Raw genomic sequence first — 227,728 nt, 5'->3', positions numbered from 1 at the left:
TTTTCGTAGCTCATCGCAGCGGCGGCATCGGCCCAATCGAGCAGATGCACCGTGCGGGCAACGGCGAGGCTTGCAAGACCGGTCGCGCAGGGCGTGCCGTTGACGAGGCTGAGGCCTTCCTTGGCGCCAAGCACCAGCGGTGCGTGACCGAGCATCTTCATGGCCTGCATGCCGGAGACCGTCTCGCCCTTGTGGCGCGCTTCGCCTTCGCCGATCAGCAGGAGGCCGATAGCGGCGGCGTGCGTGAGGTAGCCGACCGATCCTTTCGACGGGATGACCGGCAGGATATCGGCATTGAGCAGCGCCAGCAGCGTCTCAACCGTCTCGACGCGCACGCCGGAATAGCCGTGGGAAAAATTGGCGATCTGGGCGGCCATCACGGCGCGGGTCTCTTCCCGGCCGAGCGGCTCGCCGACGCCGCAGGCGTGGCTGAGCAGGATGTTTCGCGACAGCGCCTGCTGCTCGGGGATGTCCACGATCACGTCGCAAAGCGCGCCGACGCCGGTATTGATGCCGTAGCCGCGCACGCGCCTGGCCACGAGCGCATCGACAATGGCACGCGCATCGGCGATGCGCTGCCATGTCTTGCCCGACAGGGAGAGCGCCGCGCCTTTCGCGACAGCGGCGATCTCCTGCCAGGTGAGGGGGCGATCGAGGACGATCGTCTCAGGCATGCTGGCTTTCTCCTGCGCCGGCGCGGCGCTGCACGAAGCGGGCGACATAGTCGTTGGCGGGGCTGTTGAGGATTTCGCTCGGCGTTCCGACCTGCACCAGCTTGCCGTCTTTCAGGATCGCGATCTGCGCACCGATGCGCAAGGCCTCGTCGAGATCGTGCGTGATGAAAACGATGGTCTTGTGCAGGTTCTTTTCGAGCTGGAGAAGCTGGTCCTGCATGTCGGCGCGGATCAGCGGATCGAGCGCGGAAAAGGCCTCGTCCATCAGGATGACGTCGGTGTCGGCCGCCAGCGCCCGCGCCAGGCCGACGCGCTGCTTCATGCCGCCGGAAAGCTGGTGCGGAAACTTGTTCTCGTAGCCGGCAAGACCGACCGTCTCGATCCATTTCATGCCGATCGGCTTGGCATCGTCCTTGGTGAGCCCACGCACGCGCTGGCCGTAGACGACATTCTGCAACACGGTGCGATGCGGCATCAGCCCGAAATTCTGGAACACCATGCTGACCCGGCGGTTACGGAAGTCGCGCAGGTCCTTGGGCTTGAGGTCGAGCACATTGCTGCCGTCGACGAGGATCTCGCCGCTTGTCGGCTCGATCAGGCGGTTGATGTGGCGCACCAGCGTCGACTTGCCGGAGCCCGAGAGCCCCATGATGACGAAGACGCGGCCGCCCGGAATGTCGAGGCTGACATTGTCGAGGCCGACGCTGCACCCGGTCTTGGCGAGGATTGCCGTCTTGTCGGCGCCATCCTTGGTCATCGCCAGCGCGGTCTTCCAGTTGCCACCGAAGATCTTGGAAACGTTGCGGATTGCGATGTCAGTCATTGCCGCGTTCCTTCCGGCTGGATTGGCCAAAACCTTGCGTAATGCGATCGAGCACGATGGCGAGAATGACGATGCCAAGGCCGGCTTCCAGCCCCTTGCCGACGTCGAGCGTCTGGATGCCGTTCAGCACCTGCTCGCCGAGGCCGCGCGCGCCGATCATCGAGGCGACGACGACCATGGAGAGCGCCATCATGATCGTCTGGTTGAGGCCGGCCATGATGGTGGGGGTGGCAAGCGGCAGTTCGACGCCAAAGAGGATCTGCGGCGGGCTGCCGCCGAAGGCCGTCGCCGCTTCAACGACTTCGCCATCCACTTGGCGGATGCCAAGATCGGTGAGGCGGATGAGCGGCGGCACGGCGTAGATGATGGTGGCGAGCACCGCCGGCACCTTGCCGAGGCCGAAGAGCATGATCGCCGGAATGAGATAGACGAAGCTCGGCATGGTCTGCATGACGTCGAGCACCGGCAGCGTGATGCGGCGCATCAGCTCGCTTTTCGCAAGCCAGATACCCATCGGAACGCCGATGGCGACGGAGATGAGGCTGGCGATCAGCATCAGCGCCAGCGTCTGCATCGTCAGGTCCCAGAGCCCGAGCGCGCCGACGGCAAACAGCATCACCGCGACGATGATGACCAGCGAGATTTTTTTCGAGGCGAACCAGGCAAGCGCCAGGAAGACGATGAAGACGGCCCACCAGGGCAGGCCGCGCAGGATCCACTCCACGAAGAGGATCGCCTGAAGGAGGGTTTGCGAGATCGCCTTGAAGACGAAACCGTAGTTCACCACCAGCGACTGCACAAAGTCGTTGATGGGGCCTCGAATGGAAATGTGAAAAGCTTCAGGAAACATCGGTGAGATCCTCGCGCGCGCCTGCCCGCCATCCGGCGACCGGCCCCTGTCCTGACGGGAAAAGGCTGCGCGCCGGAAGACCGGCGCACAGCCCTGCGATTACTTGACGGCCGCTTCGATGCGCGCCTTGGCATCCGCCGAGACCCAGCCGCCCCAGACGTCGGACTTGGTCTGGAGGAAGTTCTTGGCGGCTGCGACGGCATCGACCTTCTGGTCGGTCATGTAGGCGAGGCTGGCATTGACTTCGTCCAGCGGGAAAGTCGCCTTTTCGAGGATTTCCATGATTTCAGGCGCTTCGCCGGCAAAGGTGCTGTTGACGCCGTAAGCCACTTCCACGGAAGGGAAGGCGCAACCGGCGTCACGCTTGCCATCGGCGCTGGTCAGTTCCTTCCAGCAGGCGTCGTTGTAGGCCGGCTCTTCCAGCTGGATGAGCTTGTACTTGCCCATGATCGCCGTCGGGCTCCAGTAGTAGAACAGCATCGGCTCGCCCTGGAGATAGGCCGAAGCGATCGCCGCGTCGAGCGCCGTGCCGGTGCCCGGGCGGAAATTCACGTAGGTCTCGCCGAGCTTATAAGCTTCAAGCTTGGCCGTGTTGACGCCTTCGCAGGTCCAGCCCGACGGGCAATTCAGGAAGCGGCCCTTCGACGGCTCTTCCGGGTCCTTGAACAGTTCGACGATCTTCGGGTCGGAGAGCTGCTCGACGCTCTTCAGGTCCGGGGCCTTGGCTTCGATGCCCTTCTCGGCATCGCCCTTCACCAGATATTCCGGCACGAACCAGCCTTCGGCGGCGCCAACGAAGGTCTTGCCGACCGACTTCACCTGGCCGGCGGCAGCCGCCTTGTTCCAGATGTCCGAGCGGCCGATCCATTCTTCGGCGAAGATCTGCACGTCGTTGTTGGCGGTCGCCTGTTCCAGCGTCACCGAGTTGCCGGGGATGGAATCGACCTTGCAGTCGTAACCCTTGGCAAGGATTTCCTTCATGACCTCTGTGATGAAGGCGCCGCTTTCCCAGTCGATGCCGGCAAAGGTGACGGTCTTGCCGTCGCCGCAATAGGAGGCCTGCGCCGTGCCGGAGGAGACGCCGATGAAGGCGACGGCGGTGAGAAGTGCGTATTTCAGGTTGGAATTCAGCATGTCAGTTCCCCTTTTTTGATGATGGTAACGTTGAAAACCAGCGATTTTGAAAGGCCGCCGGGGCGGCGTCATGCATGCAGGACCTTTCGTGAAGTTCACTATACAACTTAGTAGACAACTATCCTGTTCCGCACGCGATGGCGCGTGTCTGCGCGCGACATTTTATGTCGCTTTCAAAGTGACTCGTAAGGGTGGCGAGCGTGTTGTTGCGTCACTCGATGCCAGCGGGGTTCTATGTTGCGAAATTCGCGGGCAGCGGGCAATTTTCTGACCCGATGCGTCTCGCCAGATTGCCTGCGACGGCTAGCCGGCTGATCTTTACGTCATGCTTGCGCAAGTCGACTATTTGTCGGAAGCTGTATAGGATAGTCGGCAGAAGATGCCTAAGTTGTATATGTGACTTGATGGCTCCGACCAGACAAGAAAGTGACGTGAATCAAAAAGCATGCTTACCTTGGTCGTATAGAACCTATAGGCGGATGCTGATTGGAATGCGGGGAGCCGTGGCGATGCTGAACGAAGAAACCGGCCTTTTGGCAAGGGACGCGAAGGACCGCGCTGCGCCGATCTACGAGCGTATGAAGACTGAGATCCGGGCGCGCATCGAAACCGGCGAATGGCCGGTCAACCACCGCATTCCATCTGAAAACGAGCTGGTGGATACACTCGGCGTCAGCCGCATGACGGCGAACCGGGCGCTTCGCGAACTTGCCAACGAGGGTGTGATCACCCGCGTGCAGGGCAAGGGCTCCTTCGTCGCGCCGAAGAAGCGCAGCGCCCTGGCGCTCGGTGTGCGCAATATCGCCGATGAGATTCTGGAGCGCGGCGCGGTTCACCGCATGGAACTCATCCTTGCCCAGGCCGAGACCTGCGGACATGAGCTTGCCGCCGCGCTGGAACTCGATATCGGCGCCCAGTCCTTTCACTCCGTCATCGTGCACAACGAGGATGACGTGCCGATCCAGCTGGAGGATCGCTTCGTCAATCCCGCCGTCGCGCCGGATTATCTGGAGCAGGATTTTTCGAGCACGACGCCGAACGCCTTCCTGACCAGCATCGCGCCCATCGCCAAGACGGAACAGTTCATCGAAGCGGTGCTGCCGCAGCCTTGGGAATGCAAGCTGCTGGCGATTGCCCGGTCGGAGCCCTGCATCCTCATCCGCCGCCGAACCTGGTCGCAAGATCGCGTGGTGACGACGGTGCGCCTGCTTTACCCGGGCTCGCGCTATCGGCTCCAAAGCAATTTTTGACAGGAGAGGCGGCGTCAATCGCTTCGCCACGGATTGACGACCAAATATCCGGCTATCCGAACTATGAACCTTCCTGCCGGAAGGTGGCCACCTGGTGTGGACATGTAGCCACCGAGCCATCGGCCGAAGCGGTTTGATGCGATTGCCGCCTCGCGCCATGCCGATAATCGCTTCCCACGAGACGGTGCGTCATGGGCGGATACGGATCGCGGCAGGAGCCCAAGTGGAAACGTTGAACGCGTTGGTCATAGAGCGCTGCATAAACGTTCACGGCTGATCAAATTTTGTTGAAAATCCCGTGTGAATCCGTGAAGGCTTCCGGGTGGCTGGATCGCTTCTGATGGCGGCTACCGCGGAGGCTTGCAGTCTCGCGGTGCCGTCCCGTCCGATGCGTGACGTCCATCCGAGACAAACGTGCCTGTTGGCCGCCTGCGGTGTTCCGATCGAGCGGCTTGCCAAGACCAGATGGGGAGAAAAATGGACATTCTAACGGCGGCCGGTTTGACGGCGCTTCTGCAGGTCATCGCGATCGACCTCGTTCTTGCGGGCGACAATGCCGTGGTCATCGGCCTTGCAGCCGCAGGTCTTCCGACGGAGCAGCGCAAGAAGGCCATCCTCGTCGGCATTCTGGCGGCCACCATCCTGCGCATCGCCTTTGCGACGGTTGCGGTTCACCTGTTGGCGATCATCGGTCTTTTGCTGGCGGGCGGCCTGTTGCTGCTCTGGGTGTGCTGGAAGATGTGGCGCGAACTGCGCACCGCTCACGGTGATGACGACGCCGCCCTCGCCGAAGGCGCTTCCCGGAAGACGTTCTTCCAGGCGGCAACACAAATCGTCATCGCCGACGTCTCCATGTCGCTCGACAACGTTCTGGCCGTTGCCGGTGCGGCGCGCGAACACCCGAGCGTCCTTGTCGTCGGTCTCGCACTGTCCATCGCCCTGATGGGTATTGCCGCAAACCTTATCGCGCGCCTGCTGACGCGGCACCGCTGGATTGCCTATGTGGGTCTCGCGATCATTCTCTATGTCTCGCTCGACATGATCTATCGCGGGGCACTCGAAGTCATGCCGTATCTCGCGAACGGAACGGCTGCGCTGTAATCGTCCCCGGCCGATGCCGGCTTGCCCGGCGTCGGCTACAAACCGATGTTCGGCCCTAGGCCAGGGGATAGCCGTAGAGCACGGGCATGAGCCCGGCCGATGCCTTGAAGCGGTCCCAGGATTTTCGCTCCTTCTTCGTCCAGCCCGTCTCGGCGATAGCCGAAAGCCGCGGGAAGACGAGGCGATCGAACACGGCGCGGTCGGTCATCGGCTCCGACCAGATGCAGGCCTGGACGCCCCGAAGATTGGCCTTTTGCGCATCGCTCCACCCCGCGATGGGGTCGAAGGCATAGGTCATCTCGGGCGCCGACCAGCCTGCCCAGCTTGCGCCCGGCTCGTCCCAGTCGGGGCTGTTGGCCATATCGAGATAGTAGGCCTGGCCGGGGCAGACGACCATGGAATAGCCTTCGTCGGCGAGCGCCGCGGAAACCTGCATGTCGCGCCAGCCGCAAAGATAGACTTTTTCCTTATCGATGATGTTGCCGTGCGCCGCCTCCTCCCAACCGCCGGTCACGCAGCCCTGTGAGGCGAGGAATTTCTGCACGCGCTCGAGGAAGATCGCCTGCAGCACCGCAGCACCCGAGCCGTCGATGACGTCGGCGCCATGCGTGTTGGTGATTACGTTCAACCGACGGGCATGGGCCTGCGCCACCGCATCGCCGCCGATGTCACGCAGTTTCGCAAGCGCCTGCGGAGAGCCGGACCAGGCGCCGATCGGCACCTCGTCGGCGCCGACATGGATCGTCTTGAAGGGGAAGAGTTCGATCAACTCCTTGAAGATCGTCTCAAGCACCGTATAGGTCTCTTCCCGGACCGGGTTGAGGCAATTGTCCGGAAAACCCTGGACGGAATAGTAGCTGCCCTCTTCCTGCGGGTCGCGCAGGCCGGGAATGGCCTGCTGCATGGCAAAACAATGGCCGGGCACGTCGATCTCCGGCACGATCTCGATGCCAAGGATTTTGGCATGGGCGACGATCCCGCGAATAGTTGCCTTGGTGTAGTAGCCGCCGCTTTTCTCCGGTCCCGTGCCGAGAAGGGGCGGGATCGCCATGCCCTCGCCGCGCCAGGCACCGATCTCGGTGAGGACGGGATAGGCGTCGATCTCGACGCGCCAGGCCTCGTCGTCGGAGAGATGCCAGTGGAAACGGTTGAGCTTATTCCAGGCGAGAATGGCCAGCAGCTTGCGGATTTCGGCCTCGCCGTAGAACTGGCGCGCGACGTCGAGATGGAGGCCGCGCCAGGCCATGGATGGCGCGTCGGAAATCTGTCCTTCGCTCGGGAAGTTGTAGGCATCCGGGAAGTGACGTGCGCCGCGCCAGATCTGCCCGAGCGTGACGAGGCCGTAGAAGAGCCCGTTACGCGTTGAGGCGGAAATGGAGACAGAGGCGGGAGAGAAGGCGATCTCATAGGCTTCCGGTGCAAGGCCGTCCTTCAGTTGAAGATGAACCGGAAGGCCACCTTCCGAAACGGGGCGGACGATGCCTTCGACGGCGAAGAGGGCCTCGGTCAAAGTGGTGAACGCCTGGGCCGCTTCTTCTGCCTCCGTGCCCGCTGCGACAAGCGTAAAGCCGGCTGGAACGGAGCGGCGGCCGGAGACTGAAACGTGGTTTGGCCAGGGGATGATGGAAACCGGCGCAGGAGGAGTCGTCGGGACGGGATAAGCCTCCACCCCGCGCTTGAGCGGCGCATTGCTGCCCGTGAGCTTGGTGGGGGCGGCAGTGACGGCGAGCGTGCGTCCGTCGTGGAAGGCGAGGTAGGCGCCTCGCGCGCCGTCCGTCCAGTGTTTGAACGCCCAACTCAGCCCATGAATGGTGATGGCCCAGCTTTCCCCCGGTTCCAGCTCGAAACCATCGGGTGGCAGCAGTTCCGTGAAGTTGGAAAGCCGCATGCCGACTGCGCCGCCCTCGACATCCGACGTCGGGTCGACCCGCCCGGGTCCGCTGACGCACAGGCGAAAATCGCGAAGCGTCGCTTCAGAATTGTTCTTCAGGCGCAGCGTGTAGGCCATCTCCCGGTCATCGGTCGCCGGCGTCCACGCGGTTTCGAGCTCAAAGGCGGATCGGTTCTGCAAAGGCATGGTAATCTCTGGCCTGGGGTCACTGAACGTCGAGCATTCCGGCATAGACGCCGGGCGCGGAGTTGGGGATCGGCATGGCGCCGACCGTTTTTTCGTAGAAGGCCGAAGGGCCGACATCGCCGATGATGGCGTAGCCGTAGCCCATGGTCCTGAGATCGAGGAGCGAGGCTAGCAGCAGGGCATGGCCGATGCCGAGCCCCCGCGCTTCCTCGTCCACACCCGTCGGGCCGAAAAAGCCACGAGCAATCGATTCATGACAGGCGAAACCGACCAGCCGTTTTGCGCGCGTTGCGATGAAGCAGGTGGGCGGTTGGCGCGTCAGGGCAATGGACGTCTCGCTCGCCCAGCCTTTGCCGAACCGTTGCGAGACCCATTCCGCCACCAGTTGGGCTTCCGGCGCCAACGGTCGGCGGATCGTCACGCCAGCCTTGGCCATTCTGGCGTCGAGGTCCGGATTGGGGGCGAGGAGCGAAAGGTTGACGAGATAGTCCAAGCTGAAATTCCCTGGTTTGTGCTGCAATCGCGGACGTGGTTCGGGCGACCTGCTCGATCCCTTTCGGTGCCGACCGCTAGGGGCACGAGCGCGCGTCCTCCCTCTTGCTTCGGCATTTGTAGTCAATCAATTTGATTTAATCAAAAGGGTGCTCTCCGTTCTCGCTCAATGCGAATCTCCGTGATCGGGGAAAGATTTCGGCCGAAAAGCTCCGTGAAGCCGGCGGCCATCGCGACAAAGGGCATGATTTTTCAAGGGCGAAGATCGAACTTCATCAGCAGGCAGGGCGCCCGGAATGTCACCGAATTTCCCGCGGTTGCGCCGAGGAATCCGTTGCGAGCGACGAAAGTGCCTCGTAAAAGGTTGCTGCCCGGAATGAGCGGAGACCCCCGGCGGTGGCGCCGGATGTTGCGAGGACAGACAGCATGAGTGTGAGCCAGGACCTGACGATTGCAGACCTCAAGGAACGGGCCCGCCGCCGCGTGCCGAAAATGTTCTTCGAATATGCGGATTCGGGCGCGTGGACCGAGGGCACTTACCGGGCGAACGAAGAGGACTTCCACAAGATCAAGCTGCGCCAGCGCGTGCTCGTCGACATGAGCAACCGGCTGCTCGAAAGCGAAATGATCGGCGAGAAGGTTTCCATGCCCGTGGCGCTTGCCCCCACCGGCTTCACCGGCATGCAGCACGCAGACGGCGAAATGCTGGCGGCCCAGGCGGCGGAAGAGTTCGGTGTGCCCTTCACGCTTTCGACAATGAGCATCTGCTCCATCGAGGACGTGCGCTCCGTCACCTCAAAGCCCTTCTGGTTCCAGCTCTATGTGATGCAGGACAAGGACTTCGTCTATAACCTGATCGACCGCGCGAAGGCCGCAGGCTGCTCGGCGCTGGTGCTGACGCTCGACCTGCAAATCCTCGGCCAGCGCCACAAGGATTTGCGCAACGGTCTTTCCGCCCCGCCGCGCTTCACCCCGAAGCATCTGTGGCAGATGGCGACACGGCCTTTCTGGTGCATGGATATGCTCGGTACCAAGCGCCGCACCTTCGGCAACATCGTCGGCCATGCCAAGGGCGTTGGGGACCTTTCGTCGCTCTCCTCCTGGACATCGGAGCAGTTCGACCCGCAGCTTTCCTGGAAGGATATCGAGTGGATCCGCGACCGCTGGGGCGGCAAGCTCATCCTCAAGGGTATTCTCGACGAGGAAGATGCGCGCATGTCGCTCGATAGCGGCGCGGATGCGATTATCGTTTCCAATCACGGCGGTCGCCAGCTCGATGGTGCAGCCTCCTCGATCAGCATGCTGCCGCGCATCGTCGATGCGGTCGGCGACAGGATGGAAGTCCATCTCGATGGCGGCATCCGCTCCGGCCAGGACGTCCTGAAGGCGCTGTGCTATGGCGCCAAGGGTACCTATATAGGTCGCCCCTTCCTCTATGGCCTCGGCGCGGGCGGCAAGGCCGGCGTGCGCCGCACGCTGGAAATCATCCGCAAGGAGCTCGACATCACCATGGCGCTCTGCGGCGAGCGCGACGTGAAGAACCTGTCGCGCAACAACCTGCTCAAGGATATCTGAAGGCGCGTCAGGCGCCTTCGAAACCCTGCAGGACATTCACCGCGTTGACGCCGAGCGCATCGACCGCATAGCCGCCCTCCATGACGAACAGCGTCGGCAGGCCGAAGTCGGCGATGCGGCGGCCGATCGTCAGGAAATGCTCGCTCTCCAGTTTGAACTGTGAGATCGGGTCATCCTTGAAGGTATCGACGCCGAGCGAGATGACGAGAGCGCTGGGCGCGTAGGAGCCGATCCTGGCATGCGCGTCTTCGAAGGCTGCAAGCCATTCCGGCCAGGCGGTGCCGGCAGGAAGCGGATAGTTGAGATTGTAGCCTTCGCCCTTGCCGACGCCGCGTTCGCGGGAATAGCCGAGGTGGAAGGGGAATTCGAAATCCGGGTCGCCGTGCAGGCTGGCGAGCAGCACATCGTCACGGTCGTAGAAGATTTCCTGCGTGCCATTGCCGTGGTGGTAGTCCACGTCGAAGATCGCGACACGGCTGTGCCCGTTGTCACGGAAGCGCTGGGCTGCGATGGCCGCGTTGTTGAGGTAGCAATAGCCCCCGAAGAAGTCGCGGCCGGCATGGTGACCGGGCGGGCGGCAGAGCGAGAAGGCAGCCTTTTCGCCCGCCAGCACGGCATCGGCGCCGGCAAGTGCGGTATCGGCGGCGCGTTTGGCGGCCTGCCATGTCGTCTCGGTGATCGAGCCGGCCATGTCGAAGGAATAATAAGAGAGGCGGGCGTCCAGCCCGGCGGGCGGGGCGTCGATCATCGGCATCGAGCGATGGCGCCAGCTATAGGGCCAGACCTCGCCATCGCGGCCGGCGGCGCGCCATTCGGGGAACACCGTTTCCAGAAAATCGAGATAGTCGGGCGTGTGGATGCGTTCGATTGCGGCGCGCGGATAGGACGTCGGCTCGATAACCGGGCCGAGCCCGGCCTCCTTCACCCGCCGAAGCACGATTTCGGCGCGCTCCGGCTTCTCGAAGGTTTCGACGATGCGGCCGAAGGAAAGCTCCATGCCACTGTGATGCAGGTGATGGTCGGCAGTATAGAATGTCTTCATTGCATCCGCCCGATCATACGACTTCGCCGTAGAGCGAGCGTTCGAGTGCCGTCACTTCGCTGGCAAACCGTCGATACTCGGCGCGTTTGAGCGCGAGGTAGACGTGGTGCAGCCGCTCGCCGAGTGCCTCCTTGAGGAAGGCGGATCGGGTTGCCGTTTCGATGGCGCCACGCCAATCCGGCGGCAATTCATCGCCTGTGCTCTCGGCGTAGGTGGTGGTTTCCGGGCCGGGGTCGGCTTTCTCCAAAATACCCTTGCGCATGCCGGCAAGCACCGTGGCGCCGACGAGATAGGGGTTGGAATCGATGCCGGCTGCGCGCTGCTCGAGGTGACGGCCAGCCGGCGCGCCGGCCGGAATACGCACGGCGACGCTGCGGTTGTTGGTGCCCCAGGTCGGCGTGGTCGGGGCATAGCTCTGGGCCGAAAAACGGCGCCAGGAATTGAAATGCGGGGCGAAGACGAGCATGGATTCCTCCATCGTCTCCAGCAGCCCGGCGACGGCCTGTTTCAGGAGGGGCGCCAGCGTCTCGTCGCGATCGGCGAAGAGGTTGTTGCCCGCCGCATCGGCAAGGCTGGCATGCACATGCATGCCGGAACCGGCGCGGCCGGCAAACGGTTTCGCCATGAAGCAGGCCATCATGCCGTGGCGCACGGCAAGGCTGCGGATGAGGCGCTTCAGCATGGTGATATCGTCGGCGGCCCTGAGCGCGCTGCCATGGCGTAATGTCAGCTCGAACTGGCCCTGGGCATATTCCGATATCATGGTTTCGACGGGCAGGCCCTGCGCCTCAGCGCCGCGATAGACGGCATCGATGAAAGGCTCCAACCGGTCGAGTTCGGTCACACCGTAGACCTGGATGCCGTCCGGTCGTTCGCCGGAGAGCGGCAGGCGGAGCGGTTGGAAGTTACCGTCCGCGGTGCGCTCGCGGTCGAGCAGATAGAATTCCAGCTCATAGGCGAGCACGGGATGGTAGCCATCGGCTTCGAGCAGCTTGACCTGACGGGCAAGGGCGTGCCGCGGATCGGCAGCCATCGGTGCACCGTCCAGTTCGAAGAGGGCTAGGCGCAGTTCGCCGCGTGGCGGCGAGGTCCAGGGCAGCGGCACCAGCGAGCCGGCAATCGGCCAGGCGCGCCGGTCGGCATCGCCATCCGACCAGACGAGGCCGGTTTCCTCGACATCCTCGCCGGTGACGTCGAGGCCGAGGATCGAGCCGGGCAGGTGACGGCCGGAGCGGAAGATCGGCAACAGTTCGTGCCGCCGGATGATTTTTCCGCGCGCAATGCCGTTGAGGTCGATCAGAACGAGATCGAAGGCTGTGATCTCCGGGTGGGCGGCAAGAAACGCCTCCGCTTCGGAAGGATCAGCGGCTTCAAGCGGGCGGGCGGCGAGATCTCGGCTCACGCGGCTGCCCTCCGCTCGGCAAGGCGGCCGAGAACAGTGGCGAAGGCCTCGACAAGACCATCCGCCTGCTTTTCCGAAAGCGCTGGGCTGACGAGAACCATGTTGTGGAAGGGCGTCAGCAGGTAGCCGAGGTTCAACATGGACAGATGCAACGCAGCCTCGATCGTGTCGGAAGCGGCAGCGCGGGCTTCTGCCGCGTTGCGCACCGGCACGGCTGAGAAGACGACTTCCAGCCGGGCGCCAACGCGTGAAACCGTCCAGTCGAGGCCGGCGGCGGCGATTGCGGCCTTGAAGCCCGCCTCGATGCGATCCGCGCGGGACTGCATGGTGCGGTAGGCTTCGTCGGTCATCACGTGCTCCAGGCAGGCGCGCAGGCAGGCCAGTTGCAGCGCACTGCCTGAAAGCGTCGTGCCGATGCCGGAATGGCCATGGCCGCTCTGTTCGCGCCGGATGACGTGCAACTTGTCCGAAATCGCCTGCGTCATGCCCCAGACACTGACCGGAACGCCCCCGCCGATCGGCTTGCCCATGACGATGAGGTCCGGTTCGAGGCCATGCACCTTCGTGTAGCCGCCAAGGCCGGTGGAGATGGTGTGCGTCTCGTCGATGAGCAGCAGCGTGCCGGCCTCGCGCGTCAGACGGCGCAGCGCATCGTGGAAGCCGGGGTCGGGTGGGATCATGCCGCAATTCGTCATGACGGGCTCGGCGAGCACGCAGGCAATGTCATGCGCGGCAAGCGCCTTTTCCAGCGCGGCTTCGTCGTTGAACGGAATGGAAACGGTCAATTCGCCGAGATCACGCACCTGGCCAAGCAGGTTGCGGCGCGAAATCGTCTTGCCATCGACGAGATCGACCAGCGTGTCATCCACAGCGCCATGATAGCAGCCGTCGAAGACGAGCAGCTTTGCCCGGCCGGTGACGGCGCGCGCCACGCGGATGGCAAAACGGTTGGCGTCGCTTGCGGTGGCGCCGAGCTGCCAGCGCGGCAGGCCGAAATGCTTCACGAGAAGGCGGCCGACGATCTGTGCGTCGGAGGAGGGCAGCATGGTGGTGAGGCCGCGTGTGCCTGCATTCTTCAGGGCTTCGAGAACGGGGGCTGGACCATGGCCGAACATCGCGCCCGTGTCGCCGAGGCAGACGTCGACAATGCGGTTGCCGTCGATATCGACGAGGTCAGCGCCGCTCGCCTGGTCGATCACGACGGGAAAGGGGGTTGGCCAGTCGAGCATCCAATGCTGCGGCACGCCGTCGAAGAAGCCCGATGTGCTCTCGTCATGGGCTGCAGCGCAGCGCGGCCGTTTTGCGCGAAAAATCTCCGATTCCGCCTCGACAAGCGCGTGGGCACGCGCCTCCAGGTTCGCCCTCTCCATCCCGTTCTCCAGCAGGTCATTTAATAAATGTGATCACATATTGGTTGATGTGATTTCAAGTGTCAAACGACAAGATGGTTACAGCGTGCTGACGATGCGCAACCAGTCATGCACGGAGGTGGCCGATTGTTTTTCGGCCGGACCAAGGGAGAGGGGGCCGCGATCGCCCATGTCGCGCACTTCGCTCGGGCTCATGCCGAACTGGTTGCGGAAGGCGCGCGAGAACGCGGAAATGTCAGCGAAACCGCAGGCATAGGCGATCTCTCCGACGCCGCGCTTGCGATCGTTCGTCAGCATGTCGAAGGCTGCACGAAGCCGGCGGGTGCGAATGTAATCGGTCACACCGCCAATCGGTTCGAACAGGCGGTACAGCGAGGCACGCGACAGGCCGAACATCTTGCAGAGATGGTCCGGGCCGAGATCCGCCATGGCAGTGTGCTGCTCGATATAGCGGCGGATCTGCATGATGACGGCGCCCCGCACGGTGGGGCCGGACTGCTGACGCTCGGTTATCTTGGGTCCGACGAGGTTCGTGACGAGATTCGCTGTGGCGGAGACGATCGTCGGCGCATCGGCCTGCGTGATGTCCGGAAGGTCCTCGAAAAGGGCGCGCAGATGGCTGCCGATCAGCCGGGCGGTGCTCGTCGATCGCTTGAAAAGCAGACCGTGCAGGCCATCGTTCTGCACATCCTTGCTGAACAGCAGGTGGCGCGGCAGCACCAGCGTCAGGTTGTGGCAGTGCTGCGTTTCGGAATGCATGGGCCGTGTCAAATCGAAGATGGACACATCGCCCGCTTCGACCAGCATCGTTTCACCGTTGACGGTTCGCAGATCGCTGCCGGCAAGGGTCACCTGCACGAGGATGAGGTCGAGCCCACTGCGGGCGATGCGGGAAGGGTCACGGGAAAAAGTGTAGGTGGTGCCCAGCATGTCGGCGACGAAAAACAGGGCCGGTCCCATGAAGTAGGTGGAGAGCTCGGCGCGAAAATCGTCAATCCGTTCCGGTGTTGCAATGGTCGTGCGGAAGACCGGATCGAGCGTCTCGGCAAAGAGCTGGCTATCCCGGCGACAATCGGCTCCGGGCGCAGCAGATACGGAATTGGTCGGCAACTTGGCGGCGGGAGTCATTGCATCTCACGACAGTCGGACAACAGGTGCATGACCTATCAAGGAATAGGTACGGGCGAAGGTTCCTGAAAATTCGTCACGGTGTCGGGTTTGCCGTTTTGGCACGGTGTCTCATTCTTTTGGCTTCCCGTCTCATATTGCGCATTCGGGTTAGTATTACAATTGACAGTTTCAACGGGCTGCAACCCCATGGAAAAATATGGGTCCATTTGGACCTGCGGTGTTGTGACAAGAAAAAGACAAATCGCGCCGCTCCGGATTGGGGAAGTGCATACATGGATCAGCATACGTTTGAAGACAGTGCGGTGGCGTTTCGCGTACCACCGTTCGAATTTCTGAGCGCGCCCGGATTTGGGCAGACCCGGGACCGGCTGATTGCCGGCAAGCTCGCCCTCTATGAAGGCAATCATCTGTTCAACCGGATGATCCTGGAGGAGGGCCGTTTTCTCTGTTATCTCGCGGCCTTGTCGCTTCATGCCGGTCAGGACATGGCGCAGCCGTCCACATGGCTGACGCTGGGGCGCCTGCAACGCGAAGTGACCCAACTGGGTGTCGCGAGCCGCAACCGCGTCGAGGCGCAGGTCTCCTGCCTGCGCAAATATGGCTTTCTGACACAGCAACCGCATGCCTCGGATCGGCGCGTTCGGCTGCTCGTGCCGAGCGCTACGCTTCTGGCCCGCGATGCCGGCATTCTCGGGCTTCTCGTGACGGCCCTATCGGATTTCGGCCTGTCCCCTATCGCAAAACACAGCGGTCCGCTTCCCCCGGATCTACATCGTGCCATGCGGCGCGTGACATTGGCGCATCTGTCGGGCCTTAGCCGGCTCATCCGTCGGCATTTGCCGCTTGCCCCGTTCTTCGCGCACGACTGCGGCTATATGATCCTGCTGCTTCTCCTGCGCGACGCGCGGGAAAACGGCGATAGCATGGTTCCCACCGGATATCAGAGGCTTGCCACGCAAACCGGTGTTTCACGCACCCATGTCCGTCGCATCATCGAGGCCGCGCGTGACGCCGGTCTGCTGACGACGGCGACGCGCGGTGGTCACGATATATGCCTGACGCCGTCGATGTGGCATGCCGCCAATCGCTGGTTTGCAGACAATATGGCCCTGACCGACCTGCTGCTGCGCGAAGCAACGGTCCGCCCTCCGGCCGCGGCCGACTGACGGTTAAGAAGCAGAACCCGCGGCGGCGAGAAGGATCGCCAGACCAACATGCGTCAGGTGATGCAGGGTCTGGTCCACGCCGAGAAGCCACCAGAAGGCCGATTGCCGGGGCGTCAGCTTCTGGTGACGCGTAGCGATGCTTTTCAGCCGGTCTATCGTGCCATGAACCAGGGCGTCGGCAAGGCCGAGCCAGGCCAGCGGTGGTGACACGAAGAGGAAAAGGGCGGCGGTCAATGCCCCGTGCAGGCCCGCATGGGCTGCAAGCGGCAGGAACCAGCCGTCCGGCTGTTCCTTGCCCGCCACCATCCAGTCCGTCTGGAGCAGAAAATCCGCCAGGAAGTGTTTGGCGAGGAACGCCACCAAGGCGGCGGCGATCCACGCGGTCGAGATCTGGTCTGGTATGTCGATCATTCCACTCCCGTCTGCCTGGCGGCAGGAGCAGGCGGCCTAGTGGCCGCCGGCCTCGATGATGCCCTTGGTCAGACTGCCTGTCGCCGGATAGAGCGGGATCAGGCAGGCCTGGAGCGCATGATAGATGTCACCCTTGCCGGCGAAAAGGGTGTAACTCGGCACAAGGTCTTCGGTGAGTTCTTCATGCCAGCCACCGCGGTCCTGATCGAGGAAATGGCGGGCAATGGAATCCCAGATCTTGCGATACCAGGTCTCGTGGAAATCGCTCGGCAGATGTTCGGCAAGGAAGGCCGCCGCACCGACACCCTCGGCCATCGGCCACCACAGCTTGTTGCGCTTTGCCGGTTCGTCGTTCCAGTCGAGCGTATAGAAGAAGCCGCCCTTTTCTTTATCCCAGCCCAACGCGATGGACTGCGCGAACAGCGCCTTGGCGGCTTCCGGCATCCAGGCGTGTTTCTTGCCGCCGAGGGCATAGAGCTGGAGGATGAGACGAGCCCATTCCAGCCAATGGCCGGGCGTGGTGCCGGAGGGGCGGAACATCTCGTGGCCGCGATATTCCTTGTCGAGTACCCAGTTCTCGTCAAAATGCTCGGGCACGCGAAAACCGTTTTCCCCTGCGCGGCGGCGAATGACGAGGTCGGCCACGCGTTCAGCCTTGTCGAGATAGGCCTTTTCGCCCGTCGCCTCGAACGCCGCCATCAGCGCTTCCGTCAGGTGCATATTGGAATTCTGGCCGCGATAGCCGGGAACCGGCGTCCAGTCCGCGTCGAACTCTTCGGCAATCGCGCCGTGCTTGTCTTCCCAGAAGCGCTTTTCCAGCACGTCTGTGACATCGGCGATCATGCGATCGGCATCGGGATGGCCGGCAAGCTTGGCGCTTGACGCGGCGAGCAGCACGAAGGCATGGCCATAGCCCTGCTTGCTGGAATCCAGCAGGCCGGAATTGTCGAGCGACCAATGGTAGCCGCCACGCTCCTGGTCACGATGCTTTTCCCAGAGGTATTTCATGCCGTGATCGACGAGATCGTCGGAACCCGGGCGGCCGAGCAGGCTGCCGATGGAAAAGCAATGCACCATACGGGCGGTCGAGTGGATGCCGCGCACCGGATTTCCGGCGTTGAGGGGGCGGCCTTCGGCATCCAGTTCGTGGAAGCCGCCGACCGGATTGAAGGCCCGGTTCTGGAAGAAGTCGAAGAGGCGGTTTGCTTCCCGCCAGAGCCATTGACGGTGATAGTCGCGCTTGCGCCACGCCGTACCGAGATGTCCCGTTGCGCCCATGATGCGTTCTCCTTTTTGATCGGTCCGCATTGTTGTGCCCTCAGCCGAAGCCTCGCCGGAGCGCGGGGGGAGTTGCCGTGGCGTGGGGATCACGCACGGCCCGCAACGCTCGCAATGACGGCTGGCCTCGACAGGTGGGGAGGGGAGTTATGGCCCAGAAAGGAAAGTGCTGCAACCCGCGAACGGGACGTCTCAAGCAGGCGTGCCATGCCGGCTCAGAGGCCCCACTACCGAAGGATGTGATCTGTTTCTCGTCGAGGTCGTCAGACGGAAGCGCGCGCAACCCCGGCCGCACCGGTTGCGATCCGCGCGATTTCTTCCGCGGCGCGTGTTGCTCCGGCCGCCTTGTGCATCTTCGCTGCATTGGCCTTCAGCCGCACACGCATCGCCTCGTCGCCGAGCAGGCCTTCTATCGCGTTTGCCAGTTCGGCATCGCTCCAGTCATAGCGGCCAAGCCGCCGTCCGACTGCGGTCTCGGCGGCGCGGGCAGCGTTGTCGTGGCCGTCCCAGCAATAGGGCATGATGAGAGACGGGGCGCCGTAGTAGAGCGCTTCGCAGAAGGAATTGTTGCCGCCGTGGTGGATGAACAGGCTCGCCTGCTCGACCACCGAGGGCTGGGGAAACCAGCTGTCGATGAAGACATTGTCCGGCACCTCGCGGTATTCCTCCCGCCAGTGCCCGGCATTGACGAGGAAGCGATAGGGAAGTGTCGCGAAGACGCCGATCATGCGCTTCATCATGGCAACGTCCATCGCGCCGAGCGAGCCAAAACTCGTCAGCACCAGCGGCGCCTCGTTGTGGCTGGCAAAGCGCGGCGGCGTATAAGGCGCTTCATGGCGTACACAGCCGTCGAGGAAAACGAAGTTTTCCGGATCGAGCTGCGTGCGGCGCTCATGTCGGATGATGTCCGGTGCAAGCAGCAGGTTCAGCCAGGGTGACGGATCGAGGAAATTCGGTGATGTCGGTGCCTTGAGGCCGCACTCGGCGAGGAAGCCGGCGAAGCGCCTGTGCGCTGGGGCCACCGTCTTTTCGTATCCTGTAGCAAAGGTCGACCATGCCGCGCGCTCGTCGTGGCCGCAGCCGGAAAGATAAGGCGGGACATTCTCATCGGGAATTTCCGTCTCGGCGCAGGAAACGACGCGAATCCACGGAACACCGGCATTGACGATGGCCGGGAACATCACGACGTTGTCGAGCACGATGGCATCCGGCTTCAGCCGTCCGAGAAGCTGGCGCAGCGGCTCTTCCACCCGCATCGCCGTGTCGACGATCGCCTCCCAGGTCGGGCCGACATAGCTCTCGAGTTGATCGAGCGGCGCCTGACGAAAGGCGTCTTGGTGGCGTGCGATGAAATCGTTCCAGTCCGTTGGCGTTGCATCGGCATCGGTCAGTTGATATTCGGCAAAACCGTACTCTGCAAAAACCCCGCTGAAGCCCGGATGGCAGATGAAGACGGCCCGGTGGCCCAACCGTCTCAGTTCCTGAGCGATGCCGACGCAGTTCAGCGCCGCGCCGTAGCTCGCTTCCGGAAAGAGGGCGATGGTCTTTGCTGGTGCCATGGGAGATTAACGCACGACAAGCTTGAAGGCGGGAGGGACACCACGGCCGGCAAGCCGGGGGCGCTGTGATTGGGAGAGCTGTATATGCACACGCATCAGATCGGCGGCAAGCTCCATCTGGCCGCGCTCGATCTGCTCAAGGATCTGAATATGTTCGAGGTTCGACTGCATCAGCCGGAACGCGTTGACATGGCCGGCCGGCGGGCTTGCGCGGCGGCGGCGATGGTGGTTGGTCAGCGCCTCGGCCATGAAGGGGTTGCCGCAGGAACGCGCGATCAAGAGATGGAAATCGACGTCCGTGCGGTCGAAGAGTTTGCGGTCGAACGCCGTCTCGTTCATGCCGCGCAGGATGAGCATGGATTGGCGCAGCGCCGTCATCGCGGGGATGTCTCGCTTGAAGTCCGGCAACGTCAGTGCAAGCGGCTCGGTCGTAAGACGAAATTCGTAGCTCTTCGCAGCCGCATCACCACTGATCGCAAACTGTTTTAGCAGCCATTGCTGGCCGGCGCCGCGCTCCGCCAGGTTTTCCTCCGACAGTTTCATCAGCGCATTTTGTACCGCCTGGCGCGACACATCATAGCGACGCTGAAGCGCGGCAACTGTCTGGCTCTCGGTTATGCGTCCGGCCGCGAGGTCACGCAGGATCGCCGCATAAATCTCGTTCTCGCCGTCCCCATCCGTCGTGTCTTCGAGCCGTGCCGTGGCGACCGGGTCGACCGCAAGAAGATAGCCGCCCTCGGCATCGGCCGTCACCAGGTCCCGTTCGGCAAGGATCTGCAAAGCCTTGCGGATCGGTGTTCTCGACACATTGCAGAGCGAGGCTAGCGCCTGCTCGGCCAGCCGCTCGCCCGGCGTCATGCCGCGCTCGCCTGCGACGTCCAGTATTTTTTGCGCCAGTTCGACATGGCGAAAGTTGGTGCGCTTCGGCTCCGGGGTCATCTGCGGTTTCTGCCCTCTATCACCGCGCATGCTGCCCTTTGAGGCGTTGTTTCGCAAGTCCGGAAAAGCGGATTTGCGCTCGCTGCACAAAAATGGCGAAAGCCTATTGACGTATTTTTTTTCTAAATAATACTGCCATGCGACGGGAATGAGACCGGAGAACCGGCGCGCCCCTCAAAGAGGTTGGAACAATCGAAACAAGGGAGTCTTCCGTGAACGCGAAGAACCGACTGACTGCGTCCGCAGCGGCCGCGGCGCTTCTTGCCGCATGCCTTTCGGCGGGCGCGGCCTCCGCCGCCGATCTCGTCATCTCGAATTGGGATGGCTACATGGCGCCTGATATCGCCGATGCCTTCAAGGCCGCGACGGGGCTGGAGATAGAGGTGGTCAACCATGCCACCAACGAAGAGGTCATGGGCAAGTTGATGGCGAGCGGTGGCAAGGGCTACGACGTCGTCTTCGTCTCCTCGCCGTTTGCCGAAATCCTGAACGGGCAGGGGCTCGCCGAACCGATCGACAAGGCCGCCGTACCGAACCTCGCCAATCTTTATCCCGAAGCGACCACGCTTGCCTATGACCCCGGCAACACCTTCTCTGTGCCCTATACCTGGGGCTCGACGGGTCTGTGCTACCGCTCCGACCTCGTGGAGGGCACGCCGGACAGCTGGATGAACCTGCTCCAGCCGACCGACAAGCTGAAGGGCAAGACCACAATGCTCGCCACCGACCGCTGGCTGATGGCGGCCGGCGAGCTGGCCAAGGGATATTCGGTCAACGAGAAGGACCCGGCCAAGCTGGAGGAGGTGAAGAACCTCCTCATCGAGGCGAAGAAAACCTTGCTCGCCTATGACGACACGACCTTTTATTCGAAGCTTGTTTCGGCGGAAGCCTCGCTGGTGCAGGCGTGGGATGGCTGGTGCAACTACGGCATCACCGAAAACAAGGCCATCAAGTTCGTCGTGCCGAAGGAAGGCTCCGACCTCTGGATCGACACGATCGTCGTGATGAAGAGTTCTGAGAACAAGGAAGCGGCGATGAAGTTCATCAACTTCATCCTCGACGCCAAGAACCACGCCTGGGCCGCGCAGAACATCCTCTACAAGGTGCCGAACAAGGCGGCGATGGAGAGCCTCGACAAGGCGCTGACCGAGCAATATCCGAACATGGCGATGGCCCCGGCCGACCTCGTGAAATACGAGCTGCTGCGCGACCTAGGCACCGCGCAGAAAGACTATTCGCGCATCGTGAGCGAGATCAAGGCCGCGAACTGATCGCACGCCACTTCTGTGGTGGCTCGCGCCGCCACGGAGCATTCCAATCCTGAATCCATCGATGCGCGGGCGCCGGTTGCGGCCCCGCGGGAGCAGAATATTGTCCTTCAACGCCACCAGACCGACCCTGCTCGCCGCGCCCGGCGTCGCCTGGCTCGTCGCCTTCATGGTGGTGCCGTGCCTGCTGGTGCTGAGCTATGCCTTCTTCCAGCGCGGCGTCTGGGGTGGGGTGGAATATACGTTCACACTGGAAAATTTTGCTCGCGTCGTCGACCCGCTCTACGCAAAGATCTTTCTCAATTCCGCCCGCATCGCGCTGACGGCGACAGTCGTCGCAATCCTCATCGCCTATCCCGCCGCCTACGCGATTTCGCGCGCGCCAAGAATGACTCAGCCGATCCTGCTGTTCTTCGCGGTTCTACCCTTCTGGAGCAACTACCTGATCCGCACATACGCCTGGATCGTGCTGCTCAACCGCGAAGGCCTGATCAACAATCTGCTGCGCACGCTCGGCTATACCGGCGAGCCGCTCTCGATGCTCTATACCGAGAGTGCCGTCATCGTTGGCCTCGTCTACAATTATCTGCCCTTCGTCATCCTCGCGATCTATTCCACACTCTCGCGGCTGAACCCGGAACTGATGGAAGCCTCGCGCGATCTCGGCGCCGGCCCAATTCGTACCTTCCTGCGTGTCACGCTGCCACTCACTCTGCCGGGCGTCGCGGCCGGTGGTGTCTTCGTCTTCGTGCTGTCCATCGGCAATTTCGTGACGCCGGCGCTGCTCGGCGGCGGGCGGTTCCAGATGGTCGGCAACCTCGTCTACGACCAGTTCCTGACCGCCAATGACTGGCCCTTCGGAGCAGCGCTGGGTGCGGCGTTGATCCTGACCATGATCGTGCTGCTTCTCCTGCAAGCCCGCGCCACGGCGCATGCTTCCGGCGAGCGGAAAGGGGAGGCGGAGCGATGAGTACCGCGCTTTCCCGCAAGCTGCCGGGCCGCATCGTTCTCTTGCTGGTCTTCGGCTTCCTCTACCTGCCGATAGCCGTGCTGGTGTTGCTCTCCTTCAACGACAGCGGCCTGCCGACCTCCTGGTCCGGCTTTTCCACCCGCTGGTACGGCGCGCTGCTAGACAATACCGATATCCTGCGCGCCGCCTGGAACACGCTGATCGTCGCCGTCTTCGCGACCGTCATCTCGACGGTGCTCGGCACCCTGCTGGCGCTCGGCATGGAAACGCGGCGGCGCAAGAGCAACGGGCTGGAAGCGCTCGCCTTCGCGCCGATGGTCATCCCCGATATCGTGCTTGCGGTGGCGCTTCTCACCTTCTTCTCGCGCCTCGGCCTGGCGATGGGCCTGCACACCATCATCATCAGCCACGTCATCTTCGACCTTGCCTTCGTCTGCTCGGTGGTGCGTGCGCGGCTCAAACATTTCGACTTTTCCATCGTCGAGGCCTCGCGCGATCTCGGCGCCTCCGGCTGGACGACCTTCTGGCGTGTCACCTTCCCGGTGCTGCTGCCGTCGATTGTCGCTGGGGCGCTGCTCGCCTTCACGCTCTCGGTCGACGAGTTCATCATCGCCTTCTTCACGGCGGGCGCCGGGCGCTCGTCGATCACCCTTCCCATGCAGATCTATTCGATGATCCGCTTCGGCATCACGCCGGAGGTCAACGCGCTCGCCACCGTCGTGATGGGCGTCAGCGCGACGGCGCTCCTGATCTCGCAATGGCTCAACAGAGAACAGCAGGTCCCATGACGTCATCGAACAACCCGATCCTGCGTATCGAGGGCGTCGGCAAGTCATTCGGGCCGGTGACGGCGGTCGACAATGTTTCGCTCGACATCCGCGAGAACGAATTCTTCGCGCTGCTCGGTCCATCGGGCTGCGGCAAGACCACGCTGCTGCGCATGCTCGCCGGCTTCGAAAGCCTGAATACCGGCCGCATCCTGCTCGAAGGCAAGGATATCTCGCCGCTGCCGCCGGAAAAGCGGCCGCTCAACCTGATGTTCCAGTCCTATGCGCTGTTTCCCCATATGACGGTGCGGCAGAACCTGTCCTACGGCCTCGAAATGGAGCGTCTCGCCAAGGCGGAGATCCGCCGCCGGGTCGACGAGACCATGGCGATGACCGACCTGACGCCGTTTGCCGACCGCAAGCCGGAGCAACTCTCCGGCGGCCAGAAGCAGCGCGTGGCGCTCGCCCGCGCGCTGGTGAAACGGCCGAAGGTGCTCCTGCTCGACGAGCCGCTCGGCGCGCTCGACAAGAAGCTGCGCGAGCGCATGCAGCTTGAGCTGAAGCGCATGCAGAACGAGGCCGGCATCACCTTCATCATCGTGACGCACGACCAGGAAGAGGCGCTGGTGATGGCCGACCGCATGGCGATCCTCAAGGACGGGCGCCTGTTGCAGGTCGGCGCGCCGGAAGAGGTTTACGAGCGGCCGGCCGACCGGTTCGTCGCGAACTTCATCGGCGTGATGAACTTCATCGACGGCAAGGTAGGCCCCGATGGCCTTTTCGGTGCAGAAGGTCTCCAGGTGAAGGCTGCGGGTGGAAAACCCGGAGCGGCGACGCTTGCCATCCGCCCGGAAAACATCGTCATCGGCCCGCCCGGTGATCATCCGGTCGCGGGCACGATCACCGATATCGCCTACCACGGGCTCGACCGGGTGCTGCATGTCAAAACGGCGGCTAGCGAGGTGCCACTTCAGGTCCGCATTCCCGCGAGCGGGGTGGGGAACTGGAAGATCGGCGATGTGCTGAGCCTCAAGATCGACCCCGCGAAATGCCGGCTCTTCCATGGATAAAGAGGGAAACATCATGTCCAAGACGATAGCATTCTTCCCGGAAGCGGCCTTCGGGCCGGCGCTGAACTCGGTCGGCATCGCCCAGGCCGTCGAGGCGCTCGGTCACAAGGCGGTCTTCCTGTCCGATCCCGGCTTCGTCTCCGTCTATGAAGGGTATGGTTTCGAGGCGCATGCGGTGAACCTCTCCGAGCCCATGCCGCCGGAGCAGATGGCGAAATTCTGGGAGGATTTCATCAACGGCCACATCCCGAATTTTCGGAAATCCCCCTACGACCAGGTCGACAACTACGTAAAGGATTGCTGGACGGCAATCGTCGACAGCGCCAAATGGGCCCAAAAAGACCTGCCGGGCGTGTTGGCAAGGATCAAGCCGGATCTCATCTGCGTCGACAACGTCATTCTCTTCCCGGCAATCAAGCAGTTCGGCAAGCCCTGGGTGCGCATTATCTCCTGCTCGGAAAACGAGATCGAAGACCCAGAGATTCCACCGCATCTCTCCGGCTGCGGCGAGAAGGATTTTGCCGGCCATACCGCCTATCGCGATCACTTCAACACGGTGATCAAGCCGATCCACGACGATTTCAACGGCTTCCTCGGCGAGAACGGCGAGGCGGCCTATCCGATCGGCCAGTTCTTCGAAGCCTCGCCCTTCATGAACCTGCTGCTCTATCCGGAGGCGGTGAAGTTCGACCGCGAACATGCGCTTGATCCAAAACAGTTCCAGTATCTCGAAGGATGCGTGCGCAAGGAAAAGTCCTATGAGGTTCCGGCTTTCAAGGAAAACAACGACAAGCCGCTGCTTTACATTTCCTTTGGCTCGCTCGGAGCGGGGGACACCGATCTCCTGAAGCGCCTGATTACGACGATCGGCAAGCTGCCCTATCGCGCGCTGGTCAATGTCGGCGACTACAAGGATCAGTATGAGGACCTGCCGGGCAACATCATCGTCGACAGCTGGTTCCCGCAGCCGTCTCTCATTCCGCAGGTCGATGCGGTCATCCATCACGGTGGCAACAACTCGTTCACGGAGTGCCTCTATTTCGGCAAACCGGCGATCATCATGCCCTACGTCTGGGACGGCCACGACAATGCGACGCGCGTCGACGAGACCGGCCACGGCTTCAAGATGCCGCGCTACGATTGGGCGGATCCGGACCTTGCGGCAAAACTCGACGCCTGCGTCAACAACCCGACCATGAAGACACGCCTTGCCGCCACCAGCGCGCATATGCGGGCGCGCAACGGCCCGAAGAAGGCCGCCGGCATTCTCGACGAACTGGTGAAGACGGGGGCCTACAATGGTTGAGACGACAAAATCCTCGGCGCCACATATTTACGAGGCCACGACGTTCTCCGACCTCGTCGACTGGGGCGGCCAGCCGGATAGCCTGGAGGGTCAATCCCATTCCTCCGGCCGGCTCGTCTTCAAGGGACCGAACAACCAGCCGGAATCCGGCATCTGGGTCTGCACGCCCGGCCGCTGGCGACTGTCGATCCCCCGCGACGAATTCTGCCATTTCGTCGCTGGGCGAGCGGTCTATCGCTCGGATGATGGTGAGGTCATCGAGGTCGAGGCCGGCACCGTCGTGATGTTTCCCGGCGGCTGGACCGGCGAATGCACTGTCATCGAGACCATGCGCAACATCTACATGCTGGTCTGACGCGAACAGAAAATGAAAGGAAACTCCCAATGACCGCGACACCCCTGATGCGCAAACCGCTCGAAGAAACCGACCTCAAGGACTGGGGCGTGATCCCCACGATGATCGAGGGCGAAAGCCGCACCTCCGGCAAGGTCATCTACAAGGGGCCGAACGGCGAGTCCGAAAGCGGCCTGTGGATCTGCACCCCCGGCAAATGGTTCTGCCACGTCACCAGCGACGAGTTCTGCCACTTCCTCGAAGGCCGCTGCACCTATGTGCACGAAAGCGGCGAGGTGATCGAGATCACGCCGGATACCGCCGCCTTCTTCCCGAAGGACTGGAAGGGCGAGTGCACCGTGCATGAGACGGTGAAGAAAGTCTACATGATCCGCTGAGGGAGCAGCCCCTCATCCGCCTGCCGGCACCTTCTCCCCGCAAGCGGGGCGAAGGGACTTGCCGCACCATCTCGTCTCCCTCGCCCCGCTTGCGGGGAGAGGGCTGAGTTAGGGGCGAGCAAGCTCTCCGCGTTCTGGAACCTCAAGGAAAATTCCATGTTCAACCCCGCCGCCCCCGTCTTCTATCGGCATCCGGTCTACGTCCCGAGTGAAGGTACGCGCCACACCGTGATCGACCCGGCGACGCTCGTGACCGTCGGCTCCATCGCCGACACAACACTGGCGGAGATGGAAACGGTGCTCGATGCCGCCGCGACGGCGCAGCGCGACTGGAAGCGGCTCGACGCCAAGACACGCGCGACCATTCTCCACCGTATCGCCAACCGTATCGAGGCGACGGACATGCGGCGCTGCGCGGAATTGATGTCGCGCGAGATGGGCAAGCCTTATCCGGAGGCGATCGGCGAGGTGGCGAACTGCGCCGGCGCCTTCCGCTATTTCGCGGAAATGGCGCGCGACGAGGCGGGCAAGGTGGCGGGCACGACGCAGGCGGGCTCCTTCCAGCACGCGCGTTACGAGGCACTCGGCACCAGCGTGCACATCATGCCGTTCAATTTCCCAATCCTGTTGATGTGCTGGACGGTTGCCGCGTCGCTGGCCTCCGGCAATGCCTGCATCATCAAGCCGGCGCCGGCGACGACGCTGTCGACGCTGGAGTTCATGGCTGTCTTCGAGGCATTGCCGGAGGGTTTGATCGCCTGCCTGCCGGGCGGGGTCGAACTCGGCAGCGCGCTGATCGCTTCACCGAAGACCCATGCGGTGGCCTTCACCGGTTCGGTTGCCGCCGGCAAGGCCGTGGCCATGGCCGCCGCGGCTCAGATGAAACCGGCCGTCATCGAGGCCGGCGGGTCGGACCCGATGATCATCACCGCACATGCGCCGCTCGATGTGGCGGCCGCCGGTGCCGTCACCGCTGCCTTCCACATGTCCGGTCAGGTTTGTACCTCGGCGGAGCGCTTCTTCGTCGTTGATTCGGTGCATGACGAATTCGTCGAAAAATTCATTACGGAAACGAAGCGCCTGCGCATCGGCAACGGACTCACCCGTGCCGAGATCGGCCCGCTCGTCAGCGAGGCGGCGCGGGCGAAGGTCATCCGGCTGGTCGAGGATGCAAAGGCGAAAGGCGCGACCGTCGTGATCGGTGGGAAAATTCCGGAGAGCGAGCCGGTCGGCTGGTTCTACGAGCCGACGATCCTGACGAACTGCACGCCGGACATGGCGATCCTGCGCGAGGAGTGTTTCGGTCCGGTTGCCGCCGTCATGCGGGTCGCCGATTTCGACGAGGCGGTCGAGCGGGCGAACGACAGCGAGTTCGGCCTAGGCGCTTCCGTCTTCACCACCTCGCTGGAGGAGGCGATGGAGGCGGCGGACCGGCTGGAGGCGGGCATGGTCTGGGTCAACAACCCGCTGATCGACAACGACGCGCTGCCCTTCGGTGGCTGGAAGAAATCCGGCCTGGGCCGCGAGCTTTCCAAACTCGGCCTCGATGCCTTCCGCCGCTCCAAGATGGTCATCATCGACCACAAGCCAGTGATCCAGAGCTGGTGGTACCCCTATCCGGACGACTGGTTCTACGAGGAGGGCGGGCGCAAGCACGTCTGAAACCGGCAATTCTTTGAGGAAAAGACAATGATCATCACTCTTCTCGGCGGTGCGGGCTTCATGGGCGCCGGCATCGTGCGCGATCTCGTTTCTGACCGCGCCATCATCGACATCACGACCATCCGCCTCTGCGATGCCGCACGGGAAAAGATGGAGGCGCTGGCGAGCGAACTCGGCGACCCGCGCATTACGCTCGTCGATCTCGATGTGTCAAATCCGGAAGCGCTGAATGCGGCGATCGCCGGCGCAGATATCTGCATCAACTGCGTGCCGACCCTGCTCGGTTTCCAGATGACGATCTTCGACGCCGCACTCGCGCTCAAGGTGGCCTATATGGACCTCGGCGGCCTCGGCACCTACACGGTCAAGCAAATTGCCCAGCATGAGCGCTTCAAGGCGGCCGGCGTGCCGGCGGTCATCGGCTGTGGTGCGGATCCCGGCATGTCGAACGTCATCTGCCGGGCAGTGGCCGATGAACTGGACGAGATCGACAAGATCAATCTCTACTGGGCGGCGGAACTGGTCGGAGACGAGAACCCGGTGCTTGTGCCGCCCTACAGCGTGTCGACCGTGCTTGCCGAATACGCCCATGCGAGCACGCAGTTTTACGGCGGTAAACATGTCGAATGCGCGCCGATGAGCGGCAGCGAGTTCCTCGATCTGCCGGAACCATGGGGCCGCTGCGAATTCATGCATTCCCCGCATTCCGAGCAGCTGACGGTGCCGCTTGCCAATGGCATCCGCGAGAAGGGCATCAAGGAGTTTTCCTGGAAGCTCCATCTGCCGCACCGCGAGCATGAGGCCTGGGTCGGCCTGGTGAAGGCTGGCTTCGGCGATTTTGACGAGCCGGTGGAAATCGGCGGAGTCAAGGTCAAGCCCCTTGACGTGCTGAACAAGGTGATCGAGCGCAACATCCGCAAAAACGCGGAAAAAATCCCGACACAGGACAGCCATGAGATCCATTTCGCGATCGGCCGCGGCCGAAAGGATGGGGTGGAACGCACCGTGCGCGTCGAGGTCACGGTATCACCGGACCCGATGTATGCACTCTATGTCGATGCCTGCACCTCGATGAATGCATCCATCGCCGCCCAGCTCATCCTGTCCATGCCGAGGAAACCGGGTGTCCATGCACCGGAAAGCTATTTCGACATCGCTAGCTATTTCCCGGAGCTGGAAAAGCGGAAATTCCATATCGCCAAGACCGTCACGTAACGGGCGTGTGAAATGCCTGTTTACGAGTGTGGCGAAATTGAGAAAAAATACCCTACCAATCTTATAGGGATAATATATAAATAGTCCCAGAGAACGGGCGGGCATGGGTGGCCGTCCAGGAGAGACCGGAAATTCGGCCTCCACAGCAAGGGATGATGGCATGAGCAGTACGAAACTCGGCGGCGGTTCTACGTTTGGTTCCTACAGCGCGATCAATGATCGCCGTGCCCGCCGCGCAGAGCGGCAGGTTCTCTTGAACAACATCATCGTCGCCGGTGCTTTCCTCTTCGTCAGTGCAGTGGTTTTCGGCCTCGTCGGCTGAATTTTCTCCCCCGCTTTTTTAGGCCGAGCATGATCGTGTTTCATGCTCCCATCATATCCGGCTGCTGCCATTGTCTGGCAACGGATATGCGCTAGACATTGTGCCATGTCTCGCTCCCAACGCCTGTTTGATCTGCTGCAAGTCTTGCGTCGCCATCGCCGGCCCGTGAGCGGCAGGGCGTTGGCGGAAGAGACCGGCGTGAGTTTGCGCACGCTTTACCGCGACATTGCCAGTCTTCAGGCGCAGGGCGCCGATATCGAAGGCGAACCGGGTCTGGGATACGTCCTAAAACCGGGATTTCTGCTGCCGCCGCTGATGTTCACGCCGGAAGAGATCGAGGCACTGGTTCTCGGCACGCGTTGGGTTGCGCAGCGCGCCGACAGCCACCTTCAAGGTGCCGCCCGCAACGCTCTCGCTCGCATTTCCGCCGTCCTGCCACCAGAACTGCGCACCGAACTGGAAACGTCGCCCCTGCTCATAGGTCCCGGCGATAGGCTCCCAACCGGCCGCGTCGATCTTTCCATTCTGCGCCGTGCGATCCGGGCGGAACGCAAAGTGTCAATCATCTATCGCACTGGCGGAGGAGAGCCTTCGGCACGGGTTGTGTGGCCCTTTGCACTCTCGTTTTTCGATCATGCCCGCGTCGTCATCACTTGGTGCGAATTGCGAAACGGATTTCGTCACTTTCGCACCGATCGTATTGAAACGGCTGAAGTGCTGGAAGACCGGTACCCGAAACGACGGCAGGCACTGCTGCGCGCCTGGCGGGACGCGGAGGGCGTTCCCACCCGCGATGTATGATGCTGCCAAAAACTGACAGCATGAACGGTTAGAACCACCCTGTCTTCAAACACAGGAGGTTTTCATGACCGGCAATAACAGCATTCTTCTCTACGTAGCGGACGCCGAGGCAAGCGCCCGTTACTTCACCCGCCTGCTTGGCCTGGAGCCCGTGGAGGCCAGCCCAACCTTTGCGATGTTCCGGCTTTCCTCGGGGCTTGGGCTTGGTCTCTGGGGCCGGGTCGGTGTGGAACCAGCGCCCATTGCAGCAGGCGGTGGCTGCGAAATTGCCTTCCGGGTGGCCGATGCGGCCGCAGTCGATACGCACTACCGGGATTGGTCTGGCAAGGGGGCCGATATCCTCATGCCGCCGACGGATCTGGAGTTCGGTCCCAGCTTCGTCGCGACGGATCGTGATGGGCACCGGCTGCGCGTCTATGCCGTCGCCGATGAAGGCTGAATCGTCTTCGCCTCCGGCCGGTCCACATTGGACGCTGTGAGGAGATCATGCAGCCTTGCCCGCTTGCGGTAACACCCGATAATTGCTTTGGTCCGCTGGACATAATTCGGGATAATCGATCAATGCTGCTTGAAAACCTCTCGCTCTTCCTGCGCATCGTCGAAAAGGGCGGGCTTGCCGTGGCGGGGCGTGAGGTTGGACTTTCGCCCGCCACCGTTTCCGAACGGCTGGCCGCGCTGGAGGCCTATTACGGCGCGGCGCTGCTGACCCGCACCACGCGTGCCATCAGCCTGACCGACGAAGGGCGGGCGCTCGTCGAAGGCGCGCGGCGCCTGCTGGCGGAGGCGGAGGAGATGGAAAGCCGCGTGCGGCACGGGGCGAATGTTATTTCCGGGCCGATCCGGCTGAGCGCGCCGGAAGACCTTGGCCGGCGCCTGCTCGTTCCGGTGATCGATGCTTTCCTGGAGGAGCATCCCGCCGTCACGGTCGATATCAACCTCACGGACGGGAATGTCGACCTTGTCGGGCAGGGCATGGATTTCGCGATCCGGCATGGCGTTCTGGCGGATAGCAGCCTGCGGGCAAAACCGCTGGGCGAGAACCGCCGCATCGTCTGCGCATCACCCGCCTATCTCGGCGCCCACGGCGTGCCGCAGCATCCGGACGACCTAGCGCGACACGACTGCATCGTCATGCGCTTCGGACAGAACATCGATCGTGAATGGTCCTTCGTCATCGATGGCATGGTACGCAAGGTCGCCGTGCGTGGCCGGCGCGTGGCGAATGACGGCGGGCTTGTGCGGCACTGGTGCCGCGAGGGCCGCGGTATCGCGCTCAAATCGATCCGCGACGTGGATGCGGACCTGGCCTCCGGTGCGCTGGTCGAGCTGCTCAAGGATTTTTCCGCCGGCAGCACGGCGCTGCAGATCGTCTATCCACCGAGCGCGGTGCAGCCGCGGCGGGTGCGGCTGTTGATCGATCGCATCGCCGCGGCGCTGTCTCCAGGCCGCGGCGCGGTGTTCGGTCAGGGCGATACCTGATCCATGTAGATCAGGCGCAGCGGTTCTTCGAGCAGATCGTCGATCGTGGCGGCGAACGCCTGGAAATACGGCGCGGCAATATGCTCGTCGAGCGCGGCCTGGTTGGTAAAGGCCTCGCGCATGTAGAAGGTGCCAGGGTCGTCGCGGAGTTCAAACAGCACGTAGTCGAGATTGCCGGCCTCCGCCCGCGTCGGTTCGATGAGAGCGAGCAATCCTTGCCGTAGCGCTTCCCGCTTGCCGGGCTTCGCCTTCAAAACCGCAAGGGCGATGAGCTTTTCGGTCGATATCGTCATGATGTCTCCTCTCATGCGCTCAGAAACCGGCGAGCACGATCTTGCCCTTGGCCCTGCCGGACTCGATGAGGGCATGGGCGCGCTTGAGATTGGCCGCATTGATGGCGCCAAAATTCTCGTTGAGTGTTGACTTGATCTTGCCGGTATCGACGAGGTCACTGATGCGGTTCAGCAGGTCGTGCTGCTTCTCGATATCGGCGGTGGCAAAGAGCGAGCGGGTGAACATCAACTCCCAATGCAGCGAGATCGATTTGCGCTTCAGTGGCAAGGCGCTGAGCTCCTTCGGGTCGTCGATCAGGCCGAACCGACCCTGCGGCGCGATCAGTTCGACGATCTCGCCGAGATGATCTTGGGTGTTGGTGGTGGAGAAGACGAAAGCGGGCTCACCGAGGCCGAGCGCCTCGACCTGCGCAGCCAGCGGCTTGCGGTGATCGATCACATGGTGCGCGCCGAGCGACTTCACCCACTCCTGCGTCTCCGGCCGGGAGGCCGTGGCGATGACCGTCAGGTCCGTCAGCGCCCGAGCGATCTGGATCGCGATCGAGCCGACGCCGCCGGCACCGCCGATGATGACGATGGCGTTTGCGGCGCCGGGCACGGGCCGGGTGACGTCCAGCCGGTCAAACAGCATTTCCCAGGCGGTGATCGAGGTCAGCGGCAGGGCAGCGGCAGATGGGAAATCGAGGGTTTCCGGCTTTTTCCCGACGATGCGCTCATCGACGAGATGGAATTCGGCATTCGTACCCGAGCGATTGATGGCGCCGGCATAGAAGACTGCGTCACCCGGCTTGAACAATGTTGCATCCGGCCCGACCGCGGTGACCACACCGGCGGCATCCCAGCCGAGGACCTTCCATTCCTCATCCGCAGGCTTTGCCGAGGCACGGATCTTGGTGTCGACCGGGTTGACCGAAACGGCCTTCACGGCGACGAGGATGTCGCGCCCGGCCGGCTCCGGCCTCGGCAGATCGAAATCGACAAGGGCGGTTGCGGCGTCGATGGGTTGCGGGTTCTGGTAGCCGATGGCTCGCATGGTGAAGCTCCTGATTGGCGTTTAAAAGGGTCAGATGGCGCGGGCGCTGCCTTCGATGTCGACGACGCTACCGTTCATGAAGGGAATGTCGCGTGATCTCATCGTGGCATTGTCGAGTTGCATGTGTGGTTCCCCTCTTAGCTTGGCAATACACTTTGCGCGCAGCGCGTATAATCCGGCGCGAAACAAAATAATAATTCGGCTTTTCCGTTGATTGTCCGCGAGCCTGACCTCGGATGCTCCAAGCTTAGCGTATCCGAAGCCATCGAGCGATGAGCTCGCCACAAGGCTTGAAACGAAAACTCACATATGAAATAATAATTCAAATAAGAATGAAATCATGATCGGCTGTCATCACGGCTGGAGGATATGTGAATGCAGGATGATACCGAGCTGCTGGCCGGCCTGACCGTGCTCGATATGAGCCAGTTTCTCTCCGGCCCCTATTGTTCGCTGCGATTGCTCGATCTGGGTGCGCGGGTCATCAAGATCGAGCGTCCGGATGGCGGCGACCTTTCGCGCCGGCTCTATCTCAGCGACACGGAGGTCGGTGGCGACTCGACGCTGTTCCATGCCATCAATCGCGGCAAGGAAAGCCTCGGCGTCGACCTCAAGAACCCGGACGATCTTGCCTTTCTGCGCTCGCTCATTGCGAAGGCCGATGTGCTGATCCAGAATTTCCGGCCGGGCGTCATCGAACGCCTTGGTCTCGATTACGAAGCGGTGAAGGCGATCAATCCTGCCATCGTCTATGCCTCGATCAGCGGCTACGGCGAGGATGGCCCCTGGGTGATGCGGCCGGGGCAGGATCTGCTGGCGCAGGCGCGGTCCGGCCTGATGTGGCTGAACGGCGACGATGAGCAGGGGCCGGTGCCCTTCGGCCTTGCGGTTGCCGACATGTTGGCCGGGGCCAACGCCTGCCAGGGCATTCTGGCGGCTCTCGTGCGGCGCGGGATTTCCGGCAAGGGTGCCTTTATCCAGACGAGCCTACTCGAAAGCCTGGTCGATTTCCAGTTCGAGGTTTTGACAACCCATCTGAATGACGGCGGTCGCCGGCCGAAGCGGGCTGGTTTCCGCAGCGCGCATGCCTATCTCTCCGCACCCTACGGCGTCTATCCGGCGAAGGATGGGTATCTGGCCATCGCCATGACGCCGATCGGCCGCTTGCAGGACCTGTTGCAAATAGAGGCGCTCGCTCCCTTCCGCGATGACAGCAGGGCGTGGTTCACGGCGCGCGACGCCATCAAGCAGATCATCGCCGACCACATCGCGACGGAAACGGTCGACCATTGGCTTTCCATCCTTGAGCCCGCCGATATCTGGTGCTCCAAGGTGCTGGAATGGCCGGAACTGCTTTCGAGTGACGGTTTCCGCATCCTCGACATGTTGCAGACGGTGACGCGCGAGGATGACGTGTCGATCGGCACGACCCGCTGCCCGGTCCGCGTTGATGGTCGCCGGCCATCCGGTGGCCGCGCCGCGCCGCGGGTCGGCGAGCACACCGATCGCATCCGCGCGGAGTTCGCCCGATGAGCACGGTTACTCTCAAGGGTATGACCTGGAGCCATCCGCGGGGTTACGACCCGATGGTGGCCTGCTCGGACGATTGGTTGCAGAAGACGGGCGTTGTCGTCGAATGGGACAAGCGTTCGCTTCAGGATTTCGAGAGCTTTCCGGTCGAGGAGCTTGCGCGCCGCTACGATCTCATCGTGATCGACCACCCGCATGTCGGCCAGATCACCGCGGAAAACTGCCTCGCTCCGCTGGATGTGCCAGGCTACGAGGCGGCTTTCGCTACTCTGGCGGAAGGATCGGTCGGGGCATCGTTCCCAAGCTATCATTGGCAGGGCCATCAGTGGGCTTTCCCGATCGATGCCGCCACACAAGTGCTCGCCTTTCGGCCGGATCGATTGGGCACGGCGCCGACGGCATGGGCAGATGTTGTCGACCTTGCGCGGGGCGGGGAGGTGTTGCTTCCCCTGCGGCCGCCGCATTCGTTGATGTGTCTGTTCACGCTGTGCGGCAATCTCGGTCGACCCTGTTCGGTGGAGCAAGGCCATCCTTTCGTCGACGCGGAAATCGGCGTGCAAGCGATCGAGATGATCCGGGAACTGGCAGTGCTCACCGATCCCGCCTGTACCGGCATGGATCCGATCGCCGTGCTGGACCGCATGGGCGAGGAGGGGTCGCGCTACAGTCTGGCGCCATTGATCTACGGCTATGTCAGCTATTCACTGGAAGGCTTCCGGGCGAACCGCATCGCCTTCGCCGACATGCCGGTTGCCGGCACCAGCGGACCCAGAGGGTCAGCGCTAGGGGGCACGGGCATTGCCGTTTCAGCTTTTTCTGCGAACCACAAGGCGGCTATCGACTTTGCCTATTGGATTGCCGGTGGGGCGGTGCAGGCCGATCGCTACTGGCGATCCGGTGGCCAGCCCGGCCATGCAGCGGGTTGGGAGGATGACGCAGTCAACGCCGCGACGCTTGGCTTCCACCGCAATACGCGCCGAACACTGGAGGGTGCCTGGCTGCGGCCACGGCACGATGGCTATATGCCGTTCCAGGAGGCCGCTTCCCAACGCATCAACCAGGCGGTGACGAGCCGGGAACCGGCGGCGACGGCAATTGCCGATCTCAATGCGCTCTTCGTGAAGAGTTTCCGCTAAAGAAGGCGCGCTGATGCACCCAGATTCCTAAAGAGCCGCCAAACCTCTCCTTCGTCATGGTCGGGCCTGACCCGACCATCCATGAGCTTTTGAGAAATCTGGGTCTCGGCTCGAGGCCGAGGATGGCGTCGAGGGTAGGGCGATATTTGCCAACACCCTGCACGCTTGCGCGTCCCTCAAGCCGGAGGTTTGCCGTCCCGGTATCGTACGGTCTGGATGTGCTCGCAATAGAGCACCAACTCGCCTTCGCCCTTGAAAACTTCATAGGATGCGCGGATGAGGCCGAGGTCGTCGTACTTCGGCTGTTTGTCGAGATTGGTGCGGATCGTGTAGATCGTATCGCCAATGAAGACGGGCTTGATGAAGCGCAGGCGGTCGTAGCCGTAGGAGAAGGCGTTGACGCAATTGGTCGCCACCAGCCCGAGCCCGGCCGAAAATACGAAGGCGCCCGCAACGAGGCGGCGGCCGAACAGGCCTTCGGTCTCGGCAAAAATCTGGTCGCCGACATAGGGGTGCATGTCGAGCACCAGCGCGTTGAACTGCATCGATTCGCCTTCCGAGATGGTGCGGCGCAGCGAGCGGATTTTGTGGCCGATCTCGAAATCCTCGTAGAACCAGTTTTCCGCGTTCCAGACCGGCAGCGCCGCATGGGCCTCCGGCATGGTCCTCGGGTGGGTGCTCTCGATTCCAACGGTCGATGTCATGCGGGCCTCCTCTGAACGAGAGGAAGCTGCCACATGGGAATGGATTATTCAAATACGAATTTATGTTTCGGTAGTGAAGCCGGCGCCTGCCATCTCGGAAAGCTTGCTGGTCGTCTCGCTGATCAGCTGGATCGTCGTGGAAATGTCGGGGGCGGGTGTGTTGATCAGCGTGATATAGGGCACGGTGAGCGCGGCGATCGCGGTGCCGTCGGCACCGAGCACCGGGGCGGAAAGGTTGATGACGCCTGCAGTCTGGGCGCTCGGCATCATCTCATAGCCGCGCGTGCGGATGAGGTCGAGCCGCGCCAAAAATTCCGGCGTTACGCGCCCGTCCGTGCCGCTGTCGCCGATATGCTCGGCAATCATGCGTTCGCGCTCCTCCGTCGAGCGGAAGGCGAGCAGAACATGGCCGGAGCCTGTGTCGAACAGGCCGATGCGCGAGCCGACGCGGATAGAAATACCCCAGTAGCCCGGCGCCTCCTGCTGGGCGATGACCACCGGATTGCCGCGGTCGAAGACGACGAGCTGGTTGGCCTGGCGCGAGGCTTCCGCAAGCTCGCGCATTAGCGGTACGGCGAAGGAAACAAGGCGGCGCACCGGCGCATGGAGTTGTGCCAGACCGAAGAGTTTCAGGGTCAGCGAGAAGCGGTCGCCATCAATGCGCGTGACGTAGCCGCGCTTCACCAGCCGGTCGAGCATGCGGTAGAATTCGTTCGGGCTGCGATCGAGCCGCTTGGCGATTTCCGCCTGGGTCAGCCCGCCATCGACGGCCGCCAGGAGCTCCAGAATGTCGAGACCCTTGTCGAGCGCCGGCGCCCGGTAGCGATCGTTTTCCTCTTCCGACACCTGAGATCCTCCAGTGAATGAGTAAATTCATATACGCAGAAATAAGGCGTGGCAATGCGGTAAACCGGTTTTCTGCTTGACGAAGAATGAATAATTGGTTTGTATATGAATGAAGCTCTTATTGGTGAGGGCTGGCGAAAGCCACATGGGAGGAGAACATGTCGAGATTTCTAACCGGCGTCGCTGTCGGTGCGTTGATGTGCGCAGGCTCTGCGCTCGCCGCCGATCTGCCCGGAAAATTCGAAGGCGTTACCGTCGATGCAAAGCTCATCGGCGGTCAGCAATATGAAGCGCTCTATGCGCGCATCGCCGAATGGGAGAAGGCGACCGGCGCGAAGGTGAACGTTCTTTCGAAGAAGAACCACTTCGAGCTGGACAAGGAGATCAAGTCGGACATCGCGACCGGCAACATCACCTGGTGCGTCGGCTCGAACCACTCGTCCTTCGCCCCGCAGTATCCGGATATCTATACCGATCTTGCGGCTTTGCTGCCGAAGGAAGAGATCGCTGCCTTCGTGCCGGCCAACATCGCGGCCTCCACGCTCGGCGGCAAGCTGGTGATGCTGCCGCGCGCGCAGTTCGACGTCTCGGCCCTCTACTACCAGAAGAGCCTCTACCAGGACGACGCCAAGAAGGCGGCGTTCAAGGAGAAATACGGCTATGACCTGACCCCGCCGGACACTTGGCAGCAAGTCACCGATCAGGCGACGTTCTTCTCCAATCCGCCGGATTTCTACGGCACGCAATATGCCGGCAAGGAAGAGGCGATCAACGGCCGCTTCTATGAAATGCTGGTCGCCGAAGGCGGCGAGTATCTCGATGCCGATGGCAAGCCGACCTTCAACTCGGAAGCCGGCGTGCGCGCGCTCGACTGGTTCGTCAATCTCTACAAGGCGAAGGCCGTGCCGGTCGGCACGACGAACTATCTGTGGGATGATCTCGGCCAGGGCTTTGCGTCGGGCACGATTGCGGTCAACCTCGACTGGCCTGGCTGGGCGAGCTTCTTCAACGACCCGAAGTCGTCCAAGGTTGCCGGCAATGTCGGCGTGAAGGTGCAGCCGGCCGGTTCTTCCGGCAAGCGTACCGGCTGGTCCGGCCACCACGGCTTCTCGGTCACGGAAAGCTGCGCCAACAAGGAAGCGGCCGCTTCGCTCGCCTGGTTCCTCACCAACGAGGACAGCCAGAAGCTCGAATCGTCTGCCGGTCCGCTGCCGACGCGCACCGCCGTCTGGGAATACAACATCCAGCAGGCCGAAAGCGATCCGTACCGCAAGGAAGTCCTGACTGCCTTCCAGGAGGCGGCAAAACACGCCTTCGCGGTTCCGCAGACGCCGTCGTGGATCGAGATTTCCAACGCCGTCTATCCGGAGCTCCAGGCCGCCATCCTTGGCGACAAGACCTCCAAGGAAGCGCTGGATGCGGCCGCTGAAAAGGCGACGCAGATCCTCGAAGACGCCGGCGCACTCTGATTGCCAAGCGTGGCGCCGGTTCGCCCGGCGCCACGCGCCACCTTTAGTGACATTCTGAAAGACAGGACCGTCTGCCGGCTTCGGCAAGCGGTGTCTTTCCTGCATTCGTGAAGACAGGAGAAGCCGACATGAAAGGCTGGAGGCCACCGGCACCGTTTCTGCTTCTGCTGCCCGCCGTCCTGGTGCTGGCAGCCGTCGTCATCATCCCGTTGATCCTGTCGCTCTATTCGAGCTTCACGCCGTTCCGGCTGACGCAGCCGGCGTCGCTCTACACCTTCATCGGCTTTCGCAACTATGTTCGCATCCTGACGGACCTGGAGTTCTGGACGGCATTCGGCCGGACCGTGCTGTTGCTCACCGTCGCGCTCAATGTCGAAATGCTGCTCGGCCTGGGGCTGGCCATGCTGGTCGAGAAGGCCACGCGCGGCCAGCGCTTGCTGCGCACCATCATGATGTTCCCGATGATGTTCTCGCCGATCCTCGTCGGCTTCCAGTTCAAGTTCATGTTCAACGACAATATCGGCCTCGTGAACAATGCGCTCCAGTCGCTCGGCCTGACGGACCAGGCGGTCCCGTGGCTGATCGATGGCACGCTCGCCTTCACGGCGATCCTCATCGCCGAAGTCTGGTCGTCCACCTCGGTCTTCGCGATCCTCATCCTCGCCGGTCTGCTCGCCATGCCGAAGGAGCCGATCGAGGCGGCGCGCGTCGATGGCTGCACCCCCTGGCAGACCTTCCGCTATGTCACCTGGCCGTTCATCATGCCCTTCGCCTATATCGCCATGACGATCCGTTCGCTCGACGTCGCGCGCGCCTATGACATCGTGAAGATCATGACGGATGGCGGCCCGGCCAAGCGCACTGAACTGCTCTGGACGCTGGTCTCGCGCACGGCTTACGCCGATGCCCGCATGGGCCTTGCTAATGCCATGGCCTATGTCGCGATCCTGCTGTCCATCGTCTTCACCGTCTATTTCTTCCGCAAGCTCTCGGCCGCGCGGACCCAGATTGCAGCCGAATGGTAGGGGGAGTGGTGAGATGAACGAGAACGCAAAAGCCCGCATCAACGGCATCCTTCTGTCGATCGCGCACAAGATCGGTCTGTTCCTGGCGATGGCCGTCATCTGCCTGCCCGGCCTGTGGATCGTACTGGCCTCCTTCCGTCCTACGGTCGAGATTATGGCGAAGCCGCCGGTCTGGATCCCGCAGGACCTCTCCTTCGATGCCTATGTCGCGATGTTTTCCGGCGTGGGGCAGGGTGGTATTCCCGTCATCGAATATTTCCGCAATTCGCTGATCATCTCCGTGACCTCTACGGCGATCGCGCTGGCGCTCGGCATGGCCGGCGGTTACGCCTTCGCCCGCTTCCGTTTTCGGGCAAAATCCTCGATCTTCCTCGGCCTGATGCTGACGCGCACGGTGCCCGGCATCGCGCTCTCGCTGCCGCTGTTCTTCGTCTATTCCAAGCTCGGCATCATCGACACGCATTTCGGGCTGATCATCGCCTATGTGGCGCTCAATGTGCCCTTCACCATCTGGCTGATCGACGGCTTCTTCCGGCAGGTGCCGAAGGATCTGGCAGAAGCCGCGCAGATCGACGGCTGCACGCGCTGGCAGGCGTTCTGGCAGGTGGAGTTTCCGCTCGCTGGCCCCGGCATCGCATCCGCCGGCATCTTCGCCTTCCTCACCTCGTGGAACGAGTTTGCGCTTGCCTCGCAGCTGACCCGTTCCGTCAATTCCAAGACGCTGCCCGTCGGCCTGCTCGACTATACGGCGGAGTTCACCATCGACTGGCGCGGCATGTGCGCGCTGGCGGTGATCATGATCATTCCCGCCCTCGTGCTGACCTTCATCGTGCAGAAGCATCTGGTTTCCGGCCTCACCTCCGGCGCAGTCAAAGGATAATCCATGGCAACCGTTTCCCTTGAAAAGCTGGTCAAGCGCTACGGCGCCGTCGAAGTGGTGCATGGTATCGATCTCGAGGTCGCCGACCGCGAATTCATCGCGCTTGTCGGCCCCTCCGGCTGCGGCAAGTCCACGACGCTGCGCATGATCGCCGGGCTGGAGCCGATTTCTGCGGGCAACCTCAAGATTGGCGGCCGCATCGTCAACGACCTGCCGCCGCGCTCGCGCAACCTTGCCATGGTGTTCCAGTCCTACGCGCTCTATCCGCATATGACGGTGCGCGAGAACATGGGTTTTTCGCTGAAGATCGCCGGCCAGAAGCCGGAGGAGATTGCGCCGCAGGTGGAAGAGGCGGCCAGGACACTCGACCTCACTCACCTGCTCGACCGCCGCCCTTCGCAACTCTCCGGCGGCCAGCGCCAGCGTGTTGCCATGGGCCGCGCCATCGTGCGCAATCCGGAGGTTTTTCTCTTCGACGAACCGCTCTCAAACCTTGATGCGAAGCTGCGTACGCAGATGCGCGTCGAGATCAAGAAGCTGCATGCCAAGGTCCAGTCGACCGTCATCTACGTCACGCACGACCAGGTCGAGGCGATGACGCTGGCCGACCGCATCGTCATCATGCGCGATGGCTATATCGAGCAGGTCGGCACGCCGGAGGATGTCTTCCAGCGCCCGCAGTCTAAATTCGTCGCGGGCTTCATCGGTTCGCCGCCGATGAACCTCAAGGATGCCGAAGTGGCTGACGGCCAGGTGGTCTTTGAAAACGGCGACCGCCTGCCGCTGCCGGCGCGGTTCAAGGAACGCGTGACGGCCGGGCAGAAGGTGACATTTGGTCTCCGCCCGGATGATCTCTACCCTGCCGGCCACGGTATCCATTCCGGCGAGGATGCCGACGTGCACAAGCAGGATCTGCGCGTCATCCTGACGGAACCACTCGGCAACGAGACTCTGGTCTTCTCGGACTATGCCGGCGCGGAATGGGTCGGCCGCATGCTGAACCCGCGGCGGCTTTCGCCCGGTGAGGCGCTGCCGTTCTGCTTCGACCTATCGCAGGCTCATCTTTTCGACCGCGACAGCGGCCGCACCCTGCGAGGCTGACATGGCGACGATCGAACGCGTCGAACTGAAAATGGTCGACCTTCGCCCGAAGGTCGAGCGCACGGATGCCATCCAGAGTTTCGTTTCCCAGGAAACGCCGCTCGTCACCATCACCGACAGCGACGGCGCGGTCGGCACCGGCTACAGCTATACGATCGGCACCGGCGGCTCGTCCGTCATGCGGCTTCTCGCCGATCACCTTGCGCCTCGTCTGCTGGGACGGGATGCCGACCAGATCGAGGCGATCTGGCACGAACTGGAATTCGCCACCCACGCCACGACGATCGGCGCGATCACCTCGATTGCGCTCGCCGCCATCGACACCGCGCTCTGGGACCTGCGCGCCCGAAAACAGAACCTGCCGCTCTGGAAGCTCGCCGGCGGTGCAAAAGACCGTTGCCCGCTCTATACGACGGAAGGCGGCTGGTTGCATATTCCGGTGGAAGCGCTGGTCGAGGATGCGCTGGACGCCAAGGCGAAGGGCTTTTCCGGCTCCAAGGTGAAGATCGGCAAGCCGCACGGGTCCGAGGATTTTGCGCGGCTTTCGGCGGTGCGCAAGGCTGTGGGCGATGGCTACGAGATCCTGACGGACGCCAATCAGGGTTTTAGCGTCGACGAGGCGATCCGTCGGGCAGAACGCCTGCGCGAGCTCGATCTCGGCTGGATCGAAGAACCGCTGCCGGCCGACGATATCGACGGTCATGTCCGTCTCAACCAATCGACCTCGACGCCGATCGCCATCGGTGAATCGCTCTACTCGATCCGCCACTTCCGCGAATACATGCAGAAGGGCGCGTGCTCGATCGTCCAGGTCGACGCCGGCCGTATCGGCGGTATCACGCCCTGGCTGAAGGTGGCGCATGCGGCGGAAGCCTTCGACATGCCGGTCTGCCCGCACTTCCTGATGGAGTTGCATGTCAGCCTCACCTGCGCGGTGCAGAACGGCAAATATGTCGAGTACATCCCGCAGCTCGACGACATTACCACCTCGCGTCTGAAGATCGAGAATGGCATGGCGCTCGCGCCCATGACCGCCGGTCTCGGCATCGACTGGGATTGGGACGCGATCCGCAGCCGCTCGATTTCCGAATTCGAGCGCGAGATCCGCAAGGGAGCCTGAGACATGCAGCGCATCGGCATGGTGATCGGCGTGAAGCCTGAGCAGATCGAAGAATACAAGCGCCTGCACGCCGCCGTCTGGCCGGAGGTGCTGGCGAGGATTTCGGCCTGCAACATCAAAAACTATTCGATCTTCCTGAAGGAGCCGGAAAACCTGCTCTTCTCCTTCTTCGAATACTACGGCACGGATTACGCCGCCGACATGGCGAAGATGGCGGCAGACCCGAAGACGCAGGAATGGTGGGCCGTCTGCATGCCCTGCCAGGCGCCGCTGGAAACGCGCAAGGAAGGTGAATGGTGGGCGGGCATGGAAGAGGTGTTCTTTCATGCCTGACTTCGATCCCAAATCGCTTGTACAGTCCTGGCCTCTGCCGTCGAAACCACGCCCGATCGTCACCTTCGGCGCGGGCTCGATCGTCGGCGACGCGCATTATCCGGCCTATCGCAAGGGCGGCTTCCCGATTGCCGGGCTCTACGATCCGGATCATGACAAGGCGAAGGCGCTCGCTGAAAAGTGGGGTGTCACAGCCTACCGGACCGTCGAGGAAGCAGCCTCCGTCGAGAATGCTATCTTCGATCTCGCCACACCACCAGCCGCGCATGCCAAGGTGCTTGCAGCACTTCCCAATGGCGCGGCAGCGCTGATCCAGAAGCCGATGGGCGCCGATCTCGCCGCGGCGACTGAAATCCTGCATATCTGCCGCGACAAGAAGCTCAAGGCGGCCGTCAACTTCCAGCTCCGCTTCGCGCCGATGATGCTGGCGCTGAAGGATGCCATCGCCAGGGGTTTGCTCGGCGAGGTCGTCGATTTCGACGTCTATCTGGCGCTGGATACGCCATGGCAGCTGTGGTCCTTCCTCGAAGGCCTGCCGCGCATCGAGATCGCCATGCATTCGATCCACTATCTCGACGTGATCCGTCAGGTGTTGGGCGATCCCAAGGGTGTGCACGCCAAGTCGATCGGCCATCCGAACCATAGGATGGCGCAGACCCGCACCACCGCGATCCTGGACTATGGCGATCGCGTGCGCTGCGCGCTGTCGATCAACCACGACCACAAATTCGGTCGTAAGCACCAGGCTTGTGAGTTTCGTGTTTCCGGTACGGAAGGCGCGGCCTATCTCCAACTCGGCGTCAATCTCGACTATCCGCGCGGCGAGCCGGACATTCTCGAAATCTATCCGAATGGCGGCGATGGCTGGGTCGCCGTGCCGCTGCAAGGGACCTGGTTTCCGGATGCCTTCGTCGGCCGCATGGCGAACCTCCAGCGTTTCGTTTCGGGCGAAGACAAGGAACTGGTCTCCTCGGTCGAGGATGCCTGGATGACTATGGCGCTCGTCGAGGCGGCCTACGCCTCCAGCGCCGCGCCCGCCACGCCGCTTGCCGCCCGGCCCTAGACAGGAACAGGACATGGAACAGGTCAAGTATTTCGAGGACTATGCGATCGGCGAGGGCCGCACGACCTACGGCCGAACGATCACGGAAACGGATTTCGTGGTGCATGCCGGCCATACGGGCGACTTCTTCCCGCATCACATGGATGCGGAATTCATGAAGACGCAGCCCTTCGGCCAGCGCATCGCCCATGGCACCATGGTCTTTTCCATCGGCGTCGGGCTGACCGCCAGCGTCATCAATCCGGCCGCCTTCTCCTACGGCTACGATCGCATGCGCTTCATCAAACCCGTCTTCATCGGCGACACCATCCACACCCGCGTGACGATAACGGGCAAGGAGGACGACCCCAAGCGCGCCGGTTCCGGCCGCATCGTCGAGCGCACGGAAGTCATCAATCAAAAGGGTGAGGTCGTACTTGCCGCCGATCACATCTATGTTGTCGAGCGTCGCCCGAACACCTGACATTCTATCGAGGAGTCCACATGTCCCAGTCACTTGAAAACAAGCGCGTCCTCATCACCGCCGCCGGGCAGGGGATCGGCCGGGCGAGCGCGCTCGCCTTTGCTGCCGCAGGCGCCACGGTGATCGCCACCGATATCAATGCCGACGCCCTGAAGAGCCTTGCCGGCGAGGCTAATATCGAAACCTATGTTCTAGACGTCTTGAGCGAAGAGGCCGTCAATCGCGTCGTTTCCGCCACCGGCCCGTTCGACGTGCTCTTCAACTGCGCCGGTTTCGTGCATGCGGGATCGATCCTCGACATGGCGGACAAGGACCTCGACTTTGCCTTCGATCTTAACGTGAGGGCCATGGTGCGCACCATCCGGGCGGTCCTGCCGGCGATGTTGGAGCGCAAGGATGGCGCCATCATCAACATGGCCTCCGTCGCTTCCAGCATGAAGGGTGTGCCGAACCGCGCTGCCTATACCATTACCAAGGCCGCGGTCGTGGGGCTCACCAAGTCGGTCGCGGCCGACTATGTGGCGCAGGGCATCCGCTGCAACGCGATCTGCCCCGGCACCGTCGAAAGCCCGTCGCTGCAGGATCGCCTGAAGGCGCAGGGCGACTACGAGACGGCGCGCGCCGCCTTCATCGCCCGCCAGCCGATCGGCCGCATCGGCACGCCGGAGGAGATCGCCGATCTCGCCGTCTATCTCGCCGGCGCCACCTACACGACCGGTCAGGCCTACGCCATCGATGGCGGCTGGACCATCTAAGACACCTCCGACCGTCGGCAGGACGCCGGCGGCCAACTCGACCACGCCAAGGGCCGCTCCCATGACCAAGATCACCAGCCTTCGCTCGATCGACCTGCGCTTTCCCACCTCCCAGAGCCTCGACGGTTCGGATGCGATGAACCCGGATCCGGACTACTCCGCCGCCTATGTCGTGCTGGGCACCGAAAATGCCGGTCTGGAAGGGCACGGTCTGACCTTCACCATCGGCCGTGGCAACGAGATCTGCTGTGCCGCGATCGATGCAATGAAGCACCTGGTAATTGGCCTCGATCTTGACTGGGTGCGCGAAAACCCCGGCCGCTTCTGGCGCCATGTCACGAGCGACAGCCAGCTCCGCTGGATCGGGCCGGACAAGGGTGCCATGCATCTCGCAACCGGTGCGGTGGTCAACGCGGTGTGGGATCTCCTGGCCAAGGAGGCCGGCAAGCCGGTCTGGCGCCTCGTCGCCGAAATGAGCCCGGAGGAAATCCTTGATATCGTCGATTTCCGCTACCTTACCGACGCCCTGACGCCGGACGAGGCGCTCGCGATCCTGAAAACGGCAGAAGTGGGCAAGGCGGAGCGCATTGTGAAGCTCGAGACGGAAGGTTATCCCTGCTACACGACCTCGGCCGGCTGGCTCGGCTATGGCGACGAGAAGCTGCGTCGGCTTTGCCAGGAAGCCGTCGACCAGGGCTTTACCCATATCAAGATGAAGGTCGGCCGCGATCTTGAAGACGACAAACGGCGCCTGCGCATTGCCCGCGAGGTCATCGGCGATGATCGCTACATGATGATCGATGCCAACCAGGTCTGGGAGGTCGGGCAGGCGATCGATTGGGTGAAGGAACTGAAACCCTACAAGCCGTTCTTCATCGAGGAGCCGACGAGCCCGGACGACGTTGCAGGCCACAAGGCGATCCGCGAGGCGATCCATCCCGTCAAGGTCGCGACAGGCGAGATGTGCCAGAATCGCATCATGTTCAAGCAGTTCATCGCCGAGGGCGCGATCGACATCGTGCAGATCGATTCCTGCCGCATGGGTGGCCTCAACGAAGTGCTCGCCGTGCTGCTGATGGCGGCCAAATTCGACCTGCCGGTCTGGCCGCATGCCGGCGGCGTCGGCCTGTGCGAGTATGTGCAGCACCTGTCGATGATCGACTACATCGCGGTTTCAGGCACCAAGGAAGGCCGGGTGATCGAGTTCGTCGACCATCTGCACGAACATTTCATCGACCCCTGCCGCATCGAGAATGCCGCCTACATGCCGCCCTCGCTGCCGGGTTTTTCCATCGAGATGAAGCCGGAGTCGATCGCGACCTACACGTTCGGCAAGTAGCGGTTTGCGCGTCGGCTTCTTATCCGCGGGCGCGGCGTTTCAGCTGCTGCTCGCGGAAGAAGATGAAGAGGCCGGAGGCAACGATGACGGCGGCGCCGATCAGCATGGCCGGGCGCGGCGCATCGCCGAAGAACATCCAGCCGAAGAGCACGGCCCAGATCAGCAGCGTGTATTGCAGCGGTACGACGGTCGAGGCGTCCGCCAGCTTCAGCGAGCGGTTGACCAGCATATGCGCGCCCATCGCCACGATGCCGAGCAGGCTCAGCAGGCCGAAATCGACACTGCTGACCGGCGCCCAGCCTGCCGGATCGACAAGGCACCAGACGCCCGCGAAGATCGCGGCACCCGCCACCTGCCAGAAGACCAGCGTCGTATCGGGTGCGGCGCGCAGCGATCGGCCAAGCACCATGGCAAGGCTGAAGGCGAGGCTGCCGGCGACCGCGATCAGGGCGGGCAGGGTGAAACTGTCCTTCGATGGTTCCAGTGCGATGACCACGCCGATGAAGCCGACGATGATGGCCGACCAGCGCCGCCAGCCGACCTTTTCGCCGAGCAGCAGCGGCGACATGGCCGCGACGTAGATGGGGGCTGCAAGCCAGTAGGTCATGGCGTCGGCAAGCGGCATATAGGCGACGGCGAAGTAGAAGCCGGAGGCCTCGAAGGCGAAGAGGGCGGAGCGCAGCAGGTGCAGTTTCGGCCGGTCGACATCGATGAGGCGGCGCCAGCCGACGCGCCAGAAGAACGGCGCGAGCACGACGATTGCGGCGATGCTGCGGATCAGCATGAGCTGGCCGACGGAGTAGGTCGCCACCAGCCATTTGCCGAGCACGTCGTTCAGCGAGAACATGACCATGCCGAGCAGCATCAGGATCACACCAAGGCGGGCGGTGCCTGAAGCAGGGGAGGCGGCGGTCATGTCTGTCATGGCGGGAACTCGGGTCTCGGGATGCGAGGGCTGTGACACATTCCCTCCAGCCGATCCAGTCAGCAATTTTGATAGCTGCATAAAGCGGAACACTGCATCGCCGGCCGGTTGATCGCGAAGGGAAGCGGTGGAACAGTGCGAACGGATATTTTCACAAGGCAGATTTCATGACGGACGAAACGACAGGCAAACGCCGGCTGCGCTCGCAGGACTGGTTCGATAACCGCGATCACATCGATATGGCCGCGATCTATCTCGAGCGCTTCATGAACTATGGCATCACGCCGGAGGAACTGCGTTCCGGCAAGCCGGTGATCGGCATTGCGCAAAGCGGCAGCGACCTGACACCCTGCAACCGCCATCATGTCGATCTGGCAAAACGCGTGCGCGACGGCATCCGTGATGCGGGCGGCATCCCGATCGAGTTCCCGACGCATCCTATCTTCGAAAATTGCAAGCGACCGACGGCAGCGCTTGACCGCAACCTCGCCTATCTCGGCCTCGTCGAGATCCTCTACGGCTATCCGCTTGACGGCGTCGTGCTGACGACAGGCTGCGACAAGACCACGCCGTCTGCGCTGATGGCCGCGTCCACGGTCGATATCCCGGCGATCGTGCTGTCCGGCGGGCCGATGCTCGACGGCTGGAATGAGGGTGATCTCGTTGGTTCCGGTACGGTGATCTGGCGCTCGCGCCGCAAGCTGGCGGCGGGCACGATCGATGATGAACAGTTCCTGCAGGCGGCCATGGATTCAGCGCCTTCCATCGGCCACTGCAATACGATGGGGACAGCCTCGACCATGAATGCGCTCGCCGAAGCGCTCGGCATGTCGCTGACCGGCTGCGCAGCCATCCCCGCCGCCTACCGCGAACGCGGCCAGATGGCTTACCGCACCGGCCGCCGCGCCGTGGAACTGGTGTTGGAGGACATCCGCCCCTCGCACGTCCTGAGCCGTGAGGCCTTCCTCAATGCTATCCGAGTGAATTCCGCGATCGGCGGCTCGACCAACGCCCAGCCGCACCTGATGGCCATGGCGAAACATGCCGGCGTGGACCTGAAGCCCGAGGACTGGCAGGTGCATGGCTACGACATTCCGCTGCTTGCCAATGTGCAGCCGGCCGGACGATTCCTTGGCGAGCGCTTCCACCGCGCCGGTGGCGTGCCGGCGATCATGCGCGAACTGCTCGATGCGGGAAAACTGGACGGAGGCTGTCCCACCGTGACGGGGCGGACCATGGTGGAGAACCTCGAAGGCCGCGCGGCGACCGATCGCGAGGTCATCCGACCCTATGGCGAACCGCTGAAAGAACGCGCGGGCTTCCTCGTGCTGAAGGGCAATCTGTTCGATTTCGCGATCATGAAGACCTCGGTGATTTCGCCGGAGTTTCGGGCGCGCTATTTGAGCGAGCCTGGCCGCGAAGGCGTTTTCGAAGGAAGGGCCGTCGTCTTTGATGGCTCGGAGGACTATCACAAGCGCATCAACGATCCGGCGCTCGACATTGACGAGCGCACCATCCTCGTCATTCGGGGTGCCGGGCCACTCGGCTGGCCGGGCTCGGCGGAGGTCGTCAACATGCAGCCGCCGGATCATCTGCTGAAGCGCGGCATCACCAGCCTGCCGACGATCGGCGACGGGCGCCAGTCCGGCACGGCGGACAGCCCCTCTATCCTCAATGCATCGCCGGAAAGTGCGGCCGGCGGCGGCCTCGCCTGGCTACGGACCGGCGACACGATCTGCATCGACCTCGAGAAGGGCAGCTGCGACATGATGGTGGACGCTGCCGAGATCGAGAGGCGAAAGGAAGACGGCATTCCGCCGGTTCCTGCTGATGCAACGCCCTGGCAGCGGCTCTACCGCCAGACCGTGACCCAGCTTGCGGACGGCGCGGTTATCGAAGGTGCTGCCGATTTTCGCAAGATCGCGGAGACGCCGCCGAGGCACAATCACTGAAGGCTGCGTGTTTGCGAGGGGAGGCCATGGCGGCGAATGACGAGGTCGCCGAAGCTCGGGGAAGAGCGAAGGCTGCCGGAGAGAGGTGAAGGTGATCACCAACAAATGCCTTGAACGAAAGGCCGGGCCGGTCTTTCTCGTCGGTTGGGCACGCCGGGCCAAGTTGCCCGGCGTGCCACAAGCAGATCATGCAACGCTCAGTGAACCGCGACCGCGGAAATGATCCCGAGTTTACCCAGCCCGGTTACGAACAATTGTACGGCGACTGCAGTGAGCAGGATCCCGAAGACGATTTCGGAGACGACCAGGCTGGCAGGCTTCATGCGCTTTGCCAGCACATCGATGTTGGTGAAGATGAGATAGTCGAACGCGGCAACCAGCAGGATCAAGCCGATGACCATGGCGACGCCGGCAATCGATGAGACTTCCGCCGAGACGAGAATGATCACCGTGATGCCGACGGGGTTGAGCAAATAGGGCACGGCGAGCGGAAAGATGGCGATCTTTGCCGGATCGACGGGCAGTCCGATTTCGTCATGCGGCTTTTCGATCGGCCCGGCCGCCATCTTGATCGCGAGAAGTGCCAGGATGATGCCGCCGGCCACGGCGACGGCACCGCCCGTAATGTGGAGAAGCCGCATCAACAGAGCGCCGGTCGCGAAAAGCAGCAGAGCCGTAATCAGCGCGGCTATGACCATCTGGCGACCGATGCGCGCCTTGGTTTCGGCATCGAAGGCATGGGTCTTTTCCAGAAACGGCACCAGGGCGATTTTCGGCCCCATGCCGATGAGAAGCAGGAGGAGCAGGTTTCCGACGAGCGCGGCATCGATGACTGTGAAATCCATGGAACGGTTCCTCTTGGCTTTGTGACGCTTGGCAGTCCCTAGCGGGGAGAGCGGGTGATGACGGGCGCGCGGACCCATGGGGCGAGTAAGGATGATGCGCTTTCCGGGGCCTTCATGTCCTCCAACCTCCTCGTCTGTTTGGTTTCACCGAAAGGGCGGCCTTCTCACGTCGGGGCGGGCATCAGCGCCGCTTTCTGCGTTGCCAGCGTCTTCTGCGCCGCAGCGACGCTGTCCTCGTCCTTGCCCCCCGAAACCTGCACGGTCGGTACGGCGATCTTGATGCCGTTCTTGTTGAAGGCTTCCCGAAGCATGGCATAGGCCCGGCGGCGGATGGCCGACTGCAAGGACGTGGGTTTCATGGTCATCCCGAAGCTGAGCTTGATGCCGTAGTCGTTGATCTCCTCGACACCCTTCATCTTCAGGTTCTCGATGATCAGCGGGTTGAATTCGGGATCCTCGCGCAGGGCCTTGCCAACGGCTTTCGTGATGCTCTTGACTTGCGGCACGTCGGAATCGTGGGCGACGGACAGGAAGAACTTAACGACAGACCAGTCACGGCTCATGTTCTGCACCGCGCCCAGTTCGCTGAACGGGACGATGTAGATCGGGCCGCGATGATGCCTGAGCTTGACGGAGCGCAGGCTGAAAGCCTCGACGGTGCCCTTGTAGCTGCCGCTCTGGATATACTCGCCGACCCGGAAGGCATCATCGAGCAGGTAGAACATGCCGCTGATGATGTCCTTGACCACCGTCTGCGCGCCAAAGCCGATGGCAACGCCGACCACACCGGCCCCAGCGATCAGCGGGCCAATCTCGATGCCGAGCGAGGACAAGGCCATCATGACGGCGACCGCCGCAAACAGGATCATCAGGAGATTGCGCAGGATGGGCAGCAGCGTCCGTATCCGAGAGCGTCGGCGCTCCTGCTCGCTGCCGATCTCGAACGCCTCCTGGCTGTCGCCGATCTTGTGGTCGATGAGCACCTTGACGATGTTCCAGGCGAGATCGACGACGAGGAGAATGATACCCGCGCTCAACAGGCCCCTGCCAAGGCGGAGTGCTGGCGAATCCTGCATCGTCATTTCGGTGAGGCGGACGCCCAGCACATTGGCGAGAAAAACGATCGCTCCGACGATCAGCGCCGCCCTTATGCCGCGTTCGATGATCACCGAGAGGACGGTACCCTTCTCCTGGCTGTCCTCCGCCCCGGGCGCACGCAGGATGTTGCTGACGGACGCCCTGGTGAGGGCGATGGCGGCCGGTAGTGCTGCGCAGACGACGGCGATCCAGAACAGCTTTATCGCGCCGATGACCCACAGCAGCCAGACACCAACCAGATAGGCCGTCCAAAGGATCTTTCGAAGCCGCAGGCCGGCGCGGCCAGCGGGCGCTTCACGCGGCGCGCACCAGACAGCTTCGATGCCGATTGCGAAGAGCACGAGGCCGAGGGAATAGGCGACGAGTTGGCGGGTGGCATCGGAAAAACCGAGCGTGCCAAGCAGGCGGATGGTGACCGAGCCGAAGGCGTACCAGCCGATGGCGTAGCCCAGACGCTCTGCCCAGAACTGTGCCGTTTCATTGGAAACCGGCACGAGGCGAAACTGGTTCTCGTTTTCCCGGACCGGCGCCAGAAAGACGTCGAGCAGTGCCGTTGCGAGGCGGAAGACGACGATCGCGAACAGGTACGCCACAACCACTTCGCGGATGAGCGTCGGCCACTCGAACAGGAGAAAAAATCCGATACTGCCGAGCCCGAAGGAGAGTACGTAGCAGGCCACCCACAGCAGGCGGGCAGCGATGGCGATCAACTTCTCCCGCACCGTTGCAAAGGATGCGGTCGCCATGCGGGCTCGCCAGCCAGCGCTGGCCCGACGGAACAGCCATTGGGCGCCGAGCCCTGCTGCAACGAACGCCGCGACCAGGAAAACCGGGCGTGTTCCGCCATTTGTCCGAATGTCGCGCTCGAGCAGCGCGCCCGCGCGCAAAGTCTCCGAAGGGAGGGAATGCGCGGCGGCGAGAAGGTCAGCGACATGGCTGCGAAATTTCGTCGTAACGTCGGCAAAGGAAACCGCGTCGCCCAACGCTGGTTGCGCCGGTTCCGTTTCCGTCTTGGCTGGCGTGGCGCTTTTCTGTTGCTCTAAAAGCCACGCCTGTACGTCCGGATTTGCAAGCAGGCCGATGAAATGCTGAACGCTCTCGGGCTGTGCCTTCGCTTCGGTGTTCTCCTGCGCTGCGCTTACGGAAACGCCGAGGAGAACGACGACCGCCAGCGCGAACGCGGTGAGCATCGTGCCGATGGAGACCATTTTCGAAAATGCTGCCATCACTTGCCCTTGCTTGAATGACGTCGCTCGAAGTCCCGCTGCTTGCCGCTATTGGCGTGCACACGTCCTTTGTCCGTTGTCGCCAGCCACGCATTTCGACGGCCGCCCTTTCGTATCGGCCGAGCCGGTAAGGCTGCTGACATGGCCCGCATAGTTGTCTCTCGTATCTGCATCGATGACGGCGACCGGAGCGGCAAGGATCAGGCCTGCCACGCTGCCGGCAGCCGCCGCCGTGCTCGTCGTTGCGGCAAGAAGCGTGTCGCCCAGCCCCACCTTGCTGTCGGTCAACGTCTGCCCGTCGGAGATCCGTGCCCCGATGAGGCGCACGACTTCCGGCGATTCCGCGAACTTGCCGTGGTTGAGCTTGTCGCCCGCCTTGACCTTGGTGAGGTCGATCACCGTGATCTGGCTGTCCGCCAACTCCTGCTTGAACGGCGCCTGCTCGGGATCGATGGCGCCAAGCCTTGCTACGTCGCCCCATACCCTGCGCGATACCGCAAGCGCGCGGTCGTCTCGCGAGACGAACAATGTGAAATTGGGATGATGTTCGCCCATGTCGGCGATCTGCTGGCGGAAGACGTCGACGTCGACGTCCGGCGAAGCCAGCATCACGTTCTGGAATTTCGCCGGAAGCCGGCCATTGCGGATGGCCATCTGGCGCAGCGCTTCCAGAGCAAGCCAGTTTCCCATGGAATGCGCGAGGATGGAGACCTCCTTCACATTCTGTTCCTTGGCGAGATGCTGGAAAAGCATCTCCAGCGCGTTGCGCGAGTAGTTCGTGCTTTCCCGATCATAGCCGTATGCAAGCAGGCTCCCGCGTGACGGCCACGTCACCAGCACCGGAGCGCTGTGGACGCCGGAATCCTGGACGATCTGTGCGAAGCGATAGACGGAATCTTCAAAGCGGTTGTTGAAGCCATGGATAAAGACCAGCACGCTGCCGTCTCCGCTTTTTTTCAGTGAAGCGTTCAGCCATTTCTGCGCGCCTTCGCGGTTGATCTCCTCCGCCTTGAGTGTTGCGAAATCGGTTGCCGGATTGGAGGGGAGCTTCTTTGGCCAGGCGACTTCCCCCACTTTCCGGGCGTCGCTGGGCGGGATGGAGACGGTGATATCCGCAAAGGCGGCGTCGCGGGCGCGTTCGCCCGTGAACATTTCGCCCTGAACCACGGAGCGGCTGCGCGTCGTTGTCACGAGCATGTTCACTTTGGTGGATTTTTGTTCGCTGTCCGCTACGGGAACGAGCACGTTCCGGGCATGGCCGCCGCAACCGCCGAGCACGATCAGCATGGCGCAGACAAGGATCGATTTCAGGCGACGGGGAAGAACCCCGGGCTTCTGGTAGGCAACGCAACCCGCTTTGATCACCGATATTCCCCGCGGGCGTCCTGCCATTGCTCACTGTCGCCCCCCGGCGGTTGCAGTGATCGATAGACGCCAAGGGAAATCTACGCGATGGCGTGCGCGCTTGCCCGTAACTTCGGGTAAGTTACGTCCGTTTCTGGGAGAAATTGCACGCCGTGTTGCGGATGAGGATTTGCGGAAATCGGGTTGGGGGCTATCATTGATTTGCTAAGATAGGCGTCGTTGGTGGCCGGCCGTTTACAGGCGTGCAGTCGCGGAAAACCGCAAAGATGTGCGCATTCGACGGCAAAGCCTGCCCGGCCGTTGAAAGAGACACGCCGCCATAAACACGTCCTGTGGGGGGCTGCGATAGCAGGCAAAGCAGGCGATCGTGCAGCTGTTGGCTACGGTAACTTATTCCACGACGTTCGCGTTCATCAGCAAACATCGCAGCATCACTGCCCGCTGTGCGGGTGTGGCATGGCCTTGCTGATGAGAGTGTGACCCGAAATCGTCGTTGGACGGCAGCCCATCGACCCCGTGCATTTGAAGGATGACAAAGTGGTTTCCGAGATTTCTGACGAGCCCGTCCCGCCACCGCCCCCGCGCAATCCGTTGCGCAGGATCGCCTTGGTCGTCGTGGCATTGGCGCTGGCCTTCTTCGTGCTGTCGATCTTCATGGAACGGCGCACGCCTTCGACGTCGCAAGCCCAGGTGCAGGCCTATATCGTAGGGATCGCGTCCGAAGTCACAGGCCGGGTTGTGGCGGTCGGCGTTGCCGACAATGCCCAGGTCGAGGCCGATCAGGTTCTTTTCCGCATCGATCCCACGCGCTACGAGCTTGCCGTCAGCGAGGCCGAGGCGGCGCTTGCCAGTGCCGGCCAGTCGATCGGTGCGTCGACGGCGACAGTAGACGCCGCCCAGGCCAAGCTCGTGCAGATCCAGGTGGACCGGGACAATCTGCGCGACCAATATGCCCGCGCCTCCGAACTGGTGCAGCGCGGCGTCTATTCCAAGGCGCGGTTCGATGCGGCCAAGTCTGCCTATGATCAGGCGGAGGCGGCGGTTTCGGGGGCACAGGCCGATCTTGCCAAGGCGAGAGAGCAGCTCGGCCCGACGGGCAAGGACAATCCGCAGCTCAGGGCAGCGCTCGCCGCGCTTGAAAAAGCCCGGCTCGATCTTCTCCACACGGTCGTTAAGGCGCCGTCGGCGGGCGTCGTCACCAATCTTCAGCTCACCATCGGCAAGGTCGTCTCGGCCGGCCAGCCCGCCATGACCTTCATCGACGCCGGCACGATTTGGATCAACGCGGCCTTCAAGGAGAACAGCCTCGAGAAGGTTGCTGTCGGCAACCGGGCGGAGGTGCTGTTCGATGCCCTGCCGGGACGGCTTTTCCCGGCGACGGTGGAAAGCGTCGGGTTTGGCGTGTCGCAGGGCGGAACGGACCCAAGCACCGGGCTGCCGACGATCAAGAACGACAGCGGCTGGGTTCGCGAGGCACAGCGCTTTCCCGTTCGGCTCACCATCGAGGAGGCGGACAGGCCAAAGGGCGGCGTGCGCTACGGCTCGCAGGCAAATGTCGTCATCTATACCGGAGACAACCCGATAACCAATGCATGGGGATCGTTGCGGATGCGCATCATTTCGGTGCTGACCTATGTCAACTGACAGCGCCGCCGTCGCCGAGCAGAAGCGCAAGGGGCTGCGGGTCGCTTTCGCGGTCTCCGTCGGCTTCACGTTCGCGGTGTTTTCGGGCGCCATCGTTCCGTTTCTCGGACCGCTGTTCGCCGCGCAGTTCCTGTTGGGAAGCGCGCAGCCCATGCCGCTGCGAAAGACTATCGGAGCAGCGCTGGTGATCCTGCTCACGGGGATCGCCATGATGGGGTTGACGATCCTGACAGCTGAGCATCCCCTGGTGCTCCTCCCGATGTTGGGACTGGTCTATTTTTCGTGCTTCGTCGCGCAATCGACGGGCAAGGGCGGTCCTGCGGTCTTTCTCGTCCTCGTCGTTGCGATCATCGTGCCGCTGCTCGGAATCCTGAACAAGGAGCTTGCCAGCTCCATCCTCTTCATCCTCGTCAGCGGCGTGTTGTCCGCAACGGTTCTCGCGTGGATCGCCCATGCGATCTTTCCCGAGCCGCCTGCGCAGAGCGCCGATGTTCCGCCACCCGAAGAGCGCCCCCCGGCTCTGGCGCGCGCACTGGCCAACACCGCAATCCTCCTCGCATCGGTCGCGATCTGCCTGACGAACGATAATCTCAACGCCGCTGCGGTCATTCCCATAACCGTGGCATCGCTGCTCGGACAACTCGACCTCGCGGCAAGCGGTCGTGCAGCGGTCGGGCTTGTGATTGTCAATCTCTTCGGCGGCGTTCTCGCCTCGCTCGCCTATGCGATCCTGGACCTGCGGCCCAGTCTTTTTACGATCTTCATCATCGTCCTGGTGGCCGCGCTTCTGCTTGGCGGGCGCGCAGCCGCCCCGTCGAAGGACGCACCGGTTTTCGCGGGCGCCCTGACGATCTTCCTGATCCTGTTCGGGCTGGGGGTGTCGCCGCTGCCGGGAAGTGCGGCCGAATCCTTCGCGACCCGCATCCTCTATGTCGGGATGGCCTTGGTCTTCACACTGCTGTTTGCAGTGCTTCTTTCGCCGCGAAAATCGGGCATGAAGCAGATATCGGCATGACAACTTGCCGCCAGCTTGACGCGGCGCTTCAAAACAAAGTTGGCCAAGGGGGCCGATGCTTGCGGCTCGCCAAATGACGAAGGGCGCTCGACCCTTTCGGGGAGCGCCCTTCGGACCCGGACAGCTGCGAACGCGCGACAAATCTGTCGCTGCAGGCAATCATCATAACGGGCAGTGATCGGTAGATGGGGGCGCGCCGCCGCGAAATCAAGAGCGCCATCCCCCGTCTCGGATATCATGAGGAAGCCGGTTGATTGGCCGCCGAACCACGTCGCCTGTCCTGCGCGAATATGGTAGCCTTGCGGCATGAGCGAGCCTTCCAGCGAAACATTTTTCAGCACGCTTTCCGCCTTCGTCGATTTCGCAGGCGTTGCCGACAGCCGGAATTACCGGACGCTGCCATCCGACTGGGCTTTGGCGACGGCCGATATCGTCGATTCCACCGGGGCGATCGAGGCCGGCCGCTACAAGGCGGTCAACATGGCCGGCGCCAGCGTCATCTCGGCCATCCTCAACGCGCTCGGCAACAACGACCTTCCCTTTGTGTTCGGCGGCGATGGCGCCCTGGTTGCCGTGCCGCCCTCGGGGGTGGAGAAGGCGTTGGCTGCACTTTCGGCAGTGCAAAGCTGGGTGGGCGAGGAACTGCACCTGACGCTGCGTGCCGCTCTCGTGCCCGTTGCCGATGTCATTGCGGCCGGCCTGGAAGTCCGCGTTGCGCGCTTCCAGGTTACCCCGGATCTTTCCTATGCGATGTTTGCCGGCGGCGGATCGAGCTGGGCCGAAGCGCGCATGAAGGAGGGCCTTTTCACCGTTCCGCCGGCGCCGCCAGGCGCCCGTCCGGATCTGGCCGGCCTGTCCTGCCGATGGAACCCGATCAAATCCCGGCACGGCGACATCGTCTCGGTCTTCGCGGTTCCTGCCGGTTCAGGCGCCGTGGAGGCCTTTCAGGCGCTGGTCCTTGATATCGTCGCACTGGCCGCCGGCGAAGAGCGGGAGGGCCATCCGATTGCGCCGGAAGGACCGCAGATGGGATTGTCGGTTGCGGGTCTATCGGCGGAAACCAAGACGGCTCCGAAGGGAAGGCGCTTCCGGCACCGGCTGTTCATTCTGGGGCAATATCTGCTGACTGTTGGTCTCTATCGTCTCGGCCTGACGCTCGGTCGTTTCGATCCGAAAGTGTATCGGCAGGATGTTGCCCGCAACACCGATTTCCGCAAATTCGACGATGGCCTGAAAATGACCATCGACATCGATCCGGAAAGGCTGCGCCAGATCGAAACCCGGCTCGAGGACGCCATGCGCGCCGGCATTTGCCGCTTCGGCCTGCACCGGCAGGATTCGGCGCTGATGACCTGCATCGTGCCGACGGCGCTCAGCCGTGATCACATGCACTTCATCGACGGCGCCGCCGGCGGCTACGCGATGGCCGCCAGCCGCCTGAAGAAGCAGATGTCTTCCATCCCATCGGGCGTATCCTCACCTTTGCAGGCGACATAAGCGACGGATTTCCGTTGCTTCGCAAGTTGCGGTTCGGCTCTCACGCCTCCACCACAACGCCTAGGCCCACCTTCACGCGGTCCATCGCGACGAACGTGCGGAACCGCTTGACATTGTTGTTGCCGAAGAAGAGGCGCCGCGTCAGAGCTTCGTAGTCGGCCATGGCGGGCACGGTGACGACGAGGATGAAGTCCGCCTCGCCGGTGACGTAGTAACATTGCTGGATTTCCGGCGTGGCGGCGAAGGCGCGTTTGGCGGCCTCGATGTGCTCGGCCGTCTCGCTGATCACCTCCACCTCGACGAAGAGCGTGATGGACTGGCCAACCGCGGCGGGATCGACAATGGCGACATTCGCCCGGATGACGCCGTCTTCCGTCATGCGCTTGATCCGCCTCTGGACGGCGGGTGCCGAGAGATTGACCGCCTCGCCAATCGTGCGTTGCGGCGTGGTGTTGTCCTGTTGCAAGATGGCGAGGATTTTCCGGTCGAAGGCATCGAGGCGCGGCGGATGGTGCATTAGACAGCTCCAGATGAAACAAACTTGCAAAGGACACGGCAAATATCAGCGCTCATTTCAGTCGTGATGCAATATCGTTTAGCTTCCAACCGAGGAGGCCACCATGTTCCTGAAGAATACCCATGCCGACTATCGTACGGCGCTCGACCCGCGCGATGCCGAAACGCTCGGCCTTGAAGCCGCCGCCGAAGTGGAGCGCCATCTTTCCTTCCGGGACAATCACGCGGAAACACCGCTCGTCGCGCTGCCCGGCCTGGCGAAACGACACGGGGTCGCGGCGATCCACATCAAGGACGAAGGCCATCGTCTCGGTCTCGGCAGTTTCAAAGCACTGGGCGGGGCCTATGCGGTGATCCGCCTCGTGCTGGAGGAGGCCGGCGAGAGGCTCGGACGAACGGTGGACGTCGCCGCGTTGCGGGCACCGGAGGTGGCAGCCGTCGCGCGGACCATGACGTTTGCCTGCGCCACGGACGGCAACCATGGCCGGTCGGTGGCGCAGGGTGCCCAACTTGTGGGCGCGCAGGCGGCGATCTTCGTCCATGCCGGCGTCTCGGCCGAGCGCGTCGCCGCCATCGCCCGGTTTGGCGCGGAGATGATCCGTGTCGACGGCACCTATGACGATTCTGTGCTGGAGGCTGCGCGGGTGGCGGAGGAGAAGGGCTGGACGATCGTTTCCGACACGTCCTGGCCCGGCTACGAGCGTATTCCGGGGCTGGTGATGCAAGGCTACACCGCGCTGGTGCGCGAGGCGCTGCGAGCATTGCCGGCGCCGCCGTCCCATGTCTTCGTGCAGTCTGGCGTCGGCGGCATCGCCGCCGCAGTGGCCGGCCATCTGGCGCTGGAACCAGAGGCGGTGCGGCCGGTCTTCACGGTTGTTGATCCGGCACGGGCGGCCTGCCTGTTCGAGACGGCGCGCGCTGGCCATGCGGTGACGATCGCCCATGGCGCGCCGACCGTCATGGCCATGCTCGAATGTTATACGCCCTCGCTTGTCGCCTGGCGCATCCTGTCGCGTACCGCTGATGCCTTCATGACCGTCGACGAGGAGGATGCCATCGCGGCGATGAAACAGCTCGCCAATCCTGTCGCCGGCGACCCGGTCGTGGTTGCCGGGGAAAGCGGCGGTGTCGGCCTTGCTGGCCTGATGCGTGCCATCGCCGATCCGGCCGTGAAGGCAGATCTTGGTATCGATGGTCAATCGCGGATCCTCCTGATCAATACGGAAGGAGCGACGGATCCCGGAAAATACGAGGAAATCGTCGGGCTTTCGCCCGCGCTCGTAGCTACGCGGAACGGGAAGGGAGAACCGGCATGACAATCGACGGAAACGCCCTTCAAGCCGAAATGACAGCCTGGCGGCGTGACCTGCACGCCCATCCCGAATTCGGCTTCGAGGAGACGCGAACCGCGGCTTTCGTTGCGAAAAAGCTGCGCGAGTTCGGCCTCGATGAGGTCGTGGAAGGCGTCGGCGGAACGGGTGTTGTCGGAACGTTGCGGCGAGGGCAGGGCAACCGTTCCATTGCGCTTCGGGCGGATATGGATGCGTTGCGGATCACCGAGCAGGAGGAGAGAGCCTATCGCTCACGCAATCCGGGCGTCATGCACGCTTGCGGCCATGACGGACACACGACCATGCTGCTCGGTGCCGCAAAAGTACTGGCGCAGGAGGGCGGTTTCGACGGCACAGTGCGCTTCGTCTTCCAGCCGGCGGAGGAATGGGGTAAGGGCGCACTGGCCATGCTCGACGACGGGCTGATGCAGCGTTTCGCCTTCGAGGAGATCTACGGCATCCACAACATGCCGGGCCTGCCGGTCGGGCATTTCGAAACACGCCCTGGCGCCATCATGTCGGCGGAAGACAATTTCGAGATCGTGCTCCAGGGTGTCGGCGGCCACGCGGCGCGGCCGCATTGGGGCAACGAGGTGCTGGTCGCCGCCTGTGCGCTTGTGACCAGCCTCCAGACCATTGTGGCACGCCGGCTAAGCCCGACGGATGTGGGCGTGGTCTCGGTGACGGAACTCATCACCGACGGCACGCGCAATGCGCTTCCGGGTCTGGCGCGGATCTTGGGGGATGCCCGTAGTTTCCGGCCGGAGGTGAGTGCGGCGATCGAAAGGCAGATGCGCATCATCGCCGAGGGCACCGCGCTGGCGCATAATGTCACCGCGAGCGTCACCTATACGCGGGAATTCGTGCCGCTACTGAACGACCCGGCCCTCGTCGACGAGGCCTTTGCCGTTGCACGTGCCATTCTGCCGCCGGAGAATGCGAGACTCGCCGCCGAGCCGATGACCGGGTCTGAGGACTTCGCCCATTTCCTCGCCCATGTGCCGGGCTGCTTCGTCTTCCTTGGCAACGGCATGGAGTCTGCGCCGCTGCACAACCCCGGCTACGACTTCAACGACGAAGGGCTTCTCCACGGCGCGGATTTTCATGCCGGTATCGTGAGACGGCGGCTTTCCGGCGCCCTCGTTCAATAACCTGGATCAGACACCTAGAATTGGGGGGGCGACGGGGATATTTCGACGGCATCAGGCTCTTGTGCGGCATTCTCCGTTCAGTGCAGGCCGAGATAGGCCTTGCGGACGTCTTCGTTGTCGAGCAGGGCAGCACTTTCACCGGAGAGGTGGATGCGGCCGTTGACCATGACGTAGGCGCGCTGTGAGAGTTTCAGCGCGTGGTTGGCGTTCTGCTCGACGAGGAAGATGGTCTTGCCCATCTGGGCGATCTCCTTCAACACCTCGAAGACGCGCTTGACGACGAGGGGTGCGAGGCCGAGCGACGGTTCGTCGAACAGGATGAGTTCCGGCCGCGCCATCATGGCACGGGCGATCGCCAGCATCTGCTGCTCGCCGCCGGACATGGTGCCGGCGGTCTGGCTGCGGCGTTCCTTGAGGCGCGGGAAAAGATCGAACATGGTCGAACGATCCTCGTCGAAGTGATCCATGCCGATCGGTGTCGTGCCCATCATCATGTTCTCCTCCACCGTCATGTCCTGGTAGATCTGCCGGCCTTCCGGGACGAGCGCGATGCCGCGGCGGGAAATCCTGTTGGTCGCAAGGCTGGAAATGTCCTCGCCCTTGTGCAGGATCTTTCCGGCAGAGGCCCGCGGCGCGCCAAAAATCGAGGAGAGCAGTGTCGTCTTGCCGGCACCGTTCGCGCCGATCAGGCTGACAATCTCACCCTTGGAAACATGGACGTTCACATCCTTCAGCGCCTCGACCGGGCCGTAATGGGCGCGCACGCCGGTAAATTCGAGCAGCGGAACGCTCATGCCTCAACCTCTTCTTCACTGACGCCGAGATAGGCGGCGACCACGGCGGGATCGTTCGCCACATGCTCGGGCGTTCCGTCGGAAATCACCTCGCCATGGTCGAGTACGACGATATGCTGGGAAATGCGCATGACGAGTGCCATGTCGTGTTCGATGACGAGGACGGACTGGCCATGCTCGATGCAGAGCCGCTGGATGACCTCGGAGAGTTCGCGGGTTTCCGACGGGTTGAGGCCGGCCGCCGGCTCGTCGAGGCAGATGAGCTCCGGGCCGGTGCACATGGCGCGCGCGATTTCGAGACGCCGCTGCCGGCCGTAGGGCAATTCGCCGGCGAGGCGATTGGCGTCGTCGACAAGGTTCATCTCGCGCAGCCAGTGGTAGGCGCGATCGACCGCCTCGCGCTCGGCGCGGCGGAAGCCCGGCGTGCGGAAAACGCCGCTCAGCAGATTGTTGGCGGTCACCAGATGCTGGGCGACAAGCAGGTTCTCGACGACGGACATTTCCTTGAACAGGCGGATGTTCTGGAAGGTCCGGGCGATGCCGGCGCGTGTCACGAGATGCGAACCGCCGGTGATGGGTTTTGTGATCAGCGTGCCGATATCCAGCGACCCGTCGCGGCCGTTCAGCACGATTTCGCCTTCGCTTGCCCGATAGAAGCCGGTGATGCAGTTGAACATGGTCGTCTTGCCGGCGCCGTTCGGGCCGATCAGCGCCGTCACCGCGCCGCGCTCCACCGAGAAGCTGACATTGCGGTTCGCGACGATGCCGCCGAAGCGCATGGTGACGTTGCGGATGTCGAGGAGAGGTGTGGTCATCGGGCTGCCTCCACCTTGGCTGCGAGCGGGAGCGTCCCGGCATCCGTCGCCGTGCTCGGAAAGAAGGCCGGGCGCTTGATGTGCACGAGGCCGCGGGGTTTCCAGATCATCATGACGACCATCAAGACGCCGAAGATCAGCACGCGGTATTCGGCAAAGTCACGCAAGAGTTCCGGCAGGATGGTGAGGACAAGGGCGGCGGCGATAACGCCGACCGTCGAGCCGAGGCCACCGAGAACCACAATGGCGAGGATGAGGGCGGATTCGAAGAAAGTGAAGGATGTCGGGTTCACGAAGCCCTGGTGGACGGCAAAGAACACGCCGGCAAGACCGCCCGTCGAGGCGCCGAGCATGAAGGCGGTGAGTTTCGTGAAGACGTGGTTCACGCCGAGCGAGCGGCAGGCGATCTCGTCCTCGCGCAGCGCCTCCCACATGCGGCCGAGCGGCATGACGCGCAGGCGCTCCACGGCATAGATGACGAGGCAGACGACGAGGAACAGCACGAGGTAGATGAACCAGAATTTGTAGTCGGCGCTGTAGGGGATGCCGAGATAGTCATGGATCGGTATGCCGCCCTGCTTGGCCGTGCGGGTGAATTCCAGGCCGAAAAGCGTCGGCGCGGGCACGGGCGCGCCATTGGGGCCGCCGGTGAATTCCAGCCAGTTGTTGAGGACGAGACGGATGATCTCGCCGAAGCCGAGCGTGACGATCGCGAGATAGTCGCCGTGCATCTTGAGGACCGGAAAGGCGAGGACCATGCCGAAGAGGCCGGCGAGGAAGGGGGCGATGACCAGCGCGCTCCAGAAGCCGAGCCCGAGATACTGATAGCCGAGTGCCAGGAGATAGGCGCCGACCGCATAGAAGGCGACGAAGCCGAGATCGAGCAAACCGGCGAGGCCGACGACGATGTTCAGCCCCAGGCCGAGCAGGCAGTAGATCAGCGCGAGGATCGCGATGCCGAGAAAATACTTGTCCGCGAAGAAGGGCAGGCTGAGCCCTGCGAGGAACAGGAGGGCGAGGATCAGCAAGGGCGACTTTTCCGTGCCGGTCATCACCGTAACGCCGACACCGCTGTCGGCCAGCTTGCGGGTCAGCGCCTGGCCAAGGCCGGTCATCTGGATGAGAGAGATCGCGACACGCCCGGCGGTGACGATGGCGGCGAGCAGGACGGCGCGCGTCAGCTCATTGCGGAACGAGAAACCCTCGAGCACGAGGCCGGAGATCGGGCCAAACAGGATGAGCGAGACGGTAAAGGTAAGAAGTGTCTGCTTGAAGAGCGTGCGGAGGCGGTTGGTTTGCATGGTCGTTCTCCTCACACTTTCTGGATTTCCGGCCGGCCGAGCAGGCCATAGGGGCGGAAGAACAGTAGGGTGATGAGCAGCGCGAAGGCGAAGACGTCCTTGTAGTCGGTGCTGACATAACCGGCGAACAGCGCTTCCGTCAGGCCAAGCAGGATGCCGCCGAGCACGGCACCGGGCAGCGAGCCGATGCCTCCAAGCACGGCCGCGGTAAAGGCCTTGATGCCCATGACGAAGCCGATGAAGAAGTTGAACGAGCCGTAGTTGAAGGTGACGAGCACGCCGCCGACTGCAGCCGTCGCGGCGCCGATGACGAAGACAGTCGAGATGATGCGGTCGGTGTTGACGCCGAGCACGGCGGACATGCGGATGTTCTGCTGCGTTGCCCGGCATTCCCGGCCGATGCGGGTGTAGTTGATCACATAGGTGAGGATACCCATGGCGATCAGCGAGGCGAAGAGGATGACTGTCTGCATATAGGTTATCTGCGCGAAATGCACGCCGTCGCCGAAGCGGAAGGCCCCGCTGATCAGGGTCGGAACACCCTGGTCGCGTGCGCCCTGCGAGATCTGCACGTAGCTTTGCAGCATCAGTGAAATGCCGATGGCGGAAATCAGCGGGGCAAGCTTGGTGGAGCCCCGCAAAGGACGGTAGGCGACGCGCTCGATCGCCCAGCCGTAGACGGCCGTGACGGCGCAGGTGATCACCAGTACGGAAATCAGCGCGAAGGGCACGGACTGGATGCCGAAGAAGGTGAGCACGGCAAGGGTTATCGCAGCGATGTAGGCCGAAACCATGTAGACGTCGCCATGGGCGAAGTTGATCATGCGGATGACACCGTAGACCATGGTGTATCCGACGGCGATCAGCCCGTAGATCGTGCCGAGCGTGATGCCGTTGAACAATTGCTGGACCAGGATGTAGACGTCCACGGCAAACCCTTCTCTTCAAATCTTGCGGGCATGGCGAAACCAGCCGGACGCCCATGTCCGGCTGGTTCGGGCGGGCCTGCCTTAGTTCACGAGAGCCGGGGTTCCCTTGTCGTCGAAGGTGTAGAAGACGAACTTGAAGTCCTTGATGTCGCCCTTTTCATCCCAGGTGATCTTGCCGATGGCGGAATCGACCGTGTTGGCACGCAGCCAGTCGGTCTGCGCCTTCAGGTCTTCGCCGGCCTTCAGCGCCGCCACGACCGCCTGCGCATTGGCGTAGCCGTAGAGCACGTAGTTCGCCGGTGTGACGTTGGCCTTGGTCAGGGCGTCCTGCACGTCCTTGGTCGACGGGTCGGCCAGCGGATCGGGTGTTGCCGAATAGTAGACGTCCTTGAGGTAGGCCCCGCCGCCGGCCGCAGCCACGAGTTCCGCCTGTGCGAAGGAATCACCGCTGACGAAGACGACGTCGACGCCCTGTTCCTTGAGCTGGCGGATAAGCGGGCCGCCTTCCGGAATGAGGCCGCCGAAATAGACGGCGTTCGCGCCCGTGCTCTTGATCTTGGTGACGAGCGCGTTGAAGTCGCGTTCGCCGCGCGTCAGGCCTTCATAGAGCACCGGCGTGATGCCACGCGCTTCGATTGTCTTCTTCACGGCGTCGACCAGGCCCTGGCCGTAGGTGTCCTTGTCGTGGATCAGCGCGATCTTGTCCCGCTTCAGCGTGTCGAGGATGAAGCCGCCGGCAACGACGGCCTGCTGGTCGTCACGCCCGCAGCCGCGGAACAGGTTGTCAAAGCCGCGATCCGTCACGGTCGGGTTGGTCGACGACGGCGTCATTTCGAGGATGCCGGCGTCGTTGTAGATTTCCGAAGCCGGGATCGTGCTCGAAGAGCAGAAGTGTCCGATCACAGCTTGGACCTTATCCTGATCGACGAAGCGGTTGGCGACGGCGACAGCCTGCTTCGGCTCGCAGGCGTCGTCGCCCTTCACCAGCTCGATCTGCTTGCCGTTGATGCCGCCGCTCGCGTTCACGCCGTTCACATAGGCCGATACGCCATCGAAGACCTGCTCGCCAAACGTGGCGTTGGCGCCGGTATAGGGGCCGGCAACGCCGATCTTGATCGTGTCGGCGGCAAAGGCCGGCGCAAGCAGGAGCGCGGATGCGATGGCGGTGGCAGCGAAGAGTTTCGAAATGGATGTCATGAAAGGCTTCCCTCTGGTTAAGCCGTTGATGTTATTCGTTTCGACGCGTGTTTTCCCGCGTTCGGTCTTCTTGTGGCGGCCGAGCCATTCGCCTTTCCCGGGCGTGCGGCAGCCGGCATAATGTCTTGATTGCGACGGCTTTTGTGTCGTGATCAGGCTTCAAATTCAGTTGACACATGTATGATAAGTGATATATTCAAAATCCGTCAAGCGGAAATCTTGCGTCGGTGCGCCGGGCATGAAAACCTGATGCGCCTGAGGTTCGGCCGGCGGTCGTGCCGGATGGATTCGATGCCGAAAGGTGCCTGAATGTGGGGAATGACATGGTGAGCAATGCGCCGCGGAACTGCCGGGTGGGTGTCGATATCGGCGGTACGTTTACGGACATCGCCCTCGATCTGGATGGCGTGCTGTATTCGACAAAGGTGCTGACCGATTATACCGGTCCCGAGCGGGCCATCCTGAAGGGGGTCGTCGCCGTCGCCGAGATGGCGAGCATTTCGCTCTCCGAGATCAATCTTCTGATTCATGGCACGACGCTCGCCACCAATGCGCTGATCGAGCGGCGCGGCGCCAGGACCGCCTTCGTCACGACTGAAGGGTTTCGTGACACCCTGGAAATGCGCACGGAAAACCGCTTCGAGCAGTATGATCTCAACATCGTCCTGCCGCCGGCGCTCATTGCTCGCGCCGACCGTTTCGTCGTGCGCGAGCGCATGAACGCGGCTGGCAAGGTGCTGCTGGCACTGGACGACGCCTCCGTCGATACCGTCGTCTCGGCCATTGCGGCGGGCGGCTACGAGAGCGTCGCCATCGGCTTCATCCACGCCTATGCCAATGGCGCTCACGAGGCCGCCGTGCGCGACGCGATCCTCAAGCGCCTGCCGCATGTCTCCGTGTCGGTTTCGTCTGAAGTCTCGCCGCAAATGCGCGAATTCGAGCGCTTCAACACGGTCTGCGCCAATGCCTATGTGAAGCCGGCGATCAAATCCTATCTCGACCGGCTCGTCGTCTCGCTGAAGGAAATCGGCGTCCGCTGCCCGGTGTTCATGATCCACTCCGGCGGCGGCATCGTCTCCGTCGAAAGCGCCTCCGAATTCCCGGTGCGCCTCGTCGAATCCGGCCCCGCGGGCGGCGCGATCTTCGCCGCCGACATCGCGCGACGCCACGGGCTGGACACCGTGCTCTCCTTCGACATGGGCGGCACGACGGCAAAGATCTGCCTGATCGAAAACCAGGTGCCGAAGACCGCAAAGACCTTCGAGGTCGCGCGCACCTACCGTTTTCGCAAGGGCTCCGGCATGCCGATCTCCATTCCGGTGGTCGAGATGGTGGAAATCGGCGCCGGCGGCGGTTCCATCGCCTCCGTGGATGGTATGCGCCAGATCCGCGTCGGGCCGCATTCGGCAGCCTCCGAGCCAGGTCCCGCCTGCTACCAGCGCGGCGGCAAGAACCCGACAGTGACGGACGCCGATCTTATTCTCGGGAAGCTTGATCCCGACAATTTCGCCGGTGGCGCCATTCCGCTTTCCGTCGCGGCCAGTCGTCAGGCGATGGCCGACGATATCGGCACGGTGATCGGCCTCGATCCGGATGGCGCCGCCTACGGCACCTGCGAGATGGTGGACGAGAACATGGCCAATGCCGGCCGCGTGCACACCGTTGAGAACGGCAAGAACATCGCCGATTTCACCATGATCACCTTCGGCGGTGCCGGCCCACTGCATGCGGCAAGACTTTGCGAGAAGATGGGCATTTCCACCTTCCTCGTGCCGGCGGGCGCCGGTGTCGGCTCGGCCATCGGGTTCCTGCGCGCGCCCTTCGGTTATGAATCGGTCCGCAGCGCCGTCTTCAATCTCTCCAGCTTCGACTTTGCCGAGGCGAACAAACTGGTCTGCTCCATGCAGGCCGAGGCCCTCGGCTTCGTCGAAGGTGGGCTCGATAGCGGCGCGCCGGTGATCGAACGCACGCTCTTCATGCGTTATGCCGGACAGGGCTGGGACATTCCGGTGCCGCTCGATGCGGAAAAGTTCGAAGCCGGCAGTGCTCAGGCACTCGCTGCGAAGTTCGAAACGGAATACGAGCGCTTCTTCGGCCGCGCCATCGAAGGCCTTGATATCGAGATCGTCAGCTGGTCGGTCAAGGCGAGTTCGCCACTGCCGCCTGTCGCCCGCGTCGCCGCCGTCGATGAAGGCAGCGTCGTGACGCCGGCCAAGACCCGCCGCCTGTTCGAGGCTGCGCAGGGCGCATTCCTCGATGCCGGCATCCATGAGCGTGACGGCCTGAAACCCGGCGATGTCGTGAAAGGCCCCGCCATCGTCGTCGAGCGCGAAACCTCCACCATGCTCACCGCCGCCTTCAAGGCCATCGTGCAGAACGACGGCTGCCTGCTCGTCACCCGACTGTAAGGATAGAACCGATGAACCAGTCGATGATCGATATCCATATGCAGGTCATGTGGAACCGCCTGATCTCCGTCGTGGAGGAACAGGCGCAAACGCTGATCCGCACGGCCTTTTCCACCTCCGTCCGCGAGGCGGGCGACCTGTCTGCCGGCGTCTTCGATCTGGAAGGCCGCATGCTGGCGCAGGCCGTCACCGGCACACCCGGTCATGTCAACGCCATGGCCGAATCCGTCGCGCACTTCATCCGCGATATCGGCCCGGACAACATCTTTGAAGGCGATGTCTACATCACCAACGATCCGTGGAAGGGCACTGGCCACCTGCACGACATCACCGTCGTCACGCCGTCTTTCCACCACGGAAAACTGGTCGGCTACTTCGCCTCCACCGCCCATGTGGTGGATGTCGGCGGGCGCGGCTTCGGGCCGGATGCGCGCGAGGTCTATGAAGAAGGCCTCTTCATCCCGATCATGAAGTTCTTCGAGCGTGGCGAACTAAACCGTACGCTCATTCATATCGTGCGCAACAATGTGCGCGAGAACGACAAGGTGGTCGGCGACTTCCATGCGCTTGCCGCCTGCAACGAGACCGGCCACCGCCGCCTCGTCGACATGCTGACGGAATTCAACCTCGAAGACCTCGCGATGATCGGTGGCTTCATCCTCAAGCACAGCCGCGAGGCAACGCTGGAGCGCTTGAGGAATCTGCCGCACGGCAGCTGGTCCTACAGCCTCGATCTCGATGGTTACGACGAGCCGGTGCATCTTGCCGCAAAACTCACCATCGGGCCGGAGGGCGTGCTGGTCGATTTCGACGGCACCTCGGGTATGAGCAAGTTCGGCATCAACGTGCCGCTCGTCTATGCCAAGGCCTATGCCTGCTACGGCATCAAATGTGTCGTCGCGCCGGAAATTCCCAACAATGCCGCTTCGCTTGCGCCCTTCGACATCGCGGCGCCCGAAGGCTGCATTCTGAATGCCAAGCGGCCAGCGCCCGTCGCCGTTCGCCATGTGCTCGGCCATTTCGTGCCGGACCTCGTGCTCGGCGCGCTGCACCAGGCGCTGCCAGGCCAGGTGCCGGCGGAGGGCGCGAGCGCACTCTGGAACCTGCACATGAGCGTGCGTCCCGTCGCCGACCAGATCGGCGGCAAGGGCGCGGAAATCCTGATGTTCAATTCCGGCGGCTCCGGCGCGCGCACCGCGCTGGACGGTCTGAACGCAACGGCCTTCCCGAGCGGCGTGCACACCATGCCGATCGAGGCGACGGAAAATGTCGGCCCGGTCATCATCTGGCGCAAAGAGTTGCGCGAAGGCTCGGGCGGCGCGGGCGCGCACCGCGGCGGTCTCGGCCAGATGATCGAGATCGAGGCGGCCGAAGGCTATTCCTTCCGCTTCTCGGCTATGTTCGATCGTCTGAATCATCCGGCCCGCGGCCGCGATGGCGGGCTTGACGGCGCGCCCGGCGGCGTGGCGCTCGACGACGGCACCGCCCTGAAGGGCAAGGGTCTGCAATTCGTGCCCGAAGGCCGACGCCTGGTCCTCTCGCTACCCGGTGGGGGAGGCTATGGCATGCCGGCGGACCGCCCCGCAGATGCTGTCGCCCATGACGTCAAGCACGGCTACATCACAGAGGAACAGGCCGCGCTCTATGGCAAGGCGGGAGGAAAGGCATGAACATGTTCGTGTTTGAAAGCGCGCGGGCATCCACCATCAAGTCGTCGCCATCCATGGCCGTTTCCATGGCGGCGAAGGCCATGCGCGCGAAGGGGGAACCGGTGATCGACCTTTCGCTGGGCGAACCGGATTTCGACACGCCCGCCCATATCGTCGAAGCCGCTGTCGATGCGATGAAACGGGGGATCACCCGCTACACGGCACCGGATGGCCTGCCCGAACTGCGCGAGGCGATCGTCAGAAAATTCAAACGCGAGAACGGCCTCGACTATGCGCCGGACGAGATCTCCATCGGCAACGGCGCCAAGCAGATCCTGTTCAATGCCTTCCTCGGCACGCTGGAGCCCGGCGACGAGGTGGTGGTGCCGGCACCCTATTGGGTGTCCTATACCGATATCGTCATCCTGCACGGTGGCGTGCCGAAGATCGTCGCCTGCGGCGTGGAGGACGACTTCAAGATCACGCCGGAGCGGCTGGAGGCGGCGATCACGCCGAAGACCCGCTGGTTCCTGTTCAACTCACCCTCCAACCCGACCGGCGCGATTTACAGCGCCGACGAATTGAAGGCGCTGGGCGAGGTCCTGGCGCGCCATCCCCGTGTCGCCATCATGTCGGACGAGATTTATGAGCACATCGTCTGCGGCAACGTGCCCTTTACCTCCTTTGCCAATGCCTGCCCGGAACTGCGCGACCGCACGCTGCTCATCAACGGCGTCTCCAAGGCTTATGCGATGACCGGCTGGCGGCTTGGTTATGCGGCGGGGCCGAAGAGCCTGACGAAGGTGCTGAACAAGATGCAGTCGCAGAGCACCACCTGCCCATCCTCGATTACGCAGGTCGCAGCCGTAGCCGCGCTCAACGGGCCGCAGGATTTCGTGACGACGGCCGTTGCGGAATACAAGGCGCGCGGCGAACTGGTGACGAAAGGGTTTGGCGCCATCCCGGGCCTTGAGGTGCGGGCACCGGAGGGGGCATTCTATCTCTTCCCGAAATGCGCCGCCTATATCGGCAGGACGGCACCGGATGGCACTGTCATTGCCAACGACACGGCGCTCGCCGCCTACCTGCTTGCGGAGGGTAAGGTCGCGACCGTGCCGGGCGCCGCCTTCGGCGTCGAGCCCTATATCCGCCTGTCCTTCGCAACCTCGCGCGATAATCTCACGCTCGCCATCGACCGCATCGCCGATGCGCTCGCCCGGCTTCGCTAAGAGGAACCGCCTATGTCCCACTTCCAGAAAATTCTCCTGACGGGTGCTGCCGGCGGCGTCGGCACCGCGCTCCGCCAGTCCGGCACGCGGCTCGGCAGGATCGTGCGGCTCTCCGACCGCAAGCCCTGCGAAAACATCGCCTCGCACGAAGAGGATTTTCCGCTCGAGCTTGCCGATTTCGATGCGGTTTCTGAGGCGGTGAAGGGCTGCGACGCCATCGTGCATCTCGGCGGCCAGCCGCTGGAAGCCGAATGGAAGACGATCCTCGATAGCAACATTTCCGGCGGCTACAATATCTATGAAGCCGCACGCCGGCACGGCGTGAAGCGCATCGTCTATGCCAGTTCCGTGCATGCCATCGGCTATTACGAGCGCACCGAAACGATCGATGGCACCGTGCCAACCCGGCCGGACAGCCTTTACGGCGTCTCGAAAACCTTCGTGGAAAATCTCGGCCGCTACTATTTCGACAAGTTCGGGATCGAGACGGTCAGTATCCGCATCGGTTCCTGTTTCCCCGAACCGACCGACCGCCGGCATCTCATCACCTGGCTGTCCTATCGCGATTGCCGCCAGCTTGTCGAAAAGAGCCTGTCGGCCCCGCGCGTCGGCTTCATGGTCGCCTATGGCATGTCGAACAACGCCCAGGCTTTCTGGGACAATCGCACAGCCGCCGTGCTGGGCTACAAGCCGGAAGACAGCGCCGACGACTATGCCGACAAGGTTTTCGCCAAGACGGAACAGGGCGACCCGAACGATCCGGCCGTGCGTTACCAGGGCGGCAGCTTCTGCGCAGCCGGCCACTTCGAAGACAAGTGAGGGCGGCGATGCAGGCTTCGAAGACATCCTATGACGTCGTTATTGTCGGCGGTGCCGTTGTCGGGAGCGCGACGGCCTATTTTCTGGCGACGAACCCTGATTTTACCGGCTCCGTACTGGTGATCGAGAAGGACTGGACCTACCAGCGCTCGGCGACCGCACTCTCGTCCAGTTCCATCCGCCACCAGTTCTCCAACGCAATCAACGTCAAAGTCTCGCAGTTTGGCACGGAGTTCATCCGCAATTTCCGGAAAAATGTCGCGGTCGATGACGATACGCCGGAAATCGGTTTCCATGAAAACGGCTACCTTTTCCTTGCCGGTGACGAGCGTGGCGCCGATGTGCTTCGTCGCAACCACGAAACGCAGGTCGCTTGCGGTGCCGATGTGTCCTTGCTCGATCCGGAAGGGCTGGCTTCCCGCTTCCCGTGGCTCAATGTGGAGGGCCTGACGCTCGGCAGCACAGGCGAGAGCGGTGAAGGTTGGTTCGACAGCGTCGGCCTGCTGCAGGGCTTCCGCAAGAAGGCGCGTACCCTTGGTGTCGAGTATATCGAAGACGAAGTCGTTGCGGTGACCCGCGACGGTGAGCGCGTGGTTTCGGTGACGACAAAGAGCGGGCAGACGATCGCCTGCGGCACGTTGGTCAACACGTCCGGCACCAATGGCAAGCAGGTTGCGCGCATGGCGGGCCTCGACATTCCGGTCGAGCCGCGCCGCCGCTCGCTCTTCGTGGTGGATTGCCGCACGCCCTTGGAAGGCAAGGTCGGTCTCACCATCGATCCGTCCGGCGTCTTCTTCCGCCCCGAAGGAAAATTCTACCTGATGGGGACCTATCCCAAGCATGACCCGGAGGTCGATCCGAGCGACTTTTCCGTCATGCATGACGAATTCGACGAGGAAATCTGGCCCACGATCGCGGAACGTGTGCCGGCTTTCGAGGCGATCAAGGTGGTGAACAGTTGGGCGGGGCACTACGACTATTGCACGCTCGACCACAACGTCATCCTCGGCCCACACACCGACGTGAAGAATTTTCTCTTCGCCAACGGCTTTTCCGGCCATGGCCTGCAGCAGTCGCCCGCGATGGGACGCGGCCTGTCCGAATTGATCGCCTATGGCGGTTTTCGCACGCTCGACCTTTCGCCTTTCGGCTACGAGCGCGTCGTCGCAAACCGCCCCTTCCTTGAGGACGCCGTGATTTAACGGCTCAGGAGACGAACATGACAACCGAATATGAGACACGCAGCGGCGGCCAGATCCTGGTCGACGCACTGAGGATCCATGGTGTCGAACGGGTGTTCGGCGTGCCGGGTGAAAGCTATCTGGCAGCACTCGATGCCTTCCACGATGCCGAGGATGCGATCGAGTTCGTCATCTGCCGGCAGGAGGGCGGGGCGGCCTATATGGCAGAAGCCCATGGTAAGCTGACGGGCAAGCCCGGCATCTGCTTCGTCACCCGCGGGCCGGGTGCCACCAACGCCTCGGTCGGCGTGCACACCGCTTTTCAGGATTCGACGCCGATGATCCTCTTCATCGGCCAGGTGGCGCGTGACCAGATGGAGCGGGAGGCCTTTCAGGAGATCGACTATCGGCGCATGTTTGGCCAGATGGCGAAATGGGTGGTGGAGATCGAGGATGCGGCCCGCATTCCCGAACTTGTCAGCCAGGCCTTCCACCGCGCCGTCAACGGCCGTCCGGGGCCGGTGGTGATAGCGCTTCCAGAGGACATGCTGACGGATGTGGTAACCGTCGCCGATACACCGGCCTACAAGCGCGTGGACACCTATGCCGGCGAGCCGCAGCTTGACGAGTTGATCGCGCTGCTGGCCAAGGCGGCGCGCCCCATGGTGGTCGCCGGCGGCGGCGGCTGGACGAAACAGGCGGTTACCGATCTGCGCGCCTTCTCGGAGGCTTTTTCGCTTCCCGTCGCGGCTTCCTTCCGCTGCCAGGATCTTTTCGACAACACGCATGGAAACTATGCGGGCGATCTCGGCCTTGCGGCCGGGCCGAAGCTGATCCAGCATGTGAAGGATTGCGATGTGCTGATCGCGATCGGTGCCCGGCTCGGTGAAATGACGACGGGGGCCTATACGCTGATCGACATTCCCGTTCCCAAGCAGACATTCGTCCATGTTCATCCTGGCGCGGAGGAACTCGGTCGCGTCTATCATGCCGCGCTGCCGATCAATGCCAGCGTTGCTGGCTTTCTATCGCAGGCTGCGAAGCTGAAGCTTGCGGCGGCGCCGGCATGGCGCGAATGGACGAAGACGGCTCATGCTGACTATCTCGAAAACATCCATCATCCGCTGGTCCCGGGCCCCGTCCAGATGGGCGAGGTCATGGAATGGTTGCGTGGCCATCTGCCGGCCGATGCCATTCTGACGACGGGCGCGGGGAACTATTCCGCCTGGGCGCATCGCTTCTACCAGTACCGCACGTTCCGCACCCAACTCGGTCCGACCAATGGTTCGATGGGGTACGGTGTGCCGGCGGCAATTGCGGCAAAAATCACTGCACCGGAGCGCACTGTGGTCGCCTTCGCCGGTGACGGCTGCTTCCTGATGAACGGGCAGGAACTGGCGACGGCGATGCAATATGACGCCCGCGTCATCTTCCTTGTCATCAACAACGGCATGTACGGCACCATCCGCATGCATCAGGAGCGCAATTATCCCGGTCGCGTTTCCGGAACGAGGCTCACCAACCCGGATTTTGCCGATCTCGCCCGGTCGTATGGCCTGCACGCGGAGACGGTGGAAAGGACGGAGGTGTTTGCCAATGCCTTCCTGCGTTCGGAAGCGTCCGGCAAGCCGGCATTGATCGAAATCCGCATCGACCCCGAAGCGCTGACGCCCAAGATGAGCCTGACGCAAATCCGCGAACAGGCGTTTGCGGCGGGCAGATGAGATGGACGGATGGGGGCGTCGCGGTCAGTCGTCCGCTTCGCTGCCCGCCGGCTCGTCCAGCATGGCGCGGTAACGGTTGAGGCTTTCCTCCAGATGCGCGACAAGCGCCTGTTTGGCAGCCTTGGCGTCGCCTTGCGTGATCGCCGCGAGGATGCCGGCATGCTCCTTGTTGATCTTCTTCAGGTAGGCGTTGTAGGTGCGGCCGGACTGGCGGTGCTTGAGCACCAGATCGAAGTTGATCTCGCCCATCACCGCGACGAGAAAACTCGGGAAGTGCGGGTTGCGCGTGGCCTTGGCAATGGCCAGGTGGAAATCGAAGTCGGCGCGCGCCTCGATCTCGGCATCGTTCGTATCGAGATTCTCGATATAGTCGAAGGCGCGGGCGATCTCGGCCAGCGCTTCCGGCGTGCGACGCTGCGCGGCAAGCGCCACGGACTGCATTTCGACGCCGAGGCGCAGTTCGAGAATCTGCATGGCCGAGCGGATGTCGTCGATACGGCTGATCTCGAAGTTCAGCGTCTTGGCGTCCTTCTCCGTGACATAGACGCCGGCGCCCTGCCTTGAGATGACCCGGCCCGCCACCTTGAGCGAGGTGAGTGCTTCGCGAATGACCGTGCGGGAAACGCCGAATTCTTCGCAGAGTTGGGCGCTTGACGGAATCTTCTCGCCGGGCGCATAAAGTCCGTTATCGATGCGCTCGGCAAGTTTGGCGACGACGATTTCCGCGAGATTGCCGCGCTGTGTTATGATCGACATGGCGGTCTGCCCTTCGCCCCGAAACTTCGCATTTATCACATATCATACATGGCGAGTTTCTCCAATGGCAGCGGCCTGCGCCTGAAGATGGGTGCGGATGACTTGCAGGGGATGTGGAATGTGCCGCTGGGACATCAGTTTCACCTGCGAACGGCAGGAATAGCCCGTCGCCATGATCACCTCTTCTGTTCCCGCACTTGCGAGGGCGGGTTGCCAGCTCATGGCATAGAGGTTCTCCGAAAGGACACGGTTTTGCACCTCGTGACCAAACATGCCTGCCATGCCGCAGCAACCGACATCGACGGCGGAAAACGCGATACCCAGTTTTGCGAAGACGGTACCCCATTGGCTGACGGCCGCCGGTGCATTGCTGCGTTCCGTGCAATGCGCCATCAGCCGGTAGAGTGGAGGCGCGCGCACGGGAGCGGGCGCGGGTAGCCGATCGATCACGTGCGTCAGCCATTCCTGCGGCAGCAGGACGCGGGCACGCAGCCGCAGCGCGGCATATTCACTGCGATAGGCGAGTGTCATCGACGGGTCGATGCCGACCAGCGCTATGCCGGTATCGGCCAAGCGGTCGAGCTGCCGCGCCGTCCGCTCCGCCACCCTCTCAAAGGCGCGAAGATACCCCAGCACGTGCAGAGTCTTGCCGTTGTTGAGCGGCGGCGCGAGGAAAGGCCGAAACCCCAGAAAGACCGCGATATCGATGGCAGCGGATAGCACCTGCGGGTCGAAATGTTCGGTGAAGGCATCAGGCACGAAGATAACCGCTTCGTCCCGTTCCTGTGCACTCAGGCGCGCCAGCACCTCCGACGTGGCGATGGCAACGCTGCGGCGGAGCGAAGGGGCGGGGAGGGCAGGAAGTGCCGTCAGTCCCATGAAGCGCATCGCCGCCTGGCCGATCCTGGAGCCGACGACGAGATTGTAGAGCGCTCGTGTTCGCGCCATCATTGGCAACAGGGGTTCGATGGCTGCGACGACCGGGTCCTTCAGTGGCCGCAGATAGCGCCCGTAATAGAGCTCGAGGAATTTGGAGCGGAAGGCGGGCACGCTCACCTTGACGGGGCACTGGCCGGCGCAGGCCTTGCAGGCGAGGCAGGTGTCCATCGACGCGCGCACCTCATGGGAGAAGTCGTCGTGGTTTGCGGGGTTGAGTGAGTTCCAGACGCGCCGTGCGAGCCCTGAGACGGTGCTTGTGCGACGCAGGCGCTCCGCCTCCCGGCGTGGATCAACGCCCTTTTCAGCAAGCTGGCGAAGCCACTCCCGCATCAGCGAGGCGCGGCCCTTCGGCGAAAATCGCCTGTCACGCGTCGCCTTGTAGGAAGGGCACATCAGCCCATCAGCATCGAAATCGAAACAGGCGCCGTTGCCGTTGCAATAGGCCGCATTGTCGAAGGCGGCGCGGATGTCGTTGCCGATGATGCGGTCGAGGCTGCCACGCAAAGGAATGTCGTCGATCTTCGGCAGGGTGCTGCCGGCAGGCGCGACGATCTTGCCGGGATTTAGCTGGTTGAGCGGGTCGAAGGCCTGCTTGATGTCCTGCAAGCATGGATAGAGGGGGCCGAAGAAGGCCGGCACATATTCTGAGCGTACCCCCTTGCCGTGTTCGCCCCAGAGAACACCACCGTATTTTTGCGTCAGCGCGACGACGGCGTCACTGATCCGCCGTACGAGCGCAGCATGATCCGCGCGGGTCAGATCGAGCGCAGGGCGCACATGCAGCACGCCCGCATCCACGTGGCCGAACATGCCGTAGGTCAACCCTTCTCCATCGAGCAGCGCCCGGAATTCGCGGATATAGGCGGCGAGATGTTCTGGCGGAACGGCGGTATCCTCGACGAAGGGCACTGGGCGGATCGGGCCGTCGACGTTGCCAAGCAGGCCGACCGCCCGCTTGCGCATCGTCCAGATGGCGTCGATATCGGCCTTGCCATGCGTCATGGTAAAGCCTTTCCGGCCGGGGAAGGGGGCGCTTTCGAGCGCCGCTTGGACGACGGCGAGTTTCTCGGTAAGATCCCCCGAGGTGTCGGCCAGAACCTCGACAATGTTGATGCCGTTCGCCGGCCCGTCGGCATTGTCCGGAAAAAAACCGGCAATGCGCGGCCAGACACTGTCGCCCTTGGCAAGCCGCAGGACCGTCTCGTCGATCGTCTCGACCGAGGCGACGTTGAGAGCAACGAGCGTGCGGGCGTCTTCGAGCGCGGCATTGAGATTGTCGTAGCGGATGTTGATGAGCGCCGCGCAGGCAGGAATCGGCAACAAGGCGAGTTCCGCTTCGGCGATCATCGCAAGCGTGCCTTCGGATCCGCAAAGCACCGCGTTCAGGTCGAAAAGACCATCCCCGCGCTGGAGGTGGGCCAGGTCATAGCCGGTCATGAAGCGGTTGAGCTTCGGGAAAATCGCCTCGATCTGCTCGCGGTTGTCGGTCGCGATGCGAGCGAGCGTCCTGTGGACATGGCCGATGCGGTCGCGCCGGGCCTGAAGCGCCCGCAATTCTTCTTCCCGCACGGGGCGGGAGAGGAAATCGGTGCCGTCCATCAAAACCACGCGCAGGGCGCGGACGTGGTTGCTGGTTTTTCCGTAGAGGCAGGATCCCTGGCCGCAGGCATCCGTCGAGATCATGCCGCCGATCGTCGCCCGGTCGGAAGTGGACAGCTCCGGCGCGAAGAACAGGCCGAAAGGTTCCAATGCCTTGTTCAACTGGTCCTTGACGACGCCGGCCTCCACGCGTGCGGTTCGACGCACCGGATCGATCTCGATGACCCTGTTCATGTGGCGCGAGCAGTCGACAACGATACCGTTTGTCAGCGACTGGCCATTGGTACCCGTGCCGCCGCCGCGCGGCGCAATCATGATGCTGGAGAATTCCGGTCGCGCGAGGCTCTTGGCAATGCGTTTGAGATCGTCGATGTTTTTCGGAAACAGCACACCTGCAGGCGCCACCTGGTAGATGGAATTGTCGGTGGAATAGACAGTGCGCTCCGAAGCATCGGTGCCCACGTCACCCTCGAACCCTGTGGAGGCGAGATGTTTGAAAAAATCGCTATCTGCTGCCGAAACGGCCCGGTTGGTGTCGAGGTGGGGGATCATGGCGGATTCCAAAAACGGCTTGCGCTTCGTTAAAGTTGGCATATAAGTGATAACATACCAATATGGCGGTGCAACCGGGAAAACGCGAGGTTTGAAACGTGAAAAACCAGTCTGTTGTCATCGTCGGTGGCGCTTCGGGCCTTGGGCTCACGACGGCGAAGCTGATGGCCGCGCATGGCGCGACGAAGATCGGCCTCATCGATCGCAACGGGGCGCTACTGACATCCTCTGCAGCGGAACTGACGGCGCTCGGTGTCGAGGTGGCGACCGCGGTGGCGGATATCTCCCGCGCCGAAACGGCGCATGCAGGCTTCGACGCCGTTGCTGCCAAGCTCGGCCGCGTCCATGCCCTCGTCAACAGCGCAGCAATCTACCCGCGCAAGGCCATTCTCGACATTACCGATGAAGATTGGGATCTCGAAAATGCGATCAATGTCAAAGGCACCTACCATATGATGGTCGCGGCCGTGCGCCACATGCGCCAGTTCGTGAACGCGCCGGATGTCACCGGCCGCATCGTCAACATCACCTCGGTCGATGCGTTCAAGGCCCATCCGCAGAACGCGCACTATGCTGCGACCAAGGCCGCGGTCGTCAGCCTGACAAAATCCTTTGCGCAGGAATGCGCCAAGGACCAGATCCTCGTGAACTCCGTGGCGCCCGCCGGCTTTGCCACCGACCGCGCCAAGGAACTCGGCTTTCTGCCGGAACTGGCGAAAGCCAGCGCGCTCGGCCGCGCCGCCGAACCGGTTGAAATGGCTGAATGGATCGTCATGATGGCATCGAGCCGCAATACCTATGCGACCGGCGAGAATGTCGTGATCAGCGGGGGGTATATCTATGTCTGACGTCTACCGCGTCGCCGTCGTCACGGGTGCGACCAGCGGCATCGGCAAGGCCATCGTTCCGATGCTGCGCAAACGAGGGCTTGACGTCTACGCCATCGGGCGCAACGAGGCGCAGCTTGCCGAACTCGCGAAGGCAAGCGGCGCGATCCCCGTGCAGGCGGATGTACGCGATAGCACGCGTATCGCCGACGCGCTGGCCGGCGTCGAGGTCGATATCCTCGTCAATAATGCAGGCATCCTCTCGACCCGTGCAGCCTTCCAGGACATCGACCCCGCCGAAATCGACGCAATGGTCGATATCAATCTCAAGGCGCCGATGCACCTGACGCGCATCGTCCTGCCGGGCATGGTTTCGCGCAAACGCGGACACCTCATCTATATAGGCTCCAGCGGCGGGCAGGCGGCGTTTCCGGGCATGGGTGCCTACGGCCCCTCGAAAGCGGGCCTCAGCCTCTTTTGCGATAACTTGCGCTGCGATCTGCTCGGAACCTCGGTCCGCGTTAGCGAGATCGTGCCCGGCCGCGTGCAGACGGCGCTGTATCGCACCTCGATCCCGGACAATCAGGCGAGCGCCGTGCTCTATGACGGCTACCGTCCGATCCAGCCGGAAAACATCGCGCAGATCATCAACGACGTGATTGCGCTGCCCGTCTATGTCGACGTCGCTCGCGTCGAGGTTTTCCCGACCGACCAGGCGACCGGCGGCGGATCCATGGTAAGATTTCCGGCAAGCTGAAGTCCTGGAGGCGCCATGTCCGGCAACGACGACAAGAAAACCCGGGAAGAAAAGCCGGATCTCATCCGGCATTACCGCCCGGTCGCCATCCGCTCGGTTCTGGCCGCCCATGCGATGATCCCGCGAAAGCACGAAGCCTTGCCACCCGATCCCCCGGCTGACACGGGCTTTGCCCTACCAGCAGGCTTTCACGCGATTCCAGACGATTGAAATTTACCGCATAAGACCAGATCATGCCGTGTGACCTATTTGCGCGGTAAACCGAACTCCAGTGTTGGTGCGCCACCAGCCGGTGTGAGGTGAATTTGATGACATGGCGCGACAGTATGATCGGCAGAATTAACGACTGTACGCGTATTCCGAAGATACTCTTCGGAAAATAACGGCCGAATCTCACCACGCAGCAGGCCCGCATGCTTCTTGCTCCTGCGATGATACGGCTTTCCCTTCAAGGGAAAGCCGTATTGGCAAAGTCCACCGGGATAGGAGCAATCATTTTCGGACGACGTGACAACATCCTGAGAGGCCGGCTTCATTTCCTCTGACTGGGTGGACATGTTGCCATCTGCAAAGCACCTACAATGTCACAACACGATTACCGGGATTGGGGCCGTCCTTCAGGCGTGCCAACGCATTGGGCAGATCATCGAAATCAGCGATTTCGATGATCTGGGGATCAAACTCGCCGCAGGCGATCTTCTTCGCCATTTCGGTGCCGGAGGCGACGAGGCGACCCCATTGGCGATCGCAGGCGTGGGCATGCATCGCATTGAGGCCCACCTCGTGCAGCGAGATCGTCGTCGAGAAGGCGGGGAGCGGCGTGGTTTCCTGGCGGTCCTGGATGCAGACCAGGTGACCGTTCGCGGTCAGGAGTGGCGCAAGGCTTGCTGCATGGGCGCCGCTGACCATGTCGAAGACTGCGTGCAACGGCTGATGTTTTGCCTGGCGTGCCCAGTCCTCCTTCCAGCCGTCCTTGCGATAGTCCGTGACGGTTGCCGCGCCGAGGCGACGCAGGCGCTCCGTTTGTGAGGCCGAACCGACGGCATGGACGATCCAGCCGCGCTCGCGCGCGAGCTGAAGCAAGGCGCCGCCAACCGCGCCGGACGCCCCCGTGACCAGCACATGGGATCCTTGCCGGAGCGGGACCTTGTCCACGGCCTGCTGTGCCGTCAGGCCCGGGCAGGGGATTGCCGCAGCGACAGCAAACGGCAGGCTATCCGACAGGGGAATCGCGGCGCGCGCGGGGATCACGGTGTACTCGGCGAAGGAGCCGGGCTTCAGGAGGTCGTTGTGATAGGCGACCCGTGCGCCCAAGGCGACGTTGACAACGCCCTCACCAAGGGCCTCCACTTCGCCCGCCCCGTCGACGCCCGGAATATGCGGCCATTCCCAGGCATCATGGCCCCAGAGAATGAACTTCCAGTCGACCGGGTTGAGTCCGACCGCCCGGTTGCGGATCAGAATCTCGCCCGGGCCAGGTTGCGGTTTCGGCCGGTCGCGAAGTCGCAGGACATCCGGGTCACCGGTCTTTTCGTGTATCCAGGCTTTCATGTCGTTTCTCCTCAGCAGATCGAATAGCCGCCATCGATGGGGATCATGGTGCCGGTGACGTAGCCCGCGTCCTTCGACAGCAGGAACCGGACGACGGACGCCACTTCGGCGGGTTTGGCCCAGCGTCCCATGGGAATGCGGGCGTTGATGCGCTCGGCCCGTTCGGCATCGGTGCGGGCCTTTTCGGAAATTCGTGTTTCCACCCAGCCCGGAGCGACGGAATTGACGCGCACCCCGCGCTTGGCCCAGGCGACGGCCTGGGATCGGGTGACCGCCGCGACGGCCGCCTTGCTGGCTGTATAGGCCGGTGCGCCGGGCGAGCCGAAGATCGCCCACATCGAAGCCACATTGACGACGGCGCCACCGGCCCGCTCGAGCCGATCGACGAGGGCGTTGGCGAGCGCAAAGCCGGCGGTTAGGTTGACGCGCATCACCTGCTCGAAGGCCTCGGTCTCCCATTCTTGCTGATGCCGCAGCATGCCCGCACAGTTGACGAGTGCCGAAACCGGCCGCCCCTCCGGCAAGGTGGCGACACTTGCCGTCGTCTCGGTGATATCGACGGTGTGGAAGGTGATCGCCGTGGGCAGGTCGGCATCGCGATCGAGGCCCAGCGCGATCACCTCGTAGCCGCTTTCGGTCAGGAGCTCCGCGACTGCACGGCCTATACCGGTGCCGCCTCCGGTCACGACGGCAAGGGGCGCTCCCTGGTCCTTGTTGGGCATTTCGTCTTCCTCTTCAGTTGGCAACGTTGGGGTGTCGGCTAGCCTGCACCTCGATGGCGAGCATGGCGTCCACCAGATCGTCGGCGGTCAGCGATCTTGGAAAATTGAGCATGTGCGGCACCGTGATCGACGCTTGCGCCACCTGGATCAGGTGCGACCGGTCGATTTCGGCTGCCGTGAGGTCCGAGAGGCAAAGCGGAAGACCGGCATGACGGTAGAGCTCGACGAGCGCGGCGGGCATGGGCTCACCCAGGAGCTGATGGTGTATGACGAGCCCATAGGCGACCAGCAGGCCGTGGGCCCGTGCGGCGACGCCCGGCAGCAGCGGTAGTCCGCGCGTCAGCGCATGGGGTACGGAAAGACCGCCGCTCTCAAAGCCGAGGCCGGCCATCAGGATCATGGCTTCGACGGCAGCTTCAAAGGGTCCGGTGACGTCTCCGGTCCCGGCGGCGTCATAGGCGGCCCGGCCGTGTGCGATCAGCGTGTCGTAGCAGGCCGCGGCCACCGTGCCCGCAAGCAGCGTCGGACGCGACCGGAACATGGTGACACCCCTTCCAGAGGCGCAGGCGAGCGCTTCGGCCTTCTTGGAAAGTGCGTCTCCCAGCCCGGCGGCAAACATCGATTTGGGGGCACTCGCGAGAAGCGCTGTATCAACCACCACGAAATCGGGGTTGCGCGGAAGATGCCGTACCTCAAGAAGCCTTTCGTGCTCGTCGTAGAGCACGTAGTTCTTGCTGGTCGGTGCGTCGTTCGAAGCGACGGTGGGAATGGTCATCAGCCGTAGGGATCGCGTATCGGCCAGCGCCTTGCCGGCGTCGATCGCCCGGCCGCCGCCGGCCGCCATGACGATCGACGGTGTTTCTTCCCCGAGCATTGCCGCAAGCTCGCCACCGGTCTCAGGCCCCAGCCGGCCCCGAAAAGGCAGCACGATGAGGGAGACGCCGTTCTGCTGGCATGAGTTGCGGATGGTTTGTTCTACAAGCGGCAGGATATGAACATCAGCCACCAGCACGGCGCTTTGGCCGATCTGTCGCGCGAAACCTCCGACGCGGTGGAGGATTTCTCGCCCCTGCACATAGCGCCCGGGTCCTCCGAAGACCTTGAGATCGGCGTCGAAAATCGTCAAAGGGGAGTTCATGTCAAAGCCTCTATAGATATTTCATATATCATATATTATGTAGTTCGGCGCGCAAGCGCCTTCTTGTTGTTTTAAGGATCCACTCATGATTACCGGGCACACCCGCTTCGTTCCCTTGCTCGCCCATCCTTCCCGTCATGTGCGTACGCCGCCGCTTTTCAATGCCGAGTGTGAACGCCAAGGCGAGGACATCGTCATGGTGCCGCTCGATGTCGCGCCGGAGAGGTTGCGCACCAGCGTCGAAAGCTTCCGAGCGATCGGAAACATCGCCGGTATGGTGATCACCATTCCGCACAAGGGCGCGGTTGCCGCACTTTGCGATCGGCTGACCGGCGCGGCCGAGCTTGTCGGCGCCTGCAACATTGTCCGCCGGGAGAAGGATGGCAGCCTCACCGGCGGCATGTTCGACGGCGAAGGTTTCGTTGCGGGCCTGCGGCACCGGGGACACGATGCGACCGGCCGCCGCGTGCTGCTCGTCGGCGCAGGCGGCGCGGCGGGTGGCGTCGCGCATGCGCTGTTGAAAGCGGGCGTGGCGAGCCTGACGATCGCCAACCGCTCGCCTGAAAAAGCCGAGGTGTTGGCAGGTCGGTTGCGCAGCTTCTTCCGCGATGCCCAGGTGGAGGTCGGCGCGCCAGATCCGCGCGGCTTCGATATGGTTGTCAATGGAACGGCGCTTGGCATGCACGCGGGCGATGCACTGCCCGTTGATGTCGACCGGCTCGGCGCGGGAACAGTCGTTGCCGAGGTAGTGATGCAACCGGATATGACGCCGCTTCTTACGCAGGCGGAGGCGCGGGGATGTGTCGTTCACAAGGGCATCCACATGATCGAACAGCAGGTGTGCCTGCTCGTCGACTTTCTGAAATGAAAGAAGGCCCGCATCACTTTTTGTGATGCGGGCCAGTCCCGCGTGCGGGAGGCTCACACGCGGCGTTTTGCCCGGGCGCCGATGCCCTGCATCAGCACGGCGAGGATGATGATGACGCCCTTGATGATCTGCTGCGGATAGGCCGGCACGCTCATAAGGTTCATGATGTTGCCGATCAGGCCGAGGATCAGCACGCCGATCATCGTGTTCGTCACGGTGCCGCGGCCGCCGGAGAGCAGGGCGCCGCCGATGACGCAGGCCGCGATTGCATCGAGCTCCAGACCGATGCCGGTGACCGGGGTGCCGACCGCGGTGCGTGCGGTAACGAAGATGCCGGCTAGTGCCGAGAGCGCGCCGCTCAACGTGAAGGCGAGGAACTTGTAGCGCCAGACGGGCAGGCCGGCGAGGCGGACGGCATTCTCGTTGCTACCGGTGGCGACGGTCAGCCGTCCCCAGTTCGTCCGCCGCAACAGGAAGACGAAGAGCGCGATAACGGCGAGCACGGCGAGCACCGGCCAGGGCAGGCCGATGCCGGGAAGTCCCTTGCTGCCGAAGCCGGTGAGAATCTGCGCGGTCGGCAGGTCACGCGGAAAGCGCACCGGCTGGCCGTTCGAGAGCATGTAGGCGAGGCCGCGCGCCATGGTCATCATGGCGAGCGTCGCGACGAAGGAGGCCATGCCGAAGCCTGCCACCAGCGCGCCGTTAATGGCGCCAAGCAGCGCGCCAAAAAGAACGCCGCCGAAGACACATATCAGCAAGGCCGTCGTGCCGTCGAAGGGCATAGCCGGCATCGCCATCGCCACGCCCATGCCACCGATCGCCGCGATGGAACCGACCGAAAGGTCGATGCCGCCGGTGAGGATGACGAGCAGCATGCCGATCGAGACGAGGGCCAGCGGCGCCAGTTGCCGCAGCAGGTTGAAGAGGTTCTGCAGCGTCAGGAAGTGTTCCGACAGCAGCGTGGAGATCACCACAAGTGCGGCCAGCATGATGTAGATATTGTAGGTGATGAGGAGGGAAACGAGGCCAGGAGCCTTCGGATTAGTGGACATGCTTGCGCCCCATTGCCAGTTCGATGATGCCTTCCTCGGTGAGTTGCTCGTCGGAAAGTTCGCCGGCAAGGCGGCCGGCGCGCATGACGATCACGCGATCGCACATGCCGATCAGCTCGAGCATTTCCGAGGAGACCATGACGATGGCGGCACCATTGGCCGCCAGCTCGTTGATGACGCGGTAGATCTCGACCTTCGCGCCGACATCGACGCCGCGGGTCGGCTCGTCGAGCAGCAGGATCCCGCAGCCTGAGACGAGCCATTTCATGATCGCGACCTTCTGCTGGTTGCCGCCCGATAACGTGCCGGCCTCGGCGTCTATGCTCGCGGCCTTCAGGTTCAGGCGGGAGCGCAGGGCTTCGGTCGCGCCGCGCTCGCGGGCGTCGCGGATGAGACCCCAAAAACCGAGGTGCGGATTGACCGGCGTCAGCATGGCGTTGTTGAGGATCGGCAGGTCGAGCAGGCATCCCTGCTGCTTGCGATCCTCCGGTACGAGGCCGATGCCCGCCCGCACGGCGTCGCCGGGCGAGCGGATGGTGCGGGCGCGCCCGTCGATGCGGATTTCGCCGCCCGAGATCGGATCTGCACCAAAAATCGCGCGCAACACCTCGGTTCGTCCGGCGCCGACAAGGCCACCGATGCCCAGCACTTCGCCACGGCGCACCGTGAAGCTGATGTCGGAGACCAGCCCGCCGGCTGCGAGGCTCGCCACCTCCAGCGCTACCGGGCCAGGGGCGATCTGCCGTTCAGGGAAGAAGTCCTTCAGTTCGCGGCCGATCATCAGGTTGACCAGCGATGTGTGGTCGAGCGTGCCGGTTTCCCAGGTCCCGACCGTCGCGCCGTCCTTCAGCACGGTTACCCGGTCGCAGAGGCTGAAGATCTCATCGAGCCGATGCGAGATATAGACGATGCAGACGCCCTGGTCGCGCAGCCGTCGCACCAGGGCGAACAGCTTTTCCGTCTCGTGCGTGGTGAGCACGGCCGTTGGTTCATCGAGCACGAGGATCGAGCAGTCGCGTGACAGCGCTTTGCAGATTTCCACCACCTGCTGGCGTGCGATGGTGAGCCCGCCGGCAATCTCGCCGGGATCGATGTCATCAAAACCCATGCGGGCGAGCAGTTCCGCTGCGCGTGAATGCATGGCCCGCCGGTCGACGAACAGGCCGTGTCCCAGGGTCTCGATCAGGATGTTTTCGGCGACCGTCAGGTCGCTTGCGAGCGAAAATTCCTGGTAGATGATAGAGACACCGTTGCGGATCGCATCCTGCGGGTTCGTTATGCTGACGGGCGCGCCGCCGATGCGGATCTCACCGCCGTCATGGCTATAGGCGCCGGCGAGGATCTTCATCAGGGTCGATTTTCCGGCGCCGTTTTCGCCCATCAGGGCGTGCACTTCGCCGGCGCGAGCCGAAAACCCGGCGCCGCTCAAAGCGGCGATGCCGCCGAATTCCTTCGAGATCTGCCGCATGTCCAGGCGATCCATGTCCTGCCTCCCTTTCATCGCGGCGGACCTCGCAAGGTCCGCCGCATCATTGGTAAAGATCAGCTCTTGAGTTCGCCGATCGTCTTGAAGGTCGGCACCGTGTAGCGGAAGAACGGGTTCGCCGTGTCCGGATCGATGAACTGGTCGGCGTTCTCCTTGGTCACGATTTGCGAGGGGTAGTAGGAGCCGAGCGGCAGGTTGTTGGCGTCGAACCCCTTGTCGAAGATCTGGTTGATCAGGGTGACGACGCCTTCGCCAGTATGCGAGCCGGAGCAAAGGCCGGTCACCAGCATGTCGCCCGACTTCACGAGATCGAGCGCGGTGCGAAAGCCGTCCGCGGCGTTTGCGACCTGGATCTTTCCCTTGAGGTCCTGGTTTTCCAGCGCGCGCAGGGCGCCCATGCCCATGAAGTCGTTTTCGGCGAGGATGATGTCGAGCTTGGAAGAATGTGCCGTCAGGATGTCCTCTGCCGCATCGAGGCCGCCCTCTTCCGTCCAGAAGCCGACGCCCATCGAGACGACGCTGAATTTAACGTCCGGATAGTCGAAAGCACCGCCGGTCTTCAGTTCCTGGAACTTGTTGAAGCCGGCGAGCATGGCGTCTTCCTTGGAAAGGTTGAGGCCGAGCTGCCGGGAACGCTCGTAGATGATGCCGGTGATCATGCCGTTGACGCGGCTTTCCGAGGTCGAGTTGCCGACAGTGCCGAGGATCGCGGCCGCCGTGATCGGCTTGTCGGCGCCATAATGCTGCGCAACGAAGCGCCCTGCCTCGAAACCATTGCCATAGGGATTGAAGAGCACCGTCGTGACGATCGGGCTATCGTCCGGCACGGTGCCGAGCGCGATCACCGGAATGCCGGCATCGACCGCACGTTGTGCATCGGCTGCGGCGGCGGCGAGGTCGGTCGGGTCGAGCACGATGACGTCGACCTTCTTGGCGATAAAGGCATCGATCTGCGCCGACGTCTTCGCCGGGTCGCCATCGGCGACCTGCACGTCGAGTTCGTAGCCGTATTCGGCGGCCTTGGCTTTCGCGGTGTCGATGACGCTGACGAACCAGGGATTGCCGAGCGTGATTTCTGTCCAGCCGATCACCAGCTTCTTGCTCGCATCGCGCGGGGTCGTCGGCAACGCCTTGGCAACGTCCGAACGGTCGGCCATTTCCGGATCGATGACGCCGGACAGGGCGGAATTCGGCAGCAGCTTGTAGATCTCGTGTTTTTCGGCGGCATTGGCCGCGCTGGTCATGATGGCCAGTGCGGCCGTGCACAGCATCAGCGATGCCGATTTCAAGAACGTCATGGTCTCTCTCCCTCAGTTGAAGTTGGATCCTCCGCTCCGGGTGCCCGGAGCGGGATAACGCGCCCTCCCGGCGCGCTCCGTCAGCCGATGATGTCGCGGACGACGGATTCGATGCCGGCCTGGTCGAGCCGGTAATGGGCATAGAGGTGCGTCGGCGGGGCGATCAGCGCGTATTCGTCGCGAATACCGTGACGAACCAGCCTTGCCGGACCGCCTTCCTCCGCCAGCACTTCGGCAACGGCGGAGCCGAGGCCGCCGAGGATGTTGTGTTCCTCGATTGTTAGGATGACCTTGGAGCGCGCGGCGGCAGCGAGGATCGCGTCGCGGTCGATCGGCTTGACCGTCGCCATGTCGATGACGCCGACGCTGCGGCCTTCGGCTGCGAGCTTCTTCGCGACCTGCACCGATGGATGCACCGGCAGGCCGCAGGCGATGATCGTCACCTCTTCGCCCTGCGCATGCTCGACCGCCTTGCCGAAGACGAAATCGGCCTTACTGTTATAGAGCTCCGGCTCGCGCCCGCGGCCGGTGCGGAAATAGATCGGCCGGTCATGGTCGACCGAGGCGCGGATCGCCGCTTCGAGCTGCGGGCCGTCCGCCGGCGAGACGATCGTCAGGTCGGCGATCGAGCGCATCGTGCCGATGTCTTCCGTCGCATGGTGCGAGGTGCCGTAGAAACCCATGGCGATGCCGGTGTGGTGGCCGATGAGGCGCACCGGCAGGGCGCAATAGGCGACGTCCATGCGGATCTGTTCACAGGTCAGAAGGCCGAGGAACGAGGCGAAGGTCGCGACGTAGGGCATCATGCCCGTGGTGGCGACGCCGGCGGCGGCCGAGACCATGTTCTGCTCGGAAATGCCGAAGCTGACGTAGCGGTCCGGATAGCGGGCGGCGAAGCGGTTGAGACCGTTGGAATATTGCAGGTCGGCAGAGCCCGCGACGATCGGGTGGCCGGCCTCGGTCAGCGTGATCAGGCCGTTCGACAGATGGTCGAGGCCGGGATTCTTCATGTTCAGTTCCCGGTAGTGCCAGGAATTCGGCGAGGTCGGTCGCAGATTGGCTTGGGTCATCTCAGATCACCTTGGACAGAATTTCTTGGCGCGCGGCGTCCGCGTCGACGGGGTCGAGATAGCCGAGATGCCAGCCGGGCTCGGTTTCCATGTAGGAGACGCCCTTGCCCTTCAGCGTGCGCGCGATGATGCAGCAGGGTTTTTCGCGGGATGCATCGGCCTTGACGCGGCGCAGCAGCGCGGTGAGTTCCGCGATGTCGTGGCCGTCGACGACATGCACCTCCCAACCGAAGGCCCGCCATTTCTCGTCAATGGGTTCGATGCCCATGACGTCGTCCACCGCGCCGTCGAGCTGATAGCCGTTACGGTCGATGATCGCGACGAGGCGGTTGAGCTTGTGGTGGGCGGCGCCGATGGCGGCCTCCCAGACCTGGCCTTCCTGCATTTCGCCGTCGCCGAGCATGACGAAGGTGGTGAAGTCGCGGCCCTGCATGCGGCCGCCCAGCGCCATGCCGAGGCCGTTGGACAGCGCATGGCCGATCGAGCCGGACGAGAAGTCGACGCCGGGCACCTTGCGCATGTCGGGATGGTCGCCGAGCGGGTTGCCGAGGCGGGTATAACCGTTCAGCACCTCGGTCGGGATGTAGCCGTGTTCGGCAAGGATCGGGAACAGGCCGACGGCCGCGTGGCCCTTGCCCATCAGGAAGCGGTCGCGGTCAGGCCATTTCGGGTCCGCCGAAAGCGACATCACGTCATAGTAGAGCGCGGCGAAAATCTCGGCCGCCGAAAACACCGAGGTGTAGTGTCCCACCTTGGCGATCTCGATAAGCCGGATGGTCTCCAGGCGCACGAACTGGGCGCGGTCCCTGAGCCGCGCGATCTCGGCCTCCGTGGGTCGGTAATCGTTTCTCACTGGCTGCGTCACACGCTCCTCCCTTCCTGTGCCGATCCCGGCAACAACTCCTTGCGATGGGGCGAGATAACATGATATATGATATATGTCACTGACAAAAATGGAGGAGATGACGTGAATCTTGCACTGACACAGGCGGATGTGGCCGCGATCCGCAGCCGGATTGCCATCAAAGGCCAGGCCTTCATCGACGGCCGCTTCGTTGATGCGGCGTCCGGGGCGACGTTCGACGACATCTCGCCGCGCGACGGCAGGGCGATCGCGCGTGTCGCGGCAGGCGATGCGGAGGATGTCGATCGCGCGGTCAAGGCGGCGCGCCGGACGTTCGAGGCGGGAGACTGGCGCGACCGGTCGCCGAAGGAGCGCAAGAAGGTGCTCCAGCGTTTTGCCGTGCTGTTCGAAAAGCACATGGACGAGCTTGCCGTGCTGGAAACACTCGACATGGGCAAGCCGGTGTCCGAAAGCCGCAACATCGACGTGAACGTCGTGCTCGATACGCTACAATGGTATGCCGAGTGCCCCGACAAGCTCTATGACGAGATCGCGCCCACCGGTCCCGGCCAGCTCGCCATGATCACCCGCGAGCCGATCGGCGTCGTCGGTGCGGTCGTGCCGTGGAATTTCCCGATGCTGATGGCGACGTGGAAATTCGCGCCAGCGCTCGCCATGGGCAATTCCGTCGTGCTGAAGCCGGCCGAACAATCGCCGCTGACCGCGATCCGCCTCGCTGAGCTTGCGGCTGAAGCCGGCATTCCGGATGGCGTCTTCAATGTCGTGCCGGGTTTCGGCCCGACCGCCGGCAAGGCGCTCGGGCTGCATATGGATGTCGATTGCCTGGCCTTCACCGGCTCGGGCGAAGTTGGCAAACTGTTCCTGCAATATGCCGGCCAGTCGAACATGAAGCGGGTGTTCCTCGAATGCGGCGGCAAGTCGCCGAACATCATTCTCGACGACGTGCCGGAATTGCGGGTCGCAGCGGAACGGGCGGCAACGGCGATCTGCTTCAACCAGGGCGAGGTCTGCGTGGCGCCGTCGCGGTTGATCCTCTCCAAGCGCATCCAGGAGCAGTTCCTCGATATCGTCGTCGAGACGGCGAAATCGATCCGCCCTGGCGACCCGCTTGACCCCGCAACGAAGCTAGGTGCGCTGGTGGAAAGCGGCCATCGCGATCGTGTCGAGAGCTATATCGCCAAGGGCAAGGCGGAAGGGGCGCGGCTGGTGCTCGGCGGCGACCGACCGGGCGATACGCCGGATGGCTACTACATCAACCCGACGATTTTTGCCGATGTGCGCAATGACATGACCATTGCGCAGGAGGAAATTTTCGGTCCGGTGCTTTCAACGATCACGGTCGAAGACGACGAGGAAGCCGTACGCGTCGCCAACGACACGTCCTATGGCCTTGCCGCCGCCGTCTGGACGCGCGACCTGTCACGCGCCCACAAGATCGCCCGCAAGCTCAGGGCCGGCACGGTCTGGGTGAATTGCTACGATCACGGCGACGCGACCGTTCCGTTCGGCGGCTTCAAGCAATCCGGCAACGGACGCGACAAGTCTCTGCACGCGCTCGATAAATACACGGAACTCAAGACGACGTGGATCGAGCTCTGACACTCACGGGGCGGCTTCGGCCGCCCCTTTTGCTTCCAGCCAGTCGACCATCACGACGCCAACGCCGATATCAGCCTGGATGGCGCGCCGCGCGCTTTCCGGGTCGCGGGCGGCGAGCGCCCGCAGCACGTCATAATGGCCGTGCTTGCCGCTGACGAGCACGCGGGGAGGGGTGTGGAGATGGTAGAGATGGATAAGCGGACCCATCTGCGCCCACATGCCTTCGATGGTCGAATAGAGCATCGGCATTTCCGCCGCCCCGGCGAGCTTGAAGTGGAACTCACGGTTGATGTGCGAGGCTTGCAACGGATCCGTTGCGGCGGTCTTGGCAAAATCGGCGTGGAGCGCCTCAAGCGCCGCAAGATCCTTCGCCGATATCTTCACGGCCGCCTGGGCCGCCGCTTCACCCTCGAGATGGTGGCGGATCAGCTGTATTTCGCGCAATTCGGAGGCCGTGAGGCTGCGCACCTGGATGGAGGTCGCGGCCCGCATCTCCAGTGCACGCTCCGTGACGAGGCGGAAGATTGCCTCGCGCACCGGGGTGATGGAAACGCCGAGCTGGTCGGCGAGGCTGGCGATCGTCAGCCGCTCACCAGGCTCGTAGCGCCCGTCCATCAGGGATGCGCGAATGGTGCCGTAGACCTGCTCGGAGAGATTTCCCTTGTTGATTTTCGGCAGCTGGCTCATGCGACGACCTGTGACTTCCCCGATTCACGCCCGTAAGCGCCTATGCGACACTAGCGCATCAAGCGTTCGATGGCGCAAGCGGCTCCAGTCCACGAATGATATCCGAAGCCTTCTCTCCGATCATTATCGCTGTCGCATTCGTATTGCCCGAAATCAGTGTGGGCATGATGGAGTTGTCCACAACGCGTAGATTGCGCAGGCCATGCACCCGCAGTTCGGGATCCACGACCGACATCGCGTCGCGGCCCATCCGGCAGGTGCCGACCGGATGATAGACCGTCTTGCCCTTCGACCGGATATAGGCAGCGAGTGACGCATCGTCGTCGATCGCTTTGCCCGGATAGGCTTCGCTATCCTCCACGAAGCGCGCGAAGGAGGGTTGCGCCAGGATATTGCGGGCGAGCTTCAGCGCCTTCACGGAAAGCCGCATGTCCTCGGGCGCCGTCAGATAGCGTGGATCGACGATCGGATGCGCGGCCGGATCGGTGGATTTCAGCCGGATCTCGCCGCGGCTCTCCGGCCTGAGTACGCAAGGGTTCACGGTCGCGCCAGCGCGTTTCACCTGTTCCTGGTCGCTATCCATGAAGACGATGGGCACGAAATGCATCTGGATGTTCGGCTCCGCCTCCATGTCGTCGACATTCATGAAGGCGCAGGCCTCCGTGACGTTCGACATGACCGGCCCAGACTTGAAGAGCAGGTATTGCAGTCCGTTTTTCACGGAGCGGAAAAAACTATCCTCGCCGTAATAGCCGTATCGCCCCGTGCAGAAGCGGATGGCCGGAAACTCCAGATGATCCTGCAGGTTCTGCCCAACGCCTTCCAGGCGATGTTTGACGGCAATGCCGTGCCGGTGCAGTTCCGTTTCCGGGCCGATGCCCGACAGCATCAGGAGTTTTGGCGTCTGGACCGCGCCGCCCGCTAGGATGACTTCCTTGTCTGCCTGGACAGTCTCGACCTTGCCGTTGCGCACATATTCGACGCCGGTTGCGCGATCGCCGTCGAAGAGGATGCGGGTGACGAGGCAACCCGTGCGGATTTCGAGATTTCCCGATTTCATCGCCGGGCGCATATAGCCGACGGCCGCGCTGCATCGGCGGCCATCGCGGGTCGTCGTCTGATTGAAGCCGACGCCGCGCTGGCGCGTACCGTTGAAGTCCGGCGTGTAGGGAACACCGGCCTCCTGGGCGCTGCGCACGAAGGCGCGCGTCAGGTCGCTCACCTGCCGGAGGTCGGAGACGCCGAGCGGGCCGTCGGTGCCGTGATAGGCGTCGGACAGTCGGTCATTGTCTTCCGCCCGGCGGAAATAGGGCAGGACGTCACTATAGCCCCAGCCGTCGGCGCCTAGTCGCGCCCAGTCGTCATAGTCGCGGCGCTGGCCGCGGATATAGATCGCCGCATTGACGGAACCACCGCCACCCAGCACGGCACCTTGCGGCATTACGGGCGCGCGGCCGTTCAACGCCGGCTGCGCCTCCGTCTTGTAATGGTAGAGAAGGTCGGAATCGAGCAGCTTCACGAAGCCGGCCGGGATGTGGATCAGCGGGTTGTTGTCACGCGGGCCCGCTTCGATCACCAGCACCTTGCCGGCATTGCCGAGCGCCAGGCGACCGGCCAGTGCGCTGCCCGCCGAGCCGCCGCCGACCACGACATAATCCACCATTGTTTCCTCCCAGGTCTATAGGATAATATATCATATATCTATTGTTCCTGCGAAGCGCCGTCAATGTGCCGAGGGTGAGGCATGGTCACTTTTCGGATCAAATCGGTGGCGGAAGCGGCGGGTGTGGCATCCGCCGCCATAGGAAATAGGCCTTCATTGCGCGCGGAGAACGCGGCCTTCCAGTTCCGTCATCGAGGAGAGCCACAGCACGCCATCTGGTGGCGCACTGTGACTGTGTGGCACGAAAACCGTTTCGATGCCGGCGGCCAGCGCAGCTGCGGCACCACTCCCGCTGTCTTCCACGATCAGGCATTCGCTGGGCTCGACGCCGAGCAGGTAGGCCGCCCGGAAATAACCCTCCGGATGCGGCTTGCCGAGACGGACGTCGTTGCGCGCGACGGTGACGAGCCCCGGCCGCACCAGCCCGGCGGCGCGAAGATTCACGTCGACGATGGCGCGGTCGCTGTTGGAGACAACGGCCTGGCCTATCCCGGCAGCGGCAAGGCGGTTCCAGGTCTCGACGGCGTCCTCATAGCCCCTCAGCCGCTCCGAAGCGCGGAAATAGTGGTGATGCTTGCGTCGCTCCCATCCCAGCGGATCGGCTTTGAGCCCGAAATCCCGCACGATGATGTTGTAGATTTCATCGGATGAGCGGCCGACGACCCGCTCCTTGAGGTCTGGTGGCGGGAGCAAGCCCGCTTCTTTCATGGCGTACCCCAAGGCCTCGACGGCGATGTCCTCGCTGTCGACCAGCGTACCATCCATGTCCCACAGGACTGCTTTGATCATATGTCGATGTCGCTTTCCAAGACGAGCCGGACCGGATGTCCGGAGAGGCCGCCTTGCGTGGCGGCATAGGGTGTCCGCGCGCGATTTCTCTCGATCGCTGACACACAAAATAAAAATCATTTTTTTTGGTATTGCGCAATAACGAATTTCATTCTATTTGTCGGTCACGGTAGGAAATTCGATTGGAGGGGCACATGAACTTGACCGGAGCGGACATTGTCGCCCGGATTGCGATGGCGCGGGTTTTGCCCGTCGTCGTGCTCGAGCGGGCCGAGGATGCGGTTCCGCTGGCCCGCGCACTGGTCGATGGCGGACTGCCCGTCGCCGAAGTGACGTTCCGCACGGCGGCAGCCGCCGAAGCGCTGCGCCGCATCCGCGCCGAAGTTCCAGATATGCTGCTGGGTGCCGGCACGGTTCTGACGGGCGAGCAGCTCGATCTGGCTGCGGAAGCCGGCGCGCAGTTCATCGTCACGCCTGGCTTCAATCCTGCGATCGTTGCTGCGGCGCAGGCCTTGGGTCTTCCGATCGTGCCGGGCATCAACAATCCGACCGGCGTCGAGCAAGCCATGTCGTTCGGTCTGGAGACCGTCAAATTCTTCCCCGCCGAGCCGAGCGGCGGCGTGCCCTTCCTCAAGGCGCTGACGGGACCTTATCCGGCCATGCGCTTTGTGCCGACGGGTGGCGTCGGTGCCGCAAACCTCGCGAACTACCTCGCGCTTCCCGCCGTTCTCGCCTGCGGCGGGTCCTGGATGGTGGACGCAAAACTCGTCCGGGAAGGGCGCTTTGACGAGATTTCCCGGCTCACGGCGGAGGCGGTCGCACTCACCCGCACGGCTTGAACGGTTTCATCGAAAATCTGGACACGCCTCGATCGGGGCACAAAACGGAGGTTCCAATGCCCAGCAACACCCTGTCGGAGGGGCTGTCCCTCAAAGGGAAATCCTGCATCATCACCGGTGCAGCATCCGGGATCGGCGAAGCCGTCGCCCGCATCTATGCCCACAACGGCGCGAAGGTCGCCATGATCGATTTTGATCGGGAGCGCCTGGCACGTGTCGCCGGCGAGATCGAGGCCGACGGCGGCACGGTTCTGCCGATCTATGCGGATGTCTGTGAGGAGGAGACGGTTCGCGCCTTCTTCAAGCAGGTCAACGACACCTTTGGCTCCGTCGATGTGGTGGTCAACTCCGCCGGCCGTGACAGCCTTGCCCCGCCGGTCACCCGGGTGACGCTGGAAGAGTGGAACAAGACGATCGGTCCCAACCTGACAGCCGTCTTCCTCTGCTGCCGCGAAGCCTTCCTCTATATGGAAAAACAGGCCGAAGGCGGACGCATCATCAACATGGGCTCCTCGTCGACCCGCGTCGCCTCCGGCCCCGGCCACAGCCCATACCGCGCCTCCAAGCACGGCATGCTTGGCTTTTCCAAGAACATCCTGCTCGAAGGCAAGGACAAGAAGATCGGTGTCACCGTTCTCAACCCGAGCCATGTGAAGACGCCAATGACGGAGATCATCGATACGGGCCTCTACGATGGAGACCTCGAAGCCTATGTCGATGGCTGGCTCGACGAAAAGGAAATCAAGGAAGGCATCCACGCCTCCTGTATCGACGTCGACAACGTCGCCTGGCTCGCCCTCTACGTCGCGACCCGCACGCCCGACGTCACCATCCCGACCATCTCGCTCTATCCGACCCATAAGGTGCACCGCTACGGGATGGAGGTGTAATCCGATGAAGGCCGCCGTGTATCAGGGCAAGGGCCGGATCGCTCTAGAAGAGCGTCCGCGGTCCGCGCCGCAAGACGACGAGGTTCTGATCCGCGTCTTCGCAGCCTCGATCTGCGGCACGGACCTGAAGGTCATCCGCGGCGGCCATTTTCGGGTCGGAGAAAACGACACGCGCGTGCTCGGTCATGAGCTTGCCGGCGAAATCGTCGAGGTCGGCCGGCATGTCGGGCATTGGAAAAAGGGGCAGCGGGTGTCGGCGGTGCCGAATATTGGCTGCGGCCATTGTGAGATGTGTCGCCGCGGGCTCAACAATATGTGCCCCGACTACGAGGCGTTCGGCATCGATATCGACGGCGGTTTCCAGCAATACATGGTTGTTACCGCCAAGGCGCTCTACGGCGGCAACCTCTTCGAGATCCCCGCCGGCATGAGCTACGAGGAGGCCTCGTTGGTCGAGCCGCTCTCCTGCTGCTTCAATGCCTGGAAAGACCTTGTGGTGACGCCCGAGGACCGGGTCCTCATTCTCGGCACCGGGCCGATCGCCGGCCTGTTCCTGCAACTGGCGAAAGCCTATGGCGCAAGGCAGGTCATCGTGGTCGGGCGGCGGGCGGAACGCCTCGCAGAGATCGTGCCGCAGGGCGCGACGGATACGGTGGATTCAAGCCGCGTCGATGTGGTGGAGGAAGTGCTGCGCCTGACGGCCGGCCGCGGCGTCGATGTCGCGCTCACCTGCGCACCGGCGCCGGAGCTTCAGGTCCAGGCGATGGCCTGTCTCGCGCGTCTCGGCCGCATGAACTTCTTCTCAGGCCTCAACAAGGGCAACAAGGTCGAGCTCGATACCAACAAGGTGCACTACTGGGGCCTGAAACTGCTTGGCTCGACCGGCTCGAGCGTCGAGGACTATGCGCGGGCGCTGAAGCTGGTGGAAACCGGCAAGATCCGCGTCACCGATATCGTCACCCATCGCTTCGGCATGGCAGATGCGGTCGCCGCCTTCGAGCATGCGCTTTCGGGCAAGGGCATGAAGACCATCATCTATCCTCAGGAGGAGAGCCTGCGATGAAGGCGGCCGTTTTGCATGCGCCGGGGGATCTGCGCGTCGAGGATGTTCCGGTGCCGGACATCGGCCCGGACGATGTTCTCATCGAGGTAAAGGCCGCCGGCATCTGCGGCTCGGATATCGGCCGCGTCATGACAACCGGTACCTACCGTTTCCCCACCATTCCCGGCCACGAATTCGCTGGAAGGGTGGAGCGGGTCGGTGCCGCTGTTTCGCATCTCAAGCCTGGCGACCGTGTGGCGGTGGCGCCGCTGATGCCGTGCAGAAAATGCCAATGGTGCGAGGCGGGAAAATTCCACCTCTGCGACGACTACGATTTCATGGGCTCGCGCAGTGACGGGGCCTTTGCGCAATATCTCTGCGCGCCGGCCACCAACGTGCTGAAGGTGCCAGACAACGTATCCTACGAGGTTGCCGCAACGATCGAGCCGGCGGCGATCATCCTGCATGGTATCCACAAGCTGGATCTCAAGCTCGGCGATGCGGTGGCAGTGGCCGGCTGCGGCGCGCTCGGCTATTTTGCCCTGCAGTTCGCCCGGCTTTCCGGCGCACGCCCGCTGATCGCCATCGATGTCGACGACGACAAGCTGGAGCTGGCGAAAAGCATCGGCGCCGATCTCTGCCTCAATCCGACGCGCGATGACGTCATCGCCCGGGTGCGCGAGGCGACCGGCGGGCGCGGGGTTGCGGTGTCACTGGAATGTGCGGGCTCCGCGCCGGGGCGGGATCTTTCCATCATGGTCGCGGCCAAGCAGGGCGCGGTCATGCTCTATGGCACCGCCTATGGCGATGTCACCTTCGCGGAAAAGGCTTTTGCGAAGATCGTGCGCGAGGAATTGCAGGTGGTCGGCTCATGGAATTCCTATTCCCTGCCGTTCCCTGGCAAGGAATGGTTTGACATCATCGGATTGCTTGGCGACGGCCGCTTGACGGTCGAGCCGCTGATTACCCACCGGGCGACGCTTGAGGAGGCGCCGTCCATTTTCAAGGCACTGAAGGACCGCAGCTTCGGCAGGTATCACAAGATCCTGTTCAAGCCGAACGATTGACGCATGCGGGGGAGGAAGACATGGTTGAGCGTTATGTCATGGCGCTGGACGAGGGAACGTCCAGTGCAAGGGCCATCCTTTTCGATCGGGGCGGCAACATCGTCTCGCTCGCGCAGCGAGAATTCCGCCAGATCTATCCGCGGCCAGGCTGGGTGGAGCACGATGCCAACGAGATCTGGGCGACCCAGCTTTCTGTCGCCCGCGAGGTGATGCAGAATATCGGCATCTCCGCCGCCGAGATCGCCGCCATTGGCATTACCAACCAGCGCGAGACCTGCCTGATCTGGGATCGCAAGACCGGCGTGCCGCTGTACCACGCCCTCGTCTGGCAGGACCGGCGCACCGCCGGCATCTGCGACCAGCTGAAGGCGCGGGGGCTCGAACCCTATGTGAAAGAGAATACCGGCCTCGTCATCGACGCCTATTTCTCCGGCACCAAGCTCGCCTGGCTGCTCGACAACACGCCCGGCGCCCGCCGCCGCGCGGAGCGCGGCGAACTTGCCGCCGGCACCATCGATACCTGGCTGATCTGGAACCTCACCGGCGGCCGCGCTCATGTCACGGACGCCTCCAACGCCTCCCGCACGCTGCTCTTCAACATCCGCACCGGCGACTGGGATGAGCGGTTGCTTGCCGAAATCAACGTGCCCCGTGCGATCCTGCCCGACGTGCGCGATTCTTCCGACGTCTATGGCCTCACCGATCCGGATCTCTTCGGCGGCGAAATCCCCGTCGCCTCCTCGATCGGCGATCAGCAGGGCGCGTTGTTCGGCCAGTCCTGCTTCCACACCGGCATGGTCAAGGCCACCTATGGCACCGGCGGCACGCTGTTGATGAACACCGGCAGCCAAATCCGCACCTCCGACAACGGCCTGTTGACCACGGTGGCCTGGCGGCTCGGCGGCAAGCTCGAATATGCGCTGGAGGGTACACTGTTCTCCGTTGGCTCGGTGGTGCAGTGGCTGCGTGACGAGCTCAAAATCATCCACAGCGCGTCGGAGACGGAAGCGGCGGCGATGGACGTGCCGGACACCAACGGCGTCTACATCGTGCCGGCCTTCACCGGTCTTTCCGCACCGTTCTGGGACCAATATGCCCGCGGCACCATCGTCGGCATCACCCGCGGCGCCAACCGCAACCATCTCATCCGCGCCTCGCTGGAATCCATGGCCTACCAGATCCGCGACGTCATCCACCGCATGGAGGCCGATTCCGGCATCGCGCTTGCCGAACTGAAGGTGGACGGCGGTGCTGCGATGAACAATTTCGTCCTGCAGTTCCAGGCCGACCAGCTCGGCGTGCGCGTGCTGCGTCCCAAGGTCATCGACACGACCGCGCGGGGTGCTGCTTTCCTCGCGGGTCTCGCCGTCGGCTACTGGAAGGACCAGGCTGAACTTCATACCGCCTTCGCCCTCGATAAGGCATTCGAGCCGACCGTCGAGCGCGCGATCGCCGACACGCTCTATCGCGGCTGGTGCCGCACCGTGGACCGGTCGCGCGACTGGGCCGAACACGACTAGGACTTTTACCATGACCTACACATCAGCAAGCCGGCGCACGATGTATTTCATCGGCGTGACCACCGGAAAATCCTCGATCATGAAGGTCTTTCCAGCCTGGTCGGCCCATCTCGGCCTCGATGCCGAGATGAAGGGCATCGACTTCGCGCCGAATTCGGAGCCATCGGCCTATCGTGGCGCCGTCGATTTCATCAAGCACGATCCGCTGTCGCTCGGCGCGCTGGTGACCACCCACAAGGTCAACCTGCTCAAGGCCTCGCGCGATCTTTTCGACGACCTCGACCCCTATGCCGAAACCCTGCACGAGATCAGCTCGATCTCCAAGCGCGGCGGGCGTCTTTCCGGCCACGCCAAGGACCCGATCACCGCCGGCGCCAGCTTCGAAGCCATTGCCCCGGAAGGGCATTGGGCCAGGACGGGCGCGACGCTCTGCATACTCGGCGCGGGCGGCTCCTCGCTCGCCTTGTCGCTCTACCTGCACAACAAGAAGCGTGCTGGCGGCGACACGCCGCAACGCACCGTGGTGACGGCACGGCGCGAGGCTTCGTTGGCCGAGATGCGCCACGTTCACGAAGAGATCGGCTTTGCCATCCCCATCGATTACCGCCTAGCGTCGACGCCGGCGGAGGCCGACGCAGTGGTGGCGGCGCTCCCGCCGGGTTCGATGGTGGTCAATGCCACCGGGCTTGGCAAGGACGGGCCGGGCTCGCCGCTGACGGACACGGTCCAGTTCCCACAAGACGGGCTCGTCTGGGAATTCAACTATCGCGGCGACCTCGTCTTCCTCGACCAGGCACGCGCGGCAGCCAAGGATCGCAACCTCACAGTCCACGATGGATGGGTCTACTTCATCCACGGCTGGACCCGCGTGATCGCGGAAGTTTTTGACATCGACATCCCCATGTCCGGGCCGGCCTTCGACGACTTGAGCCGCATCGCCCGCGACGCCACCGCCTGAAAGGAACAGGACATGACCGTTTTGCCAAGCCTGCATGAATTCAACCTCAACAACGGCCTCAGTTCCACGCGCGAGCCTATCCGCCGCACGCTCTCCAAGATGAAGGGCATGTTCCACGACGAGGCGGCCTTCGAGGCGCAACTCGCCAAGGGCGACAGCCTGCTCTACGAATTCTACGACATGGGTGTTCCCGACAGCGAGAAGGACGTCGCCTACGGCACGTCGATCACCTATCCCGGCAAGGTGGGCGACGAGTACCACATGACCAAGGGCCATTTTCACACCGTCATCGACACGGCAGAAGTCTACTACTGCCTGCGCGGCCACGGCTACATGATGATGGAGACGCCGGAGGGCGAAACGCAATGGCTGGAACTCCTGCCGGGCAAGGCCGTCTATGTGCCCGGCCGCTGGGCGCACCGCTCGATCAACGTGCACCCGACCGAACCGCTCGTCACCTTTTTCGCCTTCCCCGGCAATGCCGGCCACGACTACGGCACGATCGAGAGCAAGGGTTTTCGCAAGTTAATGGTCGAGCGCGACGGCAAGCCGACCGTCATCGACAATCCCCGCTGGAACGGCTGAGCGGACGAGGCCGATGACCGGTAAGATCGCCGTCACGCCCCGCTCGCTCTCCGGCGCGGGCCACCCCGTCCTGTCGCGGCTCTTGGAGCAGGGGTTCGAAATCGTCTATCCCGCGCCGGGCAAAATGCCGTCGGAGGAGGACCTGCTGCGCAGCATTCCGGGCTGCGTCGGCTGGCTTGCCGGCGTCGAGCCGATAAGCCTGCGCGTGCTCGATGCGGCGAGCGGCCTCCGGGTCATCAGCCGTAACGGCACGGGTGTCGACAACATCGACATTTTCGAAGCCGAGGCACGCGGGATCACCGTGGAGCGGGCGACCGGGGCGAACGCCCGCGGCGTGGCGGAACTCGCCATCGGCCTGCTGCTCGCCGCCTCGCGTCATATCCCCTGGTCGCACCAGCATTTGAGCAAGGGGGAATGGCGGCGGCGCATCGGCTGCGAGGTGAAGGGGCGCACGCTCGCCGTCATCGGCTGCGGCGCGATCGGCCGGGAAGTCGCCGACATGGCGCTCGGCCTCGGCATGGAGGTGGTCGGCTACGATCCCTATCCGAATGCGGGTTTCGTACGGCCGGGCTTCCGCCATGTCGGCCTGGAAGAGGCGCTTTGCGAGGCAGATGCCGTGAGCTTCCATTGCCCGCCCGGCGAAAGGCCGATGCTCGATGCCGGGATGTTTTCGCGCATGCGCAAGGGCGTCATCGTCGTCAACACGGCGCGCGCCGAACTCATCGATGACGGTGCCATGCTGGTGGCGCTGGAAAGCGGGCAGGTTTCCACACTGGCGACTGATGTCTTCCATCAGGAGCCGCCCTCGGCCTCCGCGCTGCTCAGCCACGAGCGGGTCATCCTGACGCCCCATGCCGGCGGCTTTACCGAGGAAAGCGTCGACCGCGCCACCAGCGTCGCCGTCGACAATCTGCTGAAGAACCTGGTGTGCCCATGAGCTTTCTGGAGACCCGTCCCCTTGCCAGCGTCGATCGCCTTGAACCGGGCGAGGGCGCAATGCTGGCCTGGCTGGGGCAGGCGGGTTTCCTGATCGCTCAGGGCGGATTGCGTATCGTCATCGATGCGTACCTTTCGGATTCGCTTGCGGAAAAATACCGTGGCACGCGTTTCCCGCATACACGCATGACGCCGCCGGTCATCGCGCCCGGAAACCTCACCGGCATCGATTGGCTGCTCTGTACCCATGGTCACACGGACCATATGGACCCGGGTACGATCCCCGCCTTGCTGGCGGCAAATCCCGCTGCCCGCGTCCTCGCCCCGCGAGCGGAACGGGCGCGCGCCATCGAACGCGGCGTGCCCGAGGATCGGCTCGTGCTGATCGATGCAGGGGAAAGCGTCGATCTTGGCGGCGTGCTGGTCACCGCCACGCCCGCGGCGCACGAGGACCTGCGCAAGACCGAGGACGGCCATATCTTCCTCGGCTACGTGCTCACCGGCGGCGGTGTGACGCTCTGGCATTCCGGCGATACGATCCCGTTTCCCGGTCTTGCGGAATGGCTGATGCCGTTTCGCGTCGATCTCGCGCTGCTGCCGGTCAATGGCCGCGATGCGGAGCGAGCCGCGAACGGCGTGCCCGGCAATCTCACGCTGGAGGAAGCGGTGGCGCTTGCCGACGAAATCGGCGCTCGCGCCACGCTCGGCCATCATTTTGGACTTTTCGATTTCAACACGCTCGATCCTGTCGATGGCGCACGGCGTCTGGCCACCCGAGCGCCGGAGGCGCAGGTGCGTCTCGCCGAGGTGGGCACGGCGTATAATGTTGCACCGGTCGCCCGTCCGCCCCTTTCGGTGCTGGTCGTCTGCCGCGGCAACATCTGCCGATCGCCGACTGCGGACGGCATCCTGCGCGCCGCCTTGCCGGAGCACCGCATCGACAGCGCCGCCATCATGGACTGGAACGTCGGCAAGCCGCCGCACGGCGAAACCACGGCGGTGGCCGCAGCGCGGGGCATCCGCCTCGATACGCTCGTAGCGCGACAGATTCGAGAGACAGACTTCGAGGAATTCGACTTGATCCTCGGAATGGACGATCACAACATGGACGCGATCCACGCCTTGCGGCCTGCAATGAGCCGGGCGCGGGTCGGACGGCTCGGCGCCTTCGCGGCGCCTGGCGAGGAAACCAACATCATCGACCCGTGGGGCGAACCCCGCGCGACCTTCGAGGCCGTCTTCGATCAGATCAAGACAGCCTGCGACCGGCTCGCGCAATTCGCCCGCGTGGGCAGCACGACAAACAGGGAGAGGGAGTAACCCAATGGATTTCGGGATCAACGGCAAGATTGCCATCGTCACCGGCGGCGCCACAGGCATCGGCTATGCCATCGCCAAGACCTTTCATGACGAGGGCGCCGTCGTCGTCATCAACGGCCGCGACCAGGCTAAGCTCGACAAGGCCTGCGCCTCGATCGGCCCGCGCGCCCACGGCGTCGTCGCCGACCTGCTGACGCCCGAGGGTGCGACACGGCTCGCGGACTTCGCCGGCAAGCTTGGCCCGGTCTCCTTCCTCGTCAACAATATAGGTGTCTTCGACGTCAACGATTTCTTCGAGGTCAGCGACGAGCGCTGGATGGAATATTTCCAGCACAACCTGATGACGGCGATCCGCATCTCGCGCATCGTGCTGAAGGACATGCTGGCGCGCAACGACGGCAGCATCGTTTTCATCTCCTCGGAAGCGGCGATCCGCTCCATCGGCAACATGATCCCCTATTCGACGACCAAGACGGCGATGCTCGGCCTCAGCCGCTCGCTGGCCGAATTGACGCGGGGCACGAATGTCCGGGTGAACAGCTACATGCCCGGCAGCACGGCGACGGAATCGGTTGAAACCTATTTCGCCGATCTCGCCGCCCAGCAGGGCAAGACGGTGGAACAGGCGCTCGCCCATTTCTACCGCGACGTCCAGCCGTCCAACCTCACGCAAAAACTGATCGACCCGGCGATGCATGGTCGCGGCGTTGTACAATTGATGACGAACAACGCGATGAACGGCGTCTGCCACCGCGCCGACGGCGGCACTATCCGCTCGATTTTCGGCTGAGGAACACGACATGAGCGGAAAACTTGGCGTCCACAGCCTGGTCTTCACCGATGACTGGTCGCCCGCGGCAGCGGAGGCCAGCTGCCGCGCCGCCGCCGAGATCGGCTACGAACTGATCGAGGTGCTGCTGTTCGACCCGGCCGCGCTCGACATTCCGCTGACCAGGCGGGTGGCGCGGGAGGCCGGGCTGGAGCTGCGCCTCGGCATGGCGCTCGGGTCGGATACCGATATCACCTCGGGCGATCAGGAGGTGGCGCGGCGCGGTGAAGCGAGCGTCGCGCGCTGCCTGGAGATCGCTGCGGAGCTGGAGGCGCCGGCCGTCTCCGGCATCACCTATGCCGCTTTCGCCAACTATGCGGCGCCGGCAACGAAAGCCCAGCGTACGCAGGTCGCGGCAAGCCTTGCCCGTCTCGATCGCCGCGCCGGCGAACTCGGTGTGCGCCTCGGCCTCGAACCGGTCAACCGCTATGAGAGCTACCTCGTCAACACGCTGGACGAGGCGGCGGAACTCATCCGTGCCTCCGGCGGCTCCAACCTGTTCATTCATATGGACACGTTCCACATGAACATCGAGGAGGGGGATATCGCAGCGGCGATCCACCGCAATGCACCTCTGCTAGGCTACGCCCACGTCGCCGACAGCAACCGTGGCCTGCTCGGCGGCGGACATTTCGACGTGCTCGGCTATTGCCGTGCGCTCGAATCGGCCGGCTATCGCGGCGACCTGACGGTCGAGGCTTTCTCGTCGAAAATGCTCAGCGACGGGCTGGTCGGTGGCGTGCGGCTGTGGCGGGAGGCGTGGCAGGATTCGCTGGTGGCGGCGAAGGCGGCCTATGATGTCCTGTGCGTGGCGCGGGAAAGCGCTCGGGCCGGGTGCACTGTCTGGTAACAAAAAGGAATTTCATTTTCCCCTTGTTGCCGGTTATAGAATTGCGACGACGCAACCGGAGTGATGGGCCGATGGACAGCTCAAAGGACAACAGGCAATCCATCCTCATGCGGATTCGCTGGAAGGCGGGATACATGAACCCTGCGCTTCGCCGGATCGCGGATAGGGTGCTGAAGGCGCCTGAAGAGATCAAATCGATCTCCATCAAGGATCTGGCGGTGCAGTGCGAGGTGTCGGAATCGACCGTCACCCGCTTCGTGCGCGAAATCGAAGTGCCGAGCTTCCAGCAGTTTAAGATTCTTATAGCGGAGGAACTGTCGCAGGGCGCGGCGGTCGCAACCCCGTCCTCCGAACGCCACGTCTACGAAGACATCACCGCCGAGGATGATGTTGCCTCGGTGTTGTCCAAGGTGGCCGCCCGTTATGCGATGACGGTTTCCGACACGCGGGCGGGGCTCGCCGAAAGCGAACTGGAACGCGCCGTCGCGGCCATCGAGGAAGCAGATGTTCTCGGCTTTTTCGCTATGGGCGCATCGCTTATCTGCGTGGAGAATGCGCTGCTGCGCTTCATGCGGGTTGGCAAACGCTGCCTGTTCTTCCGAGACCTCGGCATACGGCAGATTTCCACCTCGACGCTTGGCCCCAAGTCGCTGGCAATCGGCGTCTCCAATTCGGGACGCACCATCTCGACGGTCGACAGTCTTCAGCAAGCGAAGCTGCGAGGCGCGACGACGCTCGCGATCACCTCCTTCCCGGATTCGCCGATCGTCCGGCACGCTGATATCTGCCTTTTCACGCCCACCGTCACCGGCGTCGTTGGGCCGGGCGAGTACCACGAATCCATGGTGTCGAAGATCGCCCAGCTCCAGGTCATCGATGTGCTCTATTCGCTCTATGCGGTGCGCAACTTCGGCCGTGCCATCGAGGGCCTGGAGCGCACTTCCGACGTCACCGCCCTGACGCGCTATTGAAGGAAATCCGATGTCCGACACCTCGTCCACCGAGCGGCTGCAACCGCGCTTGGCTATTGCCGAACGCGCCGCGCGCGAAGCCGGCCGCCTGCTGCTCGCCCATTACGGTCGCCGTGAGGGATTGGCCATCGAGCAAAAGGGGCTCAACGATTTTGTATCCAACGCCGACCGCGAGGCGGAAGAGGCGATCGCTTCCATCCTCACGCCGGCCTTTCCTGAGGATGGCTTTCTGGGCGAAGAGACGGGTGCTTCCGCGGTTGAGGGCGCCGAGTTTGTATGGTGTGTCGATCCGCTCGACGGCACGACGAATTTTTTGAAGGGCGCGCATAACTGGTGCGTGTCCATCGGCCTCTGGTCGAAGGGTGAGCCGGTTCTCGGGGTGATCTACGATCCGCTGCGCGACGAGTTGTTCGCCGGCGCCGAGGGCATTGCGGCGACCATTAACGGCGTGCCCATCGCGGCGAGCACTATCGACAGTCTCGACCGGACGCGGCTTGGCATCGGCCACAACCACCGTGTTCCGCCGGCGGTTTTTGCGGCCGATACCGAGCGCCTTTTGTCTGCCGGCGGCAGTTTTTCGCAGGTCGGTGCGGGTGCGCTGATGTTGGCCTATGTGTCGGCCGGGCGGGTGGACGGCTATTTCGAACGGCATATGTGGGCCTGGGATGCGGTTGCCGGTCTTGCCCTCATCAAGGCGGCCGGCGGACGCTTCGCGCCCTATCCGTCCGGCGAGATATCGCTTGCGGCAGGCGGCCTCGTGCTGGCGAGTGGGACGGGCCTGTTCGGCGCGCTTTCCGACCTTTTCGGCATTGCCTGAAGGCAGTCTTCCGATAATCCGAAGACCGGCGCCCTCTTCCCCATGATATTGATCCGGCTGGCTTTTCAAGCCAGCCACGGCGCTCGCGCGCCTTCGGATCGATGGGAGAGACTTCATGAAGGACGGAATGTTTGTCTTTGATGCGGCGGTTCATTGCCAGGATTTCAGCGATGGCCAGATCAAGGACGGAAGCGATGGCAGGCGAGTGCGCATCCTGCGCGAACAACTGACCGGGTTCATCAATCTGACCGGTCGCCGCGGGCCGCCGCCGGAACCGGAAACCTTTTCCGACCCGGACCTCGACTGGGGCATCGACATGCTGTTCGGCAAGGCCGACACGGACATGGCCTGCGCCTGTTCGGTGCCGCTGTTTTCCCACTGGCGCGCCGGCCTCGGCCCCGTCGAACTCAGCCATGCGCTTGCCCAGAAGGACCCGGCCCGCATCGTGCTGACCGGTGGCGTCGACCCCGTCTATCACGGCCTCGGCCCGGCGCTGAAAGAGATGGAGCGGCAGGTGCACGAGCTTGGCGCCGTCAGCTTCAAGTTCTACCAGTACCAGTCGCGCGGCTGCGCCTGGCGTGCCGACGACCGGGACATCGCCTATCCGCTCTGGGAGAAGGCGATGGAGCTCGGTATCAAGATGGTGCAGTTCCACAAGGGGTTTCCGCTGGAACTCGGCCCGGTGGAGGCCTTCAAGCCCAACGACCTGCAATATGCGGCGGCCGATTTTCCGGAGCTGAATTTCGGCATCCACCACCTCGGCGATCCCTATGTCGACGAGACCATTTCCATCGCCAGCCGCTTCGAGAACGTCTATTTGATCCTGCCGCTCTGGTTCAACCAGTACTATCTTCAGCCTTACAAGATGCTGCAACGGCTTGGTGAAGCGCTGCTTTACGTCGGTTCGGATCGCATCTGCTATGGCTCGGAAGCGTTCATCTGGCCACATGTGCAGACCTATATCGATACGCTCGCCAACCTCGTCATGCCTGATGAACTTCAGGACAAATACGGCTATCCCGAAATCACTCGCGAGATGAAGGAGAACATCCTCGGCAAGGCGTTTGCCCGCGGGATGGGCATCGATCTGGAGGCCAAGAAACGCGAACTGGGGCTCATCTGATGATCGATCTTCATGCCCTCGAAGCCGCGCTCGACCGGGCGCGGCCGCTGGTTCTTGGCCATGGCGGCGATATCGAGATCACCGATGTGACGGGAGAGGGGGTGGTGCATGTCGCCCTCTCGGGCGCCTGCCGCGCATGCCCGAACCTCGCCATGACCTTCGTCGGCCCGGTGCGCAGTTATCTCATGGCGGTTCCCGGTGTGTCGGAAGTTCGTTGTGAGCAGGTGAAGGCAGGGCCGCGTGCGCTGTCGCGGCTGGCGAACCTGCTACACGCGCATCCTTACCCCATCGCCTGACGGCCGAATTCATCAATGCGGAAGAGCCCGGAGGATTGGATCCTCCGGGCTCTTTTGTGACTGCGCTTCCTAGGTTTAGGGGATAATCCGCTCGGCGCGCAGCCGGTCGAAGACGTCGATAAAGGACTGTTCCGTGTCCTGGAAATCGGAGAACCCAAGTGCGCGGCTTTTCGCCATGGAGTGCAGGCACTCCATCGGGCGCCCGAGGTCGAGGTCGGTGTGCCACGGCGAGGCAAGCCGATCGAGTGGGTTTGGCTGCAAGCCGTGTTCCGCGACAAGCGCGTCCCATTGCGAGCCGAGCGTGCTCATGCGCTCCGTCAGCGAGTTGTACTCGCCGGGATAGGCGGCCTCGACGCCAAAATAATCGGCGATGCGCTGCCACAGCTGTTCCCAGCGGAAGACGTCGCCGTTGGTGGCGTTGAAGGCTTCGTTGCGGGCGTTGGGTTCAGTAGAGGCCCAGACGATGTGTTTTGCGAGCAGGCGCGCATCGGTGATGTCGTTGATGCCGTGATAGGCGGTCGGCGTGCCGGGGAAGACGAAGGGTGCGCCGGTCGCCTTGCAGATCGAGGCGTAGGTGGCGAGCGTCGCGCCGATGTTCATGAGGTTGCCGACAGCATAGCCGATGATCGTGTGCGAGCGATGGACAGACCAGCCGAAACCATGGTGCGCGGCAAGATCCATCGCGATGTCTTCCAGCTCGTAATAGAAATTCTTCTTTTCCAGCCGCGGGGCGTCTTCGCGGAAGGGCGTGACGGGCGTCACCTTGCCATAGTCCTCGAAGGGGCCGAGATAGTGCTTGGTTCCGGTGACGACCGCCACGTGTTCGACGGTGCCGGCCGCGGTCACGCCCTCGAGTAGGGTGCGCAGCATGCCGCCGTTCAGGCGAATGTTTTCGTCCTCGTTGCGGCCGAGCGTCCATGTGCAATAATAGACATGGGTGGGCCGGAGCTCGCCGAGCGTTTTGAGCGCCGCTTCGCGATCGAGAAGGTCGACGGCGATCGAGCGCATGTAGGATGCGCCGGCTGGCGGACGACGGCTGAGACCGGTGATCTCCCACCCGCCGCTGTCGTGCAGGTGTTCGGCCACATTGAGCCCGACAATGCCAGTGGCGCCGGCGATGAGTGCCCGCTTCTGATACATGCTGATGTCTCCTCCATAAATGATAGTCCTCGTGTCTGTCATTTCCCGCTTGTGCGAGAAAGCGGAGCATTGGCATAAGTGAATTGACGCACATTCATGAATGGAGGTAGGTCATGTCCGGCAGGATTTCCGAGATCGAGGTCTTCGTGAAAGTGGTGGAAACGGGAAGTTTCACCGCAGCGGCCGATGCGCTGCATCTGTCGCCGTCCGCGGTCAGCAAAATCATCGCCCGTATCGAGACGCGGCTCGGACTGCCGCTGGCCGTGCGTTCAACCCGTAAGTTGCGACTGACGACAGAGGGTGAGGATTATTTCGCCCGCGGCAAGCAGATTCTCAAAGATATTTCCAGCCTGGAACGCGGCGTGAAGGAAAGTGCCGGCCAGGTCGGCGGGGTGTTGCGTGTCAGTTGCAACGTGCCTTTCGGCCTGCACTGCGTGTCGCCGCTCGTACCCGGTTTCCTGGAGGCCTATCCGGAAATCAGCCTGGAATTCTCGCTTTCCGACACTACCACCGATCTCATAGGAGATGGCATCGACGTTGCGATCCGCACCGGTGTGCTGACGGATTCCACCATCCGTGCCCGGCGGATCGTAGCCTCACCGCGACGCGTGGTGGCTTCGCCCGCCTATCTCGAAAAGCACGGCGTTCCGGCCGAACCACGCGATTTGCTGGAGCACAACTGCCTGACGCTCGGCTTCAGCCGAAGTTACGGCAAATGGCCCTTCCGTATCGAGCAGGACGGCATCCCCACCCAGCTCGATCTTGCGGTGAAGGGAAGTCTCAGCCTCGACAACGGCGAGAGCCTGCGACGGTTTGCGTTGGACGGCGTGGGTCTCGCGCGCCTGTCCGAGTTCCACATCGGCCAGGACCTGAAGACAGGTCGCCTCGTCTCGGTGCTCGACACCTTCAATCCTGGCGACCGAGAGCCGGTCTCGATCATCTATGCCGACCAGTCGCCGCTGGCGCCACGCATCCGTGCTTTCATCGATTACCTCGCCCGGCACATCGTCGCCTAGGATTTGTGACGAAATGTACAGGATCAAATGACCAATTTTCACCGCACCCTCCCGGGGTGTGGTGCTACTCCTTGGATCAGAGGTTCCGAATGCCCGGAAGGACGACGCCCCTTGCGGGTGTTGGGGACAGGAGCCGCCGGGCAGGAATGCCCGACAGGAGGATCCAGCATGAATGGTTTGGCCGATCTCAGGATGTTTTCCGAAATCGCGTGCTCACAGAGCATGGCGAGTGCTGCAAATCGCCTCGGCATGGCGCCGGCGACGATCAGCGGGCGGTTGAAGGCACTGGAGGATCACTATGGCGTGGCGCTGGTACGGCGCACGACGCGCTCGCTGCTGTTGACGGAAGAGGGCAAGCTGCTGCTCGAGCGGGCGAGGCCCGTGCTCTCCGGCTTTGCCGATCTCGAGCGCGACATGGGCGGGCGCCGCACGGCTGTTTCAGGTGGCCTCGTGCTGTCCTGCGCGGCGGATATCAGCCGGGTTCAACTTCTTTCGCTGGTGCGTGCCTTTGCCCATGCCTATCCGCATCTGCAATTTTCCCTGCGCTTCGATCCGCCGGGCAGCCTTCATGAAATTCCGTTCGATGTTGCCTTGCGGGTTGGCCCCGTCCGGGACTCGAATCTGACGATCCGGAAATTGTTTTCGATGGAAACGGTGACCTGTGCTGCACCCGCCTATCTGGCGGAGTATGGGGTGCCCGCTCTGCCGGCCGATCTCTGTCGCCATGAATGCCTGCGGCTCGATGGCTCGGCCTTCGCCGGCAATGGTTGGGCGTTTCAGGGGGGCGCCGACGGGGAGGTGGCTGTAGGAGGTCGCTTCCGGGCGAGCGATCCGGCAACATTGAAAAACTTCGCGGTTCAAGGGCTTGGCATCCTGCGCACGGCGCTGGCGGATGTGGAGATGGAACTGGCGGCCGGTCTTCTGGTGCCGGTGCTGGAGGTATTCGAGCCGGAGCCGCAGGCGGTCTGCCTGCTCAGTGACAGCCGGCGCCGGCTGCCAGCCCGTACTGCAGAGTTCATCGATTTTGCGCAGGCGCATGCCCGTGCACCGTCGGCCGAGAGGAGATACGCGCTCCCGGTGCCTTCAGTGCGTGGCATTCGCGAAATAATGTAAAATTTATTTTCTTGCAAAAATTATGAAAAGAAATTAGTTCTATCGACCAAGGCAAGTTCCTTCGGCCGACAGGGCTGGCGACCAGATGGTCGCACGGAGGAAACGAACGGACCGTCTGGAGGGGCGGTCTGCCGGGGAGCTATCCCCGATTGCCATGGGAGGTTTGGGCAATGGATTATGGTCTGAAGGGCAAGCATGTGCTGGTCACGGGCGGTGCGACGGGCATCGGCCTTGCGGTGGCTGAGGCCTTTGTCGCCGAGGGCGCCAGCGCGACGATAAGCGGTCTTCTCGAGGCGGAAGTTGCCTCGGCGATCGTGCAGCTTGGCACCCAGGCGCGCGGCATGGCCTGCGATCTGACGGTGACCGGCGAGGACCGTCGCCTTGCCGATTTCGCGCGAGGCCACGCCCCGGTTGATTTTCTCATCAACTCCGTTGGAATTTTCGAAGTGCGGCCGTTTTTCGAAACGCGCGACGAGGACTGGTTCCGCTTCTTCGATGTCAACGTCATGACGGGCGTGCGCATGTCCCGGCTGCTGTTGCAAGACATGTTGGCGCGCGGGGAGGGGTCTATCGTCTTCATCAGCAGCGAGAGCGCGGTGAAGCCGCAGGCCTGGATGCCGCACTATGGCGCGATGAAGGCCTGCCTTCTTGGTGTGTCGCGGGCACTCGCCGAACTGACCCAGGGCACACGCGTGCGCGTCAATACTATCCTGCCCGGACCGACCGACACGCTCGCCGTGCGGCGCTACCACGAGCAGATCGCCCGCGAGAAGGGTGTCACCCGCGAGCAGGTGGTCGCCGACTATTTCGACGAAACCGAGCCGACCTCGCTGATCCGCCGGATGATCGCCCCGGAGGAGGTCGCCGCGAGCGTCGTCCATCTTGCAGCCTCACCGGCTCTGAACGGCATGGCGATGCGGGCCGAAGGCGGCACCATTCGCGCAATTCTTTGATCTTCAACCGGAAAAGACAATGGCTGACCTTCAGATCGACAACCTGGCAAAAGCATTCAAGGGCGGCTTTGAAGCACTGCGCGGCATTTCGCTCGACGTCGCCGACCGCGAGGCCGTGTTTCTGCTGGGGCCGTCAGGTGCTGGCAAGACCACGACGCTGCGCCTCGTTGCCGGGCTGGAAGAGGCAAGTGCGGGTCGCATCATGATCGGTGGGCGCGATGTGACGCGCTGGATGCCGCGCGAGCGTAACCTCGCCATGGTCTATGACAAACACTCGCTTTTTCCGCATCTCAGCGTCTTCGAAAACCTCGCCTATCCGCTGCGCATCCGGAAGATGGCGGAGGGCGAGATGCGCCGCCATATCGCCGGTGTCGCCGAAACCTTGCAGATCGAGAAGCTCCTGGAGCGCCGGCCGAACCAGCTTTCCGGTGGCCAGATGCAGCGTGTCGCGATCGGCAGGGCATTGGTGCGCGATGCGGATGTCTTCCTGCTGGACGAGCCGATCTCCCATCTCGATGCGCAGCTGCGCGCCCGCATGCGCGTCGAGTTCAAGCGCCTGCAGCGCGAGTTCAAGGCGACGATGCTCTATGTCTCGCACGATCAGCTCGAGGCGATGACCATGGCCGACCGGATCGTGCTGATCAACAAGGGCCGGATCGAGCAGATCGCCGCACCGCAAGTCCTCTTCGACCGGCCGGAAACGCTCTTTGCCGCCACCTTCGTCGGCGAACCGCCGATGAATGTCATGAGAGCCGCCATTTCACATTCCAACGGCTGCCATCTGCTGCGGATCGGCGACGCGTATATCGCGGTCGATCACGACTGGATGCAGGAGGGCGAGGCGGTAAAGCCCGGCGGCAACTATCTCTTGGGGTTGCGGCCGCAGCAGCTTCACCTCTGCCCGCCGGATGCCGACCATCCCTGCCGCGTGCAGGGCACGATCTTCGCCGTCGAAACCCTGGGGTCACGGGTGATCTTCGACATCGAGGTGGAGGGTCAGGTGATCCGCGCGATGACAACGCTCGATGCCGCACTGAAATATCCGCGAGCGATCGGTGCGCCGATCGCATTCCGCATCGACCCCGACTTTGTCTACTTGTTCGACGCCGATACCGGTCGCACCGTGCGGCAGGCGCGCTTCACCCGACAAAGGACGGCACGACTTCACGCCTGACACGGCGTGGCGATGGCTACGCATGCACCAACAATGGAGGAGGAGAGAATGAGCATCGTGAAATTGAGTGCCGCCACGGCGGCCGGGCTGTCGTTACTGCTGCTGGCCCTTCCTGCCCACGCCCAGACGGAGGCGCAGAAGGCCTTGGCGGGCAAGACCATCCACTTCCTCGCGCCATCCATGCCGCAGTTCGCGGCGCTGTCGAAATTCTTCCCCGAATTCGAGGAAAAGTACGGCATCAAGGTGATCGTCGACGAAGTGCCCTTCGAGAACTACCGGCAGAAATCCCTGGTGGAAATGCAGCAGGGCACCGGCACCTATGACTTCTTCGCCGTCGATGTGATGTGGCTTGCCGAATATGCCGCGGCCGGTTTCCTGGAACCGCTGATGCCCTATGTCAAGAACGCCGACCTGACGGATGCCGACTACGACATTGATGACTTCCTGCCACGCGTCATCAGCGGCACGGGTGTCTTCAACGATACGCTCTACACCATGCCGATCGGGGCAGGGCCTGTCGGCACGACCTTCCGCGCGGATATCGCGGAGAAGGCCGGCTTCAAGCTACCGGAGCGCTTCTCGCCCGAATTCACGACCAAGTACATGTATGACGCGGCCAAGAAGGTGAACAATCCCGAATCCGGCATGATCGGTTTCGCCAACATTCCGGGCCGCTGGTTCTGGGGCGTCACCTACCTGCCGTACCTCTATGCCTTCCAGACGCCTGAGACCAAGGGCGACGAATATGTCGACAAGGACTGGAAGATCTCGATCAACAACGAGCGCACTGTCGCGTCGATCGACTACTTCCTGAGCTTCAAGGAGTTCATGCCGTCCGACAGCGCGAACTGGGGCATCGGTGAAGCGACCGCAGTCTACCAGGCTGGCAATGCCTTCGGTACCTGGAACTACCAGGACTTCGTCAATGGCTTTTTCGAAGATCCTGCGACGCAGGCGAAGGTCGCCAGCAAGAACGTGCACCTGCATACGCCGGTCGGTCCCGACGGCGTGATCGACCCCTGGTTCGGCGCCTGGTCGCTCGGCCTGTCCAAGGATTCGCAGAACAAGGAGGCGACCTGGACCTTCATCCAGTGGCTGACCTCGAAGGATATTCAGGCGCGCGCCACCCAGTACGGTGCCGGTCCGTCACGCCACTCGACCTACAAGAGCGAGACGCTCGCGAAGTATCAGCCCTGGTGGCCGGGTGTCTACGATTTCATGCTGAAGGAAACCAACCCCGACGAGCGTATCCGCGTGCCGGAATGGGCCGAGATCTCCGACATCATGGGTGAAGAGGGCAACCGCGCCTGGATCGGCGAGATCGACAGCAAGACGGCCGCCGCCAACATGGAAAAACGCATGACCGACGCGATGCGCAAGGGCGGCTACTACATTCCCGGCCGCAACGATCTGCCGAAACAGCAATGGCGCGACCTGACCTACTACGATCGCCTGCCGTCTGAGTGGAACTGATCCTAGCGGCTCCGGGGCATGGCTTCATGTCCCGGTCCCGGCCGGTACCCCGGAAACCTGCCGACGGGTGCCGGCACCATGCTCCAACCGCAAATCAAAGGGACTGAGACATGTCGATCTCGGAACGCACAACCACAGCCCCGGCCATGGTCTTCGGGCAGAGGGGCATCCTGTCCCGTTTCGGCCCTTCGAACCGGGCGGTCTTTCCGTGGGTTCTGATGGCGCCGACGCTCATCATCCTGTTTGCCATCGGCATCTATCCGTTTCTCTATTCGCTCTACATTGCGAGCCACAATGTCATCCTGTCCAAGCCCTATCTGCCGCGCATCTTCGTCGGGCTCTACCAGTATCAGGCGCTGATCCAGGACCCGGAATTCTGGCATGCGATGCGCAAGACGCTGCTCTTCACGGTGCAGGCGGTGTTCATCGAGTTCTGGCTCGGTCTTGGGCTCGCGCTGCTCTTCCAGCGGCAGTTGACCGGCATCGCCTTCATGCGTGTCTTCATCCTCATCCCGATGATCCTGCCACCACTGGTCGCCGCCCTGATCTGGCGCTACATGTTCTACCCCGGCGCAGGCCTCGTGACCTACTATGTCGGCGGCATCACCAAGGCCCTCGGCTTCGGTGAAATCCCCTTCCTGTCCGATCCGATTGTCGCCTTCCAGACGCTGGTCTTCGTCGATGTCTGGGAATGGACGCCGTTCATGTTCCTGATGCTGTCGGCCGGCCTCGCCTCCATTCCGCGCCAGCCCTACGAGGCGGCGGAAATCGACGGCGCCAGCTCGTGGCGGGTGTTCTGGACCATCACCATGCCGCTGCTGCGTCCGGCAATCCTGATCGCCGTCGTCATCCGCACCATGGATGCCTTCCGCACCTATGAGCTGATCGTGATCATGACACGCGGCGGACCGGGCAACGCCACCACCACCATGAATGTCTTCCTGACGAAGACCGGCCTCGAATTCTTCGACGCCTCGAAGGCGGCCGCCCTCTCGCTGATCATGATGATGATCATCATCGTGATGAGCTTCGTGTTCATCCGCGTCTTCCGGTCCAAGACCGAAGTCGCCGAGTAAGGAGAGCTGCCATGAAAAAGCTAGCCTATAGCCTGGAATCGCCAGCAGCACCCGCAGTGCAACGCAACTGGTGGGTCTATCTCGTGCTCCTCCTCGTCTGCCTGGTCAATTTTGTGCCCTATCTCTGGGTGGTCATGACCGGGTTCATGGATGGCGCCTCGGCATCTTCCGCCACGCCCGCCTGGTTCTTCACGCCCTCGCTCGAAGCGTTCCACTACCTGATCGTCGAGAAGGGCATCCTGAAGAACTTCTTCAACAGCGTCATCGTCTCGCTCGCCTCGACCTTCTTCTCGGTGACGATCGGCATGTTCTGTGCCTATGCGCTGGCGCGTTACGATTTCACCGGCCGGGACGACGTGTCCTTCTGGGTGCTGACGAACCGCATGATGCCACCGGTCGCGGTTCTGATCCCGATCTTCGTCACTTTCCAGACCGTCGGCCTGCTCGACACACTGCTGGGCCTGATCATCCTTTATACGGCGATGCAGCTGCCCTTCGTGGTGTGGATGCTGACGGGCTACTTTCGTGACATTCCCCGCCGTTACGAGGAATCCGCCATGGTGGACGGCGATACCTGGTTCGCTGCCTTCCGCAAGGTCACGCTGCCGGTGATGATGCCCTCGATCACGGCCACCTCGATCTTCGTCATGATCCTGTCCTGGAACGAGTTCGCCTTCGCGACCTTCCTCACCAGTACCCAGGCGAAGACTATGCCACCGGCCATCATGGCCTATTCGATCGGCGCCGATATCCGCTGGAACGTGCTGGGCGCTGCCGTCGTGCTCATCACGGCACCACTCATCCTCTTCGTGCTGCTTTTGCAACGCCAGCTGATAAGCGGCCTGTCGCAGGGCGTGGTGCGCAAATGATCCTTCTCCGCAACAGCGCAGGCAACAGAATGGAACACGGTCATGGCTGACATACAGATCAACAGCCTGATGAAGCAGTTTGGCGCGTTCAAGGCCGTCGACGACGTCAACATCACGGTCAATGACGGGGAGTTCGTCTTCCTTCTCGGCCCTTCTGGCTGCGGCAAGACGACGACGCTGCGCATGATCGCCGGGCTCGAAATGCCGAGCAGCGGGCGCATTGCCATCGGTGGGCGCAACGTTACCTTCCTCAGGCCACGCTACCGCAATGTCGGCATGGTCTTCCAAGACTACGGCCTCTATCGCCACCTGACGGTCTTCGGCAACATCGCCTATCCGCTGGAAGTGCGTCGGCTTGGCCGGGCGGAGATCGCCAGCAAGGTCGAGGCGGTTGCCCGCACCATGCAGATCACCGAGGTGCTGCAGCGCAAGCCCGACCAGCTCTCGGCAGGTCAGCTCCAGCGCGTGGCGATCGCCCGCATGCTGGTGCGCGATGCAGACGTGTTCTTGATGGATGAGCCGATGTCACATCTCGATGCGCAGCTACGCGGACAGATGCGCGCCGAGCTGCGCCACATCCAGAAGACGGTCGGCGTCACCACGATCTTCGTCACGCATGACCAGCTGGAGGCCATGACCATGGCGGACCGCATCATCGTGATGAAGGATGGCGAAATGCTGCAATTCGCCACCCCGCGCGAAATCTTCGAGCGGCCAGCGACGGAATTCGTCGCGACCTTCGTCGGCGAGCCGCAGATGAACATTCTCGATGCCCGCATCGCGCGTCTCGAAGGTAAGATCGTCGCGATGACCGAGCATTTTGCGGTTCCGCTTGATGCGGACTGGGTGGCGCGCAATGGGCTTGTGGACCTCATCGACAAGCCGGTGCGCCTCGGCGTGCGACCGGAACATATCGCGATCCGGGAAACACCGGATGCGGAGCACCGCATCGTCGCAGAACTCTACTCCTTCGAGCCGACCGGCGCGGAAAATCTCTACGTTCTGCAATGCGGTTCCGTGATGGTGACGACCCGCACGTCCACCACCGACACCGCCCATCTCTCCAAGGCGGAGGGAAGCCGGCGCGCCGCGCGCTTCGACCCGAACTGGATCTACCTGTTCGATCCGCTCACGGGGCGCACCATCGCCCAGGCCGTAGGCAGCGACGTTTCGAGAGAGGAGATCTGACATGAACAGATCCAACGTCATCCTTCTCGTCATCATTGCCCTGCTGCTCGGATCCTGCACCGTCATGGCCGGTGATGTCTCGCATTGGCCGGCCTCGGTGATCGCCGTTATCGTGATCGTCTCGCTCAAATTCTGGAACGACCGGGCCAAACTTTTCGCCTGGCCGATGGAATTCCTGCTGGCAGCCGGCGTCTCGATGATCGTCATCAACCTGGCCCGGCTTTACGTGACGCCGTTGCCCTATTGAGAAGGACGATCCCGTGATCAGCCCCGCCCTTGCTGTCCATGCCCTCTCCAAGACTTTTGGCGCCAAGCGCGCCGTGGAGGATGCCACGTTCGCGGTGGCGCGCGGGGACATTACCGGGTTTCTTGGCCCGAACGGTGCGGGCAAGACCACGGTGATGAACATGATCGTCGGGCTCATCGAACGGGATGGCGGCGAGATCGAAGTGCTCGGCGTGCGGCAAACTAGCCGCCGGCGCGATCTCCGCGCGCTGATCGGCTATTTGCAGGAGAAGCCTCGGGTTTACCCGGAGATGACTGCGCGGGGATACCTGCGTTTCTTCGCCGATCTCTACGGTATTCCGGATGCGGGCAGCCGTGTGAAGGAGGTCATCGAACGGGTCGGCCTGGCGTCGGCAGCGGAGAGACGGCTTGGCGACTTCTCTCGCGGCATGCAGCAGCGGGCCTGCCTTGCCCGCGTGATGCTGCACCGGCCGGAACTTCTCATCCTCGACGAGCCGACGCTCGGCCTCGACCCGACCGGCGTTGCGGACATGCGCGCGATCTTTCGCGAGATGAAGGCGGAAGGGGTGACGCTGCTGTTTTCCTCCCATCAACTGGCCGAGATGGAGCGGGTTTGTGACAGCGTCGTCTTCATGCGGCAAGGCCGTGTTCTGGCAACCGGCCGGCCGGCCGCGCTGCTTCCGGCAGGACTGCCGCAAGCAAGCCTGCAAGTGGAACTCCACGAGCCGGCGGCGCAGGGCCTGGAACGAATTGGCGCCCTGCCGGAAGTGGAGCGGGTGCGCCAAATTGGTCCGCACCGGCTGGAGATCTTTCTCCGCCGGGCGCCGGAAGATGGGCGGGATGCACGGGCGCACGCCGTCCGGCTTCTTTCGGGGGCGGGTTACACGGTCCTCTCCGTCGAAGCGGCTACGCCGTCGCTGGAGGATATCTTCATCGATTTGACCCGGCCGGAATTCCCGGTCCGCCAAGAGCCCGCAGGGCTCGTCCATTGAAAGGGGAACGAACATGGATCTCGGTTACAGCGGCAGGCGCTGCCTTATCACGGCATCCACCGGCGGTCTCGGTTTTGCCATTGCAACAGCCATGGCGCGCGAGGGTGCGACCGTTGTCATCAACGGCCGAAGCGCGGACAGTGTCTCCAAGGCCGTTGCACGCTTAAGGGCGGAGGTTCCGGATGCACGGCTTGAACAGGCCGTCGGCAATTCCGGCACGAAGGGGGGCTGTGACGAACTCATTGCAAATTGCAGTGATGTCGACGTGCTGGTGGTCAATCTCGGCATCTACGAGGCGGTCGATATCTACAAGGCCGGGGACGATCGCTGGTACGAGCTGATCGAGGTGAACGTCATGAGTGGTGTGCGGCTGGCCCGCAACTATCTGCCGAAGATGCTGGCGCGCAACAGCGGGCGCGTGGTGTTCATGGCAAGCGAATCCGGCATCAATCCCGCACCGGAAATGCCCGCCTACAGCGCCACCAAGACCATGCAGCTGTCGCTTGCCCGCAACCTTGCCGAAACGACCAAAGGCACCGCTGTCACCGTCAATTCGGTTCTGCCCGGCCCATGCAGCACGGAAGGTGTCGCGGATCTCATTGCCGGCCTCTATCCCGATGTTCCAACGCCGGAAGCGCAGCGTCGCTTTGTTGCGGAAAACCGCCCGACCTCACTGATCCAGCGGCTGTCGAAGCCGGAGGAGGTGGCCGACTTCGTCACCTTCCTCGGCAGCACGCGCACCGGCATCGTCAATGGCGCAGCGCTCCGGATCGACGGCGGCCTGATCCGCACTGTGATGTGATCGGCCGCGCCATGGAACATGTCCGCCCCCCATCCGTCGCAGCAAGACTACGCCCCCCTGGAATGGGCCGTCAGGCCTTACTGATGGTCCGCCGCGAAACGGCCGCCAAGTTTGCATCGTTGTGGTTCGGGCTCGTCGCCAGTGCACTCTGCCTCATGGCCTATGTCTACGGATTCGGTTTCGCTCAGACGTTCGAGACCGAATCCGTCGTCGTGACGGCGGATCCGCTGGCGGGGCTGAACCTTCTCGTCGTGGTGTTTCTCGGCCTTGTGCTGGGGCTCAGGCTCGCCGGCGCGCTCAGTTGGGAGCGCGAGCATCATACGCTGGAGGTACTGCTGGTCGGGCCGGTCTCATCGAGCGCGATCGTGCTGGCGAAATATCTGGCGGAACTCGTGGTGCTTGCAGCACTTGTTGCCGTCTACTGCATCTATCTTGCTGCCGCACAGCCCCTCGGTGCGGGCGTGACGGGTGCCGGCGATTTCGCCACCATCCTTGCGAATGGCCTGTTCGTGCTGCCGGTCATGGCGATGGGGCTTGTCGTTTCCGCGACAACGGGATCAGTGCGCGTCGCTGTCGTTCTCTATCTGGCGCTCGTGGCGTTGCTCGCGGCCTATGACGTGGGGCTCGGGCTGCTGCGGGCGCTGCCTGCGGAAACCATGAGCCTGTTTTCTCTTTATCTCCGGGCGTTGCTGGAAGCCGCTGCGCCGCTCTTCCATGCGCTGTCGCCCGTTGCGGGCATCGCCTTTCTGGCCCAGCGGCTCGCCACGCAGGAGGCGATTTCGGTGGCGCAGTCGCTCGGCGTTGTCGCTTTGACGGCCGGGCTTCTGCTGCTCTCCTGTCTCATTACCCGCTGGAAGGGAGCCTAGGCATGTGCAGAATCCTCGCCGTCCTGCTCCTTCTTTGCCTATCAGCCGCCAGCCCTGCAAAAGCGATCGAGCCTGAACGACGGGATGCCGTCATCATTACCGGTCGCGTCTGGGATGGTTTTGGCTTCAAGGACATGTTCCTGCCCTCGCATGCGCCGACGCTACACCTTCTGTCGGGCGAAGACAGCGCCATCTCCTTCGTCGAGACGCAGGAATATTACTGGCCGCTTTCCCGGCAGGTCTATGTCGACCTCGAAAGGAAACGTCAGGATGTCACGGGCACCCTCCGGGTCATGCGGGATGGTGTGGTGGCCGCGGAGCTCGAACCCACGCCCTATGTCGTCCTCTATCCCGAGGGTGTCCTGAACGGCAGCGGCCAACTCGTCTGGGGCACTGATGCCATTGCGGCCTACACCGCCTACCAGCAGGAGGAACGCACCTTCGCTCGCCGCTATGTCGAGGCCGAGGCGCAGCAACGCGCCTACGAGCGCAAGTTGCTGGAAGCCGGGGCGGCGCGGCTTCGCGGTGCGCCGGTCGAAATCATCTCGCCGCCCGACCCGCTGCCAAAGCCGAGCCTGCGGCTCGTGACGGCGCCCGCAACGGCCTACCGTCTCGCCCTCGATGCAGGGCAGTACGAGATGGCGCTCATAGTCAACGGAACGCCCGTTCCGGAGACCTTGCGCCGCCTCGACGTCGTCGATATCGCCGGCCGCCGTGTCACCGTCGCCGACGTGGTGCCCGAGGAGCGCTGGACACGGCCGATCGCCACGAACGGCGCGGATATGCGCATCTTCGCCCGACCCGGTTCCACCTTCTACTTGACGCTATCGCAGGCGGATCGTTTCGACGAAACGGAATACATGCCGGTCGTCTCGCCGCAGCAGGATCCGGTTGCAGGACGAAACATCTGGGTTCGGCGCATGGCATCGCAGGTTGATAGCCTCGAGGCCCGCTTCGGGCAGGACGGCGATGTGCTAAACCTGCCGCTCGCCCGCCTGAAGGTGGTGCAGACGGAAGGATCCGGGTTCGGCTACCAGGTGCGCGCGGCCAAGACGGGCGAAAAGGAAGACCTGACGGCCTTCGCGATCTCCGTGCCTTCGAGTATCGACGCGCTGCGTGGCGAAGTTTGGACCGGCGGAGAAGGCACGGCCGCCTTCCGGCGGGATATCGTTGTGGTGCAACCACGTAACGATAGCCTTGCGCTCGGTCTTGCCTTGCTGCCGCTGCTCGGCTGGCTCGGCCCGACGATCATTCGCCGGACGGCAACAAGGGCGGATACGGACAGATAGCCGTAGGGCAATCCCGACCAGGTCTCAGACGCTGCAATGATGGCCAGTGAGGCGCGTGTTGCGATGGCACCTGATTCCACGCAGCGCCTGCGCAAGCCTGGGCAGGAATGCCTGGTAGGGGCGGGCGGACGGTTCAAAACAAGCCAGTTTTAGGGATTGGCGCAATCGATGAACGCGGCTAATTCTGGCTGAAAGACCCGATGGGCGGGGTCGGCCTACTTCGGTGCAGCACCGAAACCGTTGATAAGTCGTCATAGCTGTTGACGCATTTTTTACCTCGTCTACTATATCTTGTGTTCGAGGTTCCTTCGATTCGAAAAGATCGAAGGCTAAGACGGGAATCCGGGGCGGCCATGATGGCCGCGTCAAACCGGAGCTGCCCCCGCAACTGTAAGCGGCGAGCATTCGTTCGATGAAGCCACTGAGGCGCAAATGCCTTGGGAAGGTGAACGGATGCCGCGACCCGCAAGCCAGGAGACCTGCCTCGTACATGAATGTCCACGGGCGGGGTGTCCGGAAGGCGAGCGTTGGGTTGCGGAATGATGTCGCGCCCCGTCTCCCCGTATGTCCCGCATAATCACTTCGGGGTGAAGTTATGTCGATCCAGTTTCCAGTGCATCCGCGCGAGTAAGCGGCGTTTCGTGTCCGGCCGTCTCAGGCGGCCATCTGCCCATCTCCAGTTTTTCGAACGGCCATCGGCGGATGGCTGAACGATTTGTCACGCCCAATTGTCCAATTACGAGGAAGACCATGTCCATCACCGTCTACAGCAAGCCTGCCTGCGTCCAGTGCACCGCGACCACCCGCGCGCTCGACCGCCAGGGCATCGACTACAGCGTCGTCGACGTTTCCGAGGATGCCGATGCCTTCGCGCTCGTGCAGGGGCTCGGCTACCGGCAGGTTCCCGTCGTCATCGCCGGCGAGCAGCATTGGGCCGGCTTTCGCCCGGATATGATCAGCGCGCTGGCTTGAAGCGAGCCAGGTGATGGGCGGGCTCGTCTATTTTTCCACCCGGTCGGAAAACACCCGTCGTTTCGTCGAAAAGCTCTGCCTTCCGGCCTCCCGCATTCCGCTCCGCGCCGACGAGGCGCTGAAGGCGGAGGCGCCCTTCGTGCTCGTCGTGCCTACCTATTGCGGTGAGGACGGGAAAGGCGCCGTTCCCAAGCAGGTGATCCGCTTCCTCAACGATGCGGAAAACCGCGCAAACCTTCGCGGTGTGATTGCCGCGGGCAACAGCAATTTCGGCGCGACCTTCGGGATCGCCGGCGATGCCATCTCCGCCAAATGCGGGGTGCCATATCTCTACCGCTTCGAGCTTTTGGGCACCGCGGAAGACGTCGCCAACGTCAAAGATGGATTGGAACGATTTTGGACACGATGACGCTCGACAAGCCGATCAAGGCCCCGGAGATTACGGCGCTGGACTACCACGCGCTGAACGCCATGCTGAACCTCTACGACGAGGGTGGAAAAATCCAGCTCGACAAGGACCGGCTGGCCGCTAAGCAGTATTTCCTCCAGCACGTCAACCAGAACACCGTGTTCTTCCATAACCTCAGGGAAAAACTCGATTATCTGGTGACGGAGGGCTACTACGAGCAGGAGGTGCTGGACCAGTATGCCTTCAATTTCGTGCGCGACCTGTTCGACCACGCCTATGACAAGAAGTTCCGTTTCCCGACCTTTCTCGGCGCCTTCAAATATTACACGTCCTATACGCTGAAGACTTTCGACGGGAAGCGCTACCTGGAGCGCTATGAGGACCGCGTCTGCATGGTGGCGCTGGCGCTGGCGCGCGGCAACGAAGCACTTGCCCGCGACCTCGTCGATGAGATCATTTCCGGCCGCTTCCAGCCGGCGACGCCGACGTTCCTCAATGCCGGCAAGAAGCAGCGCGGTGAACTCGTCTCATGTTTTCTGCTCCGCATCGAAGACAATATGGAGAGCATAGGGCGTTCGATCAATTCGGCCTTGCAGCTCTCCAAGCGCGGCGGTGGCGTGGCGTTGTCGCTGACGAACCTTCGCGAGATGGGAGCGCCGATCAAGCAGATCGAGAACCAGTCCTCCGGCGTCATCCCGGTGATGAAGCTCTTGGAAGATTCCTTCTCCTACGCCAACCAGCTCGGTGCGCGGCAGGGCGCGGGTGCGGTCTATCTCAACGCCCATCATCCCGATATCATGCGCTTCCTCGATACTAAGCGCGAGAATGCCGACGAGAAGATTCGCATCAAGACGCTGTCGCTCGGCGTCGTCATCCCCGACATCACCTTCGAACTCGCGAAGAACAACGAAGACATGTACCTGTTCTCGCCGCATGACGTGGAGCGCGTCTACGGTGTCGCCTTCTCCGAGATCTCGGTGACGGAAAAGTACCGCGAGATGGTCGAGGACGCCCGCATCAAGAAGAAGAAGATCAAGGCGCGCGACTTCTTCCAGATCATCGCCGAGATCCAGTTCGAAAGCGGCTATCCTTACATCATGTTCGAGGACACGGTGAACCGGGCAAACCCCATCGCCGGGCGCATCTCGATGAGCAACCTTTGCTCGGAAATCCTGCAGGTCAGCGAGCCGAGCGCGTTCAACGACGACCTCTCCTATGCGACGATGGGCAAGGACATTTCCTGCAATCTCGGCTCGCTCAACATAGCGGCTGCTATGGATAGCCCCGATTTCGGCCAGACGATCGAGACGTCGATCCGGGCACTCACGGCCGTCTCCGAGATGAGCCACATCTCCTCGGTCCCCTCCGTCGAGAAGGGCAATGACGACAGCCACGCCATCGGCCTCGGCCAGATGAACCTGCACGGCTACCTCGCCCGTGAGCGCATCTTCTATGGCTCGGAAGAGGGTATCGACTTCACCAATATCTATTTCTACACGGTGACGTACCACGCCATCCGCGCCTCCAACCGACTGGCGGTCGAGAAGGGCGTGAGCTTCAAAGGCTTCGAGAATTCGAAATACGCTTCCGGCGAATATTTCGACAAATACACGGAAGCGGAGTGGCTGCCGGCGACGGAGAAGGTGCGGGGCATCTTCGAAGAGGAGGGTATCCACATTCCGACGCAGGAAGACTGGCTTGAGCTGAAGCAGGCAGTCATGACAGGTGGTCTCTACAACCAGAATCTCCAGGCCGTGCCACCGACGGGCTCGATCTCCTACATCAACCACTCGACGTCCTCGATCCATCCGATCGTCTCGAAGATCGAGATTCGCAAGGAGGGCAAGATAGGTCGCGTCTATTACCCGGCCGCCTTCATGACCAACGACAATCTCGACTACTACCAGGACGCCTACGAGATCGGCCCGGAGAAGATCATCGACACCTATGCGGCGGCGACGCAGCATGTCGACCAGGGCCTGTCGCTGACCTTGTTCTTCCGCGACACCGCGACGACGCGCGACATCAACCGGGCGCAGATCTATGCCTGGAAGAAGGGCATCAAGACCATCTACTACATCCGCCTTCGCCAAATGGCGCTGTCCGGCACGGAAGTGCAGGGCTGCGTCTCGTGCGCACTGTGACATCGGGGAAGACCATGAATATCCAAGTGAAGACCAAAGCCCCGAAGGCGGCCGCCGCCGTGCGCGCCATCAACTGGAACCGCATGGAGGACGACAAGGACCTGGAAGTCTGGAACCGCCTGACCGGAAACTTCTGGCTGCCGGAAAAGGTGCCGCTTTCCAATGACATTCCGTCCTGGGCTACCTTGAAGCCGGAGGAGCAGCAGCTCACCATCCGCGTCTTCACCGGCCTCACCCTGCTTGACACAATCCAGAACGGCGTCGGCTCGGTGCGGTTGATGGAGGATTCAGCGACCCAGCACGAGGAGGCGGTGCTCTCCAACATCTCCTTCATGGAGGCCGTGCACGCGCGTTCCTATTCCTCGATCTTCTCCACGCTCTGCTCGACGCCGGACGTCGACGACGCCTATCGCTGGTCGGAGGAAAACGAGTTTTTGCAGCGGAAGTCGGCGCTGATTATGGAGCAATACGCTTCCGCCGATCCCTTGAAGAAGAAGGTTGCCAGCGTCTTCCTCGAAAGTTTCCTGTTCTATTCCGGCTTCTACCTGCCGATGTACTGGTCTAGCCGCGCAAAGCTCACCAATACCGCGGACATGATCCGCCTGATCATCCGCGACGAGGCCGTGCACGGTTATTACATCGGCTACAAGTTCCAGCGTTCGCTGGAACGGCTGTCGGAGGAACGGCGTCAGGAGATCAAGGATTTCGCCTTCGACCTGCTGCTCGAGCTCTATGACAATGAGGCGAAATACACCGAAGCGCTCTATGACGGCGTCGGCCTGACCGAGGACGTGAAGAAGTTCCTGCACTACAACGCCAACAAGGCGCTGATGAACCTCGGCTATGAGGCGCTTTTCCCGCCAGAGGCCTGCAAGGTGAACCCCGCAATTCTCTCTGCGCTCTCGCCGAATGCCGACGAGAACCACGACTTCTTTTCCGGCTCCGGCTCGTCCTATGTCATCGGCAAGGCGGTCGCCACCGAGGATGCCGACTGGGATTTCTGAGTGCGGATAGGGTGGGTTTGGTATCTGTGGCGTAGCGGCCCGGGAGCGGAGGGCCGTCGCTTCGGTCTGCTATCTATGCCGACCGAGGGATTCAGCATTCCGCGTTTGCTGTTTCCTAAATAAGGCAAGCGGCCAATTCGATGGCTTGGCCGCTTTACCTTTGTAGACTTTAACGATGGTCTTGTCGAAATGGGCTTGCCTTTGAATGTCGGGCAAGCTGTCTCGATGCTTGGGCGTTTGCGCCCCTCACAGCCATCGCTGGCTATTTGCGCTTTCGCTTCGGAGCAGGAACCGGTTGAACCGTCTCCGCATCCTGGGCCAGTCGCAACGCGCGCAGTTTCTCGGTCTTCTTTTCGCGGGCGGCGGCTTCCTGCTCGATGATGCCTTTCGCGACAGAGTTGGTCTCAGCCGCCTTCGTGGCAGCCGTCGCCTTTGTCGGCTTGAAAAATTGCTGTCGAGTCGCTGTCATCGATCACTCCTCACCTGAGCCGGAAACTGGTCGCCACGCGATCACGCGCGAATGGGTTTCTTCTTGGGTGCCGGAAGCAAACCTTCTCGCTGCGCTTTCTTGCGGGCGAGCTTGCGGGCACGCCGGATGGCATCGGCTTTTTCTCGTACTCTCCGCTCGGAAGGCTTTTCGTAGGCGCTGCGCGCCTTCATTTCCCGAAAAAGCCCTTCTCTCTGCATCTTCTTTTTCAGAACGCGGATAGCCTGCTCGATGTTGTTGTCCCTGACGAGAACTTGCAAATTATGTCCTTCCTTGGCGGGAGTACCCGCTGCTTGTTTACTTTTTGGTCCGGATGCTGGAGGCCTTGAACCAGGGCACTTTTCCTCCGGAATGGGCGGCCGGCGTTTTGGGCCTTGTCACCACCGGAGTGTCCGGCGCCTCGATGTCGCTTGCGAGAATACGGCGTTCATGGGGTTCATCGCCGACACGAACGCGGTATTGCACTTCGCCACGATCAGAAGGCAGCACAGCGACGATCCGGCAAGCTCTCCCGCCATCGGCAGGACGGCGCTGATCAGTCTTGAGCTTTACCGCGTCACCGATTGCGTAGACATTCCGGCTCATAGGTGCCCCTTTCAGGTTCCGACTTCCCGAATGCGAAAAATAAAAAGGCCGGGCATCGACCCGACCTCTTCCCGTCGCTCTCCGTTCGCTGCCAGTACATCCGTGGTCAGCGAAAAGGGGCAACAATTCTCTTATTCTGCGGTCAGGTTGTCGGCAGAAAGCTTGCCGGACTTGCGGTCCTGAACCACTTCGTAATTGACCTTCTGGCCCTCGGCGAGCGAGCGGAGGCCGGCGCGCTCGACAGCGGAAATGTGCACGAAAATGTCACTCGCGCCGTCATCCGGTGCAATGAAGCCATAACCCTTGGTGCCGTTAAACCACTTTACGGTGCCTGAACTCATAACGATATCCTTTCAATCGTTGAAAACGCGACGAAATCGGCCGCAAATAAATCGACAATGAGAGGAGATCTGACCGAGCCGGAAGGCGGAAGACAAAGGTCGCAAGCAAAGTTCGATACCACGAAGATAAGTATGTTTGCCGGCTTGGGCAACAAAATTCTCGCCGTCGCCCGAGATTTCACAAAAAAAGTACTGAAAAAACATCGCGGAATCAGCGGTATGCCGTCGATTTTATTTTTTCTTCGCCCGTGATTTTCTATCCGCGGGTGTATGGCGGCCTGAAACGACGGCCTCGCCCTTTCAAGCTGCGACGGGTCCGACGCCGATAGATGTCACCCGGCCCACCTTGTCGGCGATTTCCGATAGCGGTTCCGGCCGACCGTAGAAGAATCCCTGGGCTTCCCGGCACCCTTCTGCCTGCAGGAAATCAGCCTGCTCCTGCCGCTCGACGCCTTCAGCAACGACGGACATTCTGAGACTGGTGGCGAGAAGGATCGTCGCCTTGACGATCGCCATCGAGACCTCGTTGGTCGTCACCGCCTCGATGAAGGAGCGATCCAGCTTGACCTTGTCGAAGGGGAAGGTCTGCAACATGGAGAGCGAGGAGTATCCCGTGCCGAAATCGTCCATGGCGATGGTCACGCCCAGCGTCTTCAACTGGCGAATGACACGCAGCGTCCGTTCCCGGTCCTCTATGAGGCTTGCTTCGGTGATCTCCAGTTCCAGACGCGATGCCGGTAGGCCTGTAGATAAAAGGACCTCATGAACGGACTTCGGCAGGTCGGCCTGTGCGAGTTGCGCAGAGGCGATGTTGACGGCGATCCTGTACGGTTTGGCCCAGCGAGCGGCCTCCTCACACGCAGTCCTGAGCACCCAATCGCCGATCGAAAGGATCAGGCCCGTTTCCTCGGCGATCGGAATGAAGTCGGATGGCGGCACGAGACCGCGCGTGCGGTGCTTCCAGCGCACCAGCGCCTCGTACCCGATGACCTCGCCTGATTGCAGGTTCAGCTGTGGTTGGTAGTGGAGTACAAGCTCATCCCGCTCGACCGCATGGCGCAGTTCCATGGCAAGCGAACTGCGCTCTCGGCGCCCCTCGTCCATGGACGGCTCATAATAACAAACCGCGTCGCCAATCGCCCGCTTGGCACGGTACATGGCGAGGTCTGCCCTTCCGATCAACTCCTCTGCATTGTCTGCGTCGCCCGGGAACCGGCTGATCCCGATGCTTGCGCCTGCGGTAAGCGTCGTGGTGCCGCGCTGCACCGGCTCGGTAATGCAGTCACCGAGGCGCCGGGCGAATTCGTCCACATCTGCCTGTTCATGAACAGGATGCTTGATGGCGACAAACTCGTCGCCGCCGACGCGGGCTACGATCTCGCCTGCTGTCATCTGCAATGCGAACCGCTTTGCGAGCGTCTGCAGAAGGCAGTCACCGGCATGGTGCCCGTGAACGTCATTGATCTCCTTGAAACGGTCGAGGTCGATGACCACCACCGCTGCCTGCGCGCTGCAATCCCGCGCCTGCGCCAGCATGGCGGGCAGATGCTCCGACAGATAGGCCCGGTTTGGCAATCCCGTCAGCGGATCGTGCCGTGCTGCATGCCGGAAGCTGTCGATCAACTCCCGCTGGGAGCGGGTGTCCATCATGTAGAGTATCCACCCGGCGATGACTGCCATCGTTGCGAGCACCAGCACGGCCAGGAATTCGTTGGACATCGTGTGCGTCGGGGCGGCGGCGGTGGCGTCCGGCAACAATGTTGCCGCGCCCATGGCGGTGAAATGCATGGTGCAGATCGCAAGCACCAGCGTGAGCATCGCCAGAAGCCGGCTGAGGCCCGAATGGTATCGTGCCAGCAGATGGGCCGTCAGAGCGCCGAAACCCAGCGCAAACAGCACGGCCGCGGTGACGAGGGTCTGGTCCCATTCGAGTTGCCCGGCATTTTCCAGGCCCGCCATGCCGGTAAAGTGCATGGCGACGATGCCTATGCCGAAAACCAGTCCGCCGATCTCGGGAGGCAGGTTCCACGCCCGCTCCACCGTCATGTAGAAACCGCCGGCCGTGACGCTGATGGCAATGAGGAGCGAGCCGACCGTCAGGAATGCATCGAATGCGTGTTCCGCCGGAAGCTGAAAGCCCAGCATGGCGACGAAATGTGTGGTCCAGATGGCTGCACCACCAGCCATGCCGGACAGGACAATCCAGGAGAGCCGGCGGGCGGTGGGGATGCGATCGGCTCTATCAAACAAGCGCACCGTCATGACCGACGTCACGATGCAGACAATTGCCGCCGCGATGACAAAAGCATAGTCGTGCTCGTAGGCTATACACGAAATCACTCTCAGCATGAGCTGGCCCCAGATCGCGTTGCAATCGAGGGTAGGCGCCTAATCGTAAACAAACTCTAAAGCTATTTCGCTCAAAGTAGGCGTCGCCGACCGACACGCTCCCGCGCTCGGGCTAAGCCGCCACCACTTCGCGCTCCCAATACCAGGCCACATACATCCGCTTCCTGTCATGCTGCCGCCTCTTCAGGAAGCCGCGGATTATCCGCACGTCGTCTTTCTCGCAGGCCACCCAGACGAAGGTCTCACCATCGACGGCGGCAAAGGCCGTCTTCGCCGTTTCTGCGAGCATGTTTTTCGTGCCGGCGGGATAGGCCCCGCGGTGCAACCAGCGCACGTTGAGCGTGCCGGCGGTGGGAAGCGGCTGCTCTTCCGCCGCGTCCTGCACCTCGATGATGGCTTGCATGTGCGTGCCCGCCGGTGCTTCGGCGGCGATGCGGGCAATGGCGGGCAGGGCGCTTTCGTCGCCGACGAGGAAAATGGAGGCTGCTTCCGGCAGGTTGCCGCCGCCCGGCCCGAGCAGTGCCAATCGGTCGCCCGGTTGCGCATCCCGGGCAAAGTCGGCGCCCGGGGTTGCGATGCCCGGTGTGGGATGTTGCAGGAAGTCGATCCACAGCTCCTGCCGTTCCACATCGACGGCGCGGATCGTATAGACGCGGGACAGCAGCGTATCCTCGCCTTCCGGCCAGGCGATGCGGCCATCGTCGCGCAGACCCGGCCAGACCGGCGCCCGCCCCCGCGGCGGAATGAGCAGCCGCACATGCATGTCGCTGCTGACAAAGGGCGTGGCATCCGCACAGGCGACGATCACGCGCCGCATATGCGGTGTCACGTCCTTTGCCGACACGACCGTCACCTCGTGAAGGTTGGCGAGCCGCGTGCGCGGCGCCGGTTCGGACCAGGCAAGTTCGAACGGCTCGTCTCCGGCAAAGTAGAAGAGATGCTCGGCGATGACGGTGCGGCTGATCTGGAGCGCATCCTGCGTCGGGCAGACCAGCTCGATCAGAAGCTTGCCATCCTCCAGGCGCATATGCGCGGTGCCGGTTTCGCTCGTGAGCAGCGCGTTACCGGCGGTGCGCTGAACCTCTGCGTGTTCGATGAAGTGCTCGCAGACCTCATCGAGCATCCGTTCGGCATCCTTCGGCAGTGCTATGCCGGAAAGTTTGAATTCCGCGACTGCGGTCATGACGGGTCCTCGCTCTCGAATGCCCGGATCCGGGCGGTATCATTCTTGCCGGCAGCGCCGGCCTGTCCTGTGATCATCCGATGTCGTCCGATCGGCAACATGGTCGGACGCCCGGATGTCGGGTCGGTGATGATGCGGCTTTCCAGGCCGAAGACCTGCCGCACGTTTTCTTCCGTCAACACATCCTCCGGCCTGCCGGAGACATGCAGCCGGCCATCCGTCATGGCGACGAGGTGGTCCGCATAGCGTGCTGCCAGGTTGAGGTCGTGTAGCACCATGACGATCGTGGTGCCGCGCGTCTGGTTGAGATCGGTCAGGAGGTCCAGCACTTCGATCTGGTGGCTGATGTCGAGAAAGGTCGTTGGCTCGTCAAGCAGCAGGAGTTCCGTCTGCTGCGCCAGCGCCATGGCGATCCAGACACGCTGGCGTTGTCCGCCGGAAAGTTCGTCGACCGGTCTTTCAGCAAGGTCGACGGTGCGGGTTGCCGCAAGGGCCGCCGCAACGGCTTCGTCATCCTCGCGCGTCCAGCGGGAGAACACGCCCTGATGGGGATGCCGCCCGCGGCTGACGAGATCGGCAACGGCAATGCCTTCCGGCGCGGTGGGCGATTGCGGCAGGAGGCCCAGGGTGCGCGCCAACTCGCGGGAGGGGATGCGGTGGATCGATTTGCCATCGAGCAGCACATGCCCCTGCTGCGGGGACAAGAGGCGTGACATGGTACGCAGCAGCGTGGACTTGCCGCAGGCATTGGCGCCGACGATTACGGTGATGCTGCCCGGGGGGATGGCGAGGTCCAGCCCCTCCAGAATGCGGGTGCCGCCATAGCCGGCGGAGAGCCGGCTTGCGACAAGGGCGTGGGGTTTCATAGCGACCCTCCGGATCGGTTGACGCGCACGATCAGGAAAATCAGGTAGGGGGCACCCAATGCGCCGGTGACCACGCCCACGGGATAACGGCTAGGCAGCAGGAACTGACCGCAATAGTCGCCCACCAGCACGAGCACGGCGCCCACCAGAGCGGCAGGAACGAGAAGCGATCCGTTGTTCCCGACGATCCGGGCGGCGATCGGCCCCGACAGGAAGGCGACGAAGGCGATCGGCCCGGATATGGCGGTGGCGCTGGCGATCATGCCGACGGCGGCAATGATGATCAGCACCCGCGTTCGGGAGACCCGGACGCCCAGCGCTGCGGCGGTGTCATCCCCCAGTCTCAGGGCTTCGAGGTCGCGCGTACGGCTCAGCAGCAGGCCGCCGAAGGCGACGAGGGATGCTATCAGGGGCAGCGTCTGGCCGAGCTGCGCACCGTTGACGCTGCCGGTCAGCCAGCGCAGGGCGTCCTGCAGGCTCCAGGCCGGGGCGGTGGACAGGATGTAGGCGATGACGCTTTCCAGCATGGCGGAGACGCCAATACCGACGAGAATGAGGCGCGTGCCGGCAACGCCGTTGCGGAACGACAGTCCGTAGACCAGAAGTGCCACGCCGAGCCCGGCGCCGACCGCGAGGATCGATACCATCGGTCCCCTCAGGCCGAGGACGACAATGGCGAAGACCGCCGCGGCGCTGGCGCCCCAGGTGATGCCGATAATGTCGGGGCTGGCCAGCGGATTGCGCAGCATGATCTGGAAGGCGACGCCTCCCAGCCCGAAACTGAGGCCTGCGAGGATTGCCAGAACCGCGCGCGGCAACCGGAGTTGGCCGACCGTGAACGCAACGCCCGCCACGTCTTCGCCCATCAGGACCCGCAGGATATCCCGAGGCGGCGTGAACGATTGCCCAAGCAACAGGGTGATGACAAAGGCGGCGGCCAGAAGGGCGAGAAGAACAGCGACGACCAGCCTGTGCCGGCGGGTGCGGCGGCGGCGGTTGTCAACGATAATGTCGGTCACGGGCGCAAGAAGCATGGTCACAGGTCCCGTACCCGCTGGCGGCGTACGATCCAGATGAAGAATGGTGCGCCGATGAACGCGGTGACGATGCCGACATCGAGTTCGCCCGGCCGCGCTATGATGCGGCCGACAATATCGGCGGCGAGCAGCAGGCCGGCGCCGCCGAGCGCGGAAAACGGCAGCAACCATCGATGGTCGCCCCCGACCAGCAGGCGGTTGAGATGCGGCACGATGAGGCCCAGGAAGGCAATCGGACCGCAGATCGCCGTCGTCGCTCCGCAAAGAAGGATGGCGCCGAACGCGGCGACCGCGCGGGTGAGCGCGACGTGCTCGCCGAGGCCGGCAGCGACGTCGTCGCCGAGGGCAAGAGCGTTCAGCTTGCGCGCACAAAGCAGGCTGATCACAAAGCCCACTGCCAGGAAGGGCAGGACAGGATAGATGCGCTCGAAGGTCGCGCCGCCGACACCGCCGATCTGCCACGCCCGGATGCCGCCGGCGATATCGTTGCGCGGCAACACGACCGCGATGACCAACGACGAGAAGGCGACGGAGGTTGCCGCTCCGGCAAGCGCCAGCTTGAGCGGCGTCGCGCCGCCGCGCCCGAGCGAGCCGATGACATAGACGAAGACCGCCGCAGCGCCGGCGCCGAGGATTGCCGTGAAGATGTAGGCATGGATCGTATCGATACTGAACCAGGCAACGCCGACCACGACCGCGAGCGATGCCCCCATATTGACGCCGAGAATACCGGGATCGGCAAGCGGATTGCGCGTGACACCCTGCATGATCGCGCCAGCGAGGCCGAGTGCGGCGCCCGCCAGAAGACCGAGCAGCGTGCGGGGAATCCGCATGGCCACCGCTGCCTGGCCGATCGTCTCGACCTGTCCACCGAGCGCGGCGGCAATATCGTCAAAGCCGACGTCGCGTGTGCCGACCGCGACGGAGAGCGCACAGAGCAGCACGAGCATGGCGGCAAGCGAGAACAGCCACAGAGCGTGCAGGCGATTCGAGCGCCCGGCAAGCCGCGGCATGTCCTGTGCCTTGGCAGCCTGCGCCGTCATTGCGCCTTCCCGGCGGCTTCGGCAAGAAGCCCGACATAGTCCTTCAGCACCCAGGAGATCGAAAGCGGTGTCGGGTTGGCGGCGGTTCCGACCGGATTCTGGCCAAGCATGACGAGGGCATCCTTGCGAACCGCGGGCATGTGCGAAAGAAGCAGGTCGCCCTTCACGGCGTCGAGCAGCGGCGTGCTGCCATAGCTCACCACGATGTCGACATCGCCGAAGGCATCGACCCGTTCGGCACTGACACTGGCTGCAAACTGGCCCGGCTTCGTCGCCTCCAGTACGCTTTTCGGGGATACCAGCCCGAGATCGGCGAAGAATTTTACCCGTGTGTCGTTGGCCGTATAGAAATTGACCGTGCTGAGGTTCGTCACGTCGAGATGGGTAACGAAGATGGCCGACTTGCCCTTCAGGACGGGGTAGTCCGCGACCGTATCGGCAATCTCTTTCTCAATGCGGCCGATCAGCGCTTCGCCCTCAGCAGCCAGGCCGAGGCCCGTGCTGTTGAGACGGATCATCTCGCGCCAGTCCGTCGACCAGGCGGAGCCGGGATAGGCCACGACCGGGGCGATCTGGCTCAACGTATCGTAGTCTGACTGGCTCAGTCCGGAATAGGCCGCGAGGATGACATCCGGCCTCGTCGCGGCGACCGCTTCAAAATCGATGCCGTCGCCCTCGTCGAACAGTACGGGTGTCGCACCCTTCAAGTCCGCCAGTTTGTCGGCAACCCAGGGCAGCAGTCCGTCGCCATTGTCATCGCCGAAATTGGCTGCGGCAAACCCGACGGGCACGATGCCGAGCGCGAACGGGACCTCGTGGTTTGCCCAGGCGACCGTCGCCACCCGCTCAGGCTTTTTCGTGATCGTCGTCGTGCCGAAGGCGTGTTTGATGACGATGGGATAGGTGGTGTCGTCAGAAGCCCGGGCGTTGCCGGAGGTGAGTGCCCAGAGGCATGCGATGAACAGTGCTGCGCAAAAACGCAAGAGCCGCGGCATTGGCGAAACCCTCCATGGTCCTTAAAGTGGAGTTTCCGTTTCAGGTTCACCGGGCGGCGTCAAGGCGAATGCCCATGTCTTTCCCGGAGAGCCGCGAAGTTTCCGTAGTTTCCTACAAAACCGGGGGAATCTACAATACTAGACTGGATATCTCAAGTTATTGACGCCCCCAAGGAACATCGCACCGCTGCACCGGTCTGAGAGGGGCTTGAGGCTGTGAGGGCAATTGTGTTCCGGCTGGTCTCGACATGCCAACGGTTTGCCGGCTGCCAGCGAGCGCAACTCAATTCTGGATTCGATGATGAACATCAAGCAAACTAGCGACGACAAGCGGCTGCATCTTACCCGGTGCAGAAACGTGATGCTTCTCGGCTGCACGGCCCTCGTCGCCCTGACACCGGCTTCTTTGCGCGCACAGCAGGCGGAGGCGGGCTCCGCAACGGTTCTGGAAACGATTGTCATCGAGGGCAACGGCACCACCGTAAACTACGACAATGATGCGAAATCGATCGTGGCGACGAAGACCTCGAGCGGCAGCAAGATGGCGACCGAGATTCTCAATACGCCCGCCTCGGTTTCCGTGATCACCGCCAAGGAAATCCAGCAGCGTGGCGCAGAGACCGTCGAGGAGGTGCTGCAATACACCGCCGGCGTCACCACGGACTTCTACGGGTCGGATGATCGCTATGACTTCTTCAAGATCAGGGGCTTCGACGCCTACACCTATCGCGACGGGCTGGTCCTCGGTCGCCCCTTCGGCGGGGTGCGCGAAGAGGCCTATGCCTTCGAGCGCGTCGAGGTGCTGAAGGGCGCCAACTCCACGGTCTTCGGTGTTTCCGATCCGGGTGGCGCGGTGAATTTCGTGACCAAGCGACCGAAGAGCGAGAAATTCGGCGAAGCCTACGTCACGGGCGGGTCATTCAACCGCAAGGAAGTGGGTTTCGATTTCGGCGACAACCTGACCAGCGACGACACACTTTCCTACCGTTTCACCGGCAAGCTCAGGGATGCCGACGCCGAATACGACTATTCGCGCGACGATGAAAAGTTTTTCATGGGTGGCCTGACCTGGCGGCCGACCGACGCCACCAACCTCTCCATCGTCTACGATCACCTCAACAAGGATGGCGTGCCGGGCAGCGGTGGCCATCCGGTCGGGACGGATTTCGATCGCGACCGCTTCTTCGGCGAGCCCGATTACAACTACCGCGGCACCAACAGGAATACGGTCAGCGTCATGCTGGACCATGATTTCGGCTCGGGCTTCACCTTCAACACGAATGCGCGCTACAGCAAGACGAACACCGATTTCGGCTACGCCTACATTTCCGGCACATCGACGGATGGCTCGAATACCGCGTCGCGTGCCTTCTTCGGCAATGAGGCATCCAGCCGCCAGTTCATCATCGACGCGCATCTGCAATATGAAGCAAGCTTCGACAATGTTGAAAGCCGTACCCTGATCGGTGCCGAGTACAACAGCATTGCCGGTGACAACGACACCTATTGGGGACCGGCGCCGAGTATCGACTGGACGAATCCCATCTATACCGGTCGGCCGACATCGCTTCCGCTGATTGCCAGTACGAGCAATGACCAGAAAGGCAAGGCCCTCTATATGCAGCAGGAGCTGACCTTTGCCGACAAGATCATCGTTACGGCCGGGCTGCGTAATGACTGGCTGGATCTCAGCGAGACGAACAATCTGGCGTCCACGACAAAGGAAGCGGATGTCAGCGAATTGACGAAGCGTATCGGCCTGACCTATCGGTTGACCGATGAGATCGCGCCTTACGTGACCTATGCCGAATCGGTCGCACCCCCGGCCTTTGGCGTAGACCCGGAGCGTGGCGAACAGATCGAGCTCGGCGTTAAATACCAGCCCGAGGCTTTTCCGGCCCTGTTCACGGCCTCCGTCTATGACCTGACCAAGACGGATGTTTCGCGCTTCAATGCAGCGACGAACAGCTGGGAGAAGCTTGATGGCATGCAAGTGAAGGGCCTGGACCTCGAGGCAAAGGCTGAGCTGACGAACAACTGGAGCCTGACGGCCGCCTACTCCTATCTCGACGCCGAGATCATTGATCCCAAGGACCCGAACAGAGGCAATCGCCCCTATCACGTTCCCGAGCACATCGCCTCGCTTTGGGTCAATTACACGCTTGAGGGAAATGGCCGGCGTGGCGACATGACGTTCGGGCTCGGCGGACGCTATACCGGCGCCTACTATTTCAACGACGCGAACACGGTAAAGACGGGCAGCAACTTCGTTGTCGATGCGGCCTTTACCTACAAGGTCTTGGAAAACACCGCGTTGGAACTCAATGTCAGCAACCTGTTCGACCGCAAGCATGTCGATTACGGCGGTTTTGGCGCCGATTTTTACAACCCCGGTCGCGCAGTCTACGCGACGCTACGCCAGACCTGGTGATGAATGCGCGCCGCCCGAAGCCTTTCGGGTGGGCGTGACGTCTTTAGTCGAACTGCTGCATCCGCCGCCACGCGGCGGGTGTTCCTCCGACGATCTGCCGGAAGGCTTTCGTCAGATGCGCCTGATCGGAGAAGCCGAGCTGGGCGGCGATGTCCGTTATGCTCAGTTCGCTTTCCGCAAGCAGCTTTTGTGCAAGGTCGATGCGCCTGGCGAGCTGCCACTGCAGCGGCGTTTTGCCGGTCGTCTGCTTGAAGACATTGGCAAACCAGCTTTCGGAAAGACCAACCGTTTCGGCCATTTCGGCGACGCTCAGCCGGCCATCGCTTCGCGTGTTGACGTGCATGATGAGCTTGTTCAGCTGCGCCTGGGTCAGCCTGCCATTGGGAAGTTCCGTTCCGTGGTCAGAAATATCGAGCAGGCCGCTGACGATGCTGCCAACAAGGCTTTCCGCATAAACCGCGTGTTTCGTCGGGGTGGAGACCTCGTCGACCAGCAGGCCCGCCAGCGCTTCGATTGCGCCGACATCCTGGATCTCGACCGGGCGGCGAAGGGCCGCGAGCGCGCAGGACATGCCCACCGAGGGCGACAGGAAGCGCAGCATCCGGTCCTTGTGCAGGTGCAGGTCCAGATGGGAAAAACGGTGCGAGGACGTGAAGCTGGTCCAGAGTGGCACGCCGGCAGGCACGTAAACTGCCCGTGTCATGGGACGGGCGTGCGCAGCCATTCCGCCTTCGCGGTTGGTCATCTGGATGAACGGCGACACGTCGCTGAAGAAAATCACGATGCGTGGATCGGGGGACAGATAGTAGCCCTTTGCGCCGGATTGGCCTTCGGCATCCCAGAAAACGCCCACCAAACCATCAAGGCTGCGCCATTTGACCGGCGCGAGGACCTTGATGCCCTCGGTATAGCAGGTCATCGCGTGCAGATAACTCACCGTTTGAAGCCGCTCTTCTTCATCGAATGCCGTGCGCCTCGTCCATCTTGACTGGCTTAAAGATGATGAAAACTATCATGTTTCTATGCCGAGACAAGGAAAGAATGCGATCCGCCTGCGGCCAAGCGTCTTCGTCCCGGGTTATCAAGAGCAGCCACCCGGATAGGCATTTGCAGCAATGAGGCTTCCAGGTAACCTCAAGGACGTGAGGCTTCGGCCTCTATCTCTGCAATGTCCTGGAAGCGATCGGCAATGCGGGCGTGAGGACGCCCGCCGTCTGCGGCCGCGATGGCGACGACGATTTCGTCCGGGTGTGGGGCGTCGGCGATCTGGTAGTTCGCAGTCAGGAAATGGGAACGCTTGCCGTTCTCGCTCTTGTGCATCATGGGCAGGGAAAGCAGGGCGCCCGGCGCGTTGCGCGTGTTGGCGAATTCCAGGTAGTTGGTGCCGCCGATCGCATCGCGGAACGGATTGCCGAAGCGAAGCGTGTGGATCATCGCCGAGGCATGTTCGATTTCGCCATTGACGCCGACGGCGGCGGCTTTTCCGCAGGCTTCGATGGTCTCCGCCGGCATCTGCGCCAGCAGGCGGCGGGTCATTTCCGTGCTGAGCGGCCCGGCAATGCGGATGATCTCCGGCCGGAGGTCTTCGACGAAGCCCTTGCCGGCCCAGGGATTGCGGATGATGGCGGCGACGACAACGACATTGAACGGCCGCGGCGCGACTTTGCCGCCTTCGATATGGGTCTCCTCGAGGAAGGTGCAGATCTTTCGGATGTCGAGGGCCATGTCGTTTCCACCGTCTGTTGAACTTGCCGCAACCTAGCGTGTGGCCGCGCCTGGTCTTCCTCGTATCCAGAGGAGCGGAGCAGCATATCATCCTCCGAAAACAAGTAGATTTCAGCGCCGCCCCGCCGCATTATCACGGCTCTGCAACGAGGATGCGCGGCGCGTTGGACCAGAAATCACGGATACTGTCGCTTCGCGATGTCGCGAGCCAGATCAACAGCGGCGGCGATCTGTCGACCGTGCTGCAGCACCTGATCGCCGCCGCCTGCCGGCATGCCAACTGGGCGCTCGGCTCTATCATGGGCATCGATGCGGCGCACGGCTATGCCCATGTCATCGTGCGGCATGATCCAACGCTCCTCCAGCGCGACCTGCCGGACCGCTGGGAGCTGGCGACCAGCCCATCGCTCATCGCGCTCCAGCGCAACGAGCCCGTATACATCCGCGATGCGCGGGAAAGCGCGGAGTTTCCCGGCTATCGCAAGGAAGCGTTCGAGCGCGATTACCGAACCGTGCTCGTCATGCCGATGGACTGCGCGGATGCGGAAGGTCGTCCGATGGTCTTGAGCGTCATCGCCCGCACGGTGACCGAGGTCACGGAGGACGACCTCGCCTTCCTCGGAACGATCATCCACCTCGGCGCGATCGCCGTCGAAAAACAGCACCGTCTTGCGGCGGAAAAGCGCGGGTCGGAGCGGCTCGTCCGGGCACTTGCGGCACATACCTCGCTTTTGGAGCATGTGCTCAGCGACGGTTCCGTCTCTTCGCTCGCCGCGATGGTGGGAAGGTTGCTGCCCAATCCGCTCGTCGTCGTGGATTTTACCGTCAACCAGGTGATCGCCGGGCGCTCGCCGCTGGCGACGGATTTCGATGATGCCGCCTGGCAGGCGGCGGCGCCCACGACCTTTGCCCGTGTGCTCATCCGCGCGGCGCGGGAGGCGGTGGAACGCGGCAGCACCGAAACCACACCGATTTTCCTTGAGGATGGCGCGCGGCGGCTGCGCGTCTCCGCCCGTGTCGAACCGCTGATGGTCGACCGCCAACTGGTCGGGGCACTGGTGATCTTCCCCTTCGCGGCTGCTGAAGGGGAGCTGGACCAATTGATGCTCGACAGCGCGAAGTTCGCACTCAGCGTCCAGATGATGCGCAGCTTCCTGCGTTTCCGCTTCGAGACGCGCACGCAAAGTGAGCTTTTCTTCGAGATAGTCGAGCGGCGCTGGCGCGATGCGGCTGATATTGGCCAGCGTGCCGCGCGGCTCGGGCTTGATCTGTCGCTGCCGCAGCAGATGATCGTGGTCGATTTCCCGGAGCGGGCCAAGGCTTTCGGCGGCGGTTCCATCGACGTGGAGCATACGCTGTCGCGCATCATGCAACAGGCCTCGATCGAGGCCGGACTTGTGGCGATCGATGGCGGCGTCGTCTGCCTCATGAAACATGAGGCTGGGCACCGACAGGAGCGCACCACGAAACTCATGCGCCGTATCGCCGAGGAGCTTGGTCGTTATCTCGGTGAGCCGCCGATCGTGGTTGCCGGAAGCCGTTGTAGCGGTCTCGATGATTATGCCACGGCCTGGGAACGATGCACCCGGATGATCCGCATCGGCCGTTCCTTCGGGTTGACAGGCGCGCTCTCCACGCAGGATTTCGGGCCGCTGCCGATGCTTGTTTCCGCAGCCGACGTCGGCGACGTGCGAAGCTTCGTGCGCGACAGCGTCGGGGCGATCGCCGAGCACGACCGGGAAAACGGCACGCCCTATCTGGAAACACTTTCCGCCTATCTGAAGGAAGGCTGCCGCAGCCAGGCCTGTGCGGACCGCCTCGGCCTGCACGTCACGACGCTGCGCTACCGGCTGGGGCGCATTCAGGAACTCTTCGGCATCGACGTGGAAACGCCGGAACGGCGCTTTTCCGTGGAGCTTGCGCTTCGTCTCCACAGTGTCATCGACAATCACGCCTTCGGCGAGCGCTGAACGCGCAAAGGCCTTTGCGGGGTCGTTTGGCCTCTCCTCCGAACCGCAGCAGAACTTTTCCGCCTTCTCCTCCGTTCAGCGGGAAGCACCCGCCGCCCGCGCCGGGTAGCGTCCTCCCAACGAAATGAGGAAAGAGATTGCGGGCATGGCGGATGAGGCGACAGCACAGGACGCACCGATCGACCCCGTCGCGCTTCGCCGCGCCTTCGGTACCTTCGTCACCGGCGTTACGGTCCTCACCACCTGCGAGGCCGACGGCACGCCGCGTGGCATGACGGCCAATTCCTTCACCTCCGTCTCGCTAGATCCGCCGCTCCTGCTCGTCTGTGTCGCCAAGTCGGCGTCCAGCTATGCCACCTTCACCGCGGCGGACTGTTTCGCAGTCAACATCCTGCATGAAGGCCAGGTCGATGTCTCGGCGACCTTCGCCTCAAAGTCGCCGGACAAATTCCAATCGGTCAACCACGACCGGGTGCATACAGGCGCGCCCGTGCTGACGGACAGCCTGACCTGGTTCGATTGCAGCCTCACCAGTTCCGTCGATGCCGGCGATCATGCGATCCTGATCGGCCAGGTGCGCGCCTTTGGCACCAGCCCGACCGCACCGCTCGGCTTCTGCCGCGGGCGCTATGCCAGCGTGAAGGACCCGCTGCCGGCCGGCTGGCTTGCTTCGCACGGCATGATCATCGGCTATCTCATCGAGGCTGGCGACGGGTTGTTGCTGTGCTCGGACGGCAAAGGGGGGTGGGTTCTGCCCTCTGCGCGCCGCCGCAAGGCCGACCGCGAACTGGTGCTCGATGGCGGCGATGCGTTGTGCCTCGTGCCGGAGGAAACCTTCCTCTATTCCGTCTTCGACGTTGCCGACAGCGATCCCGGATATCTCGTCTACCGGGCGCGATTGGCCGGGGAGAGTGCGCAGATCAGCCTGCCCGACACCCTGCGTTTCTTTCCCGTCAAGGACCTGCCTTACGACGCGATCGCCACCCACGAACTGCGCTCCATGCTGCGGCGCTACGTGCAGGAGCGCCAGGCCGGCCGTTTCGGCATCTACATGGATTCCGACGACGGCGGCCGTGTCGCGATGATCGACGGGCAGGCTCGCGCCTGGCTCCAGGCCTCCCAAGACCAAGGACAATGACATGAAGACGACAGTCAGCACCATCGAAGGTTCGCGCCAGCAGCTGTTCATCGGCGGTGAATTCGTGGCGCCAAAGGGCGGCAATTATATCCAGAGCTATGACCCGACGACGGGCGAGCCCTGGTACGAATTTGCCGAAGCCGATGCGGATGATGTGGCGATCGCCGTCGCCGCCGCAGGCGCAGCCTTCCGCAATCCCGATTGGCGGCGCATGACGCAGACCGACCGCGGTGCTCTGCTGCGGCGCCTCGCCGAACTCGTCCGCGCCAATGCCGATACCCTCGCCGAGATCGAGACGCGCGACAACGGCAAGCTCCTGAAAGAGACGCGCGCCCAGATGCGCGCCATGCCGGACAGCTACCATTATTTCGCTGGCATGGCCGACAAGCTGCAGGGCGATACGATCCCGATCAACCGGCTCGACACGCTGAACATCAACCTGCGCGAACCGCTCGGCGTCGTTGGCATGATCACGCCGTGGAACTCGCCACTGATGCTTTTGACCGGCACGCTGGCGCCATGCCTTGCCATCGGCAACACCGTCGTCATCAAGCCGTCCGAGCACGCCACGGCGTCCACGCTGGCGCTTGCCGAACTGATCCACGAAGCGGGCTTCCCGGCGGGTGTGGTCAATGTGGTGACAGGCACTGGCCAGAGCGCCGGCGAAGCGCTGACCCGTCATCCGGGCGTTGCGAAATACGTCTTCACCGGCAGCACGGCGACGGGCCGGCGCATCGCCGGCAACGCAGCACAGAACCTCGTTCCCTGCTCCATGGAGCTTGGCGGCAAGTCGCCCCACGTCGTCTTCGGCGACGTCGATATCGAGCATGCGGTCAATGGCGTCGTCTCCGGCGTCTTTGCCGCGGCAGGCCAGACCTGCGTCGCCGGCTCGCGCTGCTTCGTCGAGGCGAGCGTCTACGACAGGTTCATCGATGCACTCGTCGCCCGCACGCAGCGCATCCGGGTGGGCCTGCCAACGGTCGAGGATACCGATGTCGGCCCGCTGGCGCTTGCCGACCAACTGTCGAAGGTCGCGGCCTATGTCGCCTCGGGGGTGAAGGAAGGTGCGAAAGTCGCTGTCGGCGGCGGGCGACCGCAGAAGGCCGATCTTGCGCCGGGCGGCTGGTATTTCGAGCCGACGGTCATGGTCGATGCCCAAAACGACATGGCCTTCATGCGCGACGAGCTCTTCGGCCCCGTCGTGGGCGTCATGCCCTTCCATGACGAGGCGGAGATGATCGAACTGGCCAACGACACGCGCTACGGCCTCGCTTCCGGCATCTGGACGAAGGATATCGACCGGGCGCTGCGTTTTGCCAACCGCATCGAGGCGGGCACGGTCTGGATCAACACCTACCGCTCCGCCTCCTTCATGTCGGCCAATGGCGGCTTCAAGGAAAGCGGTTACGGCCGGCGCGGCGGCTTCGAGGTCATGCACGAGTTCTCGCGGCTGAAGAACGTCATCATCGACTATTCCGGCGCCATGCAGGACCCCTTCGTCATCCGCCTCAAATAACCAGCATCGAAAGGCAGAACCATGAAGTTCGCAGTCTCGCTCACGATGGAACGCTTCTCGCCGGATGTGCCAATGGCCATGGTGAAGAACAACCTCCTGACGCTGGCCCGCATGGCAGACGAGGGCGGTTTCGAGATGCTCTGGACGGCGGAGCACCACACGCTCGAATGCACGATCTCGCCGAACCCGTTCCAGACGCTCGTCTGGCTGGCGCAGCACACGGACAATATCCGGCTCGGCACTTCGACGCTGGTCGCGCCCTATTGGAACCCGATCCGGCTCGCCGGCGAAGCCGCGCTCTGCGACCACCTGACGAACGGCCGCCTGGAATTTGGCATCGCGCGCGGCTCCTACCAGTACGAATTCGACCGGATGGCCGGCGGCATGCCGCAGCAGGAGGGTGTCGCCTATCTGAAGGAATTGGTGCCGGCGGTGAAGAAGCTGTGGGCCGGCGACTATGCCCATGACGGACACTACTGGAAGTTCCCGGTGACCGCCGCTGTGCCGAAGCCATTGCAGCAGCCACATCCGCGCATCTGGGTCGCCGCGCGCGATCCCGGTACCTTCGACTGGGCAATCGCCAATGGCGCCAGCATCCTTTCGACGCCGCTTTCCGCCCCGGCTGCGGAAATCCAGGTTCTTTCCGACAAATTCTACCGCGCGGTGGCGGACCATCCGGAGGTGCCGCGTCCTCGTTTCATGATGCAGCGGCGCACCTGCGTCTACGATCGGCCGGACGGTTGGGAAAGGGCCGTGCAGCACTCCATGGATTATGGCCGTGCTTTCGAGAACCTCATGCAGAATGTCGGGACCGTGCAGGACGGTTTTCCGGAGGCCGTGCCGTATGAAGCGGTGCGGGGCAAGGAAAACTACAATCCGGAAAACATCCGCAAGAACATGATGTTCGGCACGCCGGACGAGGTGATCGAGAAGCTGATGGTCTTCGAGGCGGCCGGTGTCGATCAATATTGCCTCGGCCTCACCTTCAACCTGCCGTTCGAACTGCAAAAGCGCACGATCGAGCTTTTCGTGAAGGAAGTCATGCCCGTCTTCGCCGCGCGCGAAAATGAGCGCAAACGAGCCGTTGCGGGGCGTTGACGATGGGGAAGGCGCTGGAGCACAGGGTCGGCGAGGTTACGCTCAACTATCGCCTCGATGGCGACGGCGGCGAACCGCTCGTCTGCATCCATGGGGTCGGTTCCTATCTGGAGGCCTGGTCGGGCGTGGTGGAGCGGTTGAAGGACCGCTTCACGATCCTCACCTTCGATCTCAGGGGACACGGCCGGTCGAGCCGCATCAAGGGACGCTACGAGATCGATGATGTCGTCGCCGAGACGCTGGCGCTTGCCGACAAGGCTGGTTTCTCGACCTTCAACCTTGCCGGTTTTTCGCTCGGCGGCCTGATCGCCCAGCGCCTCGCGCTGACGCATCTTCCGCGGCTGCGGCGGCTTGTGCTGCTCTCCACGGTCGCCGGCCGGACGCCGGAGGAGCGCGAGCGCGTTCTGGCGCGGCTCGCGGCCCTGCAGGCCGGTACGCCGGCAGACCACCACAATGCCTCGTTGTCACGCTGGCTGACGGAAAGCTTCCAGGACGCGCACCCCGACATCATCGCCTGGCTTCGGGCGCGTGATGCGGATAACGACCCGGATTGTTATACTTCCGCCTACCGGGTGCTCGCCGAAACGGATTTCGGCGGTTTTCTTGACCAGATCCGCTGCCCGACCTTGATTGCAACCGGCGAGGACGATGTGGGCTCCAATCCGCGCATGGCGCGATACATGCACGAGCGCATTCCTGGTTCGACGCTCGCGATCTTCCCCGGCCTGCGCCATTCCATCCTGATCGAAGCCCCGGCCGTCGTGGCTGATGCCATGGCCGCGTTCCTGATAAAGTCGGAGGCAGCCGATGGATGAAGCGCTCCGCAAGCAGGGCGAGGCCGTGCGGCGACGCGTACTCGGCGACGACTATGTCGACCGCGCCACGAAAGGCGCGGATGCTTTCGCGGCGCCCCTGCAGGATCTCTTGAATGAATATTGCTGGGGCATGGCCTGGACGGATGATGGCCTCGACCTCAAGCAGCGCAGCCTCCTCAACCTCGGCATGCTGGCGGCAAGCAACCGCATGCATGAATTCGGCCTTCATTTCCGCGGCGCGATCCGCAACGGCCTGACGGACAGGGAGCTCCAGGCGGCGCTCGTGCAGATTGCGGTCTATTGCGGCGTGCCAGCCGGCGTCGAGGCCTTTCGCGTAGCACGCGCCGTGCGGGCCGAGATGGCCGGGGAAGGACCGACTTGATTTCCGTCATTCGGGCGGAGATTGGCGGCAGGCGCTGCTTGGGAACGCCGGAAGACCGGATCGGCCACAGGCCGCAAGATTATTCACAACGGCGGGAAGAGGAAGCCGCGCCGTCCACGAAGCAACAATAGACAGAGGGAACAACACATGATGAAAATTTCGACAGTTGCGGCGCTCGCCGCCTCTATTGCTCTTTCGCTTGCCGCCGTGCCCGCCAAGGCCGGCGAAGTGCTGGAACGCGTGCTCGCCGCCAAGACGCTGAAGGTCGCGACGGACGCCAACTGGGCACCGCAATCCTTCGTCAACGACAAGAACGAGATGGACGGCTTCGACGTCGATGTCGCCAAGGAGATCGGCAAGCATCTCGGTGTTTCCGTCGAATTCGTGACGCCGGGCTGGGACATCATCACCGCCGGCAAGTGGCAGGGTCGCTGGGACATGCATATCGGGTCAATGACGCCGACCAAGGCACGCGCCGAACTCTTCGATTTCCCGGCCGTCTATTATTACACCCCCGCAGCTGTCGCCGTGCACAAGGACAGCAAGGCTGGAAAGATCGAGGATCTCGAAGGCAAGAGGGTGGGCGTGACGGCGACCTCGACCTTCGAGGCTTATGCCAACCAGGACCTGACGCTGGATGCCGCCGGCGCGCCGGCCTTCAGCTACGTGTTCAAGCCCGGCGAGGTGAAATCCTACGCCAACTCGACGACCGCCTTCGATGATCTGCGCCTCGGTGATGGCACGCGTCTCGACGCCGTCGTTTCGTCGCTGCCGAGCATCCTCGATGCTGAAAAGGCTGGTTACCCGATCAAGCAGCTCGGCAAGCCGGTGTTCTTCGAGCCGCTGGCGGTCGCCGTCGAACACGGCGACGCGGAGTTGAGCACAAAGATCGCCGAGGCCGTCAAGACCATGCAGGCGGATGGCACGCTGAGCAAGCTGTCCGTCAAGTGGTACGGCGTCGACTACACGGTCACCCAGTAACATCCACCGGCGCGCGGTCCGGCTTGCCGGATCGCGCCCAATCCTGAAGGAGCGGAGATGCTGTATCCGGATACCGTCGAATCCGACGTTCTTGTCCACAAGCCCTGGTTCGTCGCCGGTCTGTTCGTGGTGGTTTTCGCCGTCTTTCTTGCGTTCGACCTGACCGGAACATCGCTTGGCGACCTGATGCGACCCGTGATCGGCGATCCCGCCGAAAGCGGCGCGTACGGCCGCTTTGCCATCGCCTTCGTCATCGCGGTGACCTTGTGCCTTAACATCGTGTTGATCGGCTTTGCGCCGCTGAAGGTGCAGGTCGCGGTCGTCTGGTCCGAGCTGCTGCTGCTCTTCCTCGCCTTTTTCACGACCTTCAATCTCAGCCTGCCGTTCATGGCCGAAAAGGTGCCTTTCCTCATCACACAGGGACTTTTCACGACGATCTATGTCTCCGCGATCTCGATCGTCATCGCGTCGGCCATCGCCATCCTTGGCGCGGTCGCAAAATTGTCGACCAACGGCTTTGCCTATGCGATTGCCAGCTTCTACACGTCGTTCTTCCGCGGCCTGCCGCTCCTGATGCAGGTCTATCTCATCTATCTCGGGCTACCGCAGATCGGCTTCGTCATCGATGCCGTGCCCGCCGGCATCCTGGCGCTCTCGCTCTGCTACGGCGCCTACATGACGGAAATCTTCCGCTCCGGCATCCAGAGCATCGATCGGGGCCAGTGGGAGGCCTCGCGCTCCATCGGCTTCGGCTTCGGCGTCACCATGCGCAAGATCATCCTGCCGCAGGCGCTGCCCGTCATCATTCCGCCGACCGGCAACCAATTCATCTCCATGTTGAAGGACAGTTCGCTCGTCTCGGTCATCGGGGTCTGGGAGCTGATGTTCCTGGCACGCACGCTCGGCCAGAAGAGCTTCCAGCACATGGAAATGCTGATTTCCGCCGCCATGCTCTACTGGATCGTATCGATTGGACTCGAACTCATCCAGTCGCGCATCGAGCGTCACTACGCGAGGAGCAAAGTGCGATGAGCGACACGATTATCGACGTGCGCAACGTTTCCAAATGGTACGGCGCCTTCCGCGTGCTGACCGATGTGAACCTGACCGTGCAAAAGGGCGAGCGCATCGTCATTTGCGGCCCGTCGGGTTCGGGAAAATCGACGCTCATCCGCTGCTTCAACCGGCTGGAGGCGCACCAGCAGGGCGACATCGTCGTCAACGGCATCACCCTGCACGACAAGATGCGAGAGGTCGGCGCGGTGCGAAAGAACGTCGGCATGGTGTTCCAGCACTTCAACCTCTTCCCGCACATGACGGTGCTGATGAACTGCATGGTCGGGCCGATGTGGATCAAGGGCGTTTCCCAGGCCGAAGCCCGCAAGACGGCGCTGCAATTCCTGGAGCGCGTGCGCATTCCCGAGCAGGCGAACAAATATCCGGTGCAGCTTTCCGGCGGCCAGCAGCAGCGCGTGGCAATCGCCCGTTCGCTTTGCATGCAGCCGGCCGTCATGCTGTTCGACGAGCCGACATCGGCGCTCGATCCCGAAATGGTCTCCGAGGTGCTCGAGACCATGACGAGCCTTGCCCGGGATGGCATGACGATGGTCTGCGTCACCCATGAAATGGCTTTCGCCCGCGCGGTCGCCGATCGGGTGATTTTCATGAATGCAGGACAGATCGTCGAACAGGGCAAGCCGGAAGACTTCTTCAGCAATCCGCAGCACGAACGCACCAAGCTCTTCCTCAGCCAGATCCTCAAACACTGAGGCGGAGTGCCCGTTTCCCGGGCCTAGAATTATCTCTTGACAAAATTTTAGACTTCAAACAGTTTCTTTACTCATAAGTAAAGAAATCGCTGAGGGGCGATTTAAATCTGGGAGAGGTCAATGCTGCAGGAGCGCATTGAGGGGAAGTGGCTTGCCTGCTTCCGGCGCGTATTCGTGCTCAATGGAATTGGCCGCGCAACGCGCGTGGCGATCGTCGCGGAGACGCAGTCGCGGCCCGTGTTGGTCCAGCTTGCGGATCTCGCCTGCCACGATCTCGGCGCGGACTATTGCATGATCACCATGCCGACGCCGCGGCAGACGGCGCCAGTGCCGGTCAAATCCACTGGCACGTCGCTCGCCATCCAGGGCAACCGTGCGGCGATCGAAGCCATGAAGCAGTGCGAGGTGATCGTCGACTGCACGGTGGAGGGCATGATCCATGCCGCCGAATGGCCGGAGATCGAAGCGGCCGGTGCGCGCATCCTCGTGATCTGCAACGAGCATCCGGAAATCCTCGAGCGCTGCGAACCCAAGGCCGAACTCGGCCCCAAGGTGGCGCTCGGCATCCAGATGCTGCGCGAAGCGAAGGAAATGCGCGTCACCTCGGCGGCCGGAACGGACCTCTTCATCGACCTTACGGATGCGCCCTGCGGCGGAACGCCGGGCTTCGGCACGACGCCGGGAGCCGTCGCGCACTGGCCGGGCGGCCTTTGCCTCGCATTCCCGGGGCCGGGCACCGTCAATGGCCGTATCGTCATGGATGTCGGCGACATGAACCTGACCTTCAAGAGCTATTTGACCAGCCGCATCGACTTCACCGTCGAGAACGACTTCGTCAAGGAAATCAAAGGCGACGGGTTGGATGCTGAACTGTTCCGCGACTACATGGACGCCTGGGAGGACCCGCTCGCCTACGGGTTCTCGCATGTCGGCTGGGGCATGAACCCGGCCGCCCGCTGGGTGTCCGGCGCGCTCTACGACAAGGGCGACATGCAGGCCGTCGAGTTTCGCGCCTGGGCCGGCAACTTCCTCTGGTCGACGGGCGCCAACCAATATGCCGGCCGTTTCACCGAAGGGCATTTCGACCTGCCGATGCGCAAGTGCACGATTACGCTGGATGGCGTTGCCGTGGTGAGGGACGGCCGTCTCCAGGGCGACCTCGTTCTCTGACCGGATTTGACAAGGACTGATCATGAGCGAACCTGCAGACTACTATGACCTCTCCCGCATCCGGCCCGACGTGCTGGCGGTTCTCGCCCGCATCAACGAACTCGGCCGCGAGCGCTTTGCGCCGCGCGCCAAGGGCATAGACGACGAAGCGTCCTTTCCGGTCGAGAACTACAAGGATCTGGCCGCCGAGGGCTTTCTCACCCTGACCGTTCCCAAGGAGTTCGGCGGCCACGGCTTCAGCCTCGGCGAATATGCGATGGTCGGCGCGGAAATCGGCAAATATTGCGGCGCCACCGCGCTCACCTTCAACATGCACAACTCCTCCATGATGTGGTCGCGGTTCATGTATGAGCTGCCCAATCTGACGGACGAGGACCGGGCCGCCTTCGCGCCGCTGCGCGAACGCCAGTTCCGCCGTGCCGTCAAGGAACAGGGTATCTATTCGCAGCCGATTTCCGAGGCCGGGCAGAACTGGACCTCCAAGCCGGCGCAGACTGCCTGCCGCAAGGTCGATGGTGGCTGGCGCATCAATGGCTTCAAGAAGTTTGCCTCGCTTGCCGGCTATTGCGACTACTATTCCATCGTCTGCACCGAGCATTTCGAGGGCATCGAGCCACGCCACGAGGACACGATGATCTTCGTCGTGCACAAGGACGCGCCGGGCCTCTCGGTCACCGGCAGTTGGGATCCGCTCGGCATGCGCGGCACCAACAGCCGCGACCTCGTGCTCAAGGATGTCTTCGTCACCGAGGACGACCTGATGATGCCGCGCGGCATCTTCATCAAGACCCTGCCGCACTGGCCGCACATGATGGCAACGCTATCGCCCACCTATATGGGTGTGGCGCAGGGCGCCTTCGATTTCACGGTCGCCTATCTGCGCGGCGAGGTGCCCGGCCAGCCGGCCGCTGACCGTCGCATGTTCGGCACGAAGCGCATCACCGTCGGCAAGATGTACACCCAGCTCGCCGCAATGCGGGCACTGTGGTGGCAGGCTTTCATGGAGGCCCAGGGGTTTCCGACAAAGGCGCAGGTGCTGCGCATGTACGCCGCCCAGTACACTGTCATGGAAGGCGTGCAGGAGATCGCAGCGCTCGCCATCCGGACCTGCGGCGGCCAATCCATGCTGAAAACCCTGCCGCTGGAGCGCATGTATCGCGACAGCCGCTGCGGGGCGCTAATGCTGCCCTACACATCCGAAATCATGGAGGACTACCTTTCCGTCCTCACGCTCTATGACACGAACGAACTCGACAAGGCGCCCGGCGACGAAGGCGGTGCGCGCTCTTCGCTATGGCGGGGTACGGGCGGCACGCTCAAGGGGCTTCGCTGAGACATGGCGACGGAGCAGGTTCACGTCATCGGGCATGTTGCGGCAGAACCTGCCGAGGTCTGGGCCGTTGTCGGCAATTTCTGCGGCATCTGGCACCCGGCGATCGCGGAAATGCGCCCGGAGCGTGATGCGCGCGGCGCGCTTATCCGCGCCTTCACCGCGAAGGGCGAGAACACGCTGTACCGCGAGCAGCTCACTTACCGCTCCGACAGCGACCGGGCGCTCGCTTACACGCATCTTGAAGGCATTGCGGGCGCGGAGCGCTACGATGCCCGACTACAGGTCTTTGCCGACGAAACGGGGGGCAGCCGCATCGAGTGGTCGGCACGGCTCTTCGCTTCCGCCGACCGCGCTCCGGCCATCGCCGCCGGCACAAAGGCGATCTTTGAGATGGGTATAGCGGCTCTCGACGACCTCGCCAGGACATCGGCCCATCATGACAATCCCTCCGTCGAGCAGCGAGACGGAGCACTCGAAACCGTCTTCATCGCTGGTGCGCCGAAATTGGCGCTGACGGTCACGCCGCAAAGGCCGGGTCCGCTGGTGCTTTTCCTGCACGGCATCGGCGGTGCGCGGACTAACTGGCTGGCCCAGCTCCAGGCGGTGGCGCCGACCCTGCGGGCTGCGTCACTTGACCTGCGCGGCTACGGCGAGAGTCGGCTCGGCCCGTCGCAAAGCACGGTGGAGGAGTATTGCGACGATATCCTGCGTGTCGCCGAGGCGCTTGGCGCGACGCGCCTTGTGCTCTGCGGTCTCTCCTACGGGTCCTGGATCGCGACGTCCTTCGCCATGCGCCATCCGGACATGCTGACGGGCCTCGTCCTGTCCGGCGGATGCACCGGCATGTCTGAGGCCGAGGTGGCGGAGCGCGAGGCGTTCCGAACGGCGCGGGAAGTGCCGCTCGATGCAGGCAAGACGCCGGCCGATTTTGCGCCTGCGGTCGTGGATGTCCTGGCGGGTCCGAATGCAGGCGAGGCGGTGCGGCAGACGCTGTTCACCTCCATGGCAGCCATTCCCGCCGCGACCTATCGCGATGCGCTCCATTGTTTCACCCACCCGCCGGAGCGTTTCGATTTCTCCCAGCTCACCATGCCGGTGCTGATGATGACGGGTCGGTTCGACCGGCTTGCTGCCCCCGAGGAGATCCGCGGCGTTGCCAACCGGATCGCGGAAGTGGCGCCGCGCGCCTGTGTGCGTTTCGAGGTCATCGAGGACGCCGGGCATGTCTGCAATGTCGAGCGTCCCGGCGCCTATAACAGGGTGCTCGGCGAATTCCTGTCGGAGATCGCGCGATGACCGCTCTACCGAAACGCCAGCAGAACCGCATCCTTCGCGAACGCCGCATCCTCGACGCCGCGCTCAAGATCTTCTCGGAGAAGGGCTTCGTCAGCGCCTCGATGGACGACATCGCGGCCGAGGCGGGGCTGACCAAGCCGACGCTCTACCAGTATTTTCCGTCGAAAGACGAGCTCTTCACCGCCATGATGACCCAGGAACGGGACCACATGCTCGAATCCTTCGAGTATCCCTCCGCCTCGGGCATGGTGGCCGAGCTCTATGCCTTTTCGTGGCATTATGCCGATGTCGTGCTGCGACCGGACATGCTGAACCTCGCCCGGCTGATCATCGGCGAAGCGCAGCGCTTGCCCGATGTCGGCCGTGCCTATCAGGCGTCGGGTCCTGACCGGGTGCTCGCCGGCATGATCACCTATCTCGAACGGCAGCGCGGGGCCGGCCGGCTCGTCTTTGACGATGCCGAGCTCGCGGCAGAAGACCTCTGGGGCCTGATCCTCTCGGCACCACGCAACAAGGCGCTGCACATTCCCGATGCCGTGCCCGACCGGGCGACCATCGAACGCTACATCCGCAACGGGCTCGGCGTGTTCCTGCGCGCCTATTCCACCGCTTCAGAAAAAGACCTCGCCGTCCTCTCATCCCTCAAGCCGCCGCCGGCCACCGAAACGGAGTGACCATGACCCTCGACGCCTACATCGCCGACCCGGAAAGCCGTTTCGCCACCTTTGCGATGACCGATACGAACGGCCTGCTTCGCGGCCAGATGGTGTCGGTCCGCTCGCTGGCCGGTATAGCGCGCAGCGGCATGGGCATGTCTCCCGTCACGTTCGCGCTCGATCCGACCGATGTCGTCCTCAATATTCCCGGCGTCTCGGATGATACATCGGATTTCCACGACGATCCGCTGGTGCTGGACCCCTCCACCGTGCGGCGTCTGCCTTGGTCGAAGCCCGGGCATGACCTGCTGGTACTGTCCAACTATGGCGGTGCCACTGCAGAACTTTGCCCGCGCTCGCTGCTGAAGCGCGTGCTGGCCCGCGCCGGGAAGGCCGGCTATGCGCCGCGTTACGGCATGGAGCTGGAATACACGCTGTTCGACGAGACGCCGGAAAGCGCGCGTGAAAAGGGCTATCGCAATCTCAAGACTGCGACGTTGCACAAGAGCCATGACCTCGTGCTCTACCAGGTGCAGCAAACGGAATGGTACGAGGCGCTGGCCGAGATCTGCGAGCCGCTGAAGATCGACCTCGCCAAGATGCATGAGGAAATCGGCGGTGGCTTCCTCGAAGCCTGCATCGCGGCGGGCACGGGGCTGGAGCCTGCCGACCAGCTCGTCCTCCTGAAAAATTTCGTGCGCGCACTCGCGCAGCGCCAGGGCAAATGCGTCACCTTCATGCCGCGCTGGACGGAGACTGCCGACAGCCAGTCGATCCACCTTCATGTCAGCCTCACCGACGGGGAGGGCAGAAAAATCTTCCATGATCCCGCCGGCAAGAACGGCATGTCGCAAACCTTCCGGCACTTCATCGGCGGTCTGCAACGCTACATCGGCGACATGACGCTGATCTTCCAGCCGACGGTGAATTCCTACCGCCGCTTTGCGCCCGGTACCTTCGCGCCACCCGGCCTGACCTGGGGTTTCGAGAACCGCACGACCTGCTTCCGCGTCGTCGGGCACGATGCGGGGTCGCTGCGCGTCGAAAACCGGTTGCCCGGCGCAGACACCAATCCCTATCTGACGGTCGCCGCGACCGTCGCGGCCGGTGTTGCCGGCATCATGGAGGGCATCGAGCCCGAGCCCGAAGTGATCGGCAACGGCTATGTGCAGGTGGGTGAGGGACCTGATTTCGCCCGTTCGATGCCCGAGGCAATCGGCCGGCTTCGGACCTCTGCTTTTGCCAAAGACTGGCTTGGCGAACGCTTCGTCGAAGCCTTTGCCGCCAGCCGCCAGAGCCAACATGACGAATTCTGCAAGAAAGTACCCGATGTAGAACTGCAACGCTTCTTTGACCTGGGGTAGTGCCATGAAACCAGAGCTTCGCATGCAATTCCTCGAAGGCATGAGCCGCGCGGCGACGTTCGTCGCGGTGGTGACGACGGATGGCGGGGCGGGGCGCTTCGGCGTGACGATCAGCTCGCTCACCTCCGTTTCCGCCGATGGCGACCATCCCTCGCTGCTCGCGTGCCTGCATCATATGAGCCCGGTCGCCACGGCGATCCTGAAAAACCGCGCCTTCTGCGCCAATCTCCTGCATGAGGACCAGCATCCGGTGTCCGATCTCTTTGCCGGCCGGCTTTCGGCGGGCGAACATGCGGAGCGTTTCGAGCGCACGCCCTGGTCATCAGGAAAACTTGGGCAGCCCGCACTGGAAGGCGCGACGGCGAGCTTCCAGTGCCAGGTCGCAACCTCCGTGCTTTGGGAAACGCATCACATCGTTGTCGGGCGTGTCATGGACGTCCGCTTGTCGGAAAACCCGGCCTCTCTGCTCTACGGCCACCGCGCCTATCACCGAGCGGTTCAATTGTCGTAGCGCACAACAAAAACGAAAAGGGCTGCGGATGCCGGCGGGGTGAGCCGGCGAATTGGGGAACGAAAACTGGAGAGACCAATGACTGACGTGACAATAGCGGGGGCAAACCAACTCCGCAGAAACTCGCTGGGCCTGATCGCGGTGACCTTCATGGTGATCTCGGCTGCAGCACCGCTTACGGGCGTCGCCGGCGCCGTGCCGATTTCCTTCCTGCTTGGAAACGGCACGGGCATTCCGGCAACGTTTCTGTTGATGACGCTGATCATGCTGGCTTTTTCGGCCGGTTACGTGGCGATGTCGCGCCACGTCACCAATGCCGGCGCCTTCTATGCTTACGCGGCACGCGGCCTCGGTGGGCGCATGGCCGGCGCCGTCGCCATCATCGCGGTGGTGGCCTATAACGCCATGCAGTTCGGCTTGATCGGCCTGCTGGGCGGCATTGCAAGCGGGGTCTTCGCCGGCTTCGGTATCAACCTGCCTTGGTACCTGTGGAGCCTCATCGCCATCGCCCTCGTCGGCATCCTGGGCTACCGTCAGGTCGATCTCTCCGCCAAGGTCATGATCGTGCTGGTCGTGCTCGAATATCTGATCGTGCTGCTGGTCGATTTCGCCATTCTGGCAAAGGGTGGGGCAGGTGGCCTCTCCTTCAATTTCTTCGACACGACAGCCATGTTCTCCGGTTCGCTCACCGCCGCCGTGCTGTTCTGCCTCGGCTCATTCATCGGCTTCGAGGCGACGACAATCTATGCTGAGGAGGCGCGCGACCCGGAAAGGACCATTCCGCGTGCCACCTATCTGTCCGTGCTGATGATCGGGCTGTTCTTCGTCTTCACAACATGGCTGATGATCGTCGGCGTCGGCGCCGACAAGCTCGTGCCGACGATTGGCGCGCTGCCCGACCCGACCTCGTTCTTCTTCGATCTTGCCGGCACCTATGTTGGCGGGCCGGTTCCGGCCATTGCCGGCCTGCTGCTCGTCTCAAGCCTGTTTGCCGCGATCAGCGCCTTCCACAACTACATCGCCCGCTACAGCTACGTGGCCGGCCGCGAAGGCCTGCTGCCGTCCGCCTTCGGCCGCACCCACGATGCGCATCAGAGCCCGCATGTCGGCTCCGTCGTGCAGACGGTGATGGCGCTTGCCGTGCTTGCGGTGTTCGCCGGCCTCGGCCTCGATCCGGTGCTCAACATGTTCACCTGGATCAGCCAGGTCGGCACGCTTGGCGTGCTCGGCATGATGACCATCACGTCGCTCTCCGTCATCGTCTTCTTCCGCAAGACGCCGGGCGCACATCCACCCCTGACGACGCTCGTCCTGCCGGCCGTGTCGGGCCTCATCATGGCGGCGTTGTTCGTCTATATCTTCATCAACTTCGGCGACCTCACCCAGACGGCTGGCGGCACGCTCGGCATCACCCTGCCGGCACTGGTCCCGGTTGCCGGCCTTATCGGTTTCGCGATGGCAAGCAGGCTCAAGGCCACGAACCCGGCCGCGTATGCCCGCATGGGACAGAACCGCGCCGGCTAGAAACCGGCTTTACCCTTGCGTGGTCGGTCTGGTCCAGAGACCGGCCACGTCAGGCCGCGATGGGGGCTTGCGCGGTTTGCGCCGAATGCGCCAGACTGCGCGTTGCGTCCACACATTCCGTCGCCGCATACCAGTAGCGCTCATTGAGCTCGATGTTGAACAGGGTGCCCTCGGGGAACCTGCATTCGGCCATCAGCGCCTGCCAGGGAATGTCGCCCCACCCGACCGGCAGGTGGAGATCGCCATGGCCATAGGCCAGACGTTCGCCTTCGGTATACATCCATATGTCGTCCTGACGGCCAAAGCTGTCATGGACATGCAGGTGCTTGGCATAGGGCGCCAAGGTGGCGATCTCATCCACGAAACAATCCCGGTCACCGTCGAAGTCGAGCTTGAGATAGGAGTGGCTGAAATCGATGGTTGCCATGACGTGCCGATGCGCAATGGTGGAAAGTTCTTTCGCCAGGCGCCGCGGCGGCGAGGCGTAGCCATCTCCCTTGTAGTCGGCAAACAGCGTTTCCACGCACAGGATCAGGCCGTGTTGCCGCGCCATGTCCCCAGCCCGTGAAAGCGCTTCGCGCTGCCGGTCGTAGGCAGCTTCCGTGCCCGCGGCCTGCTGGCGCGGTGCCAGCCCGGAATGCATGACATAGTGCTCCGCGCCGATTTCCGCTGCGACTTCCAGCGATGCTTCCAGCACCTCGAAATGGCGTGGCAGACGCCAGGCTTCGTCCATGAAGTTGATGGCGAGCGGGCCATGCACCGAATAGAGCACCCCGCGGCCGCGGCATGCGTCGAGCAGCCTTGCGAGCTGGGGGCGACGGACCCGTCCGCCAACGACGACATCGAGGTCGAAGGTGGGGATCTCGATCGAGTCCACGCCAAGCGCTTCGATCATGTCGAGTTCCGCCGCGAAGTCCGAAAGATCATGCGCCCTCTTGTGCGCGGAAATACCGATGCCTTTGACGCCATTGGAAAACATGACAGCGAACCTCATTGATGACTGGGGCATGAACCTGCCCGGATGCCCCTCCCGCTAGTCAGCGAATGTGTCAGTCAGCCGACAGACGGATGACCGTTCGATGAAGTTTGCCTTCGCGCCGTGCCAGGTGGGGCGGAAGCTGCTTCAGGCGCGGAATCCTTCGCATACCTGTCACAGACCAGCCCTATGAGCGGTGCCCTGACGGCGGCCGATAGTGGCGCCGAAAAGGAGAACCTTTCGATGACCCACGTTAGTCGACGCATCCTGATGAAGGGCACCATGGCGGCCGCCGGCCTTGCCTTGGCAGCACCGTTTGTCTCCCGCACGGGATTTGCCGCCGGTTCGTCCGGCTCGGTCAATATCTTCGCCTGGGCCGGCTACATTTCCGACGACATGCTGGCTGCGTTCGAGAAGGACACGGGCATCAAGCCGGTCTACACGCCCTATGGCACAAACGACGAATTGCTCAACCAGATGCGCGCCAGCAATGGCTCGGGCTATGACGTCATCTGGCCGGCCGTCGACCGCGTGCCGAACTATGTCGAATTCGGTCTCATCCAGCCGATCGACGAAAAGAAGGTGCTGTGGGATCGCGTGCTGGCAAGCGCCCTCAAGGGTTCGGAAACGCTGGGCGCCGTGATCGACGGAAAACGCTACCAGGTGCCGACTGACTGGGGCACTGAAGCAATCACCTTCGACAAGAACACCACGCCGCTGGAATACGGCACCGCCTCCTACGGCGATATCTGGAAGCCGGAAATGGCCGGCAAGGCAACCGTCCGTGGCCATTCCGGTCTCGTCGGCCTCGGTCTCTGGCTGGAGACGCAGGGCAAGCTGCCGAAGCCGATGCGCGACAGCTTCAAGGACGAGGCGACGATGCGGGCGAACTACGACGCCATCCTCGCCGAAGCCATCAGGAACAAGGGCAACATCGCGCAGTTCTGGTCGAATGAAAACGAAGCGCAGGGCGCTTTTCGCGCAAACGGCGTGACGATCGGCCAGACCTGGGATTCGTCCGCCGCAGGCCTCGCCAAGGAAGGCCTGCCGGTTGGCTTCGTGGCTCCGAAGGAAGGCGCACTGACCTGGATGGAGGGTGTTTCCATTCCCGTTGGCGCCGCCAATGTCGAACAGGCCTATGCTTTCCTGAACTGGGTGCTGACGCCGGAAGCCGGCGCGCTTTACGCCAACCACACCTCGATCAACACGACGGCGGTTGGCGCGGAAAAATTCCTTTCCGAAGCGTCGCAGAAGTTCTTCGCCGCCGCCTATCCGGGCGACGCCCTCGAAAAGCTGTGGTGGTGGCCGGTTCAGGAAAACTGGTTCGTTGCCCTGCGCAACGAGTACCAGGACAAGTTCCTCTCGGCTTAAGCCCGTCCGTGGACATTGGGCGGCGGGACAGGATCCCGCCGCCGCTCTTTTTCAAGGAAGTCCTGCATGTCCCGTTCTGTCGAACTGATCGATGTCGAAATGACCTTCGGCAAGGCCCGCGCGGTCGAGAAACTCTCTGTTGCCATAGAGGGCGGCGAGTTCTTTTCGATCCTCGGCCCTTCCGGCTGCGGCAAGACGACCATCCTGCGACTGATTGCCGGCTTCATGCAGCCCACGGGCGGTCGGATCCTGATCGGCGGGCGCGACATGGTCGGCATCGGCGCCGACCAGCGGCCGACCTCAATGATCTTCCAGTCACTGGCGCTTTTTCCTCTCATGCCGGTGTGGGAGAACATCGCTTTTGGCCTGGAAGTGCGCGGTGTGCGCAAGGCCGAACGGCGAAAGCGTGCCGAGGAGTTGCTCGAACTGATTGCCCTGCCGGGCTATGGAGAACGCATGGTGCATGAACTCTCGGGAGGGCAGAAGCAGCGCGTCGCAATCGCCCGCGCGCTGGCTGTCGAGCCCCAGGTGCTGCTGCTCGACGAGCCGCTCTCGGCGCTCGACCTGAAGCTGCGCCAGCACATGCGCGCAGAGTTGCGCGGCCTGCAGAAGCGCACCGGTGTCACCTTCATCTATATTACCCACGACCAGTCCGAGGCGCTTGCCATGTCGGATCGTGTCGCGGTGATGAGCGCCGGCGTCTTGCAGCAGGTCGCGCCGCCGCTCGAACTCTACACCAATCCTGCGACGTCCTTCGTCGCGCGGTTCGTTGGGGAAACCAATGAGTTCCCCGGCCGCGTCGAGCGCCTCGCCGATGGCATGGCCGCAATCGAGACCGCCCATGGCCTATTCACGGGGCGGAGCAGCGCCGGTCTCAAGGTCGGCGACCAAGCGGTCGTCTATGTACGGCCCGAAGCGATCTCGCTTTCGGCGGGCGCCGATGCCAATGGCCTGCACGCCGTTGCCGAGCAGCTCGAATTCGAAGGTGCGACCGCCATGCTGCACGCCAAGACCGACGGTGGATACCGGCTGGCGGCGGCATTGCCGCACCATCGGCTTGCCGAGGCACCGACGGCCGGAACGAATGTGCGGCTGTCCTTTGCCGCTTCGCAGGCGCTGGTCCTGGCCCATGCATAGCCTGTTTCAGCGATTCGGCGTCGGCCTCGGCAGCGTGATCCTGATCTGTGTCGCAACCTGGTTGCTAGGCATGGTTCTGGCGCCTAACCTGATGATGCTGGATTTCTCGTTGCGACCCAATCTGATGCCGGCGCAGATCGGCGGTCCGGACGATCGCTACACGCTGGTCAACTTTACCGCGCTTTTCTCCGATCCCGTTCACAGGGGCATCTTCTTCAAGACCATCTGGGCAAGCGCGCTCGTCATGGCGGCGACCTTCGTCGTTACCTATCCCATGGCCTACTGGCTCGCCAAGGTTGCGCGGCGCAAGGCCGTTGCCTTCGTGACGGTCGCGCTGATCATCCCGTTCTGGATCAACGAGGTGCTGCGGACACTCGCCTGGTACATCCTCCTCGCCTTCAACGGGCCGCTCAATGTCGTGCTCACGTCGCTCGGCGTAATCGATGCGCCGGTGCGATGGTTCGGTGATGTCGGGGTGCTGGCGGGCATGGTCTATGCCTACATCCTGTTCATGCTCTTCCCGGTCTACAATTCCATCAGCACGCTGGATTCGGCGCAGGTCGAGGCGGCCCGCAATCTTGGTGCGTCGACACTCCAGATCCATCGTCGGATCGTCATCCCGCATGCCAAGGCGGGCATCGCGACAGGCTGCGTCTTCACCTTCATGCTGGCCGCCGGAAGCTATGTGGCGCCGGCGCTTCTCGGCGCGCCGGGCAGCCGCTGGTTCACGGAGATAATCTACAACTGGTTCTTCGAAGGCGGCAATTGGAACCGCGGTGCTGCCTATGCGCTGGTTCTTCTCGCGCTGTGCATGGCTGTCGTGATGGCCGCGCTCAGGATTTTCCGGGTCAACCTCGCGGATGTGGCAAAATGACTGTTTCCTATAAGGCCGCTGCGGGTGCAGCACCCTCGGCGAGCGGGTTGGCGGCCCTCGCAAGCGTCCTGCCAAAGGTGATCTTCGCCATCTACATGGTGCTGTTCTTCGCCTATCTGTTCCTGCCGCTGCTGGTGATGGCAGCGGCGACGTTCAACACCAGCAAGTTCCCGACGGTCACGCCCTGGCTCGGGACGACGCTCGACTGGTTTTCGGCGCTGTGGGCGGATAGTGCCATGTGGCAGGCTCTCCGGCTGTCCATTCTCATCAGCCTGGGCGTGATTGCCATTTCCCTGCCCGTCGGAACCGCGGCGGCCCTTTTCCTCAACAGCCTTCAGGACCGCTCGCGAAGCCTCTTCTATGCCGTGATGGTTTCGCCGCTCCTCACCCCTGGCGTCGCCATCGGCATCGCGACGTTGGTGCTCTGGCGCCAGGTCGGGGTCGGCGGCGGGACGACGCTGATCATCCTCGCGCAATCGAGTTTCATTTCCGCCTATGTGATGCTCATGGTCGCCGCCCGCATGCAGCGCTTCGACCGCACGCTGGAGGACGCCGCCGTGGACCTCGGCGCGTCCCGCATCGTGGTCTTTCGCCGCATATTGTTGCCCTATCTCAAGCCGTCGCTTCTGGCCGCGACCTGCATCGCCTTCCTGCAATCCTTCGAGAACTACAACACCACGCTCTTCGTGCGCGGCACCGAGACGCCCTTGACGGTCTACATCGCGACGAAGGTGCGCACCGGGCTGACACCCGCGGTCAACGCTCTCGGGCTCGTGCTCATCGCTGCGACGGTCCTCGCGGCCGTCGCCTATGAGCTTGCACGAAGACGGCAATCGAGCGCATCCCGGGCTTGAGAACCGCTCGACGGATTTAACACGACCCGCTGTGGAAGGTCAGCCGCTCGCCGCCAGATGCGTGAGGAGTTGCTGGGCGGCTGGATCAAGCGGTCGCGTTTCCTGGAAACACAACAGAAGTTGGCGTGTCGCCCAGCGATCGCTCAGTCGCACGCAAGCGATTGGCAGGCTGCGGCGGCACCGCCGGCCGGCGACCTGCGGAACAATGCCGAAGCCGACGCCCGCAGCCACCTGCCGGCAGATCCCTTCGAAGGTGCGCAGACGCACGCGTGGGTAAAGCTTTTGCCCGGTGCGTAGAGCTTGCTGGTCGATATGATCCTGCAGCGCGCCTGCAAAGCCGACATAGTCTTCGCCGAGCATGTCCGGGAAGGCGATCTGCTTTTGCAGCGCCATCGGATGGTCTCGCGGCAGCACGATGACGAGGCGATCCACGGCAAAGGGCAGGGTGGCAAGCGGGGTGGTGTCAACGGCGTCGGAGACGATGCCGAACGCTGCGGCCCCGCGAGCAACCCCGGCAATTGTCTCGCGGCTCGGCCGCTCGGCAAGATCGACATCGACTTGTCGGTGGGCCGCTAACCATGGCGCGAGGCGTTCCGGCAGGAACTCGGTGATGGCGGCCGTATTGGCCAGAATGCGGATCGAGGACCGCAGGCCCCGAGCGTGTTCGGACATTTCGACATGCATGGTGCCGACCTGGTGCAGGACGAGGCGGGCGTGATGCGCAAGCGTGTCACCGGCACGGGTGGGCGTCACGCCGCGGCGTCCGCGTTCGAGAAGCTGCACGCCACCGGAGGCCTCCATGTCGCGCAGCCGTTCACTGGCCGCGGCCACGGACAGGTTCGCCGCCTGGGCGCCATGCGTGATGCTGCCGGCCTCCACGATAGCCAGAAAGAGACGCAGGTTGGCAAGGTCGAAGCGCATTTTCAGGGCGTAACACAAATCAGCTTTCGGATAAACCGAAGGCTGGTGCCGGATCTTCCCGCTTGTGACGGGTGCCGCCAGGCCGTTAGCTCCCGGCATGGATCAGAACGGCGTCTTCATCATCATCGCAACCTTCTTTCTTGCCGGCATCGTGAAGGGCATCACCGGCATGGGCCTGCCGACTGTCGCGATGGGCGTGCTGGGAGCGGTGCTGTCACCGCTGACGGCCGCGACATTGCTGCTCGTGCCTTCCTTCGTCACCAATGTCTGGCAATTGCTGACTGGCCCCCGTTTCAAGCCGCTCCTGCGACGGCTGTGGCCGATGATGGCCGCGGTGATCGTCGGCACCTTCGCCGGCTCGACGCTGCTTGCGAGCGGTGCTTCCGGTCGCACCACGGTCGCGCTTGGCCTCACCCTCGTCGCCTATGCCGCCTATACGCTTTGCGCGGCTCCAAGGCGTATACCGGCGTCCTGGCAGCCCGTCGCATCGCCTTTAGTTGGCTTCGTAACGGGTCTGGTGACGGGCGCCACCGGCGTCTTCGTCATTCCAGCCGTTCCCTATCTTCAGGCACTCGAACTGGAAAAGGACGAGCTGGTCCAGGCGCTCGGACTGTCCTTTACCGTCTCCACCATCGCCCTTGCCGTGGCGCTCGGACTTCACGGTGCGCTGCCCGCCGGAAACCTGGTTCCCTCGCTTCTCGCCGTCGTCCCGGCGCTGATCGGCATGGCGGCCGGGCAGGCGATCCGCCATCGCATCAGCTCATCGGCCTTCCGGCGTGGTTTCCTCGTCTGTCTGCTGCTGCTGGGATGTGAAATGGCGCTTCGACCGCTCTTCGTCGGCTGAAGTCTTCGGCGATCTCGCGAGCGATCCTCATTCCGGTTTGTAACCGTGCCGCGCAAAGAAGCGGTCGAGTTCTCGCTGCTGGGGAGCTTGGCCGGTATAGATCGCGATATATTCCGGGATACGCTTCATGCGGAGCGCGAGATCCTCCGTAGACTGCATTGAGATATATCCGATCTGGACCAGGTAGGTCGTTCGCGCGCGAACGTCCGCCGCACCGTCATCGTACCCGAACCGAATGAACATGCGGCCGATCGCGTCCATTCTCGTCTGGTCGGCCGCATGGACCTCTGCCTGGATTTCCGGCGACTGTAGTGCCCAGCTGCGGACTGCGAATTCGAGTTGAGAGTCGAACAACTCCTTGTTCAGCCAGCAGTCGAAGACGTTCAGCATCGCTTCGGCGAGCGATTCCGCATAGGCCCCGGCGAGCTTCACAAGATTGCCGGTGTTCTTTTCCCGCCAGCGCGCAATCAGCGCACTCAACAGTTCCTCCCGGTCCTTAAAGAACCAGTAGAAACTGGTCCGGGAGAGATTGAGCCGCTTTGCGAGCGGCAGAATTTTGACCGAATCCACGCCGGATTCGAGCAGCGCGTCGTAGGCCGCGTCCAGCCATGCCCCATGAGAGCCCCGCCACCCGCTGTCGATCGTCGCTTGTTCCATGGTTGCTTCCTAACAAAACCCGGGCGTCGCCACAAGGGAATGTACAGTGCTGTCGATATTATAAACGATACTGTTTTCAAATGTTGACACATATGTACATTCCCGCTTACCGTCATGACAAAGTCCCTCAATCCGGAGCCGTCGCATGTCGAACGATCCCCTGCTTCAAACCTACCAGCTGAAGCATCTGACCCTCCGCAACCGCATCATCGTCACGTCGCACGAGCCGGCCTATCCGGAAGATGGCATGCCGAAAGGCCGCTACCGTGCCTATACCGTGGAGCGGGCGAGGGGCGGGGTGGCGTTGACCATGACGGCGGGTTCGGCCGCCGTCTCGAAGGATAGCCCGCCGGTCTTCAACAACTTGCTCGCCTACAAGGACGAGATCGTTCCGTGGATCCGGGAGATGACCGACGCCGTGCATGAAGAGGGTGCGGCGATCATGATCCAGCTCACCCATCTCGGCCGCCGTACGCGCTGGGACAAGGGCGACTGGCTGCCCGTCGTCGCGCCGTCGCATCATCGCGAGGCGGCTCACCGGGCGTTTCCCAAGAAGCTGGAAGATTGGGACATCGAGCGCATCATCAAGGATTTTGCCGATGCGGCCGAGCGCATGAAGGCCGGCGGCATGGATGGCGTCGAGCTGGAGGCCTATGGCCATCTCATTGACCAGTTCACCTCGCCGCTTACCAACGAGCTCGACGGCCCCTATGGCGGCTCGCTCGACAATCGCATGCGTTTCTGTTTCGACGTGTTCAAGGCAATGCGCAAACGGGTCGGCGACCACTTCATCCTCGGCGTGCGCTACACGGCCGACGAATGTCTTCCCGGCGGGACCGGAAAGGCCGAAGGCCTGGAAATCTCCCGCCGTCTCAAGGAAAGCGGCCTGATCGACTACCTGAACGTCATCCGCGGCCATATCGATACGGACCCCGGCCTGACCGACGTCATCCCGATCCAGGGCATGGCAAGCGCACCGCATTTGGACTTTGCCAGCGACATCCGCGCTGCAACCAAATTCCCGACTTTCCACGCAGCGAAGATCCAGGATGTGGCGACCGCGCGGCACGCTATCGCCGCCGGCAAGGTCGATATGATCGGCATGACCCGCGCCCACATGACCGACCCGCATATCCTGCGCAAGATCATCGAAAAGCGCGAGGATGATATTCGTCCCTGCGTCGGCGCGAATTACTGTCTTGATCGCATCTACCAAGGCGGTCTTGCCTTCTGTATCCACAACGCGGCGACCGGCCGCGAGGAGACGATGCCGCACGCGATTGCGAAGGCGGATACGCGCCGGAAAGTGGTGATAGTCGGCGCCGGCCCGGCGGGCCTCGAGGCGGCGCGCGTCTCCGCCGAGCGCGGACACGAGGTCGTGGTCTTCGAAGCGGCGAACAATCCGGGCGGCCAGATCCGCCTGACGGCGCAGAGCGAGCGCCGACGTGAAATGATCGGCATTATCGACTGGCGCATGCGCCAGTGCGAAAAACACGGCGTCACATTCCGCTTCAACACCTGGGCGGAAGCCGATGCAATCACGGCGGAAAACCCCGATGTCGTCATCATCGCGACGGGCGGTCTGCCGCATACCGATGTGCTCACCAAGGGCAACGAGTTGGTCGTCTCCTCCTGGGATATCATCTCGGGCGACGTGAAGCCGGGCAGCAACGTGCTCATCTATGACGATGCCGGCGACCATGCCGGCCTGCAGGCGGCCGAGTTCATCGCCAAGGCGGGCGGGAAGGTCGAGATCATGACGCCGGACCGCGCCTTTGCGCCGGAAGTCATGGCAATGAACCTCGTGCCCTATATGCGCTCGCTGCAGAAGCTCGATACGACATTCACCGTCACCTACAAGCTGGACGCTGCGGAAAAGAGCGGCAACCAGCTCATCGCCCATGTCGGCAGCGACTATGGCGGCATCGCCAAGCAGCGCGTGGTCGACCAGATCGTCGTCAACCACGGCACCATCCCGCTGGACGACCTCTATTTCGAGCTCAAGCCGGGATCGAGAAACCTCGGCGAGGTCTCCTATGACGAACTGTTGTCCGGCGCGCCGCAGACCGTCGAGCGCAATCCGAACGGCACTTACCAGCTCTACAGGATCGGCGATGCCGTCGCGGCGCGCAACACGCACGCGGCCATCTACGATGCGCTACGCCTTGCCAAGGATCTTTGACGATGGTGCGCCGGGCTCTGGTATTGTCTGTCCGTTAGGACACGCCCAGCCAATCAAGCTCCCCGATTGGCGTGAATTGCAGGCCGGTGATTTTTGCAGTTTCACACGCCTGGCGAAACTCGGCCGAGACGAAATGCACCGGCACAAGAAAGTACTTGTCCACCCAGAAATGCCTGCCCGCCACCTTGGATGAATCGATGACGAAGCGTGCCTGCGGGATCGACTTGTCCTGGCGGCTGGGATCGTCCCGCCAGCTCCATCCGCGCGCCGTGTTGGTCGTGAAGACATAGGTCGTCTGCGTACGGTCTGCGGTGTCGATCCGTTGTGTGGGATGGACGATCCAGCGGTCCGGCGCAGCACTGTCGTCCTTCCACATCATCGTCAGAGGGTGAAGTTGATGCATGCCCGGCTCCATGGCTTCAACGACATCGCGAAACCGCGCCGTGGCCAGGTATTGTGGGACTTGGTATAGAACGTCGGGCAGAGGCCTGACCCGCTGCGTGGCCAGAAAGCGGATTCTGTTCGGCAGCGTCGCCGGGATCAGCGGTATGCCGTATCCGAGGACGCCTTTCTTCTGACCTTGAAAGCCGGCTCCACCATCGAATGCGCCGTCAACATAGCGTATCTGGCGGGACCAGTCCGCTATAGGACGGCCCTCGTCATCTATGATCTCCTGGTTGATGATGGGGAGCAGCATTGGCGAACTCATCGTGTAGATCAATGTTTGCGTCCTCGACAAAGGGTATCCAGAACCATCGACGTGGGATGCCGGCGATGATGGGTAAAACGGCAGGCGAATGATGGCGACTGGCGGGAAATATTTCGTTATTGGTCGAAAAGAGTGCGATGGGACAACCGATGCCCTCGGGGTCGATCGAAGATCATGCCGCCACGTCAAGGCATGAAGGTGTCCCTCCAAATGGCATCACCTCATGGACGTCGGGCAGGAGACAGGATCGCCTGGATCATTCCACCTGATGTGAGGATATCGGCCTCCCGCTCTGTTTCCACCGCGGCCCTTCCTGCCAGATGCTGGCAATCGCCGTTTGCACGCCGGACGGTCAAGGCCACCGTGCATCTGGGCTCCACGACAGCTGCGTAGACCTGGAGCATGTCCTGCACGCCGATGGAAAATGGCACATCGCGCGCAAGCTCGATGGGAAGGATACCCATGCCGATGAGGTTCGTGCGGTGAATGCGTTCGAAGCTGCGCGCGATGACCGCGCGCACGCCGAGGAGCGCCACGCCCTTCGCGGCCCAGTCGCGCGAGGAGCCGGTGCCGTACCGCTCGCCTGCAACGATGACGACCGAGCGGCCCTCCTGCCGGTAGCGCTCGGCTATCTCAGAGAGCGGCCCCTCCTCCATCGTGGGTGCGTGGACGGTTCGCGAGGCCGGCCGGTTATCGATCAGCAGGTTGCAGGCGCTGCGATTGTCGAACAGGCCGTGCACCATGACCTCCCAGTTCCCGCGCCGGGCGGCATAAACGTTAAGATCGTTTGATGGTGCGCCCCGCGCAACGAGGTGTTTGCCGGCAAGGCTGCCGGCACTGATCTGGCCGGCCGGCGAGATATGGTCCGTGGTCATGTCATCGCCGAGGACAAGCAATGGATGCGCTGAATAGGTTCCGAGACGACTTGCCGTGCGGGTGTCGGCGAAGGGCGGCCGGCGGATATAGGTAGACGCTTCGTCCCACGGGAAGCGCGGGGACGCAGGAGCATCGAGCGCCTCCCATGCGCTATTCGTTGCGGCTTGTGAGAAGGCTTGCCCGAAATCGGCAGGATCGGAAAAGGCGTGCATGATGGCATAGATTTCCGCGCGGGAGGGGAGAAGGTCGCCAAGAACGAGTGGTTCGCCGTTCCGTCTGCGGGCGATTTTACGGTTCATGGGGTCCGGGATCAGTTTTCCGACAAGGGAGAGCGCGACGACGAGCGGGGGGGCTGCGAGAAAGCCGAATTGTAGGCTTGGATGGACACGCCCGGGAAAGTTCCGGTTTCCGGAGAGAAGGGCGGCTGCGACAGTTCCCTCCTCGACCGCCGTTGCCATGTCAGCTTGCAGGGGGCCGGAATTGCCGATGCAGGTCGTGCATCCGTGGCCGACGATGCCGAAGCCCAGGGCCTCCAGATCGCCCAGCAGGCCGCTGAGGGCCAGGAAACGTTCGGCAGAGGGCGAGCCCGGTGCCAGCGAAGTCTTCACCCAGATCGGTGGTCGAAGGCCGAGATGCCGCGCCTTGCGCGCAACGAGGCCGGCCGCAGCGAGCAGATGCTGGTCGGACGTGTTGGTACAGCTGGTAATGGCGGCAATGGCAATGGCACCGTCCGGTATGGTTTTCCCCTCTTGGAAGAGGCGACCACTCGCAGCCTCCAGCGCCTCGGCGGCCGCCGCGACGGGCAACTTGTCCTGCGGACGGCGCGGCCCCGCAAGGAGGGGCTCGATCGCGGACAGGTCCAGATCGATCACCCGACTGTAGCGCGGCTCGACTACCGGATCGAACCACAGGCAGAGCGTTTTTGCAGCGTTTTCAACGAAGGTACAGTGCTCGGCCGTGCGGCCGGTCTGGCGGAGGTAGCTGATCGTCTGTTCATCGACTGGAAAGAAGCCGGTCGTCGCACCGTATTCAGGTGCCATATTGGCGACCACGGCACGGTCGCCGCCGGTCAGCGTAGAAACACCTTCGCCGAAAAATTCGACGAATTCGCCGGATAGGCCGTGTTCTCTAAGCAGATGCGTGACATCCAGCGCAAGGTCCGTCGAAAACACACCCGGCCCCAGCCGCCCCCGCAGCCGAACGCCGACGACGTCAGGCAGGCGGATCGTCACCGGCATGCCGAAGAACACGCTTTCGGCCTCAAGGCCTCCGACGCCCCACGCGAGAACGCCAATACCGTTGATCATCGGTGTGTGGCTGTCCGTTCCGATCAGCGTGTCCGGTGCCGCCCAGCGCTCGCCGTTCCGGTCGACGATGTCCATGATCGTGGCAAGCTGTTCGAGATTCAGCGTATGCATGATGCCGGTGCCGGGCGGGTGGACCCGCACGCCGGGCAGGGCGGCAGTCGCCCATTTCATCAGCCGGTAGCGTTCGCTGTTTCGCTCCATTTCGCGACGCATATTGTGTTCGCGCGCTCCGCTTCGGCCGTACCAGTCGACGGCGACGCTGTGGTCAACCGAAACGTCGACGGGCAGAACGGGCGTCAGCGTCGAAGGGTCGCCGCCGGCTTCAGCGATGGCGTCGCGCATGGCCGCGATATCCACCAGCGCCGGCACACAGGTCGTATCGTGCATGAGCACGCGGGATGGATGGAAGTCGACTGCCGCTTCACTGGTCCCGTCACGTAGCCAGATGCGCAAGGCTTCGGTGAAAGCGAAGAGGTGGTCCGGATCCCTTCGGGCCACGTTTTCAAGCAGGATACGCAGCACGAACGGCAGGCGATGGACCTCTCCGAAAGCGCTTCGGAGATCGACGGCATTGACGGGGCCGGTCGCTGTTTCGATCCGTAAAGCCATACGTCTTCTCCAAATTGATTTTTTAAGTTTAAAAAAGCAATTAATGGAAGGTGTCAACGGTTTTCCGCCAATTCATTGGCTTTTAACCGGGCGGATGTGCAAAAATCGAACATCCTGTTTATTTCGGGACGGGCATGAATTAGCGTGCCGCGAATGCCCCCAGAGGATCGGACACGAACCATGCGCTCCAGCCAGCTCGCCCAGACCATCGCGAACGAAATCACTCTTCTCGTCACATCCGGCGAGCTTTTGGTTGGCGAGCACCTGAAGACCCAGCAGTTGGCCGATCGCTTCGGGGTTTCGCGGTCTCCAGTGCGTGAGGCTATGGAGATGCTCGCGAGCCAGGGGCTCCTGGAGCAGAAGGAGAATCGCGGCTTCTTCGTTAAGGAGGCGAACGACGGTGTCGTCGAGCAGGTGCGTGACGACACCGAACCCTTCGAGATTGCAAACGACTACCAGCGGCTGGCGGAAGACTGGCTGACGGACCGTATCCCCGCCGAAGTGACCGAGCAGATGCTTCGTGAGCGCTACGCGCTGACGAAGTCGCAGCTCAACGATGTCCTCATGCGTGCCACCCGCGAGGGCTGGGCGGAGCGCAAGCAGGGTTATGGCTGGCGCTTCCTGCCCGTCGCCAAGACACCGGAGGCTTTCGAGCAGATCTATCGTTTCCGCATGCTGATCGAGCCCGCCGCCATGCTGGAGCCGGAATTCCGGCTTGACCGGAAAATCATCGAGGAGCAGCGACGTGTCCAGCTGCGCATGCTGGAGATTGATATAGAGCGCCTGCCGGCCGAACGGCTGCTGCACAACGGCGCGCTCTTCCATGAAGAGCTGATCAAAATGTCGAACAATCCTTTTTTCCACATCTCCCTGGTTCGCGTGAACCGGATGCGACGCCTTCTGGAATATCGCTCGCGCGTCGACCGTAGTCGCACAGTGCGGCAGTGCCGGGAGCATCTCGAAATCCTCGATCTTCTGGAACGCGGTGAGGTCGTGGAGGCCTCCTATGCGATGCGCCGTCACCTCGGTGGCGCGCTCTCCAAAAAGTCGCCCGTAACCTGGTCCTGGTCCCATCAGGCGCATGAAAAAGGCGATCCAGAAAAATAGGTATTGCATTTTTGAATTTAAAAAACCAATAATCTGCTCGTGACGTTGCGCGGCGATCTTGCTTGCCGCCTCATGGGAGATTGGTTTGATGAGAATATTCGTGACGCCGTGTGATGGGATTGGCCCGGAGATCACCGCGGCAACTATGGACGTCCTGAAGGCGGCGGATGCGGCGTTTTCGCTTGGTCTGGACTTCCATTTTGAAGAAACGGGCTTTGCGAGCCTGGAGAAGTACGGTTCAACTCTGCGAGACGAGACGCTGGACCGGGCGCGCACCTTCGACGGCATCATCCTCGGACCGCAATCCCACATGGATTACCCTGCGCGCGACAAGGGCGGCGTGAACGTCTCGGCTGGCTTCCGCGTCAAGCTCGATCTCTATGCGAACGTACGCCCAGCGCGCTCGCGCCCGTTCCTGAACGATGCCAAGACGATGGACCTCGTTATCATGCGCGAGGCGACGGAAGGCTTCTATCCCGACCGCAACATGTATGCCGGCACGGGCGAATTCATGCCGACGCCGGATGTGGCGCTTTCCGTGCGCAAGATCACGGCTTCGGCCTGCGAGCGTATTGCACGCCAGGCCTTCCTGCTTGCGATGAAGCGCAACAGGAAGGTGACGGCGGTCCACAAGGCCAACAACTTCATTCTCACGGACGGCCTGTTCCTGCAGCAGGTGCGGAAGGTCGCAGCCGAATTCCCGGAGGTCACGCTCAACGAATTTATCATCGACGCGATGGCCGCCCATCTGGTGCGCGACCCGTCCCGCTTCGACGTTATCGTCGCGACGAACTTCTATTCGGATATTCTGTCAGATCTGGCGAGCGAACTGTCAGGCAGTCTCGGCCTTGCCGGCTCGATCAACGCCAATGCCGAGACCGGCCTCGTCTGCGCCCAGGCGCAGCACGGTTCGGCGCCGGATATCCAGAACCAGAACATCGCCAACCCGACCTCGCTCATCCTGTCCGCGGCAATGATGCTGAGCTGGCTCGGTGAACGGCGCGGTCTACCGCAGTTCGAGGCGGCCGGTGCGGACATCGAGCGGGCAGTCGACGCGGTTCTCGCGGACCCGGCGTCGAGGACCCGCGATCTCGGTGGCAATACGAGTACGGACGCATTCGGTGCACTTGTCGCCGGTGCCGTTCAATCGGGAGACGGCGAGCGGAAATTCGCCAGCGCCTGAGAAAGTGTTTTGTATTTTAAATTTTTAAAATCCAAAATGCAAATCATGGGAAAGCGGGGCAGGGAGTGGCCCTCGCGTGGCTGCTCGCGCTCGCTTTGGAGTGCGGGCCTATCTTTTGGGAGAAGAGATGATGAATAGCAATGTATCCGCCCGCACGGCCGTCTTCGCCGTCAGCACGGCGTTCATGACGGCCTTCGGCGCATCCGCATTCGCACAGGAAGTGCCCGTCGGCTACCCCGCCGACTACGCGGGCGTTGTTACCGCGGCGAAGGAGGAGGGCACCGTCTCGGTCTATACTTCGACCGACGCCGCCCAGTCGCAGAAACTGCAGGATGCCTTCACCAAGAAGTACGGCATCAAGATCGCCTACAATGACCTAGGCACGAATGGCTCCTACAATCAGGTGATCTCGGAAGCCGCTGCCGGCCAGACGACGGCGGACATCGTCTGGAGCTCTGCCATGGACCTCCAGATGACGTTAGTCCAGGAAGGCTATGCTGCCGAATATGCCACCCCGGAAGCGGCCAGCCTCCCGGCTTGGGCGAACTACAAGAACATGCTGTTCGGCACGACCGTCGAGCCGATCGGCATGATCTACAACACCAAGGCGCTGTCGGAAGACAAATTGCCGAAGACCTATGCGGAGCTGATCAGCTTCCTCAAGGACAACAAGACCGAGCTTCAGGGCAAGTTGGCGACCTTCGATCCGGAAAAGAGCGGCTCTGGCTTCCTGCATCACTCCAACGATGCCCGCAACCGACCAGACTTCTGGGACCTCGCCAAGGCCATGGGCGAGGACGGTGCAAAAATCTATTCAAGCTCCGGCGGCATGAAGGAAACGGTGGTTTCGGGCGAAAACGTCATCGCCATCAACATTATCGGCTCCTATGCGCTGGACTGGGTGAAGGAAAGCCCGAACCTCGGCGTGCATTTCGCCGTCGACTATACACCGGCCTTCTCGCGCCTCGCGCTGATCACCAAGGATGCGCCGCATTCGAACGCCGCCAGGCTCTTCGTTGATTTCATGTTGTCGAGCGAAGGCCAGTCGCTTCTCGCGGAAGGCGGACTGCCGTCGGTGCGCGAGGACGTGACCGCCGGTCTCAATATCAAGACGCTGAACGAGCGTGTCGGCGGCGGCCTGAAGCCGATCGCCGTCGACGAAGGCGTGCTCGAATACATGGAGCCGACGAAGCGCGTGCAGTTTTTCGACGACTGGAAAGCCGCCCTCGGCCGCTGATGCTTAGCCGGTCGCGGCGCGCCAGCGCCGCGACCCCGCCACGTTTTGCGAGAGGCATAGAATGTCCACCCACATCCAAGCGCCAGCTGCAGTCCCGCTGACGAAAGCCGCAGCCGAAAAGAAGTATCCGGCGAAGATGCCGCGGCACGGCAATGCGACCGCCTACCGGCGCATCGTCATCGGCCTGCTCGCGCTCGCCGTGCTGGCACCCGTCGGCCTGATCATCTACCAGAGTTTCCTGACGGCTGCGTTCTTCAGCCCACGTGCGCGGTTCGGGTTCGATGCATACGGATACGTCTTCACCGACAAGAATTTCTACAAGGCGCTCGGCACGACTGCGGTCTTCTCCTTCGGCATGGTGTCGATTGCCGTGCCGCTTGGCGGCCTGCTTGCCTTCCTGATCACACGCACGGATATCAAGGCAAAGCGCCTGCTCGAAATCCTCGTGCTCGTGCCGATGTTCATTTCATCAATCGTGCTCGCCTTCGGCTATACGGTCTCTGTCGGCCCGACCGGTTTCGTTTCGCTCTTCATCCGCGATATGATCGGGATCGTGCCCTGGAACATCTACAGCCTGCCGGGCATGATCCTGATTGCCGGCCTCAGCCATGTGCCGCACGTCTATCTCTATGTCTCCTCGGCCATGCGCAACCTGCCGTCGGATCTCGAAGAGGCTGCCCGCACGACCGGCGCCTCGATCTGGCAGGTCTCGCGTGACGTCACGCTGCCCATGGTGCTGCCAGCGCTGATTTTCGCCGCCGCGCTCAACATCCTGCTCGGTTTCGAGACCTTCGGCATTCCGCTGGTGCTCGGCGATCCGAACGGCATCATGGTGCTCACCACCTATATCTACAAGCTCACCACGTTGTTCGGCACGCCCACCTACCAGCTGATGGCGGTCGTCGCCGTGGTGCTCGTCCTCATCACGCTACCGCTCGTCTGGATGCAGCGCAGACTGCTGCGAAATACCCGCAAATATGCCGCGATGGGTGGCAAGGGCGCGCGTGTCTCCACCTTGAAGCTCGGCATGAGCGGCCAGGTCATCGCGCTGTCGATCATCGGATTCTGGTTGTTCGTCTCGGTCGTCCTGCCGATTGGCGGCATTACGGTGCGTGCCTTCGTCGATGCCTGGGGTGAGGGCGTCAATCTGTGGGATCATCTCACGCTCTCCAATTTCGACCGCATGCTGGAAGTTCCGAGCCTTGTGCGCGGCATTACCAACACGGTGCTTCTCTCCGTCGTCGGCGGCGCCGTCGCGGTCGGCATCTACCTGATGGTCGGCCTTGCGGGCCATCGCAACTGGGGTCTGTCGAACACCGTGCTCGACTATCTCGTGCTCTTGCCGCGCGCTTTGCCGGGCCTTGTCATCGGCCTTGCGTTCTTCTGGGTCTTCCTCTTCGTGCCGCTGCTGACGCCGCTGCGCCCGACGCTGGTCAGTCTTTTCATCGCCTATGTCGTCGTCGGCCTCTCCTATGGCCTGCGCCTCCTTCAGGGCACGCTCATCCAGGTCGCACCGGAACTCGAGGAATCCGCGCGCACAACCGGCGCCACGATCGGCCGGACCTGGATGGACGTGGTAATCCCGATCATTCGGCCCGGCCTTGCCGGTGCCTGGGCGCTCATCATGATCATCTTCCTTCGCGAATATGCGACAGGCGTCTACCTCATGAGTGCGGGCACGGAAGTGATCGGTTCGCTGATGGTTTCGCTTCTGCAGACCGGCGCCATGAACACGATCGCCGCCCTTTCCCTCATCAGCATCGTCTTGACGGGCGCAGGCCTCGCACTCGCCCTCCGTTTGGGAGCAAAAATCCATGACTGAACTCGTTGTCAGCAATGTCCAGAAATGGCTGGGCGGTTTGCAAATCTTGAAGGGCGCCTCGTTTACGGCGCAACGTGGCTCCATCGTCGCTTTGCTCGGCGCCTCGGGTAGCGGCAAGACAACTCTTCTTCGCTGTATCGCCGGCCTCGAACAGCCGGAAATCGGCCAGATAATCATCGGCAGCAAGACCGTGCTCGATGGCGAAAAGAAACTCGCCCTGCCGCCCGAGCAGCGCAATATCGGCCTCGTCTTTCAGTCCTATGCGCTCTGGCCGCACCGCACCGTTAAGGAGAATGTCGGCTACGGCTTGAAGCTGCGGAACGTTGTGCAAGCCGACATCGAGAAACGCGTTCGGGCCATCCTCGATCGCATGGGACTTGGCCATCTTGCCGATCGCTTCCCCTCGCAGCTTTCGGGCGGCCAGCAGCAGCGCGTCGCGATCTGCCGGGCGCTGGTCTATGAACCGCGTGTTCTGCTGCTCGACGAGCCGCTGTCCAACCTCGATGCGAAGCTGCGCGAGGAAGCGCGCTACTGGATTCGCAAGCTGATACTCGACCTCGAAATCTGCGCCATCCTGGTCACACACGACCAGAGCGAAGCGCTTGCGGCCGCCGACAACATTCTCCTCCTGCAGGACGGTCGCATCGTCCAGCAGGGCGGCCCGCAGGAAATCTACTCCAACCCGAACAGTTTCTATTCGGCGGATTTCCTGGGTGCCAACAACATCGTAAAGGCTAGGGTGAAGACCGTCGATGGCAAGGCGGCCGTCATTGGCGGCGACAGCTGGAGCCTCGACGGCTCGGTGCGCGAAGCGGCCGGGTTGAGCGTCGCGCAGGACGTCCGGGCGGTCATCCGCGTCGAGCAGATCAGCGTCAACGACCGGCCCGAGGCTGGCGGCATCGAGATGAACCTCGACGACAGCATCTACCTCGGTGACCGCTGGGAATACCGTCTTCGCCGCGGCGATTTCGTCGCCAGGGCACACGGCGCCAAACAGCTTTCGTCCGGAACGGTCTGGGCCCGCATACCCTCGGAAAGCGTCTGGGTGTTTTCGGCCAGCCAGCAATAGCTAGCCGTCTATGGTGGCCGCCACATCTTCCAGCGGCCGCTGCCATCAAAGGAAATCACATGTCGAAATCGCCACGGATCACCCTCATCCATGCGACACCGATCGCCATGGAGCCCATCAAGCTGGCCTTCGCAGCGGCTTGGCCGCATGCGGATGTCGTCAACCTGCTCGAAGACAGCCTGTCGCCCGACCGGGCAAAAAGCAGCCACATTACGGAGGCGTTGGCGGCCCGCATTGCGGCACTGACGCGCTATGCACGGCAGATCGGCAGCGATGCCGTATTGTTCACCTGCTCGGCCTTCGGGCGGGCCATCGAGCAGGCAGCGGCGAGCGTCGACATTCCGGTACTGAAGCCGAACGAGGCGATGTTCGAGGCCGCGATCCGCAGGGGCGGGCGCACGGCGATGCTTTACACCTTCCTGCCGGCGCGCGAAGGCATGGAAGCCGAGTTTGCAGAAGAGGCCGCAAGGATGGACCCTACCGCCACGCTGGTAAGCGTCTTCATAGAGGGCGCGATCGAGGCGGTTCGGGCCGGAGACACGGAGACGCACAATCGCATGGTCGCCGAAGCGGCGGCCCGTCTTGCCGGCTTCGACTGCATAGTGCTTGCGCATTTCTCCACGGCGCGTGCCGTGCCGGCCGTGCGGGCGGTGACGGACATTCCGGTCCTGTCGAGCCCTGACGCCGCTATCGACAAACTCAAGCGCCTTGTCGGCGTGGTCTGATTTCGGGAGTACTATTCAATGCTGCTTGGCGTCATTGCAGACGATTTTACCGGAGCGAGCGATATCGCGAATGCCCTTGCGAAGGGCCGGCCGGGGCAGGGCGGCCTTCTAACCGTGCAATATCTCGGCATTCCGGGAGGAATGGCGGCTCCGGACGTCGAGGCTGGTGTTATAGCACTGAAGAGCCGGTCGATCGAAGCGACGGCGGCCGTCGAACAGTCGCTCGCCGCTCTCCGCTGGCTGCTCGAACAGGGCTGCCGACAGATCGTCTTCAAATACTGCTCGACCTTCGATTCCACATCTGCCGGCAATATCGGTCCCGTTGCTGAGGCACTGGCCGAGGCGCTGGACGTCAAGGGCGTGGTTGCCTGCCCTGCCTTCCCCGGCGCGGGTCGCACCGTGTATCAGGGCCACCTCTTCGTGAAGGACCGGTTGCTCAACGAATCCGGCCTGCAAAACCATCCGCTCAACCCGATGACGGATGCCGACATCCGGCGCTGGCTTCGGGGCCAGGCCGCGACGGACGTCGGCCATGTCGATATCGGGATCGTTCGACAAGGCCCGGCTGAAATCGAAGCAGCCTTGCAGGAAGACGCTGCTCGGAACCGCACCCTCGTCATCGTCGATGCGATAACGGATGACGACCTTGTCGCGATCGGCCGCGCAGTGGTATCGCACCGTCTTGTCACGGGCGGCTCGGGTATTGCGATCGGCCTTGCCGCGAACTTCGTTGAACACGGCCTTGCCGCCGGTACAGGCGCGGCGGCGATTGGCATCGAGGGACCGGAGGCCATTCTTGCAGGAAGCTGTTCCGGGGCAACGCGCGAGCAGATCGAAATTCATCGCAGGAACCATCCGACTTTCGCCATCGACGTCGACGCCGTCATGGACGGATCGGTCACGACCAAGGACGTGACATCCTTCCTGCTCGCAAACCAGGGGCGGGCGCCGCTGGCCTATTCCTCCGGCACACCCGACGCGGTCCAGGCGATCCAGGTGCGCTTCGGGCGAGAGAAGGTTGCCAAAGCGCTCGATGACCTGTTCGCGCAGATCGCCCAGCAACTGGTGCGAGCGGGTATTCGCCGGCTCGTCGTCGCCGGTGGCGAAACGTCGGGCGCCGTCGTTTCGGCGCTCGATCTTGGTGCACTCACGATCGGGGCCGAGATCGACCCCGGCGTACCGGTGCTGCTGTCGGGCGGGGAGCGACCTACCGCACTCGCCCTGAAGTCCGGCAATTTTGGTGCGCCTGACTTTTTCATCAAGGCAGTGGAAAGGCTCGCGGGCAGATGAGTGCGGAAAACAGGATACGCGACGATATCGCCCGCTTTTCGAAATCGCTGTTCGATCGCGGCTTTTCGGTGGGCTCCGCCGGTAACATCAGTGCCGCGGTCGAAGACGGGATCCTGATGACCCCGACGAATTCATGCCTCGGTTTTCTGGATCCGGCGCGGATCTCGAAACTCGATCGCGACGGTAACCATATCTCCGGCGACAAGCCATCGAAGGAAGTCTTCCTGCACCGGGCCTTCTACGAAACGCGCCCGCAGACAGGGGCGGTGGTCCACCTCCATTCGACCTTCGCGACGGCTCTCTCCTGCCTCGCAGATATCGACCCGGAGGACTGCATTCCGTCGCTGACGCCCTACGTCGTCATGCGTGTCGGCGTGGTGAAGCTGCTGCCCTACGTCAAGCCGGGCGACGAAAAGATGGGCGATATGATCCGTGATCTTGGGGGACGCTACGCTGCGGCGCTGCTCGCAAATCACGGCCCCGTCGTCACTGGAAAGGATGTAACCTCTGCGGTCTGTGCCGCGGAGGAACTCGAGGAAACCGCGAAACTGCTGGTTCTCCTGCGCGGTGCGCCGGTGCGCATGCTCTCTCCGGAAAACGTCGCGCAATTGAAAGACGTCTTCGGCGGCTATTGAGGAAGAAGCCGTGAAAGCGGCTCAGTTCCCACATCATCATCAACGGTGCGTGGCCGCGCCGCTGATGATGATAGGATGGATAGCATAGTCTTCTGCCGGTCGGTAACGCTCAAGAAACCAACAGAGAACGCCGCCGGCACAAAGCCGGGGCCCTCGTCCAGTTCGGTGGCATCAAGCGTTCCGGTTGCGAACTTGGTGTCCACGATATCAAGACCGTAGAATAGGCCCTGCCGAGGACGACCTGAAAGCCCTTCCTGTTCGATCAGATCACCAGGAAATCCGCAGCGCTGAGATTGAGGCCGGCCGACAGCGACGCAAACTTGACCGCTCTGAACGCCGAACCGCTGCCATCGGCATCGTAGCCCAGCGATCCTGTGTTAGAGTTGTAGATGATGCGATCATCGGCATCGCGTGACGCGGTGGCAATGTCTTTGAACGCCGACGCATCCAGCACCCCAATGCCGAGCGCTGAAAAGATCGCGTCGTCAAGCTGGATTTGGTCATCGGCGACGTTGAAGTCGCCAATGCGGGCGACACCGCCTGAGCCGAGCGCGCTCGAGAACAGGAACGTGTCCGCTCCCCCCATGCCCCACAGCACATCGTTGCCACCGCCGCCGTCGATCACGTTGGCGCCGGCATTGCCGCGCACCAACTGTTTCAATTCGTTGCCGGTCAGGTTGATAGCACGGGTGGCGTGCAGGGAGGTGGTGTTTAGATATTCGACGCTGCTGCCGCTAGCGAGCACAAAGTTCACTCCTGCACTGACACGATCATTGCCCTCCCCCACGACTTCGGCGATCACCGTTTGGGCATTGTAGACCGAATAGCTGTCGTTGCCGGCACCTCCGGTCAAAGTGTCGGCGGCGCCACCACCCGCGCCGTCGATGAAGATGTTGTCGCCAGTGTCACCAGTGAGAATGTCAGCGAAGATGGAGCCCCTGATGTTCTCGATGTCGGTCAGGGTGTCGCCGCTGGCGTCACCGGAAGATACTTGCTGCCCCAGTAGTCGAAGGTCGACCGTGACACCAGCAGAAGACGCCGCATAGCTTGCCGTGTCGTTGTCGTCGCCACCATTCAGTATTTCAGCAGCGCCGCCGCCGAACAAAGTATCGTTTCCGGCTCCCCCGTTCATGATAGCTCCGCCGCGCAAGACGTCGTCGCCACCATTACCGTCAAGGACGCTTATGCCGATGCCGGTCAATTGGTCGTTGAAGGCCGAGCCGATAACATTCGTGAAGCCCGCCAGCGTGTCACCTTGCGCATCCCCGCCCAGGCCGGTGCCGCTGCCAAGGTCGACATTCACCGCCGCCGACGAGCCGGAATAGTCGGCGGTGTCGATACCGCCGTTGCCGACGAGAACATCGGCTCCCGCACCGCCGATGATGGTGTCATTGCCCGCCGAACCGGAAAGCGTGTCGTCGCCAGCTGAGCCGATCAGGCGTTCTATGCCGGTCAGCGTGTCGCCCTGGGCGTCGCCGCCGCTACCGGCGCCGGACATTAGGCTGATGGTTACCGCGCCGACGGAGGTGGAATAGTCCGCCGTATCGAAGAGGCCTGCCCCTCCTTGCAGAGAATCGGCGCCTGCGCCGCCAATAAGCCAATCGTCTCCAGCGCCGCCAAGCAATATGTCATTGCCGCCCATGCCATTGAGCACGTCGTTGCCACCTTGGCCGTTGAACGTATTGGCACTCGCAGTGCCGGTGAGGTTGTCGCCGCCGGTGTTGGAGCCGATAAGATTGGTTATACCTTGCAGGTAATCGCCCTGGGCGTCGCCGCCGAAGCCCTGTGATGCGCTGACGAGCTGCACGTTGATACCAAGCATCGGCAGAGTAAGGCTGACTGTCACCGACAGATCGATGGTCACACCGTCCACAGAGGTCGTGTAGTCGGCGGCGTCAATGCCCGATGACGTTATTACACCGGCGGCGTTGAGCAACCCACCGATGATGACGTCTGCGCCGGAGCCACCACGGATGACATCATCGCCGGACCAGCCGATCGCGATGTCGTCACCGCCCAAAGCATCAACGAAATCGTTGCCAATGCCTTGGATAGGGCCGATTATGAGGTCAGATAATATTTCGCTGGCGTTCGAGCCGGTAAAAGTGGCCATGATTTTTCCTATTCAAATACGGATGGCGTAATCGTCTTTAAATATTGCGAGCTGCTTGGGCAGCTACGTCACCGATCGTAGCACTCAATCCGAAAGTGTTAAATGCATCCGGCTATGGTTGTGTCGGTTGTATCCACGCGATGGCTAACAAAAGGTGAAGGGGCCACCGACTACGAAGCCCGACAAGGGCCTGGCAGACGCCCAAGAAACATGGCTCTGCCCGACCCGGCTGCCGATCAACGTGGTTTATTCCTCACGCCGTAATATGCCGTTACGCATAAGGACGGTGGTGGAGTTCCTGATCGCCGCTGTCCAGGACGATCCCCTCATGCGAGAGTCGGAAGCCTAGCTGAGGGGCGCGAGGGATTGTGCAGCTTATCGCCGTCAGGCGGTGTTCCTGCTGCGTGCCTCTGCCGGAACAGTGCTGCTCTGTCCCGCCGCGCCTTCAGCAAGGTCTTCGAGGAACGTGTCGCACCAGGTAAACACGTCGTTGGCGCGCAGCACCGTCATCATGCTTTCCCAGCGTTCGCGGCGTTCCTGTAACGGCATGACGAGGCTGCGCGCTATGGCCTCGGCCGTGCCCTCGACGTCGTAGGGATTGACGAGAACGGCATCCTTTAATTCCTGCGCGGCGCCGGCAAAGCGCGACAGCAGGAGGACCCCGGGGTCGTCCTCGCTCTGCGCTGCGACATACTCCTTGGCGACGAGGTTCATGCCGTCGCGCAGCGGTGTTACCAGCGCGAGCTTGGCCATGCGGTAGAGGCCTGCCAGGGCAGGGCGACGCAGGGATCGGTTGACGTAGCGGATCGGCACCCAGTCCACGGTTCCAAGCGCGCCGTTCACCCGGCCGGCCTGTTCCGCCACCGCGCGCTGCATGGCCTCGTATTCCGGCACCTCGGAGCGCGATTTCGGCGTGATCTGCAGCAGCGTCACCTTGCGTTGGCTGTCCTCGTGGCGGGTGAGGAAGGTCTCGAAGGCATCGATGCGCTGGGTGATGCCCTTGGAGTAGTCCAGCCGGTCGACGCCGATGATCAGTTCCTTGCCGTCGAGGCTCTGCAGCATGCGCTTATGCAGCGTGGTCTCCGCCGCCCGCTTTGCCAGGCTGGCAAATTCAGCTGTCTCAATGCCGATCGGATAGGATTTCGTGGCGAAGGTCCGCTCGCCCACGACGAAGCGGGTCGTGTCCAGCCGGTCCCCGATGCCGAGGCGTGCGAGGCAACCGGCGAAATTTTCCCGGTCGTGATCGGTCTGGAAGCCGATCACATCGTAGGCTGTGAGGCCGTTCAGCAATTCGTCGTGCACAGGCATGGTGAGGAACACATCCGGGGAGGGCCAGGGGATGTGCAGGAAGAAGCCGATCCGGTTTTTCACGCCCAGCCGGCGCAGTTCTGCTGCGAGCGGGATGAGATGATAGTCGTGGATCCAGATGAGGTCGTCTTCCTCGATCAACGGCAGAAGACGGCTTGCAAAGAAGCGGTTCACGCGGAAGTAGCCGGTCATTTCCCGCCTGCCATATTCGGCAAGATCCAAGCGGTAGTGGCAGATCGGCCAGAGCACACGGTTGGCAAAGCCCTGGTAGTACTCCTCAACGTCGCGCTCGGTCAGATCCGTCAGCGCGTATTCGATATTGCCATCCTTCATTGTTCGGAGCGGGCCTACCGCGTCCTCGGCGCAGGATTGGCCGGACCAGCCGAGCCATAAGCCTCCGCGTGTCTTGAGGGCGGATTGGAGGGCGACCGCCAGGCCACCGGCAGGGGCCGCTCCGCGTTTGTCAGGAACGGGAACGCGATTGGAAACGACGATAAGACGACTCATGATTTACGACACCAGACTGACGGGTACTTCGATCACGCTGCGGGAAACCTTCACGAAAAGGACAGGTAGAATGCCAGCAGGAAGGGTGGCGTTTCGGGATCGAACATTGCCGTCGAATTTATTTTGCGACGCAACATAAACCCGTCCGGGCCGGGAATGTTCCGTTACATGTGGATATCTCCGTCCACGGCTCGCCCTTTCTTTGGAAGGTGGAGACAAAGATGCAGCCTGTTCGCGGTGTGTGGCCGAAGGGTCGTAACAGGCTCGCCAGCGCATAATCCGTCTGGAATCCATCTCCGCGCTGTCGCCTTCATCGTGCGTAAATGTCGGACGCGGAAGCGGATCACGCCTCATGTCCACAATCATTGCACGGCTGTGCAATATCGTATTGACAGCACTGACTGCGAATGATTGACTGCACATGTTGCCAGTTGCGAATGGGAGGAAACTTTCGCAATTCCGGCGCGGAATGTGCAGTTGCCGATTAAAATCGGCAGGGGAGGAACACTTGCACGGCTTTGCGAAGTATACTCAAAGTGCACGAGGCGGCCGTCATGGCCTCGTCTAACGCGCTTTTGGCGCCGGCCCCCGTTGGCGGCGCGCGCTGGCGCTATCGATTGCGGCTGGCTTTGCGCGAGCCGACGACGGTGATCGCAGTCCTGATGGCGGCGCTCTTTGCCTATCTCATCGTCGTGCCGATCCTGTCTATTCTGGCGGATGCGGCGACCGTGCAGTTCGGCGACGAGCGGCGCACGGGCGGCGGAGAGGGGGGCTTCACGTCCTACTATCTCTACCGTGCCTTCGCCTCGCCGATCGCCCACGATCTCTTCTGGGAGCCGCTTCTCAACACGCTGAAAGTGGCTTTCGGCGCGATTGCCATCTCGCTTCCGGTCGGAGGCGTGCTCGCTTGGCTGATCGCCCGCACCGACATGTTCGGCCGCCGCTGGTTCGCGACCTCGCTGATCGTGCCCTATATGCTGCCGGCCTGGACCTTCGCGCTTGCCTGGAGCACGCTCTTCAAGAACCGCACCGTCGGCGGACAGCCGGGCTGGTTCGAGGCGATCGGGCTGGCACCGCCCGACTGGCTCGCCTATGGCCAGGTGCCGATCACCATTATTCTTGCGCTTCACTACACGCCCTTCGTCATCCTGCTTTTCGGCTCGGCGCTGCGGCGCTTCGATAGCCAGCTGGAGGATTCCGCGCGTATTCTCGGTGCGCCCGGCTGGGTCGTCGCCGTGCAGATCATCCTGCCGCTGATGCGCCCGGCGTTGCTCTCGGCCGTACTGCTCATCTTCGCGAAATGCCTCGGCGAGTTCGGCGTGCCCTATGTGCTCGGTCTGCCGGTGAAATTCGACGTGCTGGCGACCTCGCTCTACCGTTCCATCGGTTCGCGCCAGACTGGCGTGGCCGGCGTGCTGGCCGGCGCGATCATGCTGATCGGCGTGCTCGCCATCATGGTCGATGCTTATCTTGCCCGCGAAGCGCGCCGCTTCGTCACCGTCGGCTCCAAGGGGTCGATGAACCGGCTGTCGCGGCTGAAGGGTCTGCGCTGGCCCGCCACCGGCTTTGCCGGCGTCGTCTTCATGCTCTCGGTCGGCCTGCCGCTGCTGACGCTTGCGCTCTCGACCGTGATGCACCAGCCGGGCAGTTTTGCCCTCTCGAACTTCACGCTCGACTACTGGATCGGCCAGGACCTGCCGACGGTCGCCATGCGCACCGGTATCCTGTTCAGCCCCGATCTCTGGCAGGCGGCGTACAACACGATCACGATCGTCGGCATCGCTTCCATCTGCTCGGGTATCCTTGGCGTGCTCACCGGCTATGTCGTGGTGCGCACCACCATCCGTCCGCTGGCGATCTTCCTGCGGCAGGTGACGTTCATGCCCTATCTCGTGCCGGGCATCGCCTTTGCCGCCGCCTATCTCTCGCTCTTCGCCGTGCAGCGCGGGCCGATTCCCGGCCTCTACGGCACGACGCTGATCCTCATTCTCGCGCTGATGGCGGACCAGATGCCCTATGCATCGCGTGCCGGCATCTCTGCGATGATGCAGCTCGGCAAGGAGCCGGAAGAGGCAGCGCAGATCATCGGTGCAGGCTGGTTCCGGCGCATGACATCCATCGTCATCCCGATCCAGAAGGGCTCGCTCGTCACCGGCATTCTCCTGCCCTTCATTTCGGGCATCAAGGGGCTCAGCCTCTTCGTCATCCTCGCCGTGCCTGCCACGGATGTGCTGACGACCTTCTCGCTGCGCCTTGTCGACTACAACTACACCCAGGCCGCAAACGCCGTGGTGCTGATCATCGCCGGCCTTGCCTATGGCGGCACAGTGCTCGCCCAGCGGCTGACCCGCACCAACCTTGCCGAGGGACTTGGAACCTGATGCCCGATATCGTTCTCAGCAACGTTCAGAAATCCTATGGCGGCGGTTCGCCCAATGCCGTCAGCGATCTCGACCTTCACATCCACGACGGCGAGTTCATGTGCCTGCTCGGCCCCTCCGGCTGCGGCAAGACGACGACATTGCGCATGATCGCTGGTCTCGAAAACCTGACGGACGGCGAAATCCGCGTCGGCGAGACGGTGATCGACAGCCCCGCGCGCGGCGCCTTCGTCGGCCCGGAAAAACGCGGCATGGGCCTGGTCTTCCAGTCCTATGCGCTCTGGCCGCATCTCACCATCGAGCGCAACACCGACTTCGGCCTGCGCCTGCGCAAGGTACCGAAGGCCGAGCGCGAGGCGCGGGTGGAGAAGGTGATGAAGGCGCTAGACATCGAGAAATACCGCCATCGTTATCCCTCACAGCTATCCGGCGGCCAGCAGCAGCGCGTGGCGCTCGCCCGCATGCTGGCGGTCAATCCGGGCGTGCTTCTGCTCGACGAGCCGCTGTCCAACCTCGATGCGCGCCTGCGCCTGGAAATGCGGGCGGAGCTGAAGCGCATCCATGCGGAGTTCCGCACGACCATCGTCTTCGTTACCCATGACCAGTGGGAGGCGATGACGCTCGCAACCTCGATTGCGGTGATGAACGAGGGCCGCCTCCAGCAACTGGGTACGCCGAACGACATCTACGACCGGCCGGCCAACCGCTTCGTCGCCGAATTCGTCGGCAGCCCGCCGATCAACATTCTCGAAACGGCGACCGCCCACGCGCTGGACCGCGCCGCATCGCATTGGCTCGCCGGTCGTCTCGGCGAGAGCGCCGGGGTCGGCTCGGTGGGTTTCCGTCCGGAAGCCCTCCAGATCGCGCGCTCGGAGGCTGCTGTTCCCGGCGGCAGCTTCCGCCATGCGGCCGAAGTCACAGGCATCCTGCCGACCGGCGGAAGCTGGATCATCGAACTCAAGGTCGATGGCCGCGCACTGTTTGCCACCACCACGGAAAGCCCGGCGCTGCGCGGCGGGGAACGGGTGTGGATGCATGTGCGCCCGACGGCGGTGCATGTCTTCGATGCGGCAGGTCTTCGGATTGCCGGGGCCGACGATGTGCTGGCGCGTGCCGCCTGAACATAAGGCAAGTGAAACTGAACCCTTGTCGCATCCGATGGGAAGAGACGGATGGGGCGCAATCTCGAAGGAGGAGAACATGAGGAAATACGGTTTATTGGCAGGTGTCGTGCTGGCGACCGCGATGGGCGGCGGGGCGTTGGCGGAGGATTTCAGCCTCGCTGCGCTGATCGAGGCGGCGAAGAAGGAACCGCCGCTGTCGGTCTATGACAGCACCGGCAAGATCGTCGACATGGTCGAGGCCTTCAACGCCAAATACGGCCTGAAGGCGGAGGGTGCGAAGTCCAAGGCGACAGCGCAGCTCGAAACGATCATCCGCGAGTCGCAGTCGGGCAATATCCAGACGGACGTCTCGTTCATTTCGGATCCGTCCGCCGTGATCGGCCAGCTGATGCCGGCCGGCTTCGTGGAGAACTGGGTGCCGCCGGATCTGGCCAAGGACATCTCGTCCGAGGCGCAGAACCCGTTACTCATCGTCTCGAGCCCGAACATCCTCGCCTACAACACCAAGCTCTACGACAAGTGCCCGATCACCAATATCTGGCAGCTCACCGAGGCGGAGTGGAAGGGCAAGGTTTCGATGCAGGACCCGCTCGGCAAGCCGTCCTACACCGACTGGTTCAACCAGATGCGCAGCCGCATCGACGACAAGATCGCTGCCGCCTATGAGAAGCAGTACGGCAAGAAGTTGGAAACCGATCTCGGCAGCGCGACGGAAGCCTTTGTCGCGGCTCTTGCCGCCAACGGCCCGCTCCTGACGGATTCCGACTCCGCCGCGGCCGAAGCCATCGCCGCGCCCGGTCAGAGCGAGCCCTTTGTCGGCCTCGTCTCCTCCGCCAAGTTCCGCGACAATGCCGGCAAGGGCTTTACGCTCGGCCTTTGCGCTGGGGTAGATCCGATCATCGGCTTCTCCAACGCGACGGTCGGCGTCATCGTCAAGGGCAGCGACAGCCCGAACACGGCAAAGCTCTTCGTGCGTTATGCCATGACCGCCGAGGGCATCGCACCGCAGGCCGACGACGGCAAGCTTTCTTCCAATGGCACCGTGGGCCTGCCGGCCGACGAACCGTCCGGCATCGGCAAGCACCTTGACGCGATGCTCTCCTACAACCCCGCCACGGGCCTGGAAGACTGGGACAGCCGCCAGGACTGGCAGGATTTCTGGCGGATTCACTACAAGCGCTGAACGAAGACGGACGGGCCGGTTCTCGGCCCGTCCACCCATGATGCGAGTTTTCTGATGACCGATCGACTGCTTCGTACCGCCATCGCCGCCGCCCTTCTGCCCGCGCCCGCTCTGCTGGCGGCGTTCCGGCAAGGGATGGCGGTAGACTACAAGCGTGACCGTCACGATCCCGTGACGGTACACGACCGGCGGGCGGAAGCCGTGATCCGCGAGCTGATCTTCCAGGAGGTGCCCGATTCCACCTTCATGGGAGAGGAGGGCGGCACGACCGGCACGGGACGCGTCAAATGGTTCGTCGATCCCATTGATGGCACATCGAATTTTGCCGCGGGCATCGCATTCTGGTGCACTTCGGTCGGGGCAGTCGTCGATGACAAAGTCGTCGCGGCAGCCATCCATGATCCGGTTTCGGGGGCGATCTTCTCCGCCTCCGGCGCCGGCGCCTGGCTGAACGACCAGCCATTGGCGCCGGCGCACGCGTCCGCTGAACCACACGCGACGCTGATCACCGGCTATCCAGTGGCGCGGGATTTCGCGCTGGACGGCCGGGATGTCGCGCTCGCCCGCTTCGGTCGGCTAGTCGAGACTGTGGCGACGGTGCGCCGGCCGGGCAGCGCTGCGCTCTCCATCGCCCATGTGGCGGCGGGCTGGGCGGATGCGGCGCTCGGCTTCAGCGTCAATCCCTGGGATGTCACGGCGGCGAGCCTCATCCTGCAACGGTCGGGCGGGCGTTACCTGCCGCTGCCGCTCGGCATATGTGCCGCGGATGCGCCGGCTCATATGCAGCCCGGCTATGTCGCCCTTAGGCGCGGCGCGGACCACCCGACGGTGGTTGCCATTGCCGAAGAAATTTCCGCTGAACGGAGCCAGAGAATGAACAGGATTTTGGAAACGGAAGGACTGCGTGCATGAACATTGGCGATGAGGCGATCGATCGCCGGGAGGTCTTCCTCGCAGACCTGGTGCGGGAGGCGGCAGAGCTGGCGCATGCCGGCTTTGCGCGGCAGGCGGGCCAGGCGGTCAGCATGAAGGGCCCGCAGGATTACCTGACGGAAACCGACGGGCAGGTGGAAAACCATGTTCGCGCCCGCATTGCCGACGTGTTCCCCGAAGACGGGTTCCTCGGCGAGGAGGGCGGCGGCGAACCGGGCGTCCAGGCCTGGGTGGTCGATCCCATCGACGGCACGGCCAACTTCGCGCGCGCCATCCCGCATTTCTGCGTCGCCATCGCCTTCGTCGCCAATGGTGAGGTGCAGCTCGGCGCCATCGTCAATCCAGTGCTGGACGAGGTCTACCTCGCGCGGCGCGGGCGGGGGGCGAGCCTCAATGGCAAGCCGATCCGCGTTGCCGCCACCACGGATATTGCCGCCACCTCCTTCGAGATGGGCTGGTCGAACCGCCGTCCACTCGCCCGCTACATCACTGCCGTCAACGCCCTGTTCGAAGCCGGCAGCAATGTGCGGCGCGGCGCCTGTGGGGCGCTCGGCCTTGCCTATGTTGCCGATGGGCGCAGCGACGGGTATGCGGAGCTGCACATGAATTCCTGGGATTGCCTGGCCGGCTTGCTGCTCGTGCACGAGGCCGGTGGTGTCACGGGGCCGTTCCTGTCGCTGGGCGGCCTCGTCGCGGGTGGTCCGGTGCTTGCCGCGGCGCCGGGCGTCGCCAAAACCCTGTCGGATGCGACAGGCATTCCCCTTCTTGCCGGGCCGGATCTGCTCGCCGCGGCAGACGAAGACCATCGGAGAACCGCATGACCGAAAAATCCTCCCGCCACTATGACCGCCCACCGATCAGCCGGGTCTATGAAAACCTCCCAGGCTTCGGCGTCGATCTCTTCGTCGGCGGTCGCGAGGGCGCGTCGGACGTACCGCTCCTGCGCGAAAACGGTATCTCCACGGTGCTGAACTGCGCGGTCAACCTCGATTTCAACTATGTCGCCGCGCCCGACGAAGTCTCGCACGACAGCCGCGTCGGTTATGGCCCGGCGCCGATCCGTTACTACAAGCTCGGCATCGTCGATGGTCCCGGCAATCCCGACACCATGTTCCTCGCCGGCTACTACCAGCTGCTCGGCGCGTTGCAGCAGGTGCTGCCGGAAAAGCCAAGCTACCCGATGCGCGAGCGTGGCAACGTGCTGGTGAACTGCCGTGCCGGGCGCTCCCGTTCAGTTATCCTCGCCGCCTTGCTGCTGCACCTGCAGGTCCCGAAGGAATTCCCGACGCTTGCATCCGCCGTCGACCATGTTCGGGAAAAGCGCGAACTGCGCCGCGACGAATGGCACGAAACGCCGAAGCCGATGCTGATTGCAGCCGCCGAGAGCGCTGCGGGCTGGGTGCGCATTGTCGAGGCCGATCGCGCGCGCTCCGGCGCTCCGGAGAAGGTTTCCGCATGATCCGTATTGCCGTGATTGCCGACCCCCATGTGCACGATTGCACCTGGGTGCCGGACGGTTTTGGCCTGGAAGGCGCCGTGCGCAGCTTCGCCGAGACCGCCGCCTCGACCCGCATCTTCAACGAGAGCGTGCCGGCTTTTCGCGCCGCGCTCGACTGCGCGGTGAACGCCGGCGCGACCATCGTGCTGCTTGTCGGCGACCTCACCGACGATGGCCAGCGACCGAACATCCTGGCGGCGCTGGCGATCATCGAGGAATACCGCGAGCGTCACGGCATCCGCGTGCTGATGACACCCGGCAACCACGATTTCTACGCCCTGGCTGGCCGGCCGCAGGACAAGAGTTTCCTTGCGCCGGACGGCTCGTCGGTCATGGTGAAAAGCGCCGACTGCTCCGAGGCCGCGACGCTCGGTACGGGCGAAGCGCTCGCCATGCTGTCCAGTCTCGGCTTCGAGCCGGAGGAGGGCGATCTCCACTGGGAAAGCCCCTTCGGTAGCGATCCCGACTGGTCGGCGCGCAGCTACACCGCCCTGAGCCCGGATGGCGGTACACCTTGCCGCATGATCGACGCTTCCTATCTCGTCGAGCCCGTGGAAGGGTTCTGGGTGCTCGCCATCGATGCCAATGTCTGCGTGCCGCGCGACGGTGCCAGCGATTTCGCCGATCCCGCGCAGTTCCACGACCCGACCGATGGCGGCTGGCGGGCCGTGCTGCAACACCGCGCCCATCTGTTTGCCTGGATGACGGGCGTGGCGGCACGGGCGAAGGCTGGAGGCAAACATCTCGTTGCCTTCTCGCATTATCCGGCCCTCGACCCACTCGGCGGCGCCTCGACCGAGGAGGTCGCACTGTTCGGCGCGACCGGCCTCGCGCGTCGCGCGCCTACCAGCGCAGTGGCCGATGCGTTCGCCGCAACGGGTGTACCGCTCCATTTTTCCGGTCACTTGCACGTCAACGATACCGCTCGCCACGAAACCGCGCGCGGGCGCTTTGCCAATATCGCTGTCCCTTCACCGGTCGGCTATGGGCCGGGCCTCAAGATCGTCGATCTTCATGCCGATCGCATCGAGATCCGTACGCGACCCTTGCGCCAAGTGTCCGGCCACGATGCGGCCTTTGCCGCCTACAAGGCCGAGGCGCGAAAGGCGGGCACGCCCGATCCGTCGGCAAGTTTCGCGCCCGATCACGGTGAGTTCCTCAGCCGCCATCTGGTCAATCTCGTGCATGGACGATATCTGCCGCGCGAGTGGCCGCAGGACATGCTGGACTTCGTGGCCGGGGCCTCGGTGGCAGACTTGATGCGGCATCTCGACCTCGATGCCCGTGACGCCCCGGATTTGCCGTTGGCGACGCTGGTCGAGGATTGGTACAGGCTGCGCAAGGCCGGCGAACTCAGCCACGAGGATATCGCACCCGACCGGCTGGCCTTCTACCGACGCCTCTCTACACAAGCGCCGACGCTTGAAGGCGACAGCCTTGCGGCCCGCTTCGCCACGCTCCTGCGTATGATGCGCGCCTACCTCCATCGCCACCCAAACCGCGATTTCTCGCTCAGCCGGCCGGATCTGGCGGTCACGCCGCTTTAAGGGCGTACGCTCTTGCGCCAGGCGACCTGCGTCGGCAGGCGCTTCAGAGGAGCCGGTTCGGGCTCATCCTTCTCGATGATGCTGGCTATATGATCGGCAATGGCGCCGATCGGCTGGCGGAAGGTCGTAAGGTTGTAGGCAAGCCAACTCGCCTCCGGAATGTCGTCGAAGCCGACGACGCAGAGTTCCTCCGGAATAGCCAGGCGGAACTCTTGCCGTGCCACATCCATGAAGCCGAGCGCCAAGAGGTCGGTGACGCAGAACACGCCGTCCGGCCGGTTCGAAGCGCCGAGCAGTTGGCGCGCACCTTCCGCGCCCGTTGCATAACCGGTCGGTCCGGCGCGGCTGACTTGCGCCGTCAGGCCCAGTTCCGCAGCGGCGGCGATGAAGGACTGCTCTCGCGCCATGATGCTGGACGTACCGGCGGTGGAGCTGACCACGGCCAGGTTCCGGCAGCCGGCCCGGTGCAGCAACAGGCAAGCCTCGCGCGCCGCGTTTTCATTCTCGACCAGCACGAATTCCGGCCCGGTAATGGCATCGTCGCGGTTGATGAGGATAACGCGCTGGCCATTCTCGATGCAGGTCTCGATCAGCGAGGCGGGCGGCGCGCCGGAAACAACGACGGTTGCCTCGGCGCGGTAGTTCAACGTCTGGCGCAGCGCCGCCTCGACATTTTCCGGCTGGCCGGCCGTATTCAGCACCATCACGACCTTGCCGATCGCCTGGAGCTTGCGCGTCGTCGTCTCGACCACGTTGGCCTGGAACGGCGCCTGCATCTCGGCGACGATGAGGCAGACGATGCCCGAGCGATGGTGGATCAGCCCGCGTGCCAGATGGTTGACGTGGTAACCGAGCTTTTCCGCTGCCGCGAGCACCTTGGTCCGTGTCGTCGGCGAGACGCTCGCCCCATCGGTGAAGGTGCGCGACACCGCCGAACGCGAAACTCCGGCGAGTTCCGCCACCCGGATGGCGCTGACCGAGGATTTTTTTGGTTTGGCCTTCGTTATTACCAAGTCTTGCTTCCCCGCGCTGTTCTGGTTTGCACGGGTTTGAACCATTTTTGCCAGAATGTGCAAGGCCATGAGCAGTTTCTGCGAAAAATGACGCGTTGTGTAAGGCGGAAGGTACAACGAAATAACGTATAGGAAGGTGCTACACAGCATTTGCAACCCTGTGCAAACGGCGGAGCGACCATGCCATTGCGCTGCCCTTGTCTCCGCGGGCTAATCTTTCCGGAAATTTTTCCTAACGCGATTGCTGTGCCATCAGGCAACAACTGCGCCGGTCCATGAAGCGATGGTGGTACTGCGATGCGGGGTCTTGTCTCGACGCTTCAAAGCCCCGGCGCGCGAGTCCCAGTGCGGCTACGCGAAAAAAACCCTCGAAACCGGCCCATCGCGCGCCACAATATCTAACGTCGCGCGATTTGCGGGATTCTTTTATCTATAAAATCTATGTATTTTATATCTTAATATTCTCGTTGGCTGCCCAGGAGGATACCATGCCCAAAACCGAATCCAATCCCATCACGCTCGGAACCCACGCGGCAGACTTCATCCTGCCCGACGCGGACGGCCATCTCCATACGTTGGCGGACTTCAAGGAGAGCCCGGCTTTGCTGGTCGCTTTCATCTCGAACCGCTGCCCCTTTGTCGTGCTGATCCGCGAAGCGCTGGCGCAGTTCGCCCGTGACTATGCCGGGCAGGGGCTCGCCGTCGTCGCCATCAACAGCAACGACGCGCAGGCCCATCCGGAAGAGACGCTGGAGCGGGTCGGCGCCGAGGTGAAGACCTACGGTTACGACTTTCCCTATCTCAAGGACGCGTCACAGGGCGTCGCCACGGCTTACGGTGCAGCCTGTACGCCGGACTTCTTCCTGTATGACCGCGACCGAAAGCTGACCTATCACGGCCAGTTCGACGATGCCCGCCCGGGCAACGGCAAGGATGTGACGGGCGCGGACCTGCGCGCCGCCGTCGATGCTGTGCTTCGCGGCGAGGCTGCCGGTGCAAAACAGGTTCCCTCCATCGGCTGCAACATCAAATGGACGGCCGGCAACGAACCGTCCTGGTTCTCCACTGCCGCCTGATCGCGGTCGAAGACGGCCGGCTCTCGTGGGCTGGCCGCGTTTTCCCCTTCACAGACCGGAACACCATGGCATCGCGTCGCAAGCAACAGCCTGAAGAAGACGGGCGCCTCATTGAAACGGACGTCCTCGTCGTTGGTGGCGGGCCGTCCGCTGCCTGGGCTGCGCTGTCGGCGGCAGAGGCCGGCGCGCGCGTTGTTCTGGTCGACAAGGGCTACCACGGCACCAGCGGCGCGACGGCCCCTTCCAATACCGGGACCTGGTGCATTCCGCCGGGCGAGGGGCGTGCTGCCTCCGTCGAGCAACGCTTCAAGCGCACGGCCGGGCTTGCCGATCGCCGCTGGATGCTGCGCGCGGCGGATCGGGCCTATGAAAACCTGCAGAAACTGGTCGAATGGGGTTATCCCTTTCCGAGCGAGGAGGACGGCAGCCTCTACATCGCCAATCTGCGAGGCCCGGACTACATGTGCTTCATGCGCCAGCGCGTGCAGAAGGCCGGTGTCACCATTCTCGATCACCATCCGATCCTCGAACTGCTGGGCGACGACAACCATGTTGGCGGTGCGGCGGGGCTGGTGCGCCGCACCGGCGCAAGCTTTCGCGTGTCGGCCGGCGCAGTGGTCCTGGCGACAGGCGGCTGCGCCTTCTTCGAGCGCATTCTCGGCGGCACGGGCCTGACGGGCGATGGCAGCCTCTTCGCGGCGGAGGCCGGCGCTTCGCTCTCCGGTATGGAATTTACCGGCAAATACACGCTCTCTCCGCATGGCTCTTCACTGAACAAGGGCCTGCCGTTCCGCTGGGCAACCTTCTACCACGAGAACGGTGAGGTGCTGCGCAATGCCCATGGCGACCCCGTGACGAACGGCATCGGCGGTGGGGAGCGGCAGGTGGCCGAGGCCTTGCTGACCGGCCCCGTCTACGCCCGGCTCGATCTTGCCGAACCGGCCATGCAGGACTGGTTGCGGCGCGGCCAGCCGAACTGTTTCCAGCCCTATGACCGCATGGGCATCAATCCCTTCGAAGAGCGTTTCCGCGTGGAACTCAAATACGAGGGCACGGTGCGCGGCACGGGCGGCATCCGCATTGTTTCCTCCGATTGCAGCACTGGCGTTGCCGGCCTCTATGTTGCCGGAGACGCGGCAAGCCGCGAGAATGTCACCGGCGGTGTTTCCGGCGGGGGCGCGATCAATGCCTCCTGGGCCATTGCCAGCGGCTGGTGGTCGGGCCATGGCGCCGCCCAACACGCCCGCCGCCGGCAGGCCGGGGACACCGCGCGTTTGCAGCCGCTCGGTACGACGGGCCTGCGTGGCCGCGATGAGCGCGATGATGTCGATCTCGCCGCCACTGCACGCGCTGTGCATGATGAAATCGTGCCGCTCGACAAGAGTTACTGGCGAACGGCCGCGACGTTGGGTTCCAGCCAAAGGGCACTGGACGATATCTGGCTTCGGCTGAACCAGGCAGGCCCCTCCGTCGGCATTGATCGTCTTCGGTCCCGTGAAGTGGCGTCGGTGACTGCAAATGCGCGCTGGACGGTTGCCGCAGCCCTGTTGCGCACCGAAAGCCGCGGCGTGCACCGTCGACGCGATTTTTCAGGCGAGGACGACGCCCAGGCGAGCCGCATCACCGTTTCCGGCCTCGACCGGGTGACGGCCGCGCGCGAAATCCTTGCCCACGAAACGGCACGGGAGGGCTGAGCGATGATCGAAGTCATCTCGACCGACCGCTGCATCCGCTGCGACATCTGCGAGCGCATCTGTCCGGCCTTCGTTTTCGACCGGGACGAGACGGGTCTGCCCGTCATTGCCCGGCAGGACGACTGCCAGACGTGTTTCCTCTGCGAAATCTACTGCCCGACGGATGCGCTCTACGTCGCCGAAAATGCGCACGGTCCAATCGGCATCAGCGAGACCGACGTCCTGGAACGCGACCTTTTCGGCACGTACGCCCGTTCGCTCGGCTGGAACCGCGGACGCGCCGGCGGCGCACAGAATGACCCGACCCGCCACATCCGCGTGGCGCAGGTCTGAAGGGAGATTGATCATGGAACGCATAGCCGTCAGCGCATTGCGCAAAACCTTTACGCTGAAGCCCGGGCAGACGGTGGCCGTCGATGGCGTGTTGTCCAACCGGATCGCGGTGCTGGATGGCGTCGACCTCACCATCAATCGCGGCGAATTCGTCACCGTCGTCGGCCCCTCCGGCAGCGGCAAGTCGGTGCTGCTCGATGTCATTGCGGGGCTGACCGAGGCGACCTCGGGAGGTGCGCGTATCGATGGCATCGAGGTGTCGAAACCGCATGCCCGCACGGCCTATGTCTTCCAGCAATACGCGCTCTTTCCCTGGCGTACCGCCTTGCAGAACGTCGAATATGCGCTGGAAGTGCGCGGCACGCCCGCCGCCGAGCGCCGCGAGAAGGCACTCTACTTCCTGCACCTCTTCGGCCTCCACGGTTTCGAAGACCGCTATCCGTCGCAGCTTTCCGGCGGCATGCAGCAGCGTGTGGCGATCGCCCGCGCGCTTTCGACCGATCCGCAGGTCCTGTTGATGGACGAGCCGTTCGCAGCCCTCGACGCCCAGACCCGCGACATCCTGCAAAGCGAGCTTCTGCGCATCTGGGAACAGATCAAGACCACCGTCGTCTTCGTGACCCATTCGATCGACGAGGCGATCTATCTCGCCGACCGCGTCGTCGTGATGACTGCCCGCCCGGCGAGCGTCAAGGAGATCGTCGAGATAGACCTGCCGCGTCCGCGCGATCTCGATATCCGCAACAGCGAGGCCTTCAACGCCTACCGTGCCCGCGTCTGGGAAAGCCTGCGCGACGAGGTGGTGAAGGCCCAGCGCGACTGGGCGCTCGCTTCCAGCTACGCCAATTGAGGGAGGGCCCGATGAGCCTGATCGCCGACCGCAGCCTGCCGCTACGCACCACCTCTTCCCTGCGCCGCAAACGCGCCAGGGAGAAGGCGCCGACCGCGCTCTCGGAGTTCTTCTCCACCATCACGATCGGCCTGCCGGCACTTGCTGCCTTTGCGCTCCTTTGGGAGGTCGCGCCGCGCGCTGGATGGATCAATTCGCTGTTCTTTCCGCCGCTCAGCCAGGTGCTGGAGGTTCTGTGGGAGATGATCGTCTCCGGCCAGCTTGCCGACCATATCGGCATCAGCTTGCAACGCGCCGCGATCGGCTTTGCCCTTGCCGTCGTCACCGCCGTGCCGCTCGGCTTCCTGATGGGGCGCTATCCGCTGTTTGAGCGGGCCTCCGATTTCCTCGTCCAGACTCTGCGCAACACATCGCAGTTCGCGCTGCTGCCGGTCTTCATCCTGCTGCTTGGCATCGGCGAGGCTTCTAAGATCGCCATCACCTTCTACGCCGCCGTCTTCTTCCTGCTGATCAATACGATCGTCGGCGTGAAGTCGGTCGATCCGCTACTTCTCAAGGCGGCGCGCTCGATGGGCACGTCGGACTGGGACCTTTTCAAGAAGGTCATCTTTCCCTCCGCCATCCCCTCGATCGTTGCGGGTGCCCGGCTCGGCGTGAAGACATCACTCTTCTCGGTGATCGCGGCGGAGATGCTCGCCGCCCAGTCCGGCATCGGCTACCTCATCCAGAATTCCTCGCTGATGCTGGAAACCGACCGCATGTATGCCGGGATACTGACGCTGACCATCGTGGGCCTCGTGCTCAACTACCTGCTCGTTGCCGGTGAAAAGCGCGCCACGCATTGGCGGGGCAGCGGCGAGAGCGGCCCCAACTGAACCTCCCTTCATTCTCTTGATGACCCATCGATCTCGAAAGGATCCATCCATGACATCCCTTCCGCTCCGCCGGACGCTTTTGAAACTGGCGCTCGCGCTTTCCCTCCTGCCTGCTGCAACTGCCGTCCCGGCCTTTGCAGATGAGGCCAAGCCTGATGTCATCCGCATCGGCTCGACGGCGCCCGGCCACCTGAAGTTCATCCTCTATCGCAACAAGAAGCTGCTGGAGGACGAATTCGCCAAGGACGGCATCAAGATTGAGCTGACGACCTTCGATGGCGGCTCGGCTGCCACCGTCGCGCTCGGTTCCGGTGCGATCGACTTCACTTACATCGGCAACAACCCGTCGCTGCGCCTGGCTGCGGCCGGCGCGGATGTCAAGCTCGTCGGCCTGTCGAGCTGGAACCGCTCCAACGAAACGCAGATCGTCGTCAAGCCGGACTCGCCGATCCAGAAGATCGAGGACTTGAAAGGCAAGAAGGTCGCCTATCTTTCGGGTACGGTGCGTCACTCTACCTTCGCCAAGGCGTTGAATGCCGCCGGTCTTTCGCTCAAAGACGTGGAAAGCCTCAACCTCGGGATCGAAAGTTCCGGCCCGGCGCTTTCCCGCGGTGATGTCGATGCCATCGTGGAAAGCACCGGCCCGGTTCAGGCGCTGGTCGAAAAAGGCGGCGCGCGGGTGATCTTCGATGCCGGCGTTTCCGGCAGCCCGGAATGGGCCGTTCCCCACCTCATCAGCGTCAATGGCGATTTTGCCCGCAAATATCCGGAGATCGTGACGCGCCTGCTGGCGGTCGATATCGCGACGGCGCGCTGGGCGGATGCGAACCCGGAAGAGACGATTGCGATCTTCGTCAAGGAAACCGGCAACAGCGACAAGGCGGTGCGGGCGACTTATCCGGACGGCAAGTTCTTCCAGGATCCCGAGATCACCGAAGAGGCTGTGCGCGCGCTTCAAGGCGAGGAAACCTTCATGGCGGATGCCGAGCTTCTGAAGGGCAAGGTCAACTACGACACCTGGATCGACCGCTCCTTCTATGACGCCGCCCTGAAAAGGGTTGCCGCCAGCAACTGACCATATAGGCTTGGGTGCCGGCGCAGGCGCGCCGGCCCATTTTTTGATATCGTGATGTCCTCCATTCCCGTTCCGCCGCTCCCCCTTCACCGCACCCGCATTGTCCCGGCCGTCGTCGCCGTGGCCTTCTTCATGCAGATGCTCGATAGCACGATCATCGCGACGTCGCTGCCGGCCATGGCGCAGGCCTTTTCGACGGATGTGGTGACGCTGAATGTCGGGTTCACTGCCTACCTGCTCGCCATGGCGGTGTTCATCCCACCGGCCGGCTGGCTCGCCGACCGGTTTGGCGCGCGGGAGGTCTTCCTGTCCGCCATCGTGTTGTTCACGCTGGCGTCCATCGCGTGTGGTTACTCCGGTTCGCTTTGGGAGTTCACGGCTGCACGGCTTTTTCAGGGGGCATCGGCAGCTCTGATGACGCCTGTGGGGCGCCAGCTCGTGTTGCGCGGTGCGCCGAAGGCCGAACTGGTCCGGGCGATCGCCACCATCACTTGGCCAGCGCTGATCGCGCCGGTGATCGGTCCGCTGATCGGAGCGTGGATCACCACCCATGCCGGCTGGCAGTGGAATTTCTTCATCAACCTGCCGCTCGGCCTTTTTGGCGTGGTGCTGGTTGCCTTCTTCGTGCCGCACGCGCCGGCAGAGGGTCGGCGGCCCTTTGACCTCGTCGGCTTTCTTCTGACTGGCAGCGCCCTTGCCTTGACGCTGGCGGGGCTCGAATTGTCCAGCGCATCGACTGGCGGAGCCGGTTCACTCGCCATTCTGGCCGTGGGCGTGCTGATGGGTTTCGTCGCGATCCTTCACCTTAAACGCACGACGCATCCGCTTCTCGATCTGGCAGTGCTGAAGGTCCCGACCTTCGCCTTTGCCACGCTTTCGGCGGGTACCGCAGGGCGGCTGGCCGTCAATGCCACACCGTTTCTGCTGCCGCTGCTCTTCCAGGTCGGCCTTGGCCTTGACGCGGTGGAGACAGGCACGCTCATCCTCGTCTATTTCCTCGGCAACCTGCTGATGAAGAGCGTGACGACGCCTGCGTTGCGCCTCTTCGGCTTCCGCACCGTGCTGGTGGCTAACGGCGTGGTAGCGGCCCTGACGATTGGTGCCTTCGCCTTCATCGACGGGCAAACGCCGCGTCTTCTCCTTTTCGCGCTGCTCATTGCCTGCGGCCTGTCACGCTCCATGCAGTTCACAGCGCTGACGACGATCGCCTTCGCCGATGTCACGCCGGCGCAGCGGAGTGCGGCAGCGACGATTTCGGCGATGTTGCAGCAGCTCGCCCAGTTGCTTGGCGTGGCCGTGGCGGCGGTCGTCATGCGCCTATCGTCCTACTTTGCTCCGCCGGCCGCGGACGGCGGCATGCTGATGGACATTCGTGCGGCCTTTCTCTGTGTCGCGGGCATCGGCTTTGTCTCCGCGCTGCGTTTTCTGGCACTCCCCGCCGGTGCCGGCGCGGAAGTTTCCGGACATCGGCGTCGCTAGACGCCGCGATGGGCGCATCGCGCGGTAGCGCGAGAAAGCCTCCGCTTCATTGCAGATACTCTACGTGACCCACGGTCATTGAGCCTTTCAAGGCGCAGGCCAATTTTGATGGTTTACAATAGTAATACAATATGATGTTTTAAGCGTGCTGCCGAGCGGCAGCTTTCTTTGGGAGGAAATCATGAAATTCAAAATCGCACTCGCGAGTGCCACGATCCTTGCTGTCTCGATGTTCGGCGCTGCGTCCGCCGCCGACCTGACGGTAGGTTTTTCGCAGATCGGATCCGAGTCGGGCTGGCGCGCGGCTGAAACGACCCTGACCAAGCAGCAGGCCGAACAGCGCGGCATCGACCTCAAGTTCGCCGATGCTCAGCAGAAGCAGGAAAACCAGATCAAGGCGTTGCGCTCCTTCATCGCGCAGGACGTCGATGCCATCCTCGTCGCTCCGGTCGTCGCCACCGGCTGGGACGAAGTGCTGCAGGAAGCCAAGGACGCGGAAATCCCGGTCATCCTGCTCGACCGCACGGTCGATGCGTCGCAGGACCTCTACATGACCGCCGTCACCTCGGACCTGGTGCACGAAGGCAAGGTCGCCGGCCAGTGGCTCGTCGATACGGTCGCTGGAAAGCCCTGCAATGTCGTCGAGCTTCAGGGCACGACGGGCTCCTCGCCGGCTATCGACCGCAAGAAGGGCTTTGAAGAGGCGCTTGCCGGCAAGGAGAACCTGAAGATCGTCCGCAGCCAGACCGGCGACTTCACCCGCACCAAGGGCAAGGAAGTCATGGAAAGCTTCCTGAAGGCGGAGGACGGCGGCAAGAACATCTGCGCGCTCTACGCCCACAACGACGACATGGCTGTCGGCGCCATCCAGGCGATCAAGGAAGCCGGCCTGAAGCCGGGCACCGACATCCTCGTCGTCTCGATCGATGCCGTTCCGGATATCTTCCAGGCGATGGCAGCCGGCGAGGCGAATGCCACCGTCGAGCTGACCCCGAACATGGCCGGCCCCGCCTTCGACGCCCTCGATGCCTTCCTCAAGGATGGCAAGGCGCCGCCGAAGTGGATCCAGACGGAATCCAAGCTCTACACCCAGGCCGACGATCCGGCGAAGGTCTATGAGGAGAAGAAGGGCCTCGGCTACTGATTTCTCCCCAGCGCCCCGCGTCCAGCTCCTAACGCGGCGCGGGGCATCTGCCTTGCCCGTCGCTTCACCTTCGGAAGGCGGCGGTCGGCGACGTTCATACGGGTGGCATCATGCAGCCGGTCAATTCCTATGTTCTCTCGGCGACGGCGATCGACAAGATCTTCCCCGGTGCCAAGGCGCTGAACCGCGTCGACTTCTCGCTGAAGCGCGGCGAGGTGCACGCGCTGCTCGGTGAAAACGGGGCGGGCAAATCGACGCTCGTCAAATGCCTGACGGGCGCCTATCGCCGCGACGGCGGTCATATCCTCGTCGATGGCGCAGAGGTCGATCCTCGCAATACGCTGGAGGCGCAGAACCTCGGTATCGGCACGGTTTACCAGGAGGTGAACCTTCTGGCCAACCTGACGGTCGCCGAAAACCTCTTTCTCGGCCGTCAGCCGAAGCGCTTCGGCCTGGTGAATGCCCGCGAGATGAACCGACGCGCCAGGGCGCTGCTTGCCGAATACGAACTCGACATTGATGTTACCGCGGAGCTTGCGGCCTATTCCGTGGCCGTGCAGCAGGTCGTCGCGATCGCCCGTGCCGTCGATCTTTCCGGCAAGGTGCTGATCCTCGACGAGCCGACGGCGAGCCTCGACGCGCATGAGGTCGCGATGCTTTTCCGCATCGTGCGGCGCCTCAAGGAACGTGGCCTGGGCATCGTCTTCATCACCCACTTCCTCGAACAGGTCTATGAAATCTCCGACCGCATCACCGTGCTGCGCAACGGGCAGCTTGTCGGCACGCGGGAGACGGCCGACCTGTCACGCCGCGACCTCATCGCCATGATGCTCGGCCGCGAACTGGTGCAGGAGGTCACGGCCGAGCACGGGCCGAAGGGCGAGGGCGGTGATGTGCGCTTTCGCTTCCGCAATTTCGGCCGCAAGGGCCATATCCAGCCCTTCGATCTCGATGTACGCGCCGGCGAGGTGGTCGGCATTGCCGGTCTGCTCGGCTCGGGCCGGACGGAGACCGCCGAAATCCTGTTCGGCGCCGAGCGTGCCGATAGCGGCACAGCGGAGGCGGACGGCCGAGCGCTCGACCTGTCCTCGCCGCGTGCGGCAATCCGCGAGAAATTCGGCTTCTGCCCGGAAGACCGCAAGATCGATGGTATCGTCGGCGATCTTTCCGTGCGCGAAAACATCGCGCTTGCCCTGCAGGCCCGGCGCGGCTGGACGCGGCCGATCAGCCGCAGCGAGCAGGACCGCCTGGCGGATCAGTACATCAAGGCGCTCGACATCCGCACGACGGACCGGGAAAAGCCGATCAAGCTGCTCTCCGGCGGCAACCAGCAGAAGGCGATCCTCGCCCGCTGGCTGGCGACCAACCCGGACTTCCTGATCCTCGACGAACCGACGCGCGGCATCGACGTCGGCGCGCATGCGGAAATCATCCGCCTTATCGAATCTCTCTGTGAAAAGGGCATGTCGCTGATCGTGATCTCTTCCGAACTCGAAGAACTCGTCGCCTATTCGAGCCGCGTCATCGTGCTGCGCGACAGGGCGCATGTCGCCGAACTGGCGGGCGGCCAGGTCACGACGGCCGGTATCGTCGAGGCCATCGCGTCGTCAACCGGGAGGGCGGACGCATGACCTCGACCTTCAAGGCCTATGCCATCCGCCTTCTTCCGCAGATCGTGGCACTCGCCCTCATCCTGCTCATGGTGTCGATTGCCTTTCCCGGTTTCTTCAAGCTCGAAATACAGAACGGCCGGCTCTATGGCAGCATGATCGACATCCTCAACCGCGGTGCGCCGGTGGCGCTGCTCGCCATCGGCATGACGGTCGTCATCGCCACCAAGGGCATAGACCTGTCCGTCGGGGCGGTCATGGCGATCTGCGGCGCCGTTGCCGCCGCCTGCATTACATCCGGCCACGGGCTGGCGATGACGCTGGTCATCACTCTTGGCACCGGCATCCTCTGCGGCCTGTGGAACGGATTTCTCGTCGCCGTGCTCGATATCCAGCCGATCATCGCGACGCTGGTGCTCATGGTCGCAGGCCGTGGCATCGCGCAGCTCATCACCGAAGGCGCCATCCTCACCTTCAACGATACGGGCCTGATCTTCATCGGCAGCGGGTCGCTTCTAGGCCTGCCCATGCCGGTGGTCATCTGGCTTGGCTTCGGTCTCATCGTCGCGTTCCTCGTGCGCCGGACAGCACTTGGCATGCTGATCGAGGCCCTCGGCGTCAATCGCCGCGCCTCCACGCTGTCGGGTGTGTCGACCCGCGTGCTGCTGATGGCTGCCTACGTGCTTTGCGGCCTCTGCGCCGCCATCGCCGGCATCATCGTTGCGGCCGATATCCGCGGTGCTGATGCCAACAATGCCGGTCTCTGGCTGGAACTCGATGCGATCCTCGCGGTGGTCGTCGGGGGGACGTCGCTGCTCGGCGGGCGGTTCTCCATCGCCGCCTCCCTGCTGGGTGCCCTCATCATCCAGTCGATCAATACGGGCATCCTGCTGTCCGGTTTCCCACCCGAGTTCAACCTCATCATCAAGGCCGCGATCATCGTGCTGATCCTGGTCATCCAGTCGCCACGCGCGCAATCGGCCTTCGTCTTCCTCTCTCGCCCACGGGCACAGGACAAGAAGACGGAGCAGGAGGCGAAATGAACCCGCGTTATCTTCCCCTTGCCGCCACGGTCGCGATCTTCCTGATCGCCTATGCCATCTGCTTTGCACAATATCCGAACATGCTGTCGACGCGGGTGATCGGCAACCTTCTCACCGACAATGCCTTCCTCGGCATCGCCGCCGTCGGCATGACCTTCGTCATCCTCTCGGGCGGCATCGACCTGTCGATCGGCGCGGTCATCGCTTTCACGGGCGTGTTTCTGGCGGTCCTGCTCGAATCGACGTCGATCCACCCGCTGGCCGCCTTCGCGCTGGCGCTCGTCGTCACAACGGCCTTCGGCGCGCTGATGGGGGCCATCATCCACCATCTCGAAATGCCGCCTTTCATCGTCACGCTGGCAGGCATGTTCCTGGCACGCGGCATGGCCTTCGTGCTGTCGATCGACTCGATCCCGATCAAGCACCCGTTCTACGCCACGCTGAAGAGCCTCTACTACAAGCTGCCCGGCGGAGGACGCATCACGCTGATCGGCGGCCTGATGCTTCTCGTCTTCCTGGCGGGCATGCTGGTTGCGCACCGCACCCGCTTCGGCGCGAATGTCTATGCGCTCGGCGGCGGTGCGGCGACGGCGCGGTTGATGGGCGTACCGATCGGCCGCACGACGATCCTGATCTACGCGCTTTCCGGCTTTCTTGCCGGTCTCGCCGGGATCGTCTTCTCGCTCTACACCTCGGCGGGCTATTCGCTGGCAACTGTCGGCGTGGAGCTGGATGCCATCGCTGCGGTGGTCATCGGCGGCACGCTTCTGACGGGCGGCTCTGGCTTCATCGCCGGCACGCTGGTCGGCATCCTCATCCAGGGGCTCATCCAGACCTACATCACCTTTGACGGCTCGTTGTCGAGCTGGTGGACGAAGATCCTTATCGGCCTGCTGCTCTTCGCTTTCATCCTTCTCCAGAAGGGGCTCATCCATGTCACGGGTCGAAGGAGGCGGTATGCCTGACGTCCACCCGGCCCCGCTTGCTGCTCGACGGCGCCGAGGTTAGCGGGCCGATGCGCAAGAAGGGCCTGCTCGAAACGATGGTGAGTGGAGCGGTGGCGCATACCAGCCATTCGCAGGTCGTCACCGAACTCGGCAAGGCCATCGTTTCCGGCGAGTTTCCCGTCGGAGCCACGCTGCCCGGCGACGTCGAGCTGGCAGCCCGCTTCGGGGTGTCGCGCACCGTTCTGCGCGAGGCGATGAAGACGCTCGCTGCCAAGGGACTCATCGTGCCGCGCGCCCGCATCGGCACGCGGGTGACGCCCAAGGACCAATGGAACCTCTTCGACGGCGACATCCTCACCTGGCATTTCGCTGTCGGCGTGGATAAGGATTTCCTGCTGCATCTCAGCGATATCCGCGGCGGTTTCGAGCCGCATGCCGCAGCGCTGGCGGCCCGCCATGCGAACGAGGCGGAAATCAACCAGATGATGCGCCTCGCCGTCGCCATGGGCGACCCGGATCATACGCCGGAAACACTGGCCCTTGCCGACCTGCGCTTTCACCTCGCGGTGATGGAGGCCTCGCACAATCCGTTCATGCGCACCGTGGGCAGCCTCATCGAAGCGGCGCTTGCCGGGGTCTTCAAGCTGAGTTCGCCGGCTGCCGACCGGGGCAAGATCGGCGATGTCGCGGCCAATCATATGCGGATCGTCGAGGAGATCCGCCGCCGCGACGAGGAGGGCGCGCGCCAGGCGATGTGGAACGTCATCCGTGTCGGCCGGCGGCGCATTCTTTCCGGGGTGGATGATCGAGGGGGCTGACGGCTATCAAGCGTCAGCCCCCTCGATCGGCGCAACCGACTATTTGACGAAGGCCTTGCCGAGTCCCATGGCCCGCTCCACGATCATGATCACGGCCAATGTCAGCAGGATCAGCAGCGCCGAGGCGGCAGCCACCAACGGATCGGCCTGGTTATAGACGTAGTTGTAGAGCTCGACGGGCAGCGTGCTGATGCGCGGGCCGGTGAGGAACAGCGTGATCACCACCTCGTCGAAGGAGACGAGGAAACACAGGGCTGCCGCCGCGACGATCCCCGGCGTCAGCATGGGCACGGTGACGCGGAAGAACACGGTGAGCGGCTTGGCGCCGAGTGTGCGCGCGGCCTCCTCGCAGGCGCGGTCCTGCGTGCTCAGCGATACGGCAAGCACACGCAGCGCATAGGGCAGGGTCACCACCAGATGGGCGAAGACCAGGCCCTGCATCGTCGCGAGCAGCCCGAAGGAGGCGAAGACGATGAGGATGGCGAGGCCGAGCACGATGGTCGGCAGCAACAGCGGCGCGGTGAAGATGTTGAACAGCAGGTCGCGGCCGGCGAAGCGAAGCCGGGTCATTACCCAGGCGGCAGGCACGGCGATGATGATCGACAGCACGGTGACGACCGCCGCCAGCGACAGGCTCGTCCAGAATGCTTTCAACATCTGGCTGTTGGCAAACAGCGCCGAATACCAACGCGTTGACCAGAAGGATGGCGGGAAGCGCAGCACCTGGTCGCCGGAAAACGACAGCGGAAAGACGAGCAGCACCGGCGCCAGCAGGTAGACGAACAGCAGGAAGACGATGATGCGCATCGGCCAGGAGGTCTTGTGGATTTCCATTGGATTTTCCTCCTAGTCCAGTCGCCGCAGCACGGCGGAATAAGCCCACAGCGCCGCACCGAAGACGATGAGCACGAGGATCGACAGCGTCGAGGCGAGCGGCCAGTTGAGCGTGACGATCGCCTGGTCGTAGATCTCGGTCGCGAGCAGGAAGACCCGCCCACCGCCCATCAGCTTCGGCGTGATGAAGGACGAGACCGCCAGCACGAAGCAGAGCAGGCAGCCAAGCGCGATGCCGGGCAGCGTCAAGGGCAGGATGACCTTGGTAAAGGTGCGGGCGGGCGTGGCGCCAAGTGTACGCGCCGCCTCCTCCACACGCGGATCGAGCCGGCCGAAGCCCGCCATCAGCGCGAGGATCATGTAGGGCATCAGGATTTCGGTGAGGCCGATGAAGACGCCCTTGATGTTGAACATCAGGCTCGGCGCCGGCAGGCCGACCGCCTTGATGGCGCTGATCACCGGCCCGTCGTCGGTAAGGATTGCGATCCAGCCATAGGTGCGCACCACCGCGGAGGTGAGCAGCGGCGAGATGACCAGCACTGTGAGAAAGGTCCGCCAGGAACCCGATGCGCGGTGCAGGTAGAGCGCGATCGGATAGGAGACGACAAGCGTCGTCAGCGTGATTGCCAGGCTGATCCAGACGGAGTTGAACACCAGTTCGAGATAGAACGGATCGCTGAGCAGGCCCGCCCAGTTTTCCCAGGTGAAGACGGCCTCCATCCCGCCGCCGACACGCGATTTGTTGAAGGAATAGCGCGCGAGGTTCAGGACCGGCAGGATGAAGCCGACCGCGTTGATGAGTGCGATCGGTAAGAGCAGGAGGACGGCGAGCTCGCCGTCGCGCCATTGGCGAGCGGGGCGGGGAAGGGCGGGGACGGCGCTCATTTCTCGTCCGCCGGATAAACGAGGGTGTCTTCCGCCGACCAGCCGAGCGTGACGCCGTCACCGACGGCAAGCGGGCTGCGATCGCGCCGCGTCGCTTCTTCCACGACGATCTCGTCGCCGCCGACGCGCACCGCATATTGCACGAGGTCGCCAATGAAGATGATGCCCGACACGGTGCCCTGAACCTTGTTCGCGGCCTCACCCGTCTCCTGCAGGCGGATGCGGTGCGGACGCACGAGGATGTCCACGGCCCCCGGCACCAGCGTCGTGGCGGAACGCAGCTGCTGACCCGCGGCCATCAGCGTGCCTTCCGATGTGACAGCACCCTTGAGACGGTTCGTGCGGCCGACGAAATTGGCGACGAAGGCCGTTGCAGGCCGCTCGTAGACTTCGGTCGGCGTGCCGAATTGCTCGACCTGACCGCCTCGCATCACCACGACGCGGTCACACATCGAAAGCGCCTCGACCTGGTCATGCGTGACGAAGACCGCGGTGATGCCGCTCTGCTGCTGGAGGGCGCGGATCTGTACGCGCATCTCGTCGCGCAGCTTCGCGTCGAGGTTGGACAGCGGCTCGTCGAGAAGCAGGATCGAGGGCTCTATGACGAGTGCACGGGCAAGCGCCACGCGCTGTTGCTGGCCACCGGACAACTCCTTTGGCTTGCGGTGGGCGAGATGACTGAGTTGGACCATCTCGAGCGCCTGCGTCGCGCGGGTTTCAGCTTCGCGTGCCGGAACGTTGCGCATCTGCAGGCCGAACGCCACGTTGCTGGCGACGTTCATGTGCGGAAACAGTGCATAGCTCTGGAACACCATGCCCATGTCACGATCATGGATGGGAAGCTGCGTGATGTCGCGCCCGCCCACCTTGATCTGGCCCCGGGAGGGTTTGTTGAGGCCTGCGATGATGCGCAGCGTCGTGGTCTTTCCACATCCCGACGGGCCGAGAAAGGCGACCATCTCACCCTTGCGGACGGAAAGATCGAGCGAAGGGATCACGTTGACGGCGCCGAAGCTGACGCCGATCCCTTCCAGTCTGAGATGCTCCTCCGGAGCGGAAGTCATGGGCATGGGACAACTCCTGGGGCAATTCCAGCAAAAGGCGCAGCAGTTCTACGGGTGGAATTGCACAAAAACAAAGAGATAGAGCGTTTCCGCGATTCGGGGAAAAGCGAAAACGCCCTGGACCGGGATCAGCGGCTAAGCGGAATGACGCGGCGGCGCCACTGCTCGGTAATGGCTTCGCGGATCTTGGCGACCTCGAGCCAGTTGATGTCGATCATCTTGTCCATCGCACCGGCGGCGGTGCGTTCCATCGCCTTTTCCGAGATCAGCGCTGCGGCCTTGGAGTTGGTCGGCGCGTAGAACATCTGCTCGGTGAAGGCAGCCTGTGCCTCCGGGCTCAGCGCATAGTCGATGAACTTCTTGGCGCTGTCGCTGGCAGGTCCCCCTTTGATGAGGCCGATCACGTTGATCTGAAAGCCGCTGCCTTCTTCCGGCAGCACGACGCCGAGTTTGCCGTCTGAGAGATCGGCATAGACCTGCGCACGGGCATTCCAGCCGATGCCGATCGCTGCCGTGCCGCTGGAGATCGGCTGGTAGACATCCGGCCGCGGCTCCCATGTCTGGACGAGGGGGGCGAGCGCCTCAAGCCGCGTGATGCCGGCCTCGACGCTTTCGATGTAGTTCGTGCCGCCGGCCATCTTGTCGGTGATGATGGTGAACGTCGTGCCCTGGATGTCCGGCACGGCTGGGATCGAGACCTGCTTGGCATATTGCTCGTCCCAGAGCGCATTCCACGAGGTCGGCGCTTGTTTCACCTTGTCGGTGTTGTAGAGCAGGATGAGATTGTCGAAGGTGACGCCGACGGCATTGACGCCCTCCACTTTCGCCTGCGGATAGAGGTCGGCGATATGTTTCGTGACCGTATCGTCCATCGGGGCGAAAATGCCCTCGTCGGTCGCGGCCTTCGCCACCGAGACGTCCATGATGGCGATATCGATCTGCGGGGCGCTGGCCTGCGCCCTCAGCGTGCCCAGCATCTGGGCGGAGTTGGGCATGCCGTAGAACTCGACGGTGATGTCCGGATTGGCCTTCATGAAGGGCTCGACGACGGCCTTCACGTAATTTTCCTGGAAGATGCCGGAATAGGCCGTCAGGACGACGGTATCGGCCATCGCCACGGAGGTAGCGAGGGCCATTGCAAGCGCGGCAAGGCCAGCGCGGGTTGCGTTCTTCATTGCGGTCATGAGATTTCCTCTCCTCTTGAACCGATTGTTCCCATTATGTTTATCGTATTGGGCCGCCTCAGGCGGCCGAGGCTTCCACGATTCTCGTGGCGCCGGAAATGTCGGGCAGCTTTTCGCCGTTGCGCAGCCGCTCTAGCAGGACAAGTTCGCTTTCCTGCATGCCGAGCGCCTTGTCGACGGCCCATTCCGCCTTCGACGGATCAAGCACCAGCACACCGCTCTCGTCGGCAATGATGGCGTCGCCGGGGTTGACCGTCTGGCCGCCGACCGAGACCGGCACGTTGATCGCGCCTTCGAGGCCGAGGATCTTGGTGGTGATCGGCGAGGGGCCACGGCACCACATCGGCAGGTCGACGCGGCGGATTTCGGAAAAGTCGGTCGCCGGGCCATCGATGACTGCGCCGACGATACCGCCGAGCTTCATCGAATGGGTGACCACGCCGCCCCAGCAGGCATGTTTGTCATCGCCGCAACGGTCGACGACGATGAAGTCACCCGGTCGGACCAGCTTGGTGAGATAGTGCAGGATGGTCGAGTCGGCATGCGGCAGGCGCACAGTGACGGCCGTGCCGGCGATACGCTTTTCCGGCAGGACCGCACGCAGCTCCCGGTTCAGGAAACCCGAATGCAGGAAATGGCCGACCGTCGCGGTCTCGACCTGTTCCATCTTCTTGATGAGTGCCGGAGCGATCTGCTGCGGCATGGCATTGACGATGAACATATGAGATTTCCTTACAGAACGTGATGCTGGGCGACGGGCACGTCGCGGCGCACCGTGCCGATGCGATCTAGGTCGAGACGGGCAGACGCGGTACTGACACCGTCCGAGCACTGGGCGACCATGTGGCCCCAGGGGTCGATGACCATGGAATGGCCCCAGCACCACTTCTTGCCGTCCGCATGGGCGCCGGCCTGGCCGACTGCCGCGAAATAGGTCTGGGTCTCGATGGCCCGCGCCCGGGCGAGCACTTCCCAATGGTCCTTGCCGGTCATCAGTGTGAAGGCGGCAGGAAGCACGATGACGTCCGCGCCCTTGTCGCGCAGCGCCCGGAAGAGTTCGGGGAAGCGGATGTCGTAGCAGATGGCGCAGCCGACGGTGGTGTCGCCGACCTTGTAGGTTACCACATCCTCGCCACGGCCGATCGTGTCGGACTCGCGGTAGGAGACGCCGCCGGGCGTGTCGACGTCGAACAGGTGGATCTTGCGGTACTTGGCGATTTCCTTGCCTTCGGGGCCGAAGACCACGGTGGCATTGTAGTGGTTGTTACCGGATTTTTCGACCATCGAGCCGCAATGCAGCGTCACGCCGAGTTCCTTGGCAAGCGCTGCGAAGCGCTGATAGGTCGGGCCGTCCGGAAAGCTTTCACCGCTGCCATGGACCGCATCGCGACCCTCGCCGAGAAAGGCGAAATATTCCGGCAATACCACCAGATCCGGCGTCTCGGCGGCCACGACCTCACGCACCATCCGCTCGGCGTCGTCGAGGTTTTTCGCTTTGTCGGAACCGGAATTCATTTGCACAACACTGATCTTCATCGAAGTCCTCCAAGTCTCAGTCGGGGTATCGTCATGCCTCGCGATTGGAATGACAAACGATAAAGAATTGTCGGGAGCGATAGAAAAAACTTGTGCAGACTGTTTTACGCCGTAATGCCTTTCGTATCGAGAGACGCTTCGCGCGCAATCACCGAAAGCATTGAAGGGATTAGGTTTTCCGGATCATCCGCGTAGACGGCATGCAGTTTCAGGGCGGGGAAATGCGGCGTGATCGATAATAGCTCGACGACGCCCTCGGCAACCATCGGCACCACCATGGGCACCGGTAGCAGCGCGACGCCGATGCCGTCGCGGGCAAGCCGCAGCATGGCGGAAAGCGAGTTGGAGTTTGAAATGACCGGCGGCTGCACGCCGAGTTCTTCGAACTGACGGAGTAGCCAGACATGCGGCACGCTGTTGCGAGAGAAGGTGAGCACCGGATAGTTGGAAAGGTCCTGCAGGCTGAGTTCGCGGCCACCGAGCCCGAAGGATGGGGTAGCGACCCAAGCGCATTCCATGGTGCCGAGATCGATGTTCTTGAGGCCCGGGGTGAGAACCGGCCCCATCAGCAGCGCGAGATCCAGCCGCCGCTCGCTGACCTCACGGCCGATCGCGAGTGACGTATCGACATTGAGGTCGAGCCCGAGCGAAGGAAAGCGTTCCTTCACACGCTCGATGAAATTGGGCAGCCAGGCATGCACGATGGAATCGATGGTGCCGATCGACACGGTAGCGCGCAGATGCTGCGGGCTGCCGATCGCCACCTTGAAGCTGGTCGCGGCTTTCAGCAGCTCCTCGGCCGGCTGCATGGCGCGCTGGCCGACGGTCGAGAGCCGCACGCCGCCCGGCATCCGTTCGAAAAGCTCGCAGCCCATCTCAGCCTCGAGGCTGGCAATGCGGTTGGAAACGGCCGCCTGCGTCGCATTCAGCCGCTCGGCCGCGGCGCGAAAGCTTCCGAGCCGCGCGACCCATACGAACGTTTCGACGAAGCGCAGATTCATTGCTGGTCCATCCCATGAGCAGATAACCGCTTCGATATACCCGCCAACCGGCAATTTCTACGCCTTGCGGTCCCGCGGCTCATCGGTGGGGCGGAAGCCTGAACCGAGCCAAACTGCTGCACTTTACCTGCAGGGCTTGGAGAATGTCCTGCCGATCGAGCCCCATATTCCCGTCCAGGACGGTTTGGAACGTGATTTGCCGTTGGTGTGGATAGCGACTCGTGGCCTTTGGCTGCATCGCGATCTAGGGCCTTAACGAGCTGAATTATCATCACATTCGAGATTTTATAAGATTATTTACAGCGTTATGCGCCATAACCTTTGGTTGTTTATTGAATCAAAGGTGGATATATGTTTTAGTTAAGGTTGAATTTCCAATTATTGCTGGAGGAATGTCGATGGCGCACGCATTGAATCTTACCATGCCCCTGAAGCAGGATGTGGAAACGCAAAAGACGCTGGCGCATATAAAATCAATATTTGCCGATAATATACAGCCGCTAATCGACGCGGCGCTCAGAAAATCAGAGATCGTGCATTTTGGGCGTGTTTTGGTCATAGACGACAAGTATATTCAGGTTATTACCGAATACGACGGAGGCCATAAAGAATATACGGAGTTCTTCCGGCGGGAGCTCCCGGAGGTATTCAAAACTATATTTTCTTTGGTGGAAGGTGCCCCCGACTGGAATACGATGGATGAGCACGCCTTCTTCGAGTTTGCCAAGAAGCACCAGATCACGTCGCTCGGGCGCTCCACAACGGGGGATACCGGCGTAACCGGCGAAGCCGCGGGCTACCTCTTTTGCGCTTACGACGACCGCGAGGTCAGAGACTTGCTTCCTTTGTTAAAAGATTGAGTTGAACGGCGCGCACCTGCAAGGGCGCTGCGAAGATGCTCGATTACTCGGGAACGGAGAAGGATCATGTCCGATCTTGATCGATCCGACGTGCAGGCTTTGATTGTCACTCCTTATAAGTGTCCGCTTTCCCGTCACCTTCTTTTCTCGGTTGGTGACGCTGCTGCCGGCCGAAAATTCATAGAAGACGTCCTACCCAAAGTAACCTTCGCGGACCAAGAGACGGAGGCGCATTCCGAGAAGTTGCTCAATATCTCGTTGACATGGCAAGGCCTGCTGAAGCTGCGGGCATTCGACGAAACCGGAGGGGCATCGGCGGCCGAGGCGGCTTTTCCGTGGCACTTCAAGGATTTGCCTGATGCCCAGTCGCTTCGCGTCGCGGGGGATAGCGACCCGGCAAACTGGTGGAACAAACAATTCGCCAGTGCCGAAATTCACATCATAGTCCATTGTTACACGCACACCGACGCACTGATGGAGGATCTGAGCGAAGGCGTTCGGGCATCTGCCTCAGCCCACGGGCTCAAGGAACTGCTTCCCACGCGGGACAATGCGGCAATCTCGGGCCGCGCTTTTGCGGGTCGTCAACTGCATTTCGGATATCAGGACGGAATTTCGCACCCTCCCGTGAACTGGGATGACCTGCCGGATCGTCCAGACCTGCTGCCGCGTGGGATGTTCCTGATCGATGAATGGCTCGAAGAGCACCAGTCGTTTCCGCGCCACCCACCGTTCCGGCAGTTTGTGAGGAACGGAAGCTACATGGCTTTTGCCTGGGTCTATCAGGACGTCGCGGCCTTTCGCACGTTCCTGAAGGAAACCGGTCCGGCGTTACGTCCCGATCTCGCCGCGCCGGAAGCGGAGGAGTGGCTTGCGGCCAAGCTGATGGGGCGTTGGCGCAGCGGCGCGCCGCTGGTCCTGGCACCCGAGGCGGATGATGCGGGCCTCGCGCTTGCCAATGATTTCACTTATGCCGAGGATGCCGATGGCGTTCGCTGTCCGTTTGCGGCGCATGTTCGCATCGTCAACGGGCGCGACCAACCGCTGAATGCCGCCAACAAGGCAATGTTCCCAGGCGGGTTTCCAAGGGTCCTTCGCCGGGGCACGCCCTACGGATCGGACTTGCAAGGTGATGAAGATGACGGTCAGGATCGTGGCGTGGTCGGTATGTTCCTCTGCGCGAATTTGAACCAGCAGTTTTATTCGCTGACCCGCTGGATGGGAAAAACCGACTTCAGCGACGTCTATGCCAACCCGCGAGGGCAGGACCCTATCACTGGCGTGCGTGCATTTCCGAGAGCCTCCCCGGAGTTCGTCATTCCGACAGCAGGCGGACAGGATCCGCATGTCGTCAAAGGGCTTGCACAGTTCATACGTTTTCAAGGTATTGCGCCTGCGCTCGTTCCAAGCGCAACCACGTTGCGTGCACTGGCGCGGCCGCTTCAATGACCAATCCGGTCATACGGATCTCGATGGCGACACGGACGACGCTCGCAGCACCAGGGATGGCGGCGAGATGATGCATGGTGTGGGGTCCAACTGCCCCAGTCGCGCCAGAAGCAGATCGACGGCGGTAGCCGCGACCTGATCGAGGTGAAGATCGATTGCGGTGAGGGGAGGCGTGGCCAGCTTGGCGCGCATGCCATCATAACGCGTCGCGAGCCGAAGGTCGTGCGGGACCTTGCGCCCGATAATGCCTGCCGCGTCCAGAGCACCGGTTGCGAAGGCGTCGACCGGCACGCAGAGGGCCGCGATGGTCGGGTCGGCACGCAGGAGGGTTGCGGCGGCCGCGGCAGCAGCCTGCTCGCCGCCGCGTTCATCGACATGAATGGCAATGGGCGAGAAGCCGGCTCGCGCTGTGCGCTCCGCATAGACGGCCTCCATCTCGATATAGGAATTGCGCCTTTGCAGGCCGGTTATCAGGCCGACGCGCCCACCGCCTTCAAGCAGGTGATCCAGAAGCAGATGCGCCGTCGCGCCGCTTTGAAGATCCACGAAGGGCAGGCCGTCCCGCCCGGGCGCGCGTCCGATGGAGACGACCTCCACGCCTCGGTCGAAGAAAAAATCCAGCACCGGATCATCGAGCTCCGGCTCGACGACGATGACGCCATCCACCTCAAGGGCGTCCAGGCTGTCACGCGGCCCAAGTGGTGGGACGAGGCAAAGCGAGATGCCGCGCGAAAAAGCCGCCACAGCCGCGGCTGCCGCGATTTCCATCAAGAAGCCCAGTCTCGACGGGCCAGCCGCAACCGCGAACGGCATGGATGAGACAAGCGCGATCGCCCCTGCACCTCCTGTCCGCAGGCGTCGCGCGCGATGGTTCGGCCGGTAGCCTATTGCCTCGGCGAGTGCCTCGATGCGTTTGCGCGTTTCGGGATCCACGTAACGGCGGCCACTGAAGGCGTGCGACACCGTCGTGGCGGATACGCCCGCCGCCTTTGCAAGATCGGCAATAGTCGGTTTGCCCATGGTCCCTCCTGTTGAGACGTCTTAACACGGCGGGTGCTCCATGCAAAACGATTTGCAGTGTGCAAAATTTATGATAGAGACGGCGCCGTGCAAAACGATTTGCATGGCGGCTTGAGGAGGCCGGGAGGAGGAAAAATGGGATATGAACTGAATTCTGTGGTCGATCCGGCCGACGAGAGGCTGCCGCTGCGCAGTCTTTTCCTGTTCGGCCTGCAGCACGTGCTGGTGATGGCGGCCTCGCCGATCACCGCTGTCTTTCTGGTGAGCAAGGCGCTCGGCTTTTCCGATGCGGTGACGGTCTCGCTGATCAGCGCCACCTTCTTTGTCTGCGGCCTCGGGTCGATGCTTCAAAGTTTTGGACCAAAAGGGTTCGGCGCCCGCTTGCCCTTCGTTATGGTGCCGGGTGGCGCGCCGATTGCCATCTTCCTGGCGATTGCGCAGCAGACGGATGTGCAGACGGCGGTCGGTGCCGTCATCATGACGGCCCTCTTCTATTTTCTGGCGCTGCCGGTCTTTCGCAGGCTCCTGCGTTACTTTCCGCCGATCGTCGTCGGAACAATGTTGCTGCTGGTCTCCGTCAATCTTGTGCGCATCTATGGCGTGACGATCACCGGCAAGCCTGGGACGGAAGGATTTGCGGCACCCATCGAGGTTGGGCTGGCGCTGATCACCATCGTTCTCACGATCGTCGCCGCACGCGTCTTTAGCGGCACGCTTCAGCGGCTTGCCGTCATGTTGGGCCTCGTAGGCGGATCGCTCGTCGCGCTCGCCCTCGGCCATATGGATTTCTCTGGCGTATTGTCCGGACCGGTCATCGCCGTGCCGCAGCTTTTCCCCTTCGGCATGCCGAAGTTCGATCTCATCGCCGCCATACCGCTCATCGTCTTCTCGATCATTTCGATGGCAGAGGCGACCGGTCAGACCATCGCGACCGCCGAAATCGTCGGGCGGCGCGGCGACGCCCATGCCATCGTTCCCGCGACCATCCGGGGCGATGCCTTGATGTCCCTGGTCGGTGGCCTGTTCGGCACGTCGCTGATCATCACCAGTGGCGAAAATGTCGGTATCGTGCGGGCGACGAACGTCAAGTCGCGCTATGTAACGGCAATGGCCGGCGCCATTCTCGTCGTGATTGCGCTGTTTGCGCCGATCGGGCGACTGGCGACGGCGCTGCCGGGCGCGGTCGTTGGCGGCACGGCGGTCATCGTCTTCTCCATCATCGGCGTCATCGGGATCGACCTGCTGCGCCGTGTCGACCTGCGCGAACACGGGGCAATGTTCACCCTGGCCTCGGCCCTGTCGACCGGACTGCTGCCGATCCTGGTGCCCGGCGTCTACAGCCAGTTCCCGCAGTGGACCCAGATGATCCTCGGCAACGGGCTTGCCGCCGGCACCATCACCGCCGTGCTGGTCAATGCCCTCTTTTCCCATCACGGCGCTGAAAAGCACCCGGCGGACCCGGCGCCCTCCCTGCAATCCACGACCCAAGGAGCTAACGAGTGAGCGTGATCCGCGAAAAACTGTCCAAAACGGGCGACCTGTTTCTTCGTCCGGGCCATGTGCTTTTGCCGGAAGGCCCGCGTGCCGGCATGGCGGTCGTCGTGCGCGCCGGGGTGTTTTGCCGGGTCGATACGGCGGAGGCCGTGGAGAGGGACTATCCGGACCTCTTGCCGCTCGACCTGCCGGATCATCTGCTGATGCCCGGTTTCGTCGATGCCCATACGCACCTGACCCAGTCGCTCGGCAAGGCGTTGGTCTTCGGCGAGCCGTCGGAAATTTTCCGGCGGATCTGGGTGCCGCTGGAAGGCAGCCTGGACGAGCGCATGGTCTATCTTTCCGCCAAGCTCGCCGCATTGGAGTGTCTGCGCGGTGGCTTCACGACAGCCGTCGATGCGGGCACCCGCTCGGAAGGACATGTCGGCGCGCTGGTGCGGGCCGCGCGGGATGTCGGGCTGCGCAGCGTCGTCGGCTTTATCTGCAACGATCTCGGCGGCACGGCGCACATCCCGGATGCGGATGACATCCTGCGCCAGGCCGAGGCGCATCTGTCCACCTACAGGCGTGATCCGCTGATCCATCCCTCTCTGGCGATATCCATTCCGGAAGTGGCGAGCGATGGGATGCTGAAGGCGGTCAGTGACATGACCGCTGCGGCCGGAGTGGTGTTCCAGACCCATGTCAACGAACATCTCGTCGCCGTCGAACGCTCCCTCGTGGCGAGGGGGCGTCGCCCGATCGAACATCTTGCACATCTGGGGGCGCTCGGCCCCCAGGTCCTGCTGGCGCATTCCACGCTCATCACGCCGCATGAACTCAATCTGCTGCGCGAGACCGGCAGTGCCGTTGCCTACAATCCCGTGGCCAGCCTCTGGAAGGGAAATGCGGTGGCGCCGGCGTTGCAGATGGCCGCACTCGGCATCCGGTTCGGGCTGGGTACGGACGGAACGCGGGCGGACGGGTTCCGGCTGATGGACGCGGCCGAAGGTTTGCAGCGCGCCGGCTTCGGTCTTGCGACGGGCGATTCATCCTGCGGCGGCGGCTGGCTCTGGCTCGACCGGGCGACATCCGGTGCTGCCAATGTCGCAGGCCTGGCCGGCGTTACCGGTTCGATTGCCGAAGGCCTGGCGGCCGACTTCCTGCTCGTCGATCTCGACCGGCCCGAATTTACCCCCTCATACGATCTGATGTGGGAGCTTGTCCGTTATGGCAATCGCGACCAGATCGACGCCGTCTTCACCAACGGGCAGCTTCGGCTTTGGCAAGGCTGGCCTGTCGATTGGGATGCACGGGCGCTCTTGGCGGAAGTGCGCGGCGATGCCGCCGCTGCCATCGCGAAGGCGCCGATCCAGCGCATTCATCCGCTTTCCGAAGCGCACCGTCATCTCGGATACTACAAATGAGCCTTGAACTTTTCTTCATCCTGGCTGCGGTGACCTTCGTCTCCGCCTTCATTCAGGGTTCGCTCGGTATCGGTTTTGCCCTGATCGTTGCCCCGGTGGTCGGGATGCTGAAGCCCGATCTGCTGCCGGTCACCCTGCTCTTGCTGATGCTGCCGCTCAATCTGCACGTCGCGGTGCGGGAGCGCGAGCATGTCGACTGGTCGGGCGCCCGCTGGATCACGATGGGGCGGTTCGTGGGAACGTTTGCCGGTCTCTGGCTGCTGGCAGCGCTTTCGCTGGGCCAGCTCGATCTGGCCGTCGGCATTTTCACGGTGGTTGCCGCCGGCGCCGCCCTTGTCGCCCCGCCTTTCACGCCGAACCGGCCGAGTGCACTCGGTGTCGGCCTGTTCACGGGTATTACCGAAACTGCGACCGGCATAGGCGGCCCCCCGCTCGCCTTGCTCTACCAGCACGCCAAGGCGCCGGTCCTGCGGGCAACGGTCGCGCTCTGCTTCCTCGTTGGCGAGGTCATGTCGCTCGTTGTGCTGGCGATTTCGGGACGCGTGGGCTCTGAGCAGCTTCTGGCTGCCCTCTATCTGACACCCGCGGTTCTGCTGGGAAGTGCTGTCTCAAGGCTCGCGCACGATCGTATCGGCGGTCGCGGCCTGCGGATCGGCGTCCTGAGCTTTGCCATCGTCAGCGGATTGTTTCTTATCGTGCGCTGATGGAGTTCGGGGAAGTATCCGCGCGCTCGATGACCGACCTTGTAACCGTCAACCAGTTCCCATCTTGAGAGTGGTCGAAACGGCTCTCAGCCCTATCCATCGGAGGGGCTGTGCGCGTTGTGGTATGCAAAACTATATTTGTATTTGACACAATATAAGAGCTAAAGTGTATTCTGTTTGGATCGGCGGCGACCTGGCTTTTCTCAACCCGCGCTGATTTCAGGATTTTCAAAATGACCGATCTGCTCGTAACCAATGTGCGGCCCGATGGCGGGGAGACCGCCGACATCCTGATCAAGGGAGGCCGTATCGCTGCCGTCGGTGCGAACCTGCCGCGCGAGGCCGGCGTGCCGGTGCATGACGGGCGCAATGCCGTTGCCATCGCTCCCTTCGTCGAGCCGCATGTGCATCTCGACAAGATCCTCTGGGGCCTGCCCTGGCACAGCATCAACGTGCCGCCGTCGCTGCGCGCGATGATCGACAACGAGGTGGAGATCCGCAAGAGCCTGCCCTGGGACACGGAGGAGCGTGCCGGCAACCTGATGCGCCAGTGTGTTGCCATGGGCTCCACCCATATCCGCAGCCATGTCGATATCTCGACCGGCTACAAGCTCGACAACCTGCATGCGGTGTTGCGCGCCTGGGAGAAGACGCGGCATGCCGTCGGGCTCGAACTGGTTGCCTTTCCGCAGCTCGGCATGATGATCGCCCCCGGTACGGCGGACCTGATGGAGGCCGCGCTGGACGAGGGCGCCTCGGTGATCGGTGGTATCGACCCGACCAACCTCGACGGCGACCCGAAGGGGCATCTCGATACGATCTTCGACATTGCCAGCCGCAAGGGCGCCAAGATCGACATTCATCTGCACGAGGCGGGTGAACTCGGCCTGGCCGCATTGAAGATGATCACCGAGCGCACCAAGGTGAACGGTATGCAGGGGCGGGTGGTGGTCAGCCACGCCTTCTGTCTCGGCGATGGGCCAGCCGATACGGTGGATGCGATGATCGACGCGCTGGCAGAGGCCGGCGTCGGCATCATTTCGGCCGTACCGGGCGAGATCAACTTCCCGCCGATGTTCGAGCTGGCAAGCCGCGGCGTCAAATGCGCCGTCGCGTCGGATTCCCTGCGCGACACCTGGAATCCGCACGGCAATGGCGACATGCTGGAGCGCTGCTGGCTGCTGTCCTATCGCTCCTATTGCCGCACGGACGAAGAACTTGTCGCTTCGCTCGACATGGGCACGAAGCGAGGTGCAGCCCTGCTCGATCTCGAAGGCTATGGTCTCGATGTTGGCTGCGAGGGCAGCCTCGTGCTGATCGAGGGCGAAAACCGCCCGCAGATCCTGGTGGACCGGCCGAAGCGCAGCCTGGTGGTCAAGTGCGGTCGCATCGTTGTGCGCGAGGGCGCCTGGGCGGATTGAGCGGCTCGGTCATGCAGAAGGCAGCCAGCACCGCATAGACCAACGCCGCCGACGTCGACATGTGGCTCGACGTGCCGCGCGCAGGCTCGTCGTTTTGCGGCAGTCGTTAAAACGGCGTGCGGGACTGGAGAATGACGACCTGGCCCCTATTTCGGGAAGGACATCGGAAACAAAGCGCGAAAGGATCGCACAATGGCGAAGAACACCATTTGTCTCTGGTACGACAAGGACGCCGAGGACGCCGCCCGTTTCTACGCCGAGACCTTTCCCGATAGCGCGGTGGGCGCCCTCATCCGTGCCCCCGGAAACTATCCGGAGGGGAAACAGGGAGACGTCCTGGTTGTCGAGTTCACGGTGGCCGGTGTTGCCTGCATCGGCCTGAACGGCGGCCCGGCGATCAAGCACAACGAAGCCTTTTCATTCCAGATCTCGACCGAAGACCAGGAGGAAACCGACCGCTACTGGAACGCGATCGTCAGCAATGGTGGCCGGGAAAACGACTGCGGCTGGTGCAAGGATAAATGGGGCGTGTCCTGGCAGATCACGCCGCGTGTCCTGATGGAGGCGCTGGCGGTTGGCGGCGATGAGGCAAAGCGCGCTTTCGATGCCATGATGACGATGAGGAAGATCGATGTCGCAGCAATCGAGGCGGCGCGGCGCGGTTGAATTCATCGTGACGCCGGGGCTGCGCTAGTTCGGCCATACTTGCGATCGAAACAATCAGACGCGCGGCATGCCCGCCGGCCGGAGATGCCGGCGTAGCGCGGCGATGCGGAATATCGCATTGGCCGCCCCATAACCGCGATAGCCCTTGCGCTGGACAATTTCGAAGAAGAAGCCTTCCCGGTAGGTGGGACTGTAGAGCTGGAAATACTCGCCGTGCTCGTCGCGGTCGTAAAGGATGTTGTGCGACTGGAGCCGTTCCGTGAGGGCGGGGTCGAGGCCGAAGCGCGCTTCCAGGTCATCGTAATAGTTTGGCGAGATTTCCAGTGCGGCAAAGCCGTTAGTGGCCAGTGCACCGGCTGTGGCGAAGATGTCGTCGGTGGTGAAGGCGAGGTGCTGGATGCCGGAACCGAAGGTCTCCGTGATGAAGCGACCGGCGACCGTGTTGCGGTTCTCCGCGCCATTCATGGTGATGCGCAACGATCCTTCACTGTTCTCGATCGCCTGGCTGCGCACGAGGCCGGATGGATCGACGATATCGACCATGGGTGTTTTCTCGGCTTCGAAGATCGAGGTGTAAAACAACAGCCAGGTCAGGAGTTCGTCATAGGGCATCGTCTGCGCGAGGTGGTCGATGGTTGCGAGACCGGCACTATGCGTGTCTGCCCCATCCGCGATGGGATCGAACTCGATGTCCCAGATGCGGGCGAGATCAGTGCTCCGGTCCAGAAGGTAGACGATGCCGCCGCCGACACCGCGCACGGCCGGCATTTCGATCTCGCCGCGGTCGAGTGGCTGTTCGAAAGCTTCGGCGCCGAGCGCGATAGCGCGCGCCCTTGCCGCCCAGGCGTCGTCGACGATAAGACCCATCGCATAGGCGGATGTGCCGTGCACGAGATAGGAAGAACTGGCAAAGCCGCGGCCATCCGCGTTGACGACCAACCGGATATCACCCTGCCGGAACACAGTGACGCTCTTGGTCTTGTGGCGCGCATCCCGGCGAAAGCCGAGGGTGGTGATCATGGCCTCCAGCGCCGGCGCCTCCGTTTCGTCTACCGCGAACTCGATGAAAGCGACGCTTTCGACGCGGCTGCGATCCGGCATTTTGGGCACGTTCACCGCGAGGCCGGGATTGGCGCGGCGAACCCGGTCGCCGAGATAGACGAGGGAGCGGTGCCCGTCGGCCGCGATGGCGGCGGAGGAGCCGCCACGGAACTGGTCGTTGAAGATTTCAAGGGACAGATAGCCATCATAGCCGGTCTCAGCGACGGCGGCCATGAACGCCTCGACCGGCAGCTCGCCTTCTCCCGGCATGTTGCGGAAATGCCGGCTCCAGTAGAGAAGGTCCATGTCGATCTTCGGTGCATCGGCGAGCTGGATGATGAAGATCTTCTCTTTCGGGATCGAGCGGATCGAATTGACATCGATCTTGCGCGCAAGCGTGTGAAAGCTGTCGAGGATCAACCCGATATTGGGATGATCGGCCCGACGCACGATTTCCCACGCATCCCGGTGATCATTGATGTGCTTGCCCCAGGCGAGTGCTTCGTACCCGACCCGGAGGCCGCGTTTCGCCGCACGCTCGCCAAGTTCACGGAAATCGGCCGCGGCGCGATCCAGGCCGCCGAGGGCGGCGCTGGAAACGTTCGAGCAGACGAGCACGAGGTCCGTGCCCATGTCCTGCATGAGGTCGAACTTGCGCTCGGCCCGATCGAAGGTGCGGCTACGCAGCGGTTCCGGCATCCCCTCGAAATCGCGGAAGGGCTGGAAGAGGGTAATCTCCAGGCCAAAGTCCCGCACCATGCGGCCGAGCTGCTTCGGGCTCTCGTCGAAGACGAGGAAATCGTTTTCGAAGATCTCGACACCATCGAAGCCTGCCTTGGCGATGGCTCCGAGTTTTTCACGCAGGTCGCCGCTGAGCGAGACGGTCGCGATCGAGGTCTTCATGGCATCTTCCTTCAGCGTGCGAGCGTGTTGAAATGCGCGAGCATGCGGTCAACGTCCGGCTCGCGGCCGGTAAACAGCCGGAATGCATCGACCGCCTGGAACACGGCCATGCCACCGCCATCAAGCGTCCGGCAGCCAGCGCGCTTCGCCGCGCGCAAAAGCTCGGTTTCGAGCGGAAAATAGACGATCTCGGCAACCCAGTGCTGGCGGTCGAGCAGATCGGCCGGCAAAGGCATGCCGGGATACTTGGCCATCCCGGTCGGCGTCGCATGCACGAGACCGGCCCCTGTCTGCATGGCGTGCGCCAGGTCACCAGCCACATCGACGGCGGCATTCGGAAAGAGGGCGGCCATGGTCTGTGCGAGCGCCGCGGCGCGCTCCTTTTCCCGGTCGAACACAAGAAGCTTTTCCAGCCCAAGCGACAGAAGGGCGTAGGCGGTGGCGGCCCCGGCGCCGCCGGCGCCAAGCTGCAGGGCCGACGATAAGTCCGCCTGCGGCAGGCCTCTTCGAAAATTTTCGGCAAAACCCCACCAATCGGTGTTGTGGCCGGAGCGTCTGCCGTTGCGAAACACCACCGTGTTGACGGCCCCAAGATCGCGGGCCTGCGGCGAAAGCTCATCGAGATGCGGAATGACGCTCTGCTTGCAGGGATAGGTAATGTTGAGGCCGGCGAGCCCACGGGCCTCGGCCTCGTCGAGCAGGCGCGGAAGATCGGCCGGCGTGGCGTTAATCTGGCTGAGATCAATCAGCTCATAATCATAGGAGAAGCCCTGTGCCTCGCCTTCGCGCATGTGCATGGCCGGGGTCAGCGATGCCTGAATGCCGGCGCCGATCAGCCCGGCCTTCAACGGTTTCAGCAGAATTTCGCTCATCTCTCGCAGTCCAGTGAGGTGAAATCCGGCCCGCCAGTCCCAGCGGGCCGGTTTGCTGGCCTTAGTTGCCGCGGATCGTCTCGAGTTCCTTGAAGAGGGCGGCAACCGTCTCGGGGCCGATCTCCGCAGCGAACTTCTCGATCAGCGGCTTGACGGCGTCACGCAGCTTCTGGGTTTCCTCCGGCGAGAGCTCGCCGACCTCCATGCCTGTCGCCTTGATGTCTTCGATGGCCTTGGCGTCCACCTCGCGCGAAACCATGCGCTGATAGTCGCGCGCCTCCGTGGCCGCGGACTGGAAGACAGCCTTCTCCTCGTCGTTAAGCCCGTCCCAGACCTTCTTGCTGATCAGCACGATCTGCGGATTGTACTGGTGGCGGGTCACCGTCATATATTTCTGCACTTCGTAGAACTTGGCGTTCAGGATGTTGGCGGCAGGGTTTTCCTGGCCATCGACAGTGCCGGTTTCGAGTGCCGTGTAGAGTTCGGTATAGGGCAGCGGCACGGCATTGGCGCCGAGGCTGTTGAACAGCTCGATCGGGATTGGCGACTGGATAGTGCGGATCTTCAGTCCGCTAATGTCCTCCAGCTTGGTGACCGGATGGCGGTTGTTGGTGAGGTTGCGGAAACCGAGCTCCCAGTAGCCAAGGCCGATAAGGCCGGTATCGGGCAGGAGATCCATCAGGCTTGTGCCGAAGGCGCCGTCCATCACTTTGTCGGCTTCTTCACCGCTGTTGAACAGGAACGGCAGGTCGACGGCACCGAACTGCTTGACGTTGCTGGCGAGAATGCCGGCATTCAGCACGGTCATCTCGATGACGCCGCCCTGCAGCGCCGAAACGGTCTGCACGTCGCCGCCAAGCACACCGCCGGGGAACAGCTTCACGTCGATCTTGCCGCCGCTCTTCTCCTTGATCAGTTCTGCGAATTTCTCCATGCCGGTCACCTGCGGGTGACCCTTGTTGTTGGCCGAAGCGAATTTGAGCTGGTGCTCGCGGATTTCTGCCGCGGCCGGAACGGCAGCCAGCACGGCGAGCGGAACGATCGCCCCGAACACCAGCCGCTTCAGGATATTGCGCATGTTTTCCTCCCAGGTTTGGCCGCGCTTTTGCGTTCGGCCGGTTAAATCAACCGCTCAATGCCCCATCAGCGCCACGGGAAACGTGACGAGTTGCGGGAACAGGACGAGCAGCAGAAGCACGATGATTTCGGCGATGAGAAAGGGCATCACACCCTTCATCAGTTGCTCCATGTTGAGCTTGGAGACGCCGCAGATGACGTTGAGCACGGTGCCGACCGGCGGCGTGATCAGGCCGATGGAATTGTTGATGATGAA

Annotated in this window: 209 protein-coding genes and 1 riboswitch (2 of these 210 cut by a window edge); of the genes, 135 read left to right on the top strand and 74 right to left on the bottom strand. The window is 62.9% G+C overall.

The features are described 5' to 3' along the window. The 4 genes from AC1RT2_RS02815 to AC1RT2_RS02800 form a co-directional block, all read right to left on the bottom strand. Positions 1–674 carry the start of an HAL/PAL/TAL family ammonia-lyase gene (locus tag AC1RT2_RS02815; protein ID WP_493099276.1) on the bottom strand. The gene continues 814 nt to the left of window position 1, outside the view, so only the first 674 of its 1,488 coding nucleotides appear in the window; its start codon is at positions 672–674; the stop codon falls past the left edge of the window. Next, entirely contained in the window at positions 667–1,497 is an 831-nt protein-coding gene (locus AC1RT2_RS02810) for a quaternary amine ABC transporter ATP-binding protein (RefSeq protein ID WP_493099274.1), read from the bottom strand. Before AC1RT2_RS02810 ends, AC1RT2_RS02815 begins: the two co-directional genes overlap by 8 nt. Further along, a complete protein-coding gene (locus tag AC1RT2_RS02805) occupies positions 1,490–2,347 on the bottom strand; it encodes an ABC transporter permease (RefSeq protein ID WP_069062577.1) in 858 nt (285 codons plus the stop codon). The genes AC1RT2_RS02810 and AC1RT2_RS02805 overlap by 8 nt, the downstream gene beginning before the upstream one ends. Before the next feature lie 99 nt (positions 2,348–2,446). Beyond that, on the bottom strand, positions 2,447–3,481 hold the full coding sequence (locus tag AC1RT2_RS02800; protein WP_493099271.1) for an ABC transporter substrate-binding protein: 1,035 nt from the start codon (positions 3,479–3,481) through the stop codon (positions 2,447–2,449). Between the two features lie 509 nt (positions 3,482–3,990). Between AC1RT2_RS02800 and hutC the strand changes: the two genes are divergently transcribed. Together hutC and AC1RT2_RS02790 are read left to right on the top strand one after the other, a co-directional pair. Further along, positions 3,991–4,731, top strand: a complete 741-nt coding sequence (hutC, locus tag AC1RT2_RS02795) for a histidine utilization transcriptional repressor HutC (RefSeq protein WP_444801628.1) — start codon at positions 3,991–3,993, stop codon at positions 4,729–4,731. A 477-nt stretch (positions 4,732–5,208) separates the two neighbouring features. Then, the gene (locus AC1RT2_RS02790; protein ID WP_493099269.1) at positions 5,209–5,832 is read left to right on the top strand and encodes a TerC family protein; all 624 of its coding nucleotides are present in this window, start codon (positions 5,209–5,211) and stop codon (positions 5,830–5,832) included. Positions 5,833–5,887: 55 nt separating this feature from the next. On the opposite strand, the gene AC1RT2_RS02785 is transcribed toward AC1RT2_RS02790, so the two are convergent. Beyond that, positions 5,888–7,915, bottom strand: coding sequence for a beta-N-acetylhexosaminidase (locus AC1RT2_RS02785; protein WP_493099565.1), 2,028 nt, complete (start codon positions 7,913–7,915; stop codon positions 5,888–5,890). A gap of 13 nt (positions 7,916–7,928) precedes the next feature. Further along, entirely contained in the window at positions 7,929–8,402 is a 474-nt protein-coding gene (locus AC1RT2_RS02780; protein WP_493099267.1) for a GNAT family N-acetyltransferase, read from the bottom strand. A gap of 431 nt (positions 8,403–8,833) precedes the next feature. On the opposite strand from AC1RT2_RS02780, the gene AC1RT2_RS02775 reads away from it, so the two are divergent. After that, positions 8,834–9,976: an alpha-hydroxy acid oxidase gene (locus AC1RT2_RS02775; protein ID WP_069063694.1), complete on the top strand. Its 1,143-nt coding sequence runs from the start codon at positions 8,834–8,836 to the stop codon at positions 9,974–9,976. A 7-nt stretch (positions 9,977–9,983) separates the two neighbouring features. Here the strand turns inward: AC1RT2_RS02775 and AC1RT2_RS02770 are convergent, their stop codons facing one another. The 4 genes from AC1RT2_RS02770 to AC1RT2_RS02755 form a co-directional block, all read right to left on the bottom strand. After that, positions 9,984–11,018 carry a histone deacetylase family protein gene (locus AC1RT2_RS02770; protein ID WP_493099265.1) on the bottom strand — a complete coding sequence of 345 codons (1,035 nt, stop codon included), beginning with the start codon at positions 11,016–11,018 and terminating at the stop codon, positions 9,984–9,986. 13 nt (positions 11,019–11,031) lie between these two features. After that, complete coding sequence (locus tag AC1RT2_RS02765; protein ID WP_493099263.1) at positions 11,032–12,420, bottom strand: glutamine synthetase family protein; 1,389 nt, start codon at positions 12,418–12,420, stop codon at positions 11,032–11,034. Next, on the bottom strand, positions 12,417–13,790 hold the full coding sequence (locus tag AC1RT2_RS02760; protein ID WP_493099261.1) for a transaminase: 1,374 nt from the start codon (positions 13,788–13,790) through the stop codon (positions 12,417–12,419). The genes AC1RT2_RS02765 and AC1RT2_RS02760 overlap by 4 nt, the downstream gene beginning before the upstream one ends. A gap of 78 nt (positions 13,791–13,868) precedes the next feature. Then, on the bottom strand, positions 13,869–14,918 hold the full coding sequence (locus AC1RT2_RS02755; RefSeq protein ID WP_493099260.1) for a helix-turn-helix domain-containing protein: 1,050 nt from the start codon (positions 14,916–14,918) through the stop codon (positions 13,869–13,871). A 119-nt stretch (positions 14,919–15,037) separates the two neighbouring features. Between AC1RT2_RS02755 and AC1RT2_RS02750 the strand changes: the two genes are divergently transcribed. Then, positions 15,038–16,087, top strand: a complete 1,050-nt coding sequence (locus tag AC1RT2_RS02750; protein WP_493099258.1) for a hypothetical protein — start codon at positions 15,038–15,040, stop codon at positions 16,085–16,087. Between the two features lie 3 nt (positions 16,088–16,090). On the opposite strand, the gene AC1RT2_RS02745 is transcribed toward AC1RT2_RS02750, so the two are convergent. The 4 genes from AC1RT2_RS02745 to AC1RT2_RS02730 all read right to left on the bottom strand — a co-directional run bounded on the left by AC1RT2_RS02745 (position 16,091) and on the right by AC1RT2_RS02730 (position 20,274). Further along, positions 16,091–16,498: a DUF3307 domain-containing protein gene (locus tag AC1RT2_RS02745; protein WP_493099256.1), complete on the bottom strand. Its 408-nt coding sequence runs from the start codon at positions 16,496–16,498 to the stop codon at positions 16,091–16,093. 36 nt (positions 16,499–16,534) lie between these two features. Next, positions 16,535–17,776, bottom strand: coding sequence for an AGE family epimerase/isomerase (locus AC1RT2_RS02740; protein ID WP_493099254.1), 1,242 nt, complete (start codon positions 17,774–17,776; stop codon positions 16,535–16,537). Positions 17,777–18,039: 263 nt separating this feature from the next. After that, entirely contained in the window at positions 18,040–19,335 is a 1,296-nt protein-coding gene (locus AC1RT2_RS02735) for a glycosyltransferase (protein ID WP_493099252.1), read from the bottom strand. Positions 19,336–19,341: 6 nt separating this feature from the next. Then, entirely contained in the window at positions 19,342–20,274 is a 933-nt protein-coding gene (locus AC1RT2_RS02730; RefSeq protein WP_493099250.1) for a GntR family transcriptional regulator, read from the bottom strand. Between the two features lie 212 nt (positions 20,275–20,486). On the opposite strand from AC1RT2_RS02730, the gene AC1RT2_RS02725 reads away from it, so the two are divergent. From AC1RT2_RS02725 to AC1RT2_RS02665, 13 genes are all read left to right on the top strand, one after another. Further along, positions 20,487–21,545, top strand: coding sequence for a polyamine ABC transporter substrate-binding protein (locus AC1RT2_RS02725; RefSeq protein WP_493099248.1), 1,059 nt, complete (start codon positions 20,487–20,489; stop codon positions 21,543–21,545). Positions 21,546–21,711: 166 nt separating this feature from the next. Further along, entirely contained in the window at positions 21,712–22,512 is an 801-nt protein-coding gene (locus tag AC1RT2_RS02720) for an ABC transporter permease (RefSeq protein WP_493099563.1), read from the top strand. Then, complete coding sequence (locus AC1RT2_RS02715; protein WP_493099247.1) at positions 22,509–23,300, top strand: ABC transporter permease; 792 nt, start codon at positions 22,509–22,511, stop codon at positions 23,298–23,300. Before AC1RT2_RS02720 ends, AC1RT2_RS02715 begins: the two co-directional genes overlap by 4 nt. Beyond that, entirely contained in the window at positions 23,297–24,349 is a 1,053-nt protein-coding gene (locus tag AC1RT2_RS02710; RefSeq protein WP_493099245.1) for an ABC transporter ATP-binding protein, read from the top strand. Before AC1RT2_RS02715 ends, AC1RT2_RS02710 begins: the two co-directional genes overlap by 4 nt. 10 nt (positions 24,350–24,359) lie before the next feature. Further along, on the top strand, positions 24,360–25,655 hold the full coding sequence (locus AC1RT2_RS02705) for a nucleotide disphospho-sugar-binding domain-containing protein (RefSeq protein WP_493099561.1): 1,296 nt from the start codon (positions 24,360–24,362) through the stop codon (positions 25,653–25,655). After that, positions 25,648–26,010 carry a cupin domain-containing protein gene (locus AC1RT2_RS02700; RefSeq protein ID WP_493099243.1) on the top strand — a complete coding sequence of 121 codons (363 nt, stop codon included), beginning with the start codon at positions 25,648–25,650 and terminating at the stop codon, positions 26,008–26,010. The genes AC1RT2_RS02705 and AC1RT2_RS02700 overlap by 8 nt, the downstream gene beginning before the upstream one ends. Before the next feature lie 29 nt (positions 26,011–26,039). Then, a complete protein-coding gene (locus AC1RT2_RS02695) occupies positions 26,040–26,387 on the top strand; it encodes a cupin domain-containing protein (protein WP_064333342.1) in 348 nt (115 codons plus the stop codon). 156 nt (positions 26,388–26,543) lie between these two features. Next, a complete protein-coding gene (locus AC1RT2_RS02690; protein WP_493099241.1) occupies positions 26,544–28,049 on the top strand; it encodes an aldehyde dehydrogenase family protein in 1,506 nt (501 codons plus the stop codon). Positions 28,050–28,076: 27 nt separating this feature from the next. Further along, the gene (locus tag AC1RT2_RS02685; RefSeq protein WP_493099239.1) at positions 28,077–29,264 is read left to right on the top strand and encodes a saccharopine dehydrogenase family protein; all 1,188 of its coding nucleotides are present in this window, start codon (positions 28,077–28,079) and stop codon (positions 29,262–29,264) included. 160 nt (positions 29,265–29,424) lie between these two features. After that, complete coding sequence (locus AC1RT2_RS02680; protein ID WP_493099237.1) at positions 29,425–29,586, top strand: hypothetical protein; 162 nt, start codon at positions 29,425–29,427, stop codon at positions 29,584–29,586. A gap of 105 nt (positions 29,587–29,691) precedes the next feature. Continuing rightward, on the top strand, positions 29,692–30,387 hold the full coding sequence (locus AC1RT2_RS02675) for a helix-turn-helix transcriptional regulator (protein ID WP_493099235.1): 696 nt from the start codon (positions 29,692–29,694) through the stop codon (positions 30,385–30,387). A 64-nt stretch (positions 30,388–30,451) separates the two neighbouring features. Then, complete coding sequence (locus AC1RT2_RS02670) at positions 30,452–30,826, top strand: VOC family protein (RefSeq protein ID WP_493099233.1); 375 nt, start codon at positions 30,452–30,454, stop codon at positions 30,824–30,826. 122 nt (positions 30,827–30,948) lie between these two features. Further along, positions 30,949–31,866 (top strand): LysR family transcriptional regulator, encoded by a 918-nt coding sequence (locus AC1RT2_RS02665; RefSeq protein WP_493099231.1) that lies wholly within the window; start codon positions 30,949–30,951, stop codon positions 31,864–31,866. Here AC1RT2_RS02665 and AC1RT2_RS02660 read toward each other — a convergent pair. After that, positions 31,851–32,159 carry a putative quinol monooxygenase gene (locus tag AC1RT2_RS02660; RefSeq protein WP_493099229.1) on the bottom strand — a complete coding sequence of 103 codons (309 nt, stop codon included), beginning with the start codon at positions 32,157–32,159 and terminating at the stop codon, positions 31,851–31,853. The genes AC1RT2_RS02665 and AC1RT2_RS02660 overlap by 16 nt on opposite strands. Positions 32,160–32,178: 19 nt before the next feature. Further along, a complete protein-coding gene (locus AC1RT2_RS02655) occupies positions 32,179–33,192 on the bottom strand; it encodes a zinc-binding alcohol dehydrogenase family protein (RefSeq protein WP_493099227.1) in 1,014 nt (337 codons plus the stop codon). Positions 33,193–33,567: 375 nt separating this feature from the next. On the opposite strand from AC1RT2_RS02655, the gene AC1RT2_RS02650 reads away from it, so the two are divergent. Together AC1RT2_RS02650 and AC1RT2_RS02645 are read left to right on the top strand one after the other, a co-directional pair. After that, complete coding sequence (locus tag AC1RT2_RS02650) at positions 33,568–34,725, top strand: CaiB/BaiF CoA transferase family protein (protein WP_493099225.1); 1,158 nt, start codon at positions 33,568–33,570, stop codon at positions 34,723–34,725. Further along, entirely contained in the window at positions 34,722–35,858 is a 1,137-nt protein-coding gene (locus tag AC1RT2_RS02645; protein WP_493099223.1) for a type 2 periplasmic-binding domain-containing protein, read from the top strand. Before AC1RT2_RS02650 ends, AC1RT2_RS02645 begins: the two co-directional genes overlap by 4 nt. A gap of 176 nt (positions 35,859–36,034) precedes the next feature. Here AC1RT2_RS02645 and AC1RT2_RS02640 read toward each other — a convergent pair whose 3' ends face one another. Both AC1RT2_RS02640 and AC1RT2_RS02635 read right to left on the bottom strand, forming a co-directional pair. Next, complete coding sequence (locus tag AC1RT2_RS02640) at positions 36,035–36,562, bottom strand: MaoC family dehydratase (RefSeq protein WP_493099221.1); 528 nt, start codon at positions 36,560–36,562, stop codon at positions 36,035–36,037. 60 nt (positions 36,563–36,622) lie between these two features. Further along, a complete protein-coding gene (locus AC1RT2_RS02635; protein ID WP_493099219.1) occupies positions 36,623–37,408 on the bottom strand; it encodes an IclR family transcriptional regulator in 786 nt (261 codons plus the stop codon). A 158-nt stretch (positions 37,409–37,566) separates the two neighbouring features. Between AC1RT2_RS02635 and AC1RT2_RS02630 the strand changes: the two genes are divergently transcribed. The 10 genes from AC1RT2_RS02630 to AC1RT2_RS02585 all read left to right on the top strand — a co-directional run bounded on the left by AC1RT2_RS02630 (position 37,567) and on the right by AC1RT2_RS02585 (position 46,956). Next, on the top strand, positions 37,567–38,877 hold the full coding sequence (locus tag AC1RT2_RS02630) for a type 2 periplasmic-binding domain-containing protein (RefSeq protein ID WP_069062609.1): 1,311 nt from the start codon (positions 37,567–37,569) through the stop codon (positions 38,875–38,877). A gap of 128 nt (positions 38,878–39,005) precedes the next feature. After that, positions 39,006–39,902, top strand: coding sequence for a carbohydrate ABC transporter permease (locus AC1RT2_RS02625; RefSeq protein ID WP_493099217.1), 897 nt, complete (start codon positions 39,006–39,008; stop codon positions 39,900–39,902). Between the two features lie 13 nt (positions 39,903–39,915). Next, positions 39,916–40,782, top strand: a complete 867-nt coding sequence (locus tag AC1RT2_RS02620; RefSeq protein WP_069062611.1) for a carbohydrate ABC transporter permease — start codon at positions 39,916–39,918, stop codon at positions 40,780–40,782. A gap of 3 nt (positions 40,783–40,785) precedes the next feature. Then, positions 40,786–41,883, top strand: a complete 1,098-nt coding sequence (locus AC1RT2_RS02615; protein ID WP_493099215.1) for an ABC transporter ATP-binding protein — start codon at positions 40,786–40,788, stop codon at positions 41,881–41,883. A 1-nt stretch (position 41,884) separates the two neighbouring features. After that, positions 41,885–43,003 carry a mandelate racemase/muconate lactonizing enzyme family protein gene (locus tag AC1RT2_RS02610; RefSeq protein ID WP_493099213.1) on the top strand — a complete coding sequence of 373 codons (1,119 nt, stop codon included), beginning with the start codon at positions 41,885–41,887 and terminating at the stop codon, positions 43,001–43,003. Positions 43,004–43,006: 3 nt separating this feature from the next. Next, complete coding sequence (locus tag AC1RT2_RS02605) at positions 43,007–43,336, top strand: L-rhamnose mutarotase (protein ID WP_493099211.1); 330 nt, start codon at positions 43,007–43,009, stop codon at positions 43,334–43,336. Then, positions 43,329–44,399, top strand: a complete 1,071-nt coding sequence (locus AC1RT2_RS02600; protein ID WP_493099209.1) for a Gfo/Idh/MocA family protein — start codon at positions 43,329–43,331, stop codon at positions 44,397–44,399. The genes AC1RT2_RS02605 and AC1RT2_RS02600 overlap by 8 nt, the downstream gene beginning before the upstream one ends. A 13-nt stretch (positions 44,400–44,412) precedes the next feature. Further along, positions 44,413–44,862: a MaoC/PaaZ C-terminal domain-containing protein gene (locus tag AC1RT2_RS02595; protein ID WP_493099207.1), complete on the top strand. Its 450-nt coding sequence runs from the start codon at positions 44,413–44,415 to the stop codon at positions 44,860–44,862. Positions 44,863–44,882: 20 nt separating this feature from the next. Next, positions 44,883–45,617, top strand: a complete 735-nt coding sequence (locus AC1RT2_RS02590) for an SDR family oxidoreductase (RefSeq protein WP_493099205.1) — start codon at positions 44,883–44,885, stop codon at positions 45,615–45,617. Positions 45,618–45,678: 61 nt separating this feature from the next. Further along, positions 45,679–46,956: an L-fuconate dehydratase gene (locus AC1RT2_RS02585; protein ID WP_493099203.1), complete on the top strand. Its 1,278-nt coding sequence runs from the start codon at positions 45,679–45,681 to the stop codon at positions 46,954–46,956. 19 nt (positions 46,957–46,975) lie between these two features. On the opposite strand, the gene AC1RT2_RS02580 is transcribed toward AC1RT2_RS02585, so the two are convergent. Then, complete coding sequence (locus AC1RT2_RS02580) at positions 46,976–47,881, bottom strand: DMT family transporter (RefSeq protein WP_493099201.1); 906 nt, start codon at positions 47,879–47,881, stop codon at positions 46,976–46,978. A 167-nt stretch (positions 47,882–48,048) separates the two neighbouring features. Here AC1RT2_RS02580 and AC1RT2_RS02575 point away from each other — a divergent pair, with 167 nt between their 5' ends. Next, the gene (locus tag AC1RT2_RS02575; protein WP_493099199.1) at positions 48,049–49,833 is read left to right on the top strand and encodes an IlvD/Edd family dehydratase; all 1,785 of its coding nucleotides are present in this window, start codon (positions 48,049–48,051) and stop codon (positions 49,831–49,833) included. A gap of 197 nt (positions 49,834–50,030) precedes the next feature. Here the strand turns inward: AC1RT2_RS02575 and AC1RT2_RS02570 are convergent, their stop codons facing one another. The 3 genes from AC1RT2_RS02570 to AC1RT2_RS02560 form a co-directional block, all read right to left on the bottom strand. Then, entirely contained in the window at positions 50,031–50,678 is a 648-nt protein-coding gene (locus AC1RT2_RS02570) for a MarC family protein (protein WP_493099197.1), read from the bottom strand. Positions 50,679–50,842: 164 nt separating this feature from the next. Then, positions 50,843–53,002 (bottom strand): mechanosensitive ion channel family protein, encoded by a 2,160-nt coding sequence (locus tag AC1RT2_RS02565; RefSeq protein ID WP_493099195.1) that lies wholly within the window; start codon positions 53,000–53,002, stop codon positions 50,843–50,845. 48 nt (positions 53,003–53,050) lie between these two features. Further along, positions 53,051–54,289: an alpha/beta hydrolase gene (locus AC1RT2_RS02560; protein WP_493099559.1), complete on the bottom strand. Its 1,239-nt coding sequence runs from the start codon at positions 54,287–54,289 to the stop codon at positions 53,051–53,053. A gap of 615 nt (positions 54,290–54,904) precedes the next feature. On the opposite strand from AC1RT2_RS02560, the gene AC1RT2_RS02555 reads away from it, so the two are divergent. From AC1RT2_RS02555 to AC1RT2_RS02545, 3 genes are all read left to right on the top strand, one after another. Next, positions 54,905–56,011, top strand: coding sequence for an HlyD family secretion protein (locus tag AC1RT2_RS02555; protein WP_493099193.1), 1,107 nt, complete (start codon positions 54,905–54,907; stop codon positions 56,009–56,011). Next, positions 56,001–57,026, top strand: coding sequence for a DUF2955 domain-containing protein (locus tag AC1RT2_RS02550; protein WP_493099191.1), 1,026 nt, complete (start codon positions 56,001–56,003; stop codon positions 57,024–57,026). Before AC1RT2_RS02555 ends, AC1RT2_RS02550 begins: the two co-directional genes overlap by 11 nt. 306 nt (positions 57,027–57,332) lie before the next feature. Next, the gene (locus AC1RT2_RS02545) at positions 57,333–58,523 is read left to right on the top strand and encodes a DUF3095 domain-containing protein (RefSeq protein ID WP_493099189.1); all 1,191 of its coding nucleotides are present in this window, start codon (positions 57,333–57,335) and stop codon (positions 58,521–58,523) included. 40 nt (positions 58,524–58,563) lie between these two features. Here AC1RT2_RS02545 and AC1RT2_RS02540 read toward each other — a convergent pair whose 3' ends face one another. Beyond that, positions 58,564–59,040 (bottom strand): Lrp/AsnC family transcriptional regulator, encoded by a 477-nt coding sequence (locus tag AC1RT2_RS02540; RefSeq protein ID WP_493099187.1) that lies wholly within the window; start codon positions 59,038–59,040, stop codon positions 58,564–58,566. A gap of 103 nt (positions 59,041–59,143) precedes the next feature. Between AC1RT2_RS02540 and AC1RT2_RS02535 the strand changes: the two genes are divergently transcribed. Further along, on the top strand, positions 59,144–60,355 hold the full coding sequence (locus AC1RT2_RS02535) for a diaminopropionate ammonia-lyase (protein WP_493099185.1): 1,212 nt from the start codon (positions 59,144–59,146) through the stop codon (positions 60,353–60,355). Continuing rightward, positions 60,352–61,521 (top strand): M20 aminoacylase family protein, encoded by a 1,170-nt coding sequence (locus AC1RT2_RS02530; protein WP_493099183.1) that lies wholly within the window; start codon positions 60,352–60,354, stop codon positions 61,519–61,521. The genes AC1RT2_RS02535 and AC1RT2_RS02530 overlap by 4 nt, the downstream gene beginning before the upstream one ends. A 77-nt stretch (positions 61,522–61,598) precedes the next feature. On the opposite strand, the gene AC1RT2_RS02525 is transcribed toward AC1RT2_RS02530, so the two are convergent. From AC1RT2_RS02525 to AC1RT2_RS02505, 5 genes are all read right to left on the bottom strand, one after another. Continuing rightward, complete coding sequence (locus AC1RT2_RS02525) at positions 61,599–62,315, bottom strand: ABC transporter ATP-binding protein (protein ID WP_493099181.1); 717 nt, start codon at positions 62,313–62,315, stop codon at positions 61,599–61,601. Further along, a complete protein-coding gene (locus tag AC1RT2_RS02520) occupies positions 62,312–63,130 on the bottom strand; it encodes an ABC transporter ATP-binding protein (RefSeq protein WP_493099179.1) in 819 nt (272 codons plus the stop codon). Before AC1RT2_RS02520 ends, AC1RT2_RS02525 begins: the two co-directional genes overlap by 4 nt. Continuing rightward, a complete protein-coding gene (gene livM / locus AC1RT2_RS02515) occupies positions 63,127–64,431 on the bottom strand; it encodes a high-affinity branched-chain amino acid ABC transporter permease LivM (protein WP_493099177.1) in 1,305 nt (434 codons plus the stop codon). Before livM ends, AC1RT2_RS02520 begins: the two co-directional genes overlap by 4 nt. Before the next feature lie 11 nt (positions 64,432–64,442). Further along, positions 64,443–65,360: an ABC transporter permease subunit gene (locus AC1RT2_RS02510; protein WP_069062631.1), complete on the bottom strand. Its 918-nt coding sequence runs from the start codon at positions 65,358–65,360 to the stop codon at positions 64,443–64,445. An 81-nt stretch (positions 65,361–65,441) separates the two neighbouring features. Further along, positions 65,442–66,557, bottom strand: coding sequence for a branched-chain amino acid ABC transporter substrate-binding protein (locus AC1RT2_RS02505; protein WP_493099174.1), 1,116 nt, complete (start codon positions 66,555–66,557; stop codon positions 65,442–65,444). A gap of 323 nt (positions 66,558–66,880) precedes the next feature. Between AC1RT2_RS02505 and AC1RT2_RS02500 the strand changes: the two genes are divergently transcribed. From AC1RT2_RS02500 to AC1RT2_RS02475, 6 genes are read left to right on the top strand one after another with little or no spacing between them, the layout of a single operon-like run. Then, entirely contained in the window at positions 66,881–68,965 is a 2,085-nt protein-coding gene (locus AC1RT2_RS02500) for a hydantoinase/oxoprolinase family protein (RefSeq protein WP_493099172.1), read from the top strand. Between the two features lie 11 nt (positions 68,966–68,976). Then, entirely contained in the window at positions 68,977–70,635 is a 1,659-nt protein-coding gene (locus AC1RT2_RS02495; RefSeq protein ID WP_493099170.1) for a hydantoinase B/oxoprolinase family protein, read from the top strand. Next, a complete protein-coding gene (locus tag AC1RT2_RS02490; RefSeq protein ID WP_493099168.1) occupies positions 70,632–71,843 on the top strand; it encodes a pyridoxal phosphate-dependent aminotransferase in 1,212 nt (403 codons plus the stop codon). The genes AC1RT2_RS02495 and AC1RT2_RS02490 overlap by 4 nt, the downstream gene beginning before the upstream one ends. A gap of 12 nt (positions 71,844–71,855) precedes the next feature. Next, positions 71,856–72,662 (top strand): NAD-dependent epimerase/dehydratase family protein, encoded by an 807-nt coding sequence (locus AC1RT2_RS02485; protein ID WP_493099166.1) that lies wholly within the window; start codon positions 71,856–71,858, stop codon positions 72,660–72,662. Positions 72,663–72,670: 8 nt separating this feature from the next. Further along, positions 72,671–73,864, top strand: a complete 1,194-nt coding sequence (locus AC1RT2_RS02480; RefSeq protein ID WP_493099164.1) for an NAD(P)/FAD-dependent oxidoreductase — start codon at positions 72,671–72,673, stop codon at positions 73,862–73,864. A gap of 17 nt (positions 73,865–73,881) precedes the next feature. Continuing rightward, positions 73,882–75,567: a thiamine pyrophosphate-binding protein gene (locus AC1RT2_RS02475; RefSeq protein ID WP_493099162.1), complete on the top strand. Its 1,686-nt coding sequence runs from the start codon at positions 73,882–73,884 to the stop codon at positions 75,565–75,567. Between the two features lie 24 nt (positions 75,568–75,591). Here AC1RT2_RS02475 and AC1RT2_RS02470 read toward each other — a convergent pair whose 3' ends face one another. Continuing rightward, positions 75,592–76,323, bottom strand: a complete 732-nt coding sequence (locus AC1RT2_RS02470; RefSeq protein WP_261003121.1) for a FadR/GntR family transcriptional regulator — start codon at positions 76,321–76,323, stop codon at positions 75,592–75,594. 42 nt (positions 76,324–76,365) lie between these two features. After that, positions 76,366–79,413, bottom strand: coding sequence for a D-2-hydroxyglutarate dehydrogenase YdiJ (gene ydiJ / locus AC1RT2_RS02465; protein WP_493099160.1), 3,048 nt, complete (start codon positions 79,411–79,413; stop codon positions 76,366–76,368). 98 nt (positions 79,414–79,511) lie between these two features. Between ydiJ and AC1RT2_RS02460 the strand changes: the two genes are divergently transcribed. The 3 genes from AC1RT2_RS02460 to AC1RT2_RS02450 are packed head-to-tail and all read left to right on the top strand — an operon-like array spanning position 79,512 to position 81,207. Further along, the gene (locus AC1RT2_RS02460) at positions 79,512–80,261 is read left to right on the top strand and encodes an SDR family NAD(P)-dependent oxidoreductase (protein WP_493099158.1); all 750 of its coding nucleotides are present in this window, start codon (positions 79,512–79,514) and stop codon (positions 80,259–80,261) included. Further along, positions 80,254–80,997 (top strand): SDR family oxidoreductase, encoded by a 744-nt coding sequence (locus tag AC1RT2_RS02455; RefSeq protein ID WP_493099156.1) that lies wholly within the window; start codon positions 80,254–80,256, stop codon positions 80,995–80,997. Before AC1RT2_RS02460 ends, AC1RT2_RS02455 begins: the two co-directional genes overlap by 8 nt. 15 nt (positions 80,998–81,012) lie before the next feature. Further along, positions 81,013–81,207, top strand: coding sequence for a hypothetical protein (locus AC1RT2_RS02450; protein ID WP_493099154.1), 195 nt, complete (start codon positions 81,013–81,015; stop codon positions 81,205–81,207). A gap of 366 nt (positions 81,208–81,573) precedes the next feature. Here AC1RT2_RS02450 and AC1RT2_RS02445 read toward each other — a convergent pair whose 3' ends face one another. Genes AC1RT2_RS02445 through AC1RT2_RS02435 form a run of 3 tightly spaced genes read right to left on the bottom strand, consistent with a single transcriptional unit; the run spans position 81,574 to position 84,408 of the window. Then, on the bottom strand, positions 81,574–82,548 hold the full coding sequence (locus AC1RT2_RS02445; protein ID WP_493099152.1) for a zinc-binding dehydrogenase: 975 nt from the start codon (positions 82,546–82,548) through the stop codon (positions 81,574–81,576). Positions 82,549–82,559: 11 nt separating this feature from the next. Next, on the bottom strand, positions 82,560–83,270 hold the full coding sequence (locus AC1RT2_RS02440; protein WP_493099150.1) for an SDR family NAD(P)-dependent oxidoreductase: 711 nt from the start codon (positions 83,268–83,270) through the stop codon (positions 82,560–82,562). Positions 83,271–83,283: 13 nt separating this feature from the next. Then, positions 83,284–84,408 carry a glycerol dehydrogenase gene (locus tag AC1RT2_RS02435; RefSeq protein ID WP_493099148.1) on the bottom strand — a complete coding sequence of 375 codons (1,125 nt, stop codon included), beginning with the start codon at positions 84,406–84,408 and terminating at the stop codon, positions 83,284–83,286. Between the two features lie 85 nt (positions 84,409–84,493). Between AC1RT2_RS02435 and AC1RT2_RS02430 the strand changes: the two genes are divergently transcribed. Next, positions 84,494–85,276 (top strand): shikimate dehydrogenase family protein, encoded by a 783-nt coding sequence (locus AC1RT2_RS02430; protein ID WP_493099146.1) that lies wholly within the window; start codon positions 84,494–84,496, stop codon positions 85,274–85,276. 53 nt (positions 85,277–85,329) lie between these two features. Here AC1RT2_RS02430 and AC1RT2_RS02425 read toward each other — a convergent pair whose 3' ends face one another. From AC1RT2_RS02425 to AC1RT2_RS02405, 5 genes are all read right to left on the bottom strand, one after another. After that, entirely contained in the window at positions 85,330–86,328 is a 999-nt protein-coding gene (locus AC1RT2_RS02425) for an ABC transporter permease (RefSeq protein WP_493099144.1), read from the bottom strand. After that, entirely contained in the window at positions 86,318–87,811 is a 1,494-nt protein-coding gene (locus AC1RT2_RS02420; protein ID WP_493099143.1) for a sugar ABC transporter ATP-binding protein, read from the bottom strand. Before AC1RT2_RS02420 ends, AC1RT2_RS02425 begins: the two co-directional genes overlap by 11 nt. 59 nt (positions 87,812–87,870) lie before the next feature. After that, positions 87,871–89,112, bottom strand: a complete 1,242-nt coding sequence (locus AC1RT2_RS02415) for a sugar ABC transporter substrate-binding protein (protein ID WP_493099141.1) — start codon at positions 89,110–89,112, stop codon at positions 87,871–87,873. 80 nt (positions 89,113–89,192) lie between these two features. Continuing rightward, on the bottom strand, positions 89,193–90,182 hold the full coding sequence (locus AC1RT2_RS02410; protein WP_493099139.1) for a transketolase family protein: 990 nt from the start codon (positions 90,180–90,182) through the stop codon (positions 89,193–89,195). Position 90,183: 1 nt separating this feature from the next. Continuing rightward, positions 90,184–91,047, bottom strand: a complete 864-nt coding sequence (locus AC1RT2_RS02405) for a transketolase (protein ID WP_493099137.1) — start codon at positions 91,045–91,047, stop codon at positions 90,184–90,186. 66 nt (positions 91,048–91,113) lie between these two features. Here AC1RT2_RS02405 and AC1RT2_RS02400 point away from each other — a divergent pair, with 66 nt between their 5' ends. Further along, the gene (locus AC1RT2_RS02400) at positions 91,114–92,646 is read left to right on the top strand and encodes an aldehyde dehydrogenase (protein ID WP_493099135.1); all 1,533 of its coding nucleotides are present in this window, start codon (positions 91,114–91,116) and stop codon (positions 92,644–92,646) included. Between the two features lie 3 nt (positions 92,647–92,649). Here AC1RT2_RS02400 and AC1RT2_RS02395 read toward each other — a convergent pair whose 3' ends face one another. The 3 genes from AC1RT2_RS02395 to AC1RT2_RS02385 form a co-directional block, all read right to left on the bottom strand. Then, the gene (locus AC1RT2_RS02395) at positions 92,650–93,333 is read right to left on the bottom strand and encodes a GntR family transcriptional regulator (RefSeq protein ID WP_493099134.1); all 684 of its coding nucleotides are present in this window, start codon (positions 93,331–93,333) and stop codon (positions 92,650–92,652) included. Between the two features lie 58 nt (positions 93,334–93,391). Then, entirely contained in the window at positions 93,392–94,996 is a 1,605-nt protein-coding gene (locus AC1RT2_RS02390; protein ID WP_493099132.1) for a GMC family oxidoreductase, read from the bottom strand. A gap of 153 nt (positions 94,997–95,149) precedes the next feature. After that, complete coding sequence (locus AC1RT2_RS02385) at positions 95,150–95,785, bottom strand: HAD family hydrolase (RefSeq protein ID WP_493099131.1); 636 nt, start codon at positions 95,783–95,785, stop codon at positions 95,150–95,152. Positions 95,786–95,979: 194 nt separating this feature from the next. Here AC1RT2_RS02385 and AC1RT2_RS02380 point away from each other — a divergent pair, with 194 nt between their 5' ends. From AC1RT2_RS02380 to AC1RT2_RS02310, 15 genes are all read left to right on the top strand, one after another. Next, entirely contained in the window at positions 95,980–96,624 is a 645-nt protein-coding gene (locus AC1RT2_RS02380) for a bifunctional 4-hydroxy-2-oxoglutarate aldolase/2-dehydro-3-deoxy-phosphogluconate aldolase (protein WP_493099129.1), read from the top strand. Between the two features lie 56 nt (positions 96,625–96,680). Beyond that, the gene (locus tag AC1RT2_RS02375) at positions 96,681–97,514 is read left to right on the top strand and encodes an SDR family NAD(P)-dependent oxidoreductase (protein ID WP_493099127.1); all 834 of its coding nucleotides are present in this window, start codon (positions 96,681–96,683) and stop codon (positions 97,512–97,514) included. Between the two features lie 4 nt (positions 97,515–97,518). Next, positions 97,519–98,577, top strand: a complete 1,059-nt coding sequence (locus AC1RT2_RS02370) for a zinc-dependent dehydrogenase (RefSeq protein ID WP_493099125.1) — start codon at positions 97,519–97,521, stop codon at positions 98,575–98,577. Further along, complete coding sequence (locus AC1RT2_RS02365; RefSeq protein ID WP_493099123.1) at positions 98,574–99,623, top strand: galactitol-1-phosphate 5-dehydrogenase; 1,050 nt, start codon at positions 98,574–98,576, stop codon at positions 99,621–99,623. Before AC1RT2_RS02370 ends, AC1RT2_RS02365 begins: the two co-directional genes overlap by 4 nt. Positions 99,624–99,643: 20 nt before the next feature. Then, entirely contained in the window at positions 99,644–101,143 is a 1,500-nt protein-coding gene (gene glpK / locus AC1RT2_RS02360; protein WP_493099121.1) for a glycerol kinase GlpK, read from the top strand. Between the two features lie 10 nt (positions 101,144–101,153). Next, entirely contained in the window at positions 101,154–102,101 is a 948-nt protein-coding gene (locus AC1RT2_RS02355; protein ID WP_493099119.1) for a shikimate dehydrogenase family protein, read from the top strand. Positions 102,102–102,113: 12 nt separating this feature from the next. After that, positions 102,114–102,686 carry a glucose-6-phosphate isomerase gene (locus AC1RT2_RS02350; protein ID WP_493099117.1) on the top strand — a complete coding sequence of 191 codons (573 nt, stop codon included), beginning with the start codon at positions 102,114–102,116 and terminating at the stop codon, positions 102,684–102,686. 13 nt (positions 102,687–102,699) lie between these two features. Continuing rightward, complete coding sequence (locus AC1RT2_RS02345) at positions 102,700–103,623, top strand: phosphoglycerate dehydrogenase (RefSeq protein WP_493099115.1); 924 nt, start codon at positions 102,700–102,702, stop codon at positions 103,621–103,623. Then, positions 103,620–104,942 (top strand): arsenate reductase/protein-tyrosine-phosphatase family protein, encoded by a 1,323-nt coding sequence (locus tag AC1RT2_RS02340; RefSeq protein WP_493099113.1) that lies wholly within the window; start codon positions 103,620–103,622, stop codon positions 104,940–104,942. Before AC1RT2_RS02345 ends, AC1RT2_RS02340 begins: the two co-directional genes overlap by 4 nt. Positions 104,943–104,946: 4 nt before the next feature. After that, positions 104,947–105,732, top strand: coding sequence for an SDR family NAD(P)-dependent oxidoreductase (locus tag AC1RT2_RS02335; RefSeq protein WP_493099111.1), 786 nt, complete (start codon positions 104,947–104,949; stop codon positions 105,730–105,732). A 10-nt stretch (positions 105,733–105,742) separates the two neighbouring features. Next, the gene (locus tag AC1RT2_RS02330; RefSeq protein ID WP_493099109.1) at positions 105,743–106,621 is read left to right on the top strand and encodes a sugar phosphate isomerase/epimerase family protein; all 879 of its coding nucleotides are present in this window, start codon (positions 105,743–105,745) and stop codon (positions 106,619–106,621) included. A 71-nt stretch (positions 106,622–106,692) separates the two neighbouring features. Continuing rightward, positions 106,693–107,592 carry a MurR/RpiR family transcriptional regulator gene (locus AC1RT2_RS02325; RefSeq protein WP_493099107.1) on the top strand — a complete coding sequence of 300 codons (900 nt, stop codon included), beginning with the start codon at positions 106,693–106,695 and terminating at the stop codon, positions 107,590–107,592. A gap of 10 nt (positions 107,593–107,602) precedes the next feature. After that, positions 107,603–108,409, top strand: a complete 807-nt coding sequence (locus AC1RT2_RS02320; protein ID WP_493099105.1) for an inositol monophosphatase family protein — start codon at positions 107,603–107,605, stop codon at positions 108,407–108,409. A gap of 115 nt (positions 108,410–108,524) precedes the next feature. Next, entirely contained in the window at positions 108,525–109,532 is a 1,008-nt protein-coding gene (locus tag AC1RT2_RS02315; protein WP_493099103.1) for an amidohydrolase family protein, read from the top strand. Next, a complete protein-coding gene (locus AC1RT2_RS02310) occupies positions 109,532–109,828 on the top strand; it encodes a NifU family protein (protein ID WP_493099101.1) in 297 nt (98 codons plus the stop codon). The genes AC1RT2_RS02315 and AC1RT2_RS02310 overlap by 1 nt, the downstream gene beginning before the upstream one ends. A 75-nt stretch (positions 109,829–109,903) precedes the next feature. On the opposite strand, the gene AC1RT2_RS02305 is transcribed toward AC1RT2_RS02310, so the two are convergent. Next, positions 109,904–110,968, bottom strand: a complete 1,065-nt coding sequence (locus AC1RT2_RS02305; protein ID WP_493099099.1) for an SDR family oxidoreductase — start codon at positions 110,966–110,968, stop codon at positions 109,904–109,906. A 113-nt stretch (positions 110,969–111,081) separates the two neighbouring features. Between AC1RT2_RS02305 and AC1RT2_RS02300 the strand changes: the two genes are divergently transcribed. From AC1RT2_RS02300 to nrdF, 17 genes are all read left to right on the top strand, one after another. Then, positions 111,082–111,984, top strand: coding sequence for a LysR family transcriptional regulator (locus tag AC1RT2_RS02300; protein WP_493099097.1), 903 nt, complete (start codon positions 111,082–111,084; stop codon positions 111,982–111,984). Positions 111,985–112,152: 168 nt separating this feature from the next. Further along, entirely contained in the window at positions 112,153–113,097 is a 945-nt protein-coding gene (locus AC1RT2_RS02295; RefSeq protein ID WP_493099557.1) for a substrate binding domain-containing protein, read from the top strand. Between the two features lie 170 nt (positions 113,098–113,267). Then, positions 113,268–114,050 carry an SDR family NAD(P)-dependent oxidoreductase gene (locus AC1RT2_RS02290; RefSeq protein ID WP_493099095.1) on the top strand — a complete coding sequence of 261 codons (783 nt, stop codon included), beginning with the start codon at positions 113,268–113,270 and terminating at the stop codon, positions 114,048–114,050. Positions 114,051–114,069: 19 nt separating this feature from the next. Then, on the top strand, positions 114,070–115,224 hold the full coding sequence (locus tag AC1RT2_RS02285) for an ABC transporter ATP-binding protein (protein WP_493099093.1): 1,155 nt from the start codon (positions 114,070–114,072) through the stop codon (positions 115,222–115,224). Between the two features lie 48 nt (positions 115,225–115,272). After that, complete coding sequence (locus tag AC1RT2_RS02280; RefSeq protein ID WP_493099091.1) at positions 115,273–116,697, top strand: ABC transporter substrate-binding protein; 1,425 nt, start codon at positions 115,273–115,275, stop codon at positions 116,695–116,697. Between the two features lie 110 nt (positions 116,698–116,807). Next, positions 116,808–117,773: a carbohydrate ABC transporter permease gene (locus AC1RT2_RS02275; RefSeq protein ID WP_493099090.1), complete on the top strand. Its 966-nt coding sequence runs from the start codon at positions 116,808–116,810 to the stop codon at positions 117,771–117,773. Between the two features lie 11 nt (positions 117,774–117,784). After that, positions 117,785–118,642 carry a carbohydrate ABC transporter permease gene (locus AC1RT2_RS02270; RefSeq protein WP_493099089.1) on the top strand — a complete coding sequence of 286 codons (858 nt, stop codon included), beginning with the start codon at positions 117,785–117,787 and terminating at the stop codon, positions 118,640–118,642. Positions 118,643–118,684: 42 nt separating this feature from the next. After that, the gene (locus AC1RT2_RS02265; protein WP_493099087.1) at positions 118,685–119,830 is read left to right on the top strand and encodes an ABC transporter ATP-binding protein; all 1,146 of its coding nucleotides are present in this window, start codon (positions 118,685–118,687) and stop codon (positions 119,828–119,830) included. A 1-nt stretch (position 119,831) separates the two neighbouring features. Continuing rightward, entirely contained in the window at positions 119,832–120,077 is a 246-nt protein-coding gene (locus AC1RT2_RS02260) for a hypothetical protein (protein WP_493099085.1), read from the top strand. A gap of 13 nt (positions 120,078–120,090) precedes the next feature. After that, a complete protein-coding gene (locus AC1RT2_RS02255; RefSeq protein WP_493099083.1) occupies positions 120,091–121,068 on the top strand; it encodes an ABC transporter ATP-binding protein in 978 nt (325 codons plus the stop codon). Between the two features lie 13 nt (positions 121,069–121,081). Further along, a complete protein-coding gene (locus tag AC1RT2_RS02250) occupies positions 121,082–121,870 on the top strand; it encodes an SDR family NAD(P)-dependent oxidoreductase (protein ID WP_493099081.1) in 789 nt (262 codons plus the stop codon). An 83-nt stretch (positions 121,871–121,953) separates the two neighbouring features. Next, positions 121,954–122,736, top strand: coding sequence for an ABC transporter permease subunit (locus AC1RT2_RS02245; RefSeq protein ID WP_493099079.1), 783 nt, complete (start codon positions 121,954–121,956; stop codon positions 122,734–122,736). A gap of 2 nt (positions 122,737–122,738) precedes the next feature. Next, positions 122,739–124,025, top strand: coding sequence for a hypothetical protein (locus tag AC1RT2_RS02240; RefSeq protein ID WP_493099077.1), 1,287 nt, complete (start codon positions 122,739–122,741; stop codon positions 124,023–124,025). A 283-nt stretch (positions 124,026–124,308) separates the two neighbouring features. After that, positions 124,309–124,526, top strand: a riboswitch (cobalamin riboswitch). Positions 124,527–124,775: 249 nt separating this feature from the next. Then, positions 124,776–124,997, top strand: a complete 222-nt coding sequence (nrdH, locus tag AC1RT2_RS02235; protein ID WP_069062642.1) for a glutaredoxin-like protein NrdH — start codon at positions 124,776–124,778, stop codon at positions 124,995–124,997. A 13-nt stretch (positions 124,998–125,010) separates the two neighbouring features. Further along, complete coding sequence (gene nrdI / locus AC1RT2_RS02230) at positions 125,011–125,406, top strand: class Ib ribonucleoside-diphosphate reductase assembly flavoprotein NrdI (RefSeq protein ID WP_493099075.1); 396 nt, start codon at positions 125,011–125,013, stop codon at positions 125,404–125,406. After that, positions 125,403–127,550 (top strand): class 1b ribonucleoside-diphosphate reductase subunit alpha, encoded by a 2,148-nt coding sequence (nrdE, locus tag AC1RT2_RS02225; protein ID WP_493099555.1) that lies wholly within the window; start codon positions 125,403–125,405, stop codon positions 127,548–127,550. Before nrdI ends, nrdE begins: the two co-directional genes overlap by 4 nt. 14 nt (positions 127,551–127,564) lie before the next feature. Then, positions 127,565–128,554 (top strand): class 1b ribonucleoside-diphosphate reductase subunit beta, encoded by a 990-nt coding sequence (gene nrdF, locus AC1RT2_RS02220; protein ID WP_069062645.1) that lies wholly within the window; start codon positions 127,565–127,567, stop codon positions 128,552–128,554. 262 nt (positions 128,555–128,816) lie between these two features. Here the strand turns inward: nrdF and AC1RT2_RS02215 are convergent, their stop codons facing one another. The 10 genes from AC1RT2_RS02215 to AC1RT2_RS02170 all read right to left on the bottom strand — a co-directional run bounded on the left by AC1RT2_RS02215 (position 128,817) and on the right by AC1RT2_RS02170 (position 137,440). After that, positions 128,817–129,023, bottom strand: coding sequence for a hypothetical protein (locus AC1RT2_RS02215; RefSeq protein ID WP_069062646.1), 207 nt, complete (start codon positions 129,021–129,023; stop codon positions 128,817–128,819). A 41-nt stretch (positions 129,024–129,064) separates the two neighbouring features. Next, positions 129,065–129,301 (bottom strand): 30S ribosomal protein S21, encoded by a 237-nt coding sequence (rpsU, locus tag AC1RT2_RS02210; RefSeq protein ID WP_069062647.1) that lies wholly within the window; start codon positions 129,299–129,301, stop codon positions 129,065–129,067. A gap of 37 nt (positions 129,302–129,338) precedes the next feature. Next, the gene (locus tag AC1RT2_RS02205) at positions 129,339–129,626 is read right to left on the bottom strand and encodes a cold-shock protein (protein ID WP_493099072.1); all 288 of its coding nucleotides are present in this window, start codon (positions 129,624–129,626) and stop codon (positions 129,339–129,341) included. A gap of 131 nt (positions 129,627–129,757) precedes the next feature. Continuing rightward, complete coding sequence (locus AC1RT2_RS02200) at positions 129,758–129,967, bottom strand: cold-shock protein (RefSeq protein ID WP_069062649.1); 210 nt, start codon at positions 129,965–129,967, stop codon at positions 129,758–129,760. 300 nt (positions 129,968–130,267) lie between these two features. Then, positions 130,268–132,316, bottom strand: coding sequence for a putative bifunctional diguanylate cyclase/phosphodiesterase (locus AC1RT2_RS02195; protein ID WP_493099069.1), 2,049 nt, complete (start codon positions 132,314–132,316; stop codon positions 130,268–130,270). A 112-nt stretch (positions 132,317–132,428) separates the two neighbouring features. Next, the gene (locus AC1RT2_RS02190) at positions 132,429–133,499 is read right to left on the bottom strand and encodes a DUF2218 domain-containing protein (RefSeq protein ID WP_493099067.1); all 1,071 of its coding nucleotides are present in this window, start codon (positions 133,497–133,499) and stop codon (positions 132,429–132,431) included. After that, on the bottom strand, positions 133,496–134,365 hold the full coding sequence (locus tag AC1RT2_RS02185; protein ID WP_493099065.1) for an ABC transporter ATP-binding protein: 870 nt from the start codon (positions 134,363–134,365) through the stop codon (positions 133,496–133,498). Before AC1RT2_RS02185 ends, AC1RT2_RS02190 begins: the two co-directional genes overlap by 4 nt. Continuing rightward, a complete protein-coding gene (locus AC1RT2_RS02180) occupies positions 134,362–135,399 on the bottom strand; it encodes a FecCD family ABC transporter permease (RefSeq protein WP_493099063.1) in 1,038 nt (345 codons plus the stop codon). Before AC1RT2_RS02180 ends, AC1RT2_RS02185 begins: the two co-directional genes overlap by 4 nt. Before the next feature lie 2 nt (positions 135,400–135,401). Continuing rightward, positions 135,402–136,445, bottom strand: a complete 1,044-nt coding sequence (locus AC1RT2_RS02175; protein WP_493099061.1) for a FecCD family ABC transporter permease — start codon at positions 136,443–136,445, stop codon at positions 135,402–135,404. After that, a complete protein-coding gene (locus AC1RT2_RS02170; RefSeq protein WP_493099059.1) occupies positions 136,442–137,440 on the bottom strand; it encodes an iron-siderophore ABC transporter substrate-binding protein in 999 nt (332 codons plus the stop codon). The genes AC1RT2_RS02175 and AC1RT2_RS02170 overlap by 4 nt, the downstream gene beginning before the upstream one ends. A gap of 301 nt (positions 137,441–137,741) precedes the next feature. Between AC1RT2_RS02170 and AC1RT2_RS02165 the strand changes: the two genes are divergently transcribed. Continuing rightward, positions 137,742–139,871, top strand: a complete 2,130-nt coding sequence (locus AC1RT2_RS02165; RefSeq protein ID WP_493099057.1) for a TonB-dependent siderophore receptor — start codon at positions 137,742–137,744, stop codon at positions 139,869–139,871. Between the two features lie 43 nt (positions 139,872–139,914). Here AC1RT2_RS02165 and AC1RT2_RS02160 read toward each other — a convergent pair whose 3' ends face one another. Both AC1RT2_RS02160 and AC1RT2_RS02155 read right to left on the bottom strand, forming a co-directional pair. After that, positions 139,915–140,790: a helix-turn-helix domain-containing protein gene (locus AC1RT2_RS02160; protein ID WP_493099553.1), complete on the bottom strand. Its 876-nt coding sequence runs from the start codon at positions 140,788–140,790 to the stop codon at positions 139,915–139,917. Positions 140,791–141,005: 215 nt separating this feature from the next. Beyond that, positions 141,006–141,596: an amino acid synthesis family protein gene (locus AC1RT2_RS02155; RefSeq protein ID WP_493099055.1), complete on the bottom strand. Its 591-nt coding sequence runs from the start codon at positions 141,594–141,596 to the stop codon at positions 141,006–141,008. A gap of 164 nt (positions 141,597–141,760) precedes the next feature. Here AC1RT2_RS02155 and AC1RT2_RS02150 point away from each other — a divergent pair, with 164 nt between their 5' ends. From AC1RT2_RS02150 to AC1RT2_RS02075, 16 genes are all read left to right on the top strand, one after another. Further along, the gene (locus AC1RT2_RS02150) at positions 141,761–143,566 is read left to right on the top strand and encodes a helix-turn-helix domain-containing protein (RefSeq protein WP_493099053.1); all 1,806 of its coding nucleotides are present in this window, start codon (positions 141,761–141,763) and stop codon (positions 143,564–143,566) included. Positions 143,567–143,711: 145 nt separating this feature from the next. Further along, the gene (locus AC1RT2_RS02145; protein WP_493099051.1) at positions 143,712–144,704 is read left to right on the top strand and encodes a flavin reductase; all 993 of its coding nucleotides are present in this window, start codon (positions 143,712–143,714) and stop codon (positions 144,702–144,704) included. Position 144,705: 1 nt separating this feature from the next. Beyond that, a complete protein-coding gene (locus tag AC1RT2_RS02140) occupies positions 144,706–146,220 on the top strand; it encodes an aldehyde dehydrogenase (protein ID WP_493099049.1) in 1,515 nt (504 codons plus the stop codon). A gap of 21 nt (positions 146,221–146,241) precedes the next feature. Then, complete coding sequence (locus AC1RT2_RS02135; protein ID WP_493099047.1) at positions 146,242–147,318, top strand: LLM class flavin-dependent oxidoreductase; 1,077 nt, start codon at positions 146,242–146,244, stop codon at positions 147,316–147,318. Positions 147,319–147,320: 2 nt separating this feature from the next. After that, positions 147,321–148,133, top strand: coding sequence for an alpha/beta fold hydrolase (locus AC1RT2_RS02130; RefSeq protein WP_493099045.1), 813 nt, complete (start codon positions 147,321–147,323; stop codon positions 148,131–148,133). Continuing rightward, positions 148,126–148,515, top strand: a complete 390-nt coding sequence (locus AC1RT2_RS02125) for a carboxymuconolactone decarboxylase family protein (protein WP_493099043.1) — start codon at positions 148,126–148,128, stop codon at positions 148,513–148,515. Before AC1RT2_RS02130 ends, AC1RT2_RS02125 begins: the two co-directional genes overlap by 8 nt. Before the next feature lie 147 nt (positions 148,516–148,662). Further along, entirely contained in the window at positions 148,663–149,496 is an 834-nt protein-coding gene (locus tag AC1RT2_RS02120) for a transporter substrate-binding domain-containing protein (RefSeq protein WP_493099041.1), read from the top strand. A 57-nt stretch (positions 149,497–149,553) separates the two neighbouring features. Continuing rightward, positions 149,554–150,528 (top strand): amino acid ABC transporter permease, encoded by a 975-nt coding sequence (locus AC1RT2_RS02115; RefSeq protein WP_493099039.1) that lies wholly within the window; start codon positions 149,554–149,556, stop codon positions 150,526–150,528. After that, positions 150,525–151,265 (top strand): amino acid ABC transporter ATP-binding protein, encoded by a 741-nt coding sequence (locus tag AC1RT2_RS02110; RefSeq protein ID WP_493099037.1) that lies wholly within the window; start codon positions 150,525–150,527, stop codon positions 151,263–151,265. The genes AC1RT2_RS02115 and AC1RT2_RS02110 overlap by 4 nt, the downstream gene beginning before the upstream one ends. Positions 151,266–151,385: 120 nt before the next feature. Beyond that, positions 151,386–152,435 (top strand): 2,5-dihydroxypyridine 5,6-dioxygenase NicX family protein, encoded by a 1,050-nt coding sequence (locus AC1RT2_RS02105; protein ID WP_493099035.1) that lies wholly within the window; start codon positions 151,386–151,388, stop codon positions 152,433–152,435. Positions 152,436–152,457: 22 nt separating this feature from the next. After that, entirely contained in the window at positions 152,458–153,768 is a 1,311-nt protein-coding gene (locus AC1RT2_RS02100) for an acyl-CoA dehydrogenase family protein (RefSeq protein ID WP_493099033.1), read from the top strand. A 3-nt stretch (positions 153,769–153,771) separates the two neighbouring features. Beyond that, entirely contained in the window at positions 153,772–155,064 is a 1,293-nt protein-coding gene (locus AC1RT2_RS02095) for an alpha/beta fold hydrolase (protein ID WP_493099031.1), read from the top strand. After that, entirely contained in the window at positions 155,061–155,738 is a 678-nt protein-coding gene (locus AC1RT2_RS02090; protein WP_444797995.1) for a TetR/AcrR family transcriptional regulator, read from the top strand. The genes AC1RT2_RS02095 and AC1RT2_RS02090 overlap by 4 nt, the downstream gene beginning before the upstream one ends. 2 nt (positions 155,739–155,740) lie before the next feature. Next, entirely contained in the window at positions 155,741–157,084 is a 1,344-nt protein-coding gene (locus AC1RT2_RS02085) for a glutamine synthetase family protein (RefSeq protein WP_493099029.1), read from the top strand. A 4-nt stretch (positions 157,085–157,088) separates the two neighbouring features. After that, complete coding sequence (locus tag AC1RT2_RS02080; RefSeq protein WP_493099027.1) at positions 157,089–157,595, top strand: flavin reductase family protein; 507 nt, start codon at positions 157,089–157,091, stop codon at positions 157,593–157,595. Positions 157,596–157,673: 78 nt separating this feature from the next. Beyond that, complete coding sequence (locus tag AC1RT2_RS02075; RefSeq protein WP_493099025.1) at positions 157,674–159,119, top strand: APC family permease; 1,446 nt, start codon at positions 157,674–157,676, stop codon at positions 159,117–159,119. Positions 159,120–159,168: 49 nt separating this feature from the next. Here the strand turns inward: AC1RT2_RS02075 and AC1RT2_RS02070 are convergent, their stop codons facing one another. Beyond that, on the bottom strand, positions 159,169–160,098 hold the full coding sequence (locus tag AC1RT2_RS02070) for a sugar phosphate isomerase/epimerase family protein (protein ID WP_493099023.1): 930 nt from the start codon (positions 160,096–160,098) through the stop codon (positions 159,169–159,171). Positions 160,099–160,338: 240 nt separating this feature from the next. Between AC1RT2_RS02070 and AC1RT2_RS02065 the strand changes: the two genes are divergently transcribed. The 4 genes from AC1RT2_RS02065 (at position 160,339) to AC1RT2_RS02050 (ending at position 164,331) form a co-directional block, all read left to right on the top strand. Continuing rightward, the gene (locus tag AC1RT2_RS02065; RefSeq protein ID WP_493099021.1) at positions 160,339–161,466 is read left to right on the top strand and encodes an extracellular solute-binding protein; all 1,128 of its coding nucleotides are present in this window, start codon (positions 160,339–160,341) and stop codon (positions 161,464–161,466) included. Positions 161,467–161,532: 66 nt separating this feature from the next. Next, positions 161,533–162,603, top strand: coding sequence for an ABC transporter ATP-binding protein (locus AC1RT2_RS02060; protein WP_493099019.1), 1,071 nt, complete (start codon positions 161,533–161,535; stop codon positions 162,601–162,603). Further along, a complete protein-coding gene (locus AC1RT2_RS02055) occupies positions 162,596–163,477 on the top strand; it encodes an ABC transporter permease (RefSeq protein WP_493099017.1) in 882 nt (293 codons plus the stop codon). The genes AC1RT2_RS02060 and AC1RT2_RS02055 overlap by 8 nt, the downstream gene beginning before the upstream one ends. Continuing rightward, the gene (locus AC1RT2_RS02050; protein ID WP_493099015.1) at positions 163,474–164,331 is read left to right on the top strand and encodes an ABC transporter permease; all 858 of its coding nucleotides are present in this window, start codon (positions 163,474–163,476) and stop codon (positions 164,329–164,331) included. The genes AC1RT2_RS02055 and AC1RT2_RS02050 overlap by 4 nt, the downstream gene beginning before the upstream one ends. Positions 164,332–164,370: 39 nt before the next feature. On the opposite strand, the gene AC1RT2_RS02045 is transcribed toward AC1RT2_RS02050, so the two are convergent. Next, positions 164,371–165,252: a LysR family transcriptional regulator gene (locus tag AC1RT2_RS02045; protein ID WP_493099013.1), complete on the bottom strand. Its 882-nt coding sequence runs from the start codon at positions 165,250–165,252 to the stop codon at positions 164,371–164,373. 97 nt (positions 165,253–165,349) lie between these two features. On the opposite strand from AC1RT2_RS02045, the gene AC1RT2_RS02040 reads away from it, so the two are divergent. Continuing rightward, positions 165,350–166,096 carry a sulfite exporter TauE/SafE family protein gene (locus AC1RT2_RS02040; RefSeq protein ID WP_493099011.1) on the top strand — a complete coding sequence of 249 codons (747 nt, stop codon included), beginning with the start codon at positions 165,350–165,352 and terminating at the stop codon, positions 166,094–166,096. 27 nt (positions 166,097–166,123) lie between these two features. Here the strand turns inward: AC1RT2_RS02040 and AC1RT2_RS02035 are convergent, their stop codons facing one another. Further along, complete coding sequence (locus AC1RT2_RS02035) at positions 166,124–166,753, bottom strand: TetR/AcrR family transcriptional regulator (RefSeq protein WP_493099009.1); 630 nt, start codon at positions 166,751–166,753, stop codon at positions 166,124–166,126. 145 nt (positions 166,754–166,898) lie between these two features. Between AC1RT2_RS02035 and AC1RT2_RS02030 the strand changes: the two genes are divergently transcribed. Then, on the top strand, positions 166,899–168,935 hold the full coding sequence (locus AC1RT2_RS02030) for an oxidoreductase (protein WP_493099007.1): 2,037 nt from the start codon (positions 166,899–166,901) through the stop codon (positions 168,933–168,935). Between the two features lie 34 nt (positions 168,936–168,969). Here the strand turns inward: AC1RT2_RS02030 and AC1RT2_RS02025 are convergent, their stop codons facing one another. Together AC1RT2_RS02025 and acnA are read right to left on the bottom strand one after the other, a co-directional pair. Further along, positions 168,970–169,656 (bottom strand): imm11 family protein, encoded by a 687-nt coding sequence (locus tag AC1RT2_RS02025; RefSeq protein WP_150130150.1) that lies wholly within the window; start codon positions 169,654–169,656, stop codon positions 168,970–168,972. Between the two features lie 209 nt (positions 169,657–169,865). Beyond that, positions 169,866–172,436, bottom strand: a complete 2,571-nt coding sequence (acnA, locus tag AC1RT2_RS02020; RefSeq protein WP_493099004.1) for an aconitate hydratase AcnA — start codon at positions 172,434–172,436, stop codon at positions 169,866–169,868. Between the two features lie 180 nt (positions 172,437–172,616). On the opposite strand from acnA, the gene AC1RT2_RS02015 reads away from it, so the two are divergent. The 8 genes from AC1RT2_RS02015 (at position 172,617) to otnC (ending at position 181,504) form a co-directional block, all read left to right on the top strand. Next, positions 172,617–173,543, top strand: a complete 927-nt coding sequence (locus AC1RT2_RS02015) for a GntR family transcriptional regulator (protein ID WP_493099002.1) — start codon at positions 172,617–172,619, stop codon at positions 173,541–173,543. An 88-nt stretch (positions 173,544–173,631) separates the two neighbouring features. Continuing rightward, complete coding sequence (locus AC1RT2_RS02010; protein ID WP_493099000.1) at positions 173,632–174,726, top strand: isocitrate/isopropylmalate dehydrogenase family protein; 1,095 nt, start codon at positions 173,632–173,634, stop codon at positions 174,724–174,726. A gap of 130 nt (positions 174,727–174,856) precedes the next feature. Then, positions 174,857–175,963, top strand: coding sequence for an ABC transporter substrate-binding protein (locus AC1RT2_RS02005; RefSeq protein ID WP_493098998.1), 1,107 nt, complete (start codon positions 174,857–174,859; stop codon positions 175,961–175,963). Between the two features lie 61 nt (positions 175,964–176,024). Further along, positions 176,025–177,785 (top strand): ABC transporter permease, encoded by a 1,761-nt coding sequence (locus AC1RT2_RS02000; RefSeq protein WP_493098996.1) that lies wholly within the window; start codon positions 176,025–176,027, stop codon positions 177,783–177,785. Then, positions 177,778–178,854, top strand: a complete 1,077-nt coding sequence (locus AC1RT2_RS01995) for an ABC transporter ATP-binding protein (RefSeq protein WP_493098994.1) — start codon at positions 177,778–177,780, stop codon at positions 178,852–178,854. The genes AC1RT2_RS02000 and AC1RT2_RS01995 overlap by 8 nt, the downstream gene beginning before the upstream one ends. A gap of 59 nt (positions 178,855–178,913) precedes the next feature. Then, the gene (locus AC1RT2_RS01990) at positions 178,914–179,579 is read left to right on the top strand and encodes an aspartate/glutamate racemase family protein (protein WP_493098992.1); all 666 of its coding nucleotides are present in this window, start codon (positions 178,914–178,916) and stop codon (positions 179,577–179,579) included. Between the two features lie 18 nt (positions 179,580–179,597). Then, positions 179,598–180,869, top strand: coding sequence for a 3-oxo-tetronate kinase (gene otnK / locus AC1RT2_RS01985; RefSeq protein WP_493098990.1), 1,272 nt, complete (start codon positions 179,598–179,600; stop codon positions 180,867–180,869). Then, entirely contained in the window at positions 180,866–181,504 is a 639-nt protein-coding gene (gene otnC, locus AC1RT2_RS01980) for a 3-oxo-tetronate 4-phosphate decarboxylase (RefSeq protein ID WP_493098988.1), read from the top strand. Before otnK ends, otnC begins: the two co-directional genes overlap by 4 nt. Positions 181,505–181,766: 262 nt before the next feature. Here otnC and AC1RT2_RS01975 read toward each other — a convergent pair whose 3' ends face one another. Together AC1RT2_RS01975 and otsA are read right to left on the bottom strand one after the other, a co-directional pair. Continuing rightward, a complete protein-coding gene (locus AC1RT2_RS01975) occupies positions 181,767–183,617 on the bottom strand; it encodes a beta strand repeat-containing protein (protein ID WP_493098986.1) in 1,851 nt (616 codons plus the stop codon). A 384-nt stretch (positions 183,618–184,001) separates the two neighbouring features. Then, positions 184,002–185,432 (bottom strand): alpha,alpha-trehalose-phosphate synthase (UDP-forming), encoded by a 1,431-nt coding sequence (otsA, locus tag AC1RT2_RS01970; RefSeq protein ID WP_493098984.1) that lies wholly within the window; start codon positions 185,430–185,432, stop codon positions 184,002–184,004. Between the two features lie 554 nt (positions 185,433–185,986). On the opposite strand from otsA, the gene AC1RT2_RS01965 reads away from it, so the two are divergent. From AC1RT2_RS01965 to AC1RT2_RS01935, 7 genes are all read left to right on the top strand, one after another. Next, on the top strand, positions 185,987–187,813 hold the full coding sequence (locus AC1RT2_RS01965) for an ABC transporter permease (protein ID WP_493098982.1): 1,827 nt from the start codon (positions 185,987–185,989) through the stop codon (positions 187,811–187,813). Beyond that, a complete protein-coding gene (locus tag AC1RT2_RS01960; RefSeq protein WP_493098980.1) occupies positions 187,813–188,934 on the top strand; it encodes an ABC transporter ATP-binding protein in 1,122 nt (373 codons plus the stop codon). The genes AC1RT2_RS01965 and AC1RT2_RS01960 overlap by 1 nt, the downstream gene beginning before the upstream one ends. Before the next feature lie 79 nt (positions 188,935–189,013). Next, positions 189,014–190,120, top strand: coding sequence for an ABC transporter substrate-binding protein (locus tag AC1RT2_RS01955; RefSeq protein ID WP_493098978.1), 1,107 nt, complete (start codon positions 189,014–189,016; stop codon positions 190,118–190,120). A 54-nt stretch (positions 190,121–190,174) separates the two neighbouring features. Beyond that, entirely contained in the window at positions 190,175–191,032 is an 858-nt protein-coding gene (locus AC1RT2_RS01950; protein WP_493098976.1) for an inositol monophosphatase family protein, read from the top strand. Continuing rightward, positions 191,029–191,874: an inositol monophosphatase family protein gene (locus AC1RT2_RS01945; RefSeq protein ID WP_493098974.1), complete on the top strand. Its 846-nt coding sequence runs from the start codon at positions 191,029–191,031 to the stop codon at positions 191,872–191,874. Before AC1RT2_RS01950 ends, AC1RT2_RS01945 begins: the two co-directional genes overlap by 4 nt. Continuing rightward, complete coding sequence (locus tag AC1RT2_RS01940) at positions 191,871–192,512, top strand: dual specificity protein phosphatase family protein (protein ID WP_493098972.1); 642 nt, start codon at positions 191,871–191,873, stop codon at positions 192,510–192,512. Before AC1RT2_RS01945 ends, AC1RT2_RS01940 begins: the two co-directional genes overlap by 4 nt. Beyond that, a complete protein-coding gene (locus tag AC1RT2_RS01935; protein ID WP_493098970.1) occupies positions 192,509–194,098 on the top strand; it encodes a metallophosphoesterase family protein in 1,590 nt (529 codons plus the stop codon). The genes AC1RT2_RS01940 and AC1RT2_RS01935 overlap by 4 nt, the downstream gene beginning before the upstream one ends. Here AC1RT2_RS01935 and AC1RT2_RS01930 read toward each other — a convergent pair. Continuing rightward, positions 194,095–195,105: a LacI family DNA-binding transcriptional regulator gene (locus AC1RT2_RS01930; protein WP_493099551.1), complete on the bottom strand. Its 1,011-nt coding sequence runs from the start codon at positions 195,103–195,105 to the stop codon at positions 194,095–194,097. The genes AC1RT2_RS01935 and AC1RT2_RS01930 overlap by 4 nt on opposite strands. Before the next feature lie 494 nt (positions 195,106–195,599). Between AC1RT2_RS01930 and AC1RT2_RS01925 the strand changes: the two genes are divergently transcribed. The 12 genes from AC1RT2_RS01925 (at position 195,600) to AC1RT2_RS01870 (ending at position 208,055) form a co-directional block, all read left to right on the top strand. Continuing rightward, positions 195,600–196,187 (top strand): thioredoxin family protein, encoded by a 588-nt coding sequence (locus AC1RT2_RS01925; RefSeq protein ID WP_493098968.1) that lies wholly within the window; start codon positions 195,600–195,602, stop codon positions 196,185–196,187. 65 nt (positions 196,188–196,252) lie between these two features. Beyond that, on the top strand, positions 196,253–197,881 hold the full coding sequence (locus tag AC1RT2_RS01920; RefSeq protein ID WP_493098966.1) for an FAD-dependent oxidoreductase: 1,629 nt from the start codon (positions 196,253–196,255) through the stop codon (positions 197,879–197,881). Positions 197,882–197,884: 3 nt separating this feature from the next. Next, positions 197,885–198,214, top strand: coding sequence for a 4Fe-4S binding protein (locus tag AC1RT2_RS01915; protein ID WP_493098964.1), 330 nt, complete (start codon positions 197,885–197,887; stop codon positions 198,212–198,214). A gap of 13 nt (positions 198,215–198,227) precedes the next feature. After that, complete coding sequence (locus tag AC1RT2_RS01910; protein WP_493098962.1) at positions 198,228–199,064, top strand: ABC transporter ATP-binding protein; 837 nt, start codon at positions 198,228–198,230, stop codon at positions 199,062–199,064. A gap of 11 nt (positions 199,065–199,075) precedes the next feature. Next, entirely contained in the window at positions 199,076–199,939 is an 864-nt protein-coding gene (locus AC1RT2_RS01905; RefSeq protein WP_493098960.1) for an ABC transporter permease, read from the top strand. A 49-nt stretch (positions 199,940–199,988) separates the two neighbouring features. Further along, positions 199,989–201,014 (top strand): aliphatic sulfonate ABC transporter substrate-binding protein, encoded by a 1,026-nt coding sequence (locus AC1RT2_RS01900; RefSeq protein WP_493098958.1) that lies wholly within the window; start codon positions 199,989–199,991, stop codon positions 201,012–201,014. A gap of 54 nt (positions 201,015–201,068) precedes the next feature. Then, complete coding sequence (locus AC1RT2_RS01895) at positions 201,069–202,493, top strand: MFS transporter (RefSeq protein ID WP_493098956.1); 1,425 nt, start codon at positions 201,069–201,071, stop codon at positions 202,491–202,493. 181 nt (positions 202,494–202,674) lie between these two features. After that, a complete protein-coding gene (ytfQ, locus tag AC1RT2_RS01890; RefSeq protein ID WP_493098954.1) occupies positions 202,675–203,637 on the top strand; it encodes a galactofuranose ABC transporter, galactofuranose-binding protein YtfQ in 963 nt (320 codons plus the stop codon). A 110-nt stretch (positions 203,638–203,747) separates the two neighbouring features. Continuing rightward, positions 203,748–205,268 carry a galactofuranose ABC transporter, ATP-binding protein YtfR gene (gene ytfR / locus AC1RT2_RS01885; protein WP_493098952.1) on the top strand — a complete coding sequence of 507 codons (1,521 nt, stop codon included), beginning with the start codon at positions 203,748–203,750 and terminating at the stop codon, positions 205,266–205,268. After that, the gene (locus AC1RT2_RS01880; RefSeq protein WP_493098950.1) at positions 205,265–206,290 is read left to right on the top strand and encodes an ABC transporter permease; all 1,026 of its coding nucleotides are present in this window, start codon (positions 205,265–205,267) and stop codon (positions 206,288–206,290) included. Before ytfR ends, AC1RT2_RS01880 begins: the two co-directional genes overlap by 4 nt. Continuing rightward, positions 206,287–207,255 carry a galactofuranose ABC transporter, permease protein YjfF gene (gene yjfF, locus AC1RT2_RS01875; RefSeq protein ID WP_493098947.1) on the top strand — a complete coding sequence of 323 codons (969 nt, stop codon included), beginning with the start codon at positions 206,287–206,289 and terminating at the stop codon, positions 207,253–207,255. Before AC1RT2_RS01880 ends, yjfF begins: the two co-directional genes overlap by 4 nt. 50 nt (positions 207,256–207,305) lie before the next feature. Then, positions 207,306–208,055 (top strand): FadR/GntR family transcriptional regulator, encoded by a 750-nt coding sequence (locus AC1RT2_RS01870; RefSeq protein ID WP_493098945.1) that lies wholly within the window; start codon positions 207,306–207,308, stop codon positions 208,053–208,055. 39 nt (positions 208,056–208,094) lie between these two features. On the opposite strand, the gene AC1RT2_RS01865 is transcribed toward AC1RT2_RS01870, so the two are convergent. From AC1RT2_RS01865 to AC1RT2_RS01835, 7 genes are all read right to left on the bottom strand, one after another. Further along, positions 208,095–208,889, bottom strand: coding sequence for an ABC transporter permease (locus AC1RT2_RS01865; RefSeq protein WP_493098943.1), 795 nt, complete (start codon positions 208,887–208,889; stop codon positions 208,095–208,097). Between the two features lie 12 nt (positions 208,890–208,901). Next, the gene (locus AC1RT2_RS01860) at positions 208,902–209,774 is read right to left on the bottom strand and encodes an ABC transporter permease (RefSeq protein WP_493098941.1); all 873 of its coding nucleotides are present in this window, start codon (positions 209,772–209,774) and stop codon (positions 208,902–208,904) included. Then, positions 209,771–210,838, bottom strand: coding sequence for an ABC transporter ATP-binding protein (locus tag AC1RT2_RS01855; protein ID WP_493099549.1), 1,068 nt, complete (start codon positions 210,836–210,838; stop codon positions 209,771–209,773). Before AC1RT2_RS01855 ends, AC1RT2_RS01860 begins: the two co-directional genes overlap by 4 nt. A 128-nt stretch (positions 210,839–210,966) precedes the next feature. Beyond that, positions 210,967–212,022 carry an ABC transporter substrate-binding protein gene (locus tag AC1RT2_RS01850; protein WP_493098939.1) on the bottom strand — a complete coding sequence of 352 codons (1,056 nt, stop codon included), beginning with the start codon at positions 212,020–212,022 and terminating at the stop codon, positions 210,967–210,969. A 58-nt stretch (positions 212,023–212,080) separates the two neighbouring features. Continuing rightward, the gene (locus AC1RT2_RS01845; protein WP_444798028.1) at positions 212,081–212,743 is read right to left on the bottom strand and encodes an RraA family protein; all 663 of its coding nucleotides are present in this window, start codon (positions 212,741–212,743) and stop codon (positions 212,081–212,083) included. A gap of 11 nt (positions 212,744–212,754) precedes the next feature. Continuing rightward, on the bottom strand, positions 212,755–213,558 hold the full coding sequence (locus AC1RT2_RS01840) for a carbon-nitrogen hydrolase family protein (protein ID WP_493098936.1): 804 nt from the start codon (positions 213,556–213,558) through the stop codon (positions 212,755–212,757). A gap of 104 nt (positions 213,559–213,662) precedes the next feature. Beyond that, a complete protein-coding gene (locus tag AC1RT2_RS01835; protein WP_493098934.1) occupies positions 213,663–214,559 on the bottom strand; it encodes a LysR family transcriptional regulator in 897 nt (298 codons plus the stop codon). Between the two features lie 398 nt (positions 214,560–214,957). Between AC1RT2_RS01835 and AC1RT2_RS01830 the strand changes: the two genes are divergently transcribed. Beyond that, complete coding sequence (locus AC1RT2_RS01830) at positions 214,958–215,419, top strand: hypothetical protein (RefSeq protein ID WP_493098932.1); 462 nt, start codon at positions 214,958–214,960, stop codon at positions 215,417–215,419. Positions 215,420–215,485: 66 nt separating this feature from the next. Beyond that, entirely contained in the window at positions 215,486–216,868 is a 1,383-nt protein-coding gene (locus tag AC1RT2_RS01825) for a Dyp-type peroxidase (protein ID WP_493098930.1), read from the top strand. A 9-nt stretch (positions 216,869–216,877) separates the two neighbouring features. On the opposite strand, the gene AC1RT2_RS01820 is transcribed toward AC1RT2_RS01825, so the two are convergent. Then, positions 216,878–217,888: a substrate-binding domain-containing protein gene (locus AC1RT2_RS01820; protein ID WP_493098928.1), complete on the bottom strand. Its 1,011-nt coding sequence runs from the start codon at positions 217,886–217,888 to the stop codon at positions 216,878–216,880. A gap of 135 nt (positions 217,889–218,023) precedes the next feature. Here AC1RT2_RS01820 and AC1RT2_RS01815 point away from each other — a divergent pair, with 135 nt between their 5' ends. From AC1RT2_RS01815 to AC1RT2_RS01795, 5 genes are all read left to right on the top strand, one after another. Next, positions 218,024–219,391, top strand: coding sequence for a uracil-xanthine permease family protein (locus tag AC1RT2_RS01815; RefSeq protein WP_493098926.1), 1,368 nt, complete (start codon positions 218,024–218,026; stop codon positions 219,389–219,391). After that, on the top strand, positions 219,388–220,788 hold the full coding sequence (locus AC1RT2_RS01810; RefSeq protein WP_493098924.1) for an amidohydrolase family protein: 1,401 nt from the start codon (positions 219,388–219,390) through the stop codon (positions 220,786–220,788). Before AC1RT2_RS01815 ends, AC1RT2_RS01810 begins: the two co-directional genes overlap by 4 nt. Then, complete coding sequence (locus tag AC1RT2_RS01805) at positions 220,785–221,492, top strand: sulfite exporter TauE/SafE family protein (RefSeq protein WP_493098922.1); 708 nt, start codon at positions 220,785–220,787, stop codon at positions 221,490–221,492. Before AC1RT2_RS01810 ends, AC1RT2_RS01805 begins: the two co-directional genes overlap by 4 nt. Before the next feature lie 233 nt (positions 221,493–221,725). Further along, positions 221,726–222,913: an amidohydrolase family protein gene (locus AC1RT2_RS01800; protein ID WP_493098920.1), complete on the top strand. Its 1,188-nt coding sequence runs from the start codon at positions 221,726–221,728 to the stop codon at positions 222,911–222,913. A gap of 192 nt (positions 222,914–223,105) precedes the next feature. Next, complete coding sequence (locus tag AC1RT2_RS01795) at positions 223,106–223,579, top strand: VOC family protein (RefSeq protein WP_493098918.1); 474 nt, start codon at positions 223,106–223,108, stop codon at positions 223,577–223,579. A 54-nt stretch (positions 223,580–223,633) separates the two neighbouring features. Here the strand turns inward: AC1RT2_RS01795 and AC1RT2_RS01790 are convergent, their stop codons facing one another. The 4 genes from AC1RT2_RS01790 to AC1RT2_RS01775 all read right to left on the bottom strand — a co-directional run. Beyond that, complete coding sequence (locus AC1RT2_RS01790; protein ID WP_493098916.1) at positions 223,634–225,523, bottom strand: bifunctional sugar phosphate isomerase/epimerase/4-hydroxyphenylpyruvate dioxygenase family protein; 1,890 nt, start codon at positions 225,521–225,523, stop codon at positions 223,634–223,636. 11 nt (positions 225,524–225,534) lie between these two features. After that, entirely contained in the window at positions 225,535–226,395 is an 861-nt protein-coding gene (locus tag AC1RT2_RS01785) for a shikimate dehydrogenase (RefSeq protein ID WP_493098914.1), read from the bottom strand. 61 nt (positions 226,396–226,456) lie between these two features. Next, a complete protein-coding gene (locus tag AC1RT2_RS01780) occupies positions 226,457–227,473 on the bottom strand; it encodes a TRAP transporter substrate-binding protein (protein ID WP_493098912.1) in 1,017 nt (338 codons plus the stop codon). Between the two features lie 54 nt (positions 227,474–227,527). Continuing rightward, positions 227,528–227,728, bottom strand: the 3' end of a protein-coding gene (locus tag AC1RT2_RS01775) for a TRAP transporter large permease (RefSeq protein WP_444798040.1). 1,080 nt of this gene lie beyond the right edge of the window; 201 of the gene's 1,281 nt are visible here — the last part of the coding sequence; the start codon falls outside the window, past its right edge; the stop codon is at positions 227,528–227,530.

The organism is Shinella sp. GW821-FHT11G07, assembly GCF_058808115.1.
This window is presented reverse-complemented; position numbering and strand designations above follow the sequence as displayed.

What these genes read in the sequence shown, in the direction of transcription:
- AC1RT2_RS02810 (WP_493099274.1), bottom strand. Translation starts at nt 1,497, where the DNA reads ATGACTGACATCGCAATCCGCAACGTTTCCAAGATCTTCGGTGGCAAC.
- AC1RT2_RS02805 (WP_069062577.1), bottom strand. Translation starts at nt 2,347, where the DNA reads ATGTTTCCTGAAGCTTTTCACATTTCCATTCGAGGCCCCATCAACGAC.
- AC1RT2_RS02800 (WP_493099271.1), bottom strand. Translation starts at nt 3,481, where the DNA reads ATGCTGAATTCCAACCTGAAATACGCACTTCTCACCGCCGTCGCCTTC.
- hutC (WP_444801628.1), top strand. Translation starts at nt 3,991, where the DNA reads ATGCTGAACGAAGAAACCGGCCTTTTGGCAAGGGACGCGAAGGACCGC.
- AC1RT2_RS02790 (WP_493099269.1), top strand. Translation starts at nt 5,209, where the DNA reads ATGGACATTCTAACGGCGGCCGGTTTGACGGCGCTTCTGCAGGTCATC.
- AC1RT2_RS02770 (WP_493099265.1), bottom strand. Translation starts at nt 11,018, where the DNA reads ATGAAGACATTCTATACTGCCGACCATCACCTGCATCACAGTGGCATG.
- AC1RT2_RS02760 (WP_493099261.1), bottom strand. Translation starts at nt 13,790, where the DNA reads ATGGAGAGGGCGAACCTGGAGGCGCGTGCCCACGCGCTTGTCGAGGCG.
- AC1RT2_RS02755 (WP_493099260.1), bottom strand. Translation starts at nt 14,918, where the DNA reads ATGACTCCCGCCGCCAAGTTGCCGACCAATTCCGTATCTGCTGCGCCC.
- AC1RT2_RS02745 (WP_493099256.1), bottom strand. Translation starts at nt 16,498, where the DNA reads ATGATCGACATACCAGACCAGATCTCGACCGCGTGGATCGCCGCCGCC.
- AC1RT2_RS02740 (WP_493099254.1), bottom strand. Translation starts at nt 17,776, where the DNA reads ATGGGCGCAACGGGACATCTCGGTACGGCGTGGCGCAAGCGCGACTAT.
- AC1RT2_RS02735 (WP_493099252.1), bottom strand. Translation starts at nt 19,335, where the DNA reads ATGGCACCAGCAAAGACCATCGCCCTCTTTCCGGAAGCGAGCTACGGC.
- AC1RT2_RS02730 (WP_493099250.1), bottom strand. Translation starts at nt 20,274, where the DNA reads ATGACCCCGGAGCCGAAGCGCACCAACTTTCGCCATGTCGAACTGGCG.
- AC1RT2_RS02720 (WP_493099563.1), top strand. Translation starts at nt 21,712, where the DNA reads ATGGTGGTGCCGTGCCTGCTGGTGCTGAGCTATGCCTTCTTCCAGCGC.
- AC1RT2_RS02715 (WP_493099247.1), top strand. Translation starts at nt 22,509, where the DNA reads ATGAGTACCGCGCTTTCCCGCAAGCTGCCGGGCCGCATCGTTCTCTTG.
- AC1RT2_RS02710 (WP_493099245.1), top strand. Translation starts at nt 23,297, where the DNA reads ATGACGTCATCGAACAACCCGATCCTGCGTATCGAGGGCGTCGGCAAG.
- AC1RT2_RS02700 (WP_493099243.1), top strand. Translation starts at nt 25,648, where the DNA reads ATGGTTGAGACGACAAAATCCTCGGCGCCACATATTTACGAGGCCACG.
- AC1RT2_RS02695 (WP_064333342.1), top strand. Translation starts at nt 26,040, where the DNA reads ATGACCGCGACACCCCTGATGCGCAAACCGCTCGAAGAAACCGACCTC.
- AC1RT2_RS02690 (WP_493099241.1), top strand. Translation starts at nt 26,544, where the DNA reads ATGTTCAACCCCGCCGCCCCCGTCTTCTATCGGCATCCGGTCTACGTC.
- AC1RT2_RS02685 (WP_493099239.1), top strand. Translation starts at nt 28,077, where the DNA reads ATGATCATCACTCTTCTCGGCGGTGCGGGCTTCATGGGCGCCGGCATC.
- AC1RT2_RS02680 (WP_493099237.1), top strand. Translation starts at nt 29,425, where the DNA reads ATGAGCAGTACGAAACTCGGCGGCGGTTCTACGTTTGGTTCCTACAGC.
- AC1RT2_RS02675 (WP_493099235.1), top strand. Translation starts at nt 29,692, where the DNA reads ATGTCTCGCTCCCAACGCCTGTTTGATCTGCTGCAAGTCTTGCGTCGC.
- AC1RT2_RS02670 (WP_493099233.1), top strand. Translation starts at nt 30,452, where the DNA reads ATGACCGGCAATAACAGCATTCTTCTCTACGTAGCGGACGCCGAGGCA.
- AC1RT2_RS02665 (WP_493099231.1), top strand. Translation starts at nt 30,949, where the DNA reads ATGCTGCTTGAAAACCTCTCGCTCTTCCTGCGCATCGTCGAAAAGGGC.
- AC1RT2_RS02660 (WP_493099229.1), bottom strand. Translation starts at nt 32,159, where the DNA reads ATGACGATATCGACCGAAAAGCTCATCGCCCTTGCGGTTTTGAAGGCG.
- AC1RT2_RS02655 (WP_493099227.1), bottom strand. Translation starts at nt 33,192, where the DNA reads ATGCGAGCCATCGGCTACCAGAACCCGCAACCCATCGACGCCGCAACC.
- AC1RT2_RS02650 (WP_493099225.1), top strand. Translation starts at nt 33,568, where the DNA reads ATGCAGGATGATACCGAGCTGCTGGCCGGCCTGACCGTGCTCGATATG.
- AC1RT2_RS02645 (WP_493099223.1), top strand. Translation starts at nt 34,722, where the DNA reads ATGAGCACGGTTACTCTCAAGGGTATGACCTGGAGCCATCCGCGGGGT.
- AC1RT2_RS02640 (WP_493099221.1), bottom strand. Translation starts at nt 36,562, where the DNA reads ATGACATCGACCGTTGGAATCGAGAGCACCCACCCGAGGACCATGCCG.
- AC1RT2_RS02630 (WP_069062609.1), top strand. Translation starts at nt 37,567, where the DNA reads ATGTCGAGATTTCTAACCGGCGTCGCTGTCGGTGCGTTGATGTGCGCA.
- AC1RT2_RS02625 (WP_493099217.1), top strand. Translation starts at nt 39,006, where the DNA reads ATGAAAGGCTGGAGGCCACCGGCACCGTTTCTGCTTCTGCTGCCCGCC.
- AC1RT2_RS02620 (WP_069062611.1), top strand. Translation starts at nt 39,916, where the DNA reads ATGAACGAGAACGCAAAAGCCCGCATCAACGGCATCCTTCTGTCGATC.
- AC1RT2_RS02615 (WP_493099215.1), top strand. Translation starts at nt 40,786, where the DNA reads ATGGCAACCGTTTCCCTTGAAAAGCTGGTCAAGCGCTACGGCGCCGTC.
- AC1RT2_RS02610 (WP_493099213.1), top strand. Translation starts at nt 41,885, where the DNA reads ATGGCGACGATCGAACGCGTCGAACTGAAAATGGTCGACCTTCGCCCG.
- AC1RT2_RS02605 (WP_493099211.1), top strand. Translation starts at nt 43,007, where the DNA reads ATGCAGCGCATCGGCATGGTGATCGGCGTGAAGCCTGAGCAGATCGAA.
- AC1RT2_RS02600 (WP_493099209.1), top strand. Translation starts at nt 43,329, where the DNA reads ATGCCTGACTTCGATCCCAAATCGCTTGTACAGTCCTGGCCTCTGCCG.
- AC1RT2_RS02595 (WP_493099207.1), top strand. Translation starts at nt 44,413, where the DNA reads ATGGAACAGGTCAAGTATTTCGAGGACTATGCGATCGGCGAGGGCCGC.
- AC1RT2_RS02590 (WP_493099205.1), top strand. Translation starts at nt 44,883, where the DNA reads ATGTCCCAGTCACTTGAAAACAAGCGCGTCCTCATCACCGCCGCCGGG.
- AC1RT2_RS02585 (WP_493099203.1), top strand. Translation starts at nt 45,679, where the DNA reads ATGACCAAGATCACCAGCCTTCGCTCGATCGACCTGCGCTTTCCCACC.
- AC1RT2_RS02580 (WP_493099201.1), bottom strand. Translation starts at nt 47,881, where the DNA reads ATGACAGACATGACCGCCGCCTCCCCTGCTTCAGGCACCGCCCGCCTT.
- AC1RT2_RS02575 (WP_493099199.1), top strand. Translation starts at nt 48,049, where the DNA reads ATGACGGACGAAACGACAGGCAAACGCCGGCTGCGCTCGCAGGACTGG.
- AC1RT2_RS02570 (WP_493099197.1), bottom strand. Translation starts at nt 50,678, where the DNA reads ATGGATTTCACAGTCATCGATGCCGCGCTCGTCGGAAACCTGCTCCTC.
- AC1RT2_RS02565 (WP_493099195.1), bottom strand. Translation starts at nt 53,002, where the DNA reads ATGGCAGCATTTTCGAAAATGGTCTCCATCGGCACGATGCTCACCGCG.
- AC1RT2_RS02560 (WP_493099559.1), bottom strand. Translation starts at nt 54,289, where the DNA reads ATGCTGATCGTGCTCGGCGGTTGCGGCGGCCATGCCCGGAACGTGCTC.
- AC1RT2_RS02550 (WP_493099191.1), top strand. Translation starts at nt 56,001, where the DNA reads ATGTCAACTGACAGCGCCGCCGTCGCCGAGCAGAAGCGCAAGGGGCTG.
- AC1RT2_RS02545 (WP_493099189.1), top strand. Translation starts at nt 57,333, where the DNA reads ATGAGCGAGCCTTCCAGCGAAACATTTTTCAGCACGCTTTCCGCCTTC.
- AC1RT2_RS02540 (WP_493099187.1), bottom strand. Translation starts at nt 59,040, where the DNA reads ATGCACCATCCGCCGCGCCTCGATGCCTTCGACCGGAAAATCCTCGCC.
- AC1RT2_RS02535 (WP_493099185.1), top strand. Translation starts at nt 59,144, where the DNA reads ATGTTCCTGAAGAATACCCATGCCGACTATCGTACGGCGCTCGACCCG.
- AC1RT2_RS02530 (WP_493099183.1), top strand. Translation starts at nt 60,352, where the DNA reads ATGACAATCGACGGAAACGCCCTTCAAGCCGAAATGACAGCCTGGCGG.
- AC1RT2_RS02525 (WP_493099181.1), bottom strand. Translation starts at nt 62,315, where the DNA reads ATGAGCGTTCCGCTGCTCGAATTTACCGGCGTGCGCGCCCATTACGGC.
- AC1RT2_RS02520 (WP_493099179.1), bottom strand. Translation starts at nt 63,130, where the DNA reads ATGACCACACCTCTCCTCGACATCCGCAACGTCACCATGCGCTTCGGC.
- livM (WP_493099177.1), bottom strand. Translation starts at nt 64,431, where the DNA reads ATGCAAACCAACCGCCTCCGCACGCTCTTCAAGCAGACACTTCTTACC.
- AC1RT2_RS02505 (WP_493099174.1), bottom strand. Translation starts at nt 66,557, where the DNA reads ATGACATCCATTTCGAAACTCTTCGCTGCCACCGCCATCGCATCCGCG.
- AC1RT2_RS02500 (WP_493099172.1), top strand. Translation starts at nt 66,881, where the DNA reads ATGGTGAGCAATGCGCCGCGGAACTGCCGGGTGGGTGTCGATATCGGC.
- AC1RT2_RS02495 (WP_493099170.1), top strand. Translation starts at nt 68,977, where the DNA reads ATGAACCAGTCGATGATCGATATCCATATGCAGGTCATGTGGAACCGC.
- AC1RT2_RS02490 (WP_493099168.1), top strand. Translation starts at nt 70,632, where the DNA reads ATGAACATGTTCGTGTTTGAAAGCGCGCGGGCATCCACCATCAAGTCG.
- AC1RT2_RS02485 (WP_493099166.1), top strand. Translation starts at nt 71,856, where the DNA reads ATGTCCCACTTCCAGAAAATTCTCCTGACGGGTGCTGCCGGCGGCGTC.
- AC1RT2_RS02480 (WP_493099164.1), top strand. Translation starts at nt 72,671, where the DNA reads ATGCAGGCTTCGAAGACATCCTATGACGTCGTTATTGTCGGCGGTGCC.
- AC1RT2_RS02475 (WP_493099162.1), top strand. Translation starts at nt 73,882, where the DNA reads ATGACAACCGAATATGAGACACGCAGCGGCGGCCAGATCCTGGTCGAC.
- AC1RT2_RS02470 (WP_261003121.1), bottom strand. Translation starts at nt 76,323, where the DNA reads ATGTCGATCATAACACAGCGCGGCAATCTCGCGGAAATCGTCGTCGCC.
- ydiJ (WP_493099160.1), bottom strand. Translation starts at nt 79,413, where the DNA reads ATGATCCCCCACCTCGACACCAACCGGGCCGTTTCGGCAGCAGATAGC.
- AC1RT2_RS02455 (WP_493099156.1), top strand. Translation starts at nt 80,254, where the DNA reads ATGTCTGACGTCTACCGCGTCGCCGTCGTCACGGGTGCGACCAGCGGC.
- AC1RT2_RS02450 (WP_493099154.1), top strand. Translation starts at nt 81,013, where the DNA reads ATGTCCGGCAACGACGACAAGAAAACCCGGGAAGAAAAGCCGGATCTC.
- AC1RT2_RS02445 (WP_493099152.1), bottom strand. Translation starts at nt 82,548, where the DNA reads ATGAAAGCCTGGATACACGAAAAGACCGGTGACCCGGATGTCCTGCGA.
- AC1RT2_RS02440 (WP_493099150.1), bottom strand. Translation starts at nt 83,270, where the DNA reads ATGCCCAACAAGGACCAGGGAGCGCCCCTTGCCGTCGTGACCGGAGGC.
- AC1RT2_RS02435 (WP_493099148.1), bottom strand. Translation starts at nt 84,408, where the DNA reads ATGAACTCCCCTTTGACGATTTTCGACGCCGATCTCAAGGTCTTCGGA.
- AC1RT2_RS02430 (WP_493099146.1), top strand. Translation starts at nt 84,494, where the DNA reads ATGATTACCGGGCACACCCGCTTCGTTCCCTTGCTCGCCCATCCTTCC.
- AC1RT2_RS02425 (WP_493099144.1), bottom strand. Translation starts at nt 86,328, where the DNA reads ATGTCCACTAATCCGAAGGCTCCTGGCCTCGTTTCCCTCCTCATCACC.
- AC1RT2_RS02420 (WP_493099143.1), bottom strand. Translation starts at nt 87,811, where the DNA reads ATGGATCGCCTGGACATGCGGCAGATCTCGAAGGAATTCGGCGGCATC.
- AC1RT2_RS02415 (WP_493099141.1), bottom strand. Translation starts at nt 89,112, where the DNA reads ATGACGTTCTTGAAATCGGCATCGCTGATGCTGTGCACGGCCGCACTG.
- AC1RT2_RS02410 (WP_493099139.1), bottom strand. Translation starts at nt 90,182, where the DNA reads ATGACCCAAGCCAATCTGCGACCGACCTCGCCGAATTCCTGGCACTAC.
- AC1RT2_RS02400 (WP_493099135.1), top strand. Translation starts at nt 91,114, where the DNA reads ATGATATATGTCACTGACAAAAATGGAGGAGATGACGTGAATCTTGCA.
- AC1RT2_RS02395 (WP_493099134.1), bottom strand. Translation starts at nt 93,333, where the DNA reads ATGAGCCAGCTGCCGAAAATCAACAAGGGAAATCTCTCCGAGCAGGTC.
- AC1RT2_RS02390 (WP_493099132.1), bottom strand. Translation starts at nt 94,996, where the DNA reads ATGGTGGATTATGTCGTGGTCGGCGGCGGCTCGGCGGGCAGCGCACTG.
- AC1RT2_RS02385 (WP_493099131.1), bottom strand. Translation starts at nt 95,785, where the DNA reads ATGATCAAAGCAGTCCTGTGGGACATGGATGGTACGCTGGTCGACAGC.
- AC1RT2_RS02380 (WP_493099129.1), top strand. Translation starts at nt 95,980, where the DNA reads ATGAACTTGACCGGAGCGGACATTGTCGCCCGGATTGCGATGGCGCGG.
- AC1RT2_RS02375 (WP_493099127.1), top strand. Translation starts at nt 96,681, where the DNA reads ATGCCCAGCAACACCCTGTCGGAGGGGCTGTCCCTCAAAGGGAAATCC.
- AC1RT2_RS02370 (WP_493099125.1), top strand. Translation starts at nt 97,519, where the DNA reads ATGAAGGCCGCCGTGTATCAGGGCAAGGGCCGGATCGCTCTAGAAGAG.
- AC1RT2_RS02365 (WP_493099123.1), top strand. Translation starts at nt 98,574, where the DNA reads ATGAAGGCGGCCGTTTTGCATGCGCCGGGGGATCTGCGCGTCGAGGAT.
- glpK (WP_493099121.1), top strand. Translation starts at nt 99,644, where the DNA reads ATGGTTGAGCGTTATGTCATGGCGCTGGACGAGGGAACGTCCAGTGCA.
- AC1RT2_RS02355 (WP_493099119.1), top strand. Translation starts at nt 101,154, where the DNA reads ATGACCTACACATCAGCAAGCCGGCGCACGATGTATTTCATCGGCGTG.
- AC1RT2_RS02350 (WP_493099117.1), top strand. Translation starts at nt 102,114, where the DNA reads ATGACCGTTTTGCCAAGCCTGCATGAATTCAACCTCAACAACGGCCTC.
- AC1RT2_RS02345 (WP_493099115.1), top strand. Translation starts at nt 102,700, where the DNA reads ATGACCGGTAAGATCGCCGTCACGCCCCGCTCGCTCTCCGGCGCGGGC.
- AC1RT2_RS02340 (WP_493099113.1), top strand. Translation starts at nt 103,620, where the DNA reads ATGAGCTTTCTGGAGACCCGTCCCCTTGCCAGCGTCGATCGCCTTGAA.
- AC1RT2_RS02335 (WP_493099111.1), top strand. Translation starts at nt 104,947, where the DNA reads ATGGATTTCGGGATCAACGGCAAGATTGCCATCGTCACCGGCGGCGCC.
- AC1RT2_RS02330 (WP_493099109.1), top strand. Translation starts at nt 105,743, where the DNA reads ATGAGCGGAAAACTTGGCGTCCACAGCCTGGTCTTCACCGATGACTGG.
- AC1RT2_RS02325 (WP_493099107.1), top strand. Translation starts at nt 106,693, where the DNA reads ATGGACAGCTCAAAGGACAACAGGCAATCCATCCTCATGCGGATTCGC.
- AC1RT2_RS02320 (WP_493099105.1), top strand. Translation starts at nt 107,603, where the DNA reads ATGTCCGACACCTCGTCCACCGAGCGGCTGCAACCGCGCTTGGCTATT.
- AC1RT2_RS02315 (WP_493099103.1), top strand. Translation starts at nt 108,525, where the DNA reads ATGAAGGACGGAATGTTTGTCTTTGATGCGGCGGTTCATTGCCAGGAT.
- AC1RT2_RS02310 (WP_493099101.1), top strand. Translation starts at nt 109,532, where the DNA reads ATGATCGATCTTCATGCCCTCGAAGCCGCGCTCGACCGGGCGCGGCCG.
- AC1RT2_RS02305 (WP_493099099.1), bottom strand. Translation starts at nt 110,968, where the DNA reads ATGTATCAGAAGCGGGCACTCATCGCCGGCGCCACTGGCATTGTCGGG.
- AC1RT2_RS02300 (WP_493099097.1), top strand. Translation starts at nt 111,082, where the DNA reads ATGTCCGGCAGGATTTCCGAGATCGAGGTCTTCGTGAAAGTGGTGGAA.
- AC1RT2_RS02295 (WP_493099557.1), top strand. Translation starts at nt 112,153, where the DNA reads ATGAATGGTTTGGCCGATCTCAGGATGTTTTCCGAAATCGCGTGCTCA.
- AC1RT2_RS02290 (WP_493099095.1), top strand. Translation starts at nt 113,268, where the DNA reads ATGGATTATGGTCTGAAGGGCAAGCATGTGCTGGTCACGGGCGGTGCG.
- AC1RT2_RS02285 (WP_493099093.1), top strand. Translation starts at nt 114,070, where the DNA reads ATGGCTGACCTTCAGATCGACAACCTGGCAAAAGCATTCAAGGGCGGC.
- AC1RT2_RS02280 (WP_493099091.1), top strand. Translation starts at nt 115,273, where the DNA reads ATGAGCATCGTGAAATTGAGTGCCGCCACGGCGGCCGGGCTGTCGTTA.
- AC1RT2_RS02275 (WP_493099090.1), top strand. Translation starts at nt 116,808, where the DNA reads ATGTCGATCTCGGAACGCACAACCACAGCCCCGGCCATGGTCTTCGGG.
- AC1RT2_RS02270 (WP_493099089.1), top strand. Translation starts at nt 117,785, where the DNA reads ATGAAAAAGCTAGCCTATAGCCTGGAATCGCCAGCAGCACCCGCAGTG.
- AC1RT2_RS02265 (WP_493099087.1), top strand. Translation starts at nt 118,685, where the DNA reads ATGGCTGACATACAGATCAACAGCCTGATGAAGCAGTTTGGCGCGTTC.
- AC1RT2_RS02260 (WP_493099085.1), top strand. Translation starts at nt 119,832, where the DNA reads ATGAACAGATCCAACGTCATCCTTCTCGTCATCATTGCCCTGCTGCTC.
- AC1RT2_RS02250 (WP_493099081.1), top strand. Translation starts at nt 121,082, where the DNA reads ATGGATCTCGGTTACAGCGGCAGGCGCTGCCTTATCACGGCATCCACC.
- AC1RT2_RS02245 (WP_493099079.1), top strand. Translation starts at nt 121,954, where the DNA reads ATGGTCCGCCGCGAAACGGCCGCCAAGTTTGCATCGTTGTGGTTCGGG.
- AC1RT2_RS02240 (WP_493099077.1), top strand. Translation starts at nt 122,739, where the DNA reads ATGTGCAGAATCCTCGCCGTCCTGCTCCTTCTTTGCCTATCAGCCGCC.
- nrdH (WP_069062642.1), top strand. Translation starts at nt 124,776, where the DNA reads ATGTCCATCACCGTCTACAGCAAGCCTGCCTGCGTCCAGTGCACCGCG.
- nrdI (WP_493099075.1), top strand. Translation starts at nt 125,011, where the DNA reads ATGGGCGGGCTCGTCTATTTTTCCACCCGGTCGGAAAACACCCGTCGT.
- nrdE (WP_493099555.1), top strand. Translation starts at nt 125,403, where the DNA reads ATGACGCTCGACAAGCCGATCAAGGCCCCGGAGATTACGGCGCTGGAC.
- nrdF (WP_069062645.1), top strand. Translation starts at nt 127,565, where the DNA reads ATGAATATCCAAGTGAAGACCAAAGCCCCGAAGGCGGCCGCCGCCGTG.
- AC1RT2_RS02215 (WP_069062646.1), bottom strand. Translation starts at nt 129,023, where the DNA reads ATGACAGCGACTCGACAGCAATTTTTCAAGCCGACAAAGGCGACGGCT.
- AC1RT2_RS02205 (WP_493099072.1), bottom strand. Translation starts at nt 129,626, where the DNA reads ATGAGCCGGAATGTCTACGCAATCGGTGACGCGGTAAAGCTCAAGACT.
- AC1RT2_RS02200 (WP_069062649.1), bottom strand. Translation starts at nt 129,967, where the DNA reads ATGAGTTCAGGCACCGTAAAGTGGTTTAACGGCACCAAGGGTTATGGC.
- AC1RT2_RS02195 (WP_493099069.1), bottom strand. Translation starts at nt 132,316, where the DNA reads ATGCTGAGAGTGATTTCGTGTATAGCCTACGAGCACGACTATGCTTTT.
- AC1RT2_RS02190 (WP_493099067.1), bottom strand. Translation starts at nt 133,499, where the DNA reads ATGACCGCAGTCGCGGAATTCAAACTTTCCGGCATAGCACTGCCGAAG.
- AC1RT2_RS02185 (WP_493099065.1), bottom strand. Translation starts at nt 134,365, where the DNA reads ATGAAACCCCACGCCCTTGTCGCAAGCCGGCTCTCCGCCGGCTATGGC.
- AC1RT2_RS02180 (WP_493099063.1), bottom strand. Translation starts at nt 135,399, where the DNA reads ATGCTTCTTGCGCCCGTGACCGACATTATCGTTGACAACCGCCGCCGC.
- AC1RT2_RS02175 (WP_493099061.1), bottom strand. Translation starts at nt 136,445, where the DNA reads ATGACGGCGCAGGCTGCCAAGGCACAGGACATGCCGCGGCTTGCCGGG.
- AC1RT2_RS02170 (WP_493099059.1), bottom strand. Translation starts at nt 137,440, where the DNA reads ATGCCGCGGCTCTTGCGTTTTTGCGCAGCACTGTTCATCGCATGCCTC.
- AC1RT2_RS02165 (WP_493099057.1), top strand. Translation starts at nt 137,742, where the DNA reads ATGAACATCAAGCAAACTAGCGACGACAAGCGGCTGCATCTTACCCGG.
- AC1RT2_RS02160 (WP_493099553.1), bottom strand. Translation starts at nt 140,790, where the DNA reads ATGACCTGCTATACCGAGGGCATCAAGGTCCTCGCGCCGGTCAAATGG.
- AC1RT2_RS02155 (WP_493099055.1), bottom strand. Translation starts at nt 141,596, where the DNA reads ATGGCCCTCGACATCCGAAAGATCTGCACCTTCCTCGAGGAGACCCAT.
- AC1RT2_RS02145 (WP_493099051.1), top strand. Translation starts at nt 143,712, where the DNA reads ATGGCGGATGAGGCGACAGCACAGGACGCACCGATCGACCCCGTCGCG.
- AC1RT2_RS02140 (WP_493099049.1), top strand. Translation starts at nt 144,706, where the DNA reads ATGAAGACGACAGTCAGCACCATCGAAGGTTCGCGCCAGCAGCTGTTC.
- AC1RT2_RS02135 (WP_493099047.1), top strand. Translation starts at nt 146,242, where the DNA reads ATGAAGTTCGCAGTCTCGCTCACGATGGAACGCTTCTCGCCGGATGTG.
- AC1RT2_RS02130 (WP_493099045.1), top strand. Translation starts at nt 147,321, where the DNA reads ATGGGGAAGGCGCTGGAGCACAGGGTCGGCGAGGTTACGCTCAACTAT.
- AC1RT2_RS02125 (WP_493099043.1), top strand. Translation starts at nt 148,126, where the DNA reads ATGGATGAAGCGCTCCGCAAGCAGGGCGAGGCCGTGCGGCGACGCGTA.
- AC1RT2_RS02120 (WP_493099041.1), top strand. Translation starts at nt 148,663, where the DNA reads ATGATGAAAATTTCGACAGTTGCGGCGCTCGCCGCCTCTATTGCTCTT.
- AC1RT2_RS02115 (WP_493099039.1), top strand. Translation starts at nt 149,554, where the DNA reads ATGCTGTATCCGGATACCGTCGAATCCGACGTTCTTGTCCACAAGCCC.
- AC1RT2_RS02110 (WP_493099037.1), top strand. Translation starts at nt 150,525, where the DNA reads ATGAGCGACACGATTATCGACGTGCGCAACGTTTCCAAATGGTACGGC.
- AC1RT2_RS02105 (WP_493099035.1), top strand. Translation starts at nt 151,386, where the DNA reads ATGCTGCAGGAGCGCATTGAGGGGAAGTGGCTTGCCTGCTTCCGGCGC.
- AC1RT2_RS02100 (WP_493099033.1), top strand. Translation starts at nt 152,458, where the DNA reads ATGAGCGAACCTGCAGACTACTATGACCTCTCCCGCATCCGGCCCGAC.
- AC1RT2_RS02095 (WP_493099031.1), top strand. Translation starts at nt 153,772, where the DNA reads ATGGCGACGGAGCAGGTTCACGTCATCGGGCATGTTGCGGCAGAACCT.
- AC1RT2_RS02090 (WP_444797995.1), top strand. Translation starts at nt 155,061, where the DNA reads ATGACCGCTCTACCGAAACGCCAGCAGAACCGCATCCTTCGCGAACGC.
- AC1RT2_RS02085 (WP_493099029.1), top strand. Translation starts at nt 155,741, where the DNA reads ATGACCCTCGACGCCTACATCGCCGACCCGGAAAGCCGTTTCGCCACC.
- AC1RT2_RS02080 (WP_493099027.1), top strand. Translation starts at nt 157,089, where the DNA reads ATGAAACCAGAGCTTCGCATGCAATTCCTCGAAGGCATGAGCCGCGCG.
- AC1RT2_RS02075 (WP_493099025.1), top strand. Translation starts at nt 157,674, where the DNA reads ATGACTGACGTGACAATAGCGGGGGCAAACCAACTCCGCAGAAACTCG.
- AC1RT2_RS02070 (WP_493099023.1), bottom strand. Translation starts at nt 160,098, where the DNA reads ATGTTTTCCAATGGCGTCAAAGGCATCGGTATTTCCGCGCACAAGAGG.
- AC1RT2_RS02065 (WP_493099021.1), top strand. Translation starts at nt 160,339, where the DNA reads ATGACCCACGTTAGTCGACGCATCCTGATGAAGGGCACCATGGCGGCC.
- AC1RT2_RS02060 (WP_493099019.1), top strand. Translation starts at nt 161,533, where the DNA reads ATGTCCCGTTCTGTCGAACTGATCGATGTCGAAATGACCTTCGGCAAG.
- AC1RT2_RS02055 (WP_493099017.1), top strand. Translation starts at nt 162,596, where the DNA reads ATGCATAGCCTGTTTCAGCGATTCGGCGTCGGCCTCGGCAGCGTGATC.
- AC1RT2_RS02050 (WP_493099015.1), top strand. Translation starts at nt 163,474, where the DNA reads ATGACTGTTTCCTATAAGGCCGCTGCGGGTGCAGCACCCTCGGCGAGC.
- AC1RT2_RS02045 (WP_493099013.1), bottom strand. Translation starts at nt 165,252, where the DNA reads ATGCGCTTCGACCTTGCCAACCTGCGTCTCTTTCTGGCTATCGTGGAG.
- AC1RT2_RS02040 (WP_493099011.1), top strand. Translation starts at nt 165,350, where the DNA reads ATGGATCAGAACGGCGTCTTCATCATCATCGCAACCTTCTTTCTTGCC.
- AC1RT2_RS02035 (WP_493099009.1), bottom strand. Translation starts at nt 166,753, where the DNA reads ATGGAACAAGCGACGATCGACAGCGGGTGGCGGGGCTCTCATGGGGCA.
- AC1RT2_RS02030 (WP_493099007.1), top strand. Translation starts at nt 166,899, where the DNA reads ATGTCGAACGATCCCCTGCTTCAAACCTACCAGCTGAAGCATCTGACC.
- acnA (WP_493099004.1), bottom strand. Translation starts at nt 172,436, where the DNA reads ATGGCTTTACGGATCGAAACAGCGACCGGCCCCGTCAATGCCGTCGAT.
- AC1RT2_RS02015 (WP_493099002.1), top strand. Translation starts at nt 172,617, where the DNA reads ATGCGCTCCAGCCAGCTCGCCCAGACCATCGCGAACGAAATCACTCTT.
- AC1RT2_RS02010 (WP_493099000.1), top strand. Translation starts at nt 173,632, where the DNA reads ATGAGAATATTCGTGACGCCGTGTGATGGGATTGGCCCGGAGATCACC.
- AC1RT2_RS02005 (WP_493098998.1), top strand. Translation starts at nt 174,857, where the DNA reads ATGAATAGCAATGTATCCGCCCGCACGGCCGTCTTCGCCGTCAGCACG.
- AC1RT2_RS02000 (WP_493098996.1), top strand. Translation starts at nt 176,025, where the DNA reads ATGTCCACCCACATCCAAGCGCCAGCTGCAGTCCCGCTGACGAAAGCC.
- AC1RT2_RS01995 (WP_493098994.1), top strand. Translation starts at nt 177,778, where the DNA reads ATGACTGAACTCGTTGTCAGCAATGTCCAGAAATGGCTGGGCGGTTTG.
- AC1RT2_RS01990 (WP_493098992.1), top strand. Translation starts at nt 178,914, where the DNA reads ATGTCGAAATCGCCACGGATCACCCTCATCCATGCGACACCGATCGCC.
- otnK (WP_493098990.1), top strand. Translation starts at nt 179,598, where the DNA reads ATGCTGCTTGGCGTCATTGCAGACGATTTTACCGGAGCGAGCGATATC.
- otnC (WP_493098988.1), top strand. Translation starts at nt 180,866, where the DNA reads ATGAGTGCGGAAAACAGGATACGCGACGATATCGCCCGCTTTTCGAAA.
- AC1RT2_RS01975 (WP_493098986.1), bottom strand. Translation starts at nt 183,617, where the DNA reads ATGGCCACTTTTACCGGCTCGAACGCCAGCGAAATATTATCTGACCTC.
- otsA (WP_493098984.1), bottom strand. Translation starts at nt 185,432, where the DNA reads ATGAGTCGTCTTATCGTCGTTTCCAATCGCGTTCCCGTTCCTGACAAA.
- AC1RT2_RS01965 (WP_493098982.1), top strand. Translation starts at nt 185,987, where the DNA reads ATGGCCTCGTCTAACGCGCTTTTGGCGCCGGCCCCCGTTGGCGGCGCG.
- AC1RT2_RS01960 (WP_493098980.1), top strand. Translation starts at nt 187,813, where the DNA reads ATGCCCGATATCGTTCTCAGCAACGTTCAGAAATCCTATGGCGGCGGT.
- AC1RT2_RS01955 (WP_493098978.1), top strand. Translation starts at nt 189,014, where the DNA reads ATGAGGAAATACGGTTTATTGGCAGGTGTCGTGCTGGCGACCGCGATG.
- AC1RT2_RS01950 (WP_493098976.1), top strand. Translation starts at nt 190,175, where the DNA reads ATGACCGATCGACTGCTTCGTACCGCCATCGCCGCCGCCCTTCTGCCC.
- AC1RT2_RS01945 (WP_493098974.1), top strand. Translation starts at nt 191,029, where the DNA reads ATGAACATTGGCGATGAGGCGATCGATCGCCGGGAGGTCTTCCTCGCA.
- AC1RT2_RS01940 (WP_493098972.1), top strand. Translation starts at nt 191,871, where the DNA reads ATGACCGAAAAATCCTCCCGCCACTATGACCGCCCACCGATCAGCCGG.
- AC1RT2_RS01935 (WP_493098970.1), top strand. Translation starts at nt 192,509, where the DNA reads ATGATCCGTATTGCCGTGATTGCCGACCCCCATGTGCACGATTGCACC.
- AC1RT2_RS01925 (WP_493098968.1), top strand. Translation starts at nt 195,600, where the DNA reads ATGCCCAAAACCGAATCCAATCCCATCACGCTCGGAACCCACGCGGCA.
- AC1RT2_RS01920 (WP_493098966.1), top strand. Translation starts at nt 196,253, where the DNA reads ATGGCATCGCGTCGCAAGCAACAGCCTGAAGAAGACGGGCGCCTCATT.
- AC1RT2_RS01915 (WP_493098964.1), top strand. Translation starts at nt 197,885, where the DNA reads ATGATCGAAGTCATCTCGACCGACCGCTGCATCCGCTGCGACATCTGC.
- AC1RT2_RS01910 (WP_493098962.1), top strand. Translation starts at nt 198,228, where the DNA reads ATGGAACGCATAGCCGTCAGCGCATTGCGCAAAACCTTTACGCTGAAG.
- AC1RT2_RS01905 (WP_493098960.1), top strand. Translation starts at nt 199,076, where the DNA reads ATGAGCCTGATCGCCGACCGCAGCCTGCCGCTACGCACCACCTCTTCC.
- AC1RT2_RS01900 (WP_493098958.1), top strand. Translation starts at nt 199,989, where the DNA reads ATGACATCCCTTCCGCTCCGCCGGACGCTTTTGAAACTGGCGCTCGCG.
- AC1RT2_RS01895 (WP_493098956.1), top strand. Translation starts at nt 201,069, where the DNA reads ATGTCCTCCATTCCCGTTCCGCCGCTCCCCCTTCACCGCACCCGCATT.
- ytfQ (WP_493098954.1), top strand. Translation starts at nt 202,675, where the DNA reads ATGAAATTCAAAATCGCACTCGCGAGTGCCACGATCCTTGCTGTCTCG.
- ytfR (WP_493098952.1), top strand. Translation starts at nt 203,748, where the DNA reads ATGCAGCCGGTCAATTCCTATGTTCTCTCGGCGACGGCGATCGACAAG.
- AC1RT2_RS01880 (WP_493098950.1), top strand. Translation starts at nt 205,265, where the DNA reads ATGACCTCGACCTTCAAGGCCTATGCCATCCGCCTTCTTCCGCAGATC.
- yjfF (WP_493098947.1), top strand. Translation starts at nt 206,287, where the DNA reads ATGAACCCGCGTTATCTTCCCCTTGCCGCCACGGTCGCGATCTTCCTG.
- AC1RT2_RS01870 (WP_493098945.1), top strand. Translation starts at nt 207,306, where the DNA reads ATGCGCAAGAAGGGCCTGCTCGAAACGATGGTGAGTGGAGCGGTGGCG.
- AC1RT2_RS01865 (WP_493098943.1), bottom strand. Translation starts at nt 208,889, where the DNA reads ATGGAAATCCACAAGACCTCCTGGCCGATGCGCATCATCGTCTTCCTG.
- AC1RT2_RS01860 (WP_493098941.1), bottom strand. Translation starts at nt 209,774, where the DNA reads ATGAGCGCCGTCCCCGCCCTTCCCCGCCCCGCTCGCCAATGGCGCGAC.
- AC1RT2_RS01855 (WP_493099549.1), bottom strand. Translation starts at nt 210,838, where the DNA reads ATGACTTCCGCTCCGGAGGAGCATCTCAGACTGGAAGGGATCGGCGTC.
- AC1RT2_RS01850 (WP_493098939.1), bottom strand. Translation starts at nt 212,022, where the DNA reads ATGACCGCAATGAAGAACGCAACCCGCGCTGGCCTTGCCGCGCTTGCA.
- AC1RT2_RS01845 (WP_444798028.1), bottom strand. Translation starts at nt 212,743, where the DNA reads ATGTTCATCGTCAATGCCATGCCGCAGCAGATCGCTCCGGCACTCATC.
- AC1RT2_RS01840 (WP_493098936.1), bottom strand. Translation starts at nt 213,558, where the DNA reads ATGAAGATCAGTGTTGTGCAAATGAATTCCGGTTCCGACAAAGCGAAA.
- AC1RT2_RS01835 (WP_493098934.1), bottom strand. Translation starts at nt 214,559, where the DNA reads ATGAATCTGCGCTTCGTCGAAACGTTCGTATGGGTCGCGCGGCTCGGA.
- AC1RT2_RS01830 (WP_493098932.1), top strand. Translation starts at nt 214,958, where the DNA reads ATGGCGCACGCATTGAATCTTACCATGCCCCTGAAGCAGGATGTGGAA.
- AC1RT2_RS01825 (WP_493098930.1), top strand. Translation starts at nt 215,486, where the DNA reads ATGTCCGATCTTGATCGATCCGACGTGCAGGCTTTGATTGTCACTCCT.
- AC1RT2_RS01820 (WP_493098928.1), bottom strand. Translation starts at nt 217,888, where the DNA reads ATGGGCAAACCGACTATTGCCGATCTTGCAAAGGCGGCGGGCGTATCC.
- AC1RT2_RS01815 (WP_493098926.1), top strand. Translation starts at nt 218,024, where the DNA reads ATGGGATATGAACTGAATTCTGTGGTCGATCCGGCCGACGAGAGGCTG.
- AC1RT2_RS01805 (WP_493098922.1), top strand. Translation starts at nt 220,785, where the DNA reads ATGAGCCTTGAACTTTTCTTCATCCTGGCTGCGGTGACCTTCGTCTCC.
- AC1RT2_RS01800 (WP_493098920.1), top strand. Translation starts at nt 221,726, where the DNA reads ATGACCGATCTGCTCGTAACCAATGTGCGGCCCGATGGCGGGGAGACC.
- AC1RT2_RS01795 (WP_493098918.1), top strand. Translation starts at nt 223,106, where the DNA reads ATGGCGAAGAACACCATTTGTCTCTGGTACGACAAGGACGCCGAGGAC.
- AC1RT2_RS01790 (WP_493098916.1), bottom strand. Translation starts at nt 225,523, where the DNA reads ATGAAGACCTCGATCGCGACCGTCTCGCTCAGCGGCGACCTGCGTGAA.
- AC1RT2_RS01785 (WP_493098914.1), bottom strand. Translation starts at nt 226,395, where the DNA reads ATGAGCGAAATTCTGCTGAAACCGTTGAAGGCCGGGCTGATCGGCGCC.
- AC1RT2_RS01780 (WP_493098912.1), bottom strand. Translation starts at nt 227,473, where the DNA reads ATGCGCAATATCCTGAAGCGGCTGGTGTTCGGGGCGATCGTTCCGCTC.